Annotated in this window: 194 protein-coding genes, 4 tRNA genes, 1 other RNA gene and 1 pseudogene; 98 read left to right on the top strand and 102 right to left on the bottom strand. The window is 65.3% G+C overall.

Translation table 11 applies throughout. The features are described 5' to 3' along the window. The first annotated feature begins 60 nt into the window (after positions 1–60). A complete protein-coding gene (locus tag AC1VVK_RS04470; RefSeq protein ID WP_482904538.1) occupies positions 61–894 on the top strand; it encodes a transglutaminase-like domain-containing protein in 834 nt (277 codons plus the stop codon). A 4-nt stretch (positions 895–898) separates the two neighbouring features. Here the strand turns inward: AC1VVK_RS04470 and AC1VVK_RS04475 are convergent, their stop codons facing one another. Continuing rightward, positions 899–2,203: a sugar porter family MFS transporter gene (locus AC1VVK_RS04475; protein ID WP_482904539.1), complete on the bottom strand. Its 1,305-nt coding sequence runs from the start codon at positions 2,201–2,203 to the stop codon at positions 899–901. A 295-nt stretch (positions 2,204–2,498) separates the two neighbouring features. On the opposite strand from AC1VVK_RS04475, the gene AC1VVK_RS04480 reads away from it, so the two are divergent. Further along, a complete protein-coding gene (locus AC1VVK_RS04480) occupies positions 2,499–5,087 on the top strand; it encodes a TonB-dependent receptor (RefSeq protein ID WP_482904540.1) in 2,589 nt (862 codons plus the stop codon). 49 nt (positions 5,088–5,136) lie between these two features. Next, positions 5,137–6,381 carry a histidine-type phosphatase gene (locus AC1VVK_RS04485; RefSeq protein ID WP_482904541.1) on the top strand — a complete coding sequence of 415 codons (1,245 nt, stop codon included), beginning with the start codon at positions 5,137–5,139 and terminating at the stop codon, positions 6,379–6,381. A gap of 10 nt (positions 6,382–6,391) precedes the next feature. On the opposite strand, the gene AC1VVK_RS04490 is transcribed toward AC1VVK_RS04485, so the two are convergent. The 6 genes from AC1VVK_RS04490 to AC1VVK_RS04515 all read right to left on the bottom strand — a co-directional run bounded on the left by AC1VVK_RS04490 (position 6,392) and on the right by AC1VVK_RS04515 (position 15,809). Then, positions 6,392–7,435: a glycoside hydrolase family 76 protein gene (locus tag AC1VVK_RS04490; RefSeq protein WP_482904542.1), complete on the bottom strand. Its 1,044-nt coding sequence runs from the start codon at positions 7,433–7,435 to the stop codon at positions 6,392–6,394. Positions 7,436–7,488: 53 nt separating this feature from the next. Then, positions 7,489–11,001: a DUF3857 domain-containing protein gene (locus tag AC1VVK_RS04495; RefSeq protein ID WP_482904543.1), complete on the bottom strand. Its 3,513-nt coding sequence runs from the start codon at positions 10,999–11,001 to the stop codon at positions 7,489–7,491. 135 nt (positions 11,002–11,136) lie between these two features. After that, the gene (locus tag AC1VVK_RS04500) at positions 11,137–12,429 is read right to left on the bottom strand and encodes an MFS transporter (protein WP_482905115.1); all 1,293 of its coding nucleotides are present in this window, start codon (positions 12,427–12,429) and stop codon (positions 11,137–11,139) included. Positions 12,430–12,479: 50 nt separating this feature from the next. Continuing rightward, positions 12,480–12,803 (bottom strand): hypothetical protein, encoded by a 324-nt coding sequence (locus AC1VVK_RS04505; protein ID WP_482904544.1) that lies wholly within the window; start codon positions 12,801–12,803, stop codon positions 12,480–12,482. A 30-nt stretch (positions 12,804–12,833) separates the two neighbouring features. Continuing rightward, positions 12,834–14,807, bottom strand: a complete 1,974-nt coding sequence (locus AC1VVK_RS04510) for an OPT family oligopeptide transporter (protein WP_132386442.1) — start codon at positions 14,805–14,807, stop codon at positions 12,834–12,836. Between the two features lie 126 nt (positions 14,808–14,933). After that, positions 14,934–15,809 carry a LysR family transcriptional regulator gene (locus AC1VVK_RS04515; RefSeq protein ID WP_482904545.1) on the bottom strand — a complete coding sequence of 292 codons (876 nt, stop codon included), beginning with the start codon at positions 15,807–15,809 and terminating at the stop codon, positions 14,934–14,936. A gap of 95 nt (positions 15,810–15,904) precedes the next feature. Between AC1VVK_RS04515 and AC1VVK_RS04520 the strand changes: the two genes are divergently transcribed. Next, entirely contained in the window at positions 15,905–18,244 is a 2,340-nt protein-coding gene (locus tag AC1VVK_RS04520) for an arylsulfatase (protein WP_482904546.1), read from the top strand. A gap of 208 nt (positions 18,245–18,452) precedes the next feature. Here the strand turns inward: AC1VVK_RS04520 and AC1VVK_RS04525 are convergent, their stop codons facing one another. After that, a complete protein-coding gene (locus AC1VVK_RS04525) occupies positions 18,453–18,953 on the bottom strand; it encodes a nuclear transport factor 2 family protein (RefSeq protein WP_482904547.1) in 501 nt (166 codons plus the stop codon). Between the two features lie 30 nt (positions 18,954–18,983). Next, complete coding sequence (locus tag AC1VVK_RS04530; protein ID WP_482904548.1) at positions 18,984–20,162, bottom strand: FAS1-like dehydratase domain-containing protein; 1,179 nt, start codon at positions 20,160–20,162, stop codon at positions 18,984–18,986. A 259-nt stretch (positions 20,163–20,421) separates the two neighbouring features. On the opposite strand from AC1VVK_RS04530, the gene AC1VVK_RS04535 reads away from it, so the two are divergent. From AC1VVK_RS04535 to AC1VVK_RS04555, 5 genes are all read left to right on the top strand, one after another. After that, on the top strand, positions 20,422–21,216 hold the full coding sequence (locus AC1VVK_RS04535) for an SDR family oxidoreductase (protein ID WP_482904549.1): 795 nt from the start codon (positions 20,422–20,424) through the stop codon (positions 21,214–21,216). A 300-nt stretch (positions 21,217–21,516) separates the two neighbouring features. Further along, positions 21,517–22,095: an HD domain-containing protein gene (locus AC1VVK_RS04540; RefSeq protein ID WP_482904550.1), complete on the top strand. Its 579-nt coding sequence runs from the start codon at positions 21,517–21,519 to the stop codon at positions 22,093–22,095. A gap of 265 nt (positions 22,096–22,360) precedes the next feature. Beyond that, a complete protein-coding gene (locus tag AC1VVK_RS04545; protein ID WP_482904551.1) occupies positions 22,361–24,115 on the top strand; it encodes a chloride channel protein in 1,755 nt (584 codons plus the stop codon). Positions 24,116–24,446: 331 nt separating this feature from the next. Then, positions 24,447–25,016, top strand: a complete 570-nt coding sequence (locus tag AC1VVK_RS04550) for a TetR/AcrR family transcriptional regulator (protein WP_482904552.1) — start codon at positions 24,447–24,449, stop codon at positions 25,014–25,016. Between the two features lie 24 nt (positions 25,017–25,040). Then, complete coding sequence (locus AC1VVK_RS04555) at positions 25,041–26,348, top strand: glycoside hydrolase family 1 protein (RefSeq protein ID WP_482904553.1); 1,308 nt, start codon at positions 25,041–25,043, stop codon at positions 26,346–26,348. 275 nt (positions 26,349–26,623) lie between these two features. On the opposite strand, the gene AC1VVK_RS04560 is transcribed toward AC1VVK_RS04555, so the two are convergent. Beyond that, positions 26,624–27,373, bottom strand: a complete 750-nt coding sequence (locus tag AC1VVK_RS04560) for an SDR family NAD(P)-dependent oxidoreductase (protein ID WP_132386464.1) — start codon at positions 27,371–27,373, stop codon at positions 26,624–26,626. Between the two features lie 49 nt (positions 27,374–27,422). Then, entirely contained in the window at positions 27,423–29,333 is a 1,911-nt protein-coding gene (locus AC1VVK_RS04565; RefSeq protein WP_482904554.1) for a CocE/NonD family hydrolase, read from the bottom strand. 369 nt (positions 29,334–29,702) lie between these two features. On the opposite strand from AC1VVK_RS04565, the gene AC1VVK_RS04570 reads away from it, so the two are divergent. Next, a complete protein-coding gene (locus tag AC1VVK_RS04570) occupies positions 29,703–29,912 on the top strand; it encodes a hypothetical protein (protein ID WP_482904555.1) in 210 nt (69 codons plus the stop codon). A 135-nt stretch (positions 29,913–30,047) separates the two neighbouring features. Beyond that, entirely contained in the window at positions 30,048–32,513 is a 2,466-nt protein-coding gene (locus AC1VVK_RS04575) for a hypothetical protein (protein WP_482904556.1), read from the top strand. Between the two features lie 348 nt (positions 32,514–32,861). Here AC1VVK_RS04575 and AC1VVK_RS04580 read toward each other — a convergent pair whose 3' ends face one another. The 3 genes from AC1VVK_RS04580 to AC1VVK_RS04590 all read right to left on the bottom strand — a co-directional run bounded on the left by AC1VVK_RS04580 (position 32,862) and on the right by AC1VVK_RS04590 (position 39,746). Further along, positions 32,862–34,235: a class II 3-deoxy-7-phosphoheptulonate synthase gene (locus AC1VVK_RS04580; RefSeq protein ID WP_482904557.1), complete on the bottom strand. Its 1,374-nt coding sequence runs from the start codon at positions 34,233–34,235 to the stop codon at positions 32,862–32,864. 274 nt (positions 34,236–34,509) lie between these two features. After that, positions 34,510–36,093: a Na+/H+ antiporter gene (locus AC1VVK_RS04585; protein WP_482904558.1), complete on the bottom strand. Its 1,584-nt coding sequence runs from the start codon at positions 36,091–36,093 to the stop codon at positions 34,510–34,512. Between the two features lie 614 nt (positions 36,094–36,707). Further along, a complete protein-coding gene (locus AC1VVK_RS04590) occupies positions 36,708–39,746 on the bottom strand; it encodes a M16 family metallopeptidase (RefSeq protein ID WP_482905116.1) in 3,039 nt (1,012 codons plus the stop codon). A 231-nt stretch (positions 39,747–39,977) separates the two neighbouring features. Between AC1VVK_RS04590 and AC1VVK_RS04595 the strand changes: the two genes are divergently transcribed. The 7 genes from AC1VVK_RS04595 (at position 39,978) to AC1VVK_RS04625 (ending at position 44,448) form a co-directional block, all read left to right on the top strand. Then, complete coding sequence (locus AC1VVK_RS04595) at positions 39,978–40,556, top strand: NifU family protein (protein WP_482904559.1); 579 nt, start codon at positions 39,978–39,980, stop codon at positions 40,554–40,556. 24 nt (positions 40,557–40,580) lie between these two features. Further along, the gene (tsaB, locus tag AC1VVK_RS04600) at positions 40,581–41,273 is read left to right on the top strand and encodes a tRNA (adenosine(37)-N6)-threonylcarbamoyltransferase complex dimerization subunit type 1 TsaB (RefSeq protein ID WP_482904560.1); all 693 of its coding nucleotides are present in this window, start codon (positions 40,581–40,583) and stop codon (positions 41,271–41,273) included. 11 nt (positions 41,274–41,284) lie between these two features. Beyond that, the gene (locus tag AC1VVK_RS04605; protein ID WP_482904561.1) at positions 41,285–41,767 is read left to right on the top strand and encodes a GNAT family N-acetyltransferase; all 483 of its coding nucleotides are present in this window, start codon (positions 41,285–41,287) and stop codon (positions 41,765–41,767) included. Positions 41,768–41,948: 181 nt separating this feature from the next. Continuing rightward, positions 41,949–42,395 carry a Ros/MucR family transcriptional regulator gene (locus AC1VVK_RS04610; RefSeq protein ID WP_132386476.1) on the top strand — a complete coding sequence of 149 codons (447 nt, stop codon included), beginning with the start codon at positions 41,949–41,951 and terminating at the stop codon, positions 42,393–42,395. A gap of 177 nt (positions 42,396–42,572) precedes the next feature. Then, positions 42,573–43,010, top strand: coding sequence for a Fur family transcriptional regulator (locus AC1VVK_RS04615; protein ID WP_132386478.1), 438 nt, complete (start codon positions 42,573–42,575; stop codon positions 43,008–43,010). Between the two features lie 47 nt (positions 43,011–43,057). Further along, on the top strand, positions 43,058–43,828 hold the full coding sequence (locus tag AC1VVK_RS04620; RefSeq protein ID WP_482904562.1) for a lysophospholipid acyltransferase family protein: 771 nt from the start codon (positions 43,058–43,060) through the stop codon (positions 43,826–43,828). 137 nt (positions 43,829–43,965) lie between these two features. After that, entirely contained in the window at positions 43,966–44,448 is a 483-nt protein-coding gene (locus tag AC1VVK_RS04625; protein ID WP_482904563.1) for a hypothetical protein, read from the top strand. 100 nt (positions 44,449–44,548) lie between these two features. Here the strand turns inward: AC1VVK_RS04625 and AC1VVK_RS04630 are convergent, their stop codons facing one another. Beyond that, a complete protein-coding gene (locus tag AC1VVK_RS04630; RefSeq protein ID WP_482905110.1) occupies positions 44,549–45,631 on the bottom strand; it encodes an IS5 family transposase in 1,083 nt (360 codons plus the stop codon). Positions 45,632–45,897: 266 nt separating this feature from the next. Next, the gene (locus AC1VVK_RS04635) at positions 45,898–46,572 is read right to left on the bottom strand and encodes a hypothetical protein (protein ID WP_132386482.1); all 675 of its coding nucleotides are present in this window, start codon (positions 46,570–46,572) and stop codon (positions 45,898–45,900) included. A gap of 68 nt (positions 46,573–46,640) precedes the next feature. On the opposite strand from AC1VVK_RS04635, the gene ispH reads away from it, so the two are divergent. From ispH to AC1VVK_RS04655, 4 genes are read left to right on the top strand one after another with little or no spacing between them, the layout of a single operon-like run. Continuing rightward, positions 46,641–47,636, top strand: a complete 996-nt coding sequence (ispH, locus tag AC1VVK_RS04640) for a 4-hydroxy-3-methylbut-2-enyl diphosphate reductase (RefSeq protein ID WP_482904564.1) — start codon at positions 46,641–46,643, stop codon at positions 47,634–47,636. 13 nt (positions 47,637–47,649) lie between these two features. After that, a complete protein-coding gene (thrB, locus tag AC1VVK_RS04645) occupies positions 47,650–48,639 on the top strand; it encodes a homoserine kinase (protein ID WP_482904565.1) in 990 nt (329 codons plus the stop codon). Further along, positions 48,636–49,079 carry a ribonuclease HI gene (gene rnhA / locus AC1VVK_RS04650; protein ID WP_482904566.1) on the top strand — a complete coding sequence of 148 codons (444 nt, stop codon included), beginning with the start codon at positions 48,636–48,638 and terminating at the stop codon, positions 49,077–49,079. Before thrB ends, rnhA begins: the two co-directional genes overlap by 4 nt. 4 nt (positions 49,080–49,083) lie before the next feature. After that, entirely contained in the window at positions 49,084–50,196 is a 1,113-nt protein-coding gene (locus AC1VVK_RS04655; protein WP_482904567.1) for an FUSC family protein, read from the top strand. 18 nt (positions 50,197–50,214) lie between these two features. On the opposite strand, the gene AC1VVK_RS04660 is transcribed toward AC1VVK_RS04655, so the two are convergent. Both AC1VVK_RS04660 and AC1VVK_RS04665 read right to left on the bottom strand, forming a co-directional pair. Further along, the gene (locus tag AC1VVK_RS04660; protein WP_482904568.1) at positions 50,215–51,303 is read right to left on the bottom strand and encodes an NAD(P)/FAD-dependent oxidoreductase; all 1,089 of its coding nucleotides are present in this window, start codon (positions 51,301–51,303) and stop codon (positions 50,215–50,217) included. Between the two features lie 18 nt (positions 51,304–51,321). Further along, positions 51,322–52,278 carry an alpha/beta hydrolase gene (locus AC1VVK_RS04665; RefSeq protein WP_482905117.1) on the bottom strand — a complete coding sequence of 319 codons (957 nt, stop codon included), beginning with the start codon at positions 52,276–52,278 and terminating at the stop codon, positions 51,322–51,324. A 128-nt stretch (positions 52,279–52,406) separates the two neighbouring features. Between AC1VVK_RS04665 and AC1VVK_RS04670 the strand changes: the two genes are divergently transcribed. The 7 genes from AC1VVK_RS04670 to AC1VVK_RS04700 all read left to right on the top strand — a co-directional run bounded on the left by AC1VVK_RS04670 (position 52,407) and on the right by AC1VVK_RS04700 (position 59,842). Next, positions 52,407–53,102 carry an A24 family peptidase gene (locus AC1VVK_RS04670; protein WP_482904569.1) on the top strand — a complete coding sequence of 232 codons (696 nt, stop codon included), beginning with the start codon at positions 52,407–52,409 and terminating at the stop codon, positions 53,100–53,102. Between the two features lie 69 nt (positions 53,103–53,171). Next, positions 53,172–54,185, top strand: coding sequence for a Flp pilus assembly protein CpaB (cpaB, locus tag AC1VVK_RS04675; protein ID WP_482904570.1), 1,014 nt, complete (start codon positions 53,172–53,174; stop codon positions 54,183–54,185). Between the two features lie 62 nt (positions 54,186–54,247). Then, on the top strand, positions 54,248–55,807 hold the full coding sequence (locus tag AC1VVK_RS04680) for a type II and III secretion system protein family protein (RefSeq protein WP_482904571.1): 1,560 nt from the start codon (positions 54,248–54,250) through the stop codon (positions 55,805–55,807). A gap of 14 nt (positions 55,808–55,821) precedes the next feature. Beyond that, complete coding sequence (locus AC1VVK_RS04685) at positions 55,822–56,493, top strand: CpaD family pilus assembly protein (protein WP_482904572.1); 672 nt, start codon at positions 55,822–55,824, stop codon at positions 56,491–56,493. 4 nt (positions 56,494–56,497) lie between these two features. Continuing rightward, positions 56,498–57,769: a CpaE/TadZ family protein gene (locus AC1VVK_RS04690; protein ID WP_482904573.1), complete on the top strand. Its 1,272-nt coding sequence runs from the start codon at positions 56,498–56,500 to the stop codon at positions 57,767–57,769. Positions 57,770–57,831: 62 nt separating this feature from the next. After that, positions 57,832–58,803, top strand: a complete 972-nt coding sequence (locus AC1VVK_RS04695; protein WP_482904574.1) for a type II secretion system F family protein — start codon at positions 57,832–57,834, stop codon at positions 58,801–58,803. A gap of 19 nt (positions 58,804–58,822) precedes the next feature. Further along, positions 58,823–59,842, top strand: coding sequence for a type II secretion system F family protein (locus tag AC1VVK_RS04700; RefSeq protein WP_482904575.1), 1,020 nt, complete (start codon positions 58,823–58,825; stop codon positions 59,840–59,842). A gap of 78 nt (positions 59,843–59,920) precedes the next feature. Here the strand turns inward: AC1VVK_RS04700 and AC1VVK_RS04705 are convergent, their stop codons facing one another. The 3 genes from AC1VVK_RS04705 to AC1VVK_RS04715 all read right to left on the bottom strand — a co-directional run bounded on the left by AC1VVK_RS04705 (position 59,921) and on the right by AC1VVK_RS04715 (position 63,243). Next, on the bottom strand, positions 59,921–60,724 hold the full coding sequence (locus tag AC1VVK_RS04705; protein WP_482904576.1) for a hypothetical protein: 804 nt from the start codon (positions 60,722–60,724) through the stop codon (positions 59,921–59,923). 122 nt (positions 60,725–60,846) lie between these two features. Beyond that, positions 60,847–61,491: a LysE family translocator gene (locus AC1VVK_RS04710; RefSeq protein WP_482904577.1), complete on the bottom strand. Its 645-nt coding sequence runs from the start codon at positions 61,489–61,491 to the stop codon at positions 60,847–60,849. Between the two features lie 108 nt (positions 61,492–61,599). Next, entirely contained in the window at positions 61,600–63,243 is a 1,644-nt protein-coding gene (locus AC1VVK_RS04715) for a hypothetical protein (protein WP_482904578.1), read from the bottom strand. Positions 63,244–63,706: 463 nt separating this feature from the next. Between AC1VVK_RS04715 and AC1VVK_RS04720 the strand changes: the two genes are divergently transcribed. Continuing rightward, positions 63,707–63,782 (top strand) — tRNA-Ala (locus tag AC1VVK_RS04720). A gap of 45 nt (positions 63,783–63,827) precedes the next feature. Here the strand turns inward: AC1VVK_RS04720 and AC1VVK_RS04725 are convergent. The 9 genes from AC1VVK_RS04725 to AC1VVK_RS04765 all read right to left on the bottom strand — a co-directional run bounded on the left by AC1VVK_RS04725 (position 63,828) and on the right by AC1VVK_RS04765 (position 74,940). Continuing rightward, positions 63,828–64,091 carry a hypothetical protein gene (locus AC1VVK_RS04725; protein WP_482904579.1) on the bottom strand — a complete coding sequence of 88 codons (264 nt, stop codon included), beginning with the start codon at positions 64,089–64,091 and terminating at the stop codon, positions 63,828–63,830. A gap of 5 nt (positions 64,092–64,096) precedes the next feature. Further along, positions 64,097–64,987: an S-methyl-5'-thioadenosine phosphorylase gene (gene mtnP / locus AC1VVK_RS04730; RefSeq protein ID WP_482904580.1), complete on the bottom strand. Its 891-nt coding sequence runs from the start codon at positions 64,985–64,987 to the stop codon at positions 64,097–64,099. Continuing rightward, positions 64,977–65,618: a TetR family transcriptional regulator gene (locus tag AC1VVK_RS04735; protein WP_132386520.1), complete on the bottom strand. Its 642-nt coding sequence runs from the start codon at positions 65,616–65,618 to the stop codon at positions 64,977–64,979. The genes mtnP and AC1VVK_RS04735 overlap by 11 nt, the downstream gene beginning before the upstream one ends. Before the next feature lie 20 nt (positions 65,619–65,638). Then, positions 65,639–66,424, bottom strand: a complete 786-nt coding sequence (locus AC1VVK_RS04740; RefSeq protein WP_482904581.1) for an SDR family oxidoreductase — start codon at positions 66,422–66,424, stop codon at positions 65,639–65,641. A gap of 165 nt (positions 66,425–66,589) precedes the next feature. Then, positions 66,590–66,922: a hypothetical protein gene (locus AC1VVK_RS04745; RefSeq protein ID WP_482904582.1), complete on the bottom strand. Its 333-nt coding sequence runs from the start codon at positions 66,920–66,922 to the stop codon at positions 66,590–66,592. 78 nt (positions 66,923–67,000) lie between these two features. Further along, positions 67,001–68,485 carry a 2OG-Fe(II) oxygenase family protein gene (locus AC1VVK_RS04750; protein WP_482904583.1) on the bottom strand — a complete coding sequence of 495 codons (1,485 nt, stop codon included), beginning with the start codon at positions 68,483–68,485 and terminating at the stop codon, positions 67,001–67,003. A 15-nt stretch (positions 68,486–68,500) separates the two neighbouring features. Further along, positions 68,501–69,655, bottom strand: a complete 1,155-nt coding sequence (locus AC1VVK_RS04755) for an aspartyl/asparaginyl beta-hydroxylase domain-containing protein (RefSeq protein ID WP_482904584.1) — start codon at positions 69,653–69,655, stop codon at positions 68,501–68,503. Between the two features lie 81 nt (positions 69,656–69,736). Continuing rightward, complete coding sequence (locus tag AC1VVK_RS04760; protein ID WP_482904585.1) at positions 69,737–71,782, bottom strand: tetratricopeptide repeat-containing sulfotransferase family protein; 2,046 nt, start codon at positions 71,780–71,782, stop codon at positions 69,737–69,739. Positions 71,783–71,883: 101 nt separating this feature from the next. Next, a complete protein-coding gene (locus AC1VVK_RS04765) occupies positions 71,884–74,940 on the bottom strand; it encodes a TonB-dependent receptor domain-containing protein (protein WP_482904586.1) in 3,057 nt (1,018 codons plus the stop codon). A gap of 36 nt (positions 74,941–74,976) precedes the next feature. Here AC1VVK_RS04765 and AC1VVK_RS04770 point away from each other — a divergent pair, with 36 nt between their 5' ends. The 3 genes from AC1VVK_RS04770 (at position 74,977) to AC1VVK_RS04780 (ending at position 79,257) form a co-directional block, all read left to right on the top strand. Beyond that, entirely contained in the window at positions 74,977–75,366 is a 390-nt protein-coding gene (locus tag AC1VVK_RS04770; protein ID WP_482904587.1) for a hypothetical protein, read from the top strand. After that, positions 75,363–75,926, top strand: coding sequence for a hypothetical protein (locus AC1VVK_RS04775; RefSeq protein WP_482904588.1), 564 nt, complete (start codon positions 75,363–75,365; stop codon positions 75,924–75,926). The genes AC1VVK_RS04770 and AC1VVK_RS04775 overlap by 4 nt, the downstream gene beginning before the upstream one ends. Positions 75,927–76,272: 346 nt before the next feature. After that, the gene (locus AC1VVK_RS04780) at positions 76,273–79,257 is read left to right on the top strand and encodes a TonB-dependent receptor domain-containing protein (RefSeq protein ID WP_482904589.1); all 2,985 of its coding nucleotides are present in this window, start codon (positions 76,273–76,275) and stop codon (positions 79,255–79,257) included. 106 nt (positions 79,258–79,363) lie between these two features. Here AC1VVK_RS04780 and AC1VVK_RS04785 read toward each other — a convergent pair whose 3' ends face one another. Beyond that, the gene (locus tag AC1VVK_RS04785; protein ID WP_132386538.1) at positions 79,364–79,813 is read right to left on the bottom strand and encodes a hypothetical protein; all 450 of its coding nucleotides are present in this window, start codon (positions 79,811–79,813) and stop codon (positions 79,364–79,366) included. A gap of 193 nt (positions 79,814–80,006) precedes the next feature. Beyond that, complete coding sequence (clpB, locus tag AC1VVK_RS04790; protein WP_132386540.1) at positions 80,007–82,586, bottom strand: ATP-dependent chaperone ClpB; 2,580 nt, start codon at positions 82,584–82,586, stop codon at positions 80,007–80,009. A 324-nt stretch (positions 82,587–82,910) separates the two neighbouring features. Here clpB and AC1VVK_RS04795 point away from each other — a divergent pair, with 324 nt between their 5' ends. The 3 genes from AC1VVK_RS04795 to AC1VVK_RS04805 all read left to right on the top strand — a co-directional run bounded on the left by AC1VVK_RS04795 (position 82,911) and on the right by AC1VVK_RS04805 (position 86,843). Beyond that, positions 82,911–83,363: a nuclear transport factor 2 family protein gene (locus tag AC1VVK_RS04795; protein ID WP_482904590.1), complete on the top strand. Its 453-nt coding sequence runs from the start codon at positions 82,911–82,913 to the stop codon at positions 83,361–83,363. Positions 83,364–83,592: 229 nt separating this feature from the next. Next, positions 83,593–86,505 (top strand): M16 family metallopeptidase, encoded by a 2,913-nt coding sequence (locus tag AC1VVK_RS04800; protein ID WP_482904591.1) that lies wholly within the window; start codon positions 83,593–83,595, stop codon positions 86,503–86,505. A gap of 38 nt (positions 86,506–86,543) precedes the next feature. Next, entirely contained in the window at positions 86,544–86,843 is a 300-nt protein-coding gene (locus tag AC1VVK_RS04805) for a hypothetical protein (protein ID WP_482904592.1), read from the top strand. Between the two features lie 163 nt (positions 86,844–87,006). Here the strand turns inward: AC1VVK_RS04805 and gatB are convergent, their stop codons facing one another. The 7 genes from gatB to AC1VVK_RS04840 form a co-directional block, all read right to left on the bottom strand. Then, positions 87,007–88,503, bottom strand: coding sequence for an Asp-tRNA(Asn)/Glu-tRNA(Gln) amidotransferase subunit GatB (gene gatB, locus AC1VVK_RS04810; RefSeq protein WP_482904593.1), 1,497 nt, complete (start codon positions 88,501–88,503; stop codon positions 87,007–87,009). Position 88,504: 1 nt separating this feature from the next. Further along, entirely contained in the window at positions 88,505–89,992 is a 1,488-nt protein-coding gene (gene gatA, locus AC1VVK_RS04815) for an Asp-tRNA(Asn)/Glu-tRNA(Gln) amidotransferase subunit GatA (protein WP_132386550.1), read from the bottom strand. 132 nt (positions 89,993–90,124) lie between these two features. Further along, on the bottom strand, positions 90,125–90,427 hold the full coding sequence (gene gatC, locus AC1VVK_RS04820) for an Asp-tRNA(Asn)/Glu-tRNA(Gln) amidotransferase subunit GatC (RefSeq protein ID WP_132386552.1): 303 nt from the start codon (positions 90,425–90,427) through the stop codon (positions 90,125–90,127). A 127-nt stretch (positions 90,428–90,554) separates the two neighbouring features. Beyond that, positions 90,555–91,082: an FKBP-type peptidyl-prolyl cis-trans isomerase gene (locus AC1VVK_RS04825; protein WP_482904594.1), complete on the bottom strand. Its 528-nt coding sequence runs from the start codon at positions 91,080–91,082 to the stop codon at positions 90,555–90,557. Then, entirely contained in the window at positions 91,079–91,651 is a 573-nt protein-coding gene (locus AC1VVK_RS04830) for an FKBP-type peptidyl-prolyl cis-trans isomerase (protein WP_482904595.1), read from the bottom strand. The genes AC1VVK_RS04825 and AC1VVK_RS04830 overlap by 4 nt, the downstream gene beginning before the upstream one ends. A 322-nt stretch (positions 91,652–91,973) precedes the next feature. Beyond that, positions 91,974–92,180, bottom strand: coding sequence for a 30S ribosomal protein S21 (gene rpsU, locus AC1VVK_RS04835; RefSeq protein WP_132386556.1), 207 nt, complete (start codon positions 92,178–92,180; stop codon positions 91,974–91,976). Positions 92,181–92,411: 231 nt separating this feature from the next. After that, complete coding sequence (locus AC1VVK_RS04840; RefSeq protein WP_482904596.1) at positions 92,412–93,116, bottom strand: hypothetical protein; 705 nt, start codon at positions 93,114–93,116, stop codon at positions 92,412–92,414. Positions 93,117–93,269: 153 nt separating this feature from the next. On the opposite strand from AC1VVK_RS04840, the gene crcB reads away from it, so the two are divergent. From crcB to AC1VVK_RS04870, 6 genes are read left to right on the top strand one after another with little or no spacing between them, the layout of a single operon-like run. Further along, a complete protein-coding gene (gene crcB / locus AC1VVK_RS04845; RefSeq protein ID WP_482904597.1) occupies positions 93,270–93,689 on the top strand; it encodes a fluoride efflux transporter CrcB in 420 nt (139 codons plus the stop codon). After that, positions 93,686–95,008, top strand: coding sequence for an RluA family pseudouridine synthase (locus tag AC1VVK_RS04850; RefSeq protein ID WP_482904598.1), 1,323 nt, complete (start codon positions 93,686–93,688; stop codon positions 95,006–95,008). Before crcB ends, AC1VVK_RS04850 begins: the two co-directional genes overlap by 4 nt. Further along, positions 95,008–95,610, top strand: a complete 603-nt coding sequence (locus AC1VVK_RS04855) for an FMN-binding negative transcriptional regulator (protein WP_482904599.1) — start codon at positions 95,008–95,010, stop codon at positions 95,608–95,610. Before AC1VVK_RS04850 ends, AC1VVK_RS04855 begins: the two co-directional genes overlap by 1 nt. Further along, positions 95,607–96,257 (top strand): HAD-IA family hydrolase, encoded by a 651-nt coding sequence (locus tag AC1VVK_RS04860; protein ID WP_482904600.1) that lies wholly within the window; start codon positions 95,607–95,609, stop codon positions 96,255–96,257. Before AC1VVK_RS04855 ends, AC1VVK_RS04860 begins: the two co-directional genes overlap by 4 nt. Then, complete coding sequence (locus tag AC1VVK_RS04865) at positions 96,254–96,481, top strand: hypothetical protein (protein ID WP_482904601.1); 228 nt, start codon at positions 96,254–96,256, stop codon at positions 96,479–96,481. The genes AC1VVK_RS04860 and AC1VVK_RS04865 overlap by 4 nt, the downstream gene beginning before the upstream one ends. A 12-nt stretch (positions 96,482–96,493) precedes the next feature. Beyond that, positions 96,494–97,192, top strand: a complete 699-nt coding sequence (locus tag AC1VVK_RS04870) for an ATP12 family chaperone protein (protein ID WP_482904602.1) — start codon at positions 96,494–96,496, stop codon at positions 97,190–97,192. 395 nt (positions 97,193–97,587) lie between these two features. Here the strand turns inward: AC1VVK_RS04870 and AC1VVK_RS04875 are convergent, their stop codons facing one another. The 5 genes from AC1VVK_RS04875 to AC1VVK_RS04895 form a co-directional block, all read right to left on the bottom strand. After that, on the bottom strand, positions 97,588–98,145 hold the full coding sequence (locus tag AC1VVK_RS04875; protein ID WP_482904603.1) for an outer membrane protein: 558 nt from the start codon (positions 98,143–98,145) through the stop codon (positions 97,588–97,590). 296 nt (positions 98,146–98,441) lie between these two features. Beyond that, complete coding sequence (locus AC1VVK_RS04880; RefSeq protein WP_482904604.1) at positions 98,442–99,116, bottom strand: ABC-type transport auxiliary lipoprotein family protein; 675 nt, start codon at positions 99,114–99,116, stop codon at positions 98,442–98,444. Between the two features lie 11 nt (positions 99,117–99,127). Then, positions 99,128–100,066, bottom strand: coding sequence for an MlaD family protein (locus AC1VVK_RS04885; protein WP_482904605.1), 939 nt, complete (start codon positions 100,064–100,066; stop codon positions 99,128–99,130). Positions 100,067–100,076: 10 nt separating this feature from the next. Next, a complete protein-coding gene (locus tag AC1VVK_RS04890) occupies positions 100,077–101,030 on the bottom strand; it encodes an ABC transporter ATP-binding protein (protein ID WP_482904606.1) in 954 nt (317 codons plus the stop codon). Continuing rightward, positions 101,027–102,142 (bottom strand): ABC transporter permease, encoded by a 1,116-nt coding sequence (locus AC1VVK_RS04895; RefSeq protein ID WP_132386576.1) that lies wholly within the window; start codon positions 102,140–102,142, stop codon positions 101,027–101,029. Before AC1VVK_RS04895 ends, AC1VVK_RS04890 begins: the two co-directional genes overlap by 4 nt. Positions 102,143–102,328: 186 nt before the next feature. Between AC1VVK_RS04895 and AC1VVK_RS04900 the strand changes: the two genes are divergently transcribed. The 3 genes from AC1VVK_RS04900 (at position 102,329) to AC1VVK_RS04910 (ending at position 107,745) form a co-directional block, all read left to right on the top strand. Then, on the top strand, positions 102,329–104,998 hold the full coding sequence (locus AC1VVK_RS04900) for a valine--tRNA ligase (protein WP_482904607.1): 2,670 nt from the start codon (positions 102,329–102,331) through the stop codon (positions 104,996–104,998). Between the two features lie 561 nt (positions 104,999–105,559). Further along, the gene (locus AC1VVK_RS04905) at positions 105,560–106,306 is read left to right on the top strand and encodes a 7-carboxy-7-deazaguanine synthase QueE (protein ID WP_482904608.1); all 747 of its coding nucleotides are present in this window, start codon (positions 105,560–105,562) and stop codon (positions 106,304–106,306) included. A gap of 8 nt (positions 106,307–106,314) precedes the next feature. After that, a complete protein-coding gene (locus tag AC1VVK_RS04910) occupies positions 106,315–107,745 on the top strand; it encodes an MATE family efflux transporter (RefSeq protein WP_482904609.1) in 1,431 nt (476 codons plus the stop codon). A 37-nt stretch (positions 107,746–107,782) separates the two neighbouring features. On the opposite strand, the gene AC1VVK_RS04915 is transcribed toward AC1VVK_RS04910, so the two are convergent. The 4 genes from AC1VVK_RS04915 to AC1VVK_RS04930 all read right to left on the bottom strand — a co-directional run bounded on the left by AC1VVK_RS04915 (position 107,783) and on the right by AC1VVK_RS04930 (position 111,900). After that, on the bottom strand, positions 107,783–109,528 hold the full coding sequence (locus AC1VVK_RS04915; protein WP_482904610.1) for an ATP-binding protein: 1,746 nt from the start codon (positions 109,526–109,528) through the stop codon (positions 107,783–107,785). 115 nt (positions 109,529–109,643) lie between these two features. Next, positions 109,644–110,363, bottom strand: coding sequence for a TIGR02186 family protein (locus tag AC1VVK_RS04920; RefSeq protein ID WP_132387427.1), 720 nt, complete (start codon positions 110,361–110,363; stop codon positions 109,644–109,646). 41 nt (positions 110,364–110,404) lie between these two features. Further along, a complete protein-coding gene (locus AC1VVK_RS04925; protein WP_482904611.1) occupies positions 110,405–111,319 on the bottom strand; it encodes a sulfite exporter TauE/SafE family protein in 915 nt (304 codons plus the stop codon). Between the two features lie 47 nt (positions 111,320–111,366). Beyond that, positions 111,367–111,900, bottom strand: a complete 534-nt coding sequence (locus AC1VVK_RS04930) for a glycosyltransferase (protein ID WP_482904612.1) — start codon at positions 111,898–111,900, stop codon at positions 111,367–111,369. Positions 111,901–112,001: 101 nt separating this feature from the next. On the opposite strand from AC1VVK_RS04930, the gene nhaA reads away from it, so the two are divergent. Continuing rightward, entirely contained in the window at positions 112,002–113,210 is a 1,209-nt protein-coding gene (gene nhaA / locus AC1VVK_RS04935; protein ID WP_482904613.1) for a Na+/H+ antiporter NhaA, read from the top strand. Between the two features lie 34 nt (positions 113,211–113,244). Here nhaA and AC1VVK_RS04940 read toward each other — a convergent pair whose 3' ends face one another. Further along, on the bottom strand, positions 113,245–113,673 hold the full coding sequence (locus AC1VVK_RS04940) for a VOC family protein (protein ID WP_482904614.1): 429 nt from the start codon (positions 113,671–113,673) through the stop codon (positions 113,245–113,247). Positions 113,674–113,867: 194 nt separating this feature from the next. Beyond that, positions 113,868–114,644 (bottom strand): TorF family putative porin, encoded by a 777-nt coding sequence (locus AC1VVK_RS04945; protein ID WP_482904615.1) that lies wholly within the window; start codon positions 114,642–114,644, stop codon positions 113,868–113,870. Between the two features lie 237 nt (positions 114,645–114,881). On the opposite strand from AC1VVK_RS04945, the gene AC1VVK_RS04950 reads away from it, so the two are divergent. Further along, positions 114,882–115,676: a metallophosphoesterase gene (locus AC1VVK_RS04950; protein ID WP_482904616.1), complete on the top strand. Its 795-nt coding sequence runs from the start codon at positions 114,882–114,884 to the stop codon at positions 115,674–115,676. A gap of 42 nt (positions 115,677–115,718) precedes the next feature. Here the strand turns inward: AC1VVK_RS04950 and rnpB are convergent. From rnpB to AC1VVK_RS04970, 4 genes are all read right to left on the bottom strand, one after another. Further along, positions 115,719–116,160: RNase P RNA component class A (gene rnpB, locus AC1VVK_RS04955), an RNA gene on the bottom strand. A gap of 9 nt (positions 116,161–116,169) precedes the next feature. Beyond that, the gene (locus AC1VVK_RS04960; protein ID WP_482904617.1) at positions 116,170–116,874 is read right to left on the bottom strand and encodes an N-acetylmuramoyl-L-alanine amidase; all 705 of its coding nucleotides are present in this window, start codon (positions 116,872–116,874) and stop codon (positions 116,170–116,172) included. Positions 116,875–116,923: 49 nt separating this feature from the next. Then, positions 116,924–117,580 (bottom strand): histidine phosphotransferase family protein, encoded by a 657-nt coding sequence (locus AC1VVK_RS04965; protein ID WP_132387429.1) that lies wholly within the window; start codon positions 117,578–117,580, stop codon positions 116,924–116,926. 17 nt (positions 117,581–117,597) lie between these two features. Then, positions 117,598–118,095, bottom strand: a complete 498-nt coding sequence (locus tag AC1VVK_RS04970) for a M67 family metallopeptidase (protein ID WP_482904618.1) — start codon at positions 118,093–118,095, stop codon at positions 117,598–117,600. A gap of 18 nt (positions 118,096–118,113) precedes the next feature. Between AC1VVK_RS04970 and AC1VVK_RS04975 the strand changes: the two genes are divergently transcribed. Both AC1VVK_RS04975 and rpoH read left to right on the top strand, forming a co-directional pair. Further along, positions 118,114–119,058 (top strand): RluA family pseudouridine synthase, encoded by a 945-nt coding sequence (locus AC1VVK_RS04975; RefSeq protein WP_482904619.1) that lies wholly within the window; start codon positions 118,114–118,116, stop codon positions 119,056–119,058. Between the two features lie 89 nt (positions 119,059–119,147). Next, positions 119,148–120,059 (top strand): RNA polymerase sigma factor RpoH, encoded by a 912-nt coding sequence (rpoH, locus tag AC1VVK_RS04980; RefSeq protein ID WP_482904620.1) that lies wholly within the window; start codon positions 119,148–119,150, stop codon positions 120,057–120,059. 74 nt (positions 120,060–120,133) lie between these two features. Here the strand turns inward: rpoH and AC1VVK_RS04985 are convergent, their stop codons facing one another. Further along, positions 120,134–121,177: a patatin-like phospholipase family protein gene (locus AC1VVK_RS04985; RefSeq protein WP_482904621.1), complete on the bottom strand. Its 1,044-nt coding sequence runs from the start codon at positions 121,175–121,177 to the stop codon at positions 120,134–120,136. Positions 121,178–121,196: 19 nt separating this feature from the next. After that, positions 121,197–121,946, bottom strand: a complete 750-nt coding sequence (locus tag AC1VVK_RS04990) for an SDR family oxidoreductase (RefSeq protein WP_482904622.1) — start codon at positions 121,944–121,946, stop codon at positions 121,197–121,199. Positions 121,947–122,128: 182 nt separating this feature from the next. Between AC1VVK_RS04990 and mtgA the strand changes: the two genes are divergently transcribed. Then, on the top strand, positions 122,129–122,794 hold the full coding sequence (gene mtgA, locus AC1VVK_RS04995) for a monofunctional biosynthetic peptidoglycan transglycosylase (protein ID WP_243652544.1): 666 nt from the start codon (positions 122,129–122,131) through the stop codon (positions 122,792–122,794). Positions 122,795–122,809: 15 nt separating this feature from the next. On the opposite strand, the gene AC1VVK_RS05000 is transcribed toward mtgA, so the two are convergent. Next, positions 122,810–123,211 carry a DUF1801 domain-containing protein gene (locus tag AC1VVK_RS05000; RefSeq protein WP_482904623.1) on the bottom strand — a complete coding sequence of 134 codons (402 nt, stop codon included), beginning with the start codon at positions 123,209–123,211 and terminating at the stop codon, positions 122,810–122,812. Positions 123,212–123,368: 157 nt separating this feature from the next. Next, entirely contained in the window at positions 123,369–125,999 is a 2,631-nt protein-coding gene (locus AC1VVK_RS05005) for a TonB-dependent receptor (RefSeq protein ID WP_482904624.1), read from the bottom strand. 360 nt (positions 126,000–126,359) lie between these two features. On the opposite strand from AC1VVK_RS05005, the gene AC1VVK_RS05010 reads away from it, so the two are divergent. Both AC1VVK_RS05010 and AC1VVK_RS05015 read left to right on the top strand, forming a co-directional pair. Next, positions 126,360–127,379 (top strand): cation diffusion facilitator family transporter, encoded by a 1,020-nt coding sequence (locus AC1VVK_RS05010; protein WP_482904625.1) that lies wholly within the window; start codon positions 126,360–126,362, stop codon positions 127,377–127,379. Positions 127,380–127,498: 119 nt separating this feature from the next. Next, complete coding sequence (locus tag AC1VVK_RS05015; protein ID WP_482904626.1) at positions 127,499–128,080, top strand: DUF4440 domain-containing protein; 582 nt, start codon at positions 127,499–127,501, stop codon at positions 128,078–128,080. Positions 128,081–128,199: 119 nt separating this feature from the next. Here AC1VVK_RS05015 and clpX read toward each other — a convergent pair whose 3' ends face one another. Both clpX and clpP read right to left on the bottom strand, forming a co-directional pair. Then, on the bottom strand, positions 128,200–129,462 hold the full coding sequence (gene clpX / locus AC1VVK_RS05020; RefSeq protein WP_132386618.1) for an ATP-dependent Clp protease ATP-binding subunit ClpX: 1,263 nt from the start codon (positions 129,460–129,462) through the stop codon (positions 128,200–128,202). Positions 129,463–129,610: 148 nt separating this feature from the next. Then, positions 129,611–130,279, bottom strand: coding sequence for an ATP-dependent Clp endopeptidase proteolytic subunit ClpP (clpP, locus tag AC1VVK_RS05025; protein WP_465135813.1), 669 nt, complete (start codon positions 130,277–130,279; stop codon positions 129,611–129,613). A gap of 239 nt (positions 130,280–130,518) precedes the next feature. On the opposite strand from clpP, the gene AC1VVK_RS05030 reads away from it, so the two are divergent. After that, positions 130,519–131,994, top strand: coding sequence for a hypothetical protein (locus AC1VVK_RS05030; protein WP_482904627.1), 1,476 nt, complete (start codon positions 130,519–130,521; stop codon positions 131,992–131,994). A gap of 79 nt (positions 131,995–132,073) precedes the next feature. On the opposite strand, the gene tig is transcribed toward AC1VVK_RS05030, so the two are convergent. Both tig and AC1VVK_RS05040 read right to left on the bottom strand, forming a co-directional pair. Further along, on the bottom strand, positions 132,074–133,642 hold the full coding sequence (gene tig, locus AC1VVK_RS05035) for a trigger factor (protein ID WP_482904628.1): 1,569 nt from the start codon (positions 133,640–133,642) through the stop codon (positions 132,074–132,076). A gap of 86 nt (positions 133,643–133,728) precedes the next feature. Continuing rightward, positions 133,729–133,813 (bottom strand) — tRNA-Leu (locus tag AC1VVK_RS05040). 211 nt (positions 133,814–134,024) lie between these two features. Between AC1VVK_RS05040 and AC1VVK_RS05045 the strand changes: the two genes are divergently transcribed. Beyond that, positions 134,025–134,186, top strand: coding sequence for a hypothetical protein (locus AC1VVK_RS05045; protein ID WP_482904629.1), 162 nt, complete (start codon positions 134,025–134,027; stop codon positions 134,184–134,186). Positions 134,187–134,247: 61 nt separating this feature from the next. On the opposite strand, the gene sppA is transcribed toward AC1VVK_RS05045, so the two are convergent. Beyond that, entirely contained in the window at positions 134,248–136,143 is a 1,896-nt protein-coding gene (sppA, locus tag AC1VVK_RS05050) for a signal peptide peptidase SppA (RefSeq protein WP_482904630.1), read from the bottom strand. 180 nt (positions 136,144–136,323) lie between these two features. Between sppA and AC1VVK_RS05055 the strand changes: the two genes are divergently transcribed. After that, entirely contained in the window at positions 136,324–137,304 is a 981-nt protein-coding gene (locus AC1VVK_RS05055; RefSeq protein ID WP_482904631.1) for an aspartate carbamoyltransferase catalytic subunit, read from the top strand. Further along, on the top strand, positions 137,301–138,542 hold the full coding sequence (locus tag AC1VVK_RS05060; RefSeq protein ID WP_482904632.1) for a dihydroorotase: 1,242 nt from the start codon (positions 137,301–137,303) through the stop codon (positions 138,540–138,542). Before AC1VVK_RS05055 ends, AC1VVK_RS05060 begins: the two co-directional genes overlap by 4 nt. A gap of 270 nt (positions 138,543–138,812) precedes the next feature. Here the strand turns inward: AC1VVK_RS05060 and AC1VVK_RS05065 are convergent, their stop codons facing one another. Genes AC1VVK_RS05065 through AC1VVK_RS05075 form a run of 3 tightly spaced genes read right to left on the bottom strand, consistent with a single transcriptional unit; the run spans position 138,813 to position 141,544 of the window. Beyond that, positions 138,813–140,132, bottom strand: coding sequence for an SPOR domain-containing protein (locus AC1VVK_RS05065; RefSeq protein WP_482904633.1), 1,320 nt, complete (start codon positions 140,130–140,132; stop codon positions 138,813–138,815). Between the two features lie 24 nt (positions 140,133–140,156). Then, a complete protein-coding gene (locus AC1VVK_RS05070) occupies positions 140,157–140,804 on the bottom strand; it encodes a hypothetical protein (protein WP_482904634.1) in 648 nt (215 codons plus the stop codon). 14 nt (positions 140,805–140,818) lie between these two features. Beyond that, positions 140,819–141,544 (bottom strand): ParA family protein, encoded by a 726-nt coding sequence (locus AC1VVK_RS05075; RefSeq protein WP_132386636.1) that lies wholly within the window; start codon positions 141,542–141,544, stop codon positions 140,819–140,821. A 293-nt stretch (positions 141,545–141,837) separates the two neighbouring features. On the opposite strand from AC1VVK_RS05075, the gene AC1VVK_RS05080 reads away from it, so the two are divergent. The 5 genes from AC1VVK_RS05080 to AC1VVK_RS05100 all read left to right on the top strand — a co-directional run bounded on the left by AC1VVK_RS05080 (position 141,838) and on the right by AC1VVK_RS05100 (position 146,341). After that, positions 141,838–142,995 (top strand): SPOR domain-containing protein, encoded by a 1,158-nt coding sequence (locus AC1VVK_RS05080; protein ID WP_482904635.1) that lies wholly within the window; start codon positions 141,838–141,840, stop codon positions 142,993–142,995. A gap of 101 nt (positions 142,996–143,096) precedes the next feature. Beyond that, positions 143,097–144,398 (top strand): DUF418 domain-containing protein, encoded by a 1,302-nt coding sequence (locus tag AC1VVK_RS05085; RefSeq protein WP_482904636.1) that lies wholly within the window; start codon positions 143,097–143,099, stop codon positions 144,396–144,398. Between the two features lie 85 nt (positions 144,399–144,483). Continuing rightward, a complete protein-coding gene (locus AC1VVK_RS05090; protein ID WP_132386642.1) occupies positions 144,484–144,678 on the top strand; it encodes a (2Fe-2S)-binding protein in 195 nt (64 codons plus the stop codon). 103 nt (positions 144,679–144,781) lie between these two features. Further along, positions 144,782–145,261 (top strand): bacterioferritin, encoded by a 480-nt coding sequence (bfr, locus tag AC1VVK_RS05095; RefSeq protein WP_132386644.1) that lies wholly within the window; start codon positions 144,782–144,784, stop codon positions 145,259–145,261. A gap of 24 nt (positions 145,262–145,285) precedes the next feature. Continuing rightward, positions 145,286–146,341, top strand: coding sequence for an NAD(P)H-dependent flavin oxidoreductase (locus tag AC1VVK_RS05100; protein WP_482904637.1), 1,056 nt, complete (start codon positions 145,286–145,288; stop codon positions 146,339–146,341). Here AC1VVK_RS05100 and AC1VVK_RS05105 read toward each other — a convergent pair. Then, complete coding sequence (locus AC1VVK_RS05105; RefSeq protein ID WP_482904638.1) at positions 146,331–148,421, bottom strand: prolyl oligopeptidase family serine peptidase; 2,091 nt, start codon at positions 148,419–148,421, stop codon at positions 146,331–146,333. The genes AC1VVK_RS05100 and AC1VVK_RS05105 overlap by 11 nt on opposite strands. A 148-nt stretch (positions 148,422–148,569) precedes the next feature. On the opposite strand from AC1VVK_RS05105, the gene AC1VVK_RS05110 reads away from it, so the two are divergent. Beyond that, the gene (locus tag AC1VVK_RS05110; protein ID WP_482904639.1) at positions 148,570–149,733 is read left to right on the top strand and encodes an AI-2E family transporter; all 1,164 of its coding nucleotides are present in this window, start codon (positions 148,570–148,572) and stop codon (positions 149,731–149,733) included. 30 nt (positions 149,734–149,763) lie between these two features. Here the strand turns inward: AC1VVK_RS05110 and der are convergent, their stop codons facing one another. Beyond that, entirely contained in the window at positions 149,764–151,143 is a 1,380-nt protein-coding gene (gene der / locus AC1VVK_RS05115) for a ribosome biogenesis GTPase Der (protein ID WP_132386652.1), read from the bottom strand. A gap of 255 nt (positions 151,144–151,398) precedes the next feature. Here der and AC1VVK_RS05120 point away from each other — a divergent pair, with 255 nt between their 5' ends. Beyond that, positions 151,399–152,079, top strand: coding sequence for a CHAP domain-containing protein (locus AC1VVK_RS05120; protein WP_482904640.1), 681 nt, complete (start codon positions 151,399–151,401; stop codon positions 152,077–152,079). A gap of 59 nt (positions 152,080–152,138) precedes the next feature. On the opposite strand, the gene AC1VVK_RS05125 is transcribed toward AC1VVK_RS05120, so the two are convergent. Further along, positions 152,139–152,426: a DUF3297 family protein gene (locus AC1VVK_RS05125; protein WP_132386656.1), complete on the bottom strand. Its 288-nt coding sequence runs from the start codon at positions 152,424–152,426 to the stop codon at positions 152,139–152,141. A gap of 89 nt (positions 152,427–152,515) precedes the next feature. Here AC1VVK_RS05125 and AC1VVK_RS05130 point away from each other — a divergent pair. Further along, a tRNA-Val gene (locus tag AC1VVK_RS05130) sits at positions 152,516–152,590 on the top strand. A gap of 109 nt (positions 152,591–152,699) precedes the next feature. On the opposite strand, the gene AC1VVK_RS05135 is transcribed toward AC1VVK_RS05130, so the two are convergent. After that, positions 152,700–153,914 (bottom strand): methyl-accepting chemotaxis protein, encoded by a 1,215-nt coding sequence (locus AC1VVK_RS05135; RefSeq protein ID WP_482904641.1) that lies wholly within the window; start codon positions 153,912–153,914, stop codon positions 152,700–152,702. Between the two features lie 372 nt (positions 153,915–154,286). Here AC1VVK_RS05135 and serS point away from each other — a divergent pair, with 372 nt between their 5' ends. From serS to AC1VVK_RS05155, 4 genes are all read left to right on the top strand, one after another. Beyond that, positions 154,287–155,567 (top strand): serine--tRNA ligase, encoded by a 1,281-nt coding sequence (gene serS / locus AC1VVK_RS05140; RefSeq protein ID WP_482904642.1) that lies wholly within the window; start codon positions 154,287–154,289, stop codon positions 155,565–155,567. Between the two features lie 161 nt (positions 155,568–155,728). Then, positions 155,729–156,493: a 5'/3'-nucleotidase SurE gene (surE, locus tag AC1VVK_RS05145; protein WP_132386662.1), complete on the top strand. Its 765-nt coding sequence runs from the start codon at positions 155,729–155,731 to the stop codon at positions 156,491–156,493. Continuing rightward, positions 156,490–157,605 (top strand): LysM peptidoglycan-binding domain-containing protein, encoded by a 1,116-nt coding sequence (locus tag AC1VVK_RS05150; RefSeq protein WP_482904643.1) that lies wholly within the window; start codon positions 156,490–156,492, stop codon positions 157,603–157,605. Before surE ends, AC1VVK_RS05150 begins: the two co-directional genes overlap by 4 nt. A gap of 11 nt (positions 157,606–157,616) precedes the next feature. Then, entirely contained in the window at positions 157,617–158,681 is a 1,065-nt protein-coding gene (locus tag AC1VVK_RS05155; protein WP_482904644.1) for a potassium channel family protein, read from the top strand. Here the strand turns inward: AC1VVK_RS05155 and AC1VVK_RS05160 are convergent. After that, the gene (locus AC1VVK_RS05160) at positions 158,673–159,065 is read right to left on the bottom strand and encodes a DUF1761 domain-containing protein (protein WP_482904645.1); all 393 of its coding nucleotides are present in this window, start codon (positions 159,063–159,065) and stop codon (positions 158,673–158,675) included. The genes AC1VVK_RS05155 and AC1VVK_RS05160 overlap by 9 nt on opposite strands. Positions 159,066–159,565: 500 nt before the next feature. Between AC1VVK_RS05160 and rimO the strand changes: the two genes are divergently transcribed. The 4 genes from rimO (at position 159,566) to AC1VVK_RS05180 (ending at position 164,787) form a co-directional block, all read left to right on the top strand. Beyond that, positions 159,566–160,945, top strand: a complete 1,380-nt coding sequence (rimO, locus tag AC1VVK_RS05165) for a 30S ribosomal protein S12 methylthiotransferase RimO (RefSeq protein WP_132386669.1) — start codon at positions 159,566–159,568, stop codon at positions 160,943–160,945. A 1,026-nt stretch (positions 160,946–161,971) separates the two neighbouring features. Then, entirely contained in the window at positions 161,972–163,420 is a 1,449-nt protein-coding gene (locus AC1VVK_RS05170; RefSeq protein ID WP_482904646.1) for a serine hydrolase domain-containing protein, read from the top strand. Positions 163,421–163,496: 76 nt separating this feature from the next. Beyond that, on the top strand, positions 163,497–164,258 hold the full coding sequence (locus tag AC1VVK_RS05175; protein ID WP_482904647.1) for a competence/damage-inducible protein A: 762 nt from the start codon (positions 163,497–163,499) through the stop codon (positions 164,256–164,258). Next, positions 164,248–164,787, top strand: a complete 540-nt coding sequence (locus AC1VVK_RS05180) for a hypothetical protein (RefSeq protein ID WP_482904648.1) — start codon at positions 164,248–164,250, stop codon at positions 164,785–164,787. Before AC1VVK_RS05175 ends, AC1VVK_RS05180 begins: the two co-directional genes overlap by 11 nt. Before the next feature lie 10 nt (positions 164,788–164,797). Here the strand turns inward: AC1VVK_RS05180 and AC1VVK_RS05185 are convergent, their stop codons facing one another. After that, positions 164,798–165,646 carry a TauD/TfdA dioxygenase family protein gene (locus AC1VVK_RS05185; protein WP_482904649.1) on the bottom strand — a complete coding sequence of 283 codons (849 nt, stop codon included), beginning with the start codon at positions 165,644–165,646 and terminating at the stop codon, positions 164,798–164,800. A 214-nt stretch (positions 165,647–165,860) separates the two neighbouring features. Between AC1VVK_RS05185 and AC1VVK_RS05190 the strand changes: the two genes are divergently transcribed. After that, positions 165,861–167,684, top strand: coding sequence for a DUF885 domain-containing protein (locus AC1VVK_RS05190; protein WP_482904650.1), 1,824 nt, complete (start codon positions 165,861–165,863; stop codon positions 167,682–167,684). A 271-nt stretch (positions 167,685–167,955) separates the two neighbouring features. On the opposite strand, the gene AC1VVK_RS05195 is transcribed toward AC1VVK_RS05190, so the two are convergent. The 5 genes from AC1VVK_RS05195 to AC1VVK_RS05215 all read right to left on the bottom strand — a co-directional run bounded on the left by AC1VVK_RS05195 (position 167,956) and on the right by AC1VVK_RS05215 (position 173,079). Beyond that, on the bottom strand, positions 167,956–168,729 hold the full coding sequence (locus tag AC1VVK_RS05195; RefSeq protein ID WP_482904651.1) for an SDR family NAD(P)-dependent oxidoreductase: 774 nt from the start codon (positions 168,727–168,729) through the stop codon (positions 167,956–167,958). A gap of 105 nt (positions 168,730–168,834) precedes the next feature. Then, positions 168,835–170,484, bottom strand: a complete 1,650-nt coding sequence (locus tag AC1VVK_RS05200) for a S10 family peptidase (RefSeq protein WP_482904652.1) — start codon at positions 170,482–170,484, stop codon at positions 168,835–168,837. Positions 170,485–170,651: 167 nt separating this feature from the next. Next, a complete protein-coding gene (rplA, locus tag AC1VVK_RS05205; protein WP_132386685.1) occupies positions 170,652–171,353 on the bottom strand; it encodes a 50S ribosomal protein L1 in 702 nt (233 codons plus the stop codon). Positions 171,354–171,357: 4 nt separating this feature from the next. Then, the gene (rplK, locus tag AC1VVK_RS05210; RefSeq protein ID WP_132386687.1) at positions 171,358–171,789 is read right to left on the bottom strand and encodes a 50S ribosomal protein L11; all 432 of its coding nucleotides are present in this window, start codon (positions 171,787–171,789) and stop codon (positions 171,358–171,360) included. A 159-nt stretch (positions 171,790–171,948) separates the two neighbouring features. Beyond that, the gene (locus AC1VVK_RS05215) at positions 171,949–173,079 is read right to left on the bottom strand and encodes an acyltransferase family protein (RefSeq protein ID WP_482904653.1); all 1,131 of its coding nucleotides are present in this window, start codon (positions 173,077–173,079) and stop codon (positions 171,949–171,951) included. 41 nt (positions 173,080–173,120) lie between these two features. Here AC1VVK_RS05215 and AC1VVK_RS05220 point away from each other — a divergent pair, with 41 nt between their 5' ends. After that, entirely contained in the window at positions 173,121–173,870 is a 750-nt protein-coding gene (locus AC1VVK_RS05220; protein WP_482904654.1) for a GNAT family N-acetyltransferase, read from the top strand. A gap of 79 nt (positions 173,871–173,949) precedes the next feature. Here AC1VVK_RS05220 and nusG read toward each other — a convergent pair whose 3' ends face one another. The 4 genes from nusG to AC1VVK_RS05240 all read right to left on the bottom strand — a co-directional run bounded on the left by nusG (position 173,950) and on the right by AC1VVK_RS05240 (position 176,725). After that, a complete protein-coding gene (gene nusG, locus AC1VVK_RS05225; protein WP_132386691.1) occupies positions 173,950–174,486 on the bottom strand; it encodes a transcription termination/antitermination protein NusG in 537 nt (178 codons plus the stop codon). Between the two features lie 22 nt (positions 174,487–174,508). Then, on the bottom strand, positions 174,509–174,706 hold the full coding sequence (secE, locus tag AC1VVK_RS05230; RefSeq protein WP_132386693.1) for a preprotein translocase subunit SecE: 198 nt from the start codon (positions 174,704–174,706) through the stop codon (positions 174,509–174,511). Positions 174,707–174,852: 146 nt separating this feature from the next. Beyond that, entirely contained in the window at positions 174,853–176,385 is a 1,533-nt protein-coding gene (locus AC1VVK_RS05235; protein WP_243652512.1) for a hypothetical protein, read from the bottom strand. A gap of 264 nt (positions 176,386–176,649) precedes the next feature. Continuing rightward, positions 176,650–176,725, bottom strand: a tRNA-Trp gene (locus tag AC1VVK_RS05240). 176 nt (positions 176,726–176,901) lie between these two features. Between AC1VVK_RS05240 and aat the strand changes: the two genes are divergently transcribed. Further along, positions 176,902–177,717 (top strand): leucyl/phenylalanyl-tRNA--protein transferase, encoded by an 816-nt coding sequence (aat, locus tag AC1VVK_RS05245; protein ID WP_482905118.1) that lies wholly within the window; start codon positions 176,902–176,904, stop codon positions 177,715–177,717. 35 nt (positions 177,718–177,752) lie between these two features. On the opposite strand, the pseudogene AC1VVK_RS05250 reads toward aat, so the two are convergent. Together AC1VVK_RS05250 and AC1VVK_RS05255 are read right to left on the bottom strand one after the other, a co-directional pair. Further along, positions 177,753–178,052: pseudogene (locus AC1VVK_RS05250) on the bottom strand (DUF2155 domain-containing protein); the annotation flags it as partial. A gap of 131 nt (positions 178,053–178,183) precedes the next feature. After that, positions 178,184–178,591, bottom strand: coding sequence for an NADH:ubiquinone oxidoreductase subunit NDUFA12 (locus tag AC1VVK_RS05255; RefSeq protein ID WP_132386695.1), 408 nt, complete (start codon positions 178,589–178,591; stop codon positions 178,184–178,186). Positions 178,592–178,930: 339 nt separating this feature from the next. Between AC1VVK_RS05255 and AC1VVK_RS05260 the strand changes: the two genes are divergently transcribed. Beyond that, the gene (locus tag AC1VVK_RS05260) at positions 178,931–179,881 is read left to right on the top strand and encodes an extracellular catalytic domain type 2 short-chain-length polyhydroxyalkanoate depolymerase (RefSeq protein ID WP_482904655.1); all 951 of its coding nucleotides are present in this window, start codon (positions 178,931–178,933) and stop codon (positions 179,879–179,881) included. A gap of 7 nt (positions 179,882–179,888) precedes the next feature. Here AC1VVK_RS05260 and AC1VVK_RS05265 read toward each other — a convergent pair whose 3' ends face one another. Together AC1VVK_RS05265 and AC1VVK_RS05270 are read right to left on the bottom strand one after the other, a co-directional pair. Next, positions 179,889–180,392: a DUF192 domain-containing protein gene (locus tag AC1VVK_RS05265; RefSeq protein WP_243652513.1), complete on the bottom strand. Its 504-nt coding sequence runs from the start codon at positions 180,390–180,392 to the stop codon at positions 179,889–179,891. Positions 180,393–180,395: 3 nt separating this feature from the next. After that, complete coding sequence (locus tag AC1VVK_RS05270) at positions 180,396–180,965, bottom strand: regulatory protein RecX (RefSeq protein WP_482904656.1); 570 nt, start codon at positions 180,963–180,965, stop codon at positions 180,396–180,398. 150 nt (positions 180,966–181,115) lie between these two features. Between AC1VVK_RS05270 and AC1VVK_RS05275 the strand changes: the two genes are divergently transcribed. After that, positions 181,116–182,876 carry a fatty acyl-AMP ligase gene (locus tag AC1VVK_RS05275; RefSeq protein WP_482904657.1) on the top strand — a complete coding sequence of 587 codons (1,761 nt, stop codon included), beginning with the start codon at positions 181,116–181,118 and terminating at the stop codon, positions 182,874–182,876. Between the two features lie 552 nt (positions 182,877–183,428). Here AC1VVK_RS05275 and AC1VVK_RS05280 read toward each other — a convergent pair. The 5 genes from AC1VVK_RS05280 to AC1VVK_RS05300 all read right to left on the bottom strand — a co-directional run bounded on the left by AC1VVK_RS05280 (position 183,429) and on the right by AC1VVK_RS05300 (position 187,887). Then, complete coding sequence (locus AC1VVK_RS05280) at positions 183,429–184,715, bottom strand: MFS transporter (RefSeq protein WP_482904658.1); 1,287 nt, start codon at positions 184,713–184,715, stop codon at positions 183,429–183,431. A 90-nt stretch (positions 184,716–184,805) separates the two neighbouring features. Then, positions 184,806–185,270: a DUF2721 domain-containing protein gene (locus AC1VVK_RS05285; RefSeq protein WP_243652514.1), complete on the bottom strand. Its 465-nt coding sequence runs from the start codon at positions 185,268–185,270 to the stop codon at positions 184,806–184,808. Next, positions 185,271–186,086, bottom strand: a complete 816-nt coding sequence (locus AC1VVK_RS05290; RefSeq protein WP_482904659.1) for a class I mannose-6-phosphate isomerase — start codon at positions 186,084–186,086, stop codon at positions 185,271–185,273. Between the two features lie 11 nt (positions 186,087–186,097). Beyond that, positions 186,098–187,144 carry a mannose-1-phosphate guanylyltransferase gene (locus AC1VVK_RS05295; RefSeq protein ID WP_482904660.1) on the bottom strand — a complete coding sequence of 349 codons (1,047 nt, stop codon included), beginning with the start codon at positions 187,142–187,144 and terminating at the stop codon, positions 186,098–186,100. A 92-nt stretch (positions 187,145–187,236) separates the two neighbouring features. After that, complete coding sequence (locus AC1VVK_RS05300; protein ID WP_482904661.1) at positions 187,237–187,887, bottom strand: TonB family protein; 651 nt, start codon at positions 187,885–187,887, stop codon at positions 187,237–187,239. A 246-nt stretch (positions 187,888–188,133) separates the two neighbouring features. On the opposite strand from AC1VVK_RS05300, the gene AC1VVK_RS05305 reads away from it, so the two are divergent. Both AC1VVK_RS05305 and AC1VVK_RS05310 read left to right on the top strand, forming a co-directional pair. Then, positions 188,134–188,865, top strand: a complete 732-nt coding sequence (locus AC1VVK_RS05305; protein WP_482904662.1) for a dienelactone hydrolase family protein — start codon at positions 188,134–188,136, stop codon at positions 188,863–188,865. A gap of 398 nt (positions 188,866–189,263) precedes the next feature. Then, a complete protein-coding gene (locus tag AC1VVK_RS05310; protein WP_482904663.1) occupies positions 189,264–191,954 on the top strand; it encodes a TonB-dependent receptor in 2,691 nt (896 codons plus the stop codon). Between the two features lie 91 nt (positions 191,955–192,045). Here the strand turns inward: AC1VVK_RS05310 and AC1VVK_RS05315 are convergent, their stop codons facing one another. After that, entirely contained in the window at positions 192,046–193,122 is a 1,077-nt protein-coding gene (locus AC1VVK_RS05315; protein WP_482904664.1) for a phosphotransferase, read from the bottom strand. A 158-nt stretch (positions 193,123–193,280) separates the two neighbouring features. Between AC1VVK_RS05315 and AC1VVK_RS05320 the strand changes: the two genes are divergently transcribed. The 4 genes from AC1VVK_RS05320 to AC1VVK_RS05335 all read left to right on the top strand — a co-directional run bounded on the left by AC1VVK_RS05320 (position 193,281) and on the right by AC1VVK_RS05335 (position 197,402). Then, positions 193,281–194,492: a CaiB/BaiF CoA transferase family protein gene (locus tag AC1VVK_RS05320; protein WP_482904665.1), complete on the top strand. Its 1,212-nt coding sequence runs from the start codon at positions 193,281–193,283 to the stop codon at positions 194,490–194,492. Beyond that, positions 194,492–194,935, top strand: a complete 444-nt coding sequence (locus AC1VVK_RS05325) for a Zn-ribbon domain-containing OB-fold protein (RefSeq protein WP_482904666.1) — start codon at positions 194,492–194,494, stop codon at positions 194,933–194,935. Before AC1VVK_RS05320 ends, AC1VVK_RS05325 begins: the two co-directional genes overlap by 1 nt. Next, positions 194,932–196,116, top strand: coding sequence for a thiolase family protein (locus AC1VVK_RS05330; RefSeq protein ID WP_482904667.1), 1,185 nt, complete (start codon positions 194,932–194,934; stop codon positions 196,114–196,116). The genes AC1VVK_RS05325 and AC1VVK_RS05330 overlap by 4 nt, the downstream gene beginning before the upstream one ends. 86 nt (positions 196,117–196,202) lie before the next feature. Further along, complete coding sequence (locus AC1VVK_RS05335; RefSeq protein ID WP_132386721.1) at positions 196,203–197,402, top strand: amidohydrolase family protein; 1,200 nt, start codon at positions 196,203–196,205, stop codon at positions 197,400–197,402. A gap of 150 nt (positions 197,403–197,552) precedes the next feature. Here AC1VVK_RS05335 and AC1VVK_RS05340 read toward each other — a convergent pair whose 3' ends face one another. From AC1VVK_RS05340 to AC1VVK_RS05355, 4 genes are all read right to left on the bottom strand, one after another. Continuing rightward, positions 197,553–198,611: a phosphotransferase family protein gene (locus tag AC1VVK_RS05340; RefSeq protein ID WP_482904668.1), complete on the bottom strand. Its 1,059-nt coding sequence runs from the start codon at positions 198,609–198,611 to the stop codon at positions 197,553–197,555. Positions 198,612–198,741: 130 nt separating this feature from the next. Beyond that, positions 198,742–199,581, bottom strand: a complete 840-nt coding sequence (locus AC1VVK_RS05345; RefSeq protein ID WP_482904669.1) for an IclR family transcriptional regulator — start codon at positions 199,579–199,581, stop codon at positions 198,742–198,744. 234 nt (positions 199,582–199,815) lie between these two features. Next, entirely contained in the window at positions 199,816–201,372 is a 1,557-nt protein-coding gene (locus AC1VVK_RS05350; RefSeq protein ID WP_482904670.1) for a class I adenylate-forming enzyme family protein, read from the bottom strand. A gap of 129 nt (positions 201,373–201,501) precedes the next feature. Then, a complete protein-coding gene (locus AC1VVK_RS05355) occupies positions 201,502–202,890 on the bottom strand; it encodes a helix-turn-helix domain-containing protein (RefSeq protein ID WP_482904671.1) in 1,389 nt (462 codons plus the stop codon). 148 nt (positions 202,891–203,038) lie between these two features. On the opposite strand from AC1VVK_RS05355, the gene AC1VVK_RS05360 reads away from it, so the two are divergent. From AC1VVK_RS05360 to AC1VVK_RS05375, 4 genes are all read left to right on the top strand, one after another. Then, complete coding sequence (locus AC1VVK_RS05360) at positions 203,039–204,631, top strand: isocitrate lyase (protein ID WP_482904672.1); 1,593 nt, start codon at positions 203,039–203,041, stop codon at positions 204,629–204,631. A 74-nt stretch (positions 204,632–204,705) separates the two neighbouring features. Continuing rightward, positions 204,706–204,876: a hypothetical protein gene (locus AC1VVK_RS05365; RefSeq protein WP_482904673.1), complete on the top strand. Its 171-nt coding sequence runs from the start codon at positions 204,706–204,708 to the stop codon at positions 204,874–204,876. Between the two features lie 269 nt (positions 204,877–205,145). Then, the gene (locus AC1VVK_RS05370) at positions 205,146–207,266 is read left to right on the top strand and encodes a putative bifunctional diguanylate cyclase/phosphodiesterase (RefSeq protein WP_482904674.1); all 2,121 of its coding nucleotides are present in this window, start codon (positions 205,146–205,148) and stop codon (positions 207,264–207,266) included. A gap of 113 nt (positions 207,267–207,379) precedes the next feature. Beyond that, the gene (locus tag AC1VVK_RS05375; RefSeq protein ID WP_482904675.1) at positions 207,380–208,309 is read left to right on the top strand and encodes a 1-phosphofructokinase family hexose kinase; all 930 of its coding nucleotides are present in this window, start codon (positions 207,380–207,382) and stop codon (positions 208,307–208,309) included. 186 nt (positions 208,310–208,495) lie between these two features. Here AC1VVK_RS05375 and AC1VVK_RS05380 read toward each other — a convergent pair whose 3' ends face one another. After that, positions 208,496–209,215 carry a TetR/AcrR family transcriptional regulator gene (locus AC1VVK_RS05380; protein ID WP_482904676.1) on the bottom strand — a complete coding sequence of 240 codons (720 nt, stop codon included), beginning with the start codon at positions 209,213–209,215 and terminating at the stop codon, positions 208,496–208,498. 161 nt (positions 209,216–209,376) lie between these two features. Here AC1VVK_RS05380 and AC1VVK_RS05385 point away from each other — a divergent pair, with 161 nt between their 5' ends. The 4 genes from AC1VVK_RS05385 (at position 209,377) to AC1VVK_RS05400 (ending at position 215,033) form a co-directional block, all read left to right on the top strand. Beyond that, positions 209,377–209,703 carry a 2Fe-2S iron-sulfur cluster-binding protein gene (locus AC1VVK_RS05385; protein ID WP_482904677.1) on the top strand — a complete coding sequence of 109 codons (327 nt, stop codon included), beginning with the start codon at positions 209,377–209,379 and terminating at the stop codon, positions 209,701–209,703. A gap of 23 nt (positions 209,704–209,726) precedes the next feature. Then, entirely contained in the window at positions 209,727–210,986 is a 1,260-nt protein-coding gene (locus tag AC1VVK_RS05390) for a cytochrome P450 (RefSeq protein WP_132386739.1), read from the top strand. Between the two features lie 1,074 nt (positions 210,987–212,060). Beyond that, positions 212,061–213,662, top strand: coding sequence for an FAD-dependent oxidoreductase (locus tag AC1VVK_RS05395; RefSeq protein WP_482904678.1), 1,602 nt, complete (start codon positions 212,061–212,063; stop codon positions 213,660–213,662). Between the two features lie 33 nt (positions 213,663–213,695). Then, positions 213,696–215,033: an MATE family efflux transporter gene (locus tag AC1VVK_RS05400; RefSeq protein WP_482904679.1), complete on the top strand. Its 1,338-nt coding sequence runs from the start codon at positions 213,696–213,698 to the stop codon at positions 215,031–215,033. Here AC1VVK_RS05400 and AC1VVK_RS05405 read toward each other — a convergent pair. From AC1VVK_RS05405 to AC1VVK_RS05420, 4 genes are all read right to left on the bottom strand, one after another. After that, positions 215,020–215,622, bottom strand: a complete 603-nt coding sequence (locus AC1VVK_RS05405) for a DUF938 domain-containing protein (protein WP_482904680.1) — start codon at positions 215,620–215,622, stop codon at positions 215,020–215,022. The genes AC1VVK_RS05400 and AC1VVK_RS05405 overlap by 14 nt on opposite strands. A 414-nt stretch (positions 215,623–216,036) precedes the next feature. Continuing rightward, a complete protein-coding gene (locus AC1VVK_RS05410) occupies positions 216,037–217,599 on the bottom strand; it encodes a DHA2 family efflux MFS transporter permease subunit (protein ID WP_482904681.1) in 1,563 nt (520 codons plus the stop codon). Further along, on the bottom strand, positions 217,599–218,753 hold the full coding sequence (locus AC1VVK_RS05415; RefSeq protein ID WP_482904682.1) for an EmrA/EmrK family multidrug efflux transporter periplasmic adaptor subunit: 1,155 nt from the start codon (positions 218,751–218,753) through the stop codon (positions 217,599–217,601). The genes AC1VVK_RS05410 and AC1VVK_RS05415 overlap by 1 nt, the downstream gene beginning before the upstream one ends. Further along, positions 218,746–220,206, bottom strand: coding sequence for an efflux transporter outer membrane subunit (locus AC1VVK_RS05420; RefSeq protein WP_482904683.1), 1,461 nt, complete (start codon positions 220,204–220,206; stop codon positions 218,746–218,748). The genes AC1VVK_RS05415 and AC1VVK_RS05420 overlap by 8 nt, the downstream gene beginning before the upstream one ends. Before the next feature lie 66 nt (positions 220,207–220,272). Here AC1VVK_RS05420 and AC1VVK_RS05425 point away from each other — a divergent pair, with 66 nt between their 5' ends. The 4 genes from AC1VVK_RS05425 (at position 220,273) to AC1VVK_RS05440 (ending at position 226,458) form a co-directional block, all read left to right on the top strand. Then, entirely contained in the window at positions 220,273–220,893 is a 621-nt protein-coding gene (locus AC1VVK_RS05425; protein WP_132386765.1) for a TetR/AcrR family transcriptional regulator, read from the top strand. Between the two features lie 204 nt (positions 220,894–221,097). Beyond that, a complete protein-coding gene (locus AC1VVK_RS05430) occupies positions 221,098–224,520 on the top strand; it encodes an acyl-[ACP]--phospholipid O-acyltransferase (RefSeq protein ID WP_482904684.1) in 3,423 nt (1,140 codons plus the stop codon). Positions 224,521–224,708: 188 nt separating this feature from the next. Continuing rightward, complete coding sequence (locus AC1VVK_RS05435) at positions 224,709–225,206, top strand: asparaginase domain-containing protein (RefSeq protein WP_132386767.1); 498 nt, start codon at positions 224,709–224,711, stop codon at positions 225,204–225,206. A 127-nt stretch (positions 225,207–225,333) separates the two neighbouring features. Further along, positions 225,334–226,458, top strand: coding sequence for a putative bifunctional diguanylate cyclase/phosphodiesterase (locus tag AC1VVK_RS05440; RefSeq protein ID WP_482904685.1), 1,125 nt, complete (start codon positions 225,334–225,336; stop codon positions 226,456–226,458). A 281-nt stretch (positions 226,459–226,739) separates the two neighbouring features. Here AC1VVK_RS05440 and AC1VVK_RS05445 read toward each other — a convergent pair whose 3' ends face one another. After that, positions 226,740–226,979 carry a hypothetical protein gene (locus AC1VVK_RS05445; protein WP_132386771.1) on the bottom strand — a complete coding sequence of 80 codons (240 nt, stop codon included), beginning with the start codon at positions 226,977–226,979 and terminating at the stop codon, positions 226,740–226,742. Between the two features lie 217 nt (positions 226,980–227,196). Between AC1VVK_RS05445 and AC1VVK_RS05450 the strand changes: the two genes are divergently transcribed. Both AC1VVK_RS05450 and AC1VVK_RS05455 read left to right on the top strand, forming a co-directional pair. Then, on the top strand, positions 227,197–227,712 hold the full coding sequence (locus tag AC1VVK_RS05450; RefSeq protein WP_482904686.1) for a nitroreductase/quinone reductase family protein: 516 nt from the start codon (positions 227,197–227,199) through the stop codon (positions 227,710–227,712). 54 nt (positions 227,713–227,766) lie between these two features. Beyond that, on the top strand, positions 227,767–228,939 hold the full coding sequence (locus tag AC1VVK_RS05455) for an FAS1-like dehydratase domain-containing protein (protein ID WP_482904687.1): 1,173 nt from the start codon (positions 227,767–227,769) through the stop codon (positions 228,937–228,939). A 63-nt stretch (positions 228,940–229,002) separates the two neighbouring features. On the opposite strand, the gene AC1VVK_RS05460 is transcribed toward AC1VVK_RS05455, so the two are convergent. Beyond that, the gene (locus AC1VVK_RS05460; protein ID WP_482905119.1) at positions 229,003–229,845 is read right to left on the bottom strand and encodes a PhzF family phenazine biosynthesis protein; all 843 of its coding nucleotides are present in this window, start codon (positions 229,843–229,845) and stop codon (positions 229,003–229,005) included. 158 nt (positions 229,846–230,003) lie between these two features. On the opposite strand from AC1VVK_RS05460, the gene AC1VVK_RS05465 reads away from it, so the two are divergent. Continuing rightward, entirely contained in the window at positions 230,004–230,444 is a 441-nt protein-coding gene (locus AC1VVK_RS05465) for a glycine zipper 2TM domain-containing protein (protein WP_482904688.1), read from the top strand. Positions 230,445–230,686 lie beyond the last annotated feature (242 nt).

Raw genomic sequence — 230,686 nt, forward strand, 5'->3', positions numbered from 1 at the left:
TTCCCGGCGCCGGAACGGTTGCTCGCAGTGATCGGGGTGCAGTTCAGGAGAAGACCGGCAGTGACCCAAAACCGCTCCGATGCGACCTCCCCGCCGCCACGCGCAGAGGCGGCCACGAAACTCTCCATTCACGCCCGGCTCGACTACCAGTTCGACAAGCCGACCGACATTCTTCTCCAGCTGGAAGCGGCGATCATTCCCGAGCAACAGGTGCTCTCGGCCAATATCGATTTGCCGCCCTGCGAACATTTTGCCCGGGTCCCCGCGCAGGATTGCATCGGCGAGCGGATCTGGCTCCGCGCGCAGGGGAACCTGCGTGTCGACTATCGGGCCATCGTCTCGATCGAGCGGCTGCTGGCCGACTGCCGCAAGCTCGACAGCGTGCCGCCGCATCAGTTGCCGGGGGAAACGATCCAGTACCTCATGGCCTCGCGCTATTGCCCGGCAGACCGGTTCCAGAGCTTCGCGGCGTCCGAGTTTCCGGATCTGGGCGGCGGCGCGCTGGTCATGGCGATGCGCGACTGGGTGCACGACAAGATCAGCTATGTGCCCGGGGTCAGCACCAGCCAGACCACGGCGGCCGATACCTTCATCCGGCGGCAGGGGATCTGCCGCGATTTCGCGCATGTGCTGATCACGCTGGTGCGCGCCGTCGGCATCCCTGCGCGGATCGCCAGCGTCTATGCGCTGGGCGTAGAGCCGCAGGACTTCCACGCCGTGGCCGAAGTGTTCCTGGGCGGCGAGTGGCATCTGATCGATGCCACCGGCATGGCCCGGGAGGCGGTGATGGCAAAGATCGGCGTCGGCCGGGACGCGGCCGATGTCGCCTTCCTCACCGCTTATGGAGACGCCCGGATGAACGAGCAGCAGGTTCTGGTCGAACCCGCTGCCTGATGCGTCACATGGCCTCGCCGATGGCCTCCAGCGAACGGCGCTTGGTTTCGGGGAAGAACAGCAGCACCACCACGAACTGAAGCGCCATCATCGCCGCGAAAAGCCAGAACGGCAGCGCGTGGGCACGCGCGGCGGCGAGCGGAAAGCCGAAAGCGATCACCGCGTCCATGAACCAGTGGACGGAGGAGCCGAGGCTCTGCCCGCGCGCACGCACGTCGGTCGGGAAGATCTCGCTGATATAGACCCAGATCACCGCGCCTTGCGAGAACGCGAAGAAGGCGATGAAGGCGACCAGCAGCCACAGCAGCCACTCGTGGTGGGTGCCGCCGGAGAAGATCGCGGCAACGCCTGCCAGTGCCGCCGTCAGGCCGACCGAGCCGATCAGTAGCAGCGTCTTGCGGCCGATCCTGTCGATCACGGTCAGCGCCAGCGCGGTGAAGACAAGGTTGCAGGTACCGATGACGATGGCCTGCTTGTCGGCCGAAACTCCGGAGAAGCCGGCGGCGGCAAAGATGTCGTTCAGATAATAGAGAATCGCATTGATGCCGGAGAGCTGATTGAACGCGGCAATGCCGACGGCCAGCAGGATCGGCCTGTGGTGCCGCTTCCAGCTCAGGCGCGCGGCATGAGTCTGCGCTTCCGCGCGGCGCCAGATCGCCATTTCGCCCGCGACGTCAGGGTTGCCCAGCTTGCTCAGAACGGCGGCGGCCTCCCCTTCCCGGCCCTTGGCGAAAAGCCACCGGGGGCTGTCGGGGATGGTCTGCATCATCACCAGCAGCAACACGGCGGGCAGCGTGGTCACGCCGAACTTCACGTGCCAGTCCATCGCGCCAAGCTGAAGGCTGGAGACCAGATAGTTGCTGAGATAGGCGACCAGAATGCCCAGCACGACATTGAGCTGGAACGCGCCCACCATCATGCCGCGCCGCTCGGCGGGGGCGATCTCGGCGATATAGACGGGCGCCAGAACCGAGGATGCGCCCACCGCGAAACCGGCCAGCACACGCATGATCAGCAGCATGGGCCAGTTCCACGCCAGAAAACAGCCGATGCCGGACACGAGATAGAGCAGCGCGATCACCGTCAGCGAAGCGCGCGCGCCGTAGCGGTCGCCCGGAATACCGGCGAGCAGCGCGCCTGCCAGCGTGCCCCACAATGCGCTTGAAACCGTGACGCCCACACCTGTCGCGCCGAGCGCGAAAGCGCTGCGGATGCCCTCGGTGGTGCCGGCGATAACCGCCGTATCGAACCCGAACAGCAGTCCGGCGAGCGCACCCACCATTACGCCACGGAGAAGCGTCGCATTCATTGTCCCATCCCTTGTTCCCGACCTTCAGAGCCGCAGCCGGTCGTGTCGCAGTTCGATAGCGGAGGCCGGGTTCGCGACATAGGGATTTATCGGCGGGATTTATCAGCGGGTTGAGGGCCTTGCGCTGCCGCGACGGACATGCCCGGCTCCATGTGTCGCGTAATTGCCACAGCCACGCCCAATTTCATCCATGTTCCTGTCCCCACGGCATTTCCCCCGGATCGTCATCGAGCTGTCATCGGCCTCGACCAGTGGGCGCTCGTCGCCAAAGACAAGATCAGGGAAAAGATTCTTCATGTCGCTTCTGCGCGCGCCTCTGCTTCGCCAAACCTCGCTGTTCACCCTTGCCGCTGCCGCCATGGTCGGTGTCGCGAGCCCGGCCCGTGCCGCTGATGCTGCCGCCGATGCTGCCGCCGATGCTGCCGCTGCCGCTGCCGATACTGGCGCCGATCATGGCGACGAGATCGTCGTCAACGGCGATCTTGCCGCCCAGCGCAAGGCGATTGCCGAGAAGCGCGACGCGTTCAACACCGTCGAGACGCTCGAAGCCAACGACGTGGGCAAGCTGCCCGACCAGAACGTGGCCGAAGCCGTGAAGCGCCTGCCCGGCATCTCGGTCGCCAACGATCAGGGCGAAGGCCGCTACGTCATCATTCGCGGCATCGACCCGAACCTCGTCAACGTCACGCTGAACGGCCAGACCCTTCCCGCGCCCGAGCCCGATGGCCGCGTGGTGAAGCTGGACGACCTTCCCTCCGCCATGATCCAGTCGATCTCGGTCTCGAAGTCGGTCCTTCCCAACCAGGACGCCAATGCCATCGGCGGTTCGGTGGACATCAAGACCAAGACCGCCTTCGACAGCGCCGCGCCATTCTTCCTCGATGCGCGCGGATCGATCGGCTACTACGGATTGAACCACAAGACGCCTTACCAGTTCGACGCCACGGCCGGTGGCCGCTTCGGCGCGGACGAGCAGTTCGGCGCCGTCGTCTCGGTCAACTATTCGCGCCGTCCGATCGAATCCGAAAACTATCAGGCCTCGGAAGACTACACGACCTACAACGGCGTGCCGGACGGCAATGGCCTGCGTGACTACAACCTCGTGCGCAAGCGCCTTGGCGTGGTCGGCAACTTCGACTGGCATCCCTCGGACACGGTGAAGCTCTACCTGCGCACCAGCTATTCGAAGTTCAACGACAACGAAACGCGCGACCAGAACCGCCTGGCGGTCACGTCGGTCAACGGCACCACCGGCGCCATCGCCGGCACCGCCACGATCCTCGTGCGGCACCGCGAAGAGGACGACAACACCAAGTCGGCCACGCTGGGCGGCGAGTTCGACGATGTGGCCGGCGGCAAGCTGGAAATGTCCGGCGGCTGGACGCGCGCGACCAAGGTCGACCCGGTCCGCAGCGAGTTCACGTTCACTGCCCCCAAGGGCAAGACCGCGATCGACTACGACGCCTCGACCGATCCCTACACCATGGTGCCCAGCGATTCCGCGCTGTTCTCCACCCCTTCGGCCTTCGCGCTCAGCAAGTACAACTTCGAACACCGCCGCTCATTCGAGCAGCTGTGGCAGGCCCGGATCGACTACACCCACCCCATCGCCCTGGGTGACGATTCCACCTTCGCGATCGGCGCCAAGTACATCGATCGCCACAAGGCGGACGACCACGACAAGACCGACTACAAGGCGGGCACCGCGTGGACGCTCAACCAGGGCGGCGCCTATACCGGTGACGATAGCTTCTACGGCGACATGTTCAACTTCGGCACGCGCATCGATTACGACGCGGCGCGCGCCTACATGAGCGCCAATCCCTCGGTCGCCAAGATCGACAACGCGGGAACGCTCTCCGACAGCCTCGCCAGCGACTACGACGTGCGCGAGAAGATCACCGCCGGCTACATCATGGCAACGCTGCGCTTCGGCGGGCTGACCGTGGTGCCCGGCGTGCGCATCGAGCATACGGAAGACTCCACCAGCGCCAAGGCGGTGGACGATAACTCCACGCTCGACGAAGGCTTCAACGTCTTCGGCCACCAGAGCTACACGGACCTGTTCCCGGGCATCAACGCCAAGTACGACTTCGGCAACAACCTTGTCGCCCGCGCCGCCGTCACCACGTCTATCGGCCGCCCGAACTATCCGGATCTGGCCCCTTACGTGGTGGTCGAGGACGATACGGTGCCCAACGTCTCCATGGGCAATCCCAACCTCAAGCCGCTCAAGGCGGTCAGCTATGACGCCTCGCTGGAATATTACCCGACGGCGGGCGCGCTGTTCTCGGCCGGGGTGTTCCACAAGTCGATCGACAATCCGATCTACACTTACAACACCCGCCAGACGGACGTGACGATCGCCAACGTCCTCTACGCCGCGGCCGATGTCGCCTCGCCGATCAACGCCAGCAGCGAACAGCTGACCGGCGTGGAATTCAACGCCCAGATGCAGTTCGTGAATCTGCCCGGGTTCTGGAGCGGCTTCGGCGTATCGGCCAACTACACCCACGTCTGGGGCCATGCCGATGCCGACTTCGTGCGCGACGGAGGCATTCCGCTGATCTACCAGTCGAAGAACGTCGCCAACGCGCAGATCTTCTATGAGAAGTACGGCTTCGGCGCCCGCCTCGCGCTCAACTACCGTTCGGCCTATCTCGACCTGCTCGGCGCCGATGCCTCGACCGACGAGTATACCGACGGCAATGCCCAACTCGACCTGCACCTCAGCTACCAGATCACGCCGCAGTTCTCCGTGTTCGGCGACGCGATCAACCTGACCGACGCACCGTGGCGCCGCTACGTGGGCGTTCGCCAGCAACTGGTCGAGCGCGAGCAGTACGGCGCGCAGTACCGCATCGGCGTGCAGATGCACTTCTGATCGGAACGGGAACGGGAACGGGAACGGGATTGTGACAGGATCGATGTCGATGAAACGCATGAAACTCGCCGGCATCGGTCTTGCCGCACTCGCCGCGCCGCTTGCGGCAGTCTCCGCGCAGGCGCCTCAGGCGTCCACGCGGGATGCCTCCGACCTCACGGTAGACCGCGTGGTGCTGGTCATGCGCCACGGGGTACGCCCGCCGACCAAGGACCCGGCGATGCCCGCCGGGACCGCCGTGGGCGACTGGCCCAAGTGGTCCGTCGCACCCGGCTGGCTGACCCATCATGGCGCCGAAGCCGTGGCCGCGCTCGGGCAGAGCGACGCGAAAGCCTTCCGCGCCGCCGGTATCCTTCCGGCGCGCGGATGCCCTGCGCCCGGTACCGTCCGCGTGGTGGCCGATAGCGACCAGCGCACCATTGCCACGGCCGAAGCCTGGATGGGCGCGCTCGCCCCCAAGTGCGGCCTCACCGCCGAACATCCGCCGCAAGGCCAGCAGGACCCGCTGTTCTCGGCCATTGAGGCCAGCCCCGCCAACTGGGACCCGGCGCAGGCCGACGCCGCCGTGCTTGCCGCCGCTGGGCCCGGCGGCCTTGCCGCGCGCGACGCGCAGGAACAGGCGCTGGCAGCGCGGCTCGATGCCGTTCTCTGCGGGCCGAATACCGCGCCCGCCAAGGGCGTCTGCGGCATTTCCGCGGTGCCGTCCTCCTTCAAGGGCGCAACGGCCACTTCGCGCCCCAAGCTTTCCGGCATGCTCGACAAGGCCTCCACCGCCGCGCAAGCCCTCCTGCTGGAATATGCAGACGGCAAGCCGATGGCGGAAGTCGGCTGGGGCCGTGCCAGTGCCGCCGACGTGACCGCGCTCTCGCGCTTCCATGCACTGGAATTCGAGCTTCTCGCCCGCCCGAAACCGATTGCGGCTGCCAATTTCGCGCCGCTGGCCGCAATCGTGAAGCAAGGTCTCGAAGGTCCCGCGCGGATCACGGTGATTTCCGGCCATGACACCAATGTCGCCAATCTCGGCGGACTGCTGGACGTGCACTGGCAGATCCCCGGTTTCGCGCAGGACGACCCCGCCCCCGGCGGCGCCATCGTGATCGAACGCCTCCACGACCGGGCCGGGCAGACCTTCATGCGCGTCTCCTACCGCGCCCAGACGCTCGACAGCATCCGCAATGGCGGCGCCACAAGCGGTGTTGTGCGCGTGGCGATGAGCCCCACCGGCTGCACCGTGCCGCAGCACCCCGGCTTCTGCACGCTGGAGCAGTTCAACGCCCTGATCGACGGAAAATAAGAGGCCCGAGTTAGCCGGTCGCGGCAAGCAGGATGTCGATCCCCGACGCCTGCGTTGCTGCGCCGGTGGCCGATGCACTGTCCGACCAGTCGCTGCCGATCGGCTTGGTTCCGGACGCGCTCATTCGCCACACCGCATCGGCATTCGCGCGAACCCAGCCCATGAGTTCGCCGCGTTCCGGCCCGTCAGGCATTATCTCCAGCAGATGGCCGAGGTGGTAGGCGAAGATGCCCTTGAACATCCAGCCGTCCGACCCAATCGCATCGACCGGCTCGCGCAGAATGCCCTGCGGCGTCGAAAGCCCGCGCGTGGCGGCGAGCGCCAGCCTGACCGCGCGGTCGTGATAGCCTGCATCGCCGGTAATCCGGGCAAGATCGCTCAAGCCGCCGATCAGCACGCCCTGATTGTAGGTGAAGCGCGGCTGCCCGTTGTTGCGGCAATTGCTGTCGAGCCCGTCGTTCACCAGCCCGTCGGCGCCGATCATGGATGACTGCTCGAGCCACGCCCAGCCGCGCAGTGCCCAGTCCCGATAGCTGGCCTGCCCGGTGGCGAGGTACAACTGGGTCGAGGCGTAGATGAGCAATTCGTTGGTGATCGCGTTCTTGTAAGTCCGCGCCGGATCCCACCACAGTCCGCCGCCGCAATGGTCGTCCCAATAGTCCGCAACGATCTCGCCGTACGTCTTGATGGCATAAGCCAGCAGCGCCGGATCGCCGTCGCGCTGCCAGGCATGGACATTGGCGATCACCGCCCACAACGCGTCGTCGTTGAGCGCGAGGCCGGAGTGATTGCGGACCGCCGCATCGACCTGCCGCCCCCAGCGCCGGTCGCCCGTCCGCCGTTCATGGTCGATCAGGGCATCGACGACGACAAAGCGCTGCCAGGGCTCGATCCCGTCCCAATCGTCCGACTTGCCCCATCGCCGGTCCAGATAATCGACCGCCGCGCGCGTCCGGCCGGGCCACGGGTTGTCCTCGGCATGGACGGGCGCAGCGCCTTGCAATAGCAGCGCCCCGGCCAGCATGCGCCGCACCATCCATCGCAGTCTCGTCATCGGGGGCATAGGCACAGGCATCCCCGCCCCCTTACACGAACCTCGGCCCGGTTCTAGAAATCGCTGAATCCCGCCGAAGTACCCGCGTAATTCACGGCACGGCCGACCCGCGCGAATTCCTGTTGCACGGCCGGTGTGCGCAGCGCGCTCTGCACGGCATCGTGCAACTGCTTCTCATAGGGCAGTTCCGGAGTGCGAATCTGGAACCGCATGAACAGCGCAAGCGCGTCAGACCGGCTCTCCTCATCCTTCAGGCGAGTGACCACGATATTCGCCATGGCCGGGGCATCGTTGCGGCAGGCAGCCACCATCATCGTCGCGCTCCAGCTATCGTCGGGCTTGGCGGACATCTTGTCCTCCAACGCCTTGGCCTCGCCCGGGCGCGACAGCGCGTGAAGCGCGCAGGCCTGTTCGGCCCAGAGCCAAATCCGACCGAAAGCGCTGGTTTTCGTGGATTCCTGCTCGTCCAGAACCTTTGCCGCGTCGAACGCCTCCTGATGGCGCCCCATGAGGTTGAGCATGTTAATCCGGTTCATCGCTGTCGTAGCCAGCGAAGGATAGGCATCCATGCCCAGCGCAAGCACGCCGTCCAGTGCAGCAAGCCCTTCGTCCGCCCGCCCCAGATCGTGCAGGGCCGCAGCATATTGATGGACCAGCCGGAAGGCATCGTCGCCGGTAGCCTCCACTTGCGCCTTGTCGGTCACGAACGGCTTGGCGGCGGCGACCGCCTCATCCGGCCGGCCGACGGCACGCAGCGCACTGACATAGGCGGTCAGCGCCTCGGCATCGCGCGGCGCGGCCTTGGCGGCAGCGGCCGTGCGCGCCACGTCCTGTTCAAGGTTCTTGCGGAACCCATCGGCACCAAGGCGGTCCAGATCGGGCCACAGCGCCTTGTGCCGTTGGTCGAGCGAGAACAGCGCCAGTCCGAACGCACTGGGCTTCAACGCAAGGCCCGTGCGTGCCTTGTCCAGTTCGCCCCGGCGGCTGTGCGCGGCGATGGCACAATTGAGCATGGCACTACCGAAAATCGTGCGCGGCTCCAACTGCCAACCCGCGTCGGTAAGGGCGATGCAGACATCCTGGCCCGCCGCTTCACGCTCCGCCGCCGGCAGCTTGTCCGCTTCCTGCAAGATCTTCCGGACCCAATCCGGGCGTAATTCCGCCACGACCTTCGGCTGCGCCTGCTGGGTCCGGCGCAGCGCCTTGATCATGGCATGCGCGTCGTTTCCGTCGATCTCGAACGCGAGCCAGAGGCTGAACACCGCGGGATTGCCGTCGAATTGCTCGGTCGCGGATCGCAGCGATGCAAGGGCCGGACCGGACCGGCGCAGTTGCGCCAGCGCCGCCCCTTTCAGGCCTTCGACCAGACCGGCCTCGGGCGAAGGATGCTTGAGCTTGTCCAGCATGCCCGATAGGATCGGCAGTGCCTCGATCATCGAGGCATCGTCCCCCTTTTGCAGGAGAGCGGAGGCTTTCTGGAAATCCGCTGCAAAGGGCGCCATGGTCGCCTTGTCCAATCCGCCCGGCGGGGGCGCAGACGGGCGTGCGGACTTTTCAAGGTAGAATTCCAGCCCCGTCTCGTCCTTGATCTTGTCCGAGATCGCGTAGACTTGCTCTGCGCCGGCCGCCGGCACCGAGTCCTGTCCGCCGGTGGACAGATGATAGCTGATGCGCGTGGTATCGCCGCTTCGGGTGCCACGGCGCGAGAAAGTAATCCCATCGCCGCTGGCTTCGACATCGTCGGGCGCCCAGAGTTCGCGGTCCTTCACGGTCAGCTCGATCACCTGATCGTGCGAGACGTAGCGCGGCAAAACCAGCGGCTGCTGACGCGGACCGCTCTGCCGGTCCGGTAGGACATTCCCGAAGTCATAGGCATTGGTGACCAGCTTGGCTGCAATCTTGTCCTTGGCGAAATCGGCTTTCGAAAGCGTGTAGTTCTCCACGACCAGCACCGTGTTGGCGTCGCGGTCGTCCCGAATCTCCAACGGCTTCGATTCGACGATGCCTGCGAAGTTCTTGCGATAGTAATCGAGGTTGCCCTTGGTAATCGTCTGCAGCGAGCCGTCGGCCACATCGGCCCGCATGTCGTCGGCACGCGCGCCGGTGTAGCGAGTCTCCACATGGAGCGTCAGCGGCACCGCGCCGACCTCGTCCACGGTGAACTGCTCCAGCACCACCATGCCGCCGGCATTGGCCGCAAAACCGTCAAGCGGTTCAAGCGCGGTCTGCCCGGCCGTGATCGGCAGGCCGTACCCATAATCGGCCTGCACGATCCCCTTGCCCCGGCCGCCCCGGTGCGTGCCGGTGGGATCGAGCCAGATCGGCTTACCATCGAGCATAGCGCGAACGATCACGTGATCGAACAGCAGCGGCGAAGGCAATCGGATCGGCAACCCGAGTCCTCCATTCGTGGTGACCAGCGCGGGCACCGCGTCGATCCCCAGATGCCGCAGCGCTACGGCCAGCAGCAGGCTCTTGTCCTTGCAATCCCCATAGCCCCGCTCCAGCACGGTACGCGGGCGGCGGGGAACATAGGATCCCTCGCCCATTTCCTCGCCGACGTAGCGGATATTGTCCTGAAGATAGCGGGTCACCTCGGTCAGGCGATCCGCCGGCGCGGGATAGGCCTTGGCGATGGCATCCAGCCGCGCGCGAAAATCGTCGGTAAGCCCCTCATCCCCCACGTAGAGCTGGGCGGTCCACTGAGCGAGTTCGCCCCAGCTCTTCATCGTCGAGATATCGACCTTGCCCCATTGATAGGCCGTCTCGGTCACGTTCTCCTCGCCCTGCATCGCGGAGGGATCGCTCTCGGTCCATTCCCACTCGGTAGTGCCGTCATGCGAATGCGGAGTGAGGGACACCGTGCTGTTGAGCGCCTTGAAAGACAGACCCATATCGGTGGGCCAGACGAAGCGGACCGCGCGCATCGCCAGCGGATCGGAATAGCGCTGGCCAAACTGGTCGAAGAACTGCCCCGGCCAAAGCGTGGAGCGGGTGTGGGTGGTATAGGCGAAGTCGACGATGTCGCCGACGCGGATGTCCTTGAGGTAGGCGACGGCCTTCAGCGTGCCGCTGACGATCTCTTCATCCAGGCTGTCCTCGTGTTCGACCACGCGAAAGCTGGTTTTGTCGGTCAGGTCTATAAGCTGGCCGTTGCGGATGACATGGACGAAATCGAGCGAGACGGTCTCGAAATGCGGGTCGAAATCGGCCTCGATCTTGCCGTTGTCCTCAAGCCCGCTGCGCTCGGTCACGGCAGAGGCAAAGCGGAACCACTCGTCGTGCCCTGCGGAAGTCACGCGCACCTGTTTGTCCGAAAGGAGGTTGGCGGTGCCTTCGGTCACATGCTCCAGACGCGCGGGCGTGAGCTTCGGCACATCGCGCAGCACAACCCAGTCCGGCACCGTTTCGCGGGTGATCGTGGCCGCTGGCTGGGGGCCCGCGCTTACGGCGGCGCCCTCGCCCTCACCCACGTTGCCGGTGGTTTCCGCCAGTGCGGGTACAGTCGCCAGGGCAGTACTCAGAAGCAGACCGACAGAAAATGCCTTCGAATAGAAACGGCGCATGAAAACTCTATTGATGAGTGATTTAACGGGCGGTTGGTATTCCGCTGGGCCCGAAATCGCAAGGCGCGGGGGCGGATCTTCACTTGATGAAATCTGATGGAAACCGGCTTTCGAAATGAACTGTTCGAAAGCCGGTCAGCCGGAAGCATTTCCGGGCACACTAGCGCGGGGACGCAGGCGGAATATCCAGACCGGCCGGACCGTGAGAAGGGAGCAAGTCAAGCACAACGCGGCGGTACCCACGGCCAGCGGCCAAAGCGCCGCGCCGTTCATGGCGATCAGGTCGGACTGCGATTCCAGCCACTTGCCCGCAAGGCAGGCCGAAGCGCCGAGGCCGATCTTGGTCGTTGCCGTAAACAGGCCATAGGCGAGGCTGCAATCTCCCGGTCCGCGGATCGCCGGCGCCTGCCCGACCAACTCCGAAAACAGCGACCATGCCAGCAGCGCGATCCCGCCCACCAGTCCGCCGAACACCGCGAACACCACGATCGCACCGAAGGGACCGGCATCGACCGCCACCGGCAGCAGCAGGATCACCGCACCGATGCAAAGATAGGCGGCGGACAGGCTCTGCGCGAGGCCGTGCCGTCTGGCGAGCGCGTTCCACGCCGGGATCACCCCCAGCCGCGCGATGGCAATGGCCAGAGGCGCAGCGGCAAGCACCCACTGGGTGCTGATCCTGAGATGCAGCAGCGCCTTACCGATCGCGCCCAGCGCCCCGGCGCCAACCATCTGCGCAAGGCAGAAGGGCAGCACGCAAAGCGCGACGCGCGCCATGTCGCGAAGGCCGGTGCTGCTCGCCGGACGCTCGCCCCGCCCGCGCCATAGATGGGTGAACATCCAGGGCAGCGGCAGCAGACCCAGGAAGGCGATGCAGGCCAGAAATGCGAAGAGCATCGTCGGCAATCGGGGGCCGCCGATCAGCATCAGCGGCAGCGCCATCGCCGCAACCAGCAGCGCACCGCCCGCGGATACGATCGTGCGCAGGCGCATCAGGCGCATGTGCCCGTAATGTGCCGCCAAGGGCACGTTCAGTGCATTGTGCGGCACGTCGAAGAAGGCGAAACTGGTGCGGAACAAAAGAATCAGAGCAATCGCCGGGCCAATGCCGCCCGGACCGGCCAGCGGCAACAATGCAAAGCTCACGCAAGCAACAGGCGCGGCCACGGCAGCGATGACCGGCAGCCAGCGACCCAGTGCAGGCCGCCGGGCCAGCAAAGCGCCCCAGCCGATGTCGAGCAGGGCATTCCACGCCGAACCGGCCAGAAACACGCCCCCGGCAAGAACCGGATCGAGCCGCAGCACCACCACCAGAACGTAGAAGGCGAAGGCGTCCTCGGCCGACCACAAGAGGTTCTTCGCCAGATGCGATACCGCGAAGGCCCGCAGGGAATCCTTGGGAAAGGGATCGGTCACTCCGGCGCGCATAAGCACGCCCTGTGACTCTTTCGCGTCGGCGTTCTACGCCGAACGGATTCTCAGACGCTGAATGCGTAGGTGATGAAGATACACACACCGGCCATCAGCGTCATCGCGGTGATGAAGCTGATGTCGGCGATGTGCTCAAGCACGAAGAGCCGCCGATCCGATCCGCCGCGCAAGGCGAAATAGGCCGAAAGCGTCGCGACCAGAAACAGCACCGCGTCCAGCGAGAGCAAGTCGTCGGCGAAAGTCTGGCTGCCCTGCACTGCCAGCTTGATCTGGATGATCCCGATCGCGGTCAGGCAGACGCCCACCATCGCGGCCGCAATCGGGCAGATCATTCGGCAAGTACGCTCGTCGAGCTTGGGGTTTCGCGGCATCGAAAGCTTCCTTGTCGAGAGGCCCCGGTGTCAGGGCCGCGTGACGAGCGCAACCGTGCGCCGGTACAGCACCGCCACCAGCAACACGAACACCGCCGTCCCCAGCACCAGCGGAATCTGGCCGAGATCGCCGACAAGCGCGAGCGGACTGTCGCTGCCCGAAGCCGCGACGATACCCGCGAAGCCGACGCCCCAGAGGCTCTCGCCGACGATAAGGCCGGTCGCGGTCAGCACGCCCATGCGGTGGGCGAACTCGGGGTCCTTCTGGCGCCCGGCCCAACGGTCGTAGAACCAGCCGACCACTGCACCAGTGACGGTGGGCAGGATCACGCTCATCGGCAGATAGATGCCGATCCCGACGCCGAGCGGCGGCAGGCGGAGCTTGCCCATAAGGCCCAGCACTTCGTCGAGCACGATGAAGACAACGCCCGCAGCCGCACCCCAACCGATCATCGTCCAGTTGAGGTCACCGCCCAGCACGCCCTTGGCCAGTGCCGAGATCAGCGCGGCCTGCGGAGCGGGAAGTGCCTCCGGGCCCGCGCCCGGCGCCCCGGCGAAACCGAAGGCAGTGTTGAGCAGATCGAGCACCGGCGGGATCACGAGCGAGCCGAAGATCACGCCGATCACCAGCGCGACCTGCTGCTTCCACGGCGTCGCGCCGACGAGTTGGCCGGTCTTGAGGTCCTGAAGATTGTCGTTCGAGATCGTCGCCACGCCGAAGACCACGCCGGTGACGATCAGCGCATAAGCGACCAGCGCTGCAGTCGTATCCGCTGACTGGTCGCGCCCGAACAGGCCCACCAGCAGCACCGCCGCCGCGACCACCGAGAGGATGCCGATGCCCGAAACCGGCGAGTTCGACGCGCCGATCAGCCCGGCCATATAGCCGCAGACCGCCGCGATCAGCAGGCCCATGACCAACACGAACAGCAGCGCACCGGCAATAAGCATAAGCTGCGAGCCCGCCAGAGCCCCGCCCGAAAGCACGCTCGAAAGCAGGATGCCGATGGGCACGAGCATCGCCAGCGTGCCGATCAGCACGATGCCGATCGGCAGGTCCTGTTCCTCCAGAGCCAGCGTATGCCCAGCATTGCGCGCGCGGCTTGCCGCCATCGCCGAACGAATGCCCGAGAGCACCGGACCGGCGATGCGCAGCAGCGTCCAGATCGCGGCAACGGCGATCACGCCCGCGCCGAAGAAGCGCACGTCGGCGCTGAACACGCTGGTCGCCCAGCTTTCCACGGTGCCGTTGGGCATGGGATTCTGCGCCGTCAGCATCGGCAGCAATACCCACCAGCCGATCACGAGGCCAAGGAACATCGCCAGCCCGACCGAGAGGCCGACCAGATGGCCAACACCCAGCAGCGCGAAGGAAAGCCCGCCCGAAATGCCGGTCGCGCCGGCGCCCGTGCGGAACCAGATCGAGGCTTCGGCCACCATCAGGCGCGTCTGCGTGAGGATCGCGAAACCGGCCGAGGCCAGCGCGTTCCACAGCAGCACCGACAGGCCCTTGGCGCTTTCTTCCGCGCCCTGATCGGTGGCGAAACCGACGCGCAGCACTTCGGCCGCGGCATGGCCCTCGGGATAGGGCAGCGAGGTATCGACCACCAGCGCGCGGCGCAGCGGGACGGAGAACAGCACGCCGAGAATGCCGCCGGTGCCGGTGATCGCCGCCGTGGTCCAGTAGGGGAAGCCCTGCCACCAGCCGATCATGACGAGACCGGGCAGCACGAAAATGATCGCCGCCAGCGTGCCCGCCGCGCTCGCCACGGTCTGGACGATGTTGTTTTCCAGAATCGTCGAATTTCCAAGCGCGCGCAGGATCGCCATCGAAATGACGGCAGCCGGGATCGAGGTCGCGAAAGTGAGCCCGACCTTGAGGCCGAGATAGACGTTGGCGGCCGTGAAGAAGAGCGTGATGACGCCCCCCAGAAGCACGCCGCGCACGGTGAGTTCCGCGACCGGCGCTGCGCCAGCCACCTTGCCACCATGTGTTCCTGCCATTTTTGTCACTTCCTCTTGGTATTCGGTCCTGTGCGAAGGCCCTGATGGCACGGCCTTGCCCGGCAGGCTAGAAAAACGATGGGACTTCGGGATTTTCGCCAGGCCGCCGCCTTTTCCCTACCCCGCTCACGCATCCGCCTCGTCCAGCAATGCCCGGACTTCCTCCGCCACTGCAACTGCCGCCGGAGAACGCGTGCGGCCGCGCCGGGCGATCAGGCAGATTTCCCCATGCGCCTGCGGACTGCCCGCGACGTCAAGCTGGACGATCCGCCCCTCGCGCAAATCGTCGGCAAGGAAAGTGGGCGAGGATATCCAGACGCAGTCGCTCCGCAGGACTGTCTCGCGCAGGACATGGAAATTGTCGCAGATGAAGCTGCCCGCGTCGCCGCTCATGCCGCCGGTCGGCATGTCCACGGCGCTGGCGACCGGATAGGCTTCCAGATCGGCCATCGTCACGGCCCCCTTGCCCGCCAACGGATGGCCGCCGCGCACCATGCACGCCACCCGGATCCGGCCCAGCCGCTCGATCTCGGTGCCGGGGACCCGTCCAAGGTTCCAGTCGTTGCCAAGGATCATCTCGATCCGGTCGTTCAGCAATTCGGCAACCAGCTGATCCGGCACCCGCACCTGCGTTCGGATGCGGATGGCCGGCCAGGTCCGCAGCAGCGAACTGGCGATACGTGGCAGGAACAGGCCCGCCATCAGCGGCCCCAGCCCGATGGCGACTTGCCCCGGCTCGCCCAGCGGATAGCGCTTGAGGCTGCGTTCAAGGTCTCCTGCCGCGTCGAGCAGCCGCTTTGCCTGCTCGACAACGTGAAGCCCCGCCGCCGTCGCATGGACGCCGCCGCGTCCTCGGTCGAACAGGTTGACCCCGTGCCGCTGCTCGAACGCAGCAATGCTGCGGCTGAGCGCGGGCTGGGTGATACCCTCCTCCTCCGCCGCGCGCGAGAAGCTCTGGTTACGGGCAACGGCAACGATATGGCGAAGGCGCGTCAGGTCCATGGTATTCCCATCATGCATCCAATCATGGCTTGATATGCATTGGACGACATCTCCGCGCGAGCCCTATCGCAAGTCCCGCAATGGGAGAGTGCGATATGAAGCGGAAATTCGGTTGGCTGATCAGCGCGGTGGCCTGCGCGGCGGCGACGACGGCAGGAGCGCAATCTCCGCAGGCGCCGGAGCTGTCGCGCTCGGCTTTGCCGATCCCTGCCGCGCCGTTCGCAGGTACCACGGCCGAGAACGTGCTCGACGCCAAGGGCGCGCCCGGCGTTCCGGTCCGCGTGCCGCAGGGCGCGCCCAACGTGTTCCTGATGATGAGCGACGACGTTGGCTTCGCGATGTCCAGCGCGTTCGGCGGCCCGGTGCCCACCCCCAACTTCGAGCGACTGGCGGCGCAAGGCGTGCGCTATAACCGGTTCCATACGACCGGCATCTGCTCGCCCAGCCGCGCCGCGCTACTGACCGGCCGCAACCACCACAATGCCGGGGTCGGCTGGCTGAGCGACGTGCCCTCGCCCTTCCCCGGCTATGGCGGAAGAATCCTGCCGGAAACCGCCACCATGGCGCAGATCCTGCGGCTAAACGGGTACAACACGGCGATGTTCGGCAAGCATCACAACCTGCCTTCCAATGAACGCAGCGAGGCCGGCCCCTTCGACGGCTGGCCGACCGGGCTCGGCTTCGAGCACTTTTTCGGCTTCATCAGCGGCGACAGCGACCAGTATTCGCCGATCCTCTACCGCGACACCCAGCGCGTCGAGGTGGACGCGGACGAGGGCAAACTGCTCGACAGCCGGCTGGCGGATGACGTGATCCGCTGGGTCCACAACCAGAAGGCCGCCGCGCCCGACAAGCCGTTCTTCGCCTATTTGGCGCCCGGCTCCACCCACGCCCCGCATCAGGCACCGCCCGAATATATCGCCCGCTTCAAGGGCAAGTTTGATCAGGGCTGGGACGTGCAGCGCCAACAGACATGGCGCCGCCAATTGGCCATGGGGATCCTGCCCAAGGGCACCCAGCTGACTCCGCGCCCCGCCGAAATTCCCGCGTGGGACAGCCTCACCCCCGGTCAGAAAGCTTTCGCCGCGCGCACGATGGAAGTCGCCGCCGCGCAGCTGGCCTATCAGGACGAGCAGATCGGCAGGGTGCTGGACGAGTTGCAGCGCATGGGCGCGCTCGACAACACGCTCGTCGCACTGGTGATCGGCGACAACGGCGCCAGCGCGGAAGCCGGTCCGAAGGGCACGATCAACGAACTGCGCTCGATGGGCAAGCACGACGAGAGCGAGGCCTGGATGCAGGCCAATATCGACAAGCTCGGCGGCCCGATGACCTACGAGAGCTACCCTGCCGGTTGGTCTTGGGCGATGAACACGCCGCTGCGCTGGACCAAGCAATATGCCTCGTTCCTCGGCGGCATCCGCAATGGCATGATCCTGTCGTGGAAAGGTCATGTCGCCCATCCCGGCACTGTCTGCAGCGAGTTCTCCCACCTTGTCGACATCGTACCGACCGTGCTCGACGCCGCGCATCTGCCCGCGCCGCAGAGTGTCTACGGCGTGGCCCAGAAGCCGCTGGACGGAGAGAGCCTGCTGGCCAGCCTGTCCTCCTGCGACGCTGCGAAACCGCGCACCCAGTACTTCGAGATCGGCGGCAAGGTCGGGCTATACCACGACGGCTGGTTCCTCTCCGGAGACGATGGCCGCCTCGCCTGGGAGAACCTGCCACCGGGCGGCGCGCGGCCGACGATGCAGTGGTCGCTCTACGATCTGAGCCGGGATTTCTCCCAGTCCACCGATCTTGCCGCGAAGGAGCCTGCGCGGCTTCAGGCGATGCTCGACCTGTGGAAGCAGGAAGCCGCGCGCAACAACGTCTTCCCGCTCGATCACCGCTTCGCCATGGCCCGCGGCGCGGCGGCGATGCGCGGCAGCGGCAGGAAGCATTTCGATTTCTGGGGCAAGGACATCAGCCTCCCGGCAAACAGCGAGCCGGTGCCGTTCGCCCGCAGTTTCACGCTGAATGCGGACCTGAGACTCGATACCGGCACGGCCTCGGGCGCGGTCGTGGCGTTCGGCAGCCGGTTCGGGGGATGGAGCCTCTATCTCGACAGGGGGCGCCCTGCCTTCGTCGCCGCGCGATCGACCGATCCCGACGAAATCACCCGCGTAGTGGGCGACCGCGCGCTGCCGCAGGGGGCCGTCACCCTCACCATGCGCTTTGCGGTCGAGGCTCTGGGCGGCCCGGCCACCGTGACGCTGAGCGCCAACGGAAGTGAACTGGCGAAAGTCCATCTGCCGACGTCGATGCTGATGGCGGCCGGCAATGGCGAAACGCTGGATATCGGCCGCGATCTCGGCGTGCCGGTTACCGACTACCAGACCCCGCATGGCCGGATCGAGGGCGATATTCCCCACGTCACTCTCGACTTCGACTGAACCGGTTTTGCGTTGGCGGCGTGGGTAGGTTCGAATGGCCGCCCCAAAAAAAAGGCGCGTAAAACCTAACCCCACCTCCGTCATCCCCGCGAAGGCGGGGATCCCGCTTTTCTTGCGCGCGAACGAGATGTTTCAAGAAAGCGGGGCCCTCGCCTTCGCGGGGGCGACGAAATAGTGGGGCTGAAGCGGGGGGTACATTGATCCCACCCTACGGTTTCAACAGGCCGATATTCCCAGCCTCCGCCTCCTTGTGGAGCGCGACGAGGTCGAGCTTGAATTCAAGATCCTCGCTCGGCGTCTGCACGCGCGGGTTGCCGGTCCAGTAGATCACCCGGCACGTGCGCTGGGCGATCCGCCAACCCTGTTCGGTGCGGATGAGTTCGTCGTCGTAGTACCCGCTGCCGTCCCAGACCGGCGGCTCACCGGCGGCATGGCGGATGAGCCGCCACTGCCCATACGTCATCGAAAACGCGCGGTCTCCCTCGACCCGGACAAGGTGATTGCTCATCACATGCTGGGTCGCGTCGAACAGTGCATGAAAGGCACCGAACGCGTCCTTGAAGGCACCTAACGCGTCCCAGCACGAACCCGGGCCGTAATCGACCGCACAATCGGGGGTAAAAATGCGGTCGAACAGAGACCAGCGCCGGGTGTCCATGGCGAGCCCGTAGAGGTTCAGCAGTTCGACAATGTCCTCACGGTCCGCCATGGCACTCTCCTCTCTTTCAGAGCAGCCCTATTAAAGAGGCAGCGAAACCGTCGCGGTGCCTTTGAGGATCGTCGCCCCGTCCTGCGTGGACATCCGGGTTTCGACCGTGACCACCGGCATGCCGAATTCGCTGGTCTCCTGCTTGTCGGTCACGGTGGCGTCCACGTAGGTCACGTCGCCCTCGAAAGCGGGGCTGCGGAACTGCGTTTTCGAGTGCCAGATATAGCCCTCGTGCCCAGCCCAGTAGGCCACCGTGTCGAGGTGCCAGGCATTCATCGACGAGCCATAGCCATAGGCCCCGCCCATGCCGACTTTCTCGGCCTTCTCGGGATTGATGTGGCCCGAGCTGGGGCCATGGAACAGGCCGTCGGCCTGACGCGGATCGATTTTGCGCGCCTCGAAATCGTAGGTCATGTCGCCGCCGAAGCCGGCGTCTTCCTGCGCCGGATCGTACATGCCCTCAGGCACGTTCCAGCGCCAGGTGCCCCAGATGTTCTGCCGATGCGCGCGGCATTCGAGCGCGAACGTCACGCGGCTGTGCGGGCCGATCACGCGGCGCGGCAAGGCATCGCCGACGTTCACGTCCTTCCAGCGCGGCGAAATCCCCTCGCGGTTCGAGCGGATCCATTCCAGCCGCAGCTTCGCCACTTCATCCAGCTCGGCCTTGGTCCAGAGCTTCGGCGCGCGGTTTTCCTTGTCGTAGACCTTGCGCTTGTTGGCCTCCTCCACAAGGTAACGGATCGAGGTCGCGCGCTCCTTGGCCACCAGCGCGCCGTGCTGGTTGCGGTGCACGGTATCGCCGTCCGCAAACATCGTCGGGCCCGCAAAACCCGTCTCGGCAATGCGATAGCCCGCGAACGTGCGCTCCTGCACCAGCTTGTCGCCGGGGCGGACGGGATTGCCGTAGAACCACCATTCCTCCCCCGCGAAGATCAGGTGAGAGCCCGGAATCTTGCCGACGCAGGACGGGTGGCAACCGTGGCCATAGTCCATCGCCACGGTAAAGCTCTGCGGCGCGACGATGCCGCCGAACTTGCTGGCGCGGGCGAAATTCTCGTCCCAGTGCAAGGGGTTGGCATAGTCCATCGCCTGTGCCCAGCGGCGGATGTCGGTCGCGTTGCAGGGGTCCCAGAACTCCGCGAAGATAACGGGCTTGCCCACCCACTTGTCGACGTCGCTGGTGTCGAGCACCACATCCCCTTCGGCCATTTCGCTCTCCGCTCGTTATTTTCCGGGCCGGCTCTTGCGCGGCCCTTTCCCGCACGGGTCTTCCACCGAGGCCCCGCGCTCGCCTGTCCGAAGGTGCAGCGCCATCGGCAATCGATGCAAGCCGCACGCGCCGCAGGTCCCCCATTGCGCTGGAGCGATACTTGGCGCCCACGCGCATTCCCCCGCGCACCGCCGGGCCGAAGTGCGCTAGCCCGTGGGCAAACACGAACAGACACGAATCGCGGGAGAATCCGTCGCCATGAAGATCGACACCACCTTGGCCGCCGTCGTTACCGGCGGCGCATCGGGCCTCGGCCGCGCCAGCGCGCAGGCCCTTGCCGACGCGGGCGTGAAGGTTGCCGTGTTCGACATCAGCGAGGAAGCGGGCGAGGCTTTCGCGGCCGAAATCGGCGGCGTGTTCTGCAAGGTCAACATCCTGGACGAGGAAAGCGTGGAGGCCGGCTTCGCCAAGGCCCGCGCCGCCCATGGGCAGGAGCGGATCGTGGTGCACTGCGCGGTCGTCGCGGGCGGCGGCAAGACCGTCTCGTTCGACAAGGCCACCGGCGCCTACAAGCGCGCGCCCACCGAGCAGATCGCCAAGTCTGCCGAAGGCATCTTCACCGCCTCCTACCGCGTCGCCTCGATCGCCGCCCTGGGCATGGCCAATGCCGATCCGCTGAACGAGGACGGCGAGCGCGGCTCCATCATCCTGACCTCTTCCGCCGCATCGCAGGACGGGCAGATCGGCCAAGTCGCCTATGGCGGCGGCAAGGGCGCGGTGAACGCCATGGTCCTGCCGATGGCCCGCGACCTCATGGACCTTGGCATCCGCGTCAACGCCATCCTGCCGGGCACTTTCGCCACGCCGCCGATGCTTCGGGTGAAGGAAATGAACGAGGCGGTCTACGAAGGCCTCGGCAAGGCCGTGCCCTTCCCCAAGCGGCTGGGCAATCCCGAGGAATTCGCCTCGCTGGTGATGGAACTGGCGCGCAATACGTACTTCAACGGGCAGTGCATCCGCCTCGACGGCGGCATTCGCATGCCGCCGAAGTAAGCTTCGGTCAGGTTGGCCAAGCTCGGGCTTTCCAACCATCACACCGTCGCCCCCGCGAAGGCGGGGGCCCCGCTTTTCTTCAGTTCATGCGTCTCTGCGTGCTGAAAAAGAAGAAGCGGGATCCCCGCCTTCGCGGGGATGACGAGGTTTTGGGGTGAGGGTTTGGGCTTAAGGACTTGGCGTGACCGGTTTGGGTCGAGTGGATTTGAGTTGCACAGCCCGCCCTCCCCGCTTGAGAATCGCCAGCCAAGCCTCCAAGGCGGCCCGCAACGACGGCCGGTCGCAATGGAGGCAAGGGCAATGCAGAACGTCATCGACTTCGTGATGGAGCTGGACCGGCTCAAGGCGGTGACGCGCAAGGTGAAGCCCGTCGGCCTCGACCGTTACGAGAACTCGGCCGAGCATAGCTGGCAGATCGCGCTCTTCGCGGTGGCGCTGGCGCCTTATGCCGCGGGCACGCCGGACATCGGCCGGGTCATGGCGATGCTGCTGGTGCACGACATCGGCGAGATCGAGACCGGCGACGTCATGGTCTTCTTCGAGGAAGGACTGGCCGAGCGCAAGGCGGCCGAACGCGCCGCCATCGACCGCATCTTCGGCATGCTCCCCGATCCCGAAGCCGACTACTTACGCGGCCTCTGGATCGAGTTCGAGGAAGAACAGACCGTCGAGGCTCGCTTCGCCCACGCCATCGATCGCGCCATGCCGGCGCTGCTGAACTTGCGCAATGAAGGTCAGAGCTGGCGCGAGAACGCGATCAGCCACGAGCGGGTGGTGAAGCGGCTGAAAGCGCAGATCAGCCTCGGCGCACCGGCGCTTTGGGATTATCTCGAAGGCGAGCTGGCGGCGGCGGATGCCAAAGGATGGTTCGGGGCTTAACTTCTCTCATTCCTCCCCTGCAAGGGGAGGTGGCAGCGCGCAGCGCTGACGGAGGGGTGTAACCGCTTCAGTCGCGCACAACCCAGAGGATGAAGCCGCTCCTGCGACCGACTCAAGCTGGGCAGATCCTTCGACAAGCTCAGGATGAGCGGAGTGTGGTAGCGGTGCCGGGCAAGACCGTCAGATCGAGCCCTCTCCCCAAAATCCTCCGTTTCCCCCAAGACCCGCCTTGACTCCCCCACGCCCGGAGGCTCAATCGGCTTCGATGCGAAGACCAGCCGTTAACGCGCTGAAAGCCCTTATCGTGCGCCAGCGCCGGCGGCTGCGCGAGAGCGAACTGGCCTTCATTTTGCTCGCCGTCCTTGCGGGGATCGCGGCGGGCTGGCTGACGAACCTCCAGAGCTTCCTCGCCCACGCTATCCAACAGGTTCTTTACGGCGTCACCGGCAACCGCCTGAGCGCCATCGGCGAAATCCGCCATCCGATAAGGCTGCTGGCGCTCCCCTTCGGCGGGCTGCTGCTGGTCGGCATCGCCTATCTGCTGCGCCATCGCCGCCGCGCGCCGATCGACGTGGTCGAGGGCAATGCCCTCCACAGCGGGCGCATTCCCTTCATCGACAACCTCATCATCTCCGCCCAGACCATCGTTTCCAACGGCGCGGGAGCCTCGGTAGGGCTGGAGGCCGCCTATGCGCAGATGGGCGGCGGCGTCGCCTCGGTGCTGGGCCAGTGGTTCAAGCTGCGCCGCGCGGACATGCGCACGCTGGTCGGCGCGGGCGCGGGCGCGGCGGTGGGTGCGGCGTTCGGCGCGCCGCTGGCGGGCGCGTTCTACGCGTTCGAGATCGTGATCGGCACCTATACCCCGGCGGCCATCGCCCCGGTCATTGCCGCCGCGCTGGGCGCGGCCTTCATCACCCGCCAGCTCGGCGTCGAACCCTATCTGATCGCGGCGTCGAGCCAGCTGCCGCTGACCACCGGCGATTACTTCATCTATGCCCTGCTCGGCCTGATCTGCGCGCTGGTCGGCATCCTGCTCATGCGGATGGTGACTTTCGCCGAAATGCACATCCAGCGCCTGTCCCGGATAACCCGGTGGCGGCCGCTGATCGGCGGCATGCTGCTGATGCCGCTGGCGTGGATTTCGCCGCAGTCGCTCTCGGCCGGGCACGGGGCGATGCATCTCAATCTGGCGATGCAGCCGCCGATCCAGTTCCTGCTGCTGGTGCTGGTGCTGAAGATCGCGGCATCGGTGATCTCGCTGAGCTTCGGTTTTCGCGGCGGCCTGTTCTTCGCCTCGCTGTTCCTGGGATCGCTGGTCGGCCTGATTTTCGCGGGCGCGGTGCAGATGCTGCCTTTCGGCATCCAGCTCGACCCCACGCAGGCCGCACTGGTGGGCATGAGCGGCCTTGCGGTGTCGGTGGTCGGCGGGCCGATGACGCTGGCCATGCTGATACTGGAGACCACGCACGATTTCGCGCTGATGGGCGTGGTGCTGACCGCCGCTCTGGTATCCAGCGCCTTCACGCGGGAGACGTTCGGCTACTCGTTCTCGACGTGGCGGCTGCACATCCGCGGCTCGATCATCCGCAGCCCGCGCGACATCGGCTGGATGCTCAGCCTTACGGCCGGGCGCATCATGCGCACCGACTGGGTTTCGGCCCCGGCCACGCTGTCCCTGTCCGAATTCCGCGCCCGCGTGCCGCTCGGTTCGGCCAGCAAGGCGATCCTGCTCGACGAAGAAGAGCGCTACGCCGGCATCGTTTCCACGGCCTCGGCATGGAATCCCGAGCTTGATCCCGAGGCGGAGGTCGGCACGCTGGCGACACTCGTCGATACGTCCGTTGCGCCCGCAACCGACATCCGCGCGATGCTCAAGGCCTTCGACATGGCGGTGGCGGACGAACTGGCGGTGGTGGACGGCGTTGGCAAAGTCGTCGGCGTGGTCACCGAACGCCACGCGCGGCGGCGGTACTTCGAGGAAATCGAGGCTTCGCAGCGGGAGCTGTTTGGCGAGACGTGATGCGGTTTCACGCGGAGACGTCGCCTTACCGGGCAAGCCTCTCTGGATCCCGGATCTATCCGGCCGGACCTGAGGCACGAAATATAACACCTCGTCGTCCCCGCGCAGGCGGGGGCCCCGCTTTTCTTAGCGAGCGCAGCGAAAAGGCAGCGGGGGCCCCGCCTTCGCGGGGGCGACGGAGTTGGCTGAATTACAGGCTTCCTCCGCCTGCTCTGCGTCTCAGCCTGACCTCCCCCCTCCCCACTTCGCCCCGGCGATGGCTAACGCGCCACCCTTCCCGCCTCTCGTCAATCGCCTTACCTAGCGATCACTAGGTAGCGAGAGGAAGCCCATGCGCACGCGGATGAACCGCGAGGACCGCCGCGCCGCGATCCTCGACAGCGCCATTGCCGTCATCGGCGAGCGCGGCTTTCACGGCTTCTCGATCCGCGATCTCGCCATGCGCTGCGCAATGACCGACGCCGGGCTGCTCCACCACTTCGGCTCGAAGACCGACCTGCTGCTCGCCGTGCTCGACCACCGCGACGCGCAGGATGAGGACGCCATTGCCGCGCTTTTCCCCAGAGAGGCCGAACAGCGCGACCGGGCCGAAATGCTGCGCGTGCTGGCCGCCATCGTCGCTCGCAATGCGGAGCGGCCTGAACTCGTGCGGCTCTACGCCATGCTGCGGGTGGAGGCGCTGGCTGCCGATCATCCCGCCCACGCCTATTTCATCACGCGCGACCGGCTCGCGCGGCGCCGTTTCGCCGAACTGCTCGGCCCGCTGAGCGGGACGCCCGAGCGCCTCGCCCGGCAAGTGCTGGCGGCGATGGACGGGCTGGAACTGCAATGGCTGCTGGAGGATCGCGCATTCGACCTCGTGGCGACATGGAACGAAACCGCCGACCGGCTGATCCCGTAAACCGGCGCAAACAGGGAGAGAGTAATGGATCGCAGGACGATGTTGGCCTCCGGGCTGGTAGCAAGCGCGCTTGCCACGCAGGCAGGCAAGGCAATTGCGGCAACGCCGAAAGGCTTCCCCAAAGGCTTCAAATGGGGCACCGCCAGCGCCGCGCATCAGGTGGAGGGCAACAATGCGCTGAGCGACCTCTGGCTGGTCGAACAAGTGAAGCCGACGATGTTCATGGAGCCTTCTGGCGATGCCAACAACTCCTTCGAACTCTGGCCGCGCGACCTCGATCTGGTGCAGCAGATGGGGCTGGATACCTATCGCTTCTCGATCGAATGGGCCCGCATCGAAACGCAGCCGGGCGTGTTCTCGACCGCCATGCTCGACCACTACGCGCGGATGATAGAGGGCTGCCACGCGCGCGGGCTGACGCCGATGGTGACGTTCAACCACTTCACCCTGCCCCGCTGGTTCGCCGCGAAGGGCGGCTGGACGCAGAAGGACGCCGCCGACCTCTTCGCGCGCTATTGCGACAAGGCAGCGCGGCGGCTGGCGGCGGGCATGGGCTATGCCACCACGCTGAACGAGCCGAACATGATCCACCTGGTGGACAAGGGCCTGCCGCCGCAGATGGCCGGCATGGTGAAGGCGATGAACCAGGCGGCGGGCGCGGCCAGCGGCAGCACCAATTTCAAGAACGGCATGCTGCCAGAGCATGACGATATCCCGCTGCTGGAGGAAAACATGCTCGCCGCGCACAAGGCGGGCCGCGCCGCGATCAAGGCCGCGCGGGGCGATCTGCCGGTGGGCGTCAGCCTGACCATGAGCGACGACCAGGCTGTGGGCGCGAATTCCCAGCGCGATGCCATCCGCAAGCAGTTCTACGGCGCCTGGCTGGAACTGGCCAAGCAGGACGACTTCATCGGCGTGCAGAACTACGCCCGCGCGATCTGGAATGCGGACGGTCAGGTCCAGCCCCCCGCCGACGCGCCGCACAACCAGATGGGCACGGAAATCTACCCGGCCTCGCTGGCCGGTGCGGTGCGCTATGCCCATGAGGCGACCGGGAGGCCGGTGATGGTGACCGAACACGGCATCGGCATCGAGGACGACGCGGTGCGCGCGAAGTTCATTCCGGAATCGCTCGCCGGATTGCAGCAGGTCATTGCCGATGGCGTGCCGGTGCTGGGCTATGTCCACTGGACGCTGGCGGACAACTTCGAATGGGTGTTCGGTTTCAAGCACAAGTACGGACTGTGCTCGGTCGACCGCACGACGTTCGCGCGCACGCCCAAGCCGAGCGCGGCGGTGCTGGGGGCGATTGCGAAGCGCAACGCGGTGTAACGGGGCTGGATTGGCGCCAGTTCGTCCCGTCAGAGGCGCCCCAGTATTCCGGTGTGCTATCGAACTTACACCTCGTCGCCCCCGCGAAGGCGGGGGCCCCGCTTATCTTGAGTTCACGCAGAGACGCGGAGAGACCGGGCGGCAATCCGCCGCTCTCTCTGCGTCTCTGCGTGCCGAAAAAAGAACAAGCGGGATCCCCGCCTTCGCGGGGATGACGGGGAGATTCGGGGTGGTCTTTGGACTGGAAAATACAGTTGTTGCCCAGACTTACCCGCTCAAGTCACCGTAAAACCGCCATCGACGGCGAGCACCTGATTGGTCACCCGCCGCGCCATCGGCGTTGCGAAGTAGAGTACGGCCGAGGCGATGTCCTCAGGCGTGCAATGCCCGAATGGCGGGGTGCGATTGCCCGGCCCCACCGGCGGCGGCCCCTCGGCATGGATCGCGCCGGGCGTGCCGACCCCGCCCGGCAGCACGGTATTCACGGTAATGCCATGCGGCGCCAGTTCGAACGCCGCGCTCGTGGTCAGCGCCGCCAGCGCGCCCTTGCTCGCCATATAGGCCGCCAGACCCTGCACGAACTGGCCGACCAGCCCGCACGAGGCGCAGTTGACCACGCGGCCGCCCTCGCCGCCTTCCACCATCGCCCGTGCCACTTCGCGGATCATCAGGAACGGCGCGCGGGCGTTGATCGCCTCGATCCGCTCCCAGTGCGCCGCCGTGCCCTCAAGCAGCATTTCGCGGTGCTGGAGCCCGGCATTGTTGACCAGCAGCCACGGCGTTCCGTGACGGGCCCTCGCCTCGGCGCAGGCGGCGACGATCGACGCCTCTTCGGCGAGATCCACCGTGATCGCATCCACGGCCGCGCCCGCTTCCACTTGCGCGCGCGAACCGGCCTCGTCGCGGTCGAGAATGACCACCCGCGCCCCGGCGGACGTCAGCACCGCGCAGATGCCCGCGCCGATCCCGCTGGCGCCGCCGGTCACGAGCGCAAGGCGCCCGGAAAGGTCGAATGGTCCGCTCATGATTGTCTCCCGGTCTCTTTTTCTGTCGACCGGGAGACAATCAGGCAGGTCAGTCCCCGGCGATCGGCAGCCAGACCGCGCTGGCTGCGTCGCCGCCATACTGCACGGTCTCGGTGGCCTTCACATAGTCCTTGGGCATCGCCTCCATGATGGAAGGCACCCACGACTGCGGGTTGCGATCATAGAGCGGGAACAGGCTGGACTGCACCTGCACCATGATCTTGTGGCCCGGCAGGAACACGTGATCGACGTTCGGCAGCGACCACTGGAAGCCGTAGCTCTTGCCCGGCTCCAGCGGCTGCGGCTTGTCGAAGCCATTGACGTAGCGGCCGCGGAAGATCTCGATCCCCACCGCAAGCTGATAGCCCGCCAGCTCCGGATTGGCCGAGTTCTCCTGCGGATAGACGTCGATCAGCTTGACCACATAGTCGCTGTCCTGCCCGGTGGTGGAAGCGTGCAGGTCCACCTTGGTTGCGCCCTTGATGTGCACCGGCTTGTCGAGCACGCCGGTAGTGTAGCTGAGCACGTCCGGACGGCCATCGACAAAGCGCTGGTCATGCACGAGCCAGGTGCGCCACTCGTCGCCCTGCATGTGGACCGGGCGCGGCAGCATCGGCACCGGCTTGGCCGGATCGGAGACATAGCTGTCGCTGCCCGCTGCCGGCTTGGCCCACGAAAGGCCGTAGTTCCCGGCAAGATAGAGCGGCGTGTAGTTACCCGCCGGCCACTTCTGCGAGACTTCCCAGCCACCCTTCGCGCCCACTGCGCCGGTCGCATAAGTCAGCACCGGCGGCGTGTCGCACTTCGGCGCATTGGTCTTGAGGTGGCAATCGAAGAACGGCTTCATGTAGTTGCGGCGGAACTGGCCGCCGGTATCGCCTTCCCACTTCAGCGGCCCCAGTTCGCGCGCTTCGTAGTTCACTTGCGAGTGGCGCCACGGGCCGATCACCAGCGACACCATGTCGTTGTTGGTGTCCTGCGGCTCCAGCGCGCGGTAGACTGCCGGGGCGCCGTAGCTGTCTTCCTGGTCCCACTGGCCGACGACCAGCATGGTCGGCACGGTCAGCTTGCGGGCGGCCAGCAGCTTGTCCACCGCCTGACCCTGCCACCAGGCGTCGTAGCTGGGGTGTTCGAGGATCTTGCGCACCACCGGCAGGTCGGTGAGGCCATAGGCCTTGGCATAGTCGAGCGCCGAACCGGCTTCGAGATAGGCCTGATATTCGTCGCCCGTACCCTTGGGCACCGCGCCGCCGCCCTTCTTGACGGTCTGGCCAAGGTCGTAATCGAAGCCGAACATGCGGAAGGCGCCGTTGTGGAACCAGTCGTCGCCCATCCAGCCGTCGACCATCGGGCTCTGCGGCACCGAAGCCTTGAGCGCCGGGTGCGGATTGATCAGCGCCATCAGCGACGTGAAGCCGAGGTAGGACGACCCGGTGATGCCCACCTTGCCGTTGCTCTCCTTCACGTTCTTCACCAGCCAGTCGATGGTGTCATAGGTGTCGGTGGCGTGATCGACCTTGGTATTGTTGAGCGGGCCGCGCAGCGGGCGGTTCATCACATAGTCGCCCTCGGATCCGTCCAGCCCGCGCACGTCCTGATAGACGCGGATATAGCCGTCGTTCACGAAGTCCGCATCGGCGACCGGCAGGATCTCCTCGATCTTCTGGCTGCGGTTGCGGCTGGTCATCTTGTCCGCATTGTAGGGCGTGCGGCTGAGCAGGATCGGCCCGTCGGTCGTACCCTTGCGCATGACGATCACGGTGTAGAGCTTCTTGCCGTCGCGCATCGGAATCATCACCACGCGGCGGATATAGTCCGCCTGCGGGCGCACCCAGTCATACGAGGCGACCTGCTCGTTCATCATGGTGTCGGTGGGAGTGGCTGCCGACAGATGCGAGGCAGCGGCGAGAGCGAGCGGCGCACATGCGAGGCCCGCGGCGATCCGAAGGTTTTTTATCATGGGCCGCATGGGTGGCGTGTGCATTTCCAGCGGTCAAGCGTGAAGGCGGGCGGGAGTGTGGAGCGGATCGATTTTGCGCGGGACAATGGTTTTCAGGGCACGACCAATCCACTTAGTGTCGAAAACAAGCCATCAAACTTCCACTCTCGTCGCCCCCGCGCAGGCGGAGGCCCCGCCTCTTTGCCACCTCTCGCCCTGCGCGACAGAAGCGGGATCCCCGCCTACGCGGGGATGACGAATTTTAATGGCATACACAGCGTGCCGATTACCAACTGTTCACAATCTAATGTCATGGAATTCGCTTTTTCCCGCCCTATTGATTGCATAGTCTTTGCAAAGACATGATTGGTGGCCCGGCGGAGAAAATTCATGGCATTTCCCGATGTCGCGCAAAGGAACAGGCGCCTGCTTCGGGTGACCGCGCTAGTCATCGTCACGCTCATGCTGGTTGCAGTGAACCGGGCAACCGGCGAGAAACTGCCCATCGACCCGACGCTGAGCGACATGGGCATCCTGAAACAGCTTGCCTTCTATGGCGCGGTACTCGGCTTCATCGCGATATCCCGCAAAAGGACATAGCCCGCGGGCGCAAGCGGCTCCCGGAACGCCATTCGGCGTCCCAATCACAATGAAGCAGGCATGGCGTGCATTATTTTCGCCGGGTGATAGGTCCAGTCAGGCAACCGACAGGGAACAACCGCTTTGCCAGTCTGCATGAAGGATGCCGATTCGCCCCGCCCGCGCGCCAACCGTCTGCGCGCTGACTTCTTGCGCCGCCATCTCTTGCGCGCGACCATGCTTTCGTCCTCCGTAGCGGGCGCGCTCGGCATGGCGGGCCCGGCGGCGGCCGATCCCGCGCCGTTCGAACTCAACGGCCCCGATCTGCGGATCGAGGTGACGCGCGGGCAGCAGACCCTGCCCATCTCGCAAGTGCCCAGCCTGGCCGAGGACGACAAGCTTTCCATCCACGCCGCGCTGCCCGACGATCAGGGGCTGAAGTTCCTGCTCGTCTCCGCCTTCCTGCGCGGCGCAACCAATCCGCCGCCGAAGAACTGGATCTCCACCGCCAGCACGTGGAAGAGCAAGGAGAAGGACAAGGCGCTTTCGCTCACCGTGCCCAAGGGCGCGCGCCAGTCGGTGCTGCTGATGGTGCCCGATACCGGCGGCGCGGAGGGCGTGCTGGTGGATGCGGTGCGCGGCAAGCCGGGCGAATTCGTGCGCGCCAGTCAGGAACTCAATCAGGCCTCGCTCGATCATTCGCGCCTCACCGCCTTCATGGGCGCGATCCAGGCGCAGGACGACAACGGGCCCGAATACTTGCGCTCGGTCGCCCCGGTGCTGGCACGCAGCCTGTCGATCAAGCTCAACGAGGATTGCCTTTCCAAGGTCATCGCCATGCAGGCCTCGTGCCTGTTGGAGAACCGGGAATCGCTGATCCTGAGCGACGTCCATTCCAGCTCGCTCGCCGATACGCTGACCGGCGCGCCCACCGATCTTGCCTTGCAGCTGAGCGCCACGCCGCAGGCCGGCGCCGGCTATTACAGCGCCTATATCGGTGTCGCCCGCGATCTTGCGCGCATACTGGGCGCGTTCAACAATCCGCAGTTCGGCTACCTGCCGACGCTGTCGGTCCGCCGCGGCGATACGCTGTCGCTGCTGCTCAATGCGGCGCCCTCGTTCCAGAAGCCCAAGTCGGTGATGGTCGCCGCGCTGCCCGCCGTGGAGGCCGACATTCCGCCGCAGCTGCGCAGCACCGCCAAGGGGCCGGTCTGCGTCGTCCGTCCGGGGGCGGTGCTGGCGGTGGAAGGCGCGCCACTGATCTATTCGACCGACTTCGCGCATGACATGAATGTCAAGCTCACCAATGCCTCGGGCCAGAGCATGGACGTGCCGATCACGGCCCGCGCGGACAAGGGCGGCTATGTGCTGGGCACCGAGGCGCTGCCGAGCGACTTCGCCGGATCGATGCGCGCGCGGGTCCACGGCCTCTGGGGCTTCGCGCCGTTCGACGGGCCCGAATTCCTGCTCCAGCGGCCGGACGGCAATGCCTGGAAGGTCTCGGGCGATGCGGATGTGGTGGTCGGGCGCGACAACGAAGTGGTGCTCGAAGGCGCCGCGCCGTCCTGCGTGGAGGATCTGACGCTGCGACAGGGAAGCGGCGCACCCAAGCCGCTCGAATGGAAAGTGCGCAATGGCAACCGGCTGGTCTTCACGGTTCCACTGGCGGGCTCCGGCCCCGGCGAGATACGCGTCGAACTGCGCTATCAGGGCGCGGCCACTCCAGAGACGGTCACCCTGCGCGCCCGCGCCGAAGCCAGCCGGATCGACGCGTTCGAGCTTCACGCCGGCGATACGCAAGGCGAGCTGACTGGCCAGCGCCTCGACCAGATCCGGTCGCTGACGCTGGGCGACATCGAGTTCCAGCCGGACGGCCTCACCCGCGAGGGCGCGGTGGACCACTTGCGCCTCACCGCCAAGGGCGGCGCCCGCGCGCCTGCGCAGGACACGGCGAGCACGGCGGCGATCCGTCTAGTGGACGGCCGCAGCATCTCGCTGCCGACGCGGGTGGCGGCGGCCCGTCCGCAAGTCGAGGTGATCGGGCAGACCGTCAACGCCGCGCCCGCCGCGCCCGGAACGCACGCGCTGGAGCTGGGTTCGGACGATCTACTGCCCGACAATGGCGAACTGGTCTTCTCGATCAAGGCCGCGCCTGACAGTCGCTTCGGCACCGACAATGCGATCGAGATCGCCACCGACGGCGGCCCTGTGGCCATGCGGCTGGCTACTGGAAAGGGTCTGACGCTGGAGAGCCCGCAAGTGCTGGTGGCGCGGCTCCGGGCGGCGGACCTTCCCGCCGGCACTTTCGGGCCGCTGCGCTTCAGGCTCGTCGGCGATCACGATGCCGGGGACTGGAAACCGCTGGCCACTCTGGCGCGGCTGCCCCGGATCGAGGGCCTAGCCTGCGGCACGAAAGGCGCCGCCAAGGCCACGCCCTGCACACTGTCCGGCCGCGATCTCTTCCTGATCGATGCCATCTCCGCCGATCCCGCTTTCGCGCAAGCGGTGACGGTGCCGCCGGGCTTCACCGGATCGACCCTTGCGGTGCCGCAGCCTGTCGGCGGAAAGCTGCATCTCCGTTTGCGCGATGCGCCGGAGAGCCCTGTCACGCTGGCATCGTGATCGGCGTTAGGCTGCCCGCTGTCTTTCCTGGAAACCAGAACCCAATCCACGCGATCGCCCGGAACGGCAAGCATACCCAGATTCGTCATCCTCGCGAAGGCGGGGATCCAGCTTTTCTTGTGAGCCACGAGAGGTCGCAAGGAAGCGGGGCCCCCGCCTTCGCGGGGGCGACGGAGTAAGACGCGAGGGCGACCGGGTAAGACGTGGGCCCGACGGGGTAAGTCTGGCTGTCCGCCATCGACTTTGAGCGCAGCAAGCCGCGCATGGTCTTGCGATCATGCCGACGATACGAAAACGGGCAGGAGAGCCTTTGCTCCCCTGCCCGCGCATTCGTTCAAAAGTAGCGGATCAGGCCGCCTGCTTCTGCCTTTCGGTCGCTTCGAGATTGAGCAGGTCTGCCAGCTCGAAAGCGAGTTCGATCGACTGCGCGCCGTTGAGGCGCGGGTCGCAGTGGGTGTGGTAGCGGTCCTTCAGCGCCTCGTCGGTGATGGCGATGGCGCCGCCGGTGCATTCGGTCACGTCCTGGCCGGTCATCTCGATATGGATGCCGCCCGCATGCGTACCCTCGGCGCGGTGAACGGCGAAGAAGCCGCGCACTTCGGCAAGGATGCGGTCGTAAGGACGGGTCTTGAAGCCGCTCTCCGCCTTGATGACGTTGCCGTGCATCGGATCGCACGACCACAGCACCGGATGACCTTCGGCCTTCACCGCGCGCACCAGCTTGGGCAGGCCGGCTTCGACCTTGTCGTGGCCATAGCGGCTGATCAGCGTCATGCGGCCGGGCTCGCGGCCCGGGTTCAGCGTGTCGAGCATGCGCAGCAACGCGTCGGGCTCAAGGCTGGGTCCGCACTTCATGCCGATCGGGTTGCCGACGCCGCGCAGGAACTCGACATGGGCCGAGCCGTCGAAACGGGTGCGGTCACCGATCCACAGCATGTGGGCCGAGCAATCGTACCAGTCGCCGGTGAGCGAATCGCGGCGCGTCAGGGCCTGCTCGTAAGGAAGCAGCAGCGCCTCGTGGCTGGTGTAGAACTCGGTGCCCTGAAGCTGCGGAACCGAAGTCGGGTCCACGCCGCAGGCGGCCATGAAGTCGAGCGCCTCGCCGATGCGGTCCGCCATCTGCGAGAACTTCTCGCCCCAGGGGCTGCGGTTGATGTGTTCCATCGTCCACTGGTGCACCTGCCGCAGGTTCGCATAGCCGCCATGCGCGAAAGCGCGCAGCAGGTTCAGCGTGGCCGACGACTGGCCATAGGCCTTGAGCATGCGCTCCGGATCGTTGCGGCGCGTCTCCGGCTCGAACTCGATGCCGTTGATGATGTCGCCGAAGTAGCTGGGCAGTTCCACGCCGCCGATCGTCTCGGTCGGGGCCGAGCGTGGCTTGGCGAACTGGCCCGCCATGCGGCCCAGCTTCACCACCGGCTGCTTGCTGGCGAAAGTCAGCACCACCGCCATCTGGAGCAGCACGCGGAAGGAATCGCGAATGTTGTCCGCGCTGAATTCGGCGAAGCTTTCCGCGCAATCCCCGCCCTGAAGCAGGAAACCGCGACCGGCAGCGACTTCGGCGAGTTCCGCCTTCAGAGCACGCGCCTCGCCCGCAAAGACCAGCGGCGGATACTTTGCAAGCGTGGCCTCAACCTCGCCCAGCTTCTCCGCATCGCCGTATACCGGAAGATGGCGGGCTTCCTGAGCCTTCCAGCTTTCCGGGGTCCAATTGCTAGCCACGTTACGTACTCCCGGCGGTTCCTTTGCCTTCTCTCCCCGCGCCGAATGCATGGGGCCAAACCGGCAAGAACCGCAAACAAGGGGCGCCCCATAGCCGCTCCGAGCAATTTTTGCAAAGCCGGTTTAGGCGATCAGCGTGATCGATTGCGCTGAAGCACCGGGGCGATGGGTAAGATTGTTGCCGAAGGCGGGTGGGAAGAGCGATTTTCGGTCGCGGCGTTCGACAATCTGCGAAATTCCGGCCCGCTTTGGAGATGCCGCTCTCCGGCTGCACTCAATCGCCGCGGCGCAAGACTATGGCGAGTTCCTCGACATCGAGATCATGTTCGACATCGTGCAGGACTTCGTCTTCGATCAGGCCCGCACGATGAATGCGGAGCAGTTCGGCACGTCCGGCGTCCAGCACTTTCTGCTGGATGTCGAAATGCAGGCGGAAATCCACCCGGTATCCCTCCACATCTTCGGTGTAGCGCTGGACGACTTCAAGGCGCTTGCGGGACTGGTCGAGCAGGATGGGATGGACCAGCGTTCCGTCGGGCGCATAGGCATAGCCCTCCATGGCGTCGGCCCGCGCGCGGGCGATGGCTGCTTCCGTCTCGGTCCTCGTCATGTTCGCCGGTGGATCCCGGTCTTCCGGCTGGAGCAGCCGGATCAACCAGCCCAGACTCGCGCCCTGGACCACGACCGTCACGAAAATCACGGCAAAGGCCGTCACCAGCATCAGGTCGCGGCCGGGCATGGCTGCCGGCAGGGACAGCGCGACCGCGAGCGTCACCACCCCGCGCATGCCGGTCCAGCTCAGCACGGTCGCCTTTCGCGGCCCCAGCGGGCGAGGATAGGTCATCCCCATGGCGCACAGCGCATATTGCAACAGATCGGTGGCAAAGACCCAGATGAAGCGCGCGACGATGACCACCGCCACGACACCGGCGACCGGCATCGCCATGCTCTGCGAGACGGCTCTGATCCCGCCGACGCGGTCGAGCAGGTCACCCATCGAAAGGCCGATGAGGATGAAGACCAGCGCTTCCAGCACGAACACCATGGTATGCCAGACCACCGCGCCGCGCAGTCTTACCCGCGCGGGAAGGATGATGTGCTGGAACCAGCCCAGCACCAGTCCGGCGACGACCGTGGCGAGCACGCCCGAGACATGCATGAACTCGGCGGCAATGTAGGCGACCCAGCACATCAGGGTGTTGGCCACGATGATCAGCGTCGTATCGCGCAAGTGCCGGACGGCGACGATCCAAATTGCCGATACCAGCAGGCCGGCGACGATGCCGCCGATGATGTGAGCGGCGAAGCTCGAAAAGGCGGCCCCGGCGTCGAAAACGCCGCTCAGCGCAGCGACCACCGCGAAACGGAACAGCACCAGCCCGGTGGCATCGTTCAGCAGGCTTTCGCCTTCGAGGAAGGCCGACAGCCGCCGGGGAAGCTTCACGCGCTGGAGAACGGCCCGCGCCGAAATCGCGTCCGGCGGCGAGACGATCGCACCGAGCGCGAAGCACGCGGCCCAGGGCAGCCCCGGAACGAGCCAGTGAGCGACGAGGCCGACCGCCAGGGTCGTGAAGACAACCGCACCGATTGCCAGTGACAATATGCCCGGCAGGTGGCGCCGGAACCGGCCCAGCGCCGTGTAGTAGGCTCCGTCCATCACCAGCGGCGGCAGGAACAGCACCAACGCCAGTTCGGGATTGAGCTTTACCGGCGGCAGGCCGGAGACGAAGGCCAGCCCGCCGCCTCCCATGAGCATCGCGATGGACGGCGGCAGATTCAGCCGCTGTGCCACCCAATGCAGGGCGACGACCACGGCGAGAAGGGCGAGGATGAGTTCAAAGGTATCGACGGGATCCATCGGCGCGCCCACGGTTTATCGGACCGATGCTCCCGGCATCGATACGATTGTCCTGCACCGCGCCGCGTCAGTCGCAGGGTACCGGGGCTCCTTCGACCGGCCTGACAGTAGCGTGTCATCAGCATGAAACGGCTTGCAGTACAGCCCCTGCACTGCCCCGTGGCGGTCGAGGCAAGCTATCGGGGCGGCGTTCACGATAATCGTTGCGGTGAAACTCGGCAATCGCTCCGGGATTGGGCGTGGCTGAGCGGTGAGACCGTCGGCTGCTGCGCTCGTCCTGAGCTTTGGAGGCTGGCGACCTCGCGCCCTGCCTCGGGGGGATTCGACAAGCTCAGCCTGAGCGGGGTGGAGGGCGAAGAGTGGAGGGTGGAGGGTGGAGGGTGGAGGGTGGAGGGTGGAGGGTGCGATGGGAGCGCCTGCCCAACCACCTCCCTCCGCTCACCCTGAGCTTGTCGAAGGATGGCAGCCTCGCGCCACGCCTCAGCGGCTTCGACAAGCTCAGCCTGAGCGGGTGGAAATAGAGGGACAGATGGACGAAACGGGCCGCATCCCCGGACTCCACCGCGAAGATCCCACCACAAACAAAAACGGGAGGCCGAAGCCTCCCGTCTCATTCAGCGCTTGGCTACCGTGCCGGAGCTTTTGCCCTCCGGCATCACTTCAAGCCGCCATGACTTGTCCTTGCCGAGATAACGCGCGGCCAGTTGCTGCATCTGCTGCGGCGTGACTTGCGTATAGTCGTTGAGGATCGTGCGCACTGTGCCGATGCGTGAGGGGTCGTAAGTGGCGCCCTCAAGCTGGCTCATGAAGAAGGCCGTGCTCGATGCCGCGCGCGTTACCTGCTGGCGCATCGGCTCGGTCACGAGCGCAAGCTCCTCGGCCGTGGGCGGGTTGGCGATCAGGTTCTCGGCGATCTCGTCGGCGGTCTGGAAGAACACCGTGGTCGACTTGGGATCGAGCTGCGCTACCGCCGTGATCGAGCCGCCGGTGCTCATGTCCACCGGCCACTGCGAATAGACGTAGGGCGAATAGGCCACGCCCAGCTTCTCGCGCACCGCATCGAGCAGGCGGTTGGTGAAGAGCTGGGTCAGCACTTCAAGCTGGCGCGATTCGCGGATGCCCACGGCGCCGCCGCCGGTCGGCCACGAGATCACCGCCGCCGCCTGGTCGGGGTCGCCATGATGGTGCAGCACGATCGGCACGTCGGACGGCTTGGGTACCGAAACGTCGGTGGCCGGAACGATCGGCGCCGGCGTGCGCGGCTTGAGCGCGCCGAAGGTCTTCTCCAGCGCCGCGGTGGCCGCTGCCTTGTCGAAGTCGCCGTAGATCTGCACTTCGACTGGACCGCTCGCCAGCGCGCGGCTCCAGGCCGCCTTGAAGCCCTTGGCGGTGGTGCCGGCGAGTTGCGCGGGGGTCGGCGTCGCGAAGCGCGGGTCCTGCCCGCGCTGGTAGAATGTCAGATCGCGGTTGAGCACGCCCTGCGGCGAGGTGGAATAGGTATCGTACTGGATCTTCGCGGCGGCCTTGGCGCGCAGGAACGGGTTCGGATCCCAGCGCGGCAGGTCCAGCTTGGCGGCGAAGAGATAGAGCTGATCGGCCAGATCCTGCGGGCGGGTTTCGGCGGTGAAGACGAAGGTGGCGTCCTGCGTGTTGAAGTCGAAGCCCATCTTGCGGCCGGTGGAAATCCGGTCGAGATCTTCCTGGCCCAGCGTGGCAAGGCCCGAGCCGACCAGCGCATAGTCCGCAAGGCCAAGATAGGGCGCATCCTTGGGCAGGAACGAGCGCGTGCCGCCACCGAAGCGCACTTTCACGGTGACGCGGCCGGGCTCTTCCTGCACCGGCCAGAGCAGGACCTTCACGCCATTGGCGAAGTTCAGTTGCTCGATGTCGAGCAGGCCGGTCGGCTTGTCGGAGACCGCCTGCTGCGACTTGCCGATGGAGGGCAGCGTCGCGAACGAGACCGGCGGCGCATTGCTGGCGGTGCGGGTGGCGGCATCCGGCTTCACCGGCTCCATCAGTCCAAGGCGCAGCGCGTCATCGGTAACGCCCGGCTTCTGCGTGGTGAACAGCGCGCGGGTCACCGTGCCGGAGAACAGCTGTCGGGTATGTTCCAGCACCTTGTCGGGCGTGAACATCGGCTTCGAATCGCGGAAGATGCGCAGCACGTCCTCCGGACCGGCCACGGTCTCGCGAATGTCGAGCGCATTGACCATGTCGTCGGCCAGCTTCGAACCCGGCAGGATGCGGCGCTGTTCGACGGGGACCTGGAAGCTGACGTCCAGTTCGGCCACTTCGCGGTCGATCTCCGCCTGCGTCGGCGGATGGGCCAAGGCATCGGCGATCACCGCGCGCACGTCGCGCAGCGCCGACTTCCAGTCGTCACCCAGCGGCGTGATCGACACGAAGGTGGCATCGGCCGAGCGCGAGACGTCCTGCTGGTCCACCGAGGCCGAGAGATAGCTTCCCCCTGCCCGCGCACGCGTTTCGAGGCGGCGGTTGATCACGGCCTGCGCGATGGCATCGACCATCAGGCCCTGGTTGTAGACGATATTGTCCGTCACCTGTCGCCAGGGGCGCAGCGTGGCGTAAAGCAGCGAGGGCGGCAGGTCGGGCTCGACCAGCACGCGCGTCTCGCCCACCGGGTTCTTCGGATCGGCGCCCGCCGGGGCGGCCGGATCGCCGAAACTGGGCGCGGTGGCAAGCTTGCCGGGCGCCTGCCAATCGGAGAACCACTTCTTGACGTAGGACTCCAGCGTTGCCGGATCGGCATCGCCTGCGACGATCACGGCCACATTGTCCGGCCGGTACCAGCGCGAATAGAAGGCGCGCACGGTATCGGGCGTTGCCGCCGTCAGTGATTCCACCGTGCCGATCGGCTCGCGCTGGGCCAGCGGCTGGCCCGCATAGAGCACTTGCTGCATCGCCTGCTGCACGCGCTTGGAAGCACCGCCCCGCTCGCGCATTTCGGCCATGACGATCGGCAGGTCCTGCTTCAGGTTCGAGGCCGAGAGCGCCGGCGCGGTGACCATGCCGCTCATCAGCTTGAACGTCTCGTCCAGCGAGGTGGGTGTGGCGTTGGGCAGGTCCAGCTTGAACACGGTCTGCGTGGTGGAGGTTACCGCATTGGTGTCGCTGCCGAACGTGGCGCCAAGGCGCTGGAAGGCGGCAATCGCCGTGCCTTCGGGAATGTACTTCGACTGGCGGAACAGCATGTGTTCCAGCAAGTGCGCATAACCGCGCTCCGAATCGGTCTCGTAAAGCGAACCGGCATCGACGCGGATGCGGATCGAGACCTGCCCCGGCGGCACGCCATTGCGGCGCACCGCATATTTGAGGCCGTTCGGCAGTTCGCCGAAGTGCCACTCCTTGTCATGCGGAATGTCGCTGCCACGATAGAGCCAGGGATCGGCGTCGCCCGCAAGCGGCTGGTCTCCGCCGCTTTGCTTGAGCGCGGGATCGGCGTGTTGCTGTGTTTCCGGCGCGGCGGCGCGGCGCGGCGGCTGCTTTTTGGTGGTTGCCCCCGCCTTTTGAACCGCTTGCGGCGCATCGGCCGGGGTTCCGGCAAACGCCGGAGCAAGGAACGGCTGAACCGGAAGGGGAGCCAGAAGCAGCAGGGCGGCGAGCGAGCGAGCGGCGCGCGAGGAAGTCGTCATCACCCGGGAGGTATAGGGCGACGATCCCTTAAGGGCCAGTGAATAGACGGCGCCGCTGAATAGTCGGAACGGTATTCGAATAGCGCCCGCCGAAAATCGGCCATGGACCGATTCCTGCACGCGCCGATCACTAAAAACGCACGCGTGATTGCGATGAATGCCAGCTAATTGTCCAATTCCGGCCATTGGCGGACTTGACCGGACGGCATGTCCTCCTACATCGCGAGAGCCATGTACATTGAAACCGAAGCCACGCCGAACCCCGCCACGCTCAAGTTCCTGCCCGGCCGGCAGGTCATGCCCGCGGGCACGCGCGAATTCACTTCGCCCGAGGCGGCCGAGGCCTCGCCGCTGGCAGAGGCGCTGTTCGGTCTTGGCGACGTGACCGGCGTGCTGTTCGGTGAGCACTTCGTGGCCGTTACCGCCGCGCCCGGCGTCGAATGGGGCGACCTGAAGCCGCAAGTGGTCTCGGTTCTGCTCGATCATTTCGTGTCGCAGGCGCCGCTTTTCGCAGGCGGTGACGCCAGCGGCTTCGCTGTCCCGCCCGAAGAAGAGCACGATTACGGCGACGATCCTGCCGATGCCGACATCGTCGCGCAGATCAAGGACCTGATCGAAACCCGCGTCCGCCCGGCCGTTGCCAACGACGGCGGCGACATCGTCTATCGCGGCTTCCGCGAAGGCGTGGTCTACCTTGGCATGCAGGGCGCCTGCTCGGGCTGCCCCTCGTCGACCGCGACGCTGAAGCACGGGATCGAAAGCTTGCTCAAGCACTACGTGCCGGAAGTCACCGAAGTCCGCGCCGCCTGACCCGCCCCGCCCTGACTTCACCCCGTGATCGCAAACGCCGATAAATCCACGCTGGACCTGACGGGCCGCACTCTCGTGATCGACAGCGCCACCGAGGCATGCTCGGTCGCGCTCTTCGAAGACGGCGTCCTGCTTGCAGGCGACTACCGCATGCTCGGGCGCGGCCATGCCGAAGCGCTGGTGCCGATGATCGCTGCCCTGCCCGACCGCGGGCGCGCGGGCCGCGTCGTCGTTGCGCTGGGCCCCGGCAGCTTTACCGGCGTGCGCGTCGGCCTTGCCGCCGGCCGCGCGCTCGCGCTGGCCTGGGGCGCCGAAGTCCTGGGCTACCCGACCCTCTCGCTGATCGCGGCCATGGCCCGGCAGGAGCGCGGCGACGTGCCAGTGGCCGTGGTCATGACCGGCGGCCACGGCGAATGGTTCACCGAAGGCTTTGACGGACAGGGCGCGACCAGCCGCTCCCTCGCCTCGCTGCGCCCCGATGCGGCCGTTGCCGCCAATGTCGAAGAGATCGTCGCCGGGACGCAAGCCGAGGCGCTGCTGGCCGCGCGCCAGTCGCTGGGAGGATCCGGCGAAGCGCTTTCGATCTGGCCCGATGCGCGCTGCCTGCCGCTGCTGCCTGCCGCCGCGCTGACTGCCGAGATCCACCCGCTCTATGGCCGCGCGCCGGACGCAAAGCCGATGGCGGCGGCCGCCAATCCTTCGGGAGCAGGACAATAATGGGCACGCGGATGATCGACGATATCGACCGGATCATGGCGGTGATGCAGACCGCCTTCGACCCCGCCTGGGGCGAGGCATGGAACCGCCGACAAGTCGAAGATGCGCTGGCCGTCGGCAATTGCCACTATTTCCTGATCTCCCCCGAAGGCCTGCCCGTCAGCGAAGACGAAGATGCGGCCGGATTTTCTCTATCCCGCACCGGGTATGAAGAAGAAGAACTGCTGCTGTTGGGCGTGGCGCCCGAATACCGGCGCAAGAAACTGGGTCGCACGATGCTTGACGCGCTGCGTCTTGCGGCGACGAGTCGCGGCGCGAAACGCCTGCTGCTCGAAATGAGAAGAGGCAATCCTGCCGAATTTCTTTACTCCGGCTTCGGATTCTACCCAATCGGCGAGCGTAAAGACTACTATCGCCTGCCGAATGGCGAACGGATCGATGCAATCACCTTCGCCTGCGACATTTGTGACAAAAATACCGTCAATCTGACGTGATTACGACGCCACTTTGGCAGTATTCATGCTAGATTAACTAGCGACAACTAGGATTGCATCGAACAATTCGGGAATCATCTTGTGTTTCCCGAAAAAGTGGTTCAAGGGCGACCCGCGGCCTCGTGAAATGCAAACCGATTCCGCTCCTAAAGGTCGCGTAAAAATAAGAGGTCGTAAGAAGATGGACACTATCCAGGCTGACGCCAACGAGACGCTGATCACGCTCACGTCCGACATTGTCGCCGCACATGTCAGCAACAACAGCGTCGGCGTCGAGGACCTGCCCTCGCTGATCACCAATGTCTATGGCGCTCTTGCCGGTCTCGGCACCACGCCCGTAGTTGAGGAAGAAAAGCCCGAGCCCGCCGTTTCGGTGCGCGCCTCGGTCAAGCCCGACTACATCGTGTGCCTTGAAGACGGCAAGAAGCTCAAGATGCTGAAGCGTCACCTCATGACGCACTACAACATGACCCCGGACGAGTATCGCGCGCGCTGGAACCTGCCCGCCGACTATCCGATGGTTGCCCCCAACTACGCCGAAAAGCGTCGCGAACTGGCCAAGAAGATCGGCCTGGGCCGCAAGCCCAACGCACGCCGCGGCCGCAAGCCCAAGACTGCCGCTGCCTGAACGGTAGCGCCAGGCGCCGGCCCGACACCCGCTCGCAGCCCCTTCGCGGCGCATAACTTGCGCGCCAAGGGGTCCAAACTGCGGAAAGCCGGGTAGTCCAACGGCGCCAAAGGTTGTGATTGGAGGCGCACCAGCCTAAATAGCAGGTGCGCCTCTTTTCATTGATACAGGTCAAACGTGCACCAACCCATCGACATCGAAGCTCTCTGCGCCGAACGCGGCCTGCGTATCACCGAACAACGTCGGGTGATCGCCAAGGTCCTGTCCGAGAGCACCGACCACCCCGATGTGGAGAAGCTGCACCAGCGCGCGTCCGCACTGGACCCCGGCATCTCGATCGCGACGGTCTACCGCACCGTGCGCCTGTTCGAGGAAGCGGGCATTCTTGACCGCCACGATTTCGGCGACGGCCGCGCCCGCTATGAAGCTGCGCCCGAAGCCCACCACGACCACATGATCGACGTCGAGAGCGGCGCGGTCATCGAATTCGTCGATCCCGAACTCGAAGCGCTCCAGCGCCAGGTGGCCGAACGCCTTGGCTTCCGTCTCGTCGATCACCGCATGGAACTGTTCGGCGTGCGGATCGAGCGCGAGGACGGCGAAACCCGCAAGTGAGCGCGCTTACGTGAGCGGACACAGGTGAACCGACCAAGGTGAACGGGATGGCGCCGACCTTGCCGTCCGGGCGCATTGCGTTCTGGCAATGGCCACTTGTCACCGTCCGGCTGGCTGCGCTGCTCGCAGCCCTGCTCGTCAGTCTTGCCGCGTACTACCTGCTAGCCCCGTTCACGCGCGCCAATCCGGTGCCGCCGCTGTTCCTGCGCACGATCGGCACGATTGCCGGTCTGCGCGTGGAAATGCGCGGCGCAAAGCCCCTGCGGCGCGGCATCCTGCTGGCCAACCACGTGTCATGGCTGGACATTCCCGCGCTGGCCGGCGCCACCGGCACGGCCTTCGTCGCGCATGACGGGCTGGCGGGGATCGGCGCTTTGCGCTGGCTCTGCGAACTCAACGGCACGGTCTTCGTCGCCCGGCACGAACGCCGCAGCGTCGCCGCCCAGGTCGAACAGGTGCGCCGCGCCATGGCCGATTCCGGCTGCCTGACGATCTTCCCCGAAGGCACCACCAGCGACGGCACCGGACTGCTGCCCTTCAAGTCCTCGCTGCTTTCGGCCGTGGAAGCGCACGACGACCGGATGGCGATCCAGCCGGTCTGGCTCGATTACGGCCCGCAAGTGGCGAACATGGCGTGGGTCGGCGAGGAGCCCGGGCTGGACAACGCCTTGCGCATCCTTGCGCGCTGGAAGCCGCTTCATCTCACGCTGCATTTCCTGCCGCCGCTCACCGGCAACCAGCGCGCCGACCGTAAAAGCATCGCCCGCCATGCGCGAGAGGCGATCGAAACGACGATGATGGAACATCCCATCCCTTAACCGGCTGCCATCGCCCGATCGGATCGCTAACTTTAGAGGTCTGGTGCAAGATTATCGACCGAGCACTCGCAATTAAGAAAATATTCTCATCCGCCGCGGATTGTGACGCCTCAATTTAAAGAGCAGGGCAATTCTTCATGCGACAAGCAGGAAAGCTTGCAAAGAACGGCAAATTCGCCGCCACCTTTGTCTTCGCTGTAGCGCCCTTGGTCAGGATGGTAAATCGGGAGAACACACAAGGCACCTGGCACTTCCTTAAAACGACAATTCTATTGCTCGCTCTAACAATCGCTTTGGCCCAGATCATTCGATGGCGCAATGCCATGAAGAAAGCACAATCAGATTTGTCAAAAACTTTGCAAGATCTGAGAGAGCACGCAAACGATACTAATACGCCTCAAGACCGCCGTCGCGGTGACTTGTACAATCAAGCCAAGAAGCTTCTCGCGGAAGCTGAACGTCTGCGCGCCGAAGCCAAAGCACGGCCAATGACATACGCCAACAGCTCCGGCGGCCAATCGCCAGAAGAGAATGCGCACCACATCACCGCGCCCGCCTCCGCTCTTCTAGCCAGAGCAAAGCAACTGGATACCTCGAAGAACTGTCTGAAATCGGCATGATTTTGACGTGACGGCGCGGGAGGGCCCGGTGGGCCTCTGTTTCGTCCTCCTGATCTTGTGATTTTCGGGTGATGGACGGCCTTAAGGCCGGTTTTCGGCGTCACGCGGGCGCAGTTCGCCCCTCAAGCCAGGCGAGGCGTTGGAAATTATAGGCGAGGTTCGCCATTCCGATTTTGATGCGGGCGCGGGCGATGCCGATGGTGCGAACGACAAGCCGCATGCGGTGTTTCTGGCCGGCAAACACGTGCTCGACTGCTGAGCGCACGGCGGAGCGCTTCGCATTGGCCCTGGCGATGCGCTCGGGCATCGGCCGACGTGGCGGCTTCTTCTGATGGATGTGGCTGGTGAACATGCCCTTGGCGAGGAAGGCCTCGTTCTTCTTGGACCGGTAGGCGGTGTCGGCCCAAACGCCCGAGCCGGTGTTGTCCTTGCTGACCACCTCAGGCAGCCGCGCGCCGTCGTGGGCATTGGCGGCGCTCGCGTCCCAGGTGCGGATGAGGCCATGAGCGCGGTCGATGCCGATGTGATTCTTGTAACCGAACATCGGGATAGCGAGGTCAACCGGCTTCGCTGCCTTGGGATCAGCGCCCTCCTTCACCTTGGCCTTGGTGTACTTGACGCTCCAGCGCGCATCGCGATCCTTCTGCCTGATCTTGGCCGGCTTCCAGTCCTCGGGCACTCGGCCATCCTTGATCGCCATCTTCTCGGCCTCGGTGTTCCTCTGCTTGGGTGCCGGCACGACCGTGGCGTCGATGATCTGCCCACCCATGGCGAGATAGCCCCGCTCGGTGAGCGCGGCATCGAAGCGAGCGAACAGCCTGTCGATCGCCTTGGCCTTGACCAGCCTCTCGCGGAACAGCCACACCGTCGTTGCGTCCGGCACCGTGCCGTCGAGCCCGAGCCCTAGGAAGCGCTGGAACGACAAGCGATCCTTAATCTGGAACTCGGTGGCCTCGTCAGACAGCGAGTAGAGCGCCTGCAGTACCAGGATCTTGAACATGAGGACCGGATCGAACGGCGGCCTGCCGCCCTTGCCGCGGACACTCCGCCGCAGTGCTGCTACCAACGGACCGCGGAAAACCTCGAAGTCGACGACAGTCGCAAGCCGTTCAAGTGGATCGCCTGCCGCGCTCAACGCCTCGTATCGGTCCGAAAGATCGAAGAAACTCGGCTGTCCCGCCATCATCGCCTCCACCGTCGTGCAAAGGCAGTGAATCAGCTCAAGCCGCTAGGCGCCAGCGGTTTTTCGAGGTGTCCAACTTTCGGAACAAGCACAGGCGCTGAAGGAGTCGCCTGAATACCAGCGCGTCAGCTCAAGTTCGGCAGAGCGGAGAGATGCGGCAAACCAAGCCCTTCAGGCCCTGAAAAAGGTCGCAGACATCACTTGAAGTGCTGACAGCCTAATCTAGCCAGGCAAAGCCAGCCTATGGAGTAAAGCGCCCCCACCGCTCAACGCGTGGCGTTATACGCCAGCTGGCTCTCATCGAGCTGAAAGCCCACCAGCACTTCGAAGCTTGCGCGCGCCACAGCGGTCTTCACGTCGGGCTGCGACAGCGGATCGACTGCTGCGTCCTCACCGCCGGCCTTGCGCGGGCGGGTGATGCGCTGGCGGATGTCGGCGGGCAGCGTCGCGGAAGCGCGGTCGATATAGGCCGTGCCGACGCCGTGCGCCTGCGCACGGTCCTGACCCGCGGCGAAGTTCACCTGCACCTGGCCGACGCGCTTGGAAACGACCGCCGAACCGCCCTGCAACACGCTGACGAAGATCGGCAGCGTGATCTGGCGCGCGCTCTGTGTATCGGTGCGGCGGGCGAGAACGTCGAAGCTGACCTGCGCGCTCACCTTGTCGTTGGCCTGCGCGCCGTTCTGGTCGCTGCACTGGCTGCGCACATTGGTCATCGCCGCGACGACGTCGATATTCGCCGCCGTCTTGTCATTCGGCACGCGGAACAGCGTGATGTCGCCGGTGTAGTCAGGAATGCCGACCGCCGGGCACGCCGTGCGCACCGCCGTGATGCCAACCCCCGAATCGACCACGATATCGCCCTTCTTTGCACAACCGCTGAGCGCGGCAGCCGCGGCGGCGGAGCAGAGGACGGTAGCGGTCAGGCGGCGTGCATTCATCGTGACATCCCTCGAGTGGCGTGCGCTTGCCCTAGCGGCGCGCGCAGCAAAGCGCTAGAGGCCCATTCATGAACGCGCCCTTTCCACCCGAGAAGAAGCTTCCAGCCGAAGAGAAGCCGCCCATGCGCCTGCTGCCCCTGCGCCTCCTGATCGCCGCTCCGCGCGGTTTCTGCGCCGGGGTGGACCGCGCCATCGAGATCGTCGAGCGCGCGCTGGAGATCTATGGCGCTCCGGTCTACGTGCGCCATGAGATCGTGCACAACAAGTTCGTGGTCGATAGCCTCAAGGCCAAGGGCGCCGTCTTCGTTGAACGCGTGGATCAGGTGCCGGACGGCGTGCCGGTGATCTTCTCCGCCCACGGCGTGCCGAAGTCGGTCCCCGCCGAGGCGACTGCGCGCGGGCTCGACTGGCTCGATGCCACCTGTCCGCTGGTCAGCAAGGTGCACCGCCAGGCCGAGCGCCAGATTGCCGAGGGCCGCCATATCCTGTTCATCGGCCACGCCGGCCATCCCGAGGTGATCGGCACGTTCGGTCAAGTTCCCGAAGGCAACATGACGCTGGTGGAAACGGTGGAGGACGTGGCGACGCTGCAAGTCCCCGGCGATGTCGAGCTTGCCTATCTTTCGCAGACCACGCTCTCGGTCGACGATACCGCCGCGATCATCGCCGCCCTGCACGCGCGCTTCCCGCAAGTCGTCGCCCCCAAGGCGGAGGATATCTGCTACGCCACCTCCAACCGGCAGGCGGCAGTCAAGCAGATCGCCCCGCAATGCGAGCTGGTGCTGGTGATCGGTTCACCCAAGAGCTCGAACTCGCTACGCCTTGTCGAAGTGGCCGAGCGTTCGGGCTCGATCGGCCGGATGATCCAGCGCGCCACCGATATCGATCCAACGTGGTTCGACGGTATCGCGAGCGTCGGCCTCACTGCCGGGGCCTCCGCGCCCGAGGAACTGGTCAACGAAGTGGTCGCGCGGATCAGGGAACTGCGCGAGGTCTCGACCGAACAGGTGGTCACGGCCGAGGAGACCATCACTTTCAAGCTGCCCCGCCAGCTCGCACGCTGAGGATTCTACCCAAATGGCAGTCTATACCCGGCTCGGCGCCGAGGATATCGCCACGATTGTCGATGCCTTCGAGGTCGGCACGCTCGTCTCCGCAAAGGGCATTGCCGAGGGCGTTTCCAACAGCAACTGGCTGCTCGAAACGCAACAGGGCGACGTATCGCGCCGCTTCATCCTGACGGTCTATGAAAGCCGCACGGAAGTAGCCGAGCTGCCGTTCTTCCTCGATCTGCTGGACCATCTGGCCGCACGCGGCTGTCCGGTGCCGCGCACCATGCATGATCGCGACGGCGCCAGCCACCGCCTGATCGACACGCCGGAAGGCAAGAAAGCACTCGCGCTGATCGAGTACCTGCCCGGCGTTTCCGTCTCGGAACCCACGGTGGGGCAGGCCCGCGCAGTGGGTGCGGCGCTGGCGCAAGTCCACCTTGCCTCGGCAGACTTCCCGATGAACCGCGCCAACTCGCTGGACCTTCCGGCATGGCAACAGCTTCTGGGCGACTGCGGGCATGACGGGCTGGCCTCGATCGACGCCGACCTTGCCGCGCTGGTGGAGCGCGAATTGCCGATCCTTGCCGACTGCTGGCCGCAGGGCCTGCCGCAGGGCGTGATCCACGCGGACCTGTTCCCGGACAACGTGCTGATGCTGGGCGACAAGGTCACCGGCCTGATCGACTTCTACTTCGCCTGCACCGACCTGCTGGCTTACGACGTGGCGGTCACCCACGCGGCGTGGTGCTTCTCCAACGACGGCACCCGGTTCGATGCCGAACTCTCGGCCGCATTGATCGAGGGCTATGAGAGCGTCCGCCCGCTGTCTCCGGCAGAGCGCGCCGCCCTGCCCGTGCTCGCACGCGGCGCCGCCGTCCGCTTCCTGTCCACCCGCGCTTACGACTGGCTGAACACGCCCGCCGACGCGCTCGTCACTCCCAAGGACCCGATGGCTTTCGCACGTCGCCTCGAATTCTATGCCGATCCGGCCAATGACGGTATCTTCGGCGCATGAAGAAAGTGGACATTTTCACCGACGGCGCCTGCAAGGGCAATCCCGGCCCCGGGGGCTGGGGCGTTTTGCTGCGCATGGGCGTGCACGAAAAGGAAATGTCGGGCGGCGAGCCTGACACCACCAACAACCGCATGGAGATGACCGCCGTCATCAAGGCGCTCAATGCGCTGACCGAGCCTTGCGAAGTCACGCTCCATACCGACAGCAAGTACGTGATCGACGGGATCACCAAGTGGGTCCACGGCTGGAAGAAGAAGGGCTGGGTCAATGCCAGCAAGCAGCCAGTGCGCAATGCCGATCTCTGGCACGAGCTGATCGAGGCTGCGGGCCGTCACGCGGTCGATTGGCAATGGGTGCGCGGCCACTCCGGCCATACCGAGAACGAGCGCGTGGACAAGCTGGCGAGCGACGCGGCGGTGGCCGCCGGCAAGCAGGGCTGACCGTTTGGGCGCGCTCCCCGCGTTCCGGCAGCGGTTCAGGGACGAAGCCCGCGCGCTGGTAACGCCCGGCCCGCGCATGGCCGACGAATGGGCCTGCGTCGCCTCGGTCATGCTGGCCATCGTCATCGCGCATCTGATCGGCGCGACGATGGTGGGCTGGGCCGCATTCACCGCATTCGTCCTGCTCAAGAGCGAGGCTTCGGAAACGATGCTGCGCGGCGTGCTGCGTATCGTCGGCACCGCGCTGGGATCGGGGTTGGCGCTGCTCGTAGTGCCGTGGGCGGCGCGGTCGTTGCCGCTGGCGATGGTGAGCGCGGCGCTGGTCGGCGCGCTGGGGCTCTACGGCATGCTGACCGCGCGGCGCGCCTATGCCTGGCTGCTGTTCGGCCTGACCTTCGAAATGGTGTTGCTCGACCGGCTGGAGCATCCCACGCTCGATACCATCCAGTTCGCGCAGACGCGGCTGCTGGAAGTGATCGCGGGCACTGTCGCCTGCGTGATCGTCAGCCTCGTCACCGCGACATTTGCGGGCAAGAAGTGGCTGGCCCTGCACCATCCGCGTCCGGACCGGATGCGCTGGCATCCCCATGCGGCGCGTCATGCCGTGCAGGCAGGGATTGCCATTTCAGTGCTGCCGCTGCTCCATGCCCTGTTCGACTTGCCCGAAATGGCGCAGGCGGCGGTCACCGTGATGGCGGTAATGATCGTGCCGGTGAACGGCATCGGTGCCAGCGGCTTCGTGCCCGTCACGCGCCGGCTGTTCCACCGCACGCTCGGCTGCCTTGCCGGCGGGAGCCTCGCGCTCGTGGTGCTATTGGTGGCGCAAGGCAGCGCGCCGGTGCTGATCGCGGGCACGTGCCTGGGCATCGTGATCGGCCGCCATATCGAGAACGGGCTGCCGCAAGTGACATATCTCGGCCTGCAATTCACGCTGACCGTGCTGGTGGTGCTGGTGCCCGATTCCTACGCGGACGCGCATATCCTGCCCGCCATCCACCGCCTCATCAGCATCATGATCGGCATGGCGGTGCTGGAGCCGGTCCTGCTGATCTGGCACTTCGTGGCGCCCGGCCGAAAGCTTACCGAGCGCGTGGACGATGTCAGCGGATCGGAGTGAGTTCAGGCCCCATTGAGTTCAGGCGGTAACGAAGCGATCCGGCGCATAAGGAGCCGGGTCCAGATCGCCGCCCGCATCAGCCAATAACAGCCGCGCGCCAAGCTCAGCGGCCGCAGGCGCGGTCTGGATGCCGAAGCCGCCCTGCCCGGCGAACCAGAAGAACGCCGGGTCTGCCGGGTCGAAGCCATAGACCGGCAGCCGATCAGGCGCGCAAGCGCGCAGGCCTGCCCAGCGGTGCTCGACCCGCTCGACCGGCCAGTCCACCACCTTTTCGAATCGGTCGATGGCCAGCGCGACGTCCAGTTCCTCGGGCGCGGCATCGCAGGGCTGGCTGGGCGTCTCGTCATGCGGGCTGAGCCAGAGGCGGCCATGCTCGGGCTTGAAATAGAACGTCTCGCCAAAGTCGAGCACCAGCGGCAGATCGGCGGGCACCGGACGGCCGATCGCAAGCTGGGCCACGGTGCGCCGGAACGGGGCGATGCCGAGCGGGTGCATGCCCGCCAAGCGCGCCACCGGATCGGCCCATGCTCCCGCCGCGTTCACGAGAATCGCGCACGACACCGTGCGCCCGTCGGTCAATGTCAGCGTCCAGCCGGTTTGCGTCCGCTCGGCCGCGCGCAATCCGGCGCGGCACCACAAGTCGACGCCGTTGCGGCGCGCGGCGGCAAGGTAATGGTGATGCAGTCCTGCGACGTCGATATCGCAGGTGCTCGGCTCCAGCACGCCCGCCGTCCAGCCGCTGCGCAGACCGGGCACGCGCGCCTCGATTCCCGCGCGGTCCAGCACTTCGACGTCGACGCCGAGCGCGGCATAGGTCCGCGCGAAATGCTCGACTTCGGCCTCTTCGCCTACGCGCCCCAGTGTCAGGGCACTGCGCGGCGTCAGCATGCCGAGTGCGTGAAGTTCGCGGCCAGAAGCGGCCGTGAGCGGCTGCACGCGGGGGCCGCCGTAGCTTTCGGTCCAGAACGCGGCGGACCGGCCGGTGGCGTGATAGCCCGGACGGTCCTCCGCCTCGATCACGAGCACTGTCGCCCGCCCGCCCAGTCGCGCGGCAAGCGAGGCACCGGCCATGCCGGCGCCGACAACGACGATATCGAACCTATCCATAGCGGGTGTCCATGGGGTTCACCCCCTAACCGGCGCGGCCTCGTTCAGGAAGTCCCGGATCGCGGCAAGCGCTTCGTCACGCACCGGATCGACCTCGCGCAGGATCTCGTGGCGGCAGCGGCGGCCCCATGAAACCAGACTCGCACGCGGCAGGCGCGTGGCGGCACGGCGAATCGCGGGCCATGACACCAGCCCGTCGTGCCGAACGCCCAGCAACAGCACCGGTACTTCTACCGATTCGAGAATACCCTTGGTTTCCAGCCCCCGGATCGAGGCGATCGCGCGTTCAACCCAGTGCCAGCTTGCCGCGCCCATGGCGATGGCCGGGCGCTGGCGCCGCCACCAGTCCTCATCGGCATAGCGCGATTCGTCATGGGTCAGCAGCAGCATGCGCGCCTGCGGGATCAGTTCGGGCTTCTCGTCGCCCTTCCATGCCGGGCGGCGCGAATCGCCCAGCGCCTGGATCGCGCGGGCGACGGGATGGAGTATCGCGGTGGGGATCATGGTGGGATGGAGCCCCAGCATCGGCGCCGAGAGCACCAGCGCATCGGGCACGACCCGGCGTTCGGCCACCGCGCGCATTGCCAGATGCCCGCCCATCGAATGGCCGACCAGCACATGCGGGCCCGGCCTTTGCTGCGCCCAATCGGCCCAGAACAGCGCAAGATCGTCGATCCAGGTGGCGAAATCGTCGACATGGCCGGTCATGCCGTCACGGCCGAGCCGTCCGCTCAGCGCCTGCCCGCGCCAGTCGATCGAGCTAACCGCCCAGCCCTCCGAATGCCATTGCTCCAGAGTCTCCAGCCACTTCTCGTAGGCATCGCCGCGCCCCGGCAGGAACAGTAGCGAACCACGCGGAGAATCGGGCACGGGCCAGTCGATCCGCCGGATCGCGGTCTTGCCGTCGGCAGCCAGCCAGCGCCCTTCGACGACGCCTGCCGGGATCGCTCGACGAGCCCGGGCGGGACCGTCCATGATCTTGAAAGGATACGGAATTTCACTTGTTTCGATCGTCACGTGGCTAATTCCAGCCTCAGCGCACTGGTTACTTTTTGGTAAGCGATACCCGCTAGATCATACCCCGTTAAGGGGGGTACTAACGCATGCATGGCGCGTATTTTTCGTACGCATTGCTGGCCGCATTGGCAACCGCGCTCCTCGTCGCCGCATTCACCGATCTTCGGCGGCGCGAGATAGACAACGCGCTTAACGCGGGCATCGCGCTCGCGGCGCCGTTGTGGTGGCTGTCGATGGGATTCGGCTGGACCCAGATCGGGTTCCAGATCGGCCTTGCGCTACTCACATTCGTCATCTGCTGCGTACTCTTCGTCATCCGCCAGATGGGCGGGGGCGACGTCAAACTGCTGACCGCGCTGGCCCTGTGGTTCGCACCCGCACATTTCCTGATGCTGGTCGTGCTCATGGCCGTGGTCGGCGGCGGCGCATCGGTGGCCATGGCCGCCTGCAACATGCAGCGCCGCCCGGGCGAAACCGTGCGCGATCTGGCCGCTTGGCTGGGCGCGGCGGGCTGGGTCTGGCTGGCCGCAGCCATGGCCTGGGCACTCGCCACCGGGCGCCCTCTGCTTGCGCCAGATATTCTCGCCAGCGTCCCGGCACTGACCGCCGGATTGGTCATGCTGGCCATCGTCATCCTGTTCACTCTTGCCTTCGCGCATATCCAGCGCCGTCAGAAGTCGAAGCTGCGGGTGCCCTATGGGGTCGCCATCGCCGCCGCCGCGCTCTGGGTCATGGCGGACCGCACGATTTCCGCGGTCCACGCGGGCGCATTGTTGGGGTGAACCTGATTTTAACCAATTTACCCGAAAGTACACAGAGTTAGTCGGGGATACTCAGGGGGCTTTCTAGCCATGGATAAGAAGAAGCTGGTGATGCTGGTCATCGCGCTGCTTATTGCAGCCGGCACCGCCTTTGCCGCCAAGTCGATGTTCAGCGGCGCAGCAGCGCCCCAGGCCGGCGCCGCCACTGCCGTGGCAGCGACGGGCCCCAAGGTCCTCGTTGCCCAGAAGGCGCTCCCGGTCGGCACGATCATCACCGCCGATTCCGTTTCCTATCAGGATTGGCCCAAGGAGCTGGTGAAGGACGCCTACTTCATCGAGGGCGAGGCCGACATGCAGAAGCTGCTCGGCACCGTGGTCCGCTATCCGATCACCGCCGGCCAGCCGATCACCCAGGGCGGTCTGGTAGCGCCGGGCGATCGCGGCTTCCTTGCCGCCGCCCTTGCGCCGGGCATGCGCGCCGTGACGATCCCCGTATCCGCCAAGACCGGCGTCGGCGGCTTCATCTTCCCGGGCGACCGCGTCGATCTAGTGCTGACGCAGCAGGTGACCGGCACTGACGGCGGCCAGCCGCTGAAGGCCTCCGAGACGATCCTGCGCAACATGCGCGTGCTCGCCACCGACCAGGCCACCGACAACGATGTGGTTGACGGCAAGACCGTGGTCCACGCCTTCAGCACCGTCACGCTCGAAGTCACCCCGCGCATCGCCGAAAAGGTCGCCGTCGCGCAGGAACTCGGCACGATCAGCCTCTCGCTGCGCTCGATCTCCGACAATCAGGCCGATTTCGAACGAATCCTCGCCGCCGGTCAGGTCAAAGTGCCCGAAGGCGCGACCAAGGCGCAGGAAGATCAGCTGATGCATCAGGCGATGACCCAGCCGATCGAAGGTAACACGACTTACGTGACCGGCGGCGATGTTTCCCGCTTCCAGCGCTCCAGCCGCCCGTCGATGACCGCCGCTCCAGCCGCCCCGATGGCCGCCGCCGCGGCCGCACCCAGCGGGCCGCCTCCGGGCCCGATTGGCCCCGTGGTCCGCGTGACCCGCGGCAAGGACGTCTCTGTCGAAGCCGTGAGCAGCCACTGATGGCACCGCTCCACGCTCTCGCGCCCAAACCCAATCGCTTTCACCCGTTGAAGGGCCAACCGATGCACACGCGCCTTCTCAAGACCCTGCTGCGTACCGCTTGCGTGCTCTCGCCGCTCGCCGTGCCGCTGGCGGTTCCGGCCACCGCCCAGTCGGTTGTCCGCCCCGCGCAGGACATCTCGCTTTCGATCGGCAACGGCCAGCTCGTCAACATTCCCGGCGCGATGACCGACGTCTTCGTCGCCAACGACGCGGTGGCCGACGTGCAGGTCAAGTCGCGCAACCAGTTCTACCTGTTCGGCAAGGCCGGCGGCACCACCACGGTCTACGCCAGCAACTCGGCGGGTGCGGTGGTGTGGTCGGCCACGGTACGGGTCGGCTCGAACATCGACAGCGTCGATTCGATGCTGCGTCTGGCGATGCCCGATGCCCGCATCGGTGTTTCGACGATGGGTTCCAGCACGTTCCTGCTCACCGGCACCGTCAAGACGCCGGAAGACGCCGCCGAGGCCGAACGCCTCGTCCAGGCCTATGTCGGCAAGGACGCGAACGTCATCAGCCGCCTGCACATGGCGACGCCGCTTCAGGTCAACCTGCAAGTGCGCATCGCCGAAGTCAGCCGCACGCTGGTCAAGTCGATGCAGAGCAATCTGACCACCATCGACGGCACCGGCGGCTTCCAGTTCGGCATCGGGCAAGGCCGCTCGAACTGGTACCAGCAGTTCGCGCCGAGCGGCCCGCTCGGCATGGGCACCTCAGTCTCCAGGACCCTGGCGGACGGTACGGTGATCCCCGGCAGCAACGTCAACCCCGTCACGACCGGCAGCACGCTCGCCTTCGCCGGCAAGATGCTCGGCCTGAACATCCTTGGCGCGCTCGACGCGGCAGAGACCGTCGGCCTGTCCACCACCCTTGCCCAGCCGAACCTCACCACGCTCTCGGGCGAGAGCGCCGAGTTCCTAGCGGGCGGCGAATATCCGATCCCGATCGCGCAAGGCACCAACAGCACCACGATCACGATCGATTACAAGAAGTACGGCGTCTCGCTCAGCTATTCGCCAACCGTGCTTGCCAATGGCCGCATCTCGATGCGCGTGCGTCCCGAAGTCTCAGAACTGACCAGCGAGGGCGCGGTCCAGCTTAACGGCTTCCAGGTTCCCGCGCTTACGGTGCGTCGCACCGAGACCACGGTGGAACTCGGCTCGGGACAGAGCTTCATGATCGCGGGCCTGCTGAGCAACAACTCGCAGAACACGATCCAGAAGCTGCCCGGCGCGGGCGACCTGCCGATCCTCGGCTCTCTGTTCCGCTCGACCAGCTACAAGCGCGGCGAGACCGAACTGGTGATCGTCGTCACGCCCTATCTCGTCAACCCGACCGATGGCTCGAACATCCAGCTGCCTACCGACGGGTTCAACGCACCGAACGACCTGCAACGCCTGCTTGGCAATATGACCAGCGACGGCGCCAGCAACGACAAGCGCCCCGCTCCGAGCACCGCTCCGCAATCGAACGGCGTACCCGCCGCGCCGGCGGTAGGCGGCGAAGCCCGCGCCGACACCAAAAGCAGCAAGGACGCCGCAGCCTCTGCCGGCGCCAAGCCCGGCTTCAGCCTGAAGTGAGAAAGGTGATACCGATGACCAAGTCCAGCCTCGCTCGCTCAGGCATGCTTTCCCGCCCCGTGTTCAGCAGGGCGATCGCCCTTTCGCTCGGCCTCGCGCTGGCCGGTTGCGGCGGCATGCCCACCAACCGCACGATGTATTCCACACATCAGCCGGTGGTCGAGAAGGTCAACTATTCGCTCGATGTCGGCACCGGCGGCAGCGGCCTTGCCTATGGCGAACAGTCGCGCCTCGTGGACTGGTTCGAAGCCATGGGCGCCCGCTATGGCGATCGCATCTATGTCGAAGATCCCGAAAGCAACCCGGCCACGCGCAGCGCGGTCGAGGCGGTGGCCGGGCGCTTCGGCCTGATGCTCAGCGAAGGCTCCCCGGCGACCGAGGGCAACCTTGGCCAGGGCCGCGCCCGCATCGTGCTGGTCCGCTCCAAGGCCACGGTGCCGCATTGCCCGGACTGGTCGTCGAACAGCGACTTCAATCCGAACAACGGCCTGTCGAGCAACTTCGGCTGCGCCATCAATTCGAACCTCGCCGCGATGGTCGCCAACCCGGAAGACCTTGTCCACGGCGCCACGGGCACGACCGAAGTGGGCGTGCGCAGCACCAAGGCCATAGAGACCTTCCGCAACGCGGCGCCCACGGGCGGCGGCGGCGCCCAGCTGCCCGCCTCTTCGAGCAAGGGAGACTGATCTCGTGAACGCACCCTGGAAATCCGGCGGCCCGAACGGGCGTGACCAGTTCGCCGCTTACGTGTGCGACGAAGCCTCGCTCGACGTGCTTCGCCCGCTGGCCATCGAAATGGGCTGGCAGCCCGAGAAGTGCAACAAGGGCGGCCTGCGCAATGCGGTGCAGTCGCTGGCGATCACCGCCTCACCCAACATCCTGATGGTCGACCTGTCGGAGAGCGGCGATCCGCTCAACGACATCAACGCGCTGGCCGAAGTCTGCGAGCCGGGTACGGTCGTCATCGCGGTGGGCCAGATCAACGATGTGCGCCTCTATCGCGATCTCATCGCCAGCGGCATTCACGACTACCTGCTCAAGCCGCTTCAGGCCGCGCACGTCCGGGATACGCTGGCGCAGGCGCAGGCGGTGTTCACCGCTCCGCGCAGCCACGAGAGCGGCGTGTCCAAGCCGCATGTCTCGACGGCGGTGATCGGCACGCGCGGCGGCGTCGGCGCCTCCACGCTGGCGACTTCGCTCGCCTGGCTGTTCAGCGCCGACAACAAGCTGCCCACCGCACTGCTCGACCTCGACATCCACTTCGGCACTGGCGCACTCGTGCTGGACCTCGAACCGGGACGCGGCCTCACCGACGCGATCGACAACCCCAGCCGCATCGACGGCCTGTTCATCGAGCGCGCGATGATCCGCGCAAACGACAATCTCGCGATCCTCTCGGCCGAAGCGCCGATCAGCTCCCCGCTCATGACCGATGGCTCTGCCTTCCTCCAGCTGGAGGAAGAATTCCGGCAGGCCTTCGAGATGACGGTGATCGATCTGCCTCGCAACATGCTGATCAACTTCCCGCAGTTGCTGGCGGACGTGAACGTGATCGTGCTGGTCACCGAACTGACGCTCGCGTCGGCGCGCGATACGATCCGCATGCTGTCATGGCTCCGCGCCAATTCCCCCCACGCCCGCGTGGTGGTGGTGGCCAACAAGGTCCAGTCGGGGCTGGCCGAGATCAGCAAGGCCGATTTCGAGGCATCGATCGAGACGCGCATCCAGCTTTCGATCCCTTACGACATCAAGGCCGCCTCGCTGGCGGCCAAGCTGGGCCAGACTTTCGCCGACGCCAACCGCTCGTCACGCGCGGGCGGCGCGATCCGCGAACTCTCGCGCATGATCCTCGATGAGGCGGGCGAAGTCGGTGACAAGGGCGCGGCCAAGCCGTCCCTGCTCGGCAAGTTCGACCTCAAGGCGATGATGGGCAAGGCCACGAAAAAGGAAACGGCGGCCTGACGAGCGCGCCCGGGGGCTTTCCCCGGGCAGCCTCGCGGGCCCGGTGAAGGCGGGCAACGGCGATGAATGTAATGCAGCTCCTCCTGGTGGCGGTGGGCCTTACGGCAGTGATCGGGCTCGTCTGGGCCGCGCTTGCCGGCCCCTCGCCCGACAAGGAATCGGCGCGGCGGCTCAAGTCCGTGCGTTTCCGGCATTCGCAAAGCGCGACCGACCGGGTCGAGGCGCAGATGCGCAGGGCCGTGGCCGCACGCAAGCCGCGCGTCCACAAGGTCGCCGGATCGGGCTCGCGGATCGATGCGCTGGTTCTGCGCCTGCACCGCTCGGGCCGGAGCTGGACGCTATCGCAGTATATCTACGTCTCGGTGGGCCTCGGCCTCACCGTCACCTTGCTGATCTTCCTCAAGTCCGGCGCGCTCATGCTGGCGCTGGCCTTCGGGCTCTTCGTCGGCGCGGGCCTGCCCCACTTCGTGCTCAACAAGCTGATCGTGCGACGCACCAACAGCTTCAACAGCAAGTTTGCCGATGCCATCGAACTGCTCGTGCGCGGCCTGCGTTCGGGCCTGCCGGTGACCGAGACGCTCGGCGTCGTCGCCAAGGAAGTCCCCGGCCCGGTGGGCGAGGAGTTCAAGCTCGTCACTGAACGCATCAAGATTGGCAAGACCATGGAGGACGCCCTCCAGGACACCGCGGATCGTCTTGAAATCCCGGAATTCAACTTCTTCTGCATCACTTTGGCGATCCAGCGCGAGACCGGCGGCAACCTTGCCGAAACGCTCGCCAACCTTGCCGACGTGCTGCGCAAGCGCACCCAGATGAAGCTCAAGATCCGCGCGATGAGTTCGGAATCGAAGGCCTCGGCCTACATCGTCGGCTCGCTGCCCTTCATCGTCTACGGCATGATCTATTGGGTCAACCCGGGCTACGCCGGGAAGTTCTTCATCGACGAGCGCCTGATGGTCGCCGGCATCGGCGGCGGCGTCTGGATGGGCATCGGCGCCTTCGTCATGGCCAAGATGGTCAGCTTCGAAATCTGAGCGGAAGGAACCAGTCACAATGCCCGCTCAACCCGCCGGACCCACGATCCTGGGCTTCGACGTCATCTTCGTCGGCACGCTGCTGGCAATGGTCGGCGCAGCTTCCATGCTGCTGGCGATCTACGCCGCGGTCACTGTGCGCGATCCCATGGCCAAGCGCGTCAAGGCGCTCAATTCGCGCCGCGAAGCGCTGAAAGCCGGGATCATCACCAATACGGCCAAGAAGCGCCAGTCGGTCATCCGCCGCAACGATACCACCGATCGCATCGGCAGCTTCCTCGGCGCGCTCAGCATGCTGCAGGACAGCCAGATCAAGGCGATCCAGCAGAAGCTGGCGCAGGCCGGCATCCGCAACAAGGAATGGGCCGTCGCGGTCGTCTTCGCGCGCATGGTCGCCCCGATCGTGCTCGGCGGCCTTGCCGCGATCGTGATCTACGCGATCAACTACTTCCCCGAATGGGGCGCATTCAAGAGGTTCATGGGCTTCGCGGCGCTGCTGCTGCTGGGCTACAAGGGCCCGGACATCTACATCCAGAACCTCATCAACAAGCGCACCAACCTGATCCGCAAGGGCCTGCCCGACGCGCTCGACCTGCTGGTGATCTGCGCCGAAGCCGGTCTTACCGTAGACGCCGCGTTCGACCGCGTGGCCCGCGAACTGGGCCGCGCCTATCCGGAACTGGGCGACGAGTTCTCGCTCGCCTCGATCGAACTTTCGTTCCTTACCGAACGCCGCCAGGCCTTCGAGAACCTGTCCTATCGCGTGAATCTGGACGCGATGAAGGGCGTGGTGACGACCATGATCCAGACTGAGCGCTACGGTACGCCGCTGGCATCGGCACTGCGCGTGCTCTCGGCCGAATTCCGCAACGAACGCATGATGCGCGCCGAGGAAAAAGCCGCGCGCCTGCCTGCGATCATGACCGTGCCGCTGATCCTGTTCATCCTGCCCACGCTGTTCGTGGTCATTCTCGGCCCGGCGGCCTGTTCGATTGCCGACGCCTTCTCGGGCGGCGATCCGCACCCGCCGCCGAAGTGAGCGCGGCCTCCGCCTGATAAGGAAACGCCCTCCTCGAAATGTCGGTGGAGGGCGTTCTCACATTCGGCAGGGCGCCGATCACGGTGGAGATTTGTGAGGGTCGATAACCGGCAAGGCCGCAGTGGTACGAACGCCCAGTTCGTAAACGGCGTCCCAGCCACGCTGTTCGTCTTGGGAAAAGCGGATGCCAAGCGCCCCCTGACGCGGAGGGCCGTTGCCATGGACGCAGCAACCGTCGGCAAGACAGTCCCACGTCGTTCCGCCATTGCCAACCACGTTGACCGTGACGGTGCCACTGGCGGGCATAAGCGACCCTGCCGTAACGACGGTCTTGTTGCGGAAGGTCATCGGCTTTCGTCTGGCGTGGACGTTTCCTGCCAATATCAATGTGATGCCATTTCCCTTCGCCGGGATCTGCATCCAGGACTTGGCCATTGCAGCATCGCGAGACGTTTCACCCGAGTAGGACGAAGGCACGTCGGTTGCCACGACCCGCGCGATCTTTCCGGCGGCCGTGAGTTCACGCAGTGTGCCCAACATGCGCAGAAAGGCCGTGCTGCCCCGGCCATCCTGCGAGCGGAAATGCCAATGCGGCAGTTCCAGCAAGGCTTGCCTTGCCGCGCTGCCGCCATCGGAATGCATGTAGGTATCGATGGTTGATTGCCCGTCGACCGACAATTCCAGGGCAACGGTAACGGGTCTCCCGGTGGCTGCCGCAAGGCAAACCAGATTGGCGAACGCATCGGGCATTTCGCTTGTGCCGTGCATTTCACCGACGATCACCCAACGCACGTCCTGCCGGAAGAGCTGGTCGGCGCCGGGAACGGGCGTGCAACTTGCGGCAGTCGACGCGGAGAGCATCAAAGCAAGGGCAGCCAGCATGTTACCTCAGACGTTTTTCAGATCTGAAGGCTTTCCTCGGTCAACAAGCCAAGCCCTACAAGTTACCGAATTGTAAACGCTTCATAACGGCGCGGGATTGTTCACTCTCGAATCCGGGCCGCCTAGCGCGCAGACGAAACTGCGAGCTTGAGGCCGAAGCCCACGAACACACCGCCGGTCAGGCGGTCCAGCGTCTTCACTGCGCCGGGTCGCCGCAAGAACCGGCCGAGCGGCGCGGCGGCGGCGATCAGGGCCGCGAACCAGACGACGGTCAGCAGGACATGCAGGCAGGCGAGGAAAAAGGTGTAGCCCGCAACGCCGGTGCTCCCCGATACGGAATGCGGCACGAACTGCGGAAGAAAAGTCACGTAGAACACGCCGACTTTGGGATTGAGCATGTTGGTGAGAAAGCCCTGCAGGAACGCCCCCGTGCCGCGCTTGCCGGTTGGCATATCACCGGCTGCGGCATCCAGCGTCTGGCGCGGCCGCAGCACCAGCTTCGCGCCCAGCCACAGCAGGTAGCCCGCCCCCACGAACTTGACCACGGTATAGGCCAGTTCCGACGCCCGCAGCAGCGCGCCCAACCCCAGCGCGACCGCCCCGCCCCAGATCAGGCAGCCCAGCAGGATGCCCAGCGCCGCGAACACCGCCGCGCGCCGCCCCTCGACCGTGGCCGAGCGCAGCACCATCGCCGTATCGACACCGGGCGTAATCGTCAGAACCGTTGCCGCGACGACGAAGGCAAGAAGCAGGGAGAGACTCGTCATCCCGCCCTATTACAGCACCCGTGCAAACACGCCAGCGTAGCTTCCGCCCTGACCAATCCGTCTCGCAACCTGAAAGCCGGAGCGATGCTCCTGAACATCCGTTCCCCATCACCGCCGGATCGTGGCACTCCCATCGGCGAGCGACAGGAGGTTGCGGGCCGCGCTGCGTTCAGGTGAGTCGTAAGCCCCAAACAGCACCGGATTGAGAACCTGTCGCGCCATTTCGGCCTGCCCTTCGCGGACAAGTTCCCGGCCAAGATCGAGGCGCGGACCGGGCGCAGCGGGTACGCGGCGGATGGCCTCGACCATTCCGCGCATGGCATCTTGCGGGACGGGCTGGCCCGCCCTGGTGAAGCTCAGGAAATAGGCGATCCGAGGCTCGGTGGCCTGATCGTCCAGAGCAATGGCCCGCACCAAGGCGCCGCGCGCCGTGGCGAGACGTTCCGGCCGGTCCGCTTCCGCGCCGGCCATGGCCCGATCTGTCAGGGCCGCACCTTTCCAGGTCAGCGCTTCGGCATCGTCAGGCGCCTTGGCGAGCACGCGCTCTGCCCCGGCGAGGCATTCGTCGGTCTGCCCGCCCCGGCATTCGGCTGCGGCGGCAAAAAGCTGCACATCGGCATCCCCCGGGAACTGCGCCGCCATGTCGCGCACACGCAAAAGCCAACCCTCGGTGCTGCCGCCGGTCGCGAGCCGAGAATCCTGTTCGATCTTCGCTTCGAGCAAAACACCGGCAGCCGGTGACAAAGCCGTTACGAGCGGCTCCGCAACGGGCGGTTGCTGAGCTTCGGCATGGGCATAGGCGATATCGCGATTGCCGCAGGACTGGATCTCGCGCTGCAACGCCTGCATATCCCCGAACACCGCCGACGCATCGGCCTGCGGGATGCCGCGGTGGATATCGGCCATGTAGTGCTCGAACTGCGCGTAGCGCTCCGGCTTCGGCTTGGAGAACACGAAATAATACGTCACCAGCCATGCGCCATAGGGATTCCAGCCCTGCGCCGCATCGGGATCCTGCAGGTATTGCCCCGTCAGGATGTCCGCCACTTTCGGATACCCATAGGACTTGAACACATCCGTGTAGCCGTCAGGCGGAAGCGCATAGTCGAATTCGCCGCTGTGCTTGACGTCGAGGGTCGAAAACAGCTCGCCCATCCCGTCCAGATACCAGCGCGGATAGGCGGCTGGCAGGTAAGTCAGCAGGAAGTGACGCGCGAAAGCGGCGGAAAGCTGTCCCTCCCACGACCGCGCAATCGGCGGATGCCGGGGGAGATTACCGCAAAATTCAAGCCCGCCGGCAGCCGAGTAGTCTTCGCAATCGCTACCGAAACGGCGGCTGGTGTTGAGGTCGATCATCTGCTCGCTGCGCGGGATGACCAGGACTTCCCCATTCTCACGCGGATCATAGTAGCTGCGGCTGACAAAAGGTGCAGGGAACGGCCCTTGCTGCGACCGCAAGTCACGCAGGCCCAGCGCCTCCATGCGGTCCTGCGAATCCATCAGGACGACCTGCATCTTCATCACATCGCCCGGCTCGGCGCCGTGAAGATAGAGGCGCGCCATCAGGCGGTGCAGCAGTTCGAGATTGCGCGTCACGCGCTTCAGTTCATCGTCGCTGCCCGTGCTGAAGACCACGACATGATCGGCCTCCGCACGCTTCCACGTGCTCTTCGGCTTGTCCTGCTCTTTCCCGGCCTGCCCCTTTACGACGATATCCTTGTTCGCGGCTTGCGCCTGCGCTGGATTCGCCAAAGCGGTGAGCCCAAGGCAAATACAAAGCCCTGCGAAAGAGGCACCAAGCGGTCGCGATACTGTACTCCGCATCATTCTTGCGATGCCGTTCGCACTATTCACCAGTCAACACTCGATCAAAATTGAACCAATCGCCGGTCAACATATTGGATTTTCCGCAAGAAGATAGCGGATACGCCGAACATTACAGCTATTTAAGATCCATTATGATGACTATAGGCATCGTCCGAATTCGTCATCTTACGGTCGCAAACAAGACGCGAAACGTATCGGTGCATCCCGCTTCATCCAGCTTGCCGTGGCCGCCGGAAAAACGCCGGCGATCCAGCATGCTGCGCAAACAGCCTGTCGATAACTTGAATTTCCACTTGCCAGCCGTGAAAACTGGCGGCAAAGGGCGCTCCACCCCAGCAAGAGCAGGGGTCCGGAAGAAGGCTCCCAGGCCCGATCCGCGGAAATGATTGGGGCCTTAGCTCAGCTGGGAGAGCGCCTGCATGGCATGCAGGAGGTCAGCGGTTCGATCCCGCTAGGCTCCACCATTTCCCTTCTTGCCGAAGCGGCATTTTCCATACAAATCAGATAGATCAGGCCGGTGTCTCGACCAGTTCTGCGATCTCGAATACGTAGCTTTTCCAGCCGCGCATACGGCTCGCCTCTTCGGTGGCCGCGCGCTTGCGCTTCGCATCGGCGAGCGAGCGCTCGTGGCCCCAGAACACCTCTGTCTTGCCGTTTTCCAGTTCCGCGACGATCCGCCAGTAAAGGGTAAAAGGATCTGCCGTGGGCCCGATGGTCTTCACATAACCATCGGGCATCGTCGCGGTAAGGTAGCGTTTGCGGCGCCGGGCCATACAGCTCAGCCCTGCGCGTCGAGCACCCTGCCCGCCACCGCATCGAGCCGGGCCACGAGCACAGAATCGCGCGCTTCGGGCGCAGTCACCAGCGCATGCTCAAGGGCGTGGTCGATGGGGCTATGCGGGCGCTCGAGCGGCAACGTGGCGGCGAGAAGGCGCAGCGACTGCCGCGCGACGCGGGCATTGGCGTGCATGACTTCAAGCACGTGGCTGACTTCGACGCCCGCCTCGTCCTCGCGCCACGCGTCGTAATCAGTGACCATGCCGAGCATCGCATAAGGCAGCTCCGATTCGCGTGCGAGGCGCGCTTCGGGCATTCCGGTCATGCCAATCACCTCCGCACCCCACGCGCGATACATGACGCTTTCGGCACGGGTGGAGAACTGCGGGCCCTCGATGGCGACGTAGCAGCCGGAGGGATGGACCGTGGCACCGGCCAGCCGCGCCGCCTCTCCCGCCAGCGCCGAAAGGCGCGGGCAGGTGGGATCGGCAAGGCTCACATGGGCCACCATACCGGTGCCGAAGAAGCTGCTTTCGCGGCCGTGGGTGCGGTCGATGAACTGGTCGACCATGACCATGTGCCCCGGCGCCATTTCTTCGCGCAGAGAGCCGATGGCGGACAGCGCCAGCACGTCGGTCACGCCGCAGCGGGCCAGCACGTCGATATTGGCACGATAGTTGACGGCAGACGGCGGAATCGCGTGCCCTGCCCCGTGGCGGGCGATGAACGTGAAGCGCACGCCCTCGATCCGGCCGGTCACGACCGGCCCGGACGGTTCGCCAAATGCGCTGGAAACCGCGATCTCCTGTGCGTCCTCCAGTTCTATGCCGGCGGCGAGGCCCGATCCGCCGATGACGCCGATGTGCCAGAAACTGCTTTTTTCAGCGCGCAAGGATACCTGCCATGATGATGTCGATAGTGTGCTCGCGATAGCGGTCGCGCAGTTCCTCGGTCAATGTGTCCTGACCGAAACAATGCTTGAGAACCAGCCGCGCCGAGAAGAACCGGTCCACCGCGCCCGTTACCGTGAAGTAGAAAAGCTGCGGATCGATCTCGCGGAACACCCCGGCCCGCACGCCATTGCCGATCAGTTCCTCGTAAGCGCGGTAGATCGGCGAGAGGTAGCTGTCGGCAATGCGGCGTGCCTCGGCATCGTCGCTTTCGCGCACCATGCGCATGGTCAGGCGATTGAGGTAAGGCACCTCGTAGAAAGTATCGACCACCTTCCAGAGATGGCGGCGCAGCTTGGCCTCGGGCGACCAGCCATCCTTCGCCAGCAGCGCATCGACGCTGGTGACGATGGCCTGCCAGTCCCGGTCCAGCAGGGCCTTGAGCAGCCCTGCCTTGTTACCGAAATAGTACTTCACCAGCGCCGAATTGAGGCCCGAGCGCAAGCTCAGCTCGGACAGCGAGATGTCGATCACGTCGCCGTCGCGCATGATCAGGCTCGCCGTTTCGAGCAATTGCGCCCGCGCGCCGGGCGGCGGCGTGTTGACTTCGGTGGTGGACCGGGTCTGCGCCATGGCCGCGCCCTCCGGCGCCCTTACTTCGGGCCCAGGCGGATGGCGCCGTCGAGGCGGACGGATTCGCCGTTGAGGTAATCATGCTCGACCATGAACAGCGCGAGCTTGGCGTATTCCTCCGCCTTGCCGAGGCGCTTGGGGAACGGCACCACGGCGGCGAGCGCGTCCTGCACCTGCTGCGGCATGCCCGCCATCATCGGCGTTTCGAAAATGCCCGGCAGGATGGTGTTGACGCGAATGCCATCGTTCATGAGATCGCGCGCCACCGGCAGGGTCATCGCCAGCACGCCGCCCTTCGAGGCGCCATAGGCGGCCTGCCCGATCTGTCCGTCCTGCGCCGCGACCGAGGCGGTGTTGACGATCGCGCCGCGCGCGCCGAATTCATCCACCGGATCGAGCGTGACCATGCCTGCAGCCGACTTGCTGATGCAGCGGAACGTGCCGACAAGGTTGATCGCGATCACTTTCTCGAACACGGCCATGTCATGCGCGCGCGGTTCGCCGGTCTCGCGGTTCTTGCCCACGGTCTTGGAAGCCGGTGCGATACCGGCGCAATTGACGAGGATACGCTCCTGCCCGTTGGCGGCACGGGCCTTGGCAAAACCGGCATCGACGCTGGCATCGTCGGTCACGTCGACCTTGCAGAACACGCCGCCGATCTCTGCGGCGATCGCTTCGCCCGCTGCCTCGTTGAGATCGAAAAGCGCCACTTTCACGCCCTTGGCCGCAAGCGCGCGTGCCGTGGCCGCGCCAAGGCCAGAGGCCGCACCGGTGACTACGGCGGCCATGCTGCTGTCCAGAATCATCGCATTCTCCCGTTCCACGAAGCCGCGCGCCCTTCCGGATCGTTCGGAAGGGTACACGACGATTTAATCGGCCGGTTAAGCAGCCTTCGTGGACAGGTCAATCACCGCGCGCGAAAACCCGCCCCAGCGACGTAGAACGCGGCGCGAAACGGGCGCCCCGCGAAATCACTGGGCCGGAGTGAGACCGCGCTGGACCTGCGATTGTTCGATATTCGAACGGTTGATCTGGCGCTGCTCGGCCCATTGGCTCTTGGTCATGCAGACTTTCTTGACCTTCAGCAGCGAGCCGATTTCCTGCTGGCGCTGGCAGATGACCGGATCGTTGGCGTCGATGGCCGAGACCGGCTTGGCCGCCCCAGGCGCAGCCGGGGCAGCAGCAGGGGTTGCGGCCGGAATGGCGGCCTGAGCCGGTGCGGGGGCTATTGCCGGATCGGCGGCGAAAGCAGGGCCTGCCATCAGCAGCGAGGCAGCGATCAGAACTGTGGTACGCGTATACATCGGATTCTCCCAGGCATCGGCCTCCGGCCCTGATGCCTCATCTCTATGAAGTGAGGTTATTCCGCGTCGGGCCGCTGTTCAAGCGGGTTGAGCGCGCGCCACGTCGAAGGCCACTGTCATGCGCTCGCCCGAGGGAAAAGGCCGGGTGCCATGCCACATCCACGACGGAAACAGCACCAGCCGCCCCGGACGCGGCGCCACCGTAAGGCGCGGCGCCAGTTCGATGCCGAGCGCCGCCGGGGCGCCGCCGAGATCGAGATGGCCCTGTCCGTCCGCAAGCCCTTCGGGAACCGTGATATAGAGTGCGGAACTGATCCAGCCCTGCGGATGGTGATGCGCCGTGTGAAAACCGGCTCCCGCCAGCCGGACCGACCAGCTTCCGGCAAAGCGCGGCCGCGCCGGGCGCGGCTGCGAGAGCATCGGATGCCCCGCATCCGGCGCAGGCAGGCTTTGGGCGAACCGGGCGACCTCGCGCCGCAATACGTCGCGCAGGCGGGCAACTTCCGGCTCGATCCGCGCAAGCAGCGCGCCGTCGGTCTGCGTGCCCCCGCGCACCGACTGATCGAGGAAACGGCCCGACCGGCCGTGCAATCGGCCGAGGAAAGCCCGCAGGTCGGCGAGGCCGATCTCCTCCGGGTCGAGATCGATCACCCGGCAGAGACCCTGCTGCCCGTCCAGCCATTCGGAGCGCGGATCGCCGGTCAGGCGCCAAGCCAGCGCGGCATAGGGCCACATGCCTTCGGCACCGGGCGCCGTCAGCCAGGGTTCGATGGCCTCCGCCGCCTCGGAATGTCGGCCGGTGCGTAGCAGATGCCGCACCCACCAGACCGCATGGCCCTGATCGGTCGAATTGCCGAGCGCGGCGAACTGCGCCGCCGCCTCTTGGCTCCGCCCCAGCTCGTCGAGTGCCGCCGCGCGGGCCAGCTGGAACCGCGTGAGCGGTCCGTGGGCCGCGAGTGCCCGGTCGGCCACGGTCAGCGCCGGACCGAAATGCTCGCCTGCCAGCAGGAGATCGACCGCCAGCCCGCGCAGGGCATCGCTCTGCGGGAAGCGGGCGAGTGCCGCCTCGATCGTCGCCAATGCGCGCATGCCCTGCCCCATCAGCGTGGCGAGCTGTGCGAATTGCCGGTGCCCCTCCATCCAACCGGGATTGGCGGCCAGCATCGCTTCCAGTTCCGAAAGGCCCCGCGCGCCCTCTCCTTCGGCATAACGAGCGGAGGCAAGGCCAAGCCGGATCTCCGCCTTGGCGGGCGCGAGGCGGGTGGCCTGCTCGAACTGGGCCGATGCCGACAGGCCCGCCTCCAGCCGCAGATGGGCGAGCGCATGGACCATCCCGGCGTTGGCGGGATCGTGCCGCAAGCCCTGCTCCAGCGCCGCAATCGCCTCGTCGCGCCGGTCCAGCGCGCGGCGCAGCATCGCGGTCCAGTGCAGGAGCGCCGGATCCGGAGCATGGCTGCGCAGATAGCGCGAGAGCCGTTCCTCGGCTTCCTCCTCGCGGCCCTGCGCCAGCGCCTGACCGGCCAGTTCGGCCAGCGTTTCCGGATCGTCCCTATCTGCCGCCATTGCCTTTGCCATGTGTCAGGTGTGCCTGTCGGAAGCGATGGTCGCCGCCACGGCTTCGCGCTCCGGCCCCGAGAGACCGGGATGCCAGACGTCGAAAATCAGCACCACGCGCAGCAGGTCGCTGGGGTTCATCGCCTCATGCTCGATGGTGTCGTCGAATGCGAAAGCCTCACCCTCGCGCCATTCGCGCGTCTCGGCACCCACCCGAAACCAGCAGCCCGGCGGCACCACCAGCGGCAGGTGACAAACCAAGCGCGTATTGTCGACACCGACATGGGCCGGAATCGTCGTGCGCGGCGCCAGCAGCGAGAACATGGCATTGGGCGAGGCGCCGGGCACTTGCGGCTGCGGCAGGCGCGCAAGGATTTCCAGAGTGCGGGGCGCCTGCGCGGCATTGCGCTCCACCACTTGCCCCCGTTTCAGCAAATGGATCGCCGTCCAGTCCTTGCTGTGGTTGAGCGGCCGCCACTGCTCCAGCGGCTGGCGCTCGTCGTACTGGACATAAGGCTCCAGTTCCGCGCGCTCGGAATGGATCAGCGCACGCATCTCCTCGCGGATCACATCGAAACCGGCTTCCACTTCGGCAAGCCACGGCGTCGTATGGCGCGGATGGAACTCGCGCTCGACCAGTCCCGGATAGTGAAAATGGGTCGGCGTCGAATGATAGACGCGCGTCTTGTGCAGGATATTGTCGCGAAACCGGGCCAGCCGCCAGGCCATGTCGTCGTCCGTGACATCGTTCCGGGGCGCCTCGGCGCCGGCATCCGCATGCGCCAGCGCCGCCGTTCCGGCTTCGGCCAGACGCGCCTCGCGCTCGGCCTGCCATGCCGCATGGAATGCCTCGCCCGCAGCCAGCGCGGCAGCGAGCGGAGCCGGCAGCGCCGCATCCTCCGGCTTTTGGGCGATCGCGATGCCCCACGCCTCTCCGGCGTCCGGATCGTCGAGCCGTTCGAGCAGTCCCGCCCGCATGACCAGCGCCATGAAATCGAGCGGCACCAGTTCCAGCGCTCTGTGCACCGCATCGAGAGCGCGGCGCGGCTGGCGCAAGGCCCGGCGCAGTCCGCCCAGCCGCAGCCATTGCACGAACGCCTCGGAACCGGTGAACGCCCCTGCTTCCGCTTTGGCATCCGCCGTCAGCAGTGTTTCGAGTTGCTCTGCCGCCTCAGGCAAGCGTCCTGCTCCGACAAGGCGATCAATTTCCGCGAGTGGCGATACCCCTGAATTCATTACCCCCCCCCGGTTCAGATCAGTTCAACGGCGGGTCGAGCCCGACGGCTCGCCCCATGGCGGCACCCGATCATCGTCGAGCGCATAGCCAAAGCCCTCGACCCAGGGCTTCAGCGTCGGAAAAACGGATGCGAGATGCTGCTCGTAACGGCGCCAGCGCCCCGCCGCGCGCGTGTAGACAGCCTCGGTCACTTGCGCATAGCTGGCGGTTCGGACGACGCCGCGCGCTCTGGCCGTGTCGCGGTGGTCGAAGTCCTCGCCCTGCCACGGCAGGCCCAGCCAATCGAAAAGCGGCTCCAGCTCGCGCGCCTGATCGGCAACGAGGCGCTCGTAGACCACCGTGCGCACCGACATGTCGAAGATCGCGCGCGCCTTCGTCCAGTACGAGAAGCTCATGTCGTAGAACTCCGCCGCCGTATCGAGGGCGAGGAAGTTGCTCATCGCCGGATTGGTGCGGAAATTGGTGATGAAACAGCTCAGCAGCACATCGCAAGGGTGGCGCAGCGCCAGCACAAACTTGGCATCCGGGAACAGCCGGAGGATCGTCGGGACCTGATTGAGATGCAGCGGGTGCTTGTCGATCACCATTGTTTCGGGGCCGAGCGGACCGAACTCGGCAACGCGTTCGAAGTAGCGCGCGCGGGCCGCGCGGATGGCCTCCTCGTCAAGGCCGGGCAGCGCTTCCATGCCGCCGAGTTCGTGCTCGATCTGGCCGATGATGTCGTCTTCCTCCAGCACCAGCGTATCGGGCGCGGTCATCAGCATGGTGTCGAGCAGCGTCGTGCCCGAACGCGGGAAGCCCAGCAGGAATACCGGCGCCGGGCGATCAGAGGACGGCGAGGCGCTCCATCCGGCCGCCCATTCGGGCGTCAGCAGCGCGCTATCCCGCGCCACGCCCTCGCGGTGGAGACGCGCCAGCACACCCGGCTGCGAGGGTTGCTCAAGGTTGATCGCGTTCATTTCGGCAAACGCGGCGAAAGCCTCGTCCGGTTGCCCCATGCGATCGAACAAAATGCCGCGAACCTGGGCAACGCGGTCGGACTGGACGACCTCGGTCGACAGTTCGAGCGCGGCGAAAGCGTCCTCGAAACGCTCCGCGCGCTTGAAGCGCAGCGCGTCGATATAGGCCCGCGAGGGATCGTCCACACCGGCCGCCGCTGCGCGTTCCGCCAAAGCATCGAGTTCGGTCTCGCGGTTGGCGCGTTCATAGACGGCCGCGAGTCCGACAAAGGAGGGGCCGAGCGCCGGCTCGATGGCAAGCGAGGCCTCAAGCCGTTCCTCGGCCAGATCGAAGTGGCCCTGCCGCGCCGCCTCCGTCCCGTAGTCCGACTGAAGGCCCGCATTGTCAGGCGCGCGGCGCGCAGCCTCTGCAAGCGCTTCGTAGTACCGGTCCAGCAGTCCGACTTCGCGGTAATAATTCGCCAGCGTGAGCATCGGCACATGGTCGTCGGGAAAATCGCGCGCCGCATCGCGCAGGACCTGCTCGCCTTCCTCCCCCCGGCCAGTCGCGAAGAGAGCCGTGCCGAGATTTACGCGGATTGGCGGAGCGTCCGGCGCCAGTTTCGCCGCGCGCTGCAACAGCTTCACGGCCTCCTCGCCCTCGCCCATTTGCCGCAGCGCATTGCCGAGATTGTTGAGCAGCGACCAGTCGTCCGGCCGCTTGGCCAGAACATGGCGGTAGAGCCGGCTCGCCAGCGGGAAATCCTCCGCCTCCTGGGCGAGATGCGCCGCCATGCCCGCCAACCGCAAACTGGGCTCCGCAAGCGCAGCAGCTTCGTCGCACAAGGCCAGCGCCTGCGTGTTGCGTCCGAGATGAAGATAGGATTCCACAAGGTTCGTGCGCACGACAAGATCCTGCGGCCGCATGGCATGTGCGCGTTCCAGATAGGTCGCCGCGCGATCGTATTGGCGGCGATGAAACTCCACCGCCCCGCCCAGCGCTGCCAGCATGGCATCCTGCGGGTGCACCGCCGTGGCCGATGCCGCCATGACCGCAGCCTCGTCGAGACGCCCGATGCGGGCCAGCCCGGCGATCTGGTTCAGCTGTTCCGAAGGCGTGCTGGAAGTCATCGTGAAGTCCGAATTTCCGGGCGCCACAGGGCGCCGTAAACAGAGGCGGCGGCCCTCCCAGGGGAAGACCGCCGCCAGAAACTAACCGTTCAGAAGAGCGATTAGAAGTTCATCGTGATGCCGGTGAATACGTAACGACCCAGTGCGTCGTACGTACCCGGATAGGTGTTGCCGCTGCAGACCGTGCTTGCGCAACCGATCGAAGTAACCAGCGGCGGGTCCTTGTCGAACAGGTTGGTCGCACCCAGACGCCAGGTCAGGTGATCGCCCAGAGCCGCCGTCAAGGTCAGGTCGAAGTAGTCCTGCGACTTGATCTTGGTATCGAGCGAGTTCTGCTGCTGCGGACGCGAGTCCTGCAGTGTGCTCGACGGGTTGGCGAACTCGGTGGTGACACCCGAGAGGTGACGCCACTGGACCGACAGGCCGAGGCCATTGGCCATGGTGAACGACGTACGGAACTTGTGGCGCCACTTGGGCAGCGGAGTGCCGCAAGTCGGGCCGTAGTAACCGGCGCAATTGTAGTCGGCGGTCAGGCCGTTATCGACGGTGTAGTGGTTGAGGTAGGTACCGACGAAGTTCAGCGAAAGACGGCCAGCGCTGCCGATTTCAGTGGTGTAGTTACCGTTGAACTCGAAGCCGCGGGTCTTCACGCTACCGACGTTGTGGTAGATGTCTTCCACGTAGCCGTCCGAGCTGAGCCACAGCGAGCCGGCCGGGTTACGATGGATGAGCGAGCAGGCATCAGCCGCACCGTCCGAATCACCGCATGCCGCCAGAATGGCATCGGCGCCGAACTGCTGGATTGCATCCTTCACCACGATGTCGAACCAGTCGACACTGCCGGTCAGACCCGGGATCCAGTGCGGCGCAAGCACCACGCCCAGAGTCTTGGTCGTCGACCGTTCCGGGTTCAGATCGGGGTTGCCGCCGATCAAGCCGTTGTACTGGCTCGACGGGTTAAGCGACGTGCCGCCAACAACGCCCTGTGCCGCGCAAGCCGCCGACACTGTGTCTTCGCCGGCGCAAGGATCGGTCGTGCCGTCAAGCGCGATGATCTGCGGCGAGAACAGTTCCTGGATGTTCGGCACGCGAACGGCACGGTTGTAGCCCGCACGCAGACGGATGTCCGAGATCGGAGCGAGTTCCAGACCCAGCTTGTAGGTGTTGGTGTTGAAGGTGCGGCCGTTCGAGATGCTGTAGTGCGAATAGCGGTAGCCGCCATTGAACGACAGGCTCTGCACGAAGCCGTCCTGAATCAGCGGAATTTCGATTTCGCCGAACAGTTCGCTCACCTTGTAGCTGCCGTCGGTGTCGAGCGTCGGCGCGCCCTGACCGGTGAGGTCGCCGGTGGAGAAGGCTTCGTCAGTCCGCAGTTCCAGCGAGTCACGGCGATATTCGGCGCCGATCGCGACGTTCACGCCGTCTGACGCCAGCGGCGACTTGATGCCGTATTCGCCCAGGAGGCCAGTGAAGGTGGCGCTGGCGACCTGCTGCGAGGTCTGGCCCTTCATAAAGCCAGTGGCTGACAGATAGTTGACCGCGGCCTGCGAAATATTGCCGCCGAACACGTCGTAGGGCGCACAGGTCGATGCCGGGTTGGACAGGTTGATGCGGCAGGTTGCCTGACCGGTCGCCGGATCGGTCACCACGTCAAGCGCGTTGGCAAGGCGGGCAGCCGAGAACTCGTTCGAGTAGACCTGCGAGTAGTTGGTGCGGCCGTACTGGTAATAGGCATCGTACGACCAGGCCTTGTCCAGCTCGCCGCGCGAACCGATGACAGTGCGGAACGCGGTGTGCTGGAGATCGCTCTGGCGAGCGCCACCCTGCACGTTACGCTGCAGCAGCTGCATGAACGCCTTGTTGTAGGTCTGGCCCGTGGTCGGATCGATGTAGTTGATCGGCGCTGCGCCCGGGTTCGTATTGAACGGCGCCCCTGCCGCCAACGGGAAGTTTCCGAGATAGCCGTTGATCAGGTTGCTCGCCTGGCAGAGCGAGGCACGCTGCTCTGCGGACATCAGCGGGTTATCGCAGTTGATCGTCAGCGTGTTGCCGAAGTCGCCGGAAGGCGCGATCTGCGCGACAGTGCGGTCATCCATGAACATGAATTCCATGTACGGATGGATCGCGTTGCTGATCTCGTAGTCGGTGAAGACGCCGGCGGTATAGCGCTCATCAGGACGCTGATAGTGATTCAGCGGCGCGAAATTGTAGATGTTCTGGTCGCCTACCCCGATCGTCCCGGCACCCAACGCGCCGATGGTCGACGACTTTTTGTTCGAGGGATCGAAGAAGAGCACGTTGCCTGGGTTGGACGTAGCCGAACCACCGCAGCTGAATGCGCCCGTCCGGCTCGCACTGATCGAGCACGACGAATAATCGCGACGACCCTGCAGGACGGGGGTAGCACGGCGATAGCCGACGTAGGCAGTGGCGTGACCACGGCCGTCATCGAAGCTGGTACCGAACGCGATGGTGGCATCATACTGGCCGCCGTCGGCATTGTTGCCGGTGGGATAGGTGTAGTCCAGATTGCCGGCGTTCTGGTTCAGGATGTCCTGAGCGAAATCATTGCCGTTGCTGTGCGTATAGAGGCCGTAGTTGGCATCGATACGGAAACCTTCGAAGTCGGTATCCATCTGGAAGTTGACAACGCCGGCTACAGCGTCCGCACCGTAAGTCGCCGAAGCACCGCCGGTCAGAACGTCAACACGCTTCACCAGCGCGGCGGGGATGAAGTTAAGGTCAGCGGCCGAAGTGGTGCTGTTCGGGTCACCGGTCATCAGACGGCGGCCGTTGATCAGCACCAGCGTTCGCGACGGCCCAAGGCCGCGAAGGTCAACCGTGGCCGTACCGGTCGCACCGTTGGACAGGTTCGAGCTCTGGCCTGCGGTCACCTGCGGCAGCGAGTTCAGCAGGTCTTCCGCGCGGGTGGTGCCCGACAGCTGGAAGTCCTGCGAAGTCACCGTGGTGATCGGCGCGATCGAGGTCTGGTTCGGCGACGCGATGCGCGAACCGGTGACGACGATCGGCGCGTTGGACTCCGGCGCCGTATCCGCAGCCGCGGCGTCCTGCGCCTGAACGGCGGTGCTGAACAGGGCGAAGCCCAGCACCATGGGTGCTGCACCTGCCTTCAGCGCGGTGAGAGTTGTTGTTTTCACTGGTGTGTGTCCCTTTGCTAAGGCGCGGCGTGACCCTTGCGCCTTGAAGTCTCCGGAGTGCGAAATCCGATCAACGACATTTCGCGCACCGGAAGATGGTGCAATTCATTGCGCAAAGACTGCAAAGCGCAAAGGGCCTTGCGTCTTGCGAGCAACATTCTCGAAACCTTGTGGCATATGCGCAACATTTTGGCACAAACGCGCGACAGATGGCGCAATGCCGTTAGCGACGTCAAGCTCAGAGCAGTGATATTGCCGCAACGTTGCAAAATTCAAACACACCGCAGAAGACAGTTTATTGCGCCCAATTGTGCAATCAAGGCCATCTATTGCACGGCAGGCAAGCAGACTTGCCGAAGCGCGATCCGCGTTGCTAACTTTGCCGCAGCCACGACAAGCATGGCGGCAAACAGGGGAACACGATGAGCGGCCCAAGAAGCACAGCCCTGAAATCCATCCTGGCCCTTGCACTGCTCCCACCCCTGCTCGCCCCCATCGCCGCGTCGGCCGCAAAAAAGGCGGACGAGGCACCTCCGCCGCCCGAACTTTTCCAGCACCTTCTGGATTGCCGCGCGATCACCGATGGCCCCGCGCGCCTGACCTGCTTCGATCGCCAGTCCGCTGCGCTGGACGACGCCATGCGCAAGAAGGAAATCGTGGTCGCCGACAAGCAGGCAGTACAACGCGCCAAGCGCGGCCTGTTCGGCTTTGCCGCCCCGGTCGCCAAGCTGATGGGCTTCGGCGGGAGCGAGGATGACGCGAACGAGATCAAGGAAGTGTCGACGACGGTAGAAAGCGCCCGTCACAACACCAACGGCTGGGTCGTGACTCTCGCCGACGGCAGCACATGGGAACAGAATGACACACGAGACTTCGTTCTGTCACCCAAGCCCGGCAATGAGGTCCGCATTACGCGCGGAGTTCTCGGCACGTACTTCGTGTCGGTTCACGGTCAGGCGGCGGTAAAAATGCGGCGCGTGCAATAATCCCGCGACATAGTCGCAGGACCCCGCCCACGTAACAGAATTGCGTAAACGCGCTTCGCCCGCGGAATTTTCGCCACATCCAGTGTGCGAACTCGATCACAACGTTTCCGGAAGAATGGTAAATATACCGGAAATGCGCGAAAATCAGGGCATCAAATCTGTTACATAAACGCCACAAGATGAAATTCATTGCGCATTCAGGCTGCAAAACGGGTTGAATGCTAGCCGCCCGACAGCAACACAACGTCCCATTGCTGCGGGCATTTTCCGGTGCCTGCCAGCTGCATCCGGCTTCCTCTCCGCTTGGTCACGCTGCGGTAAGGCGGTCGCAACAAGGGACACACACGTGAAACTCACTCTGAAGAAGGCTGCCCTGCGGGGCGCCACGAGCCTGACGGCATTTGCCGTGCTGTGCTCGGCTCAGGCTTACGCGCAGGACGCCGCGCAGACTGACGCCGCAAAATCCGACGATGCCGATTCGGGCCAGGCCATCGTCGTGACCGGTTCGCGCATCAAGTCGGATCTGCCGACCACTGTGGCGCCGGTTCAGGTCATGAGCTCGGAACAGATTCGCAGCCAGGGTGTTGTCAACATTCAGGACGCGCTCCTTAAGAATCCGGTATTCGGCACGCCGACCTTCTCGCGTACGAACACGGGCTTCCTGACTTCGGCAGCCGGCGTCGCAACGGTTGATCTGCGTAACCTTGGCGTTGATCGCACGCTCGTCCTCGTGAACGGCCGCCGCGTCGTTTCGGGCGTTCCGGGCAGCAACGCCGTCGACCTCAACATGATCCCGACCCAGATGGTCGAGCGCGTCGAAACCCTGACTTCGGGCAGCGCCTCGGCAATCTACGGTTCGGACGCGGTTGCGGGCGTTGTGAACTTCATCCTCAAGGACAACTACCAGGGGATCGAAGCACACGCGCAGACCGGCATTTCGGGCGTGGGCGACAACTTCTCGCTCGACACCGGCGTGCTGCTCGGCGGCAACTTCGACGATGGCCGCGGCAACATCACGATGTACCTCGGCTATTCCGAGCAGGGCGCCGTGTACTCGCGCAACCACAAGACCGAGGCCGGCAAGTCTGATACGGACGGCTCGTACTCGCTTGTGAACGGCGAACTGAAGCTCAACGCCGATGGCAGCATCTATCGCAACCAGCCGGTTTACTCGTCCTATGCTCCGCAGGGCGCATACTACACGTATGACGCCGACCACAACCCGACGGGCGTCTTTACCTACAGCCCGACCGGTCAGATCCAGCCGTGCTTCACGGCCAGTGCCGCGACTTGCGGCAACGGTGCCGGCGTAGGCCCCAACGGCTATAACCGCCAGGCCGTGCGCTATCTCGCGGTTCCGATTCAGCGCTACCTCGGTAACGTCAACGCGCACTACGATCTGACCGATCACGTCACCGCGTTCTTCGAAGGTTCGTTCGAAAGCGTTCACGCCCGGTCCAACATCGAACCGTTCCCGTTCGACACCTCGTTCGCCTACGGCGACGGCCAGATGCCGATCGAGACGATGTATAATGGCGCTCCGGTCCGTAATCCTTTCGTACCTGACGCGATCTTCAACGCTGCCGTCGATACCAATGGCGACGGTCTGAAGGACATCTACCTCGCCAAGCGCCTCGCCGACTTCGGCCCGCGTACCTATCAGTCGACGCAGAATACCTACCGCGCGGTTGCCGGTCTGCGCGGCGACATTGCGCCGAAGTGGAACTTTGAAGTCTTCGGCAATTACGGCGAAACGAACGTTACCCAGCATGGCACTGGCCAGATCAACGTCCTGAACTTCGCTGCCTCGCAGCAGATCATTCCGGATGGTGCCGGCGGCTTCATGTGCGCCGATGAAACCGCACGGTCGCAGGGCTGCGTCCCGGCGAACATGTTCGGAGCCAACAGCCTCTCCAAGGAAGCGATCGCTTACCTCGAAGCGCCCGCGTTCTATCAGGCCTACAACAAGGAAACGCAGGTCGGCGGCAACATCGTCGGTTCGGTCAAGAATCCGTTGGGGGCACGTGACATCGGCGTGACCGTCGGCACCGAATATCGCCGCGAGGCACAGGATGCGCGCTGGGATCAGCTGACCTCGGCCGGGCTCAATGGCGGTAACGCGCTTCCGCCCACCAGCGGTTCGTTTGACCTCTACGAGTTCTACGGTGAAGCACTGCTTCCGCTGATCAGCCAGGGCATCGTCGAAGACCTGTCGCTCCGCGGCGCTGCGCGCTATTCGCACTACAGCACCGTGGGCGGTACCTTCAGCTACAACTTCGGCGGCGAGTTCGCGCCGGTCCGTGACATCCGCTTCCGCGCGATGTACGCGAAGACCGTCCGTGCCCCGAACATCAGCGAGCTGTATCAGGGTCGCAGCCAGGACTTCCCGACGGTCTCCGATCCTTGCGAAGGGATCACGGCTACGGGTGGCGGCGCATTGGGCGACCATTGCCGTGCCGATCCGGGCGTGCTGGCTAACATCAACACCAACGGCCAGTTCATCGTCAACCAGGCCGACCGCCAGGGTGTGACGAGCTTCGCCGGCGGCAACCCGAATCTGAACGAAGAACGCGGCCAAACGCTGACGATCGGCACGGTTATCAATCCGCAGTCGATCCACGCGCTGCGCAACATGACGCTGACCGTCGATTACTTCCGCGTGAAGATCAAGGACGCCATCGTCAGCACCGACCTGAATTTCATCCTCAACCAGTGCTATGTTCAGGGTGATAAGGATTACTGCTCGTTCGTCACGCGCCTCACTGGACCGCAGGGTGCGCGTAGCGCCGGCGCGCTCTACTCGGTCGATACGGGTCCGACCAACAGCGGTGGCGTGGCTACTTCGGGTATCGACGTGGTGTTTAACTACTCGCAGCCGTTCGACATCGGCTCGATGCGCCTGAACACCAGCCTGAACGTGGCCTACACCCACCTGCTGACGGGCTACACGATCCCGCAACCGGGCGGCGACAAGGACTACTTCATCAACGAAGTCGGTTCCGCCAAGGACCGCTTCACCACCATGCTCAACGTCGGGACCGACTCCTGGTCGCTGGCGCTTAATGGAACCTACATCGGCCCGTCGTGGCTCGACGACCAGTTCCTGGGCTACCACTACTACAAGACTCACGACGAATTCTACCTGGGCGCCCAGGCCAAGTTCAACGTGAACGAAAACGCCGAGTTCTACGTCGGTGTCGACAACCTGTTCGACAACTCACCTGCCTATTTCGGCGGCGTAACGGGTACGGTCACCGGCCAGCAGGCCGACACCGGCACCTACGACGCGCTTGGCCGTCGCTTCTACGCGGGTATCCGCGTCAAGATGTAAGGCTTGCGAAGGCGCCGGCCAGTCCGGCGCCTTCCTACCGAAAAAGAAGGGGCGGAGCCTTGCGGCTCCGCCCCTTCTTTTGTTTGGCGTCAAACGGGCGTCACGCTCACTGCACGCGCGTCACCACCGCCAGGCGATTGACCTTCTGGATCGTCAGCCGATAGCCGCCGAGCGTTCCGCGCTTGACGGTTGCCTCCTGCCCGATCCGTGCCCAGGTCAGGATGTCGCTGCCGTCGGTCACCTTCCAGACCATGCCGTTGTCGAACGTCACTTGCGTTGCGCTCAGCACGGCGATCTTGCTGGTGACATCTTCGACCGGCGCTGGGACATCAGGCTGTTCGCGCGCGACCTTCTGCTTCTGCGTCTCGGTCAATCCGAACGACGCGACCGGATCGGCAGGCGCCGCCGCTTTCTGCCCCTTGATGGGGATCGCATCGTAGCAGGCGAGCCGCTGCGCCGCATCGCCGATCGCACGGCACGACTCCAGCGGCGACGCCGCCAGCGCCGGACTTGCCCCCAGCATCGTCAACACCAAACCTGCAGCAATCTTGTTCATTCGGTCCTCGCTTTCGCACCAACCATACCGGCCCGACACCATAACGGTGCGCCCGGCGAGCGCTAGTTCTTCCCGCGCGAAAGCGCTGTCGTCACCCGATTTTCTCGCCCCACCGGCCCGGCCTTTCCCCCAAACAGAATGCCCCCCGGAGCATCGCTCCGAGGGGCATCAGATAGATCAACGCGCTCGATGATTATGCGACCGTGATCGCCAGGGCACCGTCGCCATCATCGACATGGACGTGCGAGCCGTCGGGGATCTCGCCCGCCAGCAGCTTCTCGGCCAGCGGATCCTGCAGGTACCGCTGCACCGCACGCTTCAAAGGCCGCGCGCCGTAGACCGGATCGTAGCCCACCCGGCCGAGCCAGCGCTTGGCCGCATCGGTCAGGTCGAGCGTGATCTTGCGGTCCTTGAGCAGCTTCTGCACGCGCGAGACCTGGATATCGACGATCGGGCCCATATGCTCCTGTCCAAGGCGGTGGAACAGCACGATCTCGTCCAGTCGGTTGAGGAACTCGGGCCGGAAATGCCCGCGCACCACTTCCATCACTTGCGGCTCGACAGTTTCCACGTCCTGCCCTTCGTCAAGCTGGGCGAGGTACTGGCTGCCGAGGTTGCTGGTCAGGATGATCAGCGTATTGGTGAAGTCCACCACCCTGCCCTGGCCGTCGGTCAGGCGGCCATCGTCCAGCACTTGCAGCAAGACGTTGAACACGTCCGAGTGCGCCTTCTCCACCTCGTCGAACAGCACGACCTGATAGGGCCGGCGCCGCACGGCTTCGGTCAGCACGCCGCCTTCCTCATAGCCGACATAGCCCGGAGGCGCGCCGATCAGGCGGGCGACCGCGTGCTTCTCCATGAACTCCGACATGTCGATGCGCACCATCGCGCTGTCGTCGTCGAACAGGAAGCCGGCCAGCGCCTTGGTCAGCTCGGTCTTGCCGACGCCCGTGGGGCCCAGGAACAGGAACGAGCCCAGCGGCCGGTTCGGGTCCTGAAGCCCCGCGCGGGCACGGCGAACCGCCTTGGACACGGCGGCAACCGCGTCCTTCTGCCCGATCACGCGCTGGCCGATCATCTCCTCCATCTTGAGAAGCTTCTCGCGCTCGCCTTCCAGCATCTTGTCGACCGGTACGCCGGTCCAGCGGCTGACGACACCGGCGATGTCGTCCTCGGTCACTTCCTCGCGCAGCAGGGCGTTTCCGGCCTGCGCCTGAGCCTCGGCCAGCTTGCGCTCCAGCGAGGGGATGGTGCCGTAGGACAGCTCGCCTGCCTTGGCGAGGTCGCCATTGCGCTGCGCCTGTTCCAGTTCCAGCCGCGCAGAATCGAGTTGCTCCTTGATCTTGCCTTCGGCGGCGATCTTGTCGCGCTCGTTCTGCCAGCGGGTGGTCAGCTCGCTCGACTGCTGTTCGAGATTGGCCAGTTCCTCGCGCAGATTGACGAGGCGGTCCTTGGAAGCCTCGTCGGTCTCCTTGGCGAGCGCCATTTCCTCGATCTTGAGCTGGATGATCCGGCGGTCGAGCTTCTCGATCTCCTCGGGCTTGCTTTCCACTTCCATGCGGATGCGGCTGGCGGCCTCGTCCATGAGGTCGATCGCCTTGTCCGGCAGGAAGCGGTTGGTGATGTAGCGGTTGGAGAGCGTTGCCGCCGCCACCAGCGCAGCATCGGTGATGCGCACGCCGTGGTGCAACTCGTACTTCTCCTTGAGGCCGCGCAGGATCGAGATCGTGTCCTCCACGGTCGGCTCGCCCACGAAGACCGGCTGGAAACGGCGCTGGAGCGCAGCGTCCTTCTCGACGTACTTCTGGTACTCGTCGAGCGTGGTCGCGCCGATGCAGTGCAGTTCGCCGCGCGCAAGCGCCGGCTTCAGCAGGTTGCCCGCGTCCATCGATCCCTCGGAAGCGCCCGCGCCGATCAGCGTGTGCATCTCGTCAATGAACAGGATGATCTGGCCTTCCGCGCCCTTCACTTCGTCCAGCACGGCCTTCAGGCGTTCCTCGAACTCGCCGCGATATTTGGCACCCGCGATCAGCGAGCCCATGTCCAGCGACATCAACGTGCGGTCCTTCAGGCTGTCCGGCACGTCGCCATTGGCGATGCGCAGGGCGAGACCCTCGACGATGGCGGTCTTGCCGACACCGGGATCGCCGATGAGGACGGGGTTGTTCTTGGTACGGCGGGCGAGGATCTGGATGGTGCGGCGGATCTCCTCGTCACGGCCGATCACCGGGTCCAGCTTCCCAGAACGCGCCGCCTCGGTCAGGTCGCGCGCGTACTTGGCCATCGCGTCATAGGCGTTCTCCGCTCCCGCGCTGTCTGCCTTGCGGCCGCCGCGCAGATCGGTGATCGCCGCTTCCAGCGCCTGCGGAGTGAGATTGGCGGCCTTCAGCGCCTGCCCCGCCCCGGTCGTGGTGGCGAGCGCCAGCGCCAGCAGCATGCGCTCCACGGTGACGAAGCTGTCGCCCGACTTGGTGGCCAGCTGCTCCGCCTGATCGAGCACCCGCACGGCGTCGTTGTCGAGCCCCGGCGAGGCCTGCGCCCCGCTGCCGGAGACGGCGGGCAGCTTGCCCAGCGCCTTGTCGACTTCCTGCACGGCGAAGTCCGGATTGCCGCCCGCGCGCTTGATAAGCCCGGCGGCCATGCCCTCGCTGTCTTCCAGCAGGGCCTTGAGAATGTGGTCCGGGCTGATGCGCTGGTGGTTCATGCGGATCGCAACCGTCTGCGCCGCCTGAAGGAAGCCCTTGGCCCGGTCAGTGAATTTTTCGAGATTCATGGTGTGAATTGCCTCCTGATCTCGATCATATAGTGTTGCATTATTGCAACACAAGCCATGCCATGATCTTTTTCGCGCCACCCGGCGCGGAAAGAAGTGGTTGAATCACAAGAGCCGGAACCGGCCGGCCCCAAGATGGGTGTCCGCGCCGGGATTGCCACCCCCGATAACCCCGAAGCGCGCGGCAATTTATCCGGAGGCACCCGGATCAAACGTCGCCCCGGCGTTGAACGGGCTTGCCGCGCATGCAAATGCTTGGCGCTGCGCCGCCCATTGCCTAGCTTCGCGGGCCAGACCGAAATCAACGGGAAGAGGCATCGAGACGTGGCGAAATTCACCCCTCAGCAGGCAGCGGACGTCCTCGCAATCAAGCAGGTCATTTACGAGTGGGGCGACGAGCTCGACATCCACAACGGCCTTGAAATGCGCAATGCCGACGTGCTGGCCGAGGACGTGGCCTACAACGTGGGCGGCGAATGGCGCGAGGGGCTGAAGGCGGTTGAGGCCTTCTACAAGGGCCGCGCCGAAGCGCTGCGGGCCGGTGCCGGGCTGATGACCATGCGCCACATCATCAGCAGCCTGCGCGTCTCGTTAGACGATGCGGACAATGCCAAGGTCGGCTACCTGCTGCTGTTCTTCGCCGCGCAGGGCGAGGCACCGTTCAACACGTGCGATCCCCTCGCCGTTGCCGACGTGAAAATGGAATGCCGCCGCGACACCGACGGCGAATGGCGCATCACGCGGTTCGATTCCGGCCAGATCTTCCGGCGCGGTTGACGCCGCCCCCCAGATCCAAGCGACGCCGACCAAAAAACCCCGTCGTCCCCGCGAAGGCGGGGACCCCGCTTCCTTCTGACACGCTTTCGTAAGCCGCAAGGCAGCGGGGCCCCCGCCTTCGCGGGGGCGACGGGGCGTTTGGGGCAAAGGCGGAGAGATTAAACCAGCACCAAAGCGCCAAGCGATTGAAACACTGGCGAGGCGCGCCATACGTGCTAGACCTCAGCCCATGCGACCCGTTACCCGTACGAGCCTGCTCGCGCTCTCAGCCGCCCTGCTCCTCTCCGCCTGCGCCACCGCGCCGCATTCCGCGACGGGTTCGGCGCCGCCGCCAGTCGCCGCCGCAGCAGCACCGCAGCCCGCCTCACCCGCGGCGCTCGTCTCCAAGGTCGACATTCCTTACGAGACGTTCGTGCTGCCCAACGGCCTCACCACGATCGTCCATACCGATCGCAAGGCACCGATCGTCGGCGTCACGCTCTATTTCCATGTCGGCTCCAAGAACGAACCCCGCGGCAAGACCGGCTTCGCGCACCTCTATGAGCACCTGTTCTTCGGCGGATCGGCCAATGTCCCCGATTTCGACGTGCCGCTGGACGCCGCCGGATCCACGTCCAGCAACGGCTCCACCTCCTACGACCGCACCAATTACGTCGAAACCGTGCCCACCGGCGCGCTGCCGCTGGCGATGTTCCTCGAAAGCGACCGCATGGGCCACCTGCTGCCCGCCGTCACGCAGGACAAGCTCGACAAGCAGCGGGGTGTTGTCCAGAACGAGAAACGGCAGGGTGACAACCAGCCCTACGGCCTCTTCGAGTACGCCCTGAACGAAGGCCTGCTGCCCATCGGCCACCCCTATCGCCACACCACCATCGGCTCGATGGCGGACCTCGACGCGGCGACGCTGACCGATGTGCGTACGTGGTTTACCGACCACTACGGCCCCAACAATGCCGTGCTGGTGCTTTCGGGCGATATCGACGAGGCCAGCGCCCGTCCGCTGGTGGAAAAGTGGTTCGGCGACATTCCGCGCGGCCCGGCCGTCGCGCCGGTCTCGGCGGGGCCGGTCACCCTGCCCGCCCCCGTCCACCGCGAGATCGCCGATCAGGTGCCGATGATGCAGTTGACGCGCAACTGGACCGGCCCGGGCCTCAACGATCCCGATGCGCCCGCGCTTCAGGTGGGCATGGATATCCTTGGCGGCCTTGCCAGTTCGCGGCTCGACAACGAACTGGTGCGCGGCCAGCAGCTTGCCGTGAGCGTGACCGCCTACGCGCAAGTGCTGGAAAGCGTGAGCTTCCTCACCATGGCGATGACGGTGAAGCCGGGCGTGGACCGCGCCAAGGCCAATGCCGCCTTCGACAAGGTGCTGGCCGATTTCCTGCGCGACGGCCCCACCGAGGACGAAGTGCGCCGCTCCGTGGTGAGCACGCTTTCGGATCAGATCGGCGGGCTCGAACGCGTCGGCGGCTTCGAGGGCAAGGGCGCCACTCTGGCCGAGGGCCAGGCCTATTCGGGCGATCCGGCCAAGTACAAGCATGACCTTGCCGCCATGGCCGCTCTGACCCCGGCGCAAGTCAAGGCGGCGATGAACACCTGGCTCTCGCGCCCGGTCTACGCGCTGGACGTTGTGCCGGGCGAGCGCACGATGGATGGCGCCAAGCTCGGCGGCTGGGGCGATGAGGACAAGACGCCCGCCCCCAAGCCCGATCCGAAGCGCCCGGTAGCCCCGGCGCCGCCCGCGCCGAAAGTCGCGGCCCCGCCGGTGGCCCCGGTCGGCGCCCTCGCCTTCCCGGCGATCGAGCGGGCCACCCTGTCGAACGGCATTCCCGTGGCGCTCGCGCGCCGCACCGCCGTACCCAAGGTGGTGCTGACGATGGACTTCGACGCTGGCTATGCCGCCGACGCGCTGGATACGCCGGGCACGCAGGGCCTGATGCTGTCGATGCTAGATCAGGGCACGACCAGCCTCGATGCCACCGGAATTGCCGAGGCGCAGGAACGTCTGGGCGCCGGCATCTCGATCGACGGCTCGCTCGATACGTCGAGCGCCTCGCTGACCGCCCTGACCGCCAACCTCGGCCCCTCGCTCGACCTGCTGGCCGACGTGGTGCGCAACCCCGCCTTCGCCCCGTCGGAGGTCGACCGCGTCAAAGCGCAGGCGCAGGCCGCGCTCTCGCAGGCGCAATCCTCCCCTCCGGCGCTCGCCCGCCGCGCGCTCGGCGCCGCGCTTTACGGCAGCCATCCCTATGCACAGCCCAGCGACGGGCTTGGTCAGGCAGACACGCTGGCAGCGCTCACGCCCGACGCGCTCAGGGCCGCGCACGCCAAGTGGCTGCGCCCCGATCTTGCCCGCATCACTGTGGTCGGCGATGTGACCATGGACGAGCTGAAGCCCCTGCTCGAACGCGCCTTCGGTAACTGGCAAGCGCCGACAACACCCGCCCCGGCCAAGCCGATCAACGCGGCAGTGGCGGCCAGCCAGCCCCGCATCGTGCTGATCGACCGCCCGCATTCGCCGCAATCGGTGATCCTGGCCGGCCGCGTCCTGCCGATCACCGGCCGCACGCCCGACGGCGAGCCGCTGCAACTGGCCAACGAAGTGCTGGGCGGCGGCTTCCTCTCGCGCCTCAACAAGGACTTGCGTGAGGAAAAGGGCTGGTCTTACGGCGTCTACAGCGGCGTCACCAAGGCCTTGGGGCCAAGCGCCTTCACGCTCTCCGCCCCGGTCCAGTCCGACCGCACGGGCGACGCGATCAAGTCGATCATCGCCGACATGACTGCCTATCCGGCCACCAAGGCGATCACGGCGGAGGAATTCCAGCGCGTAACGGACGGCGCCATCCGCCAGCTTCCCAACTTGTTCGAAACCAATTCGCAAGTTGCCGGCGCGATCCGCCAGAACGACCGCCTCGGCCGGCCGGAGGACTACTACGTGACGCTGGCGGCGAAGTACCGCGGCATCGGCCAGCCCGCCGTCGCGGCCGCCGCGACGCAGTATCTACGCCCGCAAGGCCTCGTCTTCGTGATCGTGGGGGACCGCAAAGTGGTGGAGCCGCAGCTCAAGGGACTTGGCCTGCCGATCGAAATCCAGCAGGCGCCCAAGACGGATAACGCGGCGGGCGGCGACGAATCGCAATGACGCCGCGCTGCGCCAGTGTTGTGAACAGGAGAAACTGAATGTCGCTCGGGGGAACCTACGAATGCTCCACCAAGACCCCGATGGGTCATCAGAAGGGCACGCTGACCATCGTTCCCGAAGGTGACACCTTCAACGGACAGATCACCGGCGATCTCGGCACGATGGAGCTGAAGAACGGTACCATCAGCGGCAATACGCTGAGCTGGAAGATGAAGATGACCTCCCCGATGCCGATCGATCTCGATTGCAAGGCGACGGTGGACGGTCAGACGCTCACCGGCACGATCAAGGCCGGTTTTTTCGGCACGATGGCCCTGAACGGCACGAAGACGAGCTGATAGAACCCACCCCCAACCCCTCCCGCAAGCGGGAGGGGAGCGAGACTTGGTGAGCCGCAGGCGAACCTAGCCGCAGCGGGGTGGGCCATTCACGACAGGCCAGAAAAAAGCCCCGGAAAGCACAATGCTTTCCGGGGCTTTTTCGTGTGCCTGATGCGCAAGATCAGCCGAGCTTGGCCTTCAGGATCTCGTTCACCACCTGCGGGTTGCCCTTGCCGGCCATGGCCTTCATCGTCTGGCCGACGAAGAAGCCGAACAGCGCAACCTTGCCTTCGCGGTACTGGGCAACCTTGTCGGCATTGGCGGCGAGGATCTCGTCCACCTTGGCCTCAATGGCGCCGGTGTCCGATTCCTGCTTCAGGCCTTCGCGCTCGACGATGACACCGGCGTTGTCGCCAGTCTCGAACATCGTTTCGAGAACCTGCTTGGCGATCGAGCCCGAGATCGTGCCCTTGCCCACCATCGCCAGCAGTTCCGCAGCCTGTTCGTGGCTGATCGGCGAGTCTTCCAGCGACTTGCCCAGCTTGTTGAGCGCGCCAAAGAATTCCGAAATCAGCCAGTTGGCCGCCTGCTTGGCGACTTCGGCAGGCTGCTTGCCCTGTGCCGAAGCGGTTTCAGCCAGCAGCGCCTCGAACCAAGCGAAAGTGTCGACATCGGCGGTCAGCACGGCGGCGTTGTAGGCCGAAAGGCCCAGTTCGCCTTCGTAGCGGGCGCGCTTGGCGTCCGGCAGTTCCGGCAGGCTCGCGCGGCATGCCTCAAGGAAGGCATCGTCGAGTTCGAGCGGCAGCAGGTCCGGATCGGGGAAGTAGCGATAGTCGTGCGCATCTTCCTTCGAACGCATCGATCGCGTGGAGCCGGTGGTGGGATCGAACAGGCGGGTTTCCTGCACGATCTTGCCGCCGCTTTCCAGCACATCGACCTGACGGCTGGCCTCGTGCTCGATCGTCTGCATGACGAAGCGCACGGAGTTGACGTTCTTGGTCTCCGTACGGGTGCCGAACGGCTCGCCCGGCTTGCGCACCGAGACGTTGACGTCGCAGCGCATCGAGCCCTGATCCATGTTGCCGTCGCACGAGCCGACATAGCGCAGAATCTGACGCAGCTTCGCCACGTAAGCCCCGGCCTCTGCGGGCGAGGTCATGTCCGGACGGCTGACGATTTCCATCAGCGCCACGCCGGAGCGGTTGAGGTCGACATAAGACATCGTCGGATGCTGGTCGTGCATCAGCTTGCCCGCGTCCTGCTCGACGTGGATGCGCTCGATGCCGATCACCTTGTCGGCCGGGATGCCCGCCTTCTCGTCCGCCTCGATGGTCAGCGATCCCTCGCCCACCAGCGGGTGGTAGAGCTGGCTGATCTGGTAGCCCTGCGGAAGATCGGCGTAGAAGTAGTTCTTGCGGTCGAAGCGCGACCACTTGTTGATCTGCGCCTCGATCGCCATGCCGGTACGCACGGCCTGACGGATGCATTCGCGGTTCGGAACCGGCAGCATGCCCGGCATCGCCGCGTCGATCAGCGAGACCTGCGAGTTCGGCTCCGCGCCGAACGCCGTGGCAGAGCTGGAGAACAGCTTGGAGTTCGAGGTGACCTGCGCGTGGACTTCGAGGCCGATCACGACCTCCCAGTCACCGGTGGCGCCCTGGATGCGATAAGTGCTCATATTACCACCACTTTTCCGGCTTTGCCGCAAACTGCGCGCGCTGTTCCAGCGCGAGACCGGCGTTCAGCACGCCCTGTTCGTCGAAAGCCTTGCCGATGACCTGAAGACCCAGCGGCAGACCTTCGCGGTTGAGGCCGGCCGGGACCGACATCGCCGGAAGACCCGCGAGCGAGGCCGGCACCGCGAAGACGTCGTTCAGGTACATCTTCAGCGGATCGTCGACGTTCTCGCCAAGGCCGAAGGCGGCCGAGGGCGCGGTCGGCGCGAGGATCACGTCGCACTGCTCGAACGCCTTGGCGAAATCCTGTGCGATCAGCGCGCGGACCTTCTGGGCCTGCGTGTAATAGGCGTCGTAGAAACCGGCCGAGAGCACGTAAGTGCCGATCAGGATGCGGCGCTTCACCTCGGGGCCGAAACCGGCGGCGCGGGTCGCGGCGTACATGTCCTGAAGGTTGGCACCGTCCGGCAGATCGCGCAGGCCGTACCGCACGCCGTCATAGCGGGCGAGGTTCGACGAGGCTTCGGCCGGGGCGATGATGTAGTAGGTCGGCAGCGCGTACTTGGTGTGCGGCAGCGAGATCTCGACGATCTCCGCGCCCGCATCCTTCAGCCAGGCAATGCCGTCGTCCCACGATTTGGCGACATCGTCGTCCAGGCCATCGACGCGGTATTCCTTGGGAATGCCGACCTTCTTGCCCTTCATGTCGCCCGAGAGCGCAGCTTCCCAGTTCGGCACGGGGAGGTCGAGGCTGGTCGAATCCTTGGCGTCGAAACCGGCCATGGCTTCGAGCATGATCGCGCAGTCCTGCACCGAGCGGGCCATCGGGCCTGCCTGGTCGAGCGAACTGGCGAAGGCCACCACGCCCCAGCGCGAGCAGCGGCCGTAAGTCGGCTTGATGCCGGTGGTGCCGGTGAAAGCGGCCGGCTGGCGGATCGAACCGCCAGTGTCCGTGCCGGTCGCCGCCGGGCAGAGACGCGCGGCCAGCGCGGCCGAGGAACCGCCCGAGGAGCCGCCCGGAGCGAGGGCCGCATTGCCACCGTCGTTGCGCTTCCACGGCGAGATCACGTTGCCGAAGTAGCTGGTCTCGTTCGACGAGCCCATGGCGAACTGGTCAAGGTTCAGCTTGCCCAGCATGCCCGCACCGGCATCCCACAGCTTCTGCGAGACGGTCGATTCGTACTGCGGCTTGAAGCCTTCCAGCATGTGGCTGGCGGCCGTGGTCTGCACGTCGAAGGTGGCGAACAGGTCCTTCATGCCGATCGGCACGCCGCCCATCTTGCCCAGAGCCTCGCCCTTGGCGCGCTTGGCGTCGGTGGCCTGCGCGGCCTCGATCGCCTTTTCGGGCGTGGCGATGATGAAGGCGTTGAGCGCTTCCTGCGCGGCGGCGACGTTCGCGTTGAACGCCTCTGCCACTTCGACGGCGGTGAAATCGCCACCCGCGACGCCATCGCGGATCTGCGCGACGCCGAGTTCCGTAAGTTCAGTCATGCTGCAATCCAGCCGTTGTGTGCCGCCAGTGCTTCGACAAGCTCAGCACGAGCGGAGAAAAAATGTCCCTGTTCCCCGACCCGCTCATCCTGAGCCTATCGAAGGATGGGAATACGAGGCGTTCCGCCGATATCACTCGATAACCTTGGGCACGCCGAAGAAGCCGTGCTGGGCGGCGGGCGCATTGGCCAGAACGGCATCGCGCTTGTCGCCGCCGGTCAGCGGATCGGCATCGATCACGTCGTCGCGCAGGCGCAGCGTGTTGGGGATGACGGCGGTCATCGGCTCGACTTGCGAGGTGTCAACTTCGCCGAGTTGCTCGACCCAGGCGAGAATGCCGTTGAGTTCGGGGACCATCGCCTCGATTTCAGCCTCGCTCACCTTGATGCGGGCAAGGCTGGCGATCTTCGCAACGGTTGCGGTATCGACCGACATGGCGTTCCTTCAGTTTTGACCGGCACCGCACCGGAAACGCGCGGACGCCATAAGTTCAGGCCGGGCAGCTAGCACCCGGCCCGAATTGCTTCAAGCATCGAGCGGCCCCGAAAGGCCGCCGACGGCTTTATTGCTTGGGTTGTTGCGCGGCCGGCTGGCCGGCGGGAGCGCCCTGCTGTGCCGCCTGTTGCTGCGCCTGAACCGCCGCCATCATCTGTTCGAATTCGGCATGGGTCTTCCAGTCGATCAGCTGGACTTCGAACACGAGGTCCGAGTTCGGCGGGATCGGCCCCGACCCTTCCGCGCCGTAGCCGAGCGCGGCGGGGATCGTCAGGCGATAGGAACCGCCGCGCTGCATCTGCACGAGGCCCTGCGCGAAACCGGGTACCACGTCGGCAACCGCCATCGGCGTCGCATCCGACTGGTCGAACACGGTGCCGTCCTTGAGCATGCCCTTGTAGGCGACGAGCACGTAGTCCTCGTGCGAGGGCTTGGCGCCCTCACCCGCGGTCAGGGTTTCGACCTTGACCGTGGGCGCGGCAGCGGTGGCGGCGGCAGGTGCGGCCGCTGCCGGAGCAGCCGCATGGGCCGCCACCGGCGCCATGAGCGCGAATGCGAGAGCGAACGGGGCGATCTTCACTGCGGCGGCGATCAAGGCTGGACCGGCGCTTCGGCCGGGGCGCCTGCGGGCATACCGCCCGGCATGCCGCCCGGAACCGCGCCGGCGGCCGCGCCGCCCTGCTGCATCTGCATCTGCTGAAGCTGCTGGAGAATGCGCTGCTGCTGCTCGATCTCTGCCCGGCTCTTGAAGTCGATCAGCTGGATCTCGAAGTGCAGGTTGGTGTTCGGCGGGATCGGGCCTGCGCCCTTGTCGCCGTAGCCCAGCGCCGCCGGGATCTCGACATTGTAGGTGCCGCCGCGCTGCATCTTGACCAGCGCCTTGCCGAAGCCGGGAACGACTTCCGCCAGTGCCATCGGCACGCCCTTCTGCTGGTCGAAGACCTTACCGTCGGGCAGCGTGCCCTTGTAGTTGATCAGAACCACGTCATCCATGGTGGGCGATTCGCCCGATCCGGCCTTGATCGTCTCGACACGCACGGAAGGCGGCAGGGCCGCATAGGCAATACCACCGGCGGCCAGCGCGATGGCGGCAACGCCGATCCAGATCTTGGCAACGGCGCCCTTGGCAATCGGCTGCAGCGGGACGCGGGTGATCTCTGTCATGGAGCCTTCCTGGTTTCTCTTGTGGCGCCTGCGCGCGCGCATTGGGACGCGGATACGCAAAAGGGCACGGATTCGTCCGCGCCCTCATGGATCAGGAAATCGCGGTCATCAAGCGATTAAGCCGCATTCGCGGATCGCAGATTCGCGGATCGCGGGCGCGCAGCCTGAACAGACGCAGCTTGCACACACCATGCCCGAATCGGCACGGCCCGCGACCCTCGCCCGGCGCCATGCGGAACGGATGTTCCATGGCGGCCGGATGAGAGCACGGGCCGGTGCTGTCAGGCGCAGGCGGATGCCCGCGCCCCTTCAGGCAAATGCCTTACTTGACGCCGTCACGCTCGAGACGCTTGCGCTCCAGCTTGCGAGCGCGGCGAACGGCAGCAGCCTTTTCACGCGCACGCTTTTCGGAGGGCTTCTCGAAGTGGCGACGCAGCTTCATCTCGCGGTAAACGCCTTCACGCTGCAGCTTCTTCTTGAGAGCCCGAAGAGCCTGATCGACGTTGTTGTCGCGGACGAGAATCTGCATAAACCGACACACCTCACAAATCGAAAGCACTGTTTCCGCATTCCGACGCGGAAGGTGCCTTGGGAAAACACGAAAATACGCCGAATCCCGTGGGAGGTCGGCTCGAAGTTGGGCGCCGCTAGCACCAACAGGGCTGCAAGGCAAGCTATCTCGGCTCAATTCGAGCCCGGAAAAGCGCCCTCCGCCGGGCACGGCGACCCGACGGAAGACTTTCTACACCATTAGCGCCGATCAGGCCAGTTGATCGACGATCAGGCCGGAAGCCGAGGCTTCGTTGATGCCGGAGGCCGAGTAAGTGCTGCTCGTACCCTGATTGTCCTTCAGATTCTGGATGAAGCTGAGGATCGCGTTGAGCGCGGTATCGGTGTCGTCGGTGGAATCGGTCGACGTCGTGGACGTGGTCGAATCGGTAGAGGTCGAATCGTCCGTATCGTCGCTGTCGTCGGTCGACTGCGTGCGGTGCGAGTGGTGTGCGCCATGGGCGCCGTGCGGGCCGCCCGCGCCGCCGGGACCACCGGGGCCGCCCGGGCCACCAGGACCGCCCATGCCTTCGACGCCGTCCTGCGTCTCGTCAGTGCCGGTCGAAGCGGCGGCATCCGTGGAAGCCGACGACGAGGCCGAAGGGCCCTGCGCGAACAGCGACTGAAGCGTGCTCGCCTGGTCGTCGGTCAGCGTACCTGCCGAAACCTGATCGGAAATCAGCGAATCGATGCGATCCTTCATCTGCGAGGGATCGAGGCGGCTGCCCGAAGTGCCGGAAGAACTGCCCGAACCCGACGTCAGCGAACTGTCGATCGAATCGAGCGCCGATTCCATGGCGCTGGCATCGGTATCGGTGATGGCGCCGTTGCTGACCGCAGAGGCGACCTTGTTGTCCATGTCCTTGCGGGGATTGAACAGAGCGCTGAGCGCGCTCGTGGCGGATGAGACTTGCATAGGATATCTCCTTGCGGAGTGGGGTCGCACCCGGGCTCTTTATAGAGGGCCATGCCCTGCAAACGGTCAAAGCGCGGACAAGTATCTGCACGGATGTCGAGCGGGGCTTCCACCACGATTGGAAATCCGTGCATTCGCGGCTAAGGCGGGCCCATGCCCCAACCCTCCTTCCTCCTCGCCTCCTGTCTGGTGGCGCTGGGCGGCGCGATCGGCTCATGGCTGCGCTTCGGCGTGGGCTATGGCTGGACCGTTCTGCTTGGCCCCACCCGCGCACTGGCGTTTCCCTACGGCACGCTCACCGTGAACGTCGTCGGCAGCCTTGCCATGGGCTTGCTGATCGGCTGGCTCGGCCGCGTCATGCCTGCTGGGACGGTGGGTGGAGAAAACCTGCGCCTTCTGCTAGGCGTCGGCGTGCTTGGGGGCTTCACAACATTTTCGTCCTTCAGCCTGGACACTGTCGCGCTTGCCCAGCGCGGCCATCCGGGCCTTGCCGTGTTTTACGTCGCGATTTCTCTGGCCGCCGGCCTCTGCGCGCTGTTCCTCGGCCTTACCTTGATGAGGAGCGCAGCATGAGCCGTGCCGATAATTCCGATTCCGTCCGCCAGTTCACCGTCGGCCACGACGACGAGGGCGTCCGCCTTGACCGCTGGTTCAAGCGCCATCTGCCGCAAGTCGGCTTTGCCATGGTCTCGCGCTGGGCGCGTACCGGCCAGCTGCGCGTCGACGGCAAGCGCGCCGATGTCGATACCCGCCTTTCCGCCGGGCAAGTCCTGCGCGTGCCCCCGGGCGGCGAGGCCAAGCCCGGCCTTGGCGCACCGCGTCCGCGCCGCGAACTGACCGAGGAAGAGATCGCGCTCGCCGATTCGATGGTCCTGACGCAGGACCGCGCGGCGATCGTGCTCAACAAGCCCCCCGGCCTTGCCACGCAGGGTGGTTCGGGCATGAAGGAGCATGTCGACGGCCTGCTCGACGCCTATGTCGACAAGGGCCCGCGCCCGCGCCTTGTCCACCGGCTCGACAAGGACACCTCCGGCGTCCTGCTGATCGCCCGCACGCCGGGCAGCGCCTCGTTCTTCTCCAAGCGCTTTTCGGGGCGCACCGCGAAGAAGATCTACTGGGCGCTGGTGGTGGGCGTGCCCAGCATCAACGACGGCATGATCGAACTGCCCATCGCCAAGCAGCCGGGCACCGGCGGCGAGAAGATGCATGTGGACGAGGAAGGCGGCCAGTCCGCCCGCACCCGCTACCGCGTGCTGGACCGTGCGGGCAACCGCGCGGCATGGGTGGAACTGCACCCGCTGACGGGCCGCACCCACCAGCTGCGCGTCCACATGGCGGCGATCGGCCACCCGATCGTCGGGGACGGCAAGTACGGCGGGCAGGAAGCGTTCCTGTCCGGCACGATCAGCCGCAAGATGCACCTCCACGCACGCCGCCTGATCATCGAGCATCCGGACGGCACCCCGCTGGACGTGACCGCCCCCCTGCCCGAGCACTTCGCCAATTCGATGGCCTCGCTCGGCTTCGACGAGGCGGACGGCGCCGAGCTGCCCGAAGGCCCGGCCGTGTTCGGCAAGGAAGACGAGAAGCGCGTCGCCAAGGCTCACGCCAAGCAGTACCGCAAGGAACGCCGCGGCGAACGCCGTTCGCGCCGTGACGGCGGCGCCGAACGCCCCGGCTCGCGCGGGAAGCCCAGTGGCAAGCCGGCAGGAAAGCCCGGTGGCAAGCCGAGCGGCCCGAAGGCCGGTCCGCGCAAGGCCGCAACCGGGAAGCCGGTCGCTGCCAAGCCGGGCGGCGTCCGCAAGCCTGCCGGCCCGGGCAGGCCCGGTGGCGGCACCGGCGGCAAGCCCGCCGGTCGTCCGGGTGGCGGCGCACCGCGCGGCAAGCGCTGATGCATCCCAACGCGCAGTTCCGTCCGGCCGACCGTACAATGGTCGAGACGCTGGTTGACGAGATCGGCTTCGGCATGGTCTTCGCAGCCACGCCGGACGGACCGCGCGTTGCCCATACGCCCCTGCTCCGGACCGGCGACGGCGCCGTGCAGTTCCATCTGGCGCGCGGCAACGCCCTCACCCGCCACATTGCCGATACGACCGTGCTGGCCGTGGTGAACGGGCCCGACGCCTATGTTTCGCCGCGCTGGTATGCCGATGGCGCGCAAGTGCCCACGTGGAACTACACCAGCGTCGAAATGGAAGGCCGCGTGCGCCGGATGGATGACGAAGGCCTGATTGGCCTGCTGGAAGCCCTGTCCGCCCGCAACGAAGCGCGCGTCAGCCAGGGCGAAGTCTGGACCATGGGCAAAGTGCCGCCCGGCCATCTCGCCAAACTCAAGGCCGGAATCGTCGGCTTCGAGATGGACGTGCAGGCTTGGCGGCCCACCTTCAAACTCTCCCAGAACAAGCCCGCGGACGAACGCGAACGCGTCGCGCTGGGGCTCGAAGCGGAGGGATCGCGCGCGATGGCGCAGCTTATGCGGGACCTTGTTGAATGAAACTCGCCATTTTCGATTGCGACGGCACGCTGGTCGACGGACAGGCGCCGATTTGCGAGGCCATGGAGGCGAGCTTTGCGGAATTCGGCCTCCCCGCACCCTCGCGCGGGCTGATCCGCCGCGCAGTCGGCCTTTCGCTGCCGCAGGCGATCCGCCAGCTCCTGCCCGAAAGCGACGAGGCGCAGCAGAACGCCATGGCCGAGGCCTACAAGCTGGCATTCCGCGCCGCGCGGGAGGAGGGCCGCGTCTCGCAGCCGCTGTTCCCCGGCATCGACGAGACGCTGCGCGCGTTGCATGGATCGGGCTGGACGCTCGGCGTCGCCACCGGCATGTCCGATCGCGGACTGACGCACTGCCTTGCCGCCAACGGCATCACCGACCTGTTCGTCACGCTCCAGACCGCAGACCGCCACCCATCCAAGCCGCATCCCGCGATGCTGGAGGAAGCGATCTTCGAGGCGGGGGCGCAAGCCAGCGAAACCGTGATGATCGGCGATACCGCCTATGACATGCGGATGGCGGTCAACGCCGGAACGCGCGGCATCGGCGTCGACTGGGGCTATCACCACCAGGAGGAACTGATCGCCGCCGGGGCGGAGATCGTCGTCGAAACCCCGCGCGCGCTGCTGGAGCACCTGATCGCATGACCACAAACGAGACCGATCCTGCCCGAGATCCTGCACGCAGGCGCTGGGCCACTATCCAGCTCGTCCGCATCTTCGGCGTCGCCTGCGTGGTGGGCGGCATGATGATCGGTTCGGGCAAGCTGAACCTCCCGCTCTGGGTCGGATATGTCCTCATCGCCAATGGCCTTGTCGACGTTTTCGTCATTCCCACCATGCTCGTGCGCAAATGGCGCAGCCAGAACTGACGGACATCTGAAGTGAAGCGTTTCTACAAGGAAGCAACCGTCTCCGGGACGGAAGACGGCTGGCGCGTGCTGCTCGACGGGCGCGGTATCAAGACCGCCGGCGGCCGCCCCCAAGTGGTTCCCACTCCGGCACTGGCCGAGGCGCTCGCCGCCGAATGGGCAACGCAGGGCGAGGAGATCGACCCGGGTACGTTCCCGCTGCGCGATCTGGCCGACTTCGCGGTCGATGTCGTCATCCCGGACCGCGCGCTCGCGGTGCGCGAGATCCTGCCCTATGCCGAGACCGACACGCTCTGCTACCGCGCCGATCCCGAGGACGCGCTGTACACGCGGCAATTCGCGGTGTGGGAGCCCTTGCTGGCCGCTGCCGAGCAGCGCCACGGCCTGCGCTTCACGCGCGTTTCGGGGATCGTCCACAAGGCACAGCCCGCCGAGACGCTGGCGCAACTGGAAGCCACGCTTGGAGCGCAGGACGCCTTCACGCTGGCGTCGCTGAAGATGCTGTCCAGTCTGGCCCACTCGCTGGTGGTAGCGCTGGCGGCCATCGAGCCCGGCGCCGACGCCGAAGCGCTGTGGAAGGCCGCCAATCTGGAGGAGGACTGGCAGGTCGAACTCTGGGGCGAGGACTGGGAAGCCGCCGAACGCCGCGCTGCGCGCTTTGCCGCCTTTACGCTGGCGATGGACTTTGTCCGATTGGCTCGGGCGGGCTGAACCGCTGGGTTTTGTCGCAAGAAAAGCGGGGTCCCCGCCTTCGCGGGGACGACGGAGTTTTTTTGCGAGAAGCTCGCGTGACCCCGCCGGGGAATATCTTGGGAAGGTGCGGAGACCGGCTGTCCGCATCCGAGGGAATTTCAGCCTCGCCGGAACGATAGAGTTGGCACCACCTGCCACAACGACGTGACAGGAAAAGCCTCCCAAAAGGCGCGATGATCTGTTGTCCGCACAAGCCAACCAACAGCCCGTCATCCCCGTGAAGGCGGGGATCCCGCTTCTCTTGCGGCGGAGAGCGAGCCTATAAAAACAGGAAAACCCGCCCCGGCTGAACCGGAGCGGGCATCCCTCACGGAGCACGGCGTTGCCGCCGTGCCTTCCCGCTCTTCTTGAGATCAGAACTTCACGCCGAGACCGGCCAGCGCGTAGTGGCGGCTGACGCCCTTCTCGTAGTTCGAGTAGTTGTACTCGACCTTGCCGAACAGGTTGCCGCCGAAATCGTGCTCGAAACCGGCGCCGACGCGGAAGCCGTCGACGTTGGTACCGGCGCTATCCTTGTTCACGCCGTCGTCGTAAGTCGCGCGCAAACGGGCGTTGGTGTAGCCGCCAAGGACGTAAAGCTTGGTGTCGGCACCGACATTGGTGCCCACGCGGGCGATGACGGCAAGGTCGCGACCGGCGCGGACGCAAAGCTTGTCACCGGCGGAGAGCAGGTCGTGCTCGCATTCCTTGGTGGTGCTGTCCGAAACGCTGGCCTGGATGCCGAAGAACAGCGCTTCGCGGGCCTGCACGTCGTAGCCGGCGGCCACGCCATAAGTCAGGCCTTCCGACGATCCGCCATTGACGGAAACGCTGTCGAGCCCGGTCTGAGCCTGGACATAGGCCTGCGCGTTGGCAGCGGCCGGAACGGCAAAAAGGGCGGCGGCAGCGCCGAGAAGGGCGATCTTGTTCATGGTATGCTCCTGCATTCTACTTGCCCCGCAACATTCGTGGCGGCGAGGTCGGGGGCCGAATACAGGCCGGGGATTCCCTTTCAACTTAAAGACTTGAAATATGTCGTCACAAAACTGCCATAGTGACAAAGGTGTCACAATAAGGCCTGACGCCATCACGCCAGAATGGCGAAAACCCGCGGTTGATATGAAAATTCGCAAAAACCATAAATGCGGCGGAAATTTATTTTCCGCCGCATCCGCCAAACCCGCCCAAGCGATCGGCAAAAGACGTCAAATCTTGCGAATAATGTCTTTTACTGCCCGGCGGGCGCCGTTGCTTCACCTTTTACCCAGTCTGCGACCTGCTTTGCCACATCGTTGGCGGCCCGGTTCAGCGCGGGCGCGACATCGGCGACATCGGGCTTCACGTTGGGCACGGCCGCCTCGAAGCGGCGAGTGGTGATCGGGCCGCCCCGTTCGGCGCGGGTCGCATCGAAGCGGACGATGACCGAGCGGGTGGGCACGTCATAGCCCATGTCCAGCAGGCGCCCGCCGATCAGGGTGCGGCCGGTGGTCTCGAAATCGCCGCCCACGACGACCAGCTTGCCGGTGCGCGCGCGCAGCGTCTCGGCCAGCAAGGTGCGCATCTGCCGCGCGGGCCGCTCGGTCCAGAATGCGTCCTTGAGGTAGGACAGGCTGGACGCGTCGATCTTCACCGGCACGCGCGGCGTGTCGAGGCTGCGATCGAAATCGGGATCGAGCACGACGATGGCATCGGCCACCTGGCCGCTCACTTGCGTGCCCGCAGGCGCGCTATCGTCCGGTGTCAGACGGATCAGCTGCTCCGGCGGCTTGGCGCCAAGGCTGATGCAGCCGGGAAGCGCCAGGCAGGCCGCAAGGGCAAGCGCACCTCCCAGCATCCGGCCACCGGGAAGCCCGCCACTGGAGCCCCTGCCCCCGTCCGTCTTTGCGCTTTGCATCTCGACCATCGTCGCCCTCATCATGGCTTGTAGGTGGGCAGCTTCTGCCCCTTGAGCAGCGCGCCGGCGCCCTGATCGTCAATCTTCTCGGTCACCGCGCGCAGGGCCCGGCTAGTCGCCTGAAGATCGCGGATGGCAAATTCGGCGGCGGGCAGCGTCTGGTTCGAAACCTTGTCGAACGCGGGCTGCGCGTGCTCCAACGTCTGGTTCAGCGTATCCATCGACTTCTGCGCCGAGGCCAGCGTCTGGCGCAGCTGATCGGCCAGCGAGCTGCCCTGATCGCCCAGCAGACTGTCCGCCTTGCCCGCCACGCCTTCGAACGCGGCCAGCGTGCGCGTCGCCTGATCGAGTGTCGACTGCAACTGTTGCAGCGTCTGCTTCACCTGCGGCGTCGCCTGCGAGATGTCGTGCGTCATCTTGTCGGTATTCTTGAGAATGCCGGTGATCGAACGCCGGTTCTCTTCGGACAGCAACAGATTGAGGTTCTCGGTCAGCGTTGCCAGCCGTTCGAGCAGCAGCGGCGCGTTCGAGAGGATCTCGCCCAGCCCGCCCCGCTTCGTCGGGATCACCGGCACGCCTTCGGGGCCGGGCTCGGTGAGCAGCGGCGCGCCCTTGACCGCGCCTTCAAGCTGGATGTCGGAAACGCCGGTGAAGCTGCCCTGGATCGTGGCGGTGGTACCCACCGTCACGGGCACTTTCTTGTCGACGCGGATGCGCACGCGCACGAAGCTCGGGTCCTGCGGCCAGAGTTCGATCTCCCGGATCTGTCCGACCGGAACGCCCGCGAAATCGACGCCCGATCCGCGCGAGAGGCCGTCCACCGACTGCTTGAAGAAGATGTCGAACTCGTTGCGCGCGCCTTCGTTCAGGCGGGCGATCCAGATGATGAACGCCGCGAGCGCTGCCAGCAGCACCAGCGTGACCGCTCCGACCCAGACGTGATTGGCCCGTGTTTCCATGCTTGGTGCCTTATGCTCCCGGCTCGTTTGAATCGTTACCGGAATTATTGTTGGCCGAAGAATCGTCGGCCGAATTGTTGTCGCCGGAGGTTTCGCCGGACGGTGCGGGCGTGATCATCGCCTCGGCCGCATCCTCCTCCGCGATTTCGTCCCGCGCGCCCAGCGCCGCGCGGCCGCGCGGGCCGTTGAAGTATTCCTGGATCCACGGATGATCGAGCGCGAGCAGTTCGGGGATCGTCCCCACCGCGATCACCTGCTTGTCCGCCAGCACCGCCACGCGGTCGCAGATGGCGTGGAGCGTATCGAGGTCGTGGGTGATCAGGAACACCGTAAGGCCCAGCGTTTCCTTGAGCCCGCGCGTCAGCCGGTCAAACGCGGCAGCCCCGATCGGATCGAGCCCGGCCGTCGGTTCGTCAAGGAACAGCAGTTCGGGATCGAGCGCCAGCGCGCGCGCCAGCCCGGCGCGCTTGCGCATGCCGCCGGAAAGCTCGCTGGGATACTTGTACGCCGTGTCCTCAGACAGGCCGGCAAGCCGCACCTTGAAGCGCGCGATCTCTGCCCGCAGTTCGTCGCCGATCTCCGGGAAGAACTGCTTGAGCGGCACTTCGACGTTCTCACCCACCGTCAGCGTGGAGAACAGCGCGCCGCCCTGGAACAGCACGCCCCAGCGCGAACGCAAATCGACATCGTCTTCCTCGTCGGCGGATTCGTCGATGCTGTGGCCCAGCACGGTGATCTTGCCCGCATCGGGCTGCTGGAGCCCGATGATCGAGCGCATCAACACCGACTTGCCGGTGCCCGAGCCGCCGACCACGCCGAGAATCTCGCCCTTGCGGACCCTGAGCGAGAGATTCTCGTGAATCACATGCTCACCGAAGGCATTGCGCAGCCCTTCGACCACGATCGGGCAATCGTCAGGCTGTCCGTCCTGCGCCTGCGGGCATTCGGTTTCGGTTTCGGTCATGCCCAGCCGATCTTGGTGAAGAAGATCGCGAAGAAAGCGTCGAGCACGATCACGGTGAAGATGGCCGTGACCACCGCCTGCGTGGTGCGCTGGCCCACTTCCTCTGCGTTCGATTTCACCTGCATGCCCTGATAGCAGCCCGCCAGCGCCACGATCAGCGCGAAGACGGGAGCCTTGAGCAGGCCTACCCAGACGTCGGTGATCGGCACCACTTCCTGCGTGCGCTTGAGGAAGGTCCAGAACGGAATGTCGAGCGCGAAGTTCGAGATCGTGGCGCCGCCGATGATCGCCAGCACCGTGGAATAGAAGCCCAGCAGCGGCATCATCAGCATCGTCGCCAACACGCGCGGTACCACCAGCGCCTGCATCGGCGAGACGCCGATGGTGCGCATGGCGTCCACTTCCTCGGTCAGCTTCATCGTGCCGATCTGCGCCGCGAAGGCAGAGCCCGACCGGCCCGCGACCATGATCGCGGTCATCAGGATGCCCAGTTCGCGCATGGCAAGGCGGCCGGTGAGGTTGATCGTATAGATCTCCGCCCCGAACTGGGCGAGCTGCACCGCGCCCTGCTGGGCGATGACGATGCCGATCAGGAAGCTCATCAGCCCGATGATCCACAGCGAATTGATGCCCACATACTGCATGTGGAACACCAGCGCCGTGCCGCGCAGGCGCGAGGGATGGCGGATCGCGGCGCCCAGCGCCAGAATCAGTTCGCCCAGAAATCCGGTCGCGCGGACGAAGCCCTTGCCCCAGTTGACCACCAGATCGCCGAATTCGCCCAGCGTGCGGATCAGCAATCCGGGCTGCGTCTCGACTTGCGGTTCGTCAACCGGCAGGCGGCCGATCGCGGCAAACAGGTTCCGCGCGGATTCGCTTTCGCCTGTGATTTCAAGCTTGTGCCGGCTGGCATAGTGGCTGACGAGCCAGGCGCCGGTCGTGTCGATGTCGGTCACGCCGGACATGTCCACCCGGTCGAACGGCCCATCCAGCTGCGCCAGCTTGGCATCGAGATTGCCCAGCGAATGGACGCAAAGCGGCCCCTTCAGCGCAACCGTGCGAACGCCGTCCTGGTCGCCTTGCGACAGAGTGAATTCAGCCCATTCCCGCATGTGCGCTCGTATTGGGGGAAAATGCCTGCACCGGCAAGGGGTTCCCCCGATGCGACGGATTGTTCATTTCGCAATTGCGGGGTTTTGTCGGGTGCGCTCGTCACATCCGTGACGCGCTTGCGGCACCAGCCCACTCCCCCACCCAATACTTGCGCGCGAAACGCGCAACTGGCAAAGCGCCGCGCCATGACCGACACTCCAGAAGCCGCTCCCGAAACCGCCCCTGAAATCGGGCTGGACAAGACCTTCGACCCTGCCCAGATCGAGGCGAAGTGGTATCAGCATTGGGAAAGCGAAGGGCTGTTCCGCCCCGAGCGTGCCGACGCGCAGCCGTTCACCATCGTGAACCCGCCGCCGAACGTCACCGGATCGCTCCACATCGGCCACGCGCTGGACAACACGCTGCAGGACATCGTGATCCGTCACGAGCGCCTGAAGGGCAAGGACGCGCTCTGGGTGGTCGGCACCGACCATGCCGGCATCGCCACCCAGATGGTGGTCGAACGCCAGATGGAAGCCAAGCAGGACAAGCGCGCCAACTACACGCGTGAGGCTTTCATTGAGAAGGTCTGGGAATGGAAGGCCGAATCCGGCGGCACCATCACCGGCCAGCTGCGCCGCCTCGGCTGCTCGATGGACTGGAGCCGCGAGCAGTTCACGATGGATCCGCACTTCACCAAGGCCGTGGTCAAGGTCTTCGTGGACCTGCACAAGCAGGGCCTGATCTATCGCGACAAGCGCCTGGTGAACTGGGACCCCAAGTTCCGCACCGCCATTTCCGACCTTGAGGTCGAAACGCGCGAAACCAACGGCCACTTCTGGCACATCAAGTATCCGCTTTCGGACGGCTCGGGCCATATCCACGTCGCCACCACCCGCCCGGAAACAATGCTGGCCGACATGGCCGTCGCGGTGAATCCCGAGGACGAGCGCTACAAGGAACTGCTGGCGCGCGGCGCCACGGTCACCCTGCCGCTGACCGGTCGCGAGATTCCCATCGTCGCGGACGAGCACGCCGATCCCGAACTGGGCTCGGGCGCGGTGAAGATCACCCCGGGTCATGACTTCAACGATTTCGAGGTTGGCAAGCGTGCGGGCTTCAAGGCCGGCGACATGCTCAACATGCTCGATGCCGATGCCAAGGTCTGCCAGACGCAGGACGGCCTTGTGCCCGCGCAGTTCATCGGCATGGACCGTTTCGAGGCACGCAAGGCGATCGTTGCCTTCCTCGAAGACGACGGCCTGCTCGAAAAGGTCGAGGATCGCGTGATCCAGACCCCGTTCGGCGACCGCAGCGGCGTGGTGATCGAACCCTGGCTGACCGATCAGTGGTACGTCGATGCGCAGACGCTGGCCGGCCCGCCGATGGAAGCCGTCCGCTCCGGCGCGATCGAGATCGTTCCCAAGACCTGGGAAAAGACCTTCTTCAACTGGATGGAAAACATCCAGCCCTGGTGCGTCTCGCGCCAGCTCTGGTGGGGCCACCGCATCCCGGCATGGTACGCGGAAGACGGCGAGATCTTCGTGGCCGAGACCGAGGAAGAGGCACAGGCGCAGGCCGGCAACAAGAAGCTGACCCGCGACAACGACGTGCTAGACACCTGGTTCTCCTCCGCGCTCTGGCCTTTCGCGACGCTCGGCTGGCCTGATGAAGATGCCCCGCTGCTGAAGAAGCACTACCCGAACGACCTGCTGGTTTCCGGCTTCGACATCCTGTTCTTCTGGGATGCGCGCATGGCCATGCAGGGCATTCACTTCATGAAGGAAGTGCCGTGGAAGCGGCTCTACCTCCATGGTCTGGTGCGTGCTGCCGACGGCCAGAAGATGTCGAAGTCCAAGGGCAACGTGGTCGATCCGCTGGGCCTGATCGACAAGTACGGCGCCGACGCGCTGCGCTTCTTCATGGCCGCCATGGAAAGCCAGGGCCGCGACGTGAAGATGGATGAAAAGCGCGTCGAGGGTTACCGCAACTTCGCCACGAAGCTGTGGAACGCCGCGCGTTTCTGCCAGTCCAACGGCATCGTCGCCAGCACCTCGATCAAGGCGCCCGCAGCCACGTCCGCCGTCAACAAGTGGATCATCGGCGAAGTCGTCGAAACCGTCGCCGCGCTGGACAAGGCCATGGCCGACCTGCGCTTCGACGCGGCCGCCAACGCGATCTACCACTTCGTGTGGAACCAGTTCTGCGACTGGTACATCGAACTCATCAAGGGCAACTTCGACGAAGAGACCAAGGCCGTTGCCGGGTGGGTGCTCGACCAGATCCTCGTCATGCTCCACCCTTTCATGCCCTTCGTCACCGAAGAGCTGTGGAGCAAGATGGGCACGCGCGATCAGGACCTGATCGTCGCCGCATGGCCCGCGCCGGAAGCTTCGGTTGATGCCGAAGCCAAGGCCGAAGTCGAATGGCTGATCGCGCTGATCGGCAACTTGCGCGGCGCCAAGTCCGAACTCGGCATCGCACCGGGCGCGCGCCTCACTGCCTATGTCGCCGATCCCTCCGACGCGACCCGCGCGGTGATCGGCCGCAACGGTACCGTGATCGACCGTCTGGCGCGTCTGGACGCGATTCTGTTCGAGGCCGCTCCGGCCGGCGCCGCCATACAGGTGGGCGCGGGCGACGCGACGCTGGCGATCCCGCTGGAAGGCGTGATCGACATCGCAGCGGAAAAGGCCCGTCTGGAAAAGGCCATGGCCGCTTCGGTCAAGGAACGGGACTCGCTCGACAAGCGTCTGGGCAACCCGGCCTTCGTCGAGAAGGCCAAGCCCGAGGCGATCGACAAGGCGCGTGCGGATCATGCCCACCACTCGGCCGAAGCCGAGCGTCTGGCTGCGGCGCTGGCACGACTGGGGTAAGATCAAGCGGAGGGAGGCGGGGCTAAGCCAACACCGCTCCCCCTCGTCGCCCCCGCGAAGGCGGGGGCCCCGCTTTTCTCGTTTCACGCGGAGGGACAGTGCAGCAATCCACCTCTCCGTGCCTCCGCGCCTCCGCGTGCAAAAAAGAAGAGGGATCCCCGCCTTTGCGGGGATGACGTAGTGAATATGATCAGTCGGACATGTGGAAATGCTCTGAATGCGCTCGAAAATCCCACACCGACCTTCGTCATTGCGAGCGTAGCGAAGCAATCCAGCGCAGTGCCGCGCTGGATTGCTTCGCTACGCTCGCAATGACGAAGACAGTTCAGTCAATTCCATATTCCGTTAAAAGCGGAATTGTTGCCAATCCCGACTGTCATCCCGAATTCGTTTTCCTACCCCGCGCGCATCTGACACTTTTCCGCGCATGACCACCCTGCTTTCCTCACGATTCCAGCCACAAGGTGACACCTCCGACGCAAGGTGACACTTTTTGCTCTGGACCGTGTAAACTGTGTCAACCTCACCCCTCAAAACCGTAACCTTATACCGAGACCATCCGTGAAGCTTGCGCTTGCCACCACCACTCCCGGCGAACCCGAAGTGTTCGCTTCGCTTCAGGGCGAAGGGCCCAGCATGGGGCGGCCGAGCACGTTCGTGCGGCTGTCGCGCTGCAACCTCGCCTGCCAATGGTGCGACACCGCCTACACTTGGCGCTTCACCGGCGATAACCGCTTCCACCGCGACGATCTGGCGTTCGAGCGCAAGGCCAATCAGGTCATGGCCGAGGAAGCCGACGTGGCGCGCATGGTGGCCGACCTGCCGCCAGACCGGCTGGTGATCACGGGCGGCGAGCCGCTGCTTCAGGGCGCGCAACTGGCAAAGATGCTGGCCGCGCTCGACGAGATCCGCCCCGGAATGCATGTCGAGATCGAGACCAATGGCTCGGTCGCCCCGCATGCCAGCCTCGATGCACGGGTCCAGCAGTACAATGTCAGCCCCAAGCTGGCGCACAGCGGCAATCCGGCAGAACTGGCGCTGGTGCCCGAACGGCTGACGGCATGGGCGGCGGACCGGCGCGCCTACTTCAAGTTCGTGGTGGCCGAGCCTGCCGATGTCGCCGAAGTCGAGGCCCTTAGGGATACTTACGCAATCCCCCGCGAGCGGCTATTCCTGATGCCCGAAGGACGCTCCAGCGATGTCATCAGGCAACGCTCGGGTTGGCTCTCGGATTTATGCATGCGTGAAGGCTATCGCTTCACAGACCGCCTGCACATCCACATCTGGGGCGATACGCGGGGCACGTAAGGGGACACATGAACGAAGCATCGCCAATTCCGGCCGGCGAGACCGAGCCCGAGGAAGCACCTCCGCCTCCACAGATGGCGCGGATGAAGGGCGACCTGACGCAAGGTCCAATCCTGAAGACGCTGCTGCTGTTCTCCGTCCCGATGCTGATCTCGAACGTCCTCCAGACGCTCAACGGATCGGTCAATGCGATCTGGGTCGGGCGGCTGCTGGGCGAAAGCGCGCTGGCGGCCACCGCCAACGCCAATATCATCATGTTCCTGATGATCGCGCTGGTGTTCGGTTTCGGCATGGCGACCACCGTGCGTGTCGGCCAGCACTTCGGCGCGCGGCAGATCGATGCGGCGCGCCGAACGTTCGGTTCGGGCGTGGGCTTCTGCACTTTGCTCGCGGTGATCTGCGGGCTTGGCGGCTGGTTCGGGGCGGATTCCCTGCTCCATACGCTGGGCACGCCCGAGGCCAGCCGGATCGAGGCACTGGCGTACCTGCGCGTGATCTTCGTGACGCTGCCGCTCGGCTCGCTGTCGCTGATGGTTTCCATGGGCATGCGCGGCGCGGGCGATTCCAAGACGCCGCTCTATGCGATGATCCTGACCGTGGCGCTGGACGTGATCCTGAACCCGCTGCTGATCATCGGCCCCGGCCCGCTGCCCTCGCTGGGCATTGCCGGATCGGCGCTCTCCACCGCTTTCGCGAACTTCGCAGGGCTGCTTTTCCAGGTCTGGCGGATCTACCGGCAGGACCTGCCGATGCGCCTGCGCGGCGCGGAGCTGGGCTACCTGATCCCGCGCGGCAGCGAGCTGAAGTACGTGATCCTCAAGGGCCTGCCGATGGGCGCGCAGATGCTGCTGGTGTCCTCTGCCGGGCTCATCATGGTCAGCCTCGTCAACAAAGAAGGGCTGCATTCGGCAGCAGCCTACGGTGCCTCGCTCCAGCTCTGGAACTACTTGCAGATGCCCGCCTTCTCGATCGGCTCGGCGGTCAGCGCGATGGTCGCCCAGTCGCTAGGCGCGCATGACCACAAGCGCGTGGGCAAAGTGACGGGAATTGGCCTTGTCACCAATCTGGCGATGTCGCTGGTGCTGGCGGCGCTGATCGTGCTGTTCGATCATCCGCTGCTGGCGCTGTTCCTCGGCGGCAACAGCCCGGCGATGCCGATCGCGCAGAACATTCAGGTCATCTGCACGGCATCGTTCGTGATCGTGTCGATCACCATGATCCTGACCGGCACGATGCGCGCTTACGGCGCGGTGGTCGCACCGTTGGTGATCATGTTCCTTGGCCTCTATCCGGGCCGCCTTGGCTTCTACTTCCTCGCCTATCCGCTGATCGGCAGCCAGGCGCTGTGGTGGTCCTACCCGGTCGGCTCGACGCTGACCGTAGCCATGACCGTCGGCTACTATCGCTGGGGCAAGTGGCGCGCAGCGTTCGATCTTTGAGAAACTCCTCCCCTGCAAGGGGAGGACACAAGGACCATCACCGCCCTTGCGCACGCCACCGCTGGACCGTGCGCAGAACGGCCTCCTCCTCGCCGCCGGAGCTGTTCCACAGCTCGGTGAACGAGGGGTCGGCCGAGGCTGGGCGCTTGTATTCCTCAAGCTCGTCGAACGAAACGCGGACCGGGATCGCCACGCCCTCGCCGCAGATGATGCACTCGCGGTTGCGCAGCGCCGGGATCGAATCGAGGAACCCCCGCGCGCCTTCGGGCATCGCCGCACGCACGAAGGCCTGGTCGCGGTCGTTGTTGAGCCGCATCGAGATGATCGTGCCGCACTGCGACAGCACGCCCTCGGCAAGGTCCGACGGACGCTGGGTAATGAGCCCCAGCGAGATGCCGTACTTGCGCCCCTCCTTGGCGATGCGCGACAGGATGCGGCCAACCGACGAGCCATCGGCGTTCTTCTCGTTCGGCACGTAGCGATGCGCTTCCTCGCAGACGAGCAGGATCGGCTGCGTCTTCTCCTCGCGCCCCCAGATCGCATAGTCGAAGACCATGCGGCTGAGCACGGCAACCACGGTGCTGGTGATGTCCGAAGGCACGCCCGAAACGTCGATGATCGAAATCGGCCGCCCCCGCGAAGGCAGGCGGAAGATCTTGGCGATGAACTCCGCCATCGTATCGCCCACCAGCATGCCCGAGAACATGAACTGATAGCGCGGATCGCCCTTCATCTCGTCGAGCTTGTTCTTGATGCGCACGTAAGGCGCGCTCGAATGGCCCTTGTCGAGCTTGCCCATGTGGTTGTTGAGAATGTTGGACAAGTCCGACAGCAAGTAGGGGATCGGCGAATCCACGGTGATCTTGCCCAGTTGTTCGGCGAGCCGGTTGCGCGAGCGCGCTTCCAGCAGGCACTTGGCTAGGATCTCGCAGTCGAGCTGACGGTCGTCCCCGCGCGCCGTCAGCAGCGTCTCGCAGTGCTCCTCGAAGTTCATCAGCCAATAGGGCATCTGGAGGTTCGAGACATCGAGGATCACGCCGGTATTGCGGAACGCGGACGCGTACTCACCGTGGGGGTCGATCATGATGATGTGACCCTCGGGCGCATGCTGGCAGATGCGGTGGAGGATCAGCGCGGCGCTGGTCGACTTGCCGGTCCCGGTGGAGCCCAGCAGCGCGAAGTGCTTGCCCAGCAAGGCGTCGATGTAAAGGCCGGCGCGGATGTCCTTGGTGGGATAGACATTGCCGATCTGGATCGCGCTGCGCCCGTCGCTGGCATAGATCTGGCGCAAATCCTCGGTGGTGGCCGGATAGACCAGCGAACCCGGCGAGGGATAGAAGGTAACGCCGCGGCGGAAACCGTGGATGCGGCCGGTCAGGCGCTCCTCGCTCCCCTCGCCCAGGAAGTCCGCCTCGGCAACGATGCCGCCGGGGATCTTGCTGTCGCTCTTCTGGTTGCGGATGCTGGCGAGCAGCCAGCCGTTGCCGACGCGGATCTTGACCTGACTGCCCACTTGCCCGGACTGCGCGACCGAAGGATCGCCATCCTTCATGACCTCGCTCAGCCGGTTGATGTCGAGCGCGATGCGGGTGCCCGCGCCGGAAATTTCGAGGATGACGCCGATCGGTTCGCGCCCGGTATCCAGTCGCGGTGCCTGCCGCTGCGGGGCGGCTTGAGGCTGCCCCTGGGGATGGGGCGCGGCAGATCCCGGCTGCGCGGTCGCCGACCCGGCCTGCGGCGCCCGTGTGGGATCGAAGCCTTCCATCTGCATCTGATTCATCATGCCCCCAAAAGTCCTTGGCGCTTGGAGAGCTATGACCGCGCAGTTAATTTCCGGCTAAAATCGCACTAATACGAAAGGCTCATAGTCCGTTTGAAAAATGCCCAAAGGGCCATTTTTAGCGCATCGCGAAAAGCCGGCCCGCAAGCCAGCCCATGCCCACAGAGACAGCGACTGCCAGCAGGCCATAGGCAAAGCCGTAATTCTCCGCAAAATCGGCGATGGCCCGCTCGACGCCGAGCTTGCGCACTTCCACCTGACTGCTGGCGGAGGCCACCACCCGGCCATTGGAAATGGCGAAAGTCTCCGCCGTATAAGTGCCGGTCGGCACGCGCGAGGGCAGGCCGATGCGCGCCTGATAAAGCACTTGCTCGCTCACTTTCACCCCGCCCTCATCCTCCCGGTAGAGGCCGTTGCGGCGGTTGAGATCGACCAGTCCGCCCGCGAAACGCGCCTGCTCGTCAGGATCGATCGCGCCGATCGGCGAAAGCTGCAACCACTTGAGCCCGAGTTCGTAGATCGCCGCCGTCTTGTCGTCGACGATCTTGGCGATCGGGCGGGTGGAGGCGATCGCGTAATAGGATGGTGCCGAACGCAGTTCGGTGCTGTCGGCATTGATCCAGATCCCGGCCACCTTCCGCTTCTGGCGCAGGACGATGGACTGGGTCGGCCCCTTCAACACGACAACGATGTCGTAATATTGCGCGGCGCGCGATCCCTCGGGAGTGAGGATGGCGCCGAACAACAGCAGTTCGGTCCCAGTGAAGCCCTGCTGCAACGCCACCTCGTGCTGCGAGACTTCGGGCACCAGAATGGGATCGCGAGAGCCGCCCAACATGAGCAGCGCCACAATGGCGAAAGCAGAGGCGGCCGCGGCCCTCACAGCGGCGCCACCGTGAATATCTCGTCAGGCCGATAGCCAAGTCCGATCGCCATGCGCCCCGCCACCAACAGCACGACCACGGCCAGGATCAGGCGCAATTTCACCGGACTGGCCTTCTGCGCGAATTGCGCGCCCAACTGCGCTCCCGTGACCGATCCGATCAGCAGGAGCGAGGCCAGCACCAGGTCGACCGCATGGGTGGTCATCGCGTGCATCATGGTCGTGGCGATGGTGGTGAAAAGAATCTGCCACAGCGACGTGCCGACCACCACATTGGCGCTCATGCCAAGGATGTAGAGCATCGCCGGAACCAGAATGAAGCCGCCGCCGATCCCCATCAGCATGGTCAGGATGCCCGTGGCGATCCCCAGCAGCAGCGGTGCCAGCGGCGAAATATAGAGCCCTGAGCGATAGAAGCGCCAGCGCATCGGCAGACTTGCGACCATCGGGTGATGGCGGCGCTTGCGCGCGGCAATCGGTACGCCGCTACGCTCAGCGCGGATGCCCTGAATGCTCTCGTTGGCCATGAGGCTGCCGATGGAGCCGAGCATGACCACGTAGAGGATATTGATGACGGTATCGATCTGGCCCAACCGGGCGAGGAAGTTGAACAGCACCGCCCCGATCCCGGTGCCGACAATGCCGCCCACCACCATCACGGTGCCCATCAGGTAATCCACGCCGCCGCGCTTGGCGTGGGCGAACACGCCGGAAACGCTGGCCCCGGTCACCTGGCTGGCCGCCGAGGCAGCGGCCACCGTCGGCGGGATGCCGTAGAAGATCATCAGCGGCGTCGTCAGAAAGCCGCCGCCCACGCCGAACATCCCCGACAGGATCCCTGTCAGTGCGCCCAGACCAACGATGACCAGCCCGTTGACCGAGAGATTGGCGATGGGAAGATAGACATCCATGCGAGCTATCTCGCTACCGCAGCGCGGTGGCCGAGAAAAGCAGCGAATCAGAAACCTGCGGAAAGAGTGAGCGCGGGGCCCGAGCCCGGTTCGGCATCCCCCGCGACGCGGAAGCGCCAATCGACGCCGACGCGGCCGTTCACTCCGCGCGCCAGCGGCAGTGCGACGGTGGTCGGGCCATGCCGCGAATGGATGACCAGCCGGATTCGCGGATCCTGCCCGGCACCTTCCATGGCCGCCGCAAGCGTCGCCGGATCGTTCGCGTAACAGCCGACGTAGAGGCGAAAACCCTGCACCGGCCATGCTTCGATCGCGTGGCGCAAGGTATGGCCGATCACCGCTTCCTCGCGCCAGCACGCTATGAAAATCGCGGCGCGGCCGATCAGCGGCGCCTCGCAAGCCTCCTGAGACAGACGCGTGCTGCGTCCCTTTCCGGCCAATTGCAGCCGCAGCCAGACAATATCCGTCGCCAGATCGTCGCAGGCGCCCAGCAAAAGCCAGAACGCGGTGAAGAGCAGCAGTTCCTGCTCCATATACTGCAGACAGACCGCAGCCTGCCCAATCACATACGCTGATCCCACGGTGCCCCCCATCGGCGCCGGCTCATCACCCCCTGTGATCTCCGCGCCTTGGGCAGGTTTGCCGGCTTGCATCCCCGTCAAGTCTGCCCGAAACAGGACTTATGAGTTCGGACCGAAATTTGGCCAATGAATTGGCGTTCCGTTTCACAAAGTTAATAAGAGGTGACGCAACCGCGGGAATTTTGCTGATCCTTGTGGCCGTATTGGCGCTTTTGACGGCCAATTCCGCGCTTGGTCATGGTTACCATGCGCTGTTTCATCACCCGCTCGCCTGGAGCCCGGTAGCGAGACTCGACACACTTCACGCGTGGATCAACGACGCGCTCATGGCGGTGTTCTTCTTCGTCGTCGGGCTGGAGATCAAGCGTGAGGTTCTTGACGGAGAACTCTCGAACCCGGCCCGGCGCCGCCTGCCGGTGCTGGCTGCGTTCGCGGGCATGGCCACGCCCGCGCTGATCTATCTCGCCACCGCCGGGATCTCGCTGCCAGCGCAGCGCGGATGGGCGATCCCGGCCGCGACCGACATCGCTTTCGCCGTGGGCGTGCTGGCGCTGCTGGGGCGCCGCGTGCCGGCCGCGCTGCGCCTGTTCCTGCTAACCGTGGCCATCGTCGACGATCTGGGCGCCGTGGCGGTGATCGCGCTGTTCTACACCGCGCGGATCGACGCCGGCTGGGCCATCGCGGCAGTGGCGGTGCTGGTGGCACTGCTCGCCTGCGGACGGCTGCGCGTGCCTTACGTCGCGGTATATCTGCTGCTGGGATTGGCTCTGTGGTTCTGCGTGCTGAATTCGGGGATCCACGCCACCGTCGCGGGCGTTCTGCTGGCCTTCACGATCCCGCTGCGCCCGCTGCGTGGCAAGTCGATGCTGCTGCGGCTGGAGCACGCGCTGGCGCCGTGGAACAGCTTCGTGATCGTTCCCCTGTTCGGCTTTGCCAATGCCGGCGTGGCACTGGCGGGAATCGGGTTTTCGGGGCTTCTCAGCCCAGTGCCGCTGGGCGTGGCGCTGGGACTGTTCCTTGGCAAGCAGATCGGCATCTTCTCGGCCATCGTGCTGTCCGACCGGCTCGGTTTTGCACCGCGCCCGGAAGGCGCCAGCTGGGTTCAGCTTTGGGGCATGGCCGTATTGTGCGGAATCGGCTTCACGATGAGCCTGTTCATCGGCGCCCTCGCCTTCCCGCAATCCCCGGAACTGGTGGAGGAGGCGAAGCTGGGCGTGCTGGCAGGATCGCTGCTCTCATCGCTGCTGGGCTATGCGATCCTGCGACTGGCAAAGCCGCTGCGGCGGGACTCGAAGCCGGTCGCGGCCTGACGCCGCTGCCGCTCCGCGTCCCGCCTTCGGGCAATTACCAGGAACCGACGTTCGGCATCGACGCCCAAGGCTCAGCGGGTTCGAGGCGGCCGTCCTGGAGCAGTTCCACGGAGATGCCGTCGGGCGTCCGTACGAAAGCCATGTGTCCGTCGCGCGGCGGGCGGTTGATGATCACGCCGGCATCGGCCAGCGTCTGGCAGGTGGCGTAGATGTCATCGACCTGGAAGGCGAGATGGCCGAAATTGCGGCCTCCGCTGTATTCCTCGAAAGAACCGTCCTCGGCAGGCCAGTTGTACGTCAGCTCGACTTCGGACTCTTCGCCCGGAACGGCGAGATAGATCAGCGTGAAACGCCCCTGCTCGCTCGAAAAGCGGCGCGTTTCCTTCAGGCCGATGAGTTCGAAGAAGGCGATCGTCGACTCGGGATCGGTCACGCGGATCATGGTGTGAAGATACTTGGTCACGGGCAGTCCTTAGCGGAGGGAGAGTGCGGCGCGCCATTACGGCGTCTGCGCAGCGCATACGATAGACCAGACCGCGCCTGCCGCTCCACCTCGTTCTTGCGTCACGGCAGCAAACGGCGCCGTTGGGCACGAAAAACCCGCCCGGAATGCTCCGGGCGGGTCTTCCCGCGAAATGGGTTTCGCCTGCCGTCAGGTCAGAACGAAGCGGTCAGCGTGCCAACCACGGTATCGTCGGTATAGCCGTCGATCGAAACGCCGCTGACGCCGATGTAGCTGACGCCCACCGAAAGCGGACCGTACACGGTCATCGAAGCGCCGATCGAGAAGTCCATACCGGTCTTGTCGTTGAACGACCGCGTACCGACGCAATAATAGCAGGGCGACAGGACGCCGTCGGTATAGCCCAGGTGGCCCGAGATGGTGACCGGGGTCTTCGGAACCGCGAAGTCGATGTTGCCGTAGAGGTACAGGTTGTCCGAGTGGAAGCCGTCGTTATCGAGCAGGCCCTTCTGCTTCCAGGCATAGGCAAGGCCAGCCTTCAGCTTGGCCGGACCGACCGCGTAAGACACCGAAGCGTAAGGCTCCCAGTAGTTCGCGTCGCCCACGTGGCCGCTCGGATAGACGTAGTAGAGGATGCCGCCGTCAAGCGTCAGGCCACCGCCCACATTGCCCGTCCAGCCCGCGATGAGGTCGAGTTCCTGATCGCCATAGACGTCGCCGCCATGGATCGAGGACGACCAGGTGCTGACATAGACGCCGCTCCTGTGCGAAACGGTGATGCCGCCCTGGATGGCCGGATCGCCGTTCGAAAGCGATACGCCGCGGAAGCGGTAATCGGTGGTGAGCGCAACGTTGCCGGTGACGGTGAAGTCCTTGGGAGGCGCAGCTTCGTCAGCAAAGGCGGGCGTTGCAGCGAGCGCGGAGCCCGCGAGGAGAGTCGCGGCGATGGCGCCACGGACGGACATAAGCATGTTCATTCCCTCACAAATTCTTTTTGGTGCTTGTTCCCGCCTGCACTTTCACCGCACGCCTCGTTTTGGGCGCAACTTGCGACAGCACAATAATGCTGCATCGCACCAAGGTCGTGCACAAGTAAAATTTCGTTTAAGCAACAATCAGGAAACGAAGTGTGGACTTTTTGCCACTCGCACATGCAGCACGCCCCGCGCTTGCCGTGGCGGTGATCGCGGCGTACACCTCGACACCGGATGTTTGCCAAAATCAGAAATCTCGTTGCCCGTCCCGCCAAGCAAAGGACACCGAAGCTCCCGCCGGGCCAGCGCGTCTATGCCGTTGGAGACATTCACGGCAGGCTCGATCTCTTCGAAGGGCTCATCGCCGCGATCGAACGTGACGACGCGGCACGGGGCGAGGCGGTCAGCGATGTCATCCTGCTGGGCGACCTGATCGACCGTGGCCCCGCCAGCGCCGGCGTGATCGATCGCGCTCGCCGCTGGTCGCGCGAACGCCGCGTTGAATTCATCCAGGGCAATCACGAGGAAATGCTGCTGGTCGCCGCCCGCAAGCTTGAGGCGTTCCGCAGCTTCCTCAAGTTCGGCGGCCGTGAGACGATCATCTCTTACGGAGTCGACCCCGATTTCGCGATGGAAGCGGGGATGGAGGAACTCCAGCTGGCCATGCTGGACGCCATTCCGCAGGACGATTTCGATTTCCTCGACAGTTTCGAGAAGATGGTGCGCATCGGCGACTATCTCTTCGTCCATGCCGGGGTGCGCCCCGACACGCCGCTGGACCACCAGCTCGGCCACGATTGCCGCTGGATTCGCGAGCCGTTCCTCACGCATGACGGTGATTTCGGCGCCGTGGTGGTGCACGGTCACACGATCACGGAAGCCCCGGAAATCCGCGCCAACCGCATCGGCATTGATACCGGCGCCTATATCCACGGCACGCTGACCGCGATCGGCCTTGAGGGCGAAAACCGCTGGTTCATCCAGGCGCGCGACGAAGGCGGCGGCATCTCGATCCAGATCGCCGCGTAAAGTCCCAGCCCCAAGACGGGGTGGGGAACACATTTCATCTAATGCACCGGGGAGCCTGTAAGCCGGGTTCTGTGCCTGGCGTGGTCTCCCAATCGAGGGACCTTACGCCGCGGCGGCAGCCATTCCTCTAGGCGACGCATTGCTACGCCGCTCAAGCGACCAACCCGGGCTGCCTGGGTCTGAAACAAACCCGCCGTTCAAGACAGCGCGCAGCCCCTATTCGGTCTTGCTCCGGGTGGGGTTTACCTTGCCGCTTTCCGTTACCGGAAGCGCGGTGCGCTCTTGCCGCACCCTTTCACCCTTACCTGCCTTTCAGGGCGAACCCTGACGAGGCGAGGCGGTCTGCTCTCTGTGGCACTTTCCCTAGGCTTCGCCGGGCCTGAAAACCCGACTCGCCCGGCGGGCATTACCCGCCACCCTTGTTTCGTGGAGCCCGGACTTTCCTCGCGCATCCGAAGATGCCCGCGGCTGCCCGGCTCCCCGGTGCGAGCGGTCACCTAGCACGGCCGGTGTCTCGCTCCAACAGCAGTTCGAACAGGATTCCGCCTATTTCGCCATCGATCTCGCCGTCGATCATGTCGGGCCGCCAGCGCCGCTGGAACGCCCGCACCGCCGCGCGGCCATCGGCGATGTCATAGCCGAAGCGTTCGAGCGCGAGGTAGAAGGCGCCGGGATTGTCGTAGAACAGGTTCATCTTCGCGGCCGGAATTTCCAGCGCGAGTCCAAGCTGGCCCAGTCGCTCCCAGTCGAAATACTCGCCCGGGTCTTCCTTGCGCGCGGGGGCAATGTCGGAATGGCCGACCACATTGGCGCGCGGGATATCGTGCCGGTCCATGATGTCCGCCAGCAGCGGCAGCAGCGCATCCATCTGCGCCTCGGGAAACGGCCGGTAACCCCATTCGTGTCCGGGATTGACCAGTTCGATGCCGATCGAGGCTGAGTTCACGTCGGTCACGCCGCGCCAGTAGGACCGGCCTGCATGCCAGGCCCGCTTGTCCTCGGGCACGAGCGAGGTAACCAGGCCCTCCTCGTCGATCATGTAATGCGCCGAGACTTCGGCCTCGGGATCGCACATCCGCGCGAGCGCTTCTTCGGCGGTTTTCATGCCGGTATAGTGGAGCACCACCATCGACACCGGCAGCTTGCGCGCATTCTGGTTGGGCGATTCGACGACGCGGTTGACCAGCCACCGATTCATCGCCCTTCCCTTTCCCTACTATCCGGTCTCGCGCACTCTGGCCTTGCGGTCAGACTCCGGGCAATACCGCGCCAAGTACCAGCGCGTCATCCCCCAAAGCATATTGCAGGCGGCCGCCGAGGCTTTGCGCGAGCTGCTGGATCATGGCCGCGGGTGCGGTGCGGCTCGACAGGTCGCCTTCGGGCAGCGTACCTTCCAGCGCCCGGCCGACGTCGCGATCGAACGCAATGCGCGGGCCCGCCGCGCGGACCACGATCTCGCTGGTACCGCTGGTAAGCTGGTCCGGGCGCAGTTCGGCGGCGATGTCCAGCGTGCCGCCGCGCGGCAGCGCCTCGATCCCGATCAGCGCGAAATTGAGCAGCGTCTTGATCGCCGGCTTGGGCAGAATATCGCTGCCGAGCGACCAGTTGACCACGATCCGCGCATTGTTCGCGATCAGCGCATCGACCAGTGCCCGCGCCTCGCTCACCGGCACCATGTCTCCGAAACCGCCCGCCGCGCCGAAGGCGAGGCGGAAGAACTTCAGCTTGTCCGCCGAGATCCGTGCGCTCTGGTCGAGAAGTTCGAAGCAGCGCTGGCGCATCTCCGGATCCTTCTCGTCCGAGAGCAGCTCAAGACCGTTCGATAGCGCCCCCACCGGGCTCAACATGTCGTGGCACAGGCGCGAACAGAGAAGGCTGGCAAGTTCGATCGCGCTCGTGGTCATCGTGAAAGGGACTTCCATCACATTCCGGATTGGGATGCCGGGTGGGTATCGGGTGCTTGCGACTCTGGCGAGACAGCCGAATCCGGCCGACGTCCACCAGCGATGTCGCAGGTTATTGGTGAAAAACCATTCCCGCTATCTCGCCAGAAAGCAACACGCCCGTCGCCGATGATCGCCCAAATCCGCAAATCGCCGGTGGAATGTTCGCGATCCACGGCGGAAGGTACGGGCTGTCCCGTAGGGTGCGAATGGTAATAGCCCAGAACTTGGGGCCCACCGCTCCGCGCGGCGCGGTGCGCGGCGAGCAGCGCAGCGGGATCGATCTCGAAATGCCGCGTGCGCTCGGCCGCGACATTGCCGGCAGGCACGGCGCGATTGATGCGCTCGCGCCCGTCCAGCGATTCGCCCAGCAGAAGCCCGCAGCACTCTTCCGGATGCGCGCGGACCGCGGCGGCCAGCAGAGCCGACACAACCTCTTCTGTCAGCTCGACAACTCTTGTCACTTCGACATTCATCCCCAAATCGTACAGACAATGGGGGTCATGGAAAACATCATTGAAGGTACGATCGGGGAGGCTGGTGGCCGCCTCGACAAGGCACTGGCCGATGCCAGCGGCCTTTCGCGCGAACGAATCAAGGCCCTGATGGGCGAGGGCCGGGTCACGCTTTCGGGCAAGCCCGCCGGACAGGCCTCACTCAAGGTTGCGCCGGGCACACCGTTCGCCATCGCCGTGCCCGAAGCCGCCCCCGCCGAGGCCGAAGCCCAGGATATCCCCCTCAACGTCGTGTTCGAGGACGAATACCTGATCATCGTCGACAAGCCGACCGGCCTGGTCGTTCACCCTGCAGCGGGCAATCTTGACGGCACGCTGGTCAATGCCCTGCTTCATCACTGCCGGGGCCAGCTTTCGGGAATCGGCGGCGTCGCGCGGCCGGGAATCGTTCACCGCATCGACAAGGATACGTCGGGCCTTCTGGTCGTCGCCAAGACCGACCGGGCTCACGAAGGCCTTGCCGTCCAGTTCGCGGATCACTCGATCGAGCGCGCCTATCGCGCCGTCGTCGCCGGAAAACCGATTCCGCTCGCCGGGTCTGTAACCGGAGCGATCGGTCGTTCGAATACCAACCGTAAAAAGATGGCACTCGTAGAATCAGGCAGAGGCAAGCACGCGGTAACGCATTACCGCACGATCGAGGCGCTGAAAGGCGCAGCGCTCGTGGAGTGCCGCCTCGAAACAGGGCGAACACATCAGGTGCGCGTTCACATGTCGTCAATCGGGCATTCGCTATTGGGAGATCCTGTCTATGGACGCACCCCTTCAGCAATTCGCCCGGTCCTTCAGCGACTCGGATTTCATCGCCAGGCTCTGCACGCTGCGGAACTTGGCTTTGTCCACCCCGTTACAGGGGAGACGGTCCGATTTTCCAGCCCGCTTCCCGACGACATGCGGGCCCTGATCGACGAACTGCGTCAGTGAAATCGGTTTAACATGCTATCTTGAACAGGTGGCCCCAAGCTAAGATGCCTGCATAGGGTCTTTGACCGCGGGCCGACCGGAAAGGACGGATGACAGTGAGCACCAAGCAACGCAATCTCCCGGCGGTTCCATCGCTGGGCAGTGAGCAGAGCCTTAACCGCTACCTCTCCGAGATTCGCAAGTTCCCAGTGTTGGCGCCCGAGCAGGAATACATGCTCGCCAAGCGCTACACGGAACATGAAGATCCCGAAGCAGCGACACAGCTCGTAACCAGCCATCTTCGCCTCGTCGCCAAGATCGCGATGGGCTATCGTGGCTATGGCCTGCCCGTGTCCGAACTGATCTCCGAAGGCAACATCGGCCTTATGCAGGGGGTCAAGAAGTTCGAACCCGATAGGGGCTTCCGCCTCGCCACATATGCTATGTGGTGGATCAAAGCGTCGATTCAAGAGTACATCCTGCGTTCGTGGTCGCTCGTGAAGATGGGCACCACCGCCGCGCAGAAGAAGCTGTTCTTCAACTTGCGTCGCATGAAGAAGAATCTCGACGCTTACGAAGACACCGATCTGCATCCGAAGGATGTGGCCACCATTGCCACCACGCTCGGCGTGTCGCAGCAGGAAGTGGTCAACATGAATCGGCGCATGATGATGGGCGGCGATGCTTCGCTGAACGTCTCGCTGCGTGAGGAAGGCGAAGGCCAGTGGATGGACATCCTTGCGGATGACCGCCCGCTTCAGGACGAAACCGTCGCCGATGCCGAAGAGGCCACCGTGCGCCACGCCATGCTGGTGGAAGCGATGGACAGCCTCAACGAACGTGAGCGCGACATTCTGACCGAACGCCGCCTGACGGACGATCCCAAGACGCTTGAGGAACTGAGCCAGGTCTACAGCGTCAGCCGCGAACGCGTGCGCCAGATCGAAGTGCGCGCTTTCGAAAAGCTCCAGAAGGCGATGAACCGCATCGCCTCTGACAAGAAGCTGGTTCCCGCGCTCTAAGGGCTGCGGCACTGCTGAAATAGAAACCGGGTCGTCCGCAGGGACGGCCCGGTTTTCTTTTGTCCCCCGCGTCCTCAGGCCGGTCCGAACCGCGCCGCCATGTCCACGGTACCGCGCTTGCCGAGGTGTTCGATATTGGCCTCGCACCACTGCTTCGCCGCCACCTCGCCCACATCGTGGAGCTTGAGAAGCAGGTGGCGGACGGGCAGCAGCTTGGTCTGCGCGGGCATGGCCGAGAGCGTGGGCTCGTCATGGATCTCGTGAAGCCGCAGCCGCTCGACCTGGGCGATAAGGCCGTCCTTGGCGCGGGTATGCCCGATCGAGGATTTCAGCAGCAGCAGCCCCTGCAATTCCTTCCGCATCGACTGGTTGAAGCCGATCTCGGTCAGGCGGTCCACGATCGCCGCGACCCCGCGCGGCGTATCGGGCCGAACTTGCGCATTGACGGTGATGAGCAGCAGATCGTCGTTCGGACTTTCCAGCACGAGCGGGACCAGCGGCGGATTGGCGCTGTAGCCACCGTCCCAATAGTCCTTGCCATCGATGCTCACCGGCGGAAAATAGAGCGGCAGGCAGGCCGAAGCGAGCAGCGCATCGGTGCTCAGTTCCTCGTTGCGGAACAGGCGCAGCCGGCCCGAGCGCGCGTTGGTGGCCGAAATGAACAGTTGCGGGGCATTTTCGCTGCGAATGGCGTCGAAATCGACATGCGTCTCGATCACCTTGCGCAGGATCTCCTGCATCTCGCGGCCAAGTTCGGGCGAGCCATGGGTCATGCCGATGTCGCCGAACACCGTGGTCCACCACGAAGAGACTGCGCGGGAGGTCTGCGGGAACGCCTCGATCATCGGGATCAGCGGCCCGGCTTCGCGCCCCGAGCGGTTGAGTTCCTTCCAGAAGGCCCGCAGCCGCTCACGCGCCTCCTCGCGTCCGCCGGAAACGAGGCCTGAGACCAGCACGGCCGCATTCATGGCCCCCGCGCTCGCCCCGCTGAGCGCGCCGATGTTCAGCCGCTCATCCTGCAACAAGCCGTCGAGCACGCCCCAGGTGAAGGCGCCATGGGCGCCCCCGCCCTGGAGCGCGAGATCGAGGCTGGGGATGGGCTTTTCCTTGGAAAACATGCCCATGCGCGCCGACAGATCAGTTCTGCGGCGCGTTTAGAGTGGCGAAAGTCTCGGCGTAGCGACCGTCCGCCTCGGCGTTGCGCAGGAAGGCGAGGCGTTGCACGCCGATCAGGCCCGGCGTCGGCTCCTGCGCGAAAAGGCTCATCACCTCGTCAATGAAATCGCCAAGCGGCATGTAGCCTTCCCGGGTCGACTGGCCGGGCGTCAGTTCGGTCTGCACCGCCGGCGGGGCCAGTTCGATGACTTCGACTTTGCCCGCCAGCGCGAGGCGCAACGAATCGGACCAGGAATGGATCGCCGCCTTGGTCGCCGAATAGACCGCCGCGCGCACCAGCGGCACGAACGCCAACCCCGAACTGACATTGACGATCGCCGCGTCAGGCTGCGCCGAAAGATGCTCGACCAGCGCATCGGTCAGGCGGATCGGCCCGAGCAGGTTGGTGACCACACAGGCCTCCGCCACGGCAAGATCGCGCGGAGCAGAAACATCCTCCAGCGGCATGATCCCCGCATTGTTGACCAGCACGTTGAGCGCCGGGAACTTCGCCAGCACGTCCTGCACGAAAGTCCGGATCGCGCCTTCATCGGTCACATCGAGCGCCGCCGCGTGGATGTTCGCGCGGCCCTTGGCCGTCTCTTCCAGACTGGCGAGCGTGCGCCCGGTCACGATCACGACATTGCCCGCGTCATGCCAGCGCTGCGCCAGTTCGCGCCCAATGCCGGAGCCACCGCCGGTGAGAAGAATGGTGTTGCCGCTGGTCTTCATGGGGGGACACTCCTTTGCCGGGGAAACATCGGTGTAATCGCAAATTCCGTGCAGGAAAGTCGCCATAACGGGTTTCGATGACGCTGCGGTGCACGAGGATTGATCGCAGTGCACTTTTCCGCCGCGTCCAAGCCCGCTAGGGGATGCGGCAACTTCCTTCGAATTCAGGGCCCTCTCGCTTGCTGCGCATCACTGCCAAAGTCATCGTCTGGTTCGTCGCGATCAGCGTGGGGCTGACCGTGCTCTATCGCTTCGTGCCGCCACCGGTGACGGTCACGATGCTGTCCGACGGCAACGGCATCACCAAGGACTGGCAGCCGCTGAGCCGGATCGACCGCAACATGCCCGCCGCCGCCATCGCCGCCGAGGACGGAAAGTTCTGCACGCACAATGGCTTCGACACCGACGCCATCGAAAAGGCCTTCGAGCGCAATGCCGCCGGCGGACGCCTGCGCGGCGGTTCGACGATCAGCCAGCAGACCGCCAAGAACGTGTTCCTGTGGCAAGGCGAAGGCTGGACGCGCTACATTCGCAAGGGCTTCGAGGTCTGGTTCACCTTCCTGATCGAATCGCTGTGGGACAAGCGGCGAATCATGGAAGTCTACCTCAACGTCGCCGAGACCGGCATTGGTACGTACGGCGTGGAAGCCGGCGCCCAGCGCTACTACGGCAAATCGGCCACCAACCTCACCCCGATCGAGGCCGCGCGCATCGCCGCCGCCCTGCCCAGCCCCAAGACCCGCGACGTCAAGAACCCCTCCGGCTTCACGCGCCGCTACGGCAACACGATTGCCGCACGCATCGGCACGGTGAAACGCGCCGGCTTCGATTCCTGCGTCTACGAGTAAGGCGAAAGCCACCGCTCACTTCGCGCGGGCGGGTTTCTTCGCAAGGTTGAGTTCGATTGCGGCGCGTACCAGTGCGGTCAGCGCCGCTTCGTCGACCGTCTCGCCTTCATGAAAATCGATGGCGCGGCGCACGTTGCCGTCCAGGCTGGAATTGAACAGCTCCGCCGGATCCGGAAGCGAGGCGCCCTTGGCAAAGGTCATCTTGACCGCCGCCTTGTACGTCTCGCCGGTGCAGATGATGCCGGAGCGCGACCAAACCGGCACGCCGCGCCATTTCCATTCCTCGACGACTTCCGGATCGGCCTTGAGCACGATCGAGCGAAGACGCGCCAGCATTTCGCCGCGCCAGTCATTCAGTTCCGCGATCCGTGCATCGATGAGCCGCGAAGGCTCCGCCCCGTCGCCATTTCCGCTCATTTGCGTCACGCTCCCGCCATTCAGTCGCAGGGACGCAGGCTAGGCCAGCCGCCCACATTTCCGCAAGGCCCACGGCGCATTGGCACCCACGCACAAAAAAGGGGAGAGAACCGAAGTTCTCTCCCCTCCCCTGTTTCGCGTGACGCGAATTCCTGGATCAGAAGCCCACGGTGATGGTGCCGCTGACAGTGCGCGGCGAACCGATGTAGGCGTAAGGGATCGAGGTCGATGAGGTGCTCGAACCGAAGCCGCCGACATAGAGCTTGTCGAACAGGTTGGTCACGTTGAGCTGCAGGTAGGTCTGGTCGTTCAGACCGAGGAACCCGAGCTTCACCTTGGCGTCGAGATCGACCACGTTGTAGGCCGGGGTCTTGGCGCCATAGACCTGATAGTTCGTGACCTTGCCGTTGAGCGTGTAGCTCGACGTGATCGCGATGTTCTGGTCGTTCACGTAACGCGGACCAGTGCGCTTGGCCTGCACGCCCAGCTGGACCGGACCCAGGTTGCCCTGGATGCGCGTACCGAACATGTAGGTCGACGCGCCGCTCTCGCGCTTGCCCTTGGTCAGGTAGTAGATCGGATCGCCAACAGCCGCGCAGGTACCGATGCCGGTCGATGCGCCTGCCGTGACGTTTGCCGCGGTGCACTCGCCCGACTGGACGTTGTCGAGGATCTTCGACTTCATCACCGAACCGAAGGCGTAGATGGTGACTTCCTTGATCGGCGAGTAGCCGACGCTGCCATCGAGACCGTAGCGGTCAACCTTGCCGAGGTTACGATAGAGCGTCACGTCGAGCACAGGATCGTACGACGAAGCCAGACGGTTCTGGAATTTGGTGTACCAGGCCGAAACCTGAGCCTGGACCTTGCCCGAGATGTAGCGCGCGCCGAGATCGAAGTTGTCGGTGGTTTCCGGCTTCGGCACAGCTTCGTCCGAAGTGAAGCCCAGCGACTGGTACAGGTTGTCCGTACCCGGAACCTGCATGCCCTTCGAGTAGTTGGCATACACGCTGACGTTGCCGGTGACCGAGTAGTTCAGACCGGCAGTCGGCAGGAACTTGTGGTAGTTGAAGGTGCGCTTGGTCGGCCCGACGTAGGTCGGATTGGCGATCAGGAAGGCCGCCTGCGACGCTTCGTCGTTGAAGCAGTCGACAAAGGCGCCGCCCGCTTCGGTCACGCAACGGTTGTCGAGACGACGCGTGAACCAGGGCGAACGGACGCCAAGGTTTACGGTCAGGCGCTTGTCCAGGAACTCGCCGCGGTATTCGGCGGAAGCCTGGTTGAGCATGGCGATCGACTTGCGATTGCGCTTCTCGATCGGCTGGCCCGAAGCGTCGAGGATCGGATTGTCCTCGGGGAAGTATTCCGTGGTCAGGCCGTTCTGGAACAGGAGCGCCGCTTCACCGGTCTGACGGTGACGGCCGTAGTCGAGCGAGTAGTTCAGACGGAAGGTCTGACCATCGACCGGGTTCCAGATCAGGTTGGCGATGACGCCGAAGCGGTTGGTCTTGGTTTCGCTGGGTGCGTAAACCGTAACGCTGTCAAGCGTGTCGCCGTCGCCGTTGAGGTCGACGCCGCCGAAGTAGGGCTTGCCGCCAATGTAGCCAAAGATGTTCTGGCCAGCCTTGGTCTTGTAGAAGCCTTCATAGCCCGTAACCGCGCCGGTGCCGCCATTCGCCTTGGTGTACTGGTAGCTCGGGTCCACGGTCAGGGCGAGAGTGTCCGAAAGCGTGAAGCGCGAATTGATGCGGATGCTGCCGGTGTTCGACGGGTTGTAGCTCTCGTCGTAACGCGTGCCGCATACGTTGGGCGAATCGACAACACCGGTACGCGCGGCAGCCACCTGGCAGTTTGCGAGGGTGTAGTCGCGCTCGTCGCGGGTGGTGGGGAAGCGGTTGGTCGAACCCGAACCGACAACGCGATCGGTGGTCGTCAGCGTCTGGTTCGGCGCCGTGCCGTTGACCGTGAAGATCGACGAATCGGTGCGCAGCGGAACCGACGAGAAGTTGCGGTTGCGGTTGACGTTGTAGTTGCCGGCGATCGAGATGAAGTCGCCATTGTCACCCAGCGGCTGGTAGATCTTCGCGTTGTACTGCGACTTGTTGGTCTTGCTCGAACGCTGGAACGGGTTCTCGTTCTCGGCGTGGCTGGCCGAGATCCAGGCGCGGGTGCCGATCGAGGTGAACGTGCCGGTGTCGACAACGCCGAACATGCGGAAGAAGCCGTATTCACCGACCGAACCGCTGGTGCTGACGTGGAAGTCTTCGGTCGGGTTGCGGCTCTTGTAGTTCACGGTCGAACCCGAAGCGGCGGCGGTCGGGCTGTCGACGTCGGTGGTGCCGAGGTTGACGTTGACCTGCTCGATCAGCTCGGGGTCAAGCTGCTGGTTCGAATACTGCGCGTAGTTACCGGTATCGTTGAGCGGAATACCGTCGAACGTCAGCGAGATACGGCTGGCGTCAAAACCACGGATATTCAGCGTGCCGCCCGACGAACCGTAAGGATCGTTGTTCTGGAAACTGACGCCGGGGACGAGGTTGATGACCTCCATCACGGTCTGGCCCGCACGCTGCGTGGCGATCAGATCCTGCGTGATGACCTGCTTGGTCTTGGTCGTATCCGGCAGCTTGACGCCGCCGATTTGACGCGGCGCATTGCCGGTGACGACAATGGTGCCTTCTTCGAATTGCGACGAACCGGTCGACTGGGCGAGAGCCGGCATCGCGAGGAACGCTGCGCCGACGGCGAGCGTGCTGGTCGCGGTGGAGAGAACGGAATGGAACTTCATCTTAGCCCCCTGGAGCCTTGAGAGTGGGATTGACGCAATGATGCGGAAGGTTTTGCCCCGCCACAGGTTTGCTGCGGCTGCTAAGAGCAGTGCAATATGACAACTCCCTGACACGCGGGATTCATTTCTATCGGGGGCGATGCAATTTTTCCGCAACGTGACAGATTGAGCGCGATGGACTCGTGCATTTCCTTGTTTTTCGGCGATTCATGGAAATATTTTTGCCCGCTCCGTGCGACAAAAATGTCACGCGCAATATTGTTTCAACATGCCGCACTGCGGTATGAGCGACCTCGATGTGCATGACATGTTACGACATCGCTTGATGCATTTGCGGTGCCTGTGCGAGACACGCGGTCCATGGGCGTCGCACACAACCACCAGGGCCATAATCACGGCCACCCGCACCACGATCACGGTCATGGTCACCATCACGGGCCCGGTGATGGGCACGGCCATGGACATAGCCATGGGGGCCACCACCATGGCCATCACCACTCCCTGCCGAGCAACATAGGCAGGGCTTTCGCTCTCGCGGTCGGGCTCAATCTCATCTTCGTGGTGGCGGAAGTGACCGCCGGTTTTCTCAGCGACTCGATGGCCCTGCTTGCCGATGCGGGTCACAATCTGTCGGACGTACTCTCGCTCCTGCTCGCCTGGGCGGCCAGCGTGCTTGCTTCGCGGCCGCCGACGGAGCGCTTTACATACGGGCTGAAAAGCTCCTCGATTCTAGCTGCCATCGCCAATGCCGCTCTGCTGTGGGTAGCGATCGGCGCGATCCTGGTCGAAACGATCCGCCGCTTCGCCGAACCGGCACCCGTCGCGGGGACGACGATGATCGTGGTCGCGGCGCTAGGTATTGCGGTGAACGCTCTCTCGGCGCTGCTGTTTGCCAAGGGCAGCAAGACCGATCTCAATTTGCGCGCCGCTTTCGTGCATCTGATGGCCGACGCAGCGGTTTCTGCCGGGGTGGTTATCGCCGGCATCGTCATTGTCTGGACCGGCTGGAGCCTTGTCGATCCGATCGCCTCGCTGGTCATCACCGCCGTCATCGGCTGGTCGAGCTGGAGCCTGCTGCGCGAGTCGCTGCGGATGGGCATGATGGCCGTGCCAGAGAGCATCGACATCGGCGCCGTGCGCGGCTTCCTGGAAGCCCGCCCCGGCGTGGAGCGCGTCCACGACCTTCACGTCTGGCCGATGAGCACGACCGAGACCGCGCTTACCGCGCACCTCGTCATGCCCGAGGGCCAGCCCGGCGACGCTTTCCTCCAGCAGCTTGCCCATGACCTTGAGCACGATTTCCGCATCGGCCACCCGACCATCCAGATCGAAACCGAGGCCGAATGCGTGTGTTCGCTGGAAAGCGAATCCGTCGTCTGAAATCGGTCTGGCGTGCTCCGTCCGCGCCCAGCGACAATAAGGTACAATAAACCCGATTGCGGCAGGCGGGGCGGCGTTTAGGAATCGTGTCCATCTTTGATTGCACGGACAGATCCGCGATGAAACGTCGACACCCCGCCCGCCTCATGCTTTCCGCAGCGCTCGCTTGCGCCTTGCTGCCCGGCCTTGCCCATGCCGACACCAAGAGTGACCTTGAGGCGCGCTACGCGGCACTCAAGACCGCCATGGACACGCGCGAGCCGGATGACATCAAGCCTTTCCTGACGCCTGACTTCAAGCGCACCGATCTTGGCGGCAATTCCATGAACGCCGATGACATGATCGAGCGCCTTGCGAATATTCCCGTCGATCCGAGCCGCAAGTCGACCAACACGATTACCTCGGTGACCGTCAATGGCCAGACCGCCGAAGTCGAGCAGCGCCAGGACGCCTCCGACAACCGCCAGGGCCGTGACGGCGAAACCCATCAGATCGCGATGAGCGAACTGTCGCACGATACCTGGGTCCAGACCGACAAGGGATGGCTGCTCAAGTCCACCGAGACCGAGCAGATGACGATTTCCCGCGACGGTCAGGTCGTGCGCACGATGAAGAAGGGCGATCCGATGCCTCCGCGTGGCGGGCGCGGCGGTCCCGGTGGCGGCCGCATGGGCCCGCCCCCTTCTGACGGAAACAACTGAGAAGCGACCATGCGCCCCGGCTGCCCGGCCGGTGAGCCGGGGCGCAATTCCGAACAACGAAAAGGGCCCGCCCGGATAATCCGGACGGGCCCTTTTCGTTTTGATCTTGGCAGCAGCGCTTAGGCTGCGGCTTCGGCCTTGTCGCCCTTGAGCACGCGGACCGGTTCCTTGCGGCCCTCCACCACGTCCTTGTCGACAACGACTTCGGCGATATCGCCTTCGGTCGGCAGGTCGAACATGGTGTCGAGCAGCAGCCCTTCCACGATCGAACGCAGGCCGCGCGCGCCGGTCTTGCGGTCGATGGCCTTCTGGGCGATCGCCTCAAGCGCCTCGTCCGTGAAGGTCAGTTCCACGTCTTCCAGCTCGAACAGCTTGGCGTACTGCTTGATCAGCGCGTTGCGCGGCTCCTTCAGGATCTTGACCAGCGCCTCGATGTCGAGGTCGTTCAGGGTCGCGATCACCGGCAGACGGCCGACGAACTCGGGGATCAGGCCGAACTTCAGCAGATCTTCCGGCTCCGCCTTCTGGAGCAGTTCGCCCACGCGGCGCTTGTCCGGATCGGCGACATGCGCGCCGAAGCCGATCGAACGCTTCTGGAGGCGGTCGGCAATGATCTTCTCAAGACCCGCGAAGGCGCCGCCGCAGATGAACAGGATGTTGGTCGTGTCCACCTGCAGGAATTCCTGCTGCGGGTGCTTGCGGCCGCCCTGCGGCGGAACCGATGCGGTGGTGCCTTCCATCAGCTTCAGCAGCGCCTGCTGCACGCCCTCGCCCGAAACGTCGCGCGTGATCGACGGATTCTCGGCCTTGCGGCTGATCTTGTCGATTTCGTCGATGTAGACGATGCCGTGCTGCGCCTTCTCGACGTTGTAGTCGGAAGCCTGGAGCAGCTTGAGGATGATGTTCTCCACGTCCTCGCCCACGTAACCGGCTTCCGTCAGCGTGGTGGCGTCGGCCATGGTGAAGGGCACGTCGAACGTCTTGGCGAGCGTCTGCGCGAGCAGCGTCTTGCCCGAACCGGTCGGCCCGACGAGCAGGATGTTCGACTTCGAAAGCTCGACGTCGCCCTGCTTGCCGCTGTGCTTCAGCCGCTTGTAGTGGTTGTGCACCGCCACCGACAGCACGCGCTTCGCGCGGTCCTGCCCGATCACGTAGTCGTTCAGCGTCTCGCAGATGTCGCGGGGAGACGGCACGCCGCCGTCCTTTTTACCCGCAATCCCGGCCTTGGTTTCCTCGCGAATGATGTCGTTGCAGAGCTCGACACATTCGTCGCAGATGAAGACCGTGGGGCCCGCGATCAGCTTGCGCACTTCGTGCTGCGACTTGCCGCAGAAGCTGCAGTAGAGGGTGCTTTTCGCGTCAGATCCGCTCAATTTCGTCATTTTCCGTCTTTAGGCCATTTCCAGGCGACTCGTCGAGTCTACCTTGGACGGGGCCGGTTTTGCAATCCTAGCCCGATATGGGTACCCCGAGAACCATTGCAAAGAACTGAAGGTCGATACCCGCAGGCACCGACCTTCCGCGTCATGCTCAGGCTTCGGCCGGCTTGTCGGCGTCGGGCCGCGTTTCGAAGACCTTGTCGACGAGGCCGAACGCCAGTGCTTCCTCGGCTTCGAGGAAGGTGTCGCGGTCCATCGCCTTCTCGATCTCGTCGAGCGACTTGCCGGTGTACTTCACGTAGAGATCGTTGAGACGCTTGCGCATCCGCAGGATCTCGCGCGCCTGGATCTCGATGTCCGAAGCCATACCGCGTGCGCCGCCCGAGGGCTGGTGCACCATGATGCGGGCGTTCGGCAGAGCGATACGCATGCCCGGCTCACCGGCGGCGAGCAGGAAGCTGCCCATCGATGCAGCCTGGCCGATGCACACCGTCGAAACGCGCGGCTTGATGTACTGCATGGTGTCGTGGATGGCCATGCCGGCCGTCACCACGCCGCCCGGCGAGTTGATGTACATCGAAATGTCCTTGGTCGGATTTTCCGATTCGAGGAACAGGAGCTGCGCGACGATCAGCGAGGCCATGTGGTCCTCGACTTCGCCGGTGATGAAAACGATGCGCTCGCGCAGCAGGCGCGAGTAGATGTCGAAGCTGCGCTCACCACGGCTGGTCTGCTCGACGACCATCGGCACGAGTGCGCCGGTCACGGGGTCGGTAGTGAACTTTCCTTGGGCGCCCGAGGCGCCAAACAGGTCGAGCATGGGAGTCCTCTTCTGATTTGGACCGCCTATGTCGCGTGCCCCCGCACGATGTTCAAGGCCTTTAACCCCTCAATCAGTGCACCGCACACAACTTATGCGGGCATTGTCCGACCTTGAGCCCCACTTGTCCCGCTTCAGAGCGATCGAGGGCACGATCCGTTGCCCTTTCTCAATATTTCCGTCATCCCTTGGCGGGATAAGGGAAATCTCTTGTCGCCGGCTTCGGGGGGAGCCTTTGCATGTCGAAAAAGCTCCAGGTGGGCACGATCCTGCTTACCGTGATGGCCCTTGCCATGGGAATCGCGTGGGCGTGCCTGCATCGCGGTCCATGGTACGACGAATTCTACACGCAATATGTGACGCGCCCCGGCCCTGGCTGGGGTGAAGCCCTGCGGACGAGCTGGCTCGCGGACAATCATCCGCCGCTCTATTACGCCCTTGCCCGCGCCACCGCCTGGATGGGCTCCATAGAGACTCACCGGCTGCTGAACCTCGCCATCGGCGTGGTCTGCCTCCTTGCCGGCGTGGCCATCGTGCGCGATGTGCCGCGCCTGCTGCCCGCGAGCGCCGTGCTTCTGCTGCTGCTGGCAGGCAACGAATGGACCGTGCTGAGCGCGAGCGAACTGCGCTCCTACTTCCTGTCGCTTGGCGCGGGCACCGTGCTGGCGCTATCCCTCAGCGCCCTGTCGCTCACGTGCGAAGGCGGCTCGCGGGCACGCCGACTGATCTATTTTGCCAGCGTATTGGTGGCTTTCAACACCCATATCGTCACCACGCTGATCGCCGGAGCCCTTATTGCCCCCTTTATCGCCGCCGCCGTGCTGCGCCGCGACTGGACTCTGGCGCGTGCCGTCGCCGTGCCGGCGCTGGCGGCGGGCGGGGTCTTCATCGCCCTCAGCCTGATCCAGCTGCCCTACTGGCAAGCCAATACCCGGGCGTTTTGGATACCGGCCGGCTTCGGCGAAGCGCGGTGGTCAATCGAATATGCCCTGCTGCGCAGTCTGGAAGCCAACCCGCTCGTGCTGCTGGGTGCGCTTGCCGGCGTGCTCCTCATGGGGCGCGACCTCATCCGCAACCGCACGGCCTGCACCGAGGTCCGGACGCTGGCCCTGCTGGCGACAGGCGTGATGGCTGGCCTTGGCATGCTGGTGGTGGTGCACCTGCTCCACCCGATGCTGATCGAGAAGTACCTGACCGCCATGGTCGGCGCGGTCAGCGTGGGTATCGCGCTGGCCTGCGGACGCCTGCTGAGGGCGCTGGGGCCGAAAACGACGGCGGTCTTTCTCAGCTTCGCGCTGCTCGTCTCGGTCTGCGGACTGGTGCAGAATGTCGGCAAGGCCGAAGCGCGCTACTCGTGGTACGGCACCGGCGGCTTCATCGCTCGCGAGGTGCGCCTCTGCCCCGGCACGCTGGTCCATACCGACCGCTTCTGGAACGCCGATGTCCTGTCCCTCCCGCCCGCGGACAACCTTTCGGTCGCGCCCTGGGCCTATCGCGAGGTTGCCGGACACTTCGGCTTCGCGATCGAGCCGGAAACCTCACGGAAACGGGCAGAGGCCTGCCCCACGTTGTTCTGGGCCGAGCACGACAGCCGTCATCGCCTGAGCGATGCTGTCATCCTCGCCCACTTGCGCCAGAGCGGGTTCGCGGTGGACGCGATCGAGGTCCACCGTATCGGCGATGGCTGGGTCGCGGTTTCGCAGCCGGGCGCTTAACCGACATCAACAAGAAAGGCCCGCCGTGTTCGCACACGGCGGGCCTTTCAACGATCGGTCAGCGGTTTAAGCGACGCGATCAGTCTTCCTTGGCAGCGGCCTTCTTCTTGGCCGGAGCCTTCTTGGCGGGCTTCGCCTCGGCCTCGGCCTCGACTTCAGCTTCGTCCTTCTTGGCAGCAGCCTTCTTGGCGGGAGCCTTCTTCGGCTTTTCCTCGGCAGCAGCTTCGTCAGCCGGCGCTTCCTCGGCGGCGTCCTTGGCAGCGGCCTTCTTGGCCGGAGCCTTCTTGGCGGCCGGCTTCTTGGCTTCCGCCGGCTTCTCGCCGTCGGTGTCAGCCTCGATAGCAGCCTGCAGTTCGTCGCGGGTCACTTCGCGCTCGGTGACTTCGGCCTTCTCGATCAGGAAATCGACGACCTTGTCCTCGTAGAGCGGCGCGCGCAGCTGGGCAGCCATCATCGGGTCCTGCTGGACATATTCGAAGAAGCGCTGGCGGTCTTCCGGACGATACTGCTGCGCAGCCTGCGAGACCAGCATCGACATTTCCTGCTGGGTCACTTCCACGCCGTTGGCCTGGCCGATTTCCGACAGGAGCAGACCCAGACGCACGCGGCGCTCGGCGATCTTGCGGTAATCGTCCTTCTCGGCTTCGATCTCGGCGAGAGCGGCAGCGGGATCTTCCTCGTTGCCGGCTTCCTGCGTGAGCTGCTGCCAGATCTGCGAGAATTCGGCTTCCACCATGGTCGGCGGCACGTCGAAGTCATGACCGGCGGCAAGCTGGTCAAGCAGCTGGCGCTTCATCGCGGTGCGGGTCAGGCCGGCAGTTTCCTGCTCCAGCTGGCCCTTGAGCAGGCCCTGGAGCTGCTCAAGGCTCTCAAGACCCAGTTCCTTGGCGAAATCGTCGTCGATCTTCGATTCGGCAGGTGCCTTCACTTCGTGCACGACGATGTCGAAGGTGGTTTCCTTGCCGGCGAGGTTCGCGGCGGGGTAGTCTTCGGGGAAGGTCACCGTGATGGTGCGCTCGTCACCGGCCTTGGCGCCGCCGAGCTGCTCTTCGAAGCCGGGGATGAAGCGGCCGGCACCGATGACCAGCGGGGCCTTCTCGGCCTTGCCGCCGTCGAACTCGACGCCGTCGAGCTTGCCGGTGAAGTCGATGATCAGCTGGTCGCCGTCTTCGGCCGCGCCGTCCTTGGTTTCGAAACGCTGCTGCTGCGAGGCAATGCGCTCAACCGCTTCGGCAACGGCGTCTTCGGCCACGGGCACGGTCAGCTTTTCCAGCTTCAGGCCGTCGATCGCGGGAGCGGCGATAACCGGGAGGACTTCGAGGCTGACGGTCAGCTCGACATCCTTGCCTTGCTCATAGCCTTCGCCCAGCGCAACATCGGGGTTCATGGCCGGACGCAGCGCGTGATCGGCAACCAGCTTGTCCATCGCTTCGCGGATCGAGTTGTTCAGCGCTTCCTGGTGGATCGCGTCGCCGTGCATCTTCTTGACGAGGTTCGCGGGCACCTTGCCGGGGCGGAAGCCGGGCATCTTGACCTGCGGGGCGATCTTCTTGACCTCACCCTCGATCTTGGCAGTGATGGTCTTGGCGGGAATGGTCACCGTGTAGGCGCGCTTCAGGCCCTCGTTGGTGGTTTCGACGATCTGCATTTCAAATGCCTTCCTGTACAATTCAACGGGCCAACGCAAAGAGCCTGCGGGCCGATTCTCGCGACTCATCCCCCCGGGCGGCAGACTGGTGCGGGCGAAGGGACTCGAACCCCCACATCTTTCGATACTGGTACCTAAAACCAGCGCGTCTACCAGTTCCGCCACGCCCGCAAAGATGAAGCCTGAAACTCAAGGCCCGTGCCCTTATAAGGACACGCGGAAAAGGGCAAGTGCGGCGATTCGCATGGTGTGCAGACAGGCTGCGCCGTTCCCGTGCCGGGACGGGTCGCGGCAGCCCTCCGGCAGGCCGCCTTGCACCATGCCTGCCGCCTGCCCAACTAGAGTAATGTCCCTTGAAGACATGACAAAGCGAGAGGCAGCCATGGCCACCCAACCCGGAGACGACCCCGGCAATACCCCGCCCGAAACGCCCTATCCGCCCGTGGAACCAGACGCGCCGGATACCCCGCAGGAACTGCCACCGACTGGCCCGGACTTCGATCAGCCGGATCCGACGCCTACGGAATTGCCGCCCCCGGACTGAGGGACTGTTTGAAATCCGGTCGTAACCGGATTTCAAACAAGCTCCGGGCAGCGGCCCGTATTCAGTTCAGTCCTACCAGCCGGGCCAATGTCCGCAGCGTCGTTTGCTTGTCCGCCTTGCGGGCAGCACCGGGCACGACCGGGCATTCCAGACAGTAAGCCTGTGCCCCGCTGGTCGAGAGCATCGCCGCAAGCTGCCCTGCCAGATGCGCGCCCTGCTCCTCACGGCGCTGCGACACGAGGCTCGCGAAGTCGTAGGCCCGGGCATGGCTGTCTTCATCCGGCGCCTGCGAGGTGTAGCTGTTCACGAACCGGGTGACCGTGTCCTCCTCGCTCTGGAGATAGACGGCATGCCACTTGCCGTTGCCGACACCGCCAAGCCGCGCTGCTTCGGCCAGCGCGGCATTGAGATCGCCCATACGGTCGACAAGGCCGATCCGCTGCGCCTCTGAGCCCGGCCAGACGCGGCCTTGCGCGATCGCGTCCATCTTCTCCGGCGTGGTCCGGCGCGCCTGCGCCGAAATACCGACGAACTTGTGGTAAGTGCTCTCGATCGAGGCCTGCAACATGCCCTCCACCTCGGGCGAAAGGCCGCCGAGGATGTCGGGCTGGCCGGACAGCGGCGTGGTCTTCACGCCGTCGCTGGTGACGCCATATTGGGCCAACGTATTCTCGAAGCTGGTAATGACGGCAAAGACGCCGATCGATCCAGTGATCGTGGCGGGTTGGGCAAAGACGGTCTGCCCCGGTGTCGAGACCCAGTAACCGCCGCTGGCGGCAAGGTTGCCCATCGAGACCACGATCGGGATCTTCTTCGCCTTGTAGCGCTCGATCGCGCGGCGCATGCGCTCGGCCGCCATGGCCGAACCGCCCGGCGAATCGATGCGCACGACCAGCGCCTTGAAGCCTTCGTCGATATTATCGTCCAGCAACTGGGCAATGCGGTCGCCGCCGGCGCGGCCCGGCCCGGCATCGCCGTCGACGATTTCACCGGCGATAGTGACGACTCCGATCTCGGCGCCTTCCTTCTTTTCGGGATTGGCGGCGAGCCAGGCGGCCAGTGCGGTGTGGCGATAGGGCAGATCCCTGCCGTCCTGATCGGAATCGTCCTTGCCGGCGATGGACGCCACGCGGGCATCGAACTCGCTCTTGTCGCCGATGCGGTCGACGATCCCGGCCGCCTTGGCGCCTTCGGCGAAGTCACCTCCGCTCGCCTTGGCCCAGCCCAGCGGATCGCCGGTCATTCGGTCAAGCTGCGCCCGGGGGCGCGCGGCGGCGATGTTGGCCCGATAGCTGTTCCAGAGCGCGCCGTAGACGTCCTGCATGGCCTCGCGCGCCTCGGGCGACATGTCGCTGCGCATGTAGGGTTCCACGAAGCTCTTATAGGTTCCGGCGCGGAAGACATGGGCGTTGACCTTGAAACGGTCGAGCAGGCCCTTGAAATAGACCTGATTCCCGCCCGGGCCCGCCACGAAGGCGCCGCCCATCGGGTCGATCCAGACCTCGCTGGCATGGGAGGCGAGCTGGACGCCGTCATCGGCATAGGCATTGGCGAACGTCAGCACCGGCTTGCCCGCCTTGCGCACTTCATCCATCGATTGGCCGATTTCCTCGATATTCACCATGCCGCCGCCCAGAAAACGCGACATGTCGAGCACGACGACCTTGATGCGGCTATCCGTCGCGGCAAGGTGCAGCGCGCGTTCGAGGTCGCGGGCCCGATATTCGCCGGCCGGTGCGCTGGAGCCGAGCAGCAGGGCCAGCGGGTCGATCCGGCTCTTCTCCTCGACGATCGAGCCATTGAGGTCGAGCAGCAGCGCGCCGTCCTGAATCCGGGTGGCGGCGGGCCGCGCCATCAGCAGGGCATAGAGCGCGCCAAAGAAGAGCAAGAGGAAAACCAGCGCCAGCGCGTCCTTCACCGCGACCAGCAATCTCCAGACCCTGTGCGCAAATTTCATGGATTCACCCGCCTTTCCGGCAACTTCATACCCCCACGGGGCCGGTGCGGCCAGAGCGGGCAACAAGTCTTTTTTCCGGCCCCATGCGCCCGCCATGTGGATACGAATGGCGTGCCTTGCAAAGGACTCGGCTCAAAACGCTTGAGCCCGGCCCCACCTGTGCCTAAGGCCTGATCTTCGATGACATCCCCAGAATATATCTATCCGGAAGGCGCGCTCGCCTTCCCGCATCGCGGTCTCGTGGGCATCGGCGGCCTTGCCCCGCATGAGATATGGTTCCTCCTTGACGAGGCCCAGCAGTGGGTCGAACTCAATCGCGGCACGCAGAAACGCCGCGACCTGCTGTCCGGCCTGACGATCATCAATGCCTTCTTCGAAAACTCGACGCGCACGCTGCTGAGTTTCGAAATCGCCGGCAAGCGCCTCGGCGCCGATGTGGTCAACATGGCCGTCGCCAATTCCAGCGTGAAGAAGGGCGAGACGCTGATCGACACGGCGATGACGCTGAACGCCATGCGCGCCGATGCCATCGTCATCCGCCATGCCAGTTCCGGCGCGGTGCAGCTGATCGCCGATCTGGTCGATTGCCCGGTGCTCAATGCCGGTGACGGCCAGCACGAACACCCCACGCAGGCCCTTCTCGACGCCCTGACCATCCGGCAGGCCAAGCGCGCCTTCAACGGCCTGCGCGTGACCATCTGCGGCGATATCCTGCACAGCCGCGTCGCTCGCTCGAACATCCTCTCGCTGGCCTCGCTCGGCGCCGAAGTGCGCGTCTGCGCGCCGCCCGCGCTGATGCCCGCCGATATCGAGCGGATGAACGTGAAGGTGTTTCATGATTTCGACGCCGCGCTGAAGGGCGCCGACGTGGTGATGATGCTGCGCCTCCAACTGGAACGCATGGAAGGCCAGTTCATCCCCTCCCCGCGCGAATATCGCCATCTTTACGGCCTCACGCTCGACCGGCTTGCCAAGGCCGAGCCCGACGCCCTCGTCATGCATCCGGGACCGATGAACCGCGGTATCGAAATCGACTCCAACGTGGCCGATCTGGTCGGCCGCTCGCAGATCACCACGCAAGTCGAAATGGGCGTGGCCATGCGCATGGCCTGTCTTGACGTGCTGACCCGGCGAACGCGCGGTGTGGAGGGCTGGGCATGAGCAATCAGGCGCCCCTCACCGTCACCAATGGCAAGCTGGTCCTCGCCGATGGCTCCATCACCCCGGGCGGGCTGCGCAGCGAGGGCGGCTTCATCACCGCGATCGGCGCCGACGTCACTGCGCAACCGGGCGATACCGTCCATGACGCAGGCGGCCACCTGATCGCCCCGGGCCTTGTCGATCTGGGCGTTTTCGCCATCGACAAACCAGCCTTCCACTTCGGCGGTATCACCCGCGCCGCGCTGATGCCGGACCAGAATCCGCCGCTGGACGTGCCGGCACGCGTGCGCTTCGCCGCGCAGTCGGGCAAACCGGACTTCTGGGTCCACCCGCTCGCTGCCGCGACGCAGGGCCTCGAAGGCACGTCGCTGGCCGAGATCGCGCTGATGCGTGACGCCGGGGCCAAGGCCGTCGCCACCGGTCGCCACTGGATCGGCGATTCGGGCACTATGCTGCGCCTTCTCCAGTACACCGGCATGCTCGGCATGGTGGTGATGACGCATTCCGAGGACGCGGGCATCGTCGGCAAGGCCGTCGCCACGGCCGGCGAAATGGCGACCCGCCTCGGCCTGCCTTCCGCACCGGCCGAAGCCGAGGCGCTGGCCATCGCCCGCGATATCGCGCTGGCCGAACTGGCGAATGCGCCGATCCACTTCCGCAAGGTGACGACCGCCAAGGGGCTGGACCTCGTGCGCGGCGCCAAGGCGCGCGGGCTGAAAGTGACGGCGGGCGTGACGCCGGCCTACTTCATGCTCTCGGACCTCGCACTGGGGGGCTTCCGCACGTTCGCGCACCTCTCGCCGCCGCTGCGCTGCGAAGACGACCGCAAGGCCGTGATCGCCGCCATCGGCGATGGCACCATCGACGTCATCGCCTCCGGCCATGATCCGCGCGGGCCCGAGGACAAGCGCCTGCCCTTCTCTGATTCGGCCCCCGGCATGGCGGGCGCCGAAACGCTGCTGCCGCACACGATGAATCTCGTGCGCGATGGCGTGATCTCAATGTCGCGCGCATTCGAGCTGGTCGCCACGAACCCGGCCAGGTTGCTGGGCGTGAATGCGGGCAAGCTCGAAGTGGGCGCCGAGGCCGACATCGCAGTGGTCGCGCCGGATCGTCCGTGGATCGTCGATTCGAGCAAGATGGCGGCTGTTGCGGGCAATACGCCGTTCGACAAACAGCCTGTTCAGGGCCGTGCCGTAGCGCTGTTCAAGGGCGGCGTGGCGGTGCTTCAGAAGTAAGCGGCTGCATGGGCCGGACCCGTTCCGGCCCAAAACGCACTCCCCTTTCACCCAAAGCACCTCGTCGTCCCCGCGCAGGCGGGGACCCCGCTTTTCTTGGCCAGCTTAGCAAAAGAAAGCGAGGCCCCCGCCTGCGCGGGGGCGACGGGTGGTTCGCGGTTCAGGCTCAACCGGAAACACCAAACCTCAGCTATGCACCAAAAAAGACGGCCCCTGTCCGAGGACAGGAGCCGTTCAGGTTCACATGGAACTGGTAGAAGCGTGCGCCGGTCAGCGGCTCGCGAGCGAGGCGCCCGGCAAGGCGCGCTGCTGGGAATAGGCAAGACAACCCGCGCCGCCCTTTCGGACGGTCGAGCACAAGGCCTGCGCCGCACCGCGATCGAAGCCTTCGGCCGCGACGCGGTAGTAACGCTGGCCGTTCACCTGCGCTTCGGTGATGCGCATGGTGTGGTCCTTGAGCTTCGGATTCTGGGTCTGGAAGATGGCCCAGGCGCGCTTGGCGCCGTCCATCGTCCGGAACGATCCGAGCTGAACGAGATGCGTGGTCGGCTGCGCCGCTGCAAACTTCGGCGCAGCAGCGGTACGCGCCGCAATGGCATGGACAGCGGCAGGGCGAGCGGCCGGCGCCGGCTGGACCGTCGTGCTCGCCGCGAAGGGCCGCGAGGGCGCTGCTTCGACCGCGGCCACACGAACGACCGCCGCTGGAGTAGATGCCCGAGCCGGTGCAGGCGCCGGAGCCGATTCCTCGGGCTGGTCGGCGCCCCAGAAGCTTTCACCCGTCTGGACCGCCGGAAGCTCGCCGCCAGCAGCCGGCTTCGGCGCTGCAGCCGCCACCGGTGCGGCCGTATCGGCAACCGCCAGTTGCGCACCATCGGCAGGCTTGTTCAGCGCCAGCATGGCCGGCTGACCCGAATCTCCGCGCAACGGCACGCCCATCAGGCCGGCAATGCGCTCGCGGCTCTTGTCCGCGTCGGCACTCGCAGCCCATTCGTTGAGGCGGGCTTCGAGCTGGTCGCCGGTCAGGTCCTGCGAGGCGATCAGGCGCGCTTCGCGCCAGCGGCCGTCGAGGGCATAGGCATAAGCAAGGTTCTGGCGCGCCTTGGGCGTCGCCCCGCCGCCGCGCACGACGTCGGTCAGGATCGAGACACCGCTCGCAGGCTGTCCGGCCAGCGCAACGGCCAAGCCGAAGTCGCTCATGGGGATCTTGTCCTGTACGCGCTGAAGCAGTGCCAGCGCCTCCGCATTCCGGCCAGCGCCGATATAGGCGAGCGATGCGCCGAGCGCGGTGTGGGCATCCTCGTCACCCAGCGAGATCGCGTCCTCGAACGTGGTGGCCGCCGAATCGAAGCGTCCCACCGCCAGATAGGCCTGTGCCAGCATGGCGCGCGAACGGGCGTCGCGGGGCGATTTCGCCACGCGCTGTTCGGCGCGGGCGATATCCCTGTCGCCCTGCTCGGCGCCCGCAGTCACGGGCGCATCGGCGCTGGCGACCGGCGCGTGGCTGGCGCAGCTCACGAGCAGCGCGGCAGCCATGGCCGCGCCCAGCGCGAGCCCGCCGGTCCGGGCGTGCGAAGAATTGAGGCGTTGCATCGGATTGTCCCCCCTAGGACGAGGTCAGCTATGCTTTCCGGCCGATAGAGCCGGGGACGAGATGTCGGCGAATTCGGCAAGATACTTGTCGAGCGCCTCGGTCACGATGACTTGCGCGCTGCGGTTGGTCAGCAGCCCGGCCATCTTGAGGCGGAAGTGGCGTTCTGCGTCGAGACGCAGCGTGAAAGCGGCGCGGCGGCCTTCCGGAACCATCGTGCGCACCGGAGCTGCCGTGCGGTTGATGCGTTCGGCAAGATCCTCGATCTGGCGCAGAACATCGGGCTTGCGCGGCGCGATGCCCGGCATTTCGGGCGTCAGCGAAGCCATCGGCTGGCCGGTCGAGCCGTCTTCGCCCGAATCCTCGTCCAGATGCGGCTCGGCGTGGAAAGCCTCGGCAACGGGTGCCTCGTCGAACTGCGCTTCCTCAATGTGGACCGCCACGGGCGCGGCGACCGGCTCAGGCATCAGCGCTTCGGGCACGGCCGAGACCGGCGCCTGCTGCTCGGGATCGCCCCAGTCGTTCCAGCCCAGATCGTCCATCTTGCCCGGATCCGCACGCATCCCGGCCATGCCGAAGGAAGCGGTATCCTGACGGCGCATCGCGGGCCGGGCGCTGCCCTTGCGGGCCAGCAGACTCGGCGAGAGCGACGCGAATGTACGGGGTTCGGTCATCGCGCCGGACATCGTCAGGATCCGACGACGCGGCGGCCGAAGCCACCGACCGGACGCTGTGCGCCCTGCACCACCGGCTGGCCGGGAACCGGCGGGGCCGAGAACACGGTGCGGCGGAAATTCTTTTCGAGACGGTCGGAAATGTAGTTCCAAAGCGCCGCGACTTCCTGTGCGGAGCGGCCGTTGGGATCGACTTCCATGACCGTGCGGCCATCGATCATCGAGGCGGCGAAGTCGGTCCGCTGGTGCAGTGTCACCGGCGCCACGGTGCCGTGCTGCGACAACGCGACAGCGGCTTCGGCCGTGATTCGCGCCTTGGGCGTGGCGGCGTTGACGACGAAGAGCAGCGGCTTGCCCGAACGCTCGCACAGATCGACAGTGGCGCCCACGGCGCGCAAGTCATGCGGGCTCGGACGGGTCGGCACCACGATCAGTTCGGATACCGAGATCACGCTCTGGATCGCCAGGGTAATGGCCGGCGGCGTGTCGATCACGGCCAGCTTGAAGCCCTGCTGGCGCAGGACCTGAAGGTCGGCGGCGAGGCGTGCCACGGTGGTCTGCGCGAAAGCGGGCAGTTCCGCCTCACGCTCGTTCCACCAGTCCGCCAGCGAGCCCTGCGGGTCGATGTCGATCAGCACGACCGGCCCGGCACCAGCGCGCTGGGCCTGGACGGCAAGATGTCCCGAGAGCGTGGTCTTGCCCGAACCGCCCTTCTGCGATGCCAATGCCAGTACTCGCAAAGCCCTGTCCCCTGAATTCCGCTTAGGAAAGTGAACCTGTCACGAGGAAGGGATTCGCAGATCGTTCCTAATTTAGAGTTAATTAGGTCCGCAGCGGCGTGGCGCGCCGCCACCCTGCCCCCAGCTACTCTTCTGGCCTGTCATCGCATCATGGGATCAGGAAAGTATTTACCATGCCGGTTAACGCCAATTTTCGGCAGAGGCCCGCATTGTCACGGGATCCCACTGGCGTCATCCGTCAATCTTCGCCAAGCATGGCACCCATTCGGAACGGGAATCGGGGCGGGTACAAGATGCAGAAAATTCTTCGTTTCCTTGCTGCAAGTGGCGCCAGAAGCGGCGTCAAAAGCGGGGCCTGCTGCCTGATCGGCGCGCTTGCGGCCACTACCGCCCACGCCGACGTAAAGTCCGGAGTCGATGCCTGGTCGTCCGGCCAGTACGATATCGCCGTGCAGCAATGGCGCCCCCTGGCCGACAAGGGCGACGCCGATGCCGAATTCAACCTGGCGCAGGCCTACAAGATGGGCAGAGGGGTACCGCTCGATCTGGAGCAGGCCGAAACGCTCTATGGCAAAGCCGCCGCGCAGGGCCACGTTCAGGCCGCCGACAACTACGGATTGCTGCTGTTCCAGCGCGGCCAGCGCGAAGAGGCGATGCCCTATATCGCCGCCGCCGCCGCGCGCGGCGATTCGCGGGCGCAGTACATTCTGGGAGTCGCGCACTTCAATGGCGACTTCGTCGAAAAGGACTGGGTGGCCGCCTATGCCTTGGTGAGTCTGGCCCAGCAGGCCGGACTGCCGCAGGCCGCCCGCGCACTGGCGCAGATGGACGAGCATATTCCGCTGGCGCAGCGACAGGAGAGCGTGGCGCTGGCATCGAAGATGGCCGCCGAATCGGAGGCTGCACGGGCGCGGCTGGATGCGGCGGCCTCGCTGAACACGCCCGCCGTTCCCGCGACTCGGCCGCAGACCGTCGCCCCGGCCCGCGAAGCTGCGCTATCCGGGGGAACGGCGACGGCCGGTGCCGACTATACGCGCGGGGCCCCCGCGCCCGTCAGCAAACCGCTCGCGATGCCCGGTGCGGCGGCGGTCGCCCTTGCAGTGCCGCCCGCTCCGGAAAAGCCGGCCGCTCCGCCGGAAAAGCCAGTCGCTCCAAAAGCGATCGCGCAGAAAACCGTGACCCCGCCCACGACACAGCACGCTCCCGCACCAGCACAACACGGCGGCTGGCGGCTTCAACTCGGCGCCTTCGGCGTCGCCGGCAATGCCGACAAGCTCTGGGGCAGCCTGTCGAAGCGGCCGGAATTCGCCGGCATCCGCCGCGATATGGTGAAGGGCGGATCGCTCACATTTCTCTATGCGACCGGCTTCGCGAACAAGGGTGAAGCCGACAAGGCCTGCACCGCGCTCCGCTCCTCCGGCCATGAGTGCATCGTAAGCCCGCCGAAATAACCTTCGTCCCGGCGATTGCTGGGCCGCCCACGCTCCCGGACGGAATATCCATGGACTCCCGCGAATCGGAGGCATAGCCTCGCTCGCGGGAGACAGGGGCTATGCCGAAGGCATTGACGGGCGAAAGCGCCCGCGAGGTCCACTACGATAGCGAGGCGTCCGGTGCGGTTCATGCCGTTGACCGGCTGGGTACGCTTGACCTCGTGCGCGGGGTAGCAGTGCTGGGCATCCTTGCGATCAACATTTCCGGCTTCGCAGGCCCTGCAATAGGCAGCGCTTCACCCGGATTTGCAGCAGCCGCCTCTCGTTCCGACGAACTTGCCTATGCACTCGGCTTCCTGTTCTTCGAAGGGAAGATGCGCGCGCTTTTCGCCATGCTGTTCGGCGCGGGAATCGCGCTCTATTGCGAGCGGATGGACGCCGCCGGGCGGGACGGCGACGTCTTGCAGGTGCGCCGCCTCGCCTGGCTCATGCTGCTGGGGCAGTTGCATTATCTGCTGCTGTGGTGGGGCGACATCCTGTTCGTCTATGCCACTTGCGGCATCGCCGTACTGTTCGTGCGGCGCCAGCCTTGCGCGGTTCTGCTGGGGCTAGCGGCCGGGATCGCGTTGACGGCCTCGATCGTCGACCTCGCCGTTACGGTGCCGATGGCCCGCGCCGAAGAGGCGGTGCGACTGGGCGTCGCCACGCTGGCCGAACGGCATGAGGTCGCCGCGCGACTCGCGCTTTACCGGGAAGCGGCGGAAGCGCAGGCACGGCTCTACCACTCCGGTTTCTGGAACATCGCCGGCACCAAGCTGAGCGACGATCCATTCTGGCTGATCACCATGACCCTGCACGCATGGAGCGAAGTGGGGCCGTTGATGCTGGTCGGTCTCGTGCTCCAGCGCATTGGCGCCGCGCAAGGGGGCGTGCCGCGCCGGACGCTGCTGACCGTGGGAATAAGTGCCACGGCGGTAGGACTCGCGCTCTCCGCCCTCACCCTCGGCTGGGCATGGCCGCGGCATTTCCCGCCGATCGCCATGTACATGATGCTCGGCAAGGGTCTGTTGATACCGCATCTGCTGACCGCACTTGGCTACGGCGCGCTGCTGCTGGCTGCTGCTCCGGCGCTGCTGCGCACACGCCTTGGCATGCGACTCGCAGCCTGCGGGCAAGTGGCGTTCAGCAACTATATCGGCACCTCCCTGCTGATGAGCGCGCTGTTCTTCGGCTGGGGGCTGGGGCTTTATGGCCGGGTCGGCGCTGCGGAGCAGTGGCTTTTCGTGCTGATCGGCTGGTGCGTGATGCTCTGCTGGAGCGCGCCGTTCCTGCGCCGCTACCGGCGCGGACCGCTGGAACTGGTCTGGCGATCGCTGGTCGAAGGCTACCTTCTGCCCAATCGCCGCCCGCTATCTAGCTGACTTTTCTTGCGGATTTTCGCCGATTCAGAATGCTATTGCGATCCATTTGCAATTGCATATGATGGGGTTCCAAGAGGATTCGCACATGTACGTTTGCATTTGTAACGCCATCAAGGAAAACGACCTGCGGACCGCCGCACGCTGCTGCCGGGGCGATGCCCACGCGCTCTACGCAGCACTGGGACGGACCCCGCAGTGCGGCCAATGCATCGAGGATGCCGAAGATATCATCGCCGATGAAATGACGGCACTCGACGCACCGCTCAGCGCCGCTGCCTGACGGCACGGCGAATAGTCCTGCGGGATAACCCGGGCCCCCCCTCGGGTTGCCTCCCTTTGTTTAGGCGCCCATAATGCCCCTGAAATTTTCAGGAGCATCCCCCATGAAGGGCGACCCGCAGGTCATCGATTTCCTCAACAAGGCGCTCTTCAACGAGCTGACCGCGATCAACCAGTACTGGCTGCATTACCGCATGCTGGACAACTGGGGCATCAAGAAGCTCGCCGAATACGAGCGCCACGAATCGATCGACGAGATGAAGCACGCCGACGTGCTGGCCGATCGCATTCTGTTCCTTGACGGGCTCCCCAACTTCCAGGCGCTGGGCAAGCTGCGCATCGGCGAAAGCGTGGAGGAAGTGCTCAAAGCCGACCTCGCGCTGGAATACGATGCGATTCCGCTACTCAAGGAAGCGATCGCCTACTGCGAAACGGTGCGCGACTACGTCAGCCGCGAGATCTTCGAGCGCATCCTCGAAAGCGAGGAAGAGCATGTCGACTTCCTTGAAAAGCAGTTCGACATGATCGCCCGCATGGGCATCCAGAACTACTGCCAGCTCCAGAGCAAGCCGGCGGAAGACTGATACCGGACAGGCGCGCGGGCGGACATGGATTTTATCGCGCGCCTTGGCCTTTCGATACCGCTGATCCAGGCGCCGATGGCCGGCACTTCCACGCCCGCCCTTGCCGCCGCAGTCTCAAATGCCGGCGCGCTGGGCTCGCTCGCACTCGGCGCTATCGGGCCTGACGAGGCCCGCCGTCAGATCGCCGACTTGCGCGCCCGCGCCGACGGCCCGTTCAATCTCAACCTCTTCGTACACGAGACGCCCCGCCCCGATCCGGCGGGCGAACAGGCGTGGCTTGATGCCCTCGCCCCGCTGTTCCGGGAATACGGCGCGCAGCCGCCCACCGCGCTGGAGACGATCTACGACAGCTTCGCCGGAAACGCGGCGATGCTGGAGGTCGTTCTGGAGGCGAAACCGGCCGTGGTCAGCTTCCATTTCGGCCTGCCCGATTCCGAGACGATCGCCGCGCTCAAGGCGGCAGGCTGTCTGCTGCTTGGCAGCGTCACCAGCCTTGCCGAAGCGGATCTCTCGCTTGCTGCCGGGATCGACGTGCTGGTCGCGCAAGGCTGGGAGGCCGGTGGCCATCGCGGCATGTTCGATCCCGATGCGCGCGACGACCGGCTCGGCACGTTCGCGCTCACGCGGCTGCTGGCGCGCTGGGGCAAGCTGCCGGTCATCGCGGCGGGCGGGATCATGGACGGCGCCGGCATTCGCGCGGCACTGGACCTTGGCGCCATCGCCGCGCAGCTCGGCACCGCCTTCATCGCCTGCCCAGAAACGAGTGCGGACACCGCTTACCGTGCCCTGCTGGCGTCCGATGCCGCCAGTCACACGGCGATGACGCGCGCGATTTCGGGCCGCCCTGCCCGCTGCCTCGCCAATCGCTTCACGCAGTTCGGCGAGCATCCGGACCTGCCGCCCGTGCCTGCCTATCCGCGCACCTATCATGCCGGGAAGGCGCTCAACGCCGCCGCGAAGGCCGCTGGAGAGCCCCTCTACGGCGCGCAATGGGCGGGACAAGGCGCGCCGCTGATCCGGTCGATGCCGGCGGCGGAGCTGGTTGCCCAACTCGCCGCCGAACTCGGGCTTACGGCTTAGCCGCAGCCGGCTTGTCGGTCCGGTACTTGTCGAACCACGCCAGAATCGCCGAAGCCTTGGCCGCTGACTGAGAGGGCCGCGCGGCAATGCCGCCGTGGCTGGCACCCGGCACCTTCACCAGCGCCGTGGGCACGCCGCGGATCTGCAAGGCCGCGTAGTACTGCTCGGCCTCGCTCACCGGCGTGCGGTAATCCTCGGAGCCCACCACGACCATCGTCGGCGTTTTGACGTTGCCGACAAGGCTCAGCGGCGAACGGCGCCAATATTCCATCGGATCTTCCCACGGCTTCTTGTCGAACCAGTAGCGCGACGTGAAGGTGGTCGCGTCCATCGTCAGCGCTTCGCTGATCCAGTTGATCACCGGCTTCTGCGTCACCGCCGCCTTGAAGCGGTCGTTCTTGCCGACGATCCACGCCGTCAGCACGCCGCCGCCCGAGCCGCCGGTGACGAAGAGGTTGTTGGGATCGGCTACCCCGTCCGCGATCGCGGCATCGACGGCGGCCATGAGGTCGTCATAGTCGGTGCCCGGATAGGCGCGGTCGATCAGGTTGGCGAAGGCCTCGCCATACGAGGTGCTGCCGCGCGGGTTGGTATAGAGCACCGCATAGCCGTGCGCGGCATAGAGCTGATAGTCGGTCGCGAATCCGGGCGCATAGGCCGTGTTGGGGCCGCCGTGGATTTCAAGGATGAGCGGCGCGCGCTGGCCGGGCTGGAGGCCGGGCGGTGTCACCAACCAGGCGTCGATCTGGCGCCCGTCCGGCGCAGTTACAGCCAGTTTGCGCACCGGGGCCAAGGCCTTGGCCTCCATCCAGGTGCCGTTGAGATCGGTCAGCTTCCGGCCGGTTCCGCCATTACTCACCCACAAGTCCGCCGGCCGCGCCGCCGTGCCCGAGGTATAGGCGATGCGCCCGTTGTTCGAGACCGAGAAGGCCCCGCCGGTATAGGGCCGGTCATAGCCGCTGCCCGGGCTCAGCCCTTCGACCGCCGTGCGGATCGAGCCATCGAGCCCGACCCGGGCAACGTACGTCCGCGCATGATCGTCATACTGGGCAAGGATCGTGGAATTGCCGGACCACGCGATGGAATCGATCGAATGGTCGAAGCTCTTGCTGAGCGGCCGCACGCCCGAACCGTCGATGTTCATGACGTAAAGCTCGGTATTCTCGTAGGACCGGTTGACGTCGTCATAGCCCAGATAGGCCACGTGCTTGCCATCGGGCGAGACCAGCGCGCCGTTGTCCGGCCCATTGCGCGTGGTCAGTGCCGAAACCGTCCCGCCGACGACGTCGAGCGCGTAGACTTCCGAATTGTTGACCTCCCGCTCCCAGTCGGCCCGGCGGTTGCCTGAGAACAGGATGCGCTTGCCGTCCGGCGTCCACGAAAGCGGGCCGGAATCGTCGAAGTTGCCGAACGTCAACTGGCGCGGCGCGCCGCCGTCGGTCGAGACGAGGAAGATGTGCGCGTAGCCCGGCTGCGCATAGCCGTCGCCATCGGCGCGATAGGTCACGCGGTCGATCACTTCGAGCGGATCGGCCCACTTGGCGCCTTCCGGCTTGTTCGCGGGCGCCGAACCCAGCTTCAGGCCCTCACCCGGCACGCGCATGGTATAGGCGATCTGCCGACCATCGGGAGACCAGGCAATGCTGCCTGGGCTGTCCGGCAGATCGGTCACGCGCACCTGCGCCCCGGTGTCCAGCCACAGGACGTAGAGCTGCGGCGCGCCGGTGCCGTCGCTGGAGACGAAGGCCAGCCGCTTGCCATCCGGCGACCAGACCGGCGAGAAATGCGCGCCCGGGCCGGTTACCAGCGGTCGCTGCGCCCCGCTGGTGGCATCGACGATCCAGAGCGAGGGCACCTGCTTGTCGGTCATCACGTCGGCACTGGAGCGGACGTAGACGATCCGGCTGCCATCGGGCGAGATCTGCGGGTCGGTCACGCCCGAAAGCTTGAACAGATCATCGAGCGTGAAGCCGCGCTCGGGCCCAGCGCCGGCCGCATCGTCGGCCAGCGCAGGCGCGAGGGGAACGACGGCGCAGCCAAGTGCAAGGACGGCAAGTCGAAGGGCGAATGGGGTGCGCAAGGCGGCGATCTCCGGTTCTCGTTATGGGATGAGCGGAAAGGCCCCTGTGTCCCCCGCCCGGCCGCCCTGTCTCGCCCAGTCGCCTGAAAAAATCCACCCCGCAGCCGATCCGGACTGGCCAAGGCTGAAATCGTGCTAAGACAGAAGCATGGAGAGTCCACGACCGCAGCCGCCCTACCGTCTCGAAGATTACGGCTTCGCCTTCCTCGTCATCCTCGTTTCCATCGCCTTCGCATGGCTGCTCATGCCCTATTTCGGCGCCGTTCTGTGGGGCGTCGTGGCGGCAATCCTGTTCGAGCCGTTGACCCACCGTTTCTCGCATAACATGGGCGGCCGGCCCAATACGGCGGCCGGGCTTATGCTGCTGATGCTGCTGGCGCTGTTCATCATTCCCGCCATCCTGCTGGGCATCAGCCTGGTGCAGGAAGTGACCGTCATTTACGACAAGGTCGCCTCCGGCCAGATCGACATCGGCCAGACCGTCGCCAAGCTGCGGTCATCGCTGCCGGATTCGGTGGAGGGACTGGTCGAACGCTACGGCCTTGCCGACTTCGAGTCGCTGCGCCGCCAGTTCGGCGCCGGGATCGCAACCGGGCTTCAGGGACTGGCCACGCAGCTGGTTTCGGCCGGGCAAGGCGCGCTCAGCTTCCTCGCGGCGCTGGGCGTGATGCTCTACCTCACCTTCTTCCTGCTGCGCGACGGCCGCCGCTACGGCGAACTGATCCGCGAGGCCATGCCCCTGCGCCCGCATCTGCGCGACCGGCTGATCGTGAATTTCATCGTCGTCGTGCGTGCGACGATGAAGGGCACCGTAGTCGTCGCCATCCTGCAAGGCCTTGTCGGCGGGATCATCTTCTCGCTGCTGGGCATCCCCGGCTCGCTCCTGTGGGGCGTGCTGATGGGTTTCTTCTCGCTGCTTCCCGCTGTCGGCACGGGCCTCGTCTGGGTGCCCATGTCGCTTTACCTGCTGGCCACCGGCCACATCTGGCACGGCGCGATCCTCGCCTTTTGCGGGATGTTCGTGATCGGCATGATCGACAACCTGCTGCGCCCGATCCTGGTAGGCCGCGACACGCGCCTGCCCGACTTCGTGGTCTTGATCGCGACGCTGGCAGGGCTTCAGGTGTTCGGGCTCAACGGCTTCATCGTCGGGCCGGTGATCGCCGCCCTGTTCATCTCGGTCTGGGGCCTGATGAGCGAGATGCGCAACAGCCGCGGCATGATCGATCCCCGCGCCATCGAACACGAAGACGCGAACATGACCGCCGACCAGCCACAGCCGGACGCGGAAACGGCAGCGCACCCGTCCTGAGGACGAACGCGCTGCCGTTTTGTAAACTGCTTACTTGTTGGCGAAAGGGTTCTTGGCGCTGCGCAAGTTGAGGCGGATCGGCACCGCGTCAAAGCCCAGTTCGCGGCGGATGCCGTTGATCAGGTAGCGTCGATAGCTCTCGGGCAGCAGGTCGAGGCGGGTACCGAACAGCACGAAGCCCGGCGGGCGGGTCTTGGCCTGCGTGATGTAGCGCAGCTTGATGCGCTTGCCGCCCGGCGCCGGCGGCGGATTGGCCGAAAGCGCATCGTCGAACCAGCGGTTGAGCGCGGCAGTCGGCACGCGCTTGCTCCAGGCTTCGCGAATCGAGAAACCGGCAGCGATCAGTTCGTCCAGACCCTTGCCGGTCCGCGCCGAAACCGCGAGCAGCGGCACTCCGCGCACCTGTGCCAGACCCTCGTCCAGCGCCCCGCGAATGCCGTTGAACAGGGCCGAGGCGCCTTCCGCCACGTCCCACTTGTTGATCGCGATAATCAGCGCGCGGCCTTCTTCCAGCACCTTGGAGGCGATGGTGAGATCCTGATGCTCCAGCCCGCGCGTGGCGTCGAGCAACAGCACCACGACTTCGGCAAAGTCGATCGCATGGCGCGCATCGGCCACGGCCATGCGCTCCAGCTTCTCGGTTACATTGGCGCGCTTGCGCATGCCTGCGGTGTCGATCAGGCTGACCTGCCGCACTTCCTGCGTCTTGGGATCGGTCCATTCCCAGTCCACCGTGATCGAATCGCGGGTAATTCCCGCTTCCGGCCCGGTGAGCAGGCGGTCCTCACCCAGAATGCGATTGATCAGTGTGGACTTGCCCGCATTCGGACGGCCGACGATGGCCAGCTTGAGCGGCCGGCGCAGCAGCGCTTCGTCGTCCACTTCCTCCGGGAACTCCGGCTCTTCGGGCTGAAGCGAATCGAGGTGCGGCAGCAGAGCCTCGAAGAGGTCGGCCATGCCGACGCCGTGCTCGGCCGAAAACGTGATCGGCTCGCCAAGGCCCAGCGAATAGGCTTCGAGCACGCCGCCCTCGCCCGCGCGGCCCTCGGCCTTGTTGGCCAGCAGCACCACCGGCACCGGCGAGGCGCGCAGCCACTGGCCGATCTCCTCGTCCAGCGGGGTGAGGCCCGCGCGCGCGTCGACCACGAACAGCGCCACATCGGCGGTTTCCAGCGCGGCTTCGGTCTGCTTGCGCATCCGGCCCGGCAGGGTTTCGGCCTCGTCGTCCTCCCAACCGGCAGTGTCGACGATCTGGAACTTGAGCCCCAGCAGTTCCGCATCGCCGAAGCGGCGGTCACGCGTGACGCCCGGCTGATCGTCGACAAGCGCGAGCTTTTTGCCGATGAGCCGATTGAACAGCGTGGACTTGCCGACGTTGGGTCGGCCGATGATGATCACCTGGGGAAGCATATAAGAACTCGATAAAGGATTCGCGCCGATAGGGGAATTCGGCGCAAATGGAAACGCCCCGCGTTCCGCTAATGCGAAGTCAGGCGTCAAGGCCGGGCGATTCCGCAAATCGCGGCAGATCGAAAAAAGGCAACCGGCAGTCGGGATCGGCACTTGAAGCGACGATCTTATGCGGATTCGCGGCCGAAATAGTTACCGCGCCGTTAACCACATTATTCAGGAAGCCCCTAACCCTCTCCGCCGAACATGGCAAACATGAAGGGTTACCGCAGATTCATCATCTTAGGCCTCGCTCTCGCGGCGGCAGCACCGGCGAGCGCGCGCTCGGCGATCGACGACGTCATGGCCGGAGCAGACGGCGGCGGGAGCGAGATCAAGGGTCCCGACTACCTCGAATGCGTGCCCTATGCGCGGCGGCTTTCGGGCATCCGGATCTTTGGCGACGCCCATACCTGGTGGGATCAGGCGCAAGGCCGCTATGCCACTGGCCAGCGGCCTCGCGTCGGCGCGGTCATGGCGATTCCGGCCTATGCGAACTCGCACCTCGGCCATGTCGCGACCGTGAGCCGCATCGTCGATTCGCGGACGATTCTGATCAGTCACGCCAACTGGTCCCCCATCGAGGGACGGCGCGGTCAGGTAGAGGACAATGTCACCGCGCTTGATGTATCGCCGGACAATGACTGGAGCGAAGTGCGCATCTGGTACGCGCCGATCCACAACCTCGGCACCACGCACTGGCCGGTCGAGGGCTTCATCTACAATGCGAAGCCCGGAGCCGTGAAGGACCTGGGCCAGGCCCGGCTCGAATCGGTATCGGGCGAGGACGCGGCAACGCCCGCCCCCGCCAGTCCGCCGGAAACCGGCCTCAAACCCACGAAAAAGGGCCGCCGCAGCGACCCCATCGGCGCGATTATCGCCGGAACCTATCGTTGAGCGGGGATTGAGGAAAAACGGGCCGCGTCGTGGCGGCCCGATTTCCATTCAAGCCGCGATCAGAGCTTGGCGACAGGCGCGCCCTCGCCAAGGTCCTCGTACCAGGCTTCGACCGGGCCCGAGAGCTTGACGGTCAGCGGATTACCCTTGCGATCGAGGGTCTTGCCCGCCTGCACGCGCACCCAGCCTTCGGAAATGCAATATTCCTCGACATTGGTACGCACCACGCCCTTGAAGCGGATGCCGACGCCGCGTTGCAGCTTGTCGGCGTCGAAAAACGCGCTCTTCGAGTGGATGGCAAGGCGGTCGGGCGGCACGTCGGGGCCGACGTTGGTCTCTTCGGTCATGGCCCGCGATTTAATTCACCATGGCCGCTTGTCAATTCGATCCGACTCATCTAGAGGCGCGCTTCCGCATCGGACACAGTCCATTCGGCGGGCGCGTAGCTCAGTGGTAGAGCACACCCTTCACACGGGTGGGGTCGCAGGTTCAATCCCTGCCGCGCCCACCATCCTCTTCAGGATGGCACCTTTCTCTTTTCCCACCAAAGACTTGAATGCAGCATCGGACCCCAGTGGGTCCGCCGCGAAGACGCGTGCGCCCTCGCGGCGGATGCATGTTCACATGCGGCTGCCGACCAGCGTCGGGCGGAAACCCGTCTGCGCGGGCATCATGCGAAATCGATCCGCTTCCGCCGCCAGAGACGCCACTTCGGACGTCAGATTGCGCGCCGCTGCCGAAGTCTGCTCGACCATCGCCGCGTTCTGCTGAGTCGAATGGTCCATCGCGCCGACCGCCGCGTTGATTTCGCTGATGGCAGCGGCCTGCGCATCGTTGTCGGCCGCGATCAGCCCGGCAAGGCGCGTGACTTCCTCACCCGAGGCGGAAATCACCCCGAAAGCCGAATCGACCTTCTGGACGGCCTCCACCGCCACTTCGATATCGGTCTGGGTAACGCCAAGCTGGTCGCGGGCGCGCTTCGATTCTTCCTCGGCCCGCATCGCCAGTGCCGAAACGAGATCGGCGACGACCGCAAACCCGCGCCCCGCGTCGCCCGCACGGCCCGCCTCGACCGCCGCGTTCATCGCCAGAACGCGGGTCTGGAACGCGATCTTGTCGAGCCCCTCGATCACGGCGTCGATGCCCTTGGCGCTGTCGCTCACCCGGCTCATCGCCTCCACCGCTGCATCGGTGCGGGCACGCCCTTCGGACACCGCCGTCATCGCCTGACCGGACGTCGAGACCGAGAGCGCCGCTGCCTCGGCCGTGGCCTTGAGGCGATGGTCGATCTGCTGGATCGCCGCAGCCGTCTGTTCGAGGCTGGCCGCATTGGCCTCCGTCCGCCGCGCGAGATCCTCGGACGCCTGCGCGATCTCCCGCGAGCCGACGAGGCTGTTCTGCGTGCCGGACTTCACCGATCCCAGCAGCCCGCGAAGGCTGGCGAGCGCCTCGTTGAAGCTCTCCTTGAGCGCGGCATATTCGCCCGGATAGTTCTCGACGATATCCGCCGTCAGATCCCCCTCGGAAAGGCGGCGGAAATTGTCGGCCATGCCCTGCACGACCTGGGCATTGCGCTGCGCTTCCTCGCCCTTGACGATCTCGGCCTGCGCGGTCGCCCGGAACGTGAACATGGCCTGGGTCATGCGGCCCACGCAGTCGCGGTAGTCGGTGAACTGGATCGGACTTTCGAGGTCGCCGGCCGCCAGCCCCTCCATACGCACCACGGTGGCGACGTAAGGCCCGGCAATCGCCTCGCGATAGGCGTGGCTGAGCACTGCGGCGATCACGGCTACGCCAAGAACCGCCCAAACGGCCCGACCTCCCCCAAGGTCCATGCCAGCAAGTCCACTGGCGACCGTCAGTGCAACAAGACTTCCGAATGCAATCAATAATTTAAGACGAATAGGTGCATTAGCCCTAAACCATTCCATAGTATTTTCCCCATCCCGCCCGCTTGAGCCGGACCCGTTCCAGCTTTCGCGGGCTCCCAAGGGCGTTATAGATGGCCGATCAGGGCCTTTCGTTGCGACCAATTCTCAACAGCAATGTCGAAAGTACACCTTTCAGTATTTTAATGGTTCTTTTTTGATAAACGGCGTGGCCGGACTGAAGTCCCGGGCCCGGCCCTCAACTCTGCCGCCGACTTCGGCGCAAAGGTTGCGGCCCAATCTTGCGCCTGCGGGCGCGAGACGGCATAGCCCCGCCCCATGCACGATATCCGCCTGATCCGCGAGAATCCCGAAGGGTTCGACGCCGGCCTCGCCCGCCGTGGGGCCCTCCCCGTGGCCGCTGACATCCTCGCGCTCGACGAGCAGCGCCGCTCGGTCGCGACGCGCATGCAGGAAGGGCAGAATCGCCGCAACGAAGCGTCGAAGGCAATCGGCAAGGCCATGGGCCAGGGCGACAGCGCCACGGCCGAAGCGCTGAAGGCCGAAGTCGCCCAGCTCAAGGATACCCTCCCCGCGCTCGAAGCCGAGGAAAAGGAGCTTTCCGCGCGGCTTCACAATGCACTCGCGGGCCTGCCCAACATCCCCGTCGCCGAAGTGCCGGACGGCGAGGACGAGACGCAGAACGTCGAAGTCGCCAAGTGGGGCACGCCGGGTACGTTCGCGTTCGAGCCCAAGGAACATGCCGACCTCGGCCCGGCACTCGGCCTCGATTTCGAGACCGGCGCGAAGATTTCCGGCGCGCGCTTCACGTTTCTGAAGGGCCAGATGGCCCGCCTCCACCGCGCGCTCGCACAGTTCATGCTGGACACGCAGACCGCCACCAACGGCTACATGGAATGCATCGTGCCGCTGCTGGTGAAGGACGAGGCCGTGTTCGGCACCGGCCAGCTTCCCAAATTCTCGGAAGACCTGTTCAAGACGACGGACGGCCGCTGGCTGATCCCCACCGCCGAAGTCTCGCTGACCAATGCGGTGCAGGACGAGATCGTCGATCTGGACACCCTGCCGCTGCGCATGACCGCGCTCACCCCCTGCTTCCGCTCGGAAGCGGGCGCGGCGGGCCGCGACACGCGCGGGTTCATCCGCCAGCACCAGTTCGAAAAGGTGGAACTCGTCACCGTCTGCCAGCCCGATCAGTCGGAAGCCGAGCACGAGCGCATGGTCGCTGCCGCCGAATCGATCCTTCAGGCGCTGGAACTGCCCTATCGCAAGGTGCTGCTCTGCGCCGGCGACATGGGCGCCACCGCGAAGAAGACGTTCGACCTTGAAGTCTGGCTGCCGGGGCAGGCCGCTTACCGCGAGATCAGCTCGATCTCGAACTGCGGCGATTATCAGGCCCGCCGGATGAACGCGCGTTACAAGCCCGAAGGCTCGAAGAAGACCGAGTTCCTGCATACCCTCAACGGCTCAGGCCTCGCGGTTGGCCGCACGCTCGTCGCCGTGCTGGAGAACTATCAGCAGGAAGACGGCTCGGTACTGGTGCCAGAGGCGCTCAAGCCGTGGATGGGCGGGATCGAGAAGCTGGAGCCCTGCTTCTAAGGGGCTTCGACAAGCTCAGCCTGAGCGGGATTGAGAGGGGGTATCCTCCAATTTTACCAAGGCTGAGCCTCCCCTCCGCTCATCCTGAGCTTGTCGAAGGATGAATGGATCAGCGCTTCGCTTGGACCACCAGGCCTGCGCCACATTGCAAGAGAGACACCATGCGCATCCTGCTCACCAACGACGACGGCATCAACGCCCCCGGCCTCTATGTGCTGGAGAAGATCGCCGCGCAGCTTTCGGACGACATCTGGATCTGCGCGCCGAGCGAGGAACAGTCCGGCGCCGGCCACTCGCTGACGCTGACCCGTCCGGTGCGCATGCGCGAGCACGCACCCAAGCGCTTCTCGGTGACGGGAACTCCCACCGATTCGGTGACCATGGGCATCAAGAAGGCCATGCCCGGCCCGCCCGACCTGATCCTCTCCGGCGTCAATCGCGGCGCCAACCTCGGCGACGATGTGACCTACTCCGGCACTGTCTCGGCGGCGATGGAAGGCGCGCTGGCGGGCATCCGCTCGATCGCGCTGAGCCAGGTCTATTCGGGCGAAGGGCACGGCAACAACGTCAGCTTCTCGGCCGCCGAGGCATGGGGCGCGAAAGTCCTGAAGCCGCTGCTCGACGCGCCGTTCGCGCCGCGCACGCTGATCAACGTGAACTTCCCGCCGCTCGCCGCCGAGGACGTGAAGGGCATCCGCGTCGTCCGTCAGGGCTTCCATGACTATGCGCGCGGTTCGGTGGTCGAAGGCATGGATCCGCGCGGGTTCCCGTATTACTGGTTCGGCCTCCACGGCATCGAGCATACGCTGGGCCACAACAGCGACCTGGAAGCCATTGCCGAAGGCTACATTTCGGTAACGCCGCTCCAGCTCGACCTTACCCACGACGCCTCGCTGGCGCAGATCGCGAGCCGCTACACGGCATGATACGCCGCGCGTTTCCCCTGTTTGCGGCGCTGGCGTTGGCCGGTTCGCCTGCCTTCGCCTCGACCAAGGCGGAGACGGTGCACGTCGTCGCGCCGGGGGAAACGCTGAACGGCATCGCCAACCGCGCCGGGGTTTCGGCGAGCGCCATCGTCAAGGCCAACGGGCTCAAGCAGCCCTACACGGTCAAGGCCGGCCAGAAGCTGACGATCCCGCGCGGGAACACGGGCCCGACAGCCCCCAAAAAAACCATACCCGTCGAGCCCGTCCCCGGGCCGACCGCAGCCGCCTCCAACCGGACCGCCGCGAAAGCGCAAGTCGTGGCTCGCAACGCCGCCGCCGCCTCGGCCCAGACCGAGGAAATCCATGTCGTCGAGCCGGGCGAGACGCTCGGCGGCATTGCCGAGCGCGCCAAAGTCGCGCGCGTGCTGATCATCGAAGCGAACAGCCTCCAGCCACCCTACGCCGTGAGGACCGGACAGAACCTCAGGATTCCGCGCACGCGGCGCCATACGGTCAAGTCCGGCGAGACCGGCTTTTCGATCGCGTACCAATATGCGGTGCCGTGGGAACAGGTCGCGCTCGCCAACGGCCTCGATCCGCAGAAGCCGGTCAAAGTCGGCCAGTCGCTGCTGATCCCGACGCTGGTCGAGACGAAGGCGCCGGCACCCGTGACGCCTCCGGCCAAGGCTTCGGTCACGGCGGCTGAATCGACCGAAAAGGCCCCGCCGCGCGCGTCTAGCCGCTTCCTCTGGCCTGTCGCCGGAAAGCTCGGCCGCCGCTTTGCCTCGGGCGCCGATCCGCACGACGGCATCGACATCAAGGCCCCCGCAGGCACCATGGTCCGCGCCGCCGCTGCCGGTACCGTGAAGTTCGCCGGCAGCGAGAAGCAGCAGTTCGGCAATCTCGTCGTGCTCGATCATGGCGGCGGATGGTTCACCGCCTATGGCTTCCTCAGCCGCGTCACCGTCAAGGATGGCGCCAAGGTCGCGGCCGGGGAGCGCGTGGGCCTTGTCGGCAATACGGGCCTGGCCAAGGGCGACGAACTGCACTTCGAAGTGCGCCGGGACGGCAAGCCCGTCGATCCGCTGGACGAGTTGCCCAAGGCCCCCTAACCTGCCGGGGCATGTCGAAAAGGCGCCCCGTTCGTGCGGTTTTCAGGCCGCTGCGTCGTTCGCTGGCGGTTCCGGTCTGGGCCGATGCCGCGCTGCGACTGGGCGCGGCGTTCCTGCTGATCTTCATCGTCATCATGGTCCACTGGGCCGACCGGACCGGACTGAACGACGCGCACGACGGGCAGGTCAGTTTCCTCGACGTCGTCTACTTCACGATGATCTCGATCACGACGACCGGCTTTGGAGACATCGCGCCGGTCAGCGACCGCGCACGGCTGATCGAGGCCGTGCTGGTCACGCCGATCCGCCTTGCGGTGATCACCATTTTCGTCGGCACGGCCTACAACTTCTTCATCAAGCGCAGCTGGGAGACTTGGCGCATGAAGCAGATCCAGGAGCGGCTTGAGGGCCACATCGTCGTGCTCGGCTTCGGCGTCAGCGGCTCGGAAGCGGTGAAGGAACTGGTCGAACGCGGTACTGACCCGGCGCGCATCGTCGTCGTCGATCCGGCGCAGGCGCGGCTCTCCCTTGCGGAGGGATTGGGTTGCAACGTCCTGCAAGGCGATGCCACGCGGGACGAGATCCAGAACGCCGTCCGCGTGGGCACGGCCAGCACCGTGCTGGTTTCGGCGGGACGGGACGACACCTCGGTTTTGATCGTGCTCACCACGCGCCATCTTGCGCCCGATGTGCCGATCACCGTGGTGATCCGCGCCGATGACAACGAATTGCTCGCGCGGCAGGCCGGTGCCAACAATGTCATCAACCCGGTGCGTTTCACCGGCCTCTTGCTGGCGGGTTCGGCCGAGGGGCAGCACGTGGCGGAATATCTGTCGGACCTCGCCTCGGTGGCGGGGCGCGTGCAACTGGTCGAGCGCCCGGTCCTGCCCAGCGAAGTCGGCGGGCCGCTGGACCGGCTTGCCAGCGGCGGGCGCGGCCTCAGGATCTATCGCGAAAACCGCACGATCGGCTTCTGGGAAGACGAGGCCAAAGTGCTGCGATCCGGCGACGTAGTGGTCGAGATTGCGCCCACCACGCCTTCGGACGATCATTCGTCAGGGCATTGGTCAGGCTAGCGCCCAGAACACCAGCCCCATCGCCAGATAGGCAACCAGCCAGAACGCGCAATCGACCACGCGCTTCAGCGGCTCGGTCGATTGCCTCAGATGCGTCAGCCAGACCGCCGGAATGACGAAGAAAATGGCAATGCCGCCGCTCTGCATGAAATAGAGCCAGGGCTTGGCCGCCAGCGTGGCCTCGCCGAGGCGAGCGAAATTGTGGCCGAGCATGATCGACGCCAGTAGCATGACCAGCCCGACGACGCCGTAATTGGCCGTACGCTTCGAATTGCCCGGGAAGAGTTGCCGCCCCGTGCGGAACAGCGGCCCATGCCACACCAGCCCCACCGCAATCGCGAGCGCGGCCGCAAGGAACACTGCCAGCCAGTTCACCGGACCCATTGCAATCCCTTTCCGTTCATTCGGCCGCATCCGGCCATTCGAGCCGGGCTGCGACACCTTCGCCGCCATCGATCCAGTCACAGGCAAATAGGGCGACCGCGTCACGCACGTCGCCCGGCGCACCCTGCGATCATAGGGGTAGTGGCACGGAGGAGCTCTCGCAAGCGGCGCGCGCAAGTGCGCGCAGCCTATCGTCGCCGCGCGACGGGCCTCCGGAAACCACCCGCGAATCCGAGACGGCGCGCTGGAACAGGAAATGGCTCCGCATGCGGAACGGAGCCTCTTACGGACGCCGTTTTCGATCAGATCGGCCAGCGTCCCAATGGATCACGATCCGGGCGGCCGAAAGCGGCCGGGCGGTTGCGATTTCCATGACTTGCATGGCACCCGCCATCAGCCGGCACAGCAATCATCGATCCAGTGCAGCGGAGCCGACTCGCCCGGAATCCATTCAATTCGTGACTCTCGGCCACAATCGGAGTATCGGGCCCGCCATCCCTATGGCTATTGAAATCCCCACCCCGCCCAAGGTCGGCATGGTCAGCCTCGGCTGCCCCAAGGCGCTTGTCGACTCCGAACGCATCCTCACCCGCCTGCGCGCCGATGGCTATACGATGAGCCCGGACTACGCCGGCGCCGATGTCGTGCTCGTCAACACTTGCGGTTTTCTCGACTCCGCGAAGGAAGAGAGCCTGGCCGCAATCGGTGAAGCCATTGCCGAAAACGGCCGCGTGATCGTCACCGGCTGCATGGGCAATGAGGCCGACGTGATCCGCGCCCGCTTCCCGGACGTGCTCGCCGTCACCGGCGCACACCAGTACGAAGCCGTGGTCGAGGCCGTTCACGACGCCGCCCCGCCCGAGATTTCGCCCTACGTCGACCTGATCCCGCAGATCTACGACGAAGCCGGCGTGAAGCTGACGCCGCGCCACTACAGCTATCTGAAGATCTCGGAAGGCTGCAACCACGCGTGCTCGTTCTGCATCATTCCGTCTCTGCGCGGAAAGCTGGCGAGCCGCCGCATCGACGCCGTTCTGCGCGAAGCGGAAAAACTGGTGCAGGCCGGAACGCGCGAACTGCTGGTCATCAGCCAGGACACGTCGGCCTATGGCGTCGACGTGCGGCACGAGACGCGCATGTGGAAGGACCATGAAGTCCGCACCCACATGACCGACCTCGCGCGCGAGCTGGGTCAGTTGAAGGATGCGCAAGGCCGCGCGCCTTGGGTGCGCATGCACTACGTCTACCCCTATCCGCATGTCGACGCGGTGATCCCGCTGATGGCGGAGGGTCTGCTGACGCCCTATCTGGACATTCCGTTCCAGCATGCCGCGCCGTCGGTGCTGAAGTCGATGAAGCGTCCGGCGAACGAGGCCAAGGTGCTCGAACGCCTGCACAAGTGGCGCGAAATCTGCCCGGATATCGCGATCCGCTCCAGCTTCGTGGTCGGCTTCCCCGGCGAGACCGAGGAAGACTTCCAGTACCTGTTGGACTGGCTGGACGAAGCGCAGCTCGACCGCGTCGGCGCCTTCCGTTTCGAACCTGTCGAGGGTGCTTCAGCCAACAACCTGCCGAATCCGGTGCCGGAAGAGGTCAAGGAAGAGCGCTATGCGCGGATCATGGAAAAGACCGCCGCGATCAGCGCCGCCAAGCTTCAGGCCAAAGTCGGCCGCGTGATCCCGGTGATCATCGACGAAGTGGGCGAGCCGGACGAAGATGGCGAAATCGGTGCAACCGCCCGCTCGCAGGCCGACGCACCCGAGATCGACGGCAATGTCTTCCTGCGCAACGTGGGCGATCTGCAAGTTGGTGATATCGTTGACGTTCTTGTCGAAGACGCGGACGAGCACGACCTCTACGGGGCATTGACTCAAGGCTGACCGCGATCGGATCTGCGCCTTAGAGTTGCAAGTCTTGCAATCAAACGCGATTTTTTCGCGTTTGCGAAGAATCGGTCCGACAAGCATATGGAGCGGGCCTTTCAGGCATCCTCTCCCAAAAACTTTCCAAAGGGGCTGGTCTTCGGACCGGCCCTTCTTTTTTGCCTGCTTTGCACGGGAGCATCATGTGATGGGGCCGGGACCGTTTGCGTGCGCGGCATCAGGCGCGCTCTCCTCGGACCGCCCTCTTCCTGTTTCCGTCGCCCCCGCGAAGGCGGGGGCCCCGCTTTCTTGCAACCTCGCATTCCACTCTAAGGAAGCGGGATCCCCGCCTTCGCGAGGATGACGATGAGATCCATGAAGATCACGGCTAGCCCCCCGCCGGTTTAACGGCTCGAAACCCAGCCTTGCTCGCCAACTTGGCACAAAGCCTGCCAACTCCGGCAAAGGTCATCCCGAACACCGTTCAAATGCATTACAAACAAATCTGAACAACGCATTTCCGCGCGTTCATCCATCAGCAAAGTTGCACTCCTTGCAACCATGCTCCAGTTTTTCGCGTTTGCGGAGAATCGGCCCGGCGAGCATATGGAGGAGGCCTTTCAGGCATCCTCTCCCAAAACTTTCCAAGGGGCTGGTCTTCGGACCGGCCCTTCTTTTTTGCCGCCAGCCCGTCCGGAGCATGGCGAGGCTTTTGCACGTCCCGTGACGACGCCCCTCGCCCGACCGGATCGGAATGGCTCTCCGGCATTATGCGGCCTCACAAATGCGCGGAAATGCAAATGCGTCAAACCAGATCGACGGAGTTCCGCCACTTCGCCCAGGCGATTGGTTGCATAAATCGCAACCAAGGCGGATTTTTTCGCATTTGCAGCAAAACATGTCTGCGAGCATAAGGAACGGGCCTTTCAGGCATCCTCTCCCAAAACTTCTATGGGCTGGTCTTCGGATCGGCCCTTTCTTTTTGCGCAGCTTCCGCGCAATCCCGGCATTGAATTCGCGGACGTTGCATTTAAGCGTCGCGTCATGAACCGCACCGTCCTTGCCCGCCTGCTTGCCGCCGGCGCACTCATCCTGTCCCCCAACATCGCCGCCGCGCAGGCCGCACCGCCCACAGGCGCGAGCACAGCCAGCACCGCGCTCACGCCCGCGCAGGAACAGGCTATCGACGCCGCCGTCGCCAAGGCGCTGGCGCAGAGCGGTGTACCTTCGGCGCAAGTCGCCATCGCGCGCGGCGGCAAGATCGTGCTGGCCAAAGCCTGGGGCAAGGCAGCGGACGGCATGCCCGCCCGCCCCGACCAGCCCTACCAGATCGCGTCCAACTCCAAGCAGTTCCTCGGCGCGCTGATCCTCAAGCTGCGCGATCAGGGCAAGCTCTCGCTTGACGACAAGGTTTCGAAGTACCTGACCGGCGTGTCCGGCGGGGACGAAATCACCATCCGCCAGTTGCTGTCGCACACGTCCGGCCTGCGCGACTTCTGGCCGCAGGACTATGACTTCGTCGACATGCACACCCCGGTGAAGCCGGAGGAAATCGTCCGGCGCTGGGCCACTGCACCGCTCGACTACAAGACCGGCACGCGCTGGCAATATTCGAACACCGGCTATGTCGTCGCCGGGCTGATTGCCGAGAAGGCGGGCGGTGCACCGCTGTGGACGCTGTTCGAGCGGGAGCTGTTCCAGCCGCTCGGCCTCCATCCGCTGAAGCTGGACGACACCAACAAGCCCGGCTTCCCGCAGGGCTATCACCGTTATGCGCTGGGCCCGGTCGTGCCGGCCTCGCCGCCTGCCTCGGGCTGGCTCTGGGCCGCCGGTGAAATCTCGATGACCGCCTCCGATCTGGCGCGCTGGGACATTGCCCGCCTACATCGCACGCTGCTGCCCGCCGCCGACTGGGAGGAACAGGAAGCCCCGATCATCCTCGCGGATGGAACCAACTCCGCTTACGGGCTCGGCGTGTTCACCCGCACCGCAGACGGTCGCCGAATCATCAACCACGGGGGCGAATCGACCGGTTTCCTCTCGCAGGCCACGATGTACCCCGACAGCGACGTCGCCATCGTCGTCCTCACCAACGCGGACTTCGGCTCGGTGACGGGCACGCTCACCTCGGCGATTGCCGATATCGTCATGCCGCGCGACCTGCCGCTCGACAGCGGTGAAGCGGCGCGCACGGCGGATGCCCGTGCGCAACTGGAAGCGTTGGTGGCGGGCAAGTTCGATCCGGCCGGCTTCACCGCCCATGCTCGCGATTATTTCTCGGCCGCCGTGCGCAAGGACTATCGCGAAAGCCTGACCCCGCTCGGCCCGCTCACCGCTTTCGAGCCCGCCGGCAAGCCGAAGCTGCGCGGCGGTTTCGTCAACCGCACTTTCACCGCCACCTTCGGCAAGCGCAAGCTCGCGGTCTCGACTTACGCCGAGCCCGGCGCGAATGGCGCGTGGGAGCAGTTCATCGTCATGCCTTCAGAAGATTGACGGTACGAGCACCGTCGGGCTGAAGATTGACGCGCCACGGGTGGCGGTGTCCGTTCGGGTCGGCTAGCCAAAGCGCATGGTCGATTCGTCGCGTATCTACACCGCCGCCCTCGTCGTCATCGGTGACGAGATCCTCTCCGGTCGCACACACGACAGGAACATCGCTCAAGTAGCCACCTGGCTGCAGGTGCAGGGCATCCGCCTCAAGGAAGTGCGCGTGGTGGCAGACGATACCGCCGCCATCGTCGAGGCCGTGAACCTGCTGCGCGCGCGTAACGACTATCTGTTCACCACCGGCGGCATCGGCCCGACGCACGACGACATCACCGTGGACGCCATTGCCGAAGCACTCGGCGTGCCGGTGATCGTCCATCCCGAGGCACGGGCGATTCTCGAAACCTATTACGAGACGCGCGGCAGCCTTACCGAAGCGCGCCTGCGCATGGCCCGCACGCCCAAAGGCGCCAGCCTGATCCCCAACCGCTACACCGGCGCGCCGGGCATCCGGTACGAGAACGTCTTCATCATGGCTGGCGTGCCCAGCATCACCGCTGGCATGCTCGACGCCCTGACCGGCACTCTGGAAGGCGGCGCGCCGCTTCTTTCTGAAACGATCGGCTGCTGGGTGGGCGAAAGCGAAGTGGCCGACTTGCTGCGCGAGACCGAGAAGGCTTTCGAAAGCTGCCAGATCGGCTCCTACCCGTTCTGGGGCGAAGGCCGCACCGGCGCCAATTTCGTGATCCGATCGGTCAATGCCGAAGAGCTGGCGGCCTGCGCCCATGCCCTGATCGACGGCCTGACCGCGCTCGGCAAGGCGGCAGTCCCGGGTGGGATCTAAGCTTATTCCGCTCGCGTCGATCTTCCTTGCCGGTTCGGCCCCGCAACAAGCCGAGTTCGAGCAACTGCTTGCCCGTAACGACAGCGCCACGGCCGCGCTGGGCGAATGGTGCGCCGCGCATCACAGCGCCGATGCGCCGCTCGTGACTGCACAGCCGGTGAAGGGGGAGGACTCCGCCCTTCCCTCCGACGCCCGCGCCCTATTGGAGGTCTCGGACCACGAAACGCTGGGCTATCGCCACGTCCGCCTGACCTGCGACGGGGTGACGCTGTCCGAAGCGCACAACTGGTTCGTGCCCGCGCGCCTGACCGATGCCATGAATGCCACGCTGGCCTCCACCGACACGCCTTTCGGCAAAGTGGTCGCCCCGCTGCACTTCACGCGCGAGCGGCTCGAAGCACGCCACGGTCGGCTCGAAGGCTGCCCGCCCGGCACGTTCCTCACGCACCGGGCGTTGCTGCGCCTGCCCGACGGGAAGCCGATCAGCCTCGTCGTCGAATGCTACCAGCGCGAGGCGCTGGAGCCATAACCGCGTTCGATCAAGCCGCGACCGTCTCGGTACCGGCGATCGAAGTGCGGTGCATCATGCGGCCGGTCGACTTGTCGTAGGGGATCGCCCGGTGCATCGCGCCGGTGTTGTCCCAGATCACGAAGTCGCCCTTGGTCCACTTGTGCCGCAGCGAGAACGCCGGCTGCGCCGCCCATTCCTGCAAGCGGATCAGCATGGCGCGGCCCGCCGGGACTTCCAGGCCGACCACGTGATCTGCGGTCGTGCCGATCACCAGCGACTTGCGGCCCGATTCGTGGGTCCAGACCAGCGGATGCTCCTTGATCAGACCGATGCCAAGCACGCGCTCACGGTGCTTTTCCGGGATCGCATCGGCAATCGGCGAGAGGCTGGCGCGCACCGAGTGCACGGCCTTCATCCCCTCAAGCTCGCTCTTCTCCTCGTCCGACAGGCCCTCGTAAGCGGCGTAAGTGCTGGCAAACTCGGTCTCGCCGCCCTTGTCCGGCGCGATCCGGCAGGACAGCAAGGTGGCGAACGGCGGCGGCATGTCCACGGTGATACCGTCCATGTGCCAGAAGAACGTGCCCAGCACGTATTCCGGCTGCGGATTGATCTTCTCGTCCAGCGTGACCTGATAGACGTCCGCATCGTTGGCCTGGACGTTGTTGCGCGCGGTGAGGCGCACCTTTTCACCCATCAGGTTGGTGATTTCGAGCTGCTCGGCATCGGTGAGGTTCAGTTCGGGGAAGACCACGACGGTCCGTTCTTCCACCTTGGCGCGAATCGCCTTGGCCGCCTCGGGCGTGAAGATGTCCGCACGGTCATCCCAGACCACGCGTGAGCCGATATGTTCCTTGATGTCTTCAAAGCGGATAGCCATCTGGCCGCCTCTCCCGTATTGGTTATGCTGAACATGTGTACAGCATGACGCCACCCCGCGCAACCGTGTAGCGACGGCAGCGCTGGGGCGACGATTTACGGCATGTCATTCAACGCTCTTCGTCGAACAGGATACGTCGCTCGTCGGGCGCAAGTGCCGCATTGTCGTATGCTTTCTAAGAGTGGCGCCCATAAAACAGGGAGCTTCTCTTCACATGCCCAGACGTGCTCTTATCCGCGTCGCCCCGGCCCTCGCGGCCATGGCTTTCGCGCTGACTTTCCCGGCAATCGCCTCCGCGCAATCGGCGCCTACCCCAACCGCATCTGCGAAAACCGCCCCCGCCAAGCCGGCCTGGGTCGTCGCCAGCGATGCCGAGACGATGAAGCTGATCCAGCTCGAAGCGGCCTTCACCCCCGAGTCCGCCTCGCAGATGGGCCTTCCCGAATTCGACGGCAAGATCACCGACCTTTCGCTCGATGCCGACGATCGCCTCGTCGCCGCCTATCAAGCGCGTCTGGCCGACATCAAGAGCCGGATCGCCACCGAACAGCAGCCCGAAGTGCGTCAGGATCTGCAGATCCTTGCCGCCTACATCCAGCGCCAGATCGACGGCATCAAGACCCATGATCGCCTGCAGATGAACTGGATCGACCTGCCGCAGGCAATCGCCTCGGGCTTCGGCGACCTGCTGTCCGACCAGACCCCGCCCGAGCGCCGCGCCAAGGCCGCCGAGCGCCTGCGCCGCTATGTCGGCAGCGAGCCGGGCACCAAGCCGGCCGTCGAACTCGCCAAGGCGCAGTTCCTCGCCAGCCGTGAAGGCCATCTCGGCCCCTATCGCCGCGACGTGGAGCAGGCGATCGGCAATGTCCCGACCTATATCCAGGGCATCCACGCACTCTTCGCGAAGTACGGCATCAAGGGCGCCGATGCCGATCTTGCCAAGCTCGACAAGCAACTGACCGACTATGCCAAGTGGGCGCAGACCACGGTCCTCCCCGCCGCCCGCGCCGACTATCGCCTGCCCGAGGAAGTCTACGCGCTGAACCTCCAGCAGGTCGGCATTGATATCGACCCGCGCCAGCTGATCGACCGTGCCGCGCGAGGCTACTACGTCACCCGCGCGCAAATGCAGGCGCTGGCCCCGGTGGTCGCAGCCAAGTTCGGCTACAAGGCCACCGACTACCCCTCGGTGATCCGCGAGCTGAAGAAGAACGTGATCCCCGGCGATCAGGTCGAGGCGCGGTACCGCAAGGTCAATGCCGATCTGGAGGCCATTGTCCGCCGCGAGGACATCCTCACGCTGCCGCAGACCCAGCTACGCATGCGCCTCGCCACCCCTGCCGAGGCCGCCGCCGTGGCTGCCCCGCACATGACCGCGCCGCGCCTCATTGGCAATACCGGCGAGCAAGGCGAATTCATCCTCACCACCGGCAACTCGCAAAAGGCCGAGGATGCCTATGACGACTTCGGCTACGATGCCGCCACCTGGACCCTGAGCGCCCACGAAGCGCGCCCGGGCCACGAGTTGCAGTTCGGGGCCATGGTCGACCACGGCGTCTCGCTCGCCCGCGCGCTCTATGCCTTCAACAGCGTGAACGCAGAAGGCTGGGCACTCTATGCAGAGGGCGAGATGCTGCCCTACGAGCCGGTCGAGGGGCAGCTCATCGCATTGCAGGCCCGCCTCCAGCGTCAGGCCCGCGCCATGCTCGATCCGATGCTCAACCTCGGCATGATCGATCTCGACAGTGCGCGGCGGGTACTGAGGGATGAAGTGGTGCTGTCCAAGGGCATGACCGATCAGGAGCTGGACCGCTACACCTTCCGCATGCCGGGACAGGCAGGCTCGTACTATTACGGCTTCGAGCAACTCGCCCAGCTACGCGTGAAGACCGAGAAGGCGCTGGGCCCGGCGTTCAACCGCAAGGCCTATCACGACTTCATTCTCTCGCAGGGCCTCCTGCCGCTCTCGATCCTTGCCGAGACTGTCGAGCGCGACTTCATCCCCGCACAGAAAGCCGCGGCGGCCGCCTCGAAGTAGGCCCCGCGACTTCCCTCGTCATTGCGCGGGCCGCAGGGCCCGCGGCCTGCCCGGGCTCATGCGAACCGCCCCGGCAGGCTGCCCCTTCGGGGGCGCAATGGTGTGGAGGGATCGCAAGGTGACAGTCCGGTTGACACAGTTGACACGGTACTGAACCGAAACGCGGCCCCCGGTCTGGAGCCGGCGTCCGTGGCATAAATCCGACGATTTCAAAGAACTCTGCTGCCGACCAAGATGACAGAACAAAGCCCTGTAGGAAAATTCGCCCCGATCAGATCCCGGCCGCCATGCCGCCCGTGACGCGCAGGGTCTCTCCGGTGACGAAGCGGGCGCGCGGCGACGAGAGGAACAGCATGGCCTCGACGATATCCGCCTCTTCGCCGAAGGCGTCGAGATACTGCATCGCCTTCACCCGCACCTTGGTCGCTTCGGGCAGTTCGTTGCGGATCGTGTCGGTCAGGATCAGGCCGGGCGAGATCGCGTTCACGCGGATACCCTCGGGCGCGAGTTCGCGGGCGAAAGTGATCGTCAATCCGGCAACCGCCAGCTTGGAGGTACCATAGGCCGTCCCGCCCATATGGGCAGCGGACGAGGAGATGTTGACGATATTCGCGCCGGCTCGGCCTGCCATGTAGGGCTTCGCCGCCAGCGTAGCGATAACGGTGCCCATGACGTTGACGTCGAACAGGCGCCGCACCTTGGCCGCCCCCATCGCCGCGATCGGCTGGCTGTATTCGTCGCTGTGAAGGCCCGCATTGTTGATGAGGAGGTCGATCCCGCCGTGCCCCGCCGCAGCCTCGGCCATGATCGCCGCCATGCGCGCTTCGTCGGTCACATCGCCTGCATAGCCGGTGGCGCTGCCGCCCGCCGCACGAATCGCTGCTGCCGCCGCTTCGGCTTCCGCGCCGTCGCGGTCTACCAGCACCGCATGGGCACCCTGGGCGGCCAGCGCCTCACCGAAAGACTTGCCGAAACCGCGACCGCCCCCGGTCACCACCGCGACGGAGCCCGCTCTCTCTCCAGTTGATGCGATCGTTCCGTTCATCCTTGCTCTCCATCGCGCTGCTTTGGCGGAAGATCTAAGGGTGAAAGGCGGTCAGCACCAAACGCGGGCACGATGCCTGATCGCTGCTGCCCCGGCGGGCAGGCATCAGTTCCCGGTGCTGCCCGACGTCTTGCGGATGAACTCCGCCACATTGTCGTGCAGTTCATGCAGCGACGGCAGGTGGGCATAGACCATGTGGCCGGATTCGTAGTGGCGGTACTCCACATTCGCCTGAAGCGCGGGTGGCACCGGCAAGTGCTGCATCTCGAACACGCCTTCGTAATAGGGCGTCGAGACATCGAAATAGCCGCCGTTGACCATGACCTTCATGGTCGGATTCTGCTTCATCGCGATCGCCAGATCGGGCAGGACATTGGGCAGCGCGATCAGCGGCTTGCCCGCGCCGGGGGGCTGGTGGCGATAGTCCCAGCTGCCGTAGATGCTGATTCCCGGCTTGAACTGCTTGTCGGCGCCCTCGCCGGTGCCGTAATGCAGCGTGCCGCGCACGTACTGGTTGAACGCCGCGATATAGGCGCCTTCCAGCGCCGCGCTCTGCGGATCGTAGTCGGCCACTTTGCTCAGCGGATCCAGCGTCGCCCCGGCAAAGCGCGTGTCCAGCGTGCCGGTGGTCAGGCCCTGATCGGCCAGCAGCTCCTTCTGGAAGGCGCCGTATTCGATCCTGAGGTTGGTCTTCAGCAGATAGTCCACCGGCAGCCCGGTATAGGCCGCGAGTTGGGTGGCGATGCGGTGACGCTCGGCATCGGGCAGCGCATTGCCCTTCATCAGTGCTTGCGCATAATCGCCCGTCGCGAAAGCCTCTACCTGGGCAAGCAACGTCTTGAGATCGGCCGGCCGGTCGGCCAGCTTGTTGTGATACCACGCGGTCGCCGCATAAGTGGGCAGCGCGACGATATAGGGCAGGTCCACCGTGGGATTGGTCTGCGGATCGTCCGGCATCAGATCCCAGTTCAGGATGTCCGACAGCAGGATCACGCCATTGAGGTCGATCGACTTGTTCTGCAAGGCCAGCGTCATGCCGGCCGCGCGCATCGTGCCGTAGCTTTCGCCGAACAGGTACTTGGGCGAATTCCAGCGCCCGTACTTGTTCAGGAACTGCTCCACGAACTGCGCAAAGGCATCGATGTCCTGATCGACGCCGTAGAAGGCCTTGGCCTTGTCCTTCCCCGCGATGCGGCTGAAGCCGGTGCCCGGTGCGTCGATGAAGACCAGATCGCTGGCGTCGAGCAGGCTCGCGTCGTTGTTAACGGTGCTGTAGGGCGCCGGCGCGGTATGAGCATTGTCGGCCGTTTGCACGCGCACCGGGCCGAAGGCGCCCATGTGCAGCCAGACGCTCGACGAGCCCGGGCCGCCATTGAACAGGAACGTGATCGGGCGATCCGGCGAACGCACGCCGTCCTTGAAATAGGCGACGTAGAACATCGAGGCTTCGGCCTTGCCCGCCTTCGCGTCGTCGTCGTCATCGGAGGCCTTGGCGTCAAGCGCGTCGGTGTCTTCCCAGCCCTTGACATGCGCTACCAGCGTTCCCGCCACCGCGTGATAGGCGATGCGCGAGCCGCCGACGTTGACCGATCCGGTGGACTGCACCGCTTCCGGCTGAAACAGCGCGACCGGCTTGTCCGCATCGCCCGACGGCGCATTCACCGGCGCATCCGCCTTGGGCGCGGGCGGCGCGGCCAGCGCGGCGGACGCGGCCAGCAGGCAAGCGAAGGGAACGGCGGCCAGGGCAGGCTTCATCTATCGACTTTCGGGAAAGGGCGACCACGATCGGAAGCGGCCAAGTTACGGGGCCGCCTTCGCAAAGCAAGCCTTTCGGCGGGTTAAATTGACGGCTTTGGCGGACAAACGAAAAGGGCCGGAGGTTTCCCTCCGGCCCTTCAATCCGTTTCGCGGTTCCTGAAAAATCAGGCGCCGGCGATCTCGGTCGTGTCGATCTTGAGGCCGGGGCCCATCGACGACGAAAGCGAGATCTTGCGAACGTACTTGCCCTTCGAGCCCGAGGGCTTGGCCTTGACGATCGCATCGACGAACGCGCTGAAGTTGGTCAGCAGGTCGGCGTCCGAGAACGACATCTTGCCGATGCCGGCGTGGATGATGCCCTGCTTCTCAACGCGGAACTCGATCTGGCCGCCCTTGGCGTCCTTCACGGCCTGCGTCACGTTCGGGGTAACCGTGCCGAGCTTCGGGTTCGGCATCAGGCCCTTCGGACCCAGCAGCTTACCGAGACGGCCGACGACGCCCATCATGTCCGGGGTGGCAATGACGCGGTCGTAGTCGAGGTTGCCGGCCTGCATGTCGTCCATGAGGTCTTCCGCACCAACCTTGTCGGCGCCGGCGGCGAGAGCTTCCGCAGCCTTGTCGCCCTTGGCGAACACGGCAACGCGAACGGTCTTGCCGGTGCCGGCCGGAAGCGAAACCATGCCGCGAACCATCTGGTCGGCGTGACGCGGGTCAACGCCCAGGTTCATCGCGACTTCGACGGTTTCGTCGAACTTGGTCGTCTTCAGGTCGCGCAGGGTCTGCAGCGCTTCAGCGACGGGGTAGTGCTTGAGGTTGTCACCGAGCTTTTCGGTCAGCGACTTCTGCTTCTTGGTCACCTTGGCCATGGAATCAGCCCTCCACCACTTCGAGGCCCATCGCGCGGGCCGAACCTTCGATGATCTTGGTGGCGGCTTCAATGTCGTTGGCATTGAGGTCAGCCATCTTGACCTGAGCGATTTCGGCAAGCTGCGAGCGCTTGACGGTACCGGCGCTGATCTTGCCCGGCTCCTTCGAGCCCGACTTCAGATTCACGGCCTTCTTGATGAGGAAGGTCGCCGGGGGCGTCTTGGTGACGAACGTGAAGCTGCGATCCGCATACACCGTGATGATGGTGGGGATCGGCATGCCCTTTTCGAGCTCCTGCGTGGCGGCATTGAACGCCTTGCAGAATTCCATGATGTTCACGCCGCGCTGACCCAGCGCAGGGCCGATCGGCGGGGACGGCGTGGCGCTGCCGGCCTTGACCTGCAGCTTGATGTAACCTTCGATCTTCTTGGCCATGTGGCCACTCCTTCACACTTTCGCAGCCGCTTGGCGGATGCTCATGTTTAGCGGTTTTACGGACGCTGGCGCATCCTCCCGCAGGGAATCGCACCGGAACGGATCCGGTCCGAAGGGCGCGCCCCTAAACGAAATCGGAAAGAAAGGAAAGGGCCGAGTTCAGGCCCCGCCCATATCGGCCGACGCGCCGGACGGACCTGCCACCCGCCGCTTTGCCCGCTGATCTGCCCGCCGCTGCCATACCGCGCGGATCGCGTGGCGGGCCGGGCCCTCGATATAGCGGAACGAGACGTCCGCAGCCAGCAGTACCAACGCCGAGTAGAGCAGGGTCACCACAATCCAGGTGGTGCCGTCTCCGGGAATATGCCCGAAGCGTTGCTCACCCAGCATCAATATCGGCCAGTGCACGAGGTAGATCGCATAGGACCGATCGCCCAGCCAGCGCATCGGCGCCGAACCCATGATCTTCAGCCGCAATGCCAGCAGCAACAGCGCCGGCCACGCCAGCAGGCTCAGCGGCAGCAGCGAACTCATCCGGCCCATGTCGAGCGAGATGCCGATCGCCATGAGGCACAGCAGCAGCATCGTCGGCGCATGGCGCAGCCGCGCCCGCGCATGCCAGAGCACCTGGCCAAGGAAGAAGCCGAGCAATCCGCGCGGCAGGCCATCCCCGACCCAGGGGCCGCCCGCCCTGCCCTGCACCGCGAAATGCAGCAGGGCGCCCAGGATCGCCAGTACCGTCACCCGCTGCAATGTGCGCCGACCGCCCACCGCGCCGAGCGCGAACAGCACATAACAGGCGCATTCGACCGAGATCGACCAGCTCGGTCCGTCGAAACTGTGCCCAACCCAGCCAACGAAGCCCTGCAACATGAATAGGTGCGCCATCAAGGCGAGCGGGGTGTTGCCGGGATCGTCCAGAAACACCACGCCGCAGACCAGCAGCATGACAAGGTGCAGCGGGTAGAGCCGCGCCGCGCGCGCCACCGCGAAGCTCTCCAGCGTGCCGCGCCGAAGTACATAGCCCTGCCCCGGCGAACGCTCGATCAGATAGACATGCGCGAAGATGTAGCCAGAGATCAGGAAGAACAGGTCCACCAGCGTCCAGCCCCAGTGCTGGAACCAGCGCAGCAGCCCCGGCAGCGCCGCATTCACATCCGGCGCGAACAGCGATTGCGGGTGGTAGAGCAGCGCGACTCCGCACGCGGCAAGCCCGCGCAACCCATCGAGACGCGTCAAGCGTCCGCCCGGCCCCGTCGCCTCGCCTTTCAAGGTCGCGAAAATCCCCATCGCCCGGATCCTTAGCAGGGTCAGGGTTAAGAGGCTGATAATTGCGGCTTCACGTCGCGCCCGCCGCTCGCCATATCGGCCGGACCATGGAAAATACCGAACTCGACCAGTTGATCTGGAACGCTCTCACCGGCGAACAGGCGCGTTTTGCACTCGGGAGCGGCAATGCCCGCCGCTTCCATCCCGATATCGGCCCACTGGCGGCCGTGCGCGACCATTCGCCCGAAAGTCTTGCCGACTTCGCCGCGCTCTGCCGCGAACATGGGCCGCTCGCGCTGATGCAACCCGGCGAATCGGTGCCCGTGCCCGGCATCGATCTCGTGAAGTCCGCCAAAGGCGTGCAGATGATCTTCGCCGGGGACGCAGCGGCGCGGGATGCCATCGACGCGGCGGTACAGGACCCGCGTATCGTCACGCTGGAGGCGCCGGACCATCCCGAGATGCTGGAATTGGCCACGCTGACCGAGCCGGGCCCCTTCGGCACGCGGACCGGCGAACTGGGCGAGTTCTGGGGCGTGAAGGAGGACGGCCGCCTGCTCGCCATGGCCGGCCAGCGCACCCGCACCGGATCCTATATCGAAGTCAGCGCCGTCTGCGCCCATCCCGACGCGCGGGGCCGCGGGCTGGCCGCGCTGCTCTCCCGCCGGGTCGCCGCCGCGATTCTCGGCGCCAGCCGCACGCCGATCCTGCATTCCTATGCCGACAATGCCGCCGCGCTGGCGCTTTATCACAAGCTCGGCTTCGTCGAGCGCGCGCGGGTGAGTCTGACGATCTACGCTCCTGCTGCCTGAAACGAAAAAGAGGCGCTTTCCACATGGGAAAGCGCCTCTTTTCGATCCAGCAGCCCCGGACGAAGCGAGGCGACGCGGATTACTTGCTGAGTTCGACGTGCTCGAAATCGAGTTCGACCGGCGTCGCGCGGCCGAAGATCGAGACCGAAACCTTGACGCGATTCTTGTCGAAATCGAGTTCCTCGACAATGCCGTTGAAGGTCGCGAACGGACCGTCCAGCACCTTGACCGAATCGCCGATCTCGTAATCGATGCTGACCGTCTTGCGCGGGGCAGCGGCAGCGGCTTCGGCAGCGCCGAAGTAGCGCGCGGCCTCGCTCTCGCTGATCGCCTGCGGCTTGCCGCTGGATCCCAGGAAGCCGGTGACCTTCGGGGTGTTCTTGACGAGGTGATAGACGTCGTCGTTCAGCGTCAGCTTGGCGAGCACGTAACCGGGCATGGTCTTGCGCTCGACCTGGACTTTCTTGCCGCGCTTGACCTCGGTGATGGTCTCGTGCGGAACCTGCACGTCCTCAACGAGCTGCGACAGCCCCATACGCTCGGCTTCGCCGAGGATGGATTCCTTCACCTTGTTCTCGAAGCCGGAATAGGCGTGGATGATGTACCAGCGGGCCATGGTTCTCTCTCGTTGTCTGGTTTCAGCCGATCAGCGACAGGAGCGAGCTGACGATCCAGCCGAACAGTGCGTCGATGCCCAGGAAGAACACTGCCAGCAGCAGCGTCATCAGGCCGACGAAGATCGCGGTCGTCACCGTTTCCTGGCGCGACGGCCAGTGAATCTTGGAGGCTTCGCTGCGCACCTGGCGGAAGAATTCGCCCGGAGTGGTCTTGGCCATGTCAGTCGTACTCGCATCTCTGCCTGGTGCCCGGGATGGAAGCCCGGGCGGGAAAATGTCTCGCCGCTTCCGGCTAGGGGCCATCGCCGCCCCGGCCGGGGCCGGGAGGGGCAGATAGGATCCTTATGTCGGAAGGAAAGCGCGACTTAGCGTCCGTCTGCCCGATTTGCAAGGTCTGCCGGATCAGCAAGCCGCGCGAGGAACGAGTTCGAACTGGAATAGAGCACGCGGGCGCCATCCGGCAGCGCCACCGGCTTGATCGTGCCGATGTACCAGAGGTAGTCGGCATGGCGCGCGGGCGGGAAAGTCCGCAGGTCGATGTGCTGCTGCGGCGCGTAGAGAATGCGCTGCGTCGGATCGGCAAAACGGTACGAAAGATCGCGCATCGACAGCATATGCACGTCGGGCAGCGCGAAGTTCGAATTCTCCATCGCGCTGCGCCGCACCACGGCGTAGGAGCCGAAATGCTCGAACGGGCCGAAGCGCCACTGCCGACGCGGAATCGCCACGGCGGTAGCGACGCGGGCGCCTTCGGGCACCTGGTCCAGCGCGGCGATCAGTTCATGCGCGGTCTGCGCGTCCTGATACCAGACCACCGTGGTCACCAGCGTACGCGAGACGAACAGCGCGGTTGCCGCCGAGACCGCCCAACGCGGCAGAGTCCAGTCGATCGAGAGGCAGGCGACCATCAGCGCCATCGTGCTCAGTCGATAGTCGGCATAGTCACCGCCGAAGATCTGGCGCGGCACGATCAACGTCAGCACCAGCAGCATCAGCGCGGCCCAGCCGAAGCGGCCATCGATCTTGCGCAGCGCCAGCGCGCCCGCCAGCACCGCCAGAACGGCGCAGAGGCTGACGATGTCGAAGCTGTAGTCGAAGCTGCGCATCGACCGGTAAAGGATGCCCCACTTGTAATCGAGCACCCAGCGTCCGTAGGAAACCTTGGAGTTGGATCCCATGCCAGCCAGCATCGGCAGCAGCGGGAAGATCAGCGGCCAGGGCTTCACGAAGGGACGCCAATCGCGCCAGCTCTTCCGGTGGGCCCATTCGTAGCCGAAGATCATCACGCCCATCACGCCCCAGCCCGAGACGTGGCAGAGCCAGACGACGAATCCGGCCGGCACCATCGGTATCCAGCGCCAGGCCTTGCCCTCCAGGCGCACCCAGGCCGCGAAAACGAACAGCGCCATGGCCACCGAGAGCGACCAATTGACGAAGCCCATCAGCAGCGAGGGCGACCAGATCATCGCCAGCGCCAGAATCGGCCCCACGTTCATGCGGCGGCCGAGCGACCGGCACAGGGCATGGACCGAAAGCACCGAAAGGAAGGGAATCAGCGCAACGATGATGCGCCCTGCCCGCTCCAGCCCGAACACCGGCGCCATCGGCACCATCAGCAGTTCGACGCCGAGATTGCCCGTCCACTCCCAGTTGAAGCGGAAATAGCGGGTGAGATAGGGATCCTGCCCGTGATCGAGCGCGACCTTGTACCCCGCAAGGTGCGAGGGATAGTCGGTCATCTGCGGGGCCCAGGCGACCAGCACCGGCAAGGCGGCGATCACCGCCATGGCCAGCGCGAAGGCCAGCCCGCGGTCGATCGCGGGCATGCGAATGCCCGTCACGGCCTTGGCCATGGCCCTGAACAGGTTCTGGGTCTGCGGTTGCGCGGTACCGTGCATCTGCGAGGTATTCTTTCCCGACTTAAGCCAGTCTGGCGCCCTTCGGGGCGGGAGCCCTTGGCTCCACGAGTGCCCGAATCGCCAGAAGCGGCCCCTCCTGAGCGCGCCTAACCGCAATCGCGCGATTGGCAAGCGTTTCACGGTATCGCGGCTTGCGGCTTATCGCAAACGCGAAGACGGGGCGACCAATGCAAATCGCACCATTGCAGCGCAGGGCCTCGGGGATTTCCGGGGCTCCGCGTTGCAATAGTGCGAAGAAAATGCTGGCAGGAGTGCACGGACTCGAACCGTGGGCCCTCGGTTTTGGAGACCGATGCTCTACCAACTGAGCTACACTCCTGCGGGCGGGGTGGCCTCTAGAGCGCCTTGGCGCAGATGACAAGGGGATTACGGCAGAAAGGCGCGAACTTAATCCACAGCCCTGCAATCCGCCCCCACAATCTGTTAAGCCATAGGCACCCCCTCACCCGCCAATCCAGTCAGGCAAGACACGTGCACGCGCCCAGTTCCACCAGAATGATCGAGCCCGAGCTTCTTATGCTCGCCTACCGCAGCGGGATTTTCCCGATGGCGGACAGCCGGGACGATCCGGAGATTTTCTGGATCGAGCCGCGTCTGCGGGCGATTCTCCCGCTCGACGGCTTCCACCTTTCGCATTCGCTGGCCCGCACGCTGCGGCGCGGCCGATTCACGGTTACTTGCAACGCGGCCTTTTCCGAAGTCATGGAAGCCTGCGCCGCACCGCGTCAGGTGCGGCCGGACAGCGACGACGAATCAGGCAGCTGGATCAGCCACCGCATCCAGGCGAGCTACGAGAATCTGCATTTCCTGGATCAGGCGCATTCGATCGAGGTCTGGCAGGACGACGCGGACGGCAAGCGCGCGCTGGTCGGCGGTCTCTACGGCGTGGGGTTCGACCGGGTGTTCTGCGGCGAGAGCATGTTCTCGCGCGTGCCCGATGCCTCGAAAGTGGCGCTGTGCTGGCTGGTGGCGGCGCTGCGCCTTGGCGGCGCGACTCTGCTCGACTGCCAGTTCATGACGCCGCACCTCGCCTCGCTGGGCGCGGTGGAAATGCCGCAGAAGCGCTATCTCGCGCTGTTGCAGCAGGCTCAGTCGGGAGTCGCGGCGGGCGAAGGCGCAGTGGTGGGTGCGGGCGATGCCGGTGCCGGCGACGGCGCCGCATCCGATTCGGAGGCAGCGGGCGCAGGCGCCGCGTCGCCATTGCCCGAAGCCTTTGCTGCGCTCTTGGCGTTGCCAGTCGATTCGGCACCCGGCGGCAGTGCCTCTTCACCCGGGAAGCTCATCGCGCAGTTCTTGACCCAGACGTCATAGACCGGGTGCTGCACGGTGTTGAGCGCGGGTGAATTCTTGAACAGCCAGCCCGAGAACACCTTGTGCCATGCGAGCTTCTCGTTCGCATTGGCGCGTTCCTCGACGAAGGCCTGAACGAAAGCGCCTTCTTCCTGCGGCCGTTCCCAGGGGAGCGACTTCTCGCAAGTGGCGACCTTGACCACCAGATTGCCGATGCGCTTGGCCTCGCCCGGCCTCATCACCAGGTCCTGCGTCAGGTTGTTGCGCTTGTTGAGGACGCCGAGCGTGACCACGCGGTCCTTGTTCGGCGTGCCGAGCTGCTGGCCCTGCGCGGCTTGCGCCGGGCCGGCCTGCATGCCAGCAATGGCATCGGGGATAGAGGTATCCTGCGCCTCAGGCGCGGGCTCACCCTTGCCGCAGGCGGCCAGCGCCAGCGGCAAGACGAAGATCGGCGCGTAGGCGAAGACCCGCTTCACAGGCCTTGTGCTCAGGCTTCCGGCGACCAGGCTTCGTAATCGCCCGTGGCAGCAGCACGCACACCACCGCGTTCGAGCGCGCCCTGCGGGCGGTAGGCTTCGACCGTGCCAGTGGCGTTCGGCGAATAGTCCACTTCCCAGATGCGCGGCGGCGGCAGGTGGCTTTCCGGCACGCCGTCATAGCTGTGGTGCAGCCAGCCGTGCCATTCGGCGGGGACGTTGCTGGCGTCGTTGGCGCCCGCGTAGATCACCCAGCGGCGGTCATACCCCTCGGTGGTCCGCACTTTGGCGGACTTCGAGCGATAGTACTTGTTGCCCTGCGCGTCGGTGCCGACGTGCTCGCCATTGCGCGAGCTCCAGAGCGAGGTGCCAATGGTGGCGCCGTCCCACCAGGTGAAGATCTTGGACAGGATTCCCATGGGCTGCGCGTTAGCGCCGTTCCGCGCCGATGCCAAGCATGTTCCCGTGCGAAAACGATAGTCGCTGGGGGTTTCGCGGGCAGCCCCGCTTCTTATTCCGTTTCCGAGGCATCTCCCCCGAACGCGCGCTGGACATGCGGGGCCCGCAGGATCAGCCTCTCATGCGGGAGAGAAGCCTGAAGGCGCTTGGCTTGGCAACAACCCTGGGGAGGGTTTCGCATGCGTCGACAGGTTTTCACGCGACTTGCATTTGTCGCTCTGCTCCCGTTCGCTTTTTCAACCGTGATGCCGCCATCGCGTGCCGATGCAGCGCCAAAAACCGCGACCAGGCTGGCCAAGTTGCCCGCTCTGGGCGTGGACGCGAATCACGTCACTGTCTCGGGCCTGTCCTCGGGCGGGTTCATGGCCGCGCAGTTCTCGGTGATCCATTCCGCCACGGTAAGCGGCGTAGGCATCGTCGCGGGCGGACCTTATGGCTGCGGACTGGCGGGTATCACTGTGGTCACGGCCTGCATGTCCGGCACGCCCTCGGGCGCCGGGGCAAGGATCGTCGCACAGATGAACGAGATGAGCGGCGCCATCGATCCGCTCGTCCATGTGAAGGATCAGCGCGTCTACCTCTTCCACGGCGCGGCCGACAGTGTGGTGGGCAAGGGCGCGCTCGATGCTCTGCGCGACTTCTACCTCGATGTCGGCGTGCCCGCCGCGAACCTTCAGTATCTCCAGAACTTCCCGGCCGAGCACGCCTTCCTTTCGCTCACCGCGCCGCACAATTGCGGCATTCTGGGCACGCCGTTCGTGAACCGCTGCGGTGCCGACGCCACGGCCACCGGCATGCCGCGCTATGACCAGCCCGGCGCAATCCTGACCAAAGTCATCGGCGGCGACCTCGCACCCCCGGCCACAACTCTATCGAGCGCACCGCAAGCCTTCGCGCAGTCGCCCTATCTCTCCGCGCTCAGCGCCATGGCGACGACCGGCTATGTCTATATTCCCAAGCCCTGCCGCGAGACCGGCGCGAATTGCCGCATCCATGTCGTCTTCCACGGCTGCGGTCAGGCTGCCGCCTACACCGGCAATGCGGTCTATGCGCAGCTTGGATACAACGCCTGGGCCGACACCAACCGCATCGTGGTGCTCTATCCGCAAGTCGAGAAAAGCCCGCTATCCGACAATCCGATGGGCTGCTGGGACTGGTGGGGCTACACCGGGCCTTTCGCCACGCGCTATGGCCCGCAGATCAGTTCGGTACAGGCGATGATCGACCGGCTTGCCGAAACCGGAACCTGAGAAGGCCCTACCAGCTCACCTTGTCACCCGGAGCGATGCCGAGCTGCGCGGCGCGGCCGCCGTTGAGTTCAAGCACGCCGATCACCGGCCCCTTGGACGGCAGCGGCCGCTCATCATAAGGCACCGCATCGGCGGCGATGTTGAGCACGCGGTGGTCGGGCCCGATGAACAGGATGTCGAGCGGGATTACCGTGTTCTTCATCCAGAAGGCCGCCTGACGCGGGGCTTTCTCGGGGAAGATCATGCCCTCGTCCGCGCCCATTTCGGTGCGGAACATCAGGCCCTTGGCCTGCTCCGCCTCGGTCGCGGCCACTTCCACGCGGAAGGCATGGCTCTTGCCCGACGCCAGTCCGACCGTCAGCGGCACCACCGCGAGCCCCGATTCGGGATGGACCGATGCCGTTTCGGACGGGGCAGTGGCCGCCGCCTCGGCCGCACCTTTCGAGCAGGCGGCCGGCAGCATCAGTACGGGGAGCAGCAGAAAAGCGGCAAACTTGCGAGCGATGTCCATGTCTCAGACGTCTCCGGCTTCCGATTCGATCCCGGCATCGGCCCATTCCTCGGCCGCTTCCGGATCCTCGGCATCGACGATCGCGCGCACCATGTCGAGCCGGTGCCCGGCGCGCAGCATCGCCGCGATGTGCTTCTCCCGCAGCTTTTCACGCGTGAGCCTGTCCTCGGGCTGAACCGCGAAGGGCCCGAACCGCCGCCGCCGGGCCAGAACCAGCGCCGCCTGCCGCTCGGCCGCGTCGTCCGGTCGCACTGCGGCGCGCATATCCTCGTCCAGCCCCGCGTGCCCCAGCGCCTCCCCCACCCGCCGCGCGCCATAGCCGCGTCGCAGCAGGCTGCCCGCCTTCATCCGCGCCCAGGCGGCGTCGTCGACGTAGCCAAGGTCGGAATAACGGGCCACCAGCGCGGCCAGATCGGGTGATTCGTCACCCGCCCAGCCCCGCTCACGCAATTTGCGTTGCAGATAATCGCGCAGCTTCCCTTGCGTCGTCGCGAAACGCGCGACATAGGCGAGCGCTAATTCTTCCAGGTGGATCTGGTCGAGCGGTTGTGGATTGCGACGCTTGTCGGACATCTTGCCCTATTCGTGCCACACTCGGCTCGGAATGGGGAGAGCGCACGGAACCATGCAGGTGGGATGGCTATGTCCGGTTCAGCTTGAACAGGATAAAAGCGCCCGGTTCCTGAAGAATAAAACGGTATAACAACAACGGGTTATAACGAAATGACCGACACCATCAGCATGGTGCCGCAAGCGGTTGAAGCACTTGTCGCTACCCCCAACCGGGATGCGCTTGCCCGCCGTTTTGCCGATTTCGACACTTTCTGCGATGCCCTCGACTATGCAGCGAAGGGGCAGCGCGGGTTCAATTTCCACGATCCGCGTGGCACTCTGAAGCGGGTTTACCCGTTCAGCGAACTGCGTGCGGATTCGATCAAGGTGGCGCACGCGCTTGTCGCGCGCGGCGTCAAACCGGGTGATCGCATCGCCCTGATCGCCGAAACCGGCGAGGAATTTGCCGCGCTCTTCTGCGCCATCGTCTACGCAGGCGCCTGGCCGGTGCCGCTGCCCCTGCCCACCAGCTTCGGCGGCAAGGACAATTATATCGAGCAGCTTGCGGTCCAGCTTGCCAGCTCGGACCCGCTCCTGCTGGTCGGCCCGGACGAAATCGCCGAGATGACCGCCGCCGCCGCCCAGCGGCAGGGCTGCGGCCATGCCACATGGGCCGATTTCGCCGCCAAGGATGCGCCTGAAGTCGCACTGCCCAAGGCCGGCCCGGACGATATCTGCTATCTGCAGTATTCCAGCGGATCGACCCGCTTCCCGCATGGCGTAGCGGTCACCCACCGTTCGCTGATGTCGAACCTTGCCGCGCACAGCCACGGCATGGAAGTCTGCGACACTGACCGCTGCGTTTCGTGGCTGCCGTGGTACCACGACATGGGTCTGGTCGGCTGCTTCCTCTCGCTGATCGCCAACCAAGTCTCGGGCGACTACCTCAAGACCGAGGACTTCGCCCGCCGTCCGCTGGCATGGCTCGACATGATCACGCGGAACGAGGGCACCTCGATCTCGTACTCGCCGACGTTCGGCTACGACATCTGCGCCCGCCGTATCTCCAGCCAGAGCCACGTGGGGGATCGCTTCGACCTGTCGCGCTGGCGTCTCGCCGGCAACGGCGCCGACATGATCCGCCCGGACGTGATGCAGAGCTTCGTCAATGCCTTTGCCGATGCGGGCTTCAAGGCTTCGGCCTTCCTGCCCAGCTATGGCCTGGCCGAAGCGACGCTGGCCGTCACCATCATGCCCCCGGGCGAAGGCATCCGCGTCGAACTGGTCGAGGAAGAGCGCCTTTCCGGCAGCCCCCGCGACCTCAGCCGCCCGGCCCGCTACCGCGCCATCGTCAACTGCGGCAAGCCCGTGCTCGACATGGAAGTGGTGATCCGGGGCGAATCCGGCGCGAGCCTGGGCGACCACCAGATCGGCAAGGTCTGGTGCCGCGGCACCAGCGTCATGCACTCCTACTTCCGCGACCCCGAAGCGACCGAGGCCTGCCTCGTCGACGGTTGGCTGGATACGGGCGACATGGGCTACATGGCCGATGGCTACCTGTTCATCGTCGGCCGCGCGAAGGACATGATCATCATCAACGGCAAGAACCACTGGCCCCAGGATATCGAATGGGCCGTGGAACAGCTGCCGGGGTTCAACCATGGCGACATCGCCGCCTTCTCGGTCGAGACCGAGAATGGCGAGGAAGCGCCTGCGGTGCTGGTGCACTGTCGTGTTTCCGATCCGGTCAAGCGCATCGAACTGCGCGACCTGATCCGTGACAAGGTGCGTTCGATCACCGGCATGAACTGCGTGGTCGAACTGGTTCCGCCGAAGAGCCTGCCGCGCACCAGCTCGGGCAAGCTCAGCCGCGCCAAGGCGAAGAAGCTCTACCTTTCGGGCGAGATCGAGCCGTTCAAGATCGCGGCCTGATCTCAGGCAATCGATTAAAAGGGACGGGCCGGGAGCGAGAGCTTTCCGGCCCGTTTCGATTCCGGCGGATGCCGGAGGCCACGATAGCCCGTCACCTTACCGGCGCGGTGTTTCGCTTTTTTGAGTCACGCAGAGACGCAAAGATGTTGGTCGGCGCCGCAAGCAATGTCCGTCTCTCAAGCCTTACGACAGCCTCAATGTCGCCGGGAACCGCCAGCCTGCGGCAAACCCACCCTCTTTGCGCCTTCGCGCCTTTGCGCGATTCCTCTTTCCTTCTTTTTCTTCTCCGCGCCTCCGCGTGAAACGATTTCGTTCCAGGCAATTCGACTTGTCCGTGCGGCGTCTTGCGGAGTGCCTGACCTGTGAAATCGGCGCCTTCGAATGATTCACGCGGAGGCGCGGAGACGCGGAGAAGAAAAAGGGAGGAATCGCGCAAAGGCGCAAAGATTTGGTTCTGCGTTGGAGGCGATTTTCGTCTCTTGATCCTTGGGGTGGACGCAATGTTCCCGGGACTGCGGCTTCGCCGCGAGGGTTCCATTTCTGCGCCCGATTTCAGTCCGTCGCTTGCTCGCGCTCATCCCACTTTGGATAGGCGGGTAAGGTCACCAGCAGCAGGCCGCTCACCACGCAGCCAATCACGCCTGCCCAAAGGAACGGGCCATAATTGCCGGCCTTGTCGTAAACGACGCCCGCCAACCAAGGCCCCAGCCCCGACGCGAAAGCGACCATCGCCGCCATCACCCCGTAGATCGCGCCGAAGTGCCGCATGCCCGCGTATCCGGCCGTGAGATAGGCACAGATCTGCGTCTTCGTCCCCGCCGCATAGCCGTTGACCAGCAGGCCGAAAATCACCGCCGCCGTCGAATTGATCGCGCCGATCAGCACGAGGAAAGTTACCGCCGTAACCCCCATGGTCACGCCGCCGATCCAGTTCGGCCGGTAGCGGTCCAGCAGCGCGCCGGTCACCAGCTTGCCGATAATGCCAGCGACCCCGGTCAACGCGGTAAGCCACGCCGCGTTGGTGCGGGTTACGCCGGCTTCGGTCAGGATCGGGAAAAGATGGATGCCCAGCCCCACGGTCAGCACCATGACCAGAAACGTCGACAGGCCCAGCTGCCACATCGCCCGGCTGCGCAGCGCCTCGCGCGGGGTAAGGCCCGGCAAGTGCAGCGTGCTGCGCGCCGCGACCACTCCGCCCGACTTCTGCGCCGCCTGGCGGGCGCGGTCGTGCACGTCGTAAAGGAACAGCGCGCAGAGCAGCAGCGTGAGCCCGCCCCAGCCGATCGCGAACCAGACGAACGCACCGCGCCATCCGGTGTGGTCGATAAGGAAGTTGCCGAGCGGGGGCACGACTGCCTGCGCCACCGCCGTTCCCGCCACGGTCACGCCAAGCGCAAGGCCCCTGCCCTTTTCGAACAGACCCGCGACCGCAGTGGTCCAGACAGTCGACTTGATCGAAGTGACGACAAGGCCGAACACGCCCCACATCACCAGCCACTGCACCTCGGAGCCATTGGCCAGCGCGAAGGCGCTCATCGAGATCATGACCAGCACGATCCCCGGCAGCGCCAGTCGGCGCGATCCCATGCGGTCGATCAAGGCGCCGTAAAACGGCGAAAGCAGCGCGGTGACGAACGTCGCGATCCCGGGCCCAGCCGAAAGCACTGAGCGGCTCCAGCCGAATTCCTTGCCCAGCGGCTCGAAAAACAGCCCCGTCGCCGCCAGCAGCACCGAGAAGAACGAGAAGCCGACTGCCGATGCCAGAACGAGCGTCCAGCCCGAACGCCATTCCTGCCTCTGGTCGGCCTGTACCGGCCGCCCCCTTTCCGGTGCGTGCATTGTTCTCTCCCTTGGAAGAGAACCTAGGGCCAAAGGCGGAAACCCCAATCGCCCCGGCGATAGTGCGCGCCGGTCGCCTGGCCGCCGAAATCAGATGGTGCGGTGCAATTCCAGATAGTCGCGCGGGATGCTGAGCGCGTCCTTGGCGACCTGCGTCTCGCGCAGGAACAGCACCAGCGCTGCCAGCAGGAGCACGATCGAAGCCAGGAAGATCATCGCCGCCACCCCGTGAAGGTCCAGCCCGGCAATGCCTTGCAGGAAAAGCACCGCCACGGTCGTGCCGATGCACAGCGCCGAAAGCACCATGAAGCGGATGGCCTTGGTGATGATGGTAATGCGCCTGTCGACCAGCCGGATTTCCAGCACGATCATGTCGTGCTCCGGCCCCTCGGTCACGTTGTGCCGCCCTTGCAACTCGCGCGCGCGGTCAACCACGCGCCCGAGCCGGGTGGAAAGGATGTTGAGGATATTGCCGATTGCAACAAGCACGAACACCGGCGTCAGGGCCAACTGGATAGTCTGGACGATCATGGTGTCGGTTATTGCAAAGGTCATTCAGGCTGCACAGGCCCTTGCCAGCAAGTAGACACCGTTGTCCGCAAATTCGACGCTGGCCAGCGAGGTCGCCAGCGCGCAGCCGCCGGGAGCGACCAGTTCTCCGCCGATTTTCACAGATTCCTCGCGCGGAATGACTAGTACGGCACCGGGATAACGGGCGGCGATTTCCGGCGTCGGGGCACCGACCACCTGATCGAGCAGGAACAGCGGCCCATCGACCAACGATTGCGTTTTCCGCACGGGAACGCGCTTGTGCCAGCGCGCCAGATCGTAGACCTCGCCCTTCGATACGGCCATGCCCTCGTCCAGATGGAGTTCGCGAGGGCGGCCGTAGTCGTAGAGGCGGTAGGTTATATCGCTGTTCTGCTGCACCTCGATCAGGCTCACGCCCGCGCCGATGGCGTGGACGGTGTTGGCCGGGATGTAGAAGAAGTCGCCGGGCTGCACTTCGTGCCAGGTCATCAGCCCCTCGATCGAACCATCGAGCGAGGCGGCGCGCATGGCCTCTTGCGAGATCGGCGCATCAAAACCGATGCCCAGCGTGGCGCCGGGCTCAGCCGCGACGATCAGCCAGCACTCTTCCTTGCCCTGACGGCCCAGCCCCTTGGCACTCGTCTGTGCGTCGCTGGGGTGCACCTGCACCGAAAGCTTTTCGCTGGTGAAAATGTACTTCACCAGAAGGTCGGGGAGCGCCGCCGGGGGCTCGAACCAGACCTCGCCGATGCGCTCACCTTCGGGCGCGACGAAAGGCGCGGGCAGGACATCCCTGCCCCAGGGCTTCTCGACTTCGCGGATCGCGAGTGCGGCAGTCATTGTTCTATCCCTTACTGGTTCACGGCGCCGGAAAGCTTGCCGACTTTCTGCACGCCTTCAACGGTGGTGACGAGCACCTCGTTCCCGTCGATGACGACCACCACGTTGGACAGCCCGATCACCGAGACGCGCGGCCCGTCGCTATCGACCAGCACATTGGTACAGTCGACCAGCTCGGCATCGCCCGCACCGCGCACCGAATTGCCGCTGCCGTCGCGGTCGAGCGCGTCATGCAGCGCCTGCCAGTTGCCGATGTCCGACCAGTCCATGTCGGCAGGCACCATGGCGGCGCGGCTGGTGTTCTCCATCACCGCGTAGTCCACCGAATCGCTCTCGACTTCGGCGAAAGTGACGGCATCGGGGTGGAAGCGGTGGCCATCCTCGGCGCCCTTCTCGACCGCTTCGCGCACCTTGGCGGCGATCTCGGGCCGGTGCGCGGCGAGTTCGGCCATGAAGTCGCCCACACGGAACGCGAAGATGCCGCCGTTCCAGGCGTAGTTGCCGTCCTCAAGGAAAGCCTGCGCGCGGGCGAGGTCCGGCTTCTCGACGAACTGGGCGGTGCGGAAACCGGGGGTGCCTTCGATGGCCTCGCCGCGCTTCAGGTAGCCGAAGCCGGTCTCGGGCCGGGTCGCCTCGATACCGAAGGAGACCAGCCAGCCCTCGGCGGCAAGCGCCGCCGCTGCGCAGGCGACATCGGAGAAGACCTCGGGACGGCCGATATGGTGATCGCTCGGGCAGACCAGCATCACCGCGTCCTCGGGCAGGCGGCAGGCGGCCAGCGCGATGGCGGCGGCAGTGTTGCGCGCGGCAGGCTCGACGATCACGGTCGCCCCCGGCGCGCCGGCCAGTTGCGCCTCGACATGTTCGAGGTGCTTGGCGCCCGTCACCACCACCGGTGCGGCAAAGCCCTGCGCCGCCGGGCAGCGTGCGAGGCTTGCCTCGAACAGCGTGGTCTCGCCGACCAGCGGCAGGAACGGCTTGGGACGATCGGCACGGCTGCGCGGCCATAGCCGCGTACCGTTGCCGCCGCAGAGAATGACCGGAACGATCTGGGGCATGGGAAGTGAAGCATCTCGCGAAGAAAGAGACATGGGAATCGCCATACCGGTCCTTCGGTGCAATGCAACGACGGCGTCACGGTGCATCCCCGCTAATCACCGTCACTCTGGCCCGCGAGGAACCAGCGCTGGCGCCAGCCATAGTCCGCTTCGACCGGGTTTCCGGCAGCATCGCGCGCCGGGCGGAAACGGAAGCGTTCGGCGGCAAGATGCCAGGTTATGCGGTCGGCCTCTGCATCGGGGCTCGGCTGCGAGACCCGGCAGGACGTCACCGTCCCGTCGGTACCGATGCGCAGGATGACCACGACCTGATGGCCGAGTCTGAGATCGCGACTGGCGCGGGGGAAGTCGCGCGCCGAATTGATATCGCCTGCGATTTTGACAGGTTGGACCGCGATACCGCCACCGCCTGTCCCGGAGCCCTCCTTGCCCGCGCCGAGGCCTAGGCCGGAGGGACTCGCTCCGACAGCGTTGTCCCGGCCGGTTCCGACCACCGGCGGCGCCTCGGTCGGCAGGACCGGCGTCGCAGCTTTCGGAAGAGCGGTATCGCGCGGTGTCGCTCGCTTCCCCGACGCACCCGCTGTGCCCGCTTTCGACGTGGTTTCAGGACGATGCGGCGGTTCGAGCGGCATGTCGAAAGTCTGCGTGACGGTCCGCGCCACATCGGCCACGAATTGCGGCGCGAACGCGCGCACGAGGACGATGACAGCCAGGACGTGCAGCACGATCACCAGAGCCGCCACCCCAAGCCTTATGCGCCGTGGCGGCCTGAGATCGGCCGCTGTTGCCTCCGGTGCCATGCCCACCCGATGCCACGGCGACCGCGGAGGAGGCAAGGACACGTCGACAAGACGAGGCCCGGCAAGGGAAGGGCCAGAACGGGCTTTGACAGGATCGGTCGGCCGATACATTCTCATTACCGAACCTATGTTCCCCAATGCGACGCCGATTCGTCGCCGAGAGAGAACAGGGAGGGGAGAAACAAACGCATGAAGGGTTTCGAATCCCTCGAATCCGAGCATGACGACGTAGTTCTGCGCGGCCTTCTGGTGCGCCCGGATGCGGGCATATCGGATGCACGTACTCCCTGTGCCGCCGTATTGATGTTCCCCGGTGCCACCGGACCCAGCGACAGCTTCTTCCAGGCGATGCGCGAAATTGCATCTGGTGGACGATTGGTTGTCGCGCCCGACATGTACGGGGTCGGCGCCGATCTCTCCACGAACGCGGCGGCGGGCACGTACTTTGCCGCGCTCATGGCCAAGCCGGCGCTTTTGCGCGAACGTGTGCTCGTCTGGTTCGAGCGTGTGCGCGCCCTGCCCGATGTCGATCCCGAGCGGATTGCCGCGATAGGCTACTGCTTCGGCGGCAAGTGCGTGCTCGAACTCGCCCGCAGCGGCGCGCCGGTGCGCAGTGTTACCAGCTTCCACGGGTTGCTCGGCACCCATGCCCCCGCCCAGCCCGGCGCCGTGCGCGCACGAGTCGCGATCTGGACCGGGGGCGAGGATCCTTACGCCCCGCCCGCCGATGTCGAGGCACTGCGCGCTGAACTGGATGCGGCCGGCGTGGATTATCAACTCACCCTGTTCGCGAAGGTCGCGCACGCCTTCACCGATCCTGACCATGACGGTATCGCCCCGGGGATCGCCTATGACCGAACAGCACACCGGATTGCCTGGAACGGAACAATTGCGCTGCTGGAGGAAACTATCAGCCTCTGAGCAACACCAAGGTGTCTCCTGGAGGCAACTGTCCCTGGAAAGAAATGAGGAAGGCTCATCGGAAGAATTGCACAGTCCCCGTTCGAACGATACTTTCCAACTTAGGCACAGAATCAAGGTGCATACGGACAACTACCCAGAACATGCCGAATTTCGGCGCTGCCCGATCTTGGGCAGGTTCCAGGGCGGGACTTAAGCAAGAGTGCCGGCAAACCGGCACCGCAATACGGTACCAGGGGGAGCGTGAATGGCCGGCCGACCCATCGTCGGCCCACACCTTCCAGAGAATGTCGAAGAAGCCGCGGATGCGCCTGACCGGCAAGAGCCGGCGTCGCATACCTTTCCGCAAAAGCGGGGCGGCCTGCGTGAGAACATGGTTTCCGGAGGAGAGGATCAAGATGATTTCAAGGAATTTCAGGACTTCGCTGATGCTGGGCGTGGCTTCCGTGGGGGCGGCTGCGGGACTGATCGCGGCATCGCCGGCCATGGCGCAGGACGCGCCTCAGGAATCGGCACGACGCGAAAGTCCGACGATCAATCCCGGAGACATCATCGTTACCGCACGGCGTACCGAGGAACGCCTGCAGGACGTGCCGATCTCGATCACCGTGTTCAACCAGGAACAGCTCAACAACCGCAACGTCGTGAGCGCGGCGGACCTTGCGACCAGCACGCCTTCACTGTCGGCGAACACCAACTTCGGCTCGCAGAACTCGTCGTTCGCGATCCGCGGCTTCGTGCAGGATCTGGGCACGGCACCGTCGGTGGGCGTCTACTTCGCCGACGTGGTGGCGCCTCGCGGTGCCTCGAACGGCCTCCCCTCGGGTGACGGCGCGGGCCCGGGCGCCTTCTTCGACCTTCAGAACGTGCAGGTGCTGAAAGGCCCGCAGGGCACCCTGTTCGGCCGCAACACCACTGGCGGCGCCGTGCTGCTGGTGCCCAACCGGCCGACCGACACGTTCGAGGGCTACGTCTCCGGCTCGATCGGCAATTACGACATGCGCCGCGTCCAGGCCGTCCTGAACGTTCCGCTCTCCGATACGTTCAAGGTGCGCCTCGGTGTCGACCGCATGAAGCGCGACGGCTACCTGCACAATAACAGCGGCGTCGGCCCCAAGGACTTCAACGACGTCGACTATGTCGCGGCGCGCCTCAGCGTAATCGCCGACCTGACGCCTGACCTCGAAAACTACATGATCGCCACCTATTCGCGTTCGGATACGCATGGTGACGCGCAGAAGCTGATCGCGGCCGATCCGGCCTACAGCCTCGGCCATTTCGCCAGCGAGCAGTTGACGCCGGGCAGCTCCAACTATCAGGGTTCGGGCTTCTATGACTTCGCACAGGATCTGCCAGATCCGCGCTCGCTGCTCACCGTCTGGCAGATTATCAACACCACGACCTGGCACGCCAGCGACACACTGACGATCAAGAACATCGCCAGCTATGGCCAGTTGACGGATACCTTCAGCAACCCGATCTTCGGCACGGCTTTTGAAACGCCGGCGATCCCGCAGATCGGCCTGTCGAGCTATCGCTTCGGCTTCGCCAGCAGCCAGCCGCTGCCCGGCCGTCATACGGCGGACGAATCGACGTTCACCGAAGAATTCCAGGTCCAGGGCCACTCCAGCGACGACAAACTGAACTGGCAGACCGGCGCTTATCTGGAATCGGTCCAGCCGCTTTCGCTGGTGGGTTCGAAGTCGCCCGTGATCCAGTCCTGCGCCAATGCCGCCGCGCTGGCGGCCAGCGAGTGCTATGACATCCTCGGCTATCTCGCCGCGGTCACGCCGGTATTCTTCGGCGGAGCCTTCGATCCCACCCAGCATGCCGGTGCGATCAACACTACCGCAGGCCGCACATCGTTCCACAACGTGGGCCTCTACGCGCAGGCGACCTACAAGTTCACCGACCAGTTCAAGCTGACCGGCGGCTTCCGCTACACCTGGGACCGTGAGAACAACACGAGCGTCCAGACCACCACAATCACCGGCTACCCGCTTAGCTTCCCGACCTTCCAGCCGTTACCGGCGGGTCCGCTCTTCTCGTTCTGTACCTACCCCGACGCACCGGTGCAGGACCCGAGCGCGGAGAACGGTTGCCGCCGCGACCTCAAGCAGAAGTCTTCGGCGCCAACCTGGCTGATCGACTTTGACTACACGCCAACGCAGGACATCCTCGTCTACGCCAAGTACGCACGCGGCTATCGCGCCGGTGGCATCGCTCCCAACGTGACGACCGCCTTCGCGACGTTCAATCCCGAAAAGGTGGACGCTTTCGAAATCGGCACCAAGACGAGCTGGCATGGCTCGATACCGGGCAACTTCAACATCGCGGGCTTCTACAACAAGTTCGCCGATCAGCAGCTCCAGCTCGGCTTCAACGCCAACCCCTGCCAATCGACCGATGCCGCAGGAAACTGCGTCGCTGCTCCGGTTTCGCCCACGGCGGCCCCGGTCAACGCCGGTAAATCGCGGATCTGGGGTATCGAAGTGGACGCCTCGATCAGCCCGTTCCAAGGTCTGCTGTTGCAGGTGGGCTATACCTACCTCAACACCAAGCTGACTTCGGCCGAGACCTTCTCGCTCGAACCCGGCTCGCCCTATGTGCTCTCGGGCACTTACCTTGTGGGTGATCCGCTGGCGCTGTCGCCGAAGAACAAGATCACCGCATCGGGCACCTACACGCTGCCGCTGCCCGACAGCGTGGGCAAGGTCTCGTTCGGCCTGACCTTCACGCATACCGACAAGATGCTGGCGAATACCGGCAACCGTTTCTACGCGGGCTGCAACGGCACGGCCAACCAGAACATGCCGAATTGCCAGGCGGGCTCGGTCTCCGATCCGGCGACTGTCGCTTATATCCAGAGCCTGACGTTCCTGCAGCCCACCGACTTGCTGAACGTCAACGTCAATTGGGACAATATCGCGGGAACGCCCATCGATGCGGGCTTCTTCGCAACCAATGTAACCAACGAAAAGTACTACTCGTTCTTCCCAGGCCTTTCGACCGGCACCGGCTTCGAGACCGCTTCGGTCGGCGCGCCGCGCATGTATGGCTTCACTCTGAAGTATCACTTCGGAGGCTGAACCGGGTTCGGGAATGCACCCATGGTGCATTCCCTCTCGCCCAGACGAAAATGGGAAGGGCCGTACGCGCTGGCGTACGGCCCTTCTCTCGTCAGACGCCCAGCAGCGCGAAGCTGTCGTGGCGCATGACCGCCCGGCCCAAGCGACCGACGAAAGCCTCGATGATCGGCGGATCGACACGGCGGGTGATCGACCAGAGGTAATAACCGTAGACCACCGCCTCCCGGTATTGCGTCCAGGCCTCTTCCGCGTCCGGCATCGCGCATCCATGACCGCGCATTGCCGCCAGATATTCGCCCAGCAGACGGCGCTCTTCCGCTTCGGCCACGTCGACCGGCAGAACCGCGTTCAGGTGATAGGCCACGTCAAGCGCCCACCCCCCACGTTGAAGCAATTGCCAGTCGATCAGGCCCATGCCTTCCGACGCGCGGAACAGGTTCCCGGCATGGGCATCGCCGTGCAGCAGGAAGTCTGGCCGACCCGCATCGCGCAGTCCCAGTGCCCGCATCGCCGCCGCGAGACGGTTCGCATTGCGCACTTCGGGCGCGATGCCTTCTCCCCGCGGGCCGTCGAGCAGGTCTTGCAGCATTTCCGGCGTCACATAATCCATCCGCGCAAGCTGCGCCACGCGCGGGGCGATCCAGTCGGCGCCGTCCAGCAAGTCCGCCCGGGCATGGAGCTGCGCGAGCAGGCCAAGGCTGGCCGCCGCATCATCGGCGCCGAAGGGATCCAGCGCCGAGCAGAACACCGCCCCTTGCGCAATCAGGTCGCGCATCACCGTCACCGCCTGCTGCGCCTCGCGGTCGACCGCGGTGGCGACGCAAGGTGGCACCCGCAGATCGAGCACCGGCGCAAGGCGGTTGTAGAAATCGGCCTCCAGCACGCACGTAGGGCCGCCGCGCGCGGTGGCCGCATCCACATCGAGCAAGCCCTTGAGGCAGAATCGCTGCGCCTCCCCCTCGCCTTCGAACTGCACGGCAAAGCGGACCTTGGTGGCAACAGTGCGGATCACCTCCACAGTTTCGACCGCCACGATCGCCCGGTCACCGGACAGATGCGCCAGCACCGGCGCCAGCCACTGCGGGTCCAGCGCTTCGGCCAAAGTCGCGGGAACCGGGCCGGAATGCTCCAGCGGCGCCTCCGGCAAGCGTGCGGCAGTTATCGTCATCGGCCTCTCCCTGATGCCATCCGGCGAGACGATTGGTCGGCCTCGCCCAGCTTGCTCAATTCTCCATTTCGGTACATCATTCGCAATAGAGAATTTCAACGGTCACGCGATTGTCTTGCCGGACGCATCGCAAAGGCTCGGTACAGGAGGGACAGGACATGGGAAGGCCGCTGGAAGGCATCAGGATTGTCGAAGTGGCGATGTGGGCGTTCGTCCCGGCCTGCGGCGGGATGCTCGCCGATCTGGGGGCGGAAGTCATCAAGGTCGAACCGCCCACTGGCGACCCCTTGCGCGGGTTGAAGATCGGCGCGCTCTCGAATCCGGAAGCGCAATACGACTGGTCGTGGGAGAGCTACAACCGGGGCAAGCGCTCGATCACGCTCGATCTACGCCACGAATCGGGCCGTACGGTATTGGGCCGCCTGCTGGAGGACGCCGACGTGTTCCTTACCAGCCTGCTCCCTCCCGCGCGCCGCTCGATGGGGATCGATGTAGAGACCCTGCGCGCCCGCTTTCCGCGCCTGATCTACGCCAGCGGCAGCGCCACCGGCCCGAACGGTCCGGACGGAGAGAAAGGCGGCTATGACGCCATCACCTTCTGGGCGCGCGGCGGCATCGCCTCCTCGCTGACGGCGGAGGACGCGGCGCAGCCCGTTGGCCCGCCCGGGCCAGCCTTCGGCGATACGCTTTCGGGCGCGATGCTGGCGGCCGGCATCTGCGCCGCCATTGCCCAGCGCGCGATGACCGGCGAAGCGAGCGAAGTGGATGTCTCGCTGCTCGGGACCGCGATGTGGTCTCAGCAGCGACTGATCTGCCAGGCGACTGCCGAGGACGTGCAGCGCTTCCCGCGTCCGGCGGGGCCTCCGCACAATGTGCTGGTGGCCAATTACCGCACCGCCGACGGCCGCTTCGTGGCGCTCTGCATGTTGCAGGCGGATCGCTACTGGGCGCGCTTCTGCGACGTTGCCGGAAGGCCGGACCTCGCCGCCGACCCGCGCTTTGCCGACGCCGCCGCGCGCCGGGCGCATCTGGCCGAGTGCCACGCCGAAGTGACCGCGCTCTTCGCCGCGAAACCGCTGGACGAATGGAAGACCATCCTGGCCCGGCAGGACGGCCAGTGGGACGTCGTGCAGGACGTGGGCGAGTTGAAGGACGACCCGCAAGTCCGCGCCAACCACTACTTGCGCGCGGTCGATGCGGGCGGCGGCGCTGCGATCCCGATGGTGGCGAGCCCCATGCTGTTCGGCGGCAAGGCCCTGCCCTCCACCCGCGCCCCGGAACTGGGCGCGGACAGCGACGCGGTTCTGACCGAACTCGGCTATGACGAAGACGCGGTGATCGACCTCAAGGTACAAGGCGTGGTGTTCTGATGGCATCGGACAGTCCCGCTTCGCGCGCACCGTCGGCGCCACCGCCACGCAAACTGCCGGCCCTCGAACCCGAGACGGCCTTCTTCTGGACCTCGGGCGCAGACGGCATGATGCGCATCCAGCGCTGCGCAACGTGTCGCACCTGGCAGCACCCACCCCTGCCGCGCTGCGCCACTTGCGGCAGCGAGCAACTCGCGCCCGAGCCGGTCTCAGGCAGAGGCCAGGTCATCAGCTATACGGTGAATTACGAGGCGTGGTTGCCGGGCCTGCCGGTGCCCTTCGTGCTCGCCGCCGTGGAACTGGCCGAACAGACCGGCCTGCACGTTCTGGCCAACCTCGACGGGCCTCCCGCCGCCGCGCGCATTGGGCTACCGGTCCGGGTCCGTTTCGAACAGCACGAAGACGTCTGGTTGCCCTTCTTCGCGGCGGAGGACGGTCTGTGACGGCGCTTCCCGAAAAGCAGATCTGCGTCACCGGCGCGGCGCAATCCGAAGTGGCGCGCCCGTCCTCGCGCAGTGCGCTCCAGCTTACCGCCGACGCCTGCCTTGCCGCCATTGCCGACGCCGGACTCTCGCCGCGCCAGATCGACGGCATCGGGACTTATCCCGGCAAATCGGCCGAAGGCGGCGGCATCGCCCCGGTGAGCACGGCCGAGGCGGCGGCGGTTCTGGGCCTGTCACCGCGCTGGACTCTCACCTCCAGCGAGGGTTTCAGCCACATGGCGCCGATTTTCAACGCTGTGACCGCGATCGCCTGCGGCCTGGCGCGCCATGTCGTGGTGTTCCGCACCGTGGCGCAGGCAAGTGCCCGCGCGCAGGCCCGCGCCTCCACGCTGATGGGCGGACGCGGCGCACGGGTGGAAGGGACAAATGCCTGGACCGTGCCGTTTGGCGCGCTTTCGCCGATCAACATGTTCGCGCTCTATGCGCAGGCCTATTTCGACAAATACGGCGCCACTGAAGCGCAATTGGGCGCGCTGGCGGTGAATGCCCGCCGCAATGCCGCGCACAACCCTGCAGCGATCTACAAGGCGCCGCTGACGCTGGACGATTACCTCGCCTCGCGCGTGATCTCCTCGCCGCTGCGGCTCTACGACTGCGACGCCCATGTCGACGGCGCCACCGCCATCGTCCTCTCGCACCGGGACACCGCGAAAGATTTGCGCAACCCGCCGCTGCATATCGAGGCCACCGGAATGGCGGTCGGCAGCCTTTGGGTCGGACGGCACGAGGGCGACTTCACCACTCTGCCCGCCGCCCGCCGCGCCGGAGAAATGCTGTGGTCGCGCACCAGCCTGAAACCCGCCGACCTCGACTGCGCGCAGATCTACGACGGATTCTCGATCCATATGTGGCTCTGGATGGAAGCGCTGGGGCTGGCGCCGCAAGGCGAGGCCTGCCGCTTCGTCGAAGGTGGCACGAGGATCGCGCTGGACGGCGAACTGCCGCTCAATACCGGCGGCGGCCAGCTCTCGGCCGGACGGCTGCACGGATATGGGCACATCCACGAGGCCTGCATGCAGCTCTGGAATCGCGGCGGGGGTCGGCAGGTGGCCGACGCGCGGACTTGCCTGATCTCCAACGGCGGCTTCGGATACGGCGCGATGATCTTGCGGCGCGACTGACGGCGAGTCGCATCCTTGACTTTTTCAGTTCGTTATGACGATAATATATTCACAATAGCGAATTAAAGAACGAGAGGAACCGGGAGATGAGCGAGGCCGATCCGGCGATCCGCAAAGGCGCCGAAAGCGAATGGACTTACGGTCCGATTTTCGACGCCGATGCCCACATCGATCCGCCGCATGACATGTGGAAGGACTACCTGCCAGCGCACCTGAAGGACCGCGCGCCTTTCATCGAGCATGCCGAGGACGGGGACTACATCTGCTTCGAAGGCAATCGCCGCCCGTTCATGATGATCAACAACCAGGCGGGGCGCGAGGGCAAGAACTTCAAGATGAAGGGCCGCCTTGCCGACCAACGCAAGGTCTGGGAACCCGCCACGCGCCTCGCCGACATGGATGCCGACCATATGGGCGCGGCACTGCTATTCGGCGGCGGGCCACTCGGCTCGCTCGACAACGAGCTCTATGTCGCCAGCTATGAGGCCTATCAGAACTGGGTGCTGGACTTCTGCTCAGCCGCGCCGGACCGGCTGTTTCCCGTCGGCTATGTGCCGATGCGCGATATCGAGGAAACTTGCGCCCATGTGAGGCGGCTCGCCGCCAAGGGTTTCCGCGCCATCAACCTGCCCGCCTTCCCGCAGAACCCGGAGGCGTGGAAGACCACCTCGGGTGTGCAGGCGCTGAAGGATGGGCAAGTCTCGGCGCTGACAGGAGACGCCAAGGGCGCGCTGCAATATTCGGACCCGGCCTTCGACGCCTTGTGGAAGACAGTGTCCGACGCCGGGATCGTCATAACCTTCCACCTCGGCGCGCGGGTGCCGCGTTTCGGACAGAAGGAGTACTTCCTGGCCGACATGCCGATGAGCAAGCTGGCGATGGCGGAGCCGATCGGCATCCTCATCTACAACGGCGTGTTCGACCGTTTCCCGGACCTGAAGATCGGATCGATGGAATCGGGCGTGGGCTGGTTCGCGTGGTTCGCCGAGTACAACGACCGTACCTGGGAAAAGCAGCGCTACTGGACGGAATCGCCGCTGAAGAACCCGCCCAGCTACTACATGGACCGCAACATCTACGGCTCCTTCATCCAGGATCGCGCGGGCATCCTGAACCGCGACCTTCCGGGCGGCCGCAACATCATGTGGTCATCGGACTATCCGCATTCGGAAACTACCTTCCCGCGTTCCCGCGACGTGATCCGGCGCGACTTCGCGGGTGTGCCCGAAGCGGATGTGCGGGCGATCATTCACGACAATTGCCGAAAGTTGCTGGGGCTTTCGTAGGCGTCGGGCAGCACGCGTAGTCGATAGCCCAATTTGCTCCGTCATCCCCGCCTTCGCGAGGATGACGAGTGGAGGGAAGGCACGATGCGCAAAACCCCAACCCCGCCCATCCTGAGCTTGTCGAAGGATCCCGCGCTGCCGCGCAGCCCATCACCCCACCTTCAACCGCTTCGCCATCGCCGCCTCGTCCATCATCCGCGTGCCACGCAGATGGCCGAGGCGGATGCCGGTGCAGGTCATCTTGAACTTCGCGAAATCCTCGTACCATTCGAGGTCGGCTGCGGACTTGCCGGTAAGATCCTCCCACAGGGCCACGGTCTCTTCCCGGCCGCCCATGCCCTCCAGCGGAGCGCCGTAAGTCGACGCCGGCCCGTGCATCGTGTCTGCAATCACGCAGAACCACGCCAGATCATGCAACGCCCCGCCGAGCGAGGGCTGCTCCCAATCCATCACCGCGATCACGTCGAAGTTCTCATCGAACATCATGTTGCCGATCCGCGCGTCACCCCAGACGAGGCCTTCGGGCTGGTTCGCCGGCCAAAGCCCGCGCAGCCGGTCCAGCGCGGCGTCAAGCACGGGAAGCGGCTCCACGTCCTGCAACCATCGGGCAAAGCGGTTGTACTTGGCCCATTCCTGCTCAAGCCCGCGCTCACCGGCGGGACCGGCCAGAAAGTCCAGCCCATCCAGCGGCGCGCGCTGCACCGCCGCCAGTTGCTTCACGGCATTGCGCCAAAGCGTGCGGCGCTGCTCCGGCGCAGCGTCCCGAAGCCAGCCTTCGCGCGCATAAGGCGGGATCGACACCGGAACGCGGCCCACTTTCCGCTCCATGACGAAGAAGGCATTGCCCAGCAGCGCCGGGTCTTCCTCGAACCACAGCGGGCGAGCGACGCGGACCCCGCCGTTCTCTGCGCCGCTTTCGGCCAGCGCCTTCATCACGCGGTATTGCTGAACGAACAAGTCGTCGGGGAAGACCGTAAAACCGCCCGGTTTGATCCGCACGACACAACCTTGCTGCCGCGCCGCGCCGTCTTCGCGCCAATGCGCTTCGAACAGGATCGTCTCGTGGCTCTGCCCGGCCCCGCGCGGATAGGCGAGATCGCTGATCCTCACGTCACGCGCCTGCGGCATACGTTCGACCAGCCAACTGGCCAGCGCGCGCGCCAGTTCCTCAAGGTCCCGGGTTTCCGGCGCGACGATCACGTCCGACATCCAGCACTCTCCCGCTTTATTGCAATTCCAAATCGCGAATTTATTTTCGACTATTTGATAAATCGACAAGCGGGGACGGTCAAGCACGGCAGGCTTGTTGCGGGGGCGAATCCGCCCGGACGACGGAGAATCAGGCGGCTTCGGGCTGGCCGATCAGGAAGCGCGAGATGCGCGTGCAGGCCTCGGCCAGTGCCTCGCCCGCCTTGCGCACTTCGGCGCCGGTCTGCGCTCCGCTGAAGCCGGCCATGACCAGCGAGATCGAAACGCGGTCGCGCGCGTCATAGATCGGAGCCATGACCGCCATGAGCGGGTACGTCTTGCCCGCTTCCAGCACGGTTTCCGGCATGACCGGCGGGTCGTCCAGGCTGGCGCCGACCATGCTGCTGCTACCCGGAGCGCTGTCCGGCCGGCGGGTCAGGGCAATGAAGCCATGTTCGCGCACGAAGGCCATGCCGCTATGGAGTTGTTCAAGCTGCTCGACCGAGGGCGAGGGATTGATGCGCGCCTGCGCCGCATCGGCCTCACGCGGGTTGCGGGCGAAGAAGGCGGTGGCCTGCACCCAGCGCAGCGGCATGCGCGTGCCCAGCGGCACCGGATAGCCGACATGGCTGGCAGAGGCTGCGCGCTCGCGCAGGTGGATCATGTCGCCTTCCAGGAAATAGGCGCCGCAGACGACGTCGAAATCGTCTGCCAGCTTGCGCATTTCCGGCTGCGCGACTTGCAAGGGTGAGAAGTGTTCGGCTGCGGTGCGCCCGATCGCGGCCAGCACCGGGCCCAGCACATAAGTCTTGTCGCTGGTGCGGTAGAGATAACCCACGTCGACCAGCCCGGTCAGCAGCGCATGGCAGGTCGCCCGGCTGAGCTTCAGCGCGCGCACCAGATCAGTAAGCGCGAAGGACTGCCCCGGATGATCGGCGATGAAATTGAGGATGGCGGCCATGCGGGCGACGCCGGGAGAAGAACGCGACATGGGTGCTTTCGCTATTTCGAATTACCTGTCGGGTTATGGGGCGTGGAGGGGTTCGTCAATGGGGACGCAGAAGTGCCACCATCACAAGCACGGCCTACAAAAAACCACTTCGTCGCGCCCGCGAAGGCGGGGGCCCCGCTTCCTTCTTGCGACGCCGCCAAGAACAGCGGGGTCCCCGCCTTCGCGGGGACGACGAAGTTGATGTTCAAATCTCGTGGCCGATTGCTCGAGGCCTTAGCTGCTAATGACTTTTTCCGCTTCCAACCGCTCCGCCACTATCCGCGCGATTTCGCGCCGGGCGACCTTGTTGGAATGCAGCAGCGGCACCTCTTCGCGAGTAAGTTCCACCCACGCGCGCGGTACTTTGTAGGCCGAAAGGCTGGCCTTCATCCGCGCCTCGATGGCAGGCACATCGAGCGCCGCCCCGTCGCGCGGAACCAGCGCCGCCACCAGCAGCGCCCCCCGCTCCCGATCCGGCAGGCCGACGACATAGGCACTGTGCACGCCGTCCAGCGCCTGCAATTCCATCTCCACCTCGGCGGGCGAGACGTTCGATCCGGAAACCTTGATCATGTCCCCGCCGCGTCCCACGAAATGAATCCGGCGGCCGTCCGCCCGATCTTCGACAAGGCAGAGGTCGCCGGTGCGCAAGTAGCCGTCCGGCGTGTAATGCTCGGCCCGGTCGATCTTGTGGAGTGCCGGGGCGACGGCGGGGCCGCGCACCTGCATTTCACCCACTTCGCCATCGCCCACCGCGCGGCCGTCCTCATCCGCGATGCGGATGTCGTAGCCGGGGGCGAAGTGGTCCATCGGCGCGCAGACCGGGCGACCGGAAACGCGGAACTCATCGCCCCAGCCATAGGGGCCGAGCGTCTCGCTCATGCCGAGGCCCCACCAGGGCTGCGGGCCCTTGATGCGTTCGAGGTCTTCCTCGGCCAGCACTGATCCCATGGCGAAGCGGCTGTTGCTGAGCGTGCGTTCCGTACAGGTGGTGACGGCGCCGTGCTCCCAACTGGGAAGCAGATAAAGCATCAGCCCGCCCACCCAGAACATCGGCAATTGCGCGGGACGCTCTTCGCCCCGTTTCACGCCCAGCATCTCCACCAGCCAGTGGCTGCGCGCGAGAACCGCGCCGTGGAGGTGGCGCACGCCCTTGGGCAGCGCCATCGAGCCGGAGGTGTAGATCTCGATCATCTGGTCGGTCGGATGGACTTCGGACTCGACCTCGCGCAGCAATTCTTCGCCCACATCGACATCGGTAAGCCACGCCATCGGCGCGACGGCGGCGGGCAAGTCCGCGCCGCTGGAGACGATCCAGCGCAAGTACGGCGCGCGCGGCAAGCGCAGCGCGCCGCAAGTCTGGTCGGCCAGTTCGGGCAGCGCCTCGGTAAGCCGGGCCACCAGATCCTTCCCCAGCATGGTCCGCTGAACGATCAGCCCCTGCACGTCGCTCTGGCGCAGCACGCGGACCAGTTCGTTGGCGCGGATCATCGTGCTGATCGGCACGGCGACCGCACCGATACGGGCGATGGCGGCCAAGGCCGTGGCGAAGCCCGGACCGTTGCCGAAGATGAACCCGACGCGCGCGCCCTTCCCCACGCCGCGCGCCAGCAATCCGCGCGCGAATTCTGCGGACTGGCGGTCAAGATCGGTGAAAGTGGCGCTTTCGCTGCCGGTTTCGGTGTCCAGCGTGATCGCCACGGCATCGCCGTAAGCGGCGGCGGCAGAGCGGATCAGTTCGGGAAAAGTCCGGGCCGCGCCCGGCGTGCCTTCGCTGCTCAATGCACTCATCCTCTCGCCGGGTTCCTGCCCTCTGGGGGCAATTCTGCGTTGCGAAGGTCGCCATCGCAAGCATTTGCGCCCCGCCATCGCCGGGGCGGAATCGTCGTATTTACGAATTTAAATTCGCAATAGAGAATATCAGCTTTCGGAGAAGGTATAGGGCTGCGCGGCGCGGCGATAGTCGTCCGCCAGCACGTCGCGCCCGATCGGCGGCACCGAGCGAGCCGCGCAATCCGCGCGCTGGCAAAGGCGACAGGTCACGCCGATGGGCGTCGCTCTGGCCTCTGACTCGCCGCCATAGACCAGCTTACCCGCCTCGTCCGCCGCGCAGGCGAGCGCCACGGCGCGGGTGACTTTCATCCGCCCATGCCGCCCCTCGCCCGAGGTGACCGTGCGCGCGATCGAGAAGAAGCGCTGACCGTCCGGCAGTTCCAACCACTGGGTCCGCACTTCGCCCGGCCAGCGGAACACCTGATGCACCGACCACAAGGGGCAGCCGCCGCCATGCGCCGCGAAGGGGAAACCCGCGCCGTCCAGCCGCTTCGAGACGTTCCCGGCCTCATCCACGCGCAGGAAGAAGAACGGTACCCGCTCTTCCCCCGGACGGTGCAGCGTCGTGAGCCGGTGCGCGACTTGCTCGAAACTGGTGCCGAACAGCCCGCAGAGCACCTCTATATCGTAGCGCCGCGCCTCCGCCGCGCGGGCGAACTTGGCATAGGGCATCAGGATCGCCGCCGCCGCGTAGCCCGCCAGCGCGCGGCGCACGAGCGTCGCCGTAGTCGTCTGCACAAACGCGGCAGCGCGCACGACCGCGACGATGTCGCCGCGCATCGCGGTGTGGGCGATATGAGTGGCGATCTGGAATGCCCGGCTTGAGGGGCCGAGCGTATCGTCGATCAGCAACTGCTGGTTATGCCGGTCGAACCGTCGCAGCGAATCGACCATGACGTCGGGCGGCAGGAAGCGCACGCGCACGCCCTTGTCCGCGAGCCATGCGGTTGCACCGCGGGCCTGCTCGATCTCTCCGGCCAGCTCCTCCGCCCGCACGTCGATGGCGTGGAAGTAGTTGCGCGATTGGCCGAGGAATCGCTGCGCCTCGCGCACCGGCTCGTTCTCTTCCGCCGCCGGGCCGGAGGCACGCTGCTCGGCCAGCGCCTGACTTTCGCGGGTGTAAGCGCCGTGAAGCCGTAGCAGCGCTTCCGAAATGCCCGGAAAGCTCATCGCCAGGTCAGCGATTTCCAGCGAGGGCAAGTCGATATCCGCGAACAGCGGGTCGCGCAGCACGTCCCCCACGCGGCGGGCATAGTCCTCGCCATCGTCACCGGCAATGTCGGCAATGTCCAGCCGATAGGTCCGCGCAAGGCGCAGCAACATGTCCGCCGTGACCGGGCGCTGGTTGCGTTCCAACAACGCGACATAGCTGGGCGAGATCTCCAGATCGTCCGCCATGGCCTGCTGCGTCAGGCCCAGTTCACGACGCAGGCGGCGAAGCCTGGGGCCAAGGTAGAGAGGTCTCGATTCCGCCATGGCTCAGCACTTTGTCATGCCTGCACATCTTTACAAGGATTATCTGTAAAGTTTGACAACCGGACTTCGCAGGCCGTTCCGCACTGCAAAAATGGGGCCTACCTCAAGGTCATCGCCCAAACACATTTTTCGACGGGGACTTTTGGCAGTGACCTACCAGAGCAAGATCACCGAAGCCGGCCAGACCATCGGCACCGAGCCCAACTGGAACGGCATCGAGCCGGAATCGGTCGCGCGCATGCGCCTGCAGAACCGCTTCCGCACCGGCCTCGACATCGCCCGCTACACCGCGCGAATCATGCGTGAGGACATGGCGGCCTATGATCGCGACCCTGCCAACTACACCCAGTCGCTGGGCTGCTGGCACGGCTTCATCGGCCAACAGAAGATGATCTCCATCAAGAAGCATTTCGGCACGACCAAGGGCCGCTACCTCTACCTCTCGGGCTGGATGGTCGCGGCGCTGCGCAGCGAGTTCGGTCCGCTGCCCGACCAGTCGATGCACGAGAAGACCTCGGTTCCCGCGCTGGTCGAGGAACTCTACACCTTCCTGCGTCAGGCCGATGCCCGCGAACTGGGCATGCTGTTCCGCGATCTGGACAAGGCGCGCGAGGCCGGTGACGAGATGGAGGCCAAGCGCCTCGAAACCGCGATCGACAATCACGAGACGCATGTCGTGCCGATCGTCGCCGATATCGACGCGGGCTTCGGCAATGCCGAGGCGACCTACCTGCTGGCCAAGAAGTTCATCGAGGCCGGCGCCTGCTGCATCCAGATCGAGAATCAGGTCTCTGATGAGAAGCAGTGCGGCCATCAGGACGGCAAGGTCACCGTTCCGCATGAGGACTTCATCGCGAAGATCCGCGCGGTCCGCTACGCCTTCATGGAACTGGGCGTGGACGAGGGCCTGATCGTGGCGCGCACCGACTCGCTGGGCGCGGGGCTGACCAAGCAGATCGCCTTCACCCGCGAGCCGGGCGACATCGGTGACCAGTACAACAGCTTCCTCGACTGCGACGAGATCGCAGCGGGCGATGTCGGCCACGGCGAAGTGCTGATCACCCGCGAAGGCCGCCTGATGCGTCCGAAGCGGCTGCCGTCGAACCTCTACCAGTTCCGCAGCGGAACCGGCGAGGATCGCTGCGTGCTGGATTGCATCCATGCGCTGGAAAACGGCGCGGACCTGCTGTGGATCGAAACCGAGAAGCCGCACATCGGCCAGATCGGCGGAATGGTCAGCCGCATCCGCGAAGTGATCCCGAACGCCAAGCTGGTCTACAACAACTCACCCAGCTTCAACTGGACGCTGAACTTCCGCCAGCAGGTCTTCGATGCATGGGAAGCGGAAGGCCGCGACACCGGCGCCTATGACCGGGCGAAGCTGATGAGCGTGGACTACGACGGCACCGAGCTGGGCAATGAGGCCGACGAGCGAATCCGCACCTTCCAGAAGGACGCGGCGCGCGAGGCGGGGATCTTCCACCACCTCATCACCCTGCCGACGTACCACACCGCCGCCTTGTCGACCGACAATCTGGCGAAGGAGTACTTCGGCGAGGCGGGGATGCTCGGCTACGTCAAGGGCGTGCAGCGTCAGGAAATCCGTCAGGGCATCGCCTGCGTGAAGCACCAGAACATGGCCGGATCGGACATCGGCGACGACCACAAGGAATACTTCGCCGGCGAGGCGGCCCTGAAGGCGGGCGGCACACACAACACGATGAATCAATTCGCGGCCTGAGGTCGCCGTCAAACAGGGATTGCGGCCTGCGGCCGCTGGGGAAGGTCCCCGCCAAGCAAGGAAAGGAAGGTACAATGACCACCATGACCACCGAACCGGCCCGCGCCCGCGCGGTACTTTCGAGCCAGGACTTCAGGCTGCTTCAGGAAGCCGTGCTGTTCTACATGCGTGCGCATGAGGACGATCCGGTCTCTTCCACGTACTCTAACCTCTATCACCGACTCGGCAGCGCCACCCGGCGCTGAGAGAGGTCGAACACAGAAAATCACCGCGGCCCGGCCGCCGGAAAACCAGCCCGACCCGCAAGGAAGGGCAGGCCACTCGAGTTCTTTCCTGGGGAGGAAAGCCAGCCCGTCGCACCCGCGTGCGGCGGGCTTTTTCGCGGCCTGCCGGAGCCTCCGGACAAATCCGGATGGTACTACCGGCGCCTGCGCCTGCAGTTCGGCCTGTCGCAGCCACATTGACAAGAAAATTAACGGCTTGCCTATATCCCCGCCATCAGCTTGAGGGCACCATGTTGATTCCTGGCGACGGTCACGAAAGGGAAGCGAACGAAACGACGGGCAATCCGTCGGTCGCACCCGCGCACCCATCGCTTGAGGCCGCCCTTGCCGCCAGCGCGCGGACCGAATCTCTCCTGCGCGAAGCGATCGAGGCTCTCCCTCAGGGCATTGTCATCCTTGACGAGGATGACCGCTACGTCCTGTGGAACCGCCGCTACGAGGAAATCTACCACCGCTCCGCCGACCTGCTGGAACGCGGCGCCAAGCTGAGCGATACGCTGCGCATCGGGGTTGAGCGCGGCGACTATCCGGAAGCCCTCGGGCAGGAGGAGGAGTGGCTTGCCCGCCGCGTCTCCATGCTCCGCCAGCCGGATTGCCGCCACGAGCAACGCCTTGCCAACGGCCGCTGCATCCTGATCGAGGAGCGGAAGACCGACAGCGGCGGCACGATCGGCATCCGCGTCGACATAACCGATCTCAAGCAGCGCGAGGAAGCCTTCCGCCTGCTGTTCGAGCAGAACCCGCTGGCCATGCTCGTCTACAATGCCGCAAGCGGGCACGTGCGCTCGGCCAACGAGGCGGCCTGCCGGCTGTTCGGCTACACAGCGGACGCCATCGCCGGGATGAGCGCGCAGGTGCTGTTCTCCGAGCCCGATCGCGAAGCGGCCTCGCGCATGCTCGCCACCGATTGCCCGGAAGGCGATTCGTGCTGGCCCCTGCTGCGCAGCGACGGCGGCACCGTGGAAGCCATGGTCTCGACCCGGCTTTCGCAGCTGGAAGGCGATACGGTGACGATCGTGACGATCGTCGATGTCACCGAACGCCGCCGCATCGAACAGCGCATGGCGCACATGGCCCGGCACGACGAACTCACCGGCCTCGCCAACCGCGCGCATTGCCGCGAATATCTGAGCCAGGTGCTCGAACACGCCTCTCCGGAGGACACCGTCACGCTGGCCTTCGTCGATCTCGATCACTTCAAGGCGGTCAACGACACCTACGGCCACCATTTCGGCGACATGCTGCTGACCGACGCGGCGCGGCGCATGCGCGAACTGATCCCGCCGGACGCTCTGCTCTGTCGCATCGGCGGCGACGAATTCGCGATCATCTTCCGCCGTTCCAGCCAGACTCAGGCGGAACTGGTCGCCAAGTCGATCATCACCGCGCTGAGCGAGCCGTTCTTCGTCCACGGCAACATGCTGCACATCGGCGCCACCATCGGCTTCGCCAGCGCGCCCTACGACACCTCCGACCCGCAGACCTTGCTGCGCTACGCCGACCTTGCGCTCTATGCCGCCAAAGGCGAACGGCGCGGATCGTGCCGGGGTTTCGAAGCGCGCATGGACGAGGCGGCGCAGGCCAAGAGCAGGCTGGAAAAGGACTTGCGCAAGGCCGTGCAGGAAGGCGCCCTTGAGGTTCATTACCAGCCGCTGGTCAATCTGGAGACCGGCGAGATCGAATGCTGCGAGGCGCTGCTGCGCTGGGATCACGGCGAACGCGGCCTCGTCTCGCCCGAAGTCTTCATTCCGCTGGCCGAGGAACTGGGGCTGATCGATCAGGTCGGCCGCTTGGTGCTCAATTCGGCCTGCCGCGAGGCGATGACATGGCCCGCGCACATTCGCCTCTCGGTCAATGTCTCGCCGCTCCAGTTCCGCAACGGCAATCTGTTGAGCACCGTCATCAACGCGCTCTCGTCCTCGGGACTTACTGCCGAACGGCTCGAACTGGAAATCACCGAGGCCGTGTTAATGGAGCGCGGGCCTCGTCCCGCCGCGATCATCCGCAACTTGCGCGCTTTCGGCATCGGCATCTCGCTCGACGATTTCGGCACCGGCTATTCCTCGTTGAGCTACCTGCTCAACTACCCCTTCACCAAGATCAAGATCGACAAGTCGTTCATCCTGAACCTCCAGCGCGAGGCCAATTCGCGGGCGGTGATCCGGGCAGTGATCGGCCTTGGCCGCAGCCTTGGCGTCGATGTCGTGGCGGAAGGCATCGAGCGCGAGATGGAGCGCGAATACTTGCGCAGCGAAGGTTGCACGCAGGGTCAGGGTTTCCTGTTCGGCCGCCCCGGGCCCGCCGGCACGATCACCTTCGAAGCGCGCGAGACCGGCAGCCGCGCCGCCTGAAGCTCCGGCCGGTCTACCGGCACGCTTGACGCCTCTTCGCGATGACGGGCATGAGTTGCGTCCCATACGCGCGCCATGACCGGATCCCCCTCCTCCCCACGGAGCCCGCCTCGATGAAGAGCATCGCCACGCTGACCATGAACCCGACGATCGACGTGTCCTACGACGTCGGGAAGGTTCGGCACACGCACAAGATGCGCACCGACAACGAGCACTACGCACCGGGCGGCGGCGGCATCAACGTGGCGCGCGTCTTCGTGCGGCTCGGCGGCAACGCGCGCTGCTATTACCTCTCGGGCGGCGCCATCGGGCCGGCGCTCGACGGGCTTATCGACCTGCACCAGCTCGTGCGCACGCGGATCGAGATCAAGGGGCCGACGCGGATCGCCGCCGATATCCTCGAACACGAGACCAACAAGGAATACCGCTTCACCCCCGCCGGCCCGCACGTGAGCGAGGCGGAATGGACGCACTGCCTTGACGTGCTGGCCGAAACCGACTGCGACGTGATGGTCCTCAGCGGCTCGCTGCCGCCCGGTGTGCCGACCGACTTCTACGCCCGCGTCACCCGGCTGCTGCGGCCCAAGGGGGTCGAGATCGTGCTGGACACCTCGGGCGCGGCCCTCGCGGCCGGGATCGAGCAAGGCGAACTCCTGCTGGTGAAGCCCAGCCAAGGCGAACTCGCGGAGTACTGCGGCCACGCGCTCGACGGCGTCGAGGCAATCGGCAAGGCGGCGATGGAGATTGTCGAGGCTGGAAAGTCACGCCTCGTCGCCGTGACGCTGGGGCATGAGGGCGCCGTCCTAGCCCACGCAGGTGGCACGGCGTACCTGCCCGCACTGAAGATCGAGGCCGCGAGCGCGGTGGGCGCGGGCGACAGCTTCGTCGCCGCCATGGTCCACGCGCTGTGCCGGGGCGAGGACGACCTTTCCGCCTTCCGTTATGGCCTTGCCGCAGGCTCCGCCGCCGTGCTGCGCGCGGGCACCGATCTGGCGCGCCCTGCCGACATCGCGCGGCTGCTTGATAAGGTTCAGCCGTTGTAAAACGCCCCGGCTGATCTCGCCGTTGCTTGCTCGCCCAACAACAACACCTCGTCGCCCCCGCGAAGGCGGGGGCCCCGCTTTCTTGCGGCGTGGAGAAAAGTAAGCGGGATCCCCGCCTTCGCGGGGACGACGGAAAAACAGGATTTGGGGGTAGGAGAGGATTAGGCCGATCGGAACAGCCGAACCTCAGACCTCAATCGCCCGCAGACAGAACGACCAGATCGCCTCGGCCAGCGCCTCGCGCTCGCTGCGATTGGGCGCGTGGCCTTCCTCCTCCAGCAGCAGGGTATGCACAGTCGTCGATACAAGGTTGTAGATCAGCCGCGCCTGAAGCTGCGGATCGGCCTTGCGAAACACGCCCGCCTCCATGCCGTCGGCGATGTGCCCGGCCACGAGGTCCAGCAGCGGCTCCAGCGCTGCCTTGAGTTCGGCCGGACGCTGCTGGGCAAGGCGCAAGTGTTCGCGGCTGAGCGCCGCACTGCGCAGATGCGCGCCGCCGACCAGCGCCTGCCCAGCAGGCAATGGCCCCGGATGCATCCGATCCAGTTGCGCCTGATCCAGTTGCGCTTGCCCGACCACAAGCCCGCGCACGATCGTCCCCAGCGCCTCGGCAGGGTCTCCGGCATCGGCGGCCATCGTTCGGAACTGATAGGCCGCCAGCCGCAGCGTCGTATCAAACACCGCCAGCACAAGGTCGTCCTTGCCCTGAAAGCGTTCGTAGAAAGCGCGGCGCGCAAGCCCCGTGCGCGCGAGCACCGCACGGATGGTGAGCCCTTCCAGCCCTGCCTCGTCAAGCAACTGGTGCGCCGCGGCAATCAACCGGCGGCTGCGGTCCTCTTCCGCGTCCGCAATCGGCAAAGGCGCGATGGCCAAAGGCAGGATCGGGCTTGGGTTCGTGCTGGCCATTGCCATGGGGTATCCGCTCTCGCCCGCCCGGTCCAGCCCGTCGGAAAGGACCGGGCGAGCAGGCCGCGCCGCCGAGATTGACTCGCGCCTGTGCTTCGCGCTAAATAGCCGAGAACAGCGTTCTCAAGCAACGCGAAAGAGACGGGATTCAGGAGAGCCAGATGCCCAAGGTGACTTATGTCGACCATACCGGTCATGCGACGACGGTAGAGGTCGAAACCGGCGAAAACGTCATGCGCGGCGCGCTCTACAACGGGATCGACGGGATCACCGGCGAATGCGGCGGCGGCCTCTCCTGCGCCACCTGCCACTGCTATGTCGATGCGGACTGGACCGACACGATGGGCGGCCCGTCCTCGCAGGCGGAAGAAGAACTGCTCGAATCCGCGGCGGATGAAGTGAAGCCTTCCAGCCGCCTCTCCTGCCAGATGGTGATGACGGACGCGCTGGACGGGCTGGTCGTCCACCTTCCCGAGCATCAGTTCTAAGCCGCGCGAAAGGGAGAGAAACGATGCCGATCGACGCCGCCAACCCCGTTCCGCCCACTTTCCCGCGCCATGTCGGGATGGATCAGGTGCCTGACCACGTTCCGGCGGATCTGATCCGCCAGGTAGGCCTGACCTTCGGGCCCGAATTCCTTGCCTCGCCGCACGATTTCATGGCCGCGCTGCACGACAAGCAGCCGCCGATCTATTACGACGTCAGCCCGATGGGGAACATGTGGCACTTCACCCGCCACGAAGATGCCCTGTTCGGCCTGCGCCATCCGGAGATCTTCTCGAACGAAGGCGCCACGCCGTTCCCGCGCGATCCCAGCGACTACTTCTACTTTATCCCGATCGAAATCGATCCGCCGCACCACCGCAAGTATCGCAACATCGTCGATCCGGTGTTCAGCCCGCAGGGCGTGCTCAAGCTGGAAGGCCTGATCCGCAAGCGCGCCAACGATCTGATCGACGAGATCGAAGCCAAGGTCGCCGCCGGTGGCTCCTGCGAATTCACCGAGGATTTCGGCCGCCCGCTGCCCGTCGCGGTGTTCCTGGACATCATGGGCCTGCCGCAGGACATGCGCGATACTTTCGTGTCCTGGGCGATGGAACTGCTGCACTCGAATGACCGCGCCATCATGGGCGGGGCGATGCAGAAGATCACCGCCTATCTGAAGGAAGCCATTGCAGAGAAGCAGGCCAATCCCGATGACGGCGTGGTCAGCCGGATCGCCCATGCCCAGGTGGACGGCGCGCTGATGTCCGAGAAGGAGATCTTCGGTTTCGTCTGCTTCCTGTTCATCGCCGGGCTCGACACCGTGTTCGCCACGCTCAACAACATCTGGGCATGGCTGGCGGAGAACCCGGAAAAGCGGCAGGAAATCATCGACCGTCCACAGGACATCGACAAGATCGTCGAGGAACTGCTGCGCCGCTGGTCGGTCACGTTCTCAGGCCGCGTGCTCGACAAGGACCACGAAATGCGCGGCGTGCAGCTCAAGAAGGGTGACCGCGTCACCTTCATCCTGCCCGCCTGCAACTTCGATCCCGAAGTCTTCCCCGATCCGCTGACCGTGGACTTCGACCGTCCGCGCAAGACCATCCTGGCCTTCACCGTGGGTGTGCACAGCTGCATGGGCGGGCACCTCGCCCGTCTGGAAGTGAAGATCGCTTTGCAGGAATGGCTCAAGCGCATTCCGAACTTCGAACTCAAGCCCGGCACCCGGATCGAGTACCGCCCCGGTGGCGTGATCGGACCGGAGGAAGTGCCACTGGTCTGGTAAGCGCGGGTCAAATCCTGCGGGATGAGAGATAACACGGGGGCTGGGTGGGATCATCCGGCCCCCGTTCCGTTCAAGCCTGGAACCGCTCGGCCTTGGTGAGAGGAGAGGGATTGACGCGATGGGAACTGCGAGCCCGAGGCACCTCCTTCCGCTCATCACGCCACGCCTCCTGGGGCTTCGACAGGCTCAGCCTGAGCGGGTGGGGAGAGCGAGCACAGCGGGAATGCGGGCCCGAAACACCTCCCTCCGCTCATCCTGAGCTTGTCGAAGGATGGCAGCCTCGCACCGCGCATCAGGAGGCCCCCATAAGCTCAGCCTGAGCGAAATCTTGGTCAGCTACGAGAGCATCAGGAGATGGGGCGGCGGCGCAGGCCGATGGCTGCTCACCTGCGCCGCCGGGGCCAATCCGCACGCCCCCGGTGCGGTTGCCCTGCCCCCTCCGGTCCACCGACACCTGCGCGACCACGAAGGACCCTGCGGTGGAACTGATAATGGAATTGGCCAAAACGATAATCCGCTCCGGAATTACAGATCCGCGTACCATCGGCTGAATTTCCAGGAATCATCGCAGGATGCTCCTTTGAAGTCAGAATGGAGGATCTCGCCGGGTGCCTGCACTGGAAAGGCGGGATAGGTCCGAAACGGTGAGACCCGCCCCCTTCCCAACGGGTGCGCTCCATCATGCTGCACAAAGGACACGCATCGAACGCGAAGCGTCCTTCCGCAAATTCGGACTTTGCCAAAGCGAAAAAATGTTCCAAGGTGCAAGGCGAAGGGCCGTTCTCGGCCTTAGCGGCGTTGGGAGAGAGCGCGCCGAGGGGAGCTTAAACCTCCTCCGGCGCGCCGAATCTTCGCAATTGCAGCATGAACTTGATACCTCGAATCGGCGCCCCTGTCCTGCGAAAAAGCAGACAGGGGCGCAGTTCGTTCAGGCCTGCAACACAGCTCTCCGCGCCAATCTTTGCGCAGTCGCAGCATAAATCGTATCATCTTGAAGCGTAAGCGAAAGGCGCAGGTGATTCGCGGAAGAATCCCTTCTCGAACATCGGCGTCCCGGCCCATCGGACTGGACAGATGCCCGATATCGAGTGCGACGTCCTCATTGTCGGCAGCGGAATCGGCGGCCTCACCGCCGCCATAGCCGCGCGCATGGCCGGTCTGGACACGCTGGTTATCGAGCAGGACCTGCTCATCGGCGGCCCCTCCTCGCTGTCGAGCGGGATGCTCTGGATGCCCAATAGCCAGTTGATGATCCGCGACAAAGTGCACGATTCGCGCAGCGCCGCATTGGACTATCTCGCCAATTTCGTGGCCGAGGGCGATCGCTCCTCCACGCCTGAGCCCCGCGCCGCTTTCGTCGATGGCGTGGCACCGCTGGTGGCGCTCTACGATTCGCGCGGCATTCCGCTGCACCGCTGCGAGGGGTATCCGGACCATTACGACACCCTCCCCGGCGGCCATGCCGAGGGACGCGCCGTGGAAACCTCGGTGATCGACGCGGAGCGGCTCGGCACCTGGCGGCGCAGGATCCGGCCGCAGAGCCTGCCGATTCCCGCCCGCGCCTCCGAGCTTGCCCGTCTCAGCCGCGCCACGACGTGGGAGGGCCGCCTGGGCTCGGCCCGCCTGCGCTGGCGGCGGCTTGCCGGACGGGTCCGCGCGCAGCAGCTGTTCACGGCAGGCGCCGCGCTTCAGGCCCGCCTCCTGCTCAGCGCGCTGGAACTGGGGGCCGAGATCCGCACCCGCGCGGCGCTGATGGCGCTTGAAAGCGAGCGCGGCCGGGTGACCGGCGCCATGATCGACTGCGAAAGCTGGCACCGGCGGGTGCGGGCGCGCCACGGCGTGGTCATCGCCAGCGGCCGCGTCGCGCCGAATGCAACGCAGCCCGCTCCCGGCGAGGGCGCCGGCGATGCGGTGGCGGCGATGGAAGGCCTCGGCGCGGGAACCGCGTGGATGAGCGACGCCTGGCGCTTCGTGCGCCCGGCGTCCGAGCATGTCACACCGGCATTGATCGTGCTGCCGGGGCTTGCAAAGCCGCACCTCGTGATCGTGGATGCGGCGGGGGGCCGCTTCGTCAACGAGGCTGCGCCGCCGATGGAGGTGGGCCGGGCCGTTCTTGCCCGGGAAAGCCTGGTGAGCGGCATCCCGGCGGCATGGGCAGTGCTCGATGCCCGCCACCGCGTGCACTACCGCTTCGGCCCGCTCCCGCCCGGCCCGGTCCCGCGCCAGCAGTTGCAGAACGGCACGGTGGTAAGGGCCGCCTCGCTCGACGCGCTCGCCCATGCGTGCGGGATCGATCCGGCCGGTCTGGAGGCAACGGTCACGCGCTGGAACGCGCTGGCCGCACGCGGGGAGGACTCCGATTTTGCCAAGGGCGTCTCGGCCTACAACCGCTATTACGGCGACCCGCGCCATCAGCCCAATCCCTGCATGGGGTCGATCTCGCGCGCGCCGTTCTTCGCCATTCCGCTGCGCTCCGAAAGCCTTGGCACCTGCGGCGGCGTGCTGGTGGATGCCCATGCCCGCGTACTACGCGACGACGGACGGCCGATTGCCGGGCTCTACGCCATCGGCGGCTGCACCGCGCCGCTTTCCGGCCCCAACGACATTGCCCCCGGTTTCGCGGCGGGCGTCGGCGCGGTGTTCGGGATGATTGCCGTGCGCCACATGGTCGGATAGGCGGGCGGCTCCATCCTCCACGACAGGTTCCCCTTGCTCCGCTTTTCCCGCCCCGACACCGCACAGGCGCGCTTGCTCTGGTCCATCGCCCTGCCCGCGATGCTGACCAATCTGGCGACCGCGCTGTTCGGGCTGGCGGACATGTGGGCGATCGGCAGGCTGGGCGACGCCCCGGCGCAGGGCGCGGTGGAACTGGGCGCCAAGTTCATGATGGCGCTGCTCAACGTCTTCAACTTCCTGCGCACCAGCACCGTGGCGCTCACCGCGCAAGGGTCCGGACGCGGCAATGCTCAGGCGCAGGCAGCCACCTTGGCGCGCGCGATGGCGGTGGCGCTGGGGATCGGCACATTGCTGATCGCCGCGATGCCGCTGGCGATCCCGCTCGGTCTGGACCTGCTGGATGCCAAGGCGGCGGTGCGCGAGAGCGCGCAGCACTACATCGCCATTCGCTATTGGGCGGCGCCGCTGTGGCTGGGCAATTGCGTGCTGGTGGGGTGGCTGATCGGCCAGCGACTGGTGCGCCATGTGCTGGTGGTGGAAGTGACCGCCAATGCCGTGCACATCGCGCTGGACCTGTTCCTGGTGCTGGTGGTGCACTGGGGCGTTGCCGGCGTGGCGACGGCGACTTTGACGAGCGAAGCGTTCAAGTTCCTCCTCCTTGCCGCCATCGTGCTCAACCGCCCTTCGGCGCGTGCCGCCTTCACCGCGATGCGCCGCCGGGTGACGTGGCGCCGCGCCGATCTGGCCGCGCTGTTCGCCCTCAACCGCGACCTGTTCCTGCGCACGCTGCTGTTGACGGCGGTGCTCCTGCTGTTCGCCCGCACCGGCGCGCAAGGCGGGCCGGTGACGCTGGCGGCCAACGGCATCCTGTTCCAGCTGTTCATGCTGGCCACGCTGATCCTCGACGGGTTCGAAAGCGCCGCGCAAGTGCTCTGCGGAGAGGCGCTTGGCGCCGGCGAGCGATCCCGCTTCAACGCCGCCGTACGCGCCGCGCTGCTCTGGGGCGGGGTGACGGCGCTGGTGCTGACGCTGGGCTATGTATTCGGCGGAGAGGTGCTGGCCGCACGCTTCAGCACCGATCCAGCGGTGATCGCCCGTGCCGCGCAATTCGTGCCATGGGTCATGGTGCTGCCCATCGCCGGCTATGCGTCCTACGTGCTGGACGGCGTCTTTGTCGGCGCGGGATGGACGCGGGCGATGCTGGGAACGATGGCCGTCTCCATGGCGATCTACGGCGCGCTGATCTGGCTGCTCCATCCGCTGGGCAATGCGGGATTGTGGACCGCCTTCACCCTGTTCTTCGTGGCCCGCGCGGGTAGCCAGTTGGCCGTGCTGCCACGCAAGGTACGGGCCAGCTTCAGCGCTTCCTGAAAACGACCGTAAGGTTGTTGGCCGGCATCTCGATCACGCGTTCGAGAGCAAACCCGTGCGCATCGGCCTCCCTCGCGACCTCTTCCAGCAGGCGCAGGCCCCATGCCGGATTGCGGCGCTTCAGATCCTCGTCGAAAGCGGCATTGCTCGGCTCGATCGCATGGCCTTCGCGGCGGTAAGGGCCGTAAAGCACCAGCGCTGCACCCGTGGCCAACAGCCGCCCCGCTGCTGCCATCAGACCCTCGGTCGCCGCCCAGGGGCTGATATGGATCATGTTGATGCAGACCAGCGCATCGGCATGCGAAACCGGCCATTCCGCGGCAGCCGCATCGATTTCCAGCGGAGCGAGGAGGTTCGGCACGCTCTCCGCCTCCCGCCACGCCTCGATCGAAGTGCGGGCATCGGCATCCGGATCGCTGGGCTGCCAATCAAGATGCGGCAAGCCGCGCGCGAAGTGGACGGCGTGTTCGCCGGTGCCGCTGGCCACTTCCAGCACCGTGCCCGATGCCGGCAGGACATCGCGCAGCACGTCGAAAATGGGATCGCGATTGCGGGCGACGGCGGGTGCGGTGCGGCGAAGATCGGACATGGCACGGGCGTAGCCCCGGCACATCATGCCTGCAAGACGCTCACTCCCACAGGCCGAGCGTGTCCATGTCGTCAGGCTCGGGGATGCAGAGCTGAAGCTGGAAGAACTTGCTGCCGATGTGCTCGCGCAATGCGGCACGGCTGACGGCTGAAGAAAAGCGGGGTCCCGTCTACGCTGGGACGACGGGGATCAGGGCGGGCTGTCAAAAAAGCTAAGCGCCCACCTCTCCTGCAGCACCGGCCCACTCCCCCACCCGACCTCCCTGCAGGACACAATCTGGGAGGTCGGGTGGGGGAGTGGGCCGGTGCTGCAAGCCTTCGACGGATGTCGGAGGCGCACTCAACAAAAAAGCCGCCGACGCCGGGGGATGGGGGGAGGCGTCGGCGGCTTGACCGGTCGGCGGGCTAAGGCGGTTTAGTGCCCGCCGGAGGCCGGCTTCGCACCGCGGGGGGGACGCGGTGCAATCCAGATCGTGCAGGCGGCGATGAACAGCAGGATCGCGCAGAGTGCGAAGACATGCACGGTTCCCAGCGCCGTTCCCTGCGCAGTAACGAGGTTGGCAAGCGTCTGGCGCGCCTGTTCCATGGAGAGCCCTGCCCCCTGGAGCTTGTCCATGGTCTGCTGCGCCCCGTTCATCGAGGCAGCCATGTCCGCCCCGTTGGCGCGGCCCATGTCTTCCCAGATCGTCGTCACCAGTGCGGTGGCGATGGCGCTGGCAAGCGTGCGTCCGAAGTTGGCGATGCCTGCAGCACCCGCCGTCTCATGCGGCAGCACCGAGGCCAGACTGATCGTGGTGAGCGGCACCATGAACAGCGAGACGCCGACGCCCTGCACCAGTTGCGGCCAGGCGATAGTCCAGAACGGCACTTCGGTAGACCAGCTGGTACGGAAGATCGCGCAGATGCCGATCCACGAGATGCCGATGAACACCAGCAGGCGCGGATCGAAGCGCTGCATCAATTTGGGCACGAAAGGCGATGCGATCACGGCCAGCACGCCGGAGAAGGCCATCGCCTCCCCCGCCTGGGTGGCGGTGTATCCCATCGAGGTCTGGAGCCATTGCGGAATCACCACGACCGAGGCGAAGTAGGTGCCGAAAGCGATGGTCAGTGAGAACGTCGCCGCCGAGAAGCCGCGATGGCGGAAGACTTTCAGGTCCACCACCGGATGTTCCTCGGTCAGTTCCCAGATCACGAATGCGATGAAGAACAGCACCGCGATCACCGCCAGCGCGACGATGAAGGGCGAACCGAACCAGTCCCGCTCGCGCCCAAGGTCCAGCATCATCTGGAACGCGCCGACCCAGCAGATCAGCAGCAGCAGGCCGACGACGTCGATCGGCAGCTTGCGCGTGGGCGTCTCGATCCCGCGCAGCATCGTGAACAGGCCGAAGAAGACCAGCGCCACGATCGGCACGTTGATGAAGAAGATCCACTCCCATGACCAGTTGTCGGAGATGTAGCCACCGACGATCGGGCCCGCGATCGGGGCGGTGACGACCGTCATCGCCCACATCGCCATGGCGCGCGGATGCATGTGCTTGGGGAAGATGCGCAGCAGCAGCGTCTGCGTCAGCGGCATCAGCGGACCGCCGCAGAAGCCCTGCCCCAGGCGGAAGACTACCAGCAGCGGGAACGTATGCGCGATGCCGCAGAGCGCGGAGAACACGCCGAAGCCGATCAGCGAGAGCAGGAACACCCGCAGACTGCCAAAGCGGCCCGAGAGCCACCCGGTCAGCGGCACGCAGATTGCCTCCGCCACCGCGTAGGACGTGATCGCCCAGGTGCCGTTCGACACCGAGACGCCAAGACCGCCCGAGATGTGCGGGATCGAGACGTTGGCTATCGTCATGTCCAGCACGACGACGAAGTTGGCCATCGCCAGCAGGAAGCCGGCGATCAGCAGCCGCGCACCGGTGAAGGTGCCGTCTTGCCCTTCGCTCCCTGGCGCCCCAGCTGCGGGGGGAGCGCCGGCCATCAGTTGCCGCCCGTCAGATCGATCTCGGCATCCATCGAAAGACCGATACGCAGCGGATGCTTCTGGAGATCCTTGGGATCGAGTTCGATGCGCACCGGCAGGCGCTGCACCACCTTGATCCAGTTACCCGTCGCGTTCTGAGCCGGAATCAGCGAGAACGCCGCGCCGGTGCCGCCCGCGAAGCCCACGACCTTGCCGTGGAACTTCACGCCCGAACCGTAGAAGTCGGACGTCAGCGTGGCGTTCTGTCCCGGACGGACGTTGCCCAGCTGCGTTTCCTTGAAGTTGGCGTCGACATAGAGTTCGTTCACCGGAACAATCGTCATGGCGACGGAGCCGATCTGAACCTTCTGGCCGATCTGGATCGCGCGCTTGGCGATCACGCCGTCGATCGGCGCGCGCACCACGGTACGTTCGAGATCGAGCTTGGCCTGGTCCAGCTTGGCCTGCGCCTGCCGGATCTGCGGCGCGGTGCTGGTCGTGGTGCCCTGCGTGATGGCGACGGCGGCGTCTTCCTGACGGCGGGCGCTGATCGCGTTGGCCTGCATCTGGGCCAGCCCTGCATGGGCTTCGCCTTCGGCAGCCTTGGCCGAGGCCAGCGCCTCGCGGGCAGTGGTCAGGTCCTCTGCGGAGACGGCGCCGCTGCCGACCAGCGCGGCACGGCGGCTATAGTCCGCCTGCGCCTTGGTCAGCGTGGCCTGTGCGGAAGCGAGCTTGGCCTTGGCCGAATTGATCTCCGCCTCGCTGGCTTCGGCCGAAGCGCCCAGCGCCCGGTTGTTGGCAAGCGACTGGCCATACGTGCGCTGCGCGGAAGCCAGCTCCGCCTCGGCCTGTTCAAGCGCGATGCGCTGGTCCTTGTCCTCGATACGGAACAGCAGCTGGCCCTTCTTGACCGGCTGCGTGTCGGTAACGAGCACTTCGATCACCCGGCCCGACGTGAGCGGCGTGACTTGTGCGTTGTCGCCGCTGACATAGGCGTTGTCGGTCGAGACCGAGCGGCCGCCGATGAAGAATTCATAGGCGCCATAGAGCACCGCGACGCCGACGACCGCAGCGCCAAGACCCAGCAGCAACGGCTTGCGGCGTTCTTTGCCTAGCACGCTCCCCGAATCGGCGTTTTCTTGTGCAGGCGAACCCTGCGCTTCGTCAGTCATTGTCAGCGGCCTTCTTGCTGGAATTGTCTTCGTAACCGCCGCCGAGAGCGCGCTTGAGCGCGACGTCTTCGGCCAGCGTCCGGAAATGGGCATCGACCGCCTGCTGGCGGGCATCGAGCGCGGTTGTCTGGGCCGTCAGGGCATCGAGATAGTTGCCGATGCCGCCGTGATAGCGCTGGAACGCAAGGTCCTGCGCGCGGGCGGACTTGGCTCCGGCCTCTGCCGAAGCCTGTTCCTGCACGAGGGCCGCGTCACGGCTCGCCAGAGCGTCCGCAACATCCCGAAGCGCGCCGGCCACGGTCGAATTGTAGTTCGCCACGGCTTCGTCGTAGGAACCGCGCGCCTGCGTATAGCCGCCCTTGAGCCGGCCGCCCTCGAAGATCGGCAGGCTGATCGCGCCGGTGCCATTGCCGTAGGTCGAACTGCTCTTGAACAGGTTCGAGAGGCCAAGCGACTGCAACCCGATCAGGCCGGAAAGCGAGATATCCGGCATGAACGCGGCCTTGGCGGCACCGATCCGCTTGTCCGCCGCTTCCGCGCGCAGACGCGCGGCAACGATGTCCGGGCGGCGGCCGACAAGCCCGATCCCGGCGTCACCCGGAATCGCGACAACGGGGATCGCGGCAATCGAAGTAGGCGTGATCGAGAGCCCGCGATCCGGCCCGGCGCCCAGCAGCACGGCCAGTGCATGGCGGCGCAGCAGGATCTGCTCGTCATTGGCGGAAAGTGCCGCGCGCGCCGAGGCGGCGAGCGCTTCGGCCTGACGCAGCGGGGATTCGTCGTCCAGTCCCTGGCGCATGCGCTGGCCGGAAAGGTCGACCAGAGACTCGCGTGCCTTCACCGCGTCCTTCAACGCCTCGCCCCGCGCGAGCAGGCGGGCAAGGTCGAAGTACGAGGACACGACGTTGGAAGAGATCATCAGTTCGGCCTGCCGGGCATCGGCCTCGGTGGCCATCTGCTCGGACGTGGCGGCCGCAAGCTGCTTGCGGTTCTTGCCCCAGAGGTCGAGGTCGAAATCGCCCGAAAGCGCGAGCGAGCCGGTGCTCTTCCAGCCGTGCGGCACGAATTCGGCGGGAATGCCGTTGTTGTAGCTCTGCTTGGCCATGCCGGCGGAGCCCTGCCCGTTCACGCTCGGCAAAGTGGCCGCGCCGGCCACTTCGGTCGCGCCGCGCGCCTGCAGGATGCGCGCCTGTGCCACGGCGACATCCGGCGAGCCGGCCAGAGCCTCCGTCACCAGCGCATCAAGCTGCGGATCGCCATAGGCGGTCCACCACTGCTGCTGCGGCCAGGCGGCATTGGCCTGTTGCGAGGACAGCGATTGCGCACTTTCCAGCGTTGATGGGGCGCGCATCTGCGGCTTGGGCCCAAGATCGGGCACTGCACAGGCGGACAGCGAAAGGCCGACGACCAGCAACGAGGCTGCCGCGACTCGGGGGGAGAGGATCGTACTCATCAGTACAGTTTTTATCGACCTCGGCCTTGCCTGTGTCAATCGGAAAGCGTACTATGCAGTACTGAGATGACAAATACGGGTAAGAGAGAACTCAACAAGGCCAGAAAGCGGGCGGAGATCGTCGAGGTGGCGACCCGATCGTTCTTCGAACGCGGCTATGGTGCCACCAGCATGTCGGCGATTGCCGACGAGTTGGGCGGCTCGAAAGCCACGCTCTGGGCCCACTTCGCCTCGAAGGAAGACCTGTTCGCCGCCGTGGTGGACAACAAGGTCGAAGCCTTCTCCAAGGACGTGGACGAAGTGCTGACCAGCCAGTCGTTCTCGTTTTCCGCGCTGCGCCGTGCGTGCCTGCGCTTCCTCGACTGCCTGCTGCGTGAGGATTCGGTGCAGCTTTTCCGCCTCGTCGTCAGCGAGGGGGAGCGCTTCCCCGAGATCACCGAAATGTTCTATTCGCGCGGCCCGGAGAAGTTCCGAAGCTGCGTCACCCGGTTCTTCGCCACGTCCTTCTCCGAGGCGGAAGCACAGCGGCTGACCCTGCTGATCGTCTCTGCGATGGTCGGTTACCGCTCGGACGTGCTGATGCGCCCGGTCAAGCCGACCTTGCGGGACCGCGAGGGATTCGTGGACAATGCCATCGGCCTGATCGACTGGCCGCGCCCCTCCCCCGCCCGCAGCGAAGCGGCCTGAACGGCCGCGCTGCGCCGCTTCAACCGCAGACATGACGCCCGCCCGAACCCCGTTTGCGCGCTTAAATTGAACACTGTCTATTTTTTAAATTGAACGTCGTTCAATTCCGTGTGAAGAAAGACTGCGACAACGAATCGCAGGCGGTTTAACCGCCTGCAAAGTCCTTGAAGTCCAAGCGGTCCATTCAATCACGGGGATACGGGCGTGGCGGCACCAGACTTTTCATTGCTTTCGAAGCGGCGTTTTGCGCCGATGTTCTGCGTCCAGTTCCTTGGCGCCTTCAACGACAACCTGCTGAAATACGCGATGCTGCTGCTGGCCAATTACGGCCTGCTGCGCGACGCGCCGGACAAGGCGGGGATGCTCTCGGTGGTGGCGACGGGGCTGTTCACGCTGCCCTATTTCCTGTTCTCCGCCCTCGCCGGCCAGATCGCGGACCGGATCGACAAGACAAAGCTGGTCCGCTGGATCAAGCTGGCCGAAGTGGGGATCATGGGCCTCGCGCTGGTCGGATTCGCGTGGGAATCTATCCCGGTCCTGCTCGCAAGCCTGTTCATGATGGGCCTGCATTCCACTGTGTTCGGCCCGGTGAAGTACTCGATCCTGCCGCAGCACTTGTCCGAACGCGAAGTCATGGGCGGCACCGGCCTGATCGAGGCGGGCACTTTCCTGGCGATCCTTGGCGGACAGCTTCTGGCCGGGCAGGTCGTGCCATGGGAAGGGGGGCTCGTCGCCATGGGGCTCGCAGTGCTGGGCTGGGTCGCCGCGCAGGCGATCCCGCCCGCACCGCCCAGCCGTGACGGCCATCCGATCGATTGGAACATCGCGCGCGGAACCTGGGCTGTGCTGGTTGCCGCCCATCGCGGCCGCGGGGTATGGCTGGCGGTGCTGGGCATCAGCTGGTTCTTCACGGCGGGCGCGATCCTGCTGACCGAATTCGTCCCGCTCGTCTCCGACACGCTGCAAGCGCAAAAGGAAGTGGCGACGCTGTTCCTCATCGTCTTCTCGGTGGTCATCGCACTTGGCTCGATGACGGTGAACCGCATGCTCAAGGGCGAAGTGTCCGCGCGCTACGTGCCGGTGAGCGCGCTGATGCTGTCCATCGGCCTGATCGACCTCTGGCTCTCCACCCGCGCATTCGTGCCCACCGTGATCGACGCGACCGTGCGCCAGTTCGTGGCCAATCCGCAGTCGTGGAAGATCTTCGCCGACTTGGTGGTGATCGCCTTCTCGGGCGGCATGTTCATCGTCCCGCTCTATGCGATCCTCCAGATTCGCTCGGCGCCGGAGGAACGCTCGCAGGTCATTGCCGCCAACAACATCCTCAACGCAGGCATGACCGTGATCGCTATCGCCATCGTGGCCGCCCTGCTGGCGAGCGGCGTGAGCGTGCCCGGCGTCATCGGCGTGCTCGGCTTCGCGACGCTGGTGGTGGCGGTGATCTCGATCTGGCTGCTGCCGGAAACGCTGTTCAAGGCCGTGATCCGCGCGGTGCTCAAGGTGCTCTACCGCGTCGAGGTGACGGGCATGGAGAACACGCCGAAGCCCGGCGAACCGGCCGTGGTCGTGGTCAACCATCTCTCCTACCTCGACGGTCTGCTGCTGGGCGCGTTCCTGCCCGGCAAACCGACGTTCGCGGTCCACACTGCCATCGCCAAAAGCTGGTGGATCCAGCCCTTCCTCAAGCTGTTCCGCGCCTTCCCGGTCGATCCCACCAATCCGATGGCGGCCAAGGCGATGGTCCGCGCCGTCAAGGAAGGCCGGACCTTGGTGATCTTCCCCGAAGGCCGCATCACCGTGACCGGCGCGCTGATGAAAGTGTTCGACGGTCCCGGCATGGTGGCCGACAAGGCCGACGCGCCGATCATCCCCGTCCGTCTGGACGGGCCGCAGTACACCCCCTTCTCCCACCTCAAGGGCAAGGTCCGCCAGCGCTGGTTCCCCAAAGTCTCGATCGAAGTGCTGCCCGCGCGCCGTTTCTCCATCGAGGGCGAGATGACCGCCCGCCAGCGCCGCGCCATCGCCGGCCGCCGTCTCTATGACGAGATGAGCCGGATGATCTTCGACACCAGCCATACCGACCGCACGCTGTTCGCCGCGCTTTGCGAAGCGCGCGCGGTCCACGGCGGCAAGACCAAGGTGGTGGAAGACATCAAGCGCACGCCGCTGGCGTACAACCGCCTGATCCTGGGCGCCGAACTCTTGGGCGAACGGCTTGCCTATCGCACCCGCCCGGGAGAGGCGGTGGGGCTGCTGCTGCCGAACGTCAGCGGCGTCGCCCTCGCCTTCTTCGCGCTTCAGGCCGAGGGACGCGTGCCCGCCATGCTGAACTTCACGGTGGGTCAGGCCAGCCTCGTTTCCGCCTGCACGACCGCGAAGATCGAAACCGTCGTTACCGCACGCGCCTTCGTCGAACAGGGCAAGCTGGACGCCGTGATCACCGCGCTGGACGCGGACGGTCGCAAAGTGCTCTACCTCGAAGACCTGGCCGCCGAAATCGGCACCGCCGCCAAGCTCTGGCACATGTTGACCGGCCGTCTTGCCGCCAGCCGTCATGCCCGTCGCAAGGTTTCGCCCGATGCGCCGGCGGTGATCCTGTTCACCTCGGGCTCCGAAGGCGCGCCCAAGGGTGTGGTGCTAAGCCACCGCAACCTGCTCTCCAACTGCGCGCAGCTGGCCGCGCGGATCGACTTCAACCCTGCCGACGTGGTGCTGAACGCGCTGCCGGTGTTCCACTCGTTCGGCCTGACCGGCGGCACATTGCTGCCGCTGCTGAACGGCATCCGCACCGTGTTCTACCCCAGCCCGCTGCACTACCGCATCGTGCCCGCGCTCGCCTACGACGCCAACGCCACGATTATGTTCGGCACCGACACCTTCCTCTCCGGCTATGCCCGCATGGCGCACAGCTATGACTTCTACTCGCTGCGCTACATCTTTGCCGGCGCGGAGAAGGTGCGCGAGGAAACCCGGCGCACCTATGCCGACAAGTTCGGCCTGCGCATCCTCGAAGGCTACGGCGCCACCGAGTGCGCGCCGGTTATCGCGGTGAACACACCGATGCACTTCAAGGCGGGCACGGTCGGCCGGATGCTGCCGGCGATGGAAGCGCGGCTTGAAGAGGTCCCCGGCATCGCCGAAGGTGGCCGTCTCTATGTGCGCGGGCCGAACGTCATGGCCGGATACCTGCTGGCCAGCGAGCCCGGCGTGCTCCAGCCGCCCGCCGAGGGCTGGCACGACACCGGCGATATCGTCACCATCGACGAGATCGGCTTCGTCACCATCCGCGGCCGCGCCAAGCGCTTTGCCAAGATCGCGGGCGAAATGGTCTCTCTGCCGGCCGTCGAGGGTTATGCCGCCAAAGTCTGGCCCGATGAGGAAAGCGCCGTGGTCACCCGGCCGGATGCCAGGAAGGGCGAGCAACTGGTACTCTACACCACCGCCAAGGGCGCGGATCACAAGGCGCTTCAGGAATGGGGCCGCGCCAACGGCATTGCCGAACTGATGATCCCGCGTGACATCCGGGTGCTGGATGCCCTTCCCGTGCTCGGCACCGGCAAGCTGGATTATGTGACGCTGACCGAGATGGCAAAGGTAGCCGAACTTCACGCGATGGAGACGGAATAACCCCTCAAACACAACCTCGTCGCCCCCGCGAAGGCGGGGGCCCCGCTTTTGAGTTCATGCGGAGAGGTGGAGCACTACACTGCGTCTCCGTGCCTCCGCGTCTCCGCGCGTACCGAAAAAGAGAAGCGGGATCCATACACATCCGCCAACGGTTGCCCCGCCCTTATCGCCGGTTTAAAGGCGCGGGCATGACCCAGGCTCTCCCCCCGATCCTCGTCGTCACCACGGGTGGCACTTTCGACAAGCAGTATTTCGACGCCCTCAGCGAATACCAGATCGCCGAGAGCGTGATCGAAAAGCTGCTCAAGACCTCGCGCGTCGCCCATCCGTTCCGCGTGGTGGAACTGCTGCGCAAGGACAGCCTCGAACTCACCGACGAGGACCGCGCCCTCATCCGCGCCACCATCGCCGCCGCGCCGGAAAGTCACGTTGTTGTCACCCACGGCACCGACACCATGACCCACACCGCCCAGGCGCTCGACGGTCTGGAAGGCAAGACGGTGGTGCTGACCGGCGCCCTCGCCCCCGCGCGCTTTGCCGAGAGTGATGCCACGTTCAACCTCGGCATGGCTTTCGCCTGCTGCCAGTCGGCCCAGCCCGGCGTGTGGATCACGATGAGCGGCTCGGTGTTCAACGGCCTTCAGGTCCGCAAGGACCGCGAAGCGGGAAAATTCGTAGCGATTTAAAGCGATTTGAGGCCCAAGCCAGCCTCGACCTGACGAAAACCTCCCCGCAATCGTTATCGGCAGCCTGTTTTAAGGGCTTCGACGGAATGCGCCCTTGGCAAGCTGCAAACGCGCCTTGGCCCAAAGTATGACGCTAGAGGTACGCAACTTGCGCGAAGTGGACACCGTGGGCCGCCTTGGCGGCGACGCGTTCGCGCTGCTGCTGCAGGACGTGGACGACGAGGACAACGCCTCTGCTCTCGCCGCCAAGCTGGTGCGGCTGATCGAGCAGCCGATCGTCCACGAAAGCCGGGTGATGCATGTCGGCGCCTCGCTGGGCATCGCGCTCTGCCCGCAGTGCGGTTTCTCGCCCGCCGGACTGCTCTCGGCGGCGGACGATGCCATGTACGAGGCCAAGCGCGGCCTTGCCAAGCTGGCCACCTGGCAGGAAGGCATGCCCTCGCACCCGCCGGTTGATCCCAAGTTCATGCTGGAGGAACTGGAAGCCGCCATCGCGCATGTCACGCTGCAATGGCACTGGCAGCCTAAAGTGGACATGCGCGACGGCCGCCTGCTCGGGTTCGAGGCGCTGGTGCGGTGGAACCACCCGCGCATCGGCAATATCCCCGCCGACCAGCTGATCCGCGCGGTGGAGCACAGCCCGCTACTGGAAACCTTCACCCACCAGTGCATCGACAAAGTGCTGGAACAGTTCGCGCAGATTCAGGACAAGGTGGACGGCGCCTCGATCTCGATCAACCTTTCCGCCCGGATGCTGGAGCGCCCAAGCTTCGTCGACGGTCTGGTCGACATGGTGAACTGCCACCGCATCGATCCCCGGCGGGTGACGCTGGAACTGACCGAGACGGCGCTGATCACCAACCCGTCACAAGCCCGCCGCGTGGTGGAGCGCCTGCGCGAGAACGGCATCGCGCTTTCGATCGACGGCTTCGGCGCGGGCTTCACGTCGTTCGGCTACTTGCGCGATTTCGCGATCAGCGAGATCAAGATCGACCGCTCGTTCATCCAGCGCTTCACCGAAAACCGCTTTGACCAGTCGCTGGTGAACAGTCTGGTGGTGCTCTGCGACAGCCTCGGCATCCCTTTGGTGGCAGAGGGCGCGGAGAATGAGGAAATCCGCAACCTGCTGGTCTCGCTCGGCTGCTACAACGGCCAGGGCTACGGCATTTGCCGCCCGATGCCCTACGAGGACGTGCTGGACTGGATGGAAGGCTGGCAGGAGAACACGCCGTTCCGTCAGTTGAATGCCTGAGGGGTTGAGTTGTCGCTTGGGTCCGGCATGTACGGAAGGGGAGTCAGACTGCCAAAGTCATCCCGTCGCCCCGTGCAGGCGGGGGCCCCGCTTTTCTTTGCCCCGTTACAGAAGAAAGCGGGATCCCCGCCTACGCGGGGATGACGAAGAGAAAGCCACTGAATTCACTTCCCCACCCCGCTCATCCTGAGCTTGTCGAAGGATGTTGAACCAGCGCCGCCGGGGGCTTCGACAAAGCGGATTTGAAGAGTTGGGATTATGGGTGAGCGGACGTGCTGGCTTCACCATCCACCGCCCCAATATTCTGCGATAGCGCCAGCGGCAAAGCCAACTCCGATAGCAAGGATGAATACGCCGTAGCCGGTAAGTGCTTTGCGCATGTAACCCGCGTGCTTGTCTAACTTCTTGAAACCGCTTGCCCACATTGGAAACCAATAGCGGCTCGCGTAGACGTGAGCGGCGACACCAACACACCAAGCGCAGATGAATACCACTTCCATGCTCTTTGCGAGAAAAGTCATCCCGCTTTTTTCGCACGGCGCTTCGAAGTCCGCAATGTCGGCGCTTCCAGACGGTCCGCTCCCTGCCTCCTCCAAACCTCACCAGTCCGGTAGCTTCCTAAGCTGGTTGTTGCAAAACCCGCCCCGGTGATACTTCCCCGCCAGAGCGCATAGTTTCTGGACCCGCCGCGCAACCTTCGCGATCTTCCGCCGCAATAACCGTGGAGAGGAGCGCGGCATGAGCGACGAAACCGCAGCAGCCATCAGTGCCGTCAGGCGCGACTGGGTGACCGAGCATCGCGAGATGTACTTGGGCTCGGGCGGCGCGCAGGGCCATATCGTGGACATCACCCCCGTCGGCGGGCGCAAGTTCGCGACGCATTGCCTGGTGAAATACACCGGCCGCAAGAGCGGCAAGGTCTTCATCACCCCGCTCTGCTATGCCGATATCGGCGGAGAAGTCGTGATCTGCGGCTCCAAGGGCGGCGCCGATACCCACCCGCAGTGGTACCTGAACCTCGTCGCGGACCCGCAAGTCGAATTCCAGATCGCCACACAGGCCTTTCGCGGCACCTGGCGCGAGCCGGAAGGCGCCGAGCGCCAGAAAGTCTGGGACTTCTTCATCGACTGCCACCCCTTCTATGCCGACTATCAAAAGTCGACCGACCGCGTGCTGCCGCTGATCCTGCTGAAAGGCGATGAGGAAATCCCGGTTTTCAAGCTCGAGGACGCGACCGGCACCCGCACCGCCTGACCCTAATTCCAGACCAACCCAGCGGCCGCCTCGCCGCCCAAGGACACGCATCCGATGAACGCTACCGCCACAGCCACGCTCGACTGCTCCGATATCGACCAGTACCTCGGCAAAGTCATGGACTTCTCGCCCCTGCGCGAGCCGATTGCCGCCAACGACATCCGGCGCTGGGTCCATGCGATGCATTTCCCCAACCTCGTCCATTTCGACCCAGACTATGCGGCGGCCAGCCGCTGGGGCGGCCTTGTCGCGCCGCAGAGCTTCCCGATCGCCACCGATGACGGCCACGGCGCCGCGCCGGCCTGCGTGGGCTGCATTCCCAATTCGCACTTGCTGTTCGCGGGCGACGAATGGTGGTTCCACGACACCCGCATCAAGGCGGGCGACGTGATTACCAACACCCGCATTCCCTTCGATTATGTCGTCAAGGAAACCGGCTTCGGCCCCACCTGCTTCCAGCGCGGCGACAACAACTACACCAACCAGCATGGCGAACCGATCGCCACGCAGCGCTCCACCGCCTTGCGCTACAACGCTCATGCCGGCGGCGCGGCGGTCAATCCGGCCGACTTCGACGATCCCGAGTGGACCGACGAAGCGGTGGCGGACATCGAGGCGCGCGTCTTCGCCTGGGTGAAGATGCTGCACGACCTTGGCCACAAGGAACGCTGGTGGGATGACGTGCAGGTGGGCGATCAGCTTCCCGAGCGCGTGTTCGGCCCGCACTCGCTGGCCAGCTTCGCCACCGAATGGCGCGCCTATATCGTCAACACCTGGGGGACGATGAACTTGCGCAAGAACGATCTCGAAGCCCTTGGCTTCACGCGCGAGATGGCCGGGTACGAGAACGATCCGGACATGATGAAGGAGAACCCCTTCCTCACCGACGGCGCCTATTACGGCCCCTCACGCGGGCACCTGTTCCCCAAGTATGCCCGCCGCATCGGCATGCCGCGCGGTTATGGCTATGGCGCGTCGATGGGCTCCTGGGTGACCGACTACCTTTCGGGCTGGGCGGGCGAGCATGGCATGCTGGTCCACTCCGTCTCCAACTATCGCGGCCCGGCGCTGACCGGCGACGTGACGATCCAGACCGCCGAAGTGACCGAAAAATCGGTCGATGCAGAGGGTCGCCACCTCATCCACGTCAAGCACCTGATGACGAACCAGCGCGGCGTGAAGATGTGCCTCGGCACCGCCGAAATCGCGCTGCCCAAGAAGGCGTAATTTCGCCTGACGATGGAAAAGGCTGGGGTTGGCACACAGCCCCAGCCTTCCATTTCCGTCATTCTATGCAGGTTGCAACGCGCCGCCCGAAGACACCGTATCCACGCGGCCCGCGATCCAGATCGAACCATCGGGTTCTCGGGTGCAGTGGACCAGACCGTCCGCGCCCACCTTGCGGCCCTGTGCGGCGACATAGCCGCCCTCGACCAGCCCCGCTCCGAACAGATACTGCGCCACGGCGGCGTTGAGGCTGCCCGTCACCGGGTCCTCCACCATGCGTCCTTGCGGATCGGCGAAGAACGCACGCACCTCGAACTGCGCGGGACCGCCGGGCGCACAAGGCCCCAGCAGCGCGACATCGGTTCCCTTCGGCGCCTTCGCAACCGGCTCGGCGGCCAGCACGGCCCCCGAACTCGCCAGATGCAGCAGCTTCCAACCCGGCCCATTGGCGGCATGAACGGCCGCGACAACGGTCTGGGGATCGGCACCGGAAAGCCGGATCGTCTCCGCCCGCTCCGCTTCGTCAAGCGGACCTTCGCGCAGCAGCCGGGGCGCACGGAAAGCCAGCATGCCCTGTTCCTGGCGCACCTCGACCAGTCCTATCCCGCATTCCTGCACGATCCGACCGGGCACTTTCGGCACCCCGCCCGCTGCCAGCCAGGCATGGGCGGAACCCAGCGTCGGATGCCCTGCGAACGGCAATTCGCCCGCCGGATAGAAGATCCGGACGCGGTAGTCGGCCGCCGGATCGGTCGGCGGCAGCAGGAAGGTCGTCTCCGAAAATCCCAGCCAGCGCGTCAGCGCCTGCATCTGCCCGGTATCGAGTTCCTCGCCCCCGCGCACCACGGCCAGCGGATTGCCGCGCAGCGCGGCCCCTGCAAATACGTCGACCAGATCCAGTAACATTTGCGCCATGATTGCCGCCCTCTTCGCTTCGTCGTAGACGGGCCCCGGACCACCCCTCGCACAGCGCTGGCGCCGTGCCGTTAATCGGAAGTTTTGGAGCCTAATTCCACGATGACGGTTAGGTCCTCGGACGAACAATTCCAATAAGGAACAATCTGATGAAGAAGCTTCTGCTCGCGCTCACCATGGCGGCCGCAGTCGCCCCCATGGCAGCACCGGTGTCGGCAGATCCGCCGCGCCACGACGATCGTCGCGGGCATGACAATCACCGTCCGAACGATCCGTACTATCGCGGACCCGACGGGCACCGCCCGCCGCCGCCGCCCCCACCGCGCAACAACATGTACGATTCGCACGGCTACTATCGCAATCCGCACCGCATCACCCGCAATGACCACGTGTGGCGCGGCCGTGACGGGCGCTACTATTGCAAGCGCGACAACGGCACCACCGGTCTCATCATCGGCGCCGGCGTAGGCGCGCTGGCCGGCCACCAGATCGCCGGCAATGGCGACCAGACGCTCGGTGCGATCCTCGGCGGCGTCGCCGGCGGCGTGCTCGGCCGCGAGATCGATCGCGGCGATCTGCACTGCCGTTGACCCGGAACCGGCCCGCCACCGCGCGGGCCGGAACCCACGTTCGGGCGCCCGGTCGAACAGCCGATCGGTTACCGCGACAGCTTCCCGGCACTCTGGCACGACCGCGCCGCGCTGGACGAAATCCTCGCCAAGCTGGCCGGCGCGACACCCAGCACTTTCGGAAAATTCAAGATAAAGTAACGGCTTGATGGCCGCGATGCTTCGGCGCGCCTGAAACCGGCCGGCCATGCATCGGTTCGAAT

The sequence above is a fragment of the Novosphingobium sp. BL-S-32 genome (assembly GCF_056857055.1).

Coding starts and splice junctions, on each gene's coding strand:
- ispH (WP_482904564.1), top strand. CDS start 46,641: ATGAACGCGCCCTTTCCACCCGAGAAGAAGCTTCCAGCCGAAGAGAAG.
- AC1VVK_RS05150 (WP_482904643.1), top strand. CDS start 156,490: ATGATACGCCGCGCGTTTCCCCTGTTTGCGGCGCTGGCGTTGGCCGGT.
- AC1VVK_RS05275 (WP_482904657.1), top strand. CDS start 181,116: ATGACCGACACCATCAGCATGGTGCCGCAAGCGGTTGAAGCACTTGTC.
- rpoH (WP_482904620.1), top strand. CDS start 119,148: ATGACAGTGAGCACCAAGCAACGCAATCTCCCGGCGGTTCCATCGCTG.
- AC1VVK_RS05235 (WP_243652512.1), bottom strand. CDS start 176,385: ATGCACGGTACCGCGCAACCGCAGACCCAGAACCTGTTCAGGGCCATG.
- AC1VVK_RS05365 (WP_482904673.1), top strand. CDS start 204,706: ATGACCACCATGACCACCGAACCGGCCCGCGCCCGCGCGGTACTTTCG.
- secE (WP_132386693.1), bottom strand. CDS start 174,706: ATGGCCAAGACCACTCCGGGCGAATTCTTCCGCCAGGTGCGCAGCGAA.
- AC1VVK_RS04475 (WP_482904539.1), bottom strand. CDS start 2,203: ATGAATGCGACGCTTCTCCGTGGCGTAATGGTGGGTGCGCTCGCCGGA.
- AC1VVK_RS04985 (WP_482904621.1), bottom strand. CDS start 121,177: ATGTTTTCCAAGGAAAAGCCCATCCCCAGCCTCGATCTCGCGCTCCAG.
- AC1VVK_RS04680 (WP_482904571.1), top strand. CDS start 54,248: ATGCACACGCGCCTTCTCAAGACCCTGCTGCGTACCGCTTGCGTGCTC.
- bfr (WP_132386644.1), top strand. CDS start 144,782: ATGAAGGGCGACCCGCAGGTCATCGATTTCCTCAACAAGGCGCTCTTC.
- AC1VVK_RS05465 (WP_482904688.1), top strand. CDS start 230,004: ATGAAGAAGCTTCTGCTCGCGCTCACCATGGCGGCCGCAGTCGCCCCC.
- AC1VVK_RS05355 (WP_482904671.1), bottom strand. CDS start 202,890: ATGGCGGAATCGAGACCTCTCTACCTTGGCCCCAGGCTTCGCCGCCTG.
- AC1VVK_RS05030 (WP_482904627.1), top strand. CDS start 130,519: ATGTCGAAAAAGCTCCAGGTGGGCACGATCCTGCTTACCGTGATGGCC.
- AC1VVK_RS05410 (WP_482904681.1), bottom strand. CDS start 217,599: ATGGCCGGCGCTCCCCCCGCAGCTGGGGCGCCAGGGAGCGAAGGGCAA.
- AC1VVK_RS04735 (WP_132386520.1), bottom strand. CDS start 65,618: ATGGCGCAGACCCGGTCCACCACCGAAGTCAACACGCCGCCGCCCGGC.
- AC1VVK_RS04590 (WP_482905116.1), bottom strand. CDS start 39,746: ATGACGACTTCCTCGCGCGCCGCTCGCTCGCTCGCCGCCCTGCTGCTT.
- AC1VVK_RS04965 (WP_132387429.1), bottom strand. CDS start 117,580: ATGACCACGAGCGCGATCGAACTTGCCAGCCTTCTCTGTTCGCGCCTG.
- AC1VVK_RS04960 (WP_482904617.1), bottom strand. CDS start 116,874: ATGAATCGGTGGCTGGTCAACCGCGTCGTCGAATCGCCCAACCAGAAT.
- AC1VVK_RS05090 (WP_132386642.1), top strand. CDS start 144,484: ATGTACGTTTGCATTTGTAACGCCATCAAGGAAAACGACCTGCGGACC.
- AC1VVK_RS05440 (WP_482904685.1), top strand. CDS start 225,334: ATGACGCTAGAGGTACGCAACTTGCGCGAAGTGGACACCGTGGGCCGC.
- AC1VVK_RS05055 (WP_482904631.1), top strand. CDS start 136,324: ATGACATCCCCAGAATATATCTATCCGGAAGGCGCGCTCGCCTTCCCG.
- AC1VVK_RS05345 (WP_482904669.1), bottom strand. CDS start 199,581: ATGTCGCGTTCTTCTCCCGGCGTCGCCCGCATGGCCGCCATCCTCAAT.
- AC1VVK_RS05435 (WP_132386767.1), top strand. CDS start 224,709: ATGACCCAGGCTCTCCCCCCGATCCTCGTCGTCACCACGGGTGGCACT.
- AC1VVK_RS04800 (WP_482904591.1), top strand. CDS start 83,593: ATGCGACCCGTTACCCGTACGAGCCTGCTCGCGCTCTCAGCCGCCCTG.
- AC1VVK_RS05080 (WP_482904635.1), top strand. CDS start 141,838: ATGCAGAAAATTCTTCGTTTCCTTGCTGCAAGTGGCGCCAGAAGCGGC.
- AC1VVK_RS05315 (WP_482904664.1), bottom strand. CDS start 193,122: ATGACGATAACTGCCGCACGCTTGCCGGAGGCGCCGCTGGAGCATTCC.
- AC1VVK_RS05100 (WP_482904637.1), top strand. CDS start 145,286: ATGGATTTTATCGCGCGCCTTGGCCTTTCGATACCGCTGATCCAGGCG.
- AC1VVK_RS05340 (WP_482904668.1), bottom strand. CDS start 198,611: ATGTCGGACGTGATCGTCGCGCCGGAAACCCGGGACCTTGAGGAACTG.
- AC1VVK_RS05375 (WP_482904675.1), top strand. CDS start 207,380: ATGAAGAGCATCGCCACGCTGACCATGAACCCGACGATCGACGTGTCC.
- AC1VVK_RS05285 (WP_243652514.1), bottom strand. CDS start 185,270: ATGACCTTTGCAATAACCGACACCATGATCGTCCAGACTATCCAGTTG.
- AC1VVK_RS04970 (WP_482904618.1), bottom strand. CDS start 118,095: ATGAATGTCGAAGTGACAAGAGTTGTCGAGCTGACAGAAGAGGTTGTG.
- AC1VVK_RS04710 (WP_482904577.1), bottom strand. CDS start 61,491: ATGACGAGTCTCTCCCTGCTTCTTGCCTTCGTCGTCGCGGCAACGGTT.
- nusG (WP_132386691.1), bottom strand. CDS start 174,486: ATGGCCCGCTGGTACATCATCCACGCCTATTCCGGCTTCGAGAACAAG.
- AC1VVK_RS05335 (WP_132386721.1), top strand. CDS start 196,203: ATGAGCGAGGCCGATCCGGCGATCCGCAAAGGCGCCGAAAGCGAATGG.
- der (WP_132386652.1), bottom strand. CDS start 151,143: ATGCTTCCCCAGGTGATCATCATCGGCCGACCCAACGTCGGCAAGTCC.
- AC1VVK_RS05085 (WP_482904636.1), top strand. CDS start 143,097: ATGCCGAAGGCATTGACGGGCGAAAGCGCCCGCGAGGTCCACTACGAT.
- gatB (WP_482904593.1), bottom strand. CDS start 88,503: ATGAGCACTTATCGCATCCAGGGCGCCACCGGTGACTGGGAGGTCGTG.
- AC1VVK_RS05120 (WP_482904640.1), top strand. CDS start 151,399: ATGAAGGGTTACCGCAGATTCATCATCTTAGGCCTCGCTCTCGCGGCG.
- AC1VVK_RS04750 (WP_482904583.1), bottom strand. CDS start 68,485: ATGGCGGCAGATAGGGACGATCCGGAAACGCTGGCCGAACTGGCCGGT.
- AC1VVK_RS04515 (WP_482904545.1), bottom strand. CDS start 15,809: ATGGACCTGACGCGCCTTCGCCATATCGTTGCCGTTGCCCGTAACCAG.
- AC1VVK_RS04530 (WP_482904548.1), bottom strand. CDS start 20,162: ATGGCCGAAGGGGATGTGGTGCTCGACACCAGCGACGTCGACAAGTGG.
- AC1VVK_RS05280 (WP_482904658.1), bottom strand. CDS start 184,715: ATGCACGCACCGGAAAGGGGGCGGCCGGTACAGGCCGACCAGAGGCAG.
- AC1VVK_RS05000 (WP_482904623.1), bottom strand. CDS start 123,211: ATGAGCGGAAATGGCGACGGGGCGGAGCCTTCGCGGCTCATCGATGCA.
- AC1VVK_RS05065 (WP_482904633.1), bottom strand. CDS start 140,132: ATGCAACGCCTCAATTCTTCGCACGCCCGGACCGGCGGGCTCGCGCTG.
- AC1VVK_RS04875 (WP_482904603.1), bottom strand. CDS start 98,145: ATGAACAAGATCGCCCTTCTCGGCGCTGCCGCCGCCCTTTTTGCCGTT.
- surE (WP_132386662.1), top strand. CDS start 155,729: ATGCGCATCCTGCTCACCAACGACGACGGCATCAACGCCCCCGGCCTC.
- AC1VVK_RS05010 (WP_482904625.1), top strand. CDS start 126,360: ATGGGCGTCGCACACAACCACCAGGGCCATAATCACGGCCACCCGCAC.
- crcB (WP_482904597.1), top strand. CDS start 93,270: ATGCCCCAACCCTCCTTCCTCCTCGCCTCCTGTCTGGTGGCGCTGGGC.
- AC1VVK_RS05350 (WP_482904670.1), bottom strand. CDS start 201,372: ATGAGTGCATTGAGCAGCGAAGGCACGCCGGGCGCGGCCCGGACTTTT.
- nhaA (WP_482904613.1), top strand. CDS start 112,002: ATGAGTTCGGACCGAAATTTGGCCAATGAATTGGCGTTCCGTTTCACA.
- aat (WP_482905118.1), top strand. CDS start 176,902: ATGATCGAGCCCGAGCTTCTTATGCTCGCCTACCGCAGCGGGATTTTC.
- AC1VVK_RS04625 (WP_482904563.1), top strand. CDS start 43,966: ATGCGACAAGCAGGAAAGCTTGCAAAGAACGGCAAATTCGCCGCCACC.
- AC1VVK_RS05045 (WP_482904629.1), top strand. CDS start 134,025: ATGGCCACCCAACCCGGAGACGACCCCGGCAATACCCCGCCCGAAACG.
- AC1VVK_RS04665 (WP_482905117.1), bottom strand. CDS start 52,278: ATGGACGGTCCCGCCCGGGCTCGTCGAGCGATCCCGGCAGGCGTCGTC.
- AC1VVK_RS04760 (WP_482904585.1), bottom strand. CDS start 71,782: ATGACTTCCAGCACGCCTTCGGAACAGCTGAACCAGATCGCCGGGCTG.
- gatC (WP_132386552.1), bottom strand. CDS start 90,427: ATGTCGGTCGATACCGCAACCGTTGCGAAGATCGCCAGCCTTGCCCGC.
- AC1VVK_RS04855 (WP_482904599.1), top strand. CDS start 95,008: ATGCATCCCAACGCGCAGTTCCGTCCGGCCGACCGTACAATGGTCGAG.
- AC1VVK_RS04920 (WP_132387427.1), bottom strand. CDS start 110,363: ATGTTGGGCGGCTCTCGCGATCCCATTCTGGTGCCCGAAGTCTCGCAG.
- clpP (WP_465135813.1), bottom strand. CDS start 130,279: ATGCTCGACCTGTTTGGCGCCTCGGGCGCCCAAGGAAAGTTCACTACC.
- AC1VVK_RS05005 (WP_482904624.1), bottom strand. CDS start 125,999: ATGAAGTTCCATTCCGTTCTCTCCACCGCGACCAGCACGCTCGCCGTC.
- AC1VVK_RS05270 (WP_482904656.1), bottom strand. CDS start 180,965: ATGTCCGACAAGCGTCGCAATCCACAACCGCTCGACCAGATCCACCTG.
- AC1VVK_RS04610 (WP_132386476.1), top strand. CDS start 41,949: ATGGACACTATCCAGGCTGACGCCAACGAGACGCTGATCACGCTCACG.
- AC1VVK_RS04535 (WP_482904549.1), top strand. CDS start 20,422: ATGAAGATCGACACCACCTTGGCCGCCGTCGTTACCGGCGGCGCATCG.
- gatA (WP_132386550.1), bottom strand. CDS start 89,992: ATGACTGAACTTACGGAACTCGGCGTCGCGCAGATCCGCGATGGCGTC.
- AC1VVK_RS04910 (WP_482904609.1), top strand. CDS start 106,315: ATGAACGAAGCATCGCCAATTCCGGCCGGCGAGACCGAGCCCGAGGAA.
- AC1VVK_RS04895 (WP_132386576.1), bottom strand. CDS start 102,142: ATGCGGGAATGGGCTGAATTCACTCTGTCGCAAGGCGACCAGGACGGC.
- rimO (WP_132386669.1), top strand. CDS start 159,566: ATGGCTATTGAAATCCCCACCCCGCCCAAGGTCGGCATGGTCAGCCTC.
- serS (WP_482904642.1), top strand. CDS start 154,287: ATGCACGATATCCGCCTGATCCGCGAGAATCCCGAAGGGTTCGACGCC.
- AC1VVK_RS05215 (WP_482904653.1), bottom strand. CDS start 173,079: ATGGGGATTTTCGCGACCTTGAAAGGCGAGGCGACGGGGCCGGGCGGA.
- AC1VVK_RS04975 (WP_482904619.1), top strand. CDS start 118,114: ATGGGGGTCATGGAAAACATCATTGAAGGTACGATCGGGGAGGCTGGT.
- AC1VVK_RS05460 (WP_482905119.1), bottom strand. CDS start 229,845: ATGTTACTGGATCTGGTCGACGTATTTGCAGGGGCCGCGCTGCGCGGC.
- AC1VVK_RS05110 (WP_482904639.1), top strand. CDS start 148,570: ATGGAGAGTCCACGACCGCAGCCGCCCTACCGTCTCGAAGATTACGGC.
- tig (WP_482904628.1), bottom strand. CDS start 133,642: ATGCAGATCGTCGAAACCACCAACGAGGGCCTGAAGCGCGCCTACACG.
- AC1VVK_RS04805 (WP_482904592.1), top strand. CDS start 86,544: ATGTCGCTCGGGGGAACCTACGAATGCTCCACCAAGACCCCGATGGGT.
- AC1VVK_RS04915 (WP_482904610.1), bottom strand. CDS start 109,528: ATGATGAATCAGATGCAGATGGAAGGCTTCGATCCCACACGGGCGCCG.
- AC1VVK_RS05450 (WP_482904686.1), top strand. CDS start 227,197: ATGAGCGACGAAACCGCAGCAGCCATCAGTGCCGTCAGGCGCGACTGG.
- AC1VVK_RS05385 (WP_482904677.1), top strand. CDS start 209,377: ATGCCCAAGGTGACTTATGTCGACCATACCGGTCATGCGACGACGGTA.
- AC1VVK_RS04510 (WP_132386442.1), bottom strand. CDS start 14,807: ATGGCAGGAACACATGGTGGCAAGGTGGCTGGCGCAGCGCCGGTCGCG.
- AC1VVK_RS05455 (WP_482904687.1), top strand. CDS start 227,767: ATGAACGCTACCGCCACAGCCACGCTCGACTGCTCCGATATCGACCAG.
- AC1VVK_RS04840 (WP_482904596.1), bottom strand. CDS start 93,116: ATGCAAGTCTCATCCGCCACGAGCGCGCTCAGCGCTCTGTTCAATCCC.
- AC1VVK_RS04495 (WP_482904543.1), bottom strand. CDS start 11,001: ATGCGCCGTTTCTATTCGAAGGCATTTTCTGTCGGTCTGCTTCTGAGT.
- AC1VVK_RS04865 (WP_482904601.1), top strand. CDS start 96,254: ATGACCACAAACGAGACCGATCCTGCCCGAGATCCTGCACGCAGGCGC.
- rplK (WP_132386687.1), bottom strand. CDS start 171,789: ATGGCCAAGAAGATCGAAGGTTACATCAAGCTGCAGGTCAAGGCCGGC.
- AC1VVK_RS04670 (WP_482904569.1), top strand. CDS start 52,407: ATGCATGGCGCGTATTTTTCGTACGCATTGCTGGCCGCATTGGCAACC.
- clpB (WP_132386540.1), bottom strand. CDS start 82,586: ATGAATCTCGAAAAATTCACTGACCGGGCCAAGGGCTTCCTTCAGGCG.
- AC1VVK_RS04575 (WP_482904556.1), top strand. CDS start 30,048: ATGAAGGATGCCGATTCGCCCCGCCCGCGCGCCAACCGTCTGCGCGCT.
- AC1VVK_RS05125 (WP_132386656.1), bottom strand. CDS start 152,426: ATGACCGAAGAGACCAACGTCGGCCCCGACGTGCCGCCCGACCGCCTT.
- AC1VVK_RS04560 (WP_132386464.1), bottom strand. CDS start 27,373: ATGAGCGGACCATTCGACCTTTCCGGGCGCCTTGCGCTCGTGACCGGC.
- AC1VVK_RS04860 (WP_482904600.1), top strand. CDS start 95,607: ATGAAACTCGCCATTTTCGATTGCGACGGCACGCTGGTCGACGGACAG.
- rnhA (WP_482904566.1), top strand. CDS start 48,636: ATGAAGAAAGTGGACATTTTCACCGACGGCGCCTGCAAGGGCAATCCC.
- AC1VVK_RS04585 (WP_482904558.1), bottom strand. CDS start 36,093: ATGGATCCCGTCGATACCTTTGAACTCATCCTCGCCCTTCTCGCCGTG.
- AC1VVK_RS04485 (WP_482904541.1), top strand. CDS start 5,137: ATGAAACGCATGAAACTCGCCGGCATCGGTCTTGCCGCACTCGCCGCG.
- AC1VVK_RS04565 (WP_482904554.1), bottom strand. CDS start 29,333: ATGATAAAAAACCTTCGGATCGCCGCGGGCCTCGCATGTGCGCCGCTC.
- AC1VVK_RS04705 (WP_482904576.1), bottom strand. CDS start 60,724: ATGCTGGCTGCCCTTGCTTTGATGCTCTCCGCGTCGACTGCCGCAAGT.
- AC1VVK_RS04480 (WP_482904540.1), top strand. CDS start 2,499: ATGTCGCTTCTGCGCGCGCCTCTGCTTCGCCAAACCTCGCTGTTCACC.
- AC1VVK_RS04500 (WP_482905115.1), bottom strand. CDS start 12,429: ATGCGCGCCGGAGTGACCGATCCCTTTCCCAAGGATTCCCTGCGGGCC.
- thrB (WP_482904565.1), top strand. CDS start 47,650: ATGGCAGTCTATACCCGGCTCGGCGCCGAGGATATCGCCACGATTGTC.
- AC1VVK_RS05175 (WP_482904647.1), top strand. CDS start 163,497: ATGGTCGATTCGTCGCGTATCTACACCGCCGCCCTCGTCGTCATCGGT.
- AC1VVK_RS05320 (WP_482904665.1), top strand. CDS start 193,281: ATGGGAAGGCCGCTGGAAGGCATCAGGATTGTCGAAGTGGCGATGTGG.
- AC1VVK_RS04605 (WP_482904561.1), top strand. CDS start 41,285: ATGATCGACGATATCGACCGGATCATGGCGGTGATGCAGACCGCCTTC.
- AC1VVK_RS04945 (WP_482904615.1), bottom strand. CDS start 114,644: ATGCTTATGTCCGTCCGTGGCGCCATCGCCGCGACTCTCCTCGCGGGC.
- AC1VVK_RS05420 (WP_482904683.1), bottom strand. CDS start 220,206: ATGAGTACGATCCTCTCCCCCCGAGTCGCGGCAGCCTCGTTGCTGGTC.
- AC1VVK_RS04925 (WP_482904611.1), bottom strand. CDS start 111,319: ATGGATGTCTATCTTCCCATCGCCAATCTCTCGGTCAACGGGCTGGTC.
- AC1VVK_RS05395 (WP_482904678.1), top strand. CDS start 212,061: ATGCCCGATATCGAGTGCGACGTCCTCATTGTCGGCAGCGGAATCGGC.
- AC1VVK_RS04630 (WP_482905110.1), bottom strand. CDS start 45,631: ATGGCGGGACAGCCGAGTTTCTTCGATCTTTCGGACCGATACGAGGCG.
- AC1VVK_RS04520 (WP_482904546.1), top strand. CDS start 15,905: ATGAAGCGGAAATTCGGTTGGCTGATCAGCGCGGTGGCCTGCGCGGCG.
- AC1VVK_RS04660 (WP_482904568.1), bottom strand. CDS start 51,303: ATGGATAGGTTCGATATCGTCGTTGTCGGCGCCGGCATGGCCGGTGCC.
- AC1VVK_RS05070 (WP_482904634.1), bottom strand. CDS start 140,804: ATGACCGAACCCCGTACATTCGCGTCGCTCTCGCCGAGTCTGCTGGCC.
- AC1VVK_RS05390 (WP_132386739.1), top strand. CDS start 209,727: ATGCCGATCGACGCCGCCAACCCCGTTCCGCCCACTTTCCCGCGCCAT.
- rplA (WP_132386685.1), bottom strand. CDS start 171,353: ATGGCCAAGGTGACCAAGAAGCAGAAGTCGCTGACCGAAAAGCTCGGT.
- AC1VVK_RS05185 (WP_482904649.1), bottom strand. CDS start 165,646: ATGGCTATCCGCTTTGAAGACATCAAGGAACATATCGGCTCACGCGTG.
- AC1VVK_RS05415 (WP_482904682.1), bottom strand. CDS start 218,753: ATGACTGACGAAGCGCAGGGTTCGCCTGCACAAGAAAACGCCGATTCG.
- AC1VVK_RS04900 (WP_482904607.1), top strand. CDS start 102,329: ATGACCGACACTCCAGAAGCCGCTCCCGAAACCGCCCCTGAAATCGGG.
- AC1VVK_RS04550 (WP_482904552.1), top strand. CDS start 24,447: ATGCGCACGCGGATGAACCGCGAGGACCGCCGCGCCGCGATCCTCGAC.
- AC1VVK_RS04635 (WP_132386482.1), bottom strand. CDS start 46,572: ATGAATGCACGCCGCCTGACCGCTACCGTCCTCTGCTCCGCCGCCGCG.
- AC1VVK_RS04830 (WP_482904595.1), bottom strand. CDS start 91,651: ATGACAGAGATCACCCGCGTCCCGCTGCAGCCGATTGCCAAGGGCGCC.
- AC1VVK_RS05015 (WP_482904626.1), top strand. CDS start 127,499: ATGAAACGTCGACACCCCGCCCGCCTCATGCTTTCCGCAGCGCTCGCT.
- AC1VVK_RS04700 (WP_482904575.1), top strand. CDS start 58,823: ATGCCCGCTCAACCCGCCGGACCCACGATCCTGGGCTTCGACGTCATC.
- AC1VVK_RS04725 (WP_482904579.1), bottom strand. CDS start 64,091: ATGGCCCGGCGCCGCAAACGCTACCTTACCGCGACGATGCCCGATGGT.
- AC1VVK_RS04990 (WP_482904622.1), bottom strand. CDS start 121,946: ATGAAGACCAGCGGCAACACCATTCTTCTCACCGGCGGTGGCTCCGGC.
- AC1VVK_RS04850 (WP_482904598.1), top strand. CDS start 93,686: ATGAGCCGTGCCGATAATTCCGATTCCGTCCGCCAGTTCACCGTCGGC.
- AC1VVK_RS05325 (WP_482904666.1), top strand. CDS start 194,492: ATGGCATCGGACAGTCCCGCTTCGCGCGCACCGTCGGCGCCACCGCCA.
- AC1VVK_RS04545 (WP_482904551.1), top strand. CDS start 22,361: ATGCGAAGACCAGCCGTTAACGCGCTGAAAGCCCTTATCGTGCGCCAG.
- AC1VVK_RS04740 (WP_482904581.1), bottom strand. CDS start 66,424: ATGATTCTGGACAGCAGCATGGCCGCCGTAGTCACCGGTGCGGCCTCT.
- AC1VVK_RS05305 (WP_482904662.1), top strand. CDS start 188,134: ATGAAGGGTTTCGAATCCCTCGAATCCGAGCATGACGACGTAGTTCTG.
- AC1VVK_RS04555 (WP_482904553.1), top strand. CDS start 25,041: ATGGATCGCAGGACGATGTTGGCCTCCGGGCTGGTAGCAAGCGCGCTT.
- AC1VVK_RS04525 (WP_482904547.1), bottom strand. CDS start 18,953: ATGGCGGACCGTGAGGACATTGTCGAACTGCTGAACCTCTACGGGCTC.
- AC1VVK_RS04595 (WP_482904559.1), top strand. CDS start 39,978: ATGTACATTGAAACCGAAGCCACGCCGAACCCCGCCACGCTCAAGTTC.
- AC1VVK_RS04890 (WP_482904606.1), bottom strand. CDS start 101,030: ATGACCGAAACCGAAACCGAATGCCCGCAGGCGCAGGACGGACAGCCT.
- AC1VVK_RS05295 (WP_482904660.1), bottom strand. CDS start 187,144: ATGCCCCAGATCGTTCCGGTCATTCTCTGCGGCGGCAACGGTACGCGG.
- AC1VVK_RS04745 (WP_482904582.1), bottom strand. CDS start 66,922: ATGTATACGCGTACCACAGTTCTGATCGCTGCCTCGCTGCTGATGGCA.
- AC1VVK_RS04785 (WP_132386538.1), bottom strand. CDS start 79,813: ATGAACAAGATTGCTGCAGGTTTGGTGTTGACGATGCTGGGGGCAAGT.
- AC1VVK_RS05265 (WP_243652513.1), bottom strand. CDS start 180,392: ATGGACATCGCTCGCAAGTTTGCCGCTTTTCTGCTGCTCCCCGTACTG.
- clpX (WP_132386618.1), bottom strand. CDS start 129,462: ATGACGAAATTGAGCGGATCTGACGCGAAAAGCACCCTCTACTGCAGC.
- AC1VVK_RS05310 (WP_482904663.1), top strand. CDS start 189,264: ATGATTTCAAGGAATTTCAGGACTTCGCTGATGCTGGGCGTGGCTTCC.
- AC1VVK_RS04490 (WP_482904542.1), bottom strand. CDS start 7,435: ATGACGAGACTGCGATGGATGGTGCGGCGCATGCTGGCCGGGGCGCTG.
- AC1VVK_RS05190 (WP_482904650.1), top strand. CDS start 165,861: ATGCCCAGACGTGCTCTTATCCGCGTCGCCCCGGCCCTCGCGGCCATG.
- AC1VVK_RS04950 (WP_482904616.1), top strand. CDS start 114,882: ATGTTTGCCAAAATCAGAAATCTCGTTGCCCGTCCCGCCAAGCAAAGG.
- AC1VVK_RS05370 (WP_482904674.1), top strand. CDS start 205,146: ATGTTGATTCCTGGCGACGGTCACGAAAGGGAAGCGAACGAAACGACG.
- cpaB (WP_482904570.1), top strand. CDS start 53,172: ATGGATAAGAAGAAGCTGGTGATGCTGGTCATCGCGCTGCTTATTGCA.
- AC1VVK_RS04505 (WP_482904544.1), bottom strand. CDS start 12,803: ATGCCGCGAAACCCCAAGCTCGACGAGCGTACTTGCCGAATGATCTGC.
- AC1VVK_RS04885 (WP_482904605.1), bottom strand. CDS start 100,066: ATGGAAACACGGGCCAATCACGTCTGGGTCGGAGCGGTCACGCTGGTG.
- AC1VVK_RS04695 (WP_482904574.1), top strand. CDS start 57,832: ATGAATGTAATGCAGCTCCTCCTGGTGGCGGTGGGCCTTACGGCAGTG.
- AC1VVK_RS05290 (WP_482904659.1), bottom strand. CDS start 186,086: ATGACTGCCGCACTCGCGATCCGCGAAGTCGAGAAGCCCTGGGGCAGG.
- AC1VVK_RS05155 (WP_482904644.1), top strand. CDS start 157,617: ATGTCGAAAAGGCGCCCCGTTCGTGCGGTTTTCAGGCCGCTGCGTCGT.
- AC1VVK_RS05380 (WP_482904676.1), bottom strand. CDS start 209,215: ATGGCCAGCACGAACCCAAGCCCGATCCTGCCTTTGGCCATCGCGCCT.
- AC1VVK_RS04570 (WP_482904555.1), top strand. CDS start 29,703: ATGGCATTTCCCGATGTCGCGCAAAGGAACAGGCGCCTGCTTCGGGTG.
- AC1VVK_RS05160 (WP_482904645.1), bottom strand. CDS start 159,065: ATGGGTCCGGTGAACTGGCTGGCAGTGTTCCTTGCGGCCGCGCTCGCG.
- AC1VVK_RS05200 (WP_482904652.1), bottom strand. CDS start 170,484: ATGAAGCCTGCCCTGGCCGCCGTTCCCTTCGCTTGCCTGCTGGCCGCG.
- AC1VVK_RS04540 (WP_482904550.1), top strand. CDS start 21,517: ATGCAGAACGTCATCGACTTCGTGATGGAGCTGGACCGGCTCAAGGCG.
- AC1VVK_RS04880 (WP_482904604.1), bottom strand. CDS start 99,116: ATGGTCGAGATGCAAAGCGCAAAGACGGACGGGGGCAGGGGCTCCAGT.
- AC1VVK_RS05255 (WP_132386695.1), bottom strand. CDS start 178,591: ATGGGAATCCTGTCCAAGATCTTCACCTGGTGGGACGGCGCCACCATT.
- AC1VVK_RS05445 (WP_132386771.1), bottom strand. CDS start 226,979: ATGACTTTTCTCGCAAAGAGCATGGAAGTGGTATTCATCTGCGCTTGG.
- AC1VVK_RS05170 (WP_482904646.1), top strand. CDS start 161,972: ATGAACCGCACCGTCCTTGCCCGCCTGCTTGCCGCCGGCGCACTCATC.
- AC1VVK_RS05405 (WP_482904680.1), bottom strand. CDS start 215,622: ATGTCCGATCTTCGCCGCACCGCACCCGCCGTCGCCCGCAATCGCGAT.
- AC1VVK_RS05195 (WP_482904651.1), bottom strand. CDS start 168,729: ATGAACGGAACGATCGCATCAACTGGAGAGAGAGCGGGCTCCGTCGCG.
- sppA (WP_482904630.1), bottom strand. CDS start 136,143: ATGAAATTTGCGCACAGGGTCTGGAGATTGCTGGTCGCGGTGAAGGAC.
- rpsU (WP_132386556.1), bottom strand. CDS start 92,180: ATGCAGATTCTCGTCCGCGACAACAACGTCGATCAGGCTCTTCGGGCT.
- AC1VVK_RS05060 (WP_482904632.1), top strand. CDS start 137,301: ATGAGCAATCAGGCGCCCCTCACCGTCACCAATGGCAAGCTGGTCCTC.
- AC1VVK_RS04685 (WP_482904572.1), top strand. CDS start 55,822: ATGACCAAGTCCAGCCTCGCTCGCTCAGGCATGCTTTCCCGCCCCGTG.
- AC1VVK_RS04775 (WP_482904588.1), top strand. CDS start 75,363: ATGAGCGGCCCAAGAAGCACAGCCCTGAAATCCATCCTGGCCCTTGCA.
- AC1VVK_RS05425 (WP_132386765.1), top strand. CDS start 220,273: ATGACAAATACGGGTAAGAGAGAACTCAACAAGGCCAGAAAGCGGGCG.
- AC1VVK_RS05135 (WP_482904641.1), bottom strand. CDS start 153,914: ATGGACCTTGGGGGAGGTCGGGCCGTTTGGGCGGTTCTTGGCGTAGCC.
- AC1VVK_RS04620 (WP_482904562.1), top strand. CDS start 43,058: ATGGCGCCGACCTTGCCGTCCGGGCGCATTGCGTTCTGGCAATGGCCA.